Origin of the sequence: Acinetobacter sp. TAC-1, from assembly GCF_029025845.1 — a bacterium.
Taxonomy (GTDB): domain Bacteria; phylum Pseudomonadota; class Gammaproteobacteria; order Pseudomonadales; family Moraxellaceae; genus Acinetobacter; species Acinetobacter guillouiae.
On sequence record NZ_CP118892.1, the window covers coordinates 3,053,987 to 3,284,672 of the forward strand.

190 protein-coding genes, 3 tRNA genes and 4 pseudogenes (2 of these 197 cut by a window edge) are annotated in these 230,686 nt (G+C 37.3%); 70 read left to right on the forward strand and 127 right to left on the reverse strand.

Annotated features, from left to right (window positions below; genetic code table 11):
* The 9 genes from modA to moaA form a co-directional block, all read right to left on the reverse strand.
* On the reverse strand, window positions 1–555 hold the 5' portion of the coding sequence (gene modA / locus PYV58_RS14210) for a molybdate ABC transporter substrate-binding protein (protein WP_034614135.1). It extends 189 nt beyond the left edge of the window; 555 of the gene's 744 nt are visible here — the first part of the coding sequence; its start codon is at window positions 553–555; its stop codon lies off the left edge, out of view.
* Between the two features lie 41 nt (window positions 556–596).
* The gene (gene fdhD, locus PYV58_RS14215; RefSeq protein ID WP_034614133.1) at window positions 597–1,385 is read right to left on the reverse strand and encodes a formate dehydrogenase accessory sulfurtransferase FdhD; all 789 of its coding nucleotides are present in this window, start codon (window positions 1,383–1,385) and stop codon (window positions 597–599) included.
* Window positions 1,386–1,466: 81 nt separating this feature from the next.
* Window positions 1,467–3,896 carry an FdhF/YdeP family oxidoreductase gene (locus PYV58_RS14220; RefSeq protein ID WP_051671017.1) on the reverse strand — a complete coding sequence of 810 codons (2,430 nt, stop codon included), beginning with the start codon at window positions 3,894–3,896 and terminating at the stop codon, window positions 1,467–1,469.
* 131 nt (window positions 3,897–4,027) lie between these two features.
* Window positions 4,028–4,507, reverse strand: coding sequence for a molybdenum cofactor biosynthesis protein MoaE (locus PYV58_RS14225; protein WP_034614131.1), 480 nt, complete (start codon window positions 4,505–4,507; stop codon window positions 4,028–4,030).
* Window position 4,508: 1 nt separating this feature from the next.
* On the reverse strand, window positions 4,509–4,760 hold the full coding sequence (locus PYV58_RS14230) for a MoaD/ThiS family protein (RefSeq protein ID WP_004820361.1): 252 nt from the start codon (window positions 4,758–4,760) through the stop codon (window positions 4,509–4,511).
* 48 nt (window positions 4,761–4,808) lie between these two features.
* A complete protein-coding gene (locus PYV58_RS14235) occupies window positions 4,809–5,432 on the reverse strand; it encodes an NTP transferase domain-containing protein (protein ID WP_034614128.1) in 624 nt (207 codons plus the stop codon).
* A 34-nt stretch (window positions 5,433–5,466) separates the two neighbouring features.
* Window positions 5,467–6,684 carry a molybdopterin molybdotransferase MoeA gene (locus PYV58_RS14240; protein WP_034614126.1) on the reverse strand — a complete coding sequence of 406 codons (1,218 nt, stop codon included), beginning with the start codon at window positions 6,682–6,684 and terminating at the stop codon, window positions 5,467–5,469.
* Window positions 6,681–7,604 (reverse strand): bifunctional molybdenum cofactor biosynthesis protein MoaC/MoaB, encoded by a 924-nt coding sequence (moaCB, locus tag PYV58_RS14245; RefSeq protein WP_034614123.1) that lies wholly within the window; start codon window positions 7,602–7,604, stop codon window positions 6,681–6,683. The genes PYV58_RS14240 and moaCB overlap by 4 nt, the downstream gene beginning before the upstream one ends.
* Before the next feature lie 95 nt (window positions 7,605–7,699).
* Window positions 7,700–8,758: a GTP 3',8-cyclase MoaA gene (gene moaA, locus PYV58_RS14250; protein WP_034614120.1), complete on the reverse strand. Its 1,059-nt coding sequence runs from the start codon at window positions 8,756–8,758 to the stop codon at window positions 7,700–7,702.
* A gap of 1,269 nt (window positions 8,759–10,027) precedes the next feature.
* Here moaA and PYV58_RS14255 point away from each other — a divergent pair.
* Both PYV58_RS14255 and PYV58_RS14260 read left to right on the forward strand, forming a co-directional pair.
* Window positions 10,028–15,106 carry a HEAT repeat domain-containing protein gene (locus PYV58_RS14255; RefSeq protein ID WP_034617867.1) on the forward strand — a complete coding sequence of 1,693 codons (5,079 nt, stop codon included), beginning with the start codon at window positions 10,028–10,030 and terminating at the stop codon, window positions 15,104–15,106.
* Window positions 15,107–15,636: 530 nt separating this feature from the next.
* Window positions 15,637–15,960 (forward strand): hypothetical protein, encoded by a 324-nt coding sequence (locus tag PYV58_RS14260; protein ID WP_034617864.1) that lies wholly within the window; start codon window positions 15,637–15,639, stop codon window positions 15,958–15,960.
* Window positions 15,961–16,959: 999 nt separating this feature from the next.
* Here PYV58_RS14260 and PYV58_RS14265 read toward each other — a convergent pair.
* From PYV58_RS14265 to PYV58_RS14275, 3 genes are all read right to left on the reverse strand, one after another.
* Entirely contained in the window at window positions 16,960–19,941 is a 2,982-nt protein-coding gene (locus PYV58_RS14265) for an RHS repeat domain-containing protein (RefSeq protein WP_275059554.1), read from the reverse strand.
* A 119-nt stretch (window positions 19,942–20,060) separates the two neighbouring features.
* A protein-coding gene (locus tag PYV58_RS14270) for an IS3-like element ISAba21 family transposase (RefSeq protein WP_085947552.1) occupies window positions 20,061–21,226 on the reverse strand; the annotation gives its coding sequence in 2 pieces (ribosomal slippage) (window positions 20,061–20,968 and window positions 20,968–21,226; 1,167 coding nt in all).
* Window positions 21,189–22,322, reverse strand: a complete 1,134-nt coding sequence (locus tag PYV58_RS14275; protein WP_275059555.1) for a DUF6531 domain-containing protein — start codon at window positions 22,320–22,322, stop codon at window positions 21,189–21,191. Before PYV58_RS14275 ends, PYV58_RS14270 begins: the two co-directional genes overlap by 38 nt.
* A 297-nt stretch (window positions 22,323–22,619) precedes the next feature.
* Here PYV58_RS14275 and PYV58_RS14280 point away from each other — a divergent pair.
* Window positions 22,620–22,827, forward strand: a pseudogene (locus PYV58_RS14280) (hypothetical protein).
* Window positions 22,828–22,835: 8 nt separating this feature from the next.
* On the opposite strand, the pseudogene PYV58_RS14285 reads toward PYV58_RS14280, so the two are convergent.
* Together PYV58_RS14285 and PYV58_RS14290 are read right to left on the reverse strand one after the other, a co-directional pair.
* A pseudogene (locus PYV58_RS14285) lies at window positions 22,836–23,000 on the reverse strand (AlpA family phage regulatory protein); the annotation flags it as partial.
* A gap of 256 nt (window positions 23,001–23,256) precedes the next feature.
* Window positions 23,257–24,232 (reverse strand): annotated as a pseudogene (locus PYV58_RS14290) (integrase).
* 291 nt (window positions 24,233–24,523) lie between these two features.
* Between PYV58_RS14290 and mutS the strand changes: the two are divergent.
* The 4 genes from mutS (at window position 24,524) to PYV58_RS14310 (ending at window position 29,417) form a co-directional block, all read left to right on the forward strand.
* Window positions 24,524–27,178 (forward strand): DNA mismatch repair protein MutS, encoded by a 2,655-nt coding sequence (mutS, locus tag PYV58_RS14295; RefSeq protein WP_105714269.1) that lies wholly within the window; start codon window positions 24,524–24,526, stop codon window positions 27,176–27,178.
* A gap of 169 nt (window positions 27,179–27,347) precedes the next feature.
* Window positions 27,348–27,884 (forward strand): GNAT family N-acetyltransferase, encoded by a 537-nt coding sequence (locus PYV58_RS14300; protein ID WP_081407415.1) that lies wholly within the window; start codon window positions 27,348–27,350, stop codon window positions 27,882–27,884.
* A gap of 349 nt (window positions 27,885–28,233) precedes the next feature.
* On the forward strand, window positions 28,234–28,557 hold the full coding sequence (fdxA, locus tag PYV58_RS14305; protein WP_004721686.1) for a ferredoxin FdxA: 324 nt from the start codon (window positions 28,234–28,236) through the stop codon (window positions 28,555–28,557).
* A 140-nt stretch (window positions 28,558–28,697) separates the two neighbouring features.
* On the forward strand, window positions 28,698–29,417 hold the full coding sequence (locus PYV58_RS14310; protein ID WP_004721687.1) for a D-Ala-D-Ala carboxypeptidase family metallohydrolase: 720 nt from the start codon (window positions 28,698–28,700) through the stop codon (window positions 29,415–29,417).
* 177 nt (window positions 29,418–29,594) lie between these two features.
* Here PYV58_RS14310 and PYV58_RS14315 read toward each other — a convergent pair whose 3' ends face one another.
* Both PYV58_RS14315 and PYV58_RS14320 read right to left on the reverse strand, forming a co-directional pair.
* A complete protein-coding gene (locus tag PYV58_RS14315; protein WP_034617801.1) occupies window positions 29,595–31,127 on the reverse strand; it encodes an aspartate aminotransferase family protein in 1,533 nt (510 codons plus the stop codon).
* Window positions 31,128–31,130: 3 nt separating this feature from the next.
* Window positions 31,131–32,504: a diaminobutyrate--2-oxoglutarate transaminase gene (locus PYV58_RS14320; RefSeq protein ID WP_004721690.1), complete on the reverse strand. Its 1,374-nt coding sequence runs from the start codon at window positions 32,502–32,504 to the stop codon at window positions 31,131–31,133.
* 499 nt (window positions 32,505–33,003) lie between these two features.
* On the opposite strand from PYV58_RS14320, the gene PYV58_RS14325 reads away from it, so the two are divergent.
* From PYV58_RS14325 to PYV58_RS14335, 3 genes are all read left to right on the forward strand, one after another.
* Window positions 33,004–33,711: an SIMPL domain-containing protein gene (locus tag PYV58_RS14325; RefSeq protein ID WP_004721692.1), complete on the forward strand. Its 708-nt coding sequence runs from the start codon at window positions 33,004–33,006 to the stop codon at window positions 33,709–33,711.
* 185 nt (window positions 33,712–33,896) lie between these two features.
* A complete protein-coding gene (locus PYV58_RS14330; protein ID WP_034617804.1) occupies window positions 33,897–36,101 on the forward strand; it encodes a TonB-dependent siderophore receptor in 2,205 nt (734 codons plus the stop codon).
* Window positions 36,102–36,242: 141 nt separating this feature from the next.
* Window positions 36,243–37,013 (forward strand): TSUP family transporter, encoded by a 771-nt coding sequence (locus PYV58_RS14335; protein ID WP_004820319.1) that lies wholly within the window; start codon window positions 36,243–36,245, stop codon window positions 37,011–37,013.
* A gap of 99 nt (window positions 37,014–37,112) precedes the next feature.
* On the opposite strand, the gene PYV58_RS14340 is transcribed toward PYV58_RS14335, so the two are convergent.
* The 4 genes from PYV58_RS14340 to PYV58_RS14355 all read right to left on the reverse strand — a co-directional run bounded on the left by PYV58_RS14340 (window position 37,113) and on the right by PYV58_RS14355 (window position 40,805).
* Window positions 37,113–37,433 (reverse strand): hypothetical protein, encoded by a 321-nt coding sequence (locus tag PYV58_RS14340; protein WP_004721698.1) that lies wholly within the window; start codon window positions 37,431–37,433, stop codon window positions 37,113–37,115.
* A gap of 165 nt (window positions 37,434–37,598) precedes the next feature.
* A complete protein-coding gene (locus PYV58_RS14345; protein WP_004820316.1) occupies window positions 37,599–38,234 on the reverse strand; it encodes an SMI1/KNR4 family protein in 636 nt (211 codons plus the stop codon).
* 396 nt (window positions 38,235–38,630) lie between these two features.
* Window positions 38,631–39,725, reverse strand: a complete 1,095-nt coding sequence (locus PYV58_RS14350; protein ID WP_004721703.1) for a fatty acid desaturase — start codon at window positions 39,723–39,725, stop codon at window positions 38,631–38,633.
* A 12-nt stretch (window positions 39,726–39,737) separates the two neighbouring features.
* Window positions 39,738–40,805, reverse strand: coding sequence for a ferredoxin reductase (locus PYV58_RS14355; protein ID WP_034617791.1), 1,068 nt, complete (start codon window positions 40,803–40,805; stop codon window positions 39,738–39,740).
* Window positions 40,806–40,947: 142 nt separating this feature from the next.
* On the opposite strand from PYV58_RS14355, the gene fabR reads away from it, so the two are divergent.
* The 3 genes from fabR (at window position 40,948) to PYV58_RS14370 (ending at window position 43,796) form a co-directional block, all read left to right on the forward strand.
* Window positions 40,948–41,643, forward strand: a complete 696-nt coding sequence (gene fabR, locus PYV58_RS14360) for an HTH-type transcriptional repressor FabR (protein ID WP_004721706.1) — start codon at window positions 40,948–40,950, stop codon at window positions 41,641–41,643.
* 44 nt (window positions 41,644–41,687) lie between these two features.
* Window positions 41,688–42,518 carry a 4-hydroxy-tetrahydrodipicolinate reductase gene (gene dapB, locus PYV58_RS14365; protein ID WP_034617789.1) on the forward strand — a complete coding sequence of 277 codons (831 nt, stop codon included), beginning with the start codon at window positions 41,688–41,690 and terminating at the stop codon, window positions 42,516–42,518.
* Window positions 42,519–42,779: 261 nt separating this feature from the next.
* Window positions 42,780–43,796, forward strand: a complete 1,017-nt coding sequence (locus PYV58_RS14370) for an AI-2E family transporter (protein WP_004820310.1) — start codon at window positions 42,780–42,782, stop codon at window positions 43,794–43,796.
* 147 nt (window positions 43,797–43,943) lie between these two features.
* On the opposite strand, the gene PYV58_RS14375 is transcribed toward PYV58_RS14370, so the two are convergent.
* The 3 genes from PYV58_RS14375 to PYV58_RS14385 form a co-directional block, all read right to left on the reverse strand.
* Window positions 43,944–45,638: an AMP-binding protein gene (locus PYV58_RS14375; RefSeq protein WP_034617787.1), complete on the reverse strand. Its 1,695-nt coding sequence runs from the start codon at window positions 45,636–45,638 to the stop codon at window positions 43,944–43,946.
* Between the two features lie 476 nt (window positions 45,639–46,114).
* Window positions 46,115–48,952: an RNA polymerase-associated protein RapA gene (gene rapA / locus PYV58_RS14380; RefSeq protein WP_034617785.1), complete on the reverse strand. Its 2,838-nt coding sequence runs from the start codon at window positions 48,950–48,952 to the stop codon at window positions 46,115–46,117.
* A gap of 139 nt (window positions 48,953–49,091) precedes the next feature.
* On the reverse strand, window positions 49,092–49,736 hold the full coding sequence (locus PYV58_RS14385) for an RluA family pseudouridine synthase (protein WP_004820305.1): 645 nt from the start codon (window positions 49,734–49,736) through the stop codon (window positions 49,092–49,094).
* 307 nt (window positions 49,737–50,043) lie between these two features.
* Here PYV58_RS14385 and PYV58_RS14390 point away from each other — a divergent pair, with 307 nt between their 5' ends.
* Window positions 50,044–50,745 carry a hypothetical protein gene (locus PYV58_RS14390; RefSeq protein WP_034617784.1) on the forward strand — a complete coding sequence of 234 codons (702 nt, stop codon included), beginning with the start codon at window positions 50,044–50,046 and terminating at the stop codon, window positions 50,743–50,745.
* A 357-nt stretch (window positions 50,746–51,102) separates the two neighbouring features.
* A complete protein-coding gene (locus PYV58_RS14395; protein WP_227504284.1) occupies window positions 51,103–51,831 on the forward strand; it encodes a hypothetical protein in 729 nt (242 codons plus the stop codon).
* Window positions 51,832–52,726: 895 nt separating this feature from the next.
* Here PYV58_RS14395 and PYV58_RS14400 read toward each other — a convergent pair.
* Window positions 52,727–53,308: a TetR/AcrR family transcriptional regulator gene (locus PYV58_RS14400; protein WP_004721722.1), complete on the reverse strand. Its 582-nt coding sequence runs from the start codon at window positions 53,306–53,308 to the stop codon at window positions 52,727–52,729.
* Between the two features lie 261 nt (window positions 53,309–53,569).
* Here PYV58_RS14400 and PYV58_RS14405 point away from each other — a divergent pair, with 261 nt between their 5' ends.
* A complete protein-coding gene (locus PYV58_RS14405; protein WP_034613234.1) occupies window positions 53,570–54,418 on the forward strand; it encodes a hypothetical protein in 849 nt (282 codons plus the stop codon).
* Between the two features lie 72 nt (window positions 54,419–54,490).
* Here the strand turns inward: PYV58_RS14405 and PYV58_RS14410 are convergent, their stop codons facing one another.
* Window positions 54,491–55,126 carry a cation transporter gene (locus PYV58_RS14410; protein WP_004820297.1) on the reverse strand — a complete coding sequence of 212 codons (636 nt, stop codon included), beginning with the start codon at window positions 55,124–55,126 and terminating at the stop codon, window positions 54,491–54,493.
* Window positions 55,127–55,297: 171 nt separating this feature from the next.
* Here PYV58_RS14410 and PYV58_RS14415 point away from each other — a divergent pair, with 171 nt between their 5' ends.
* Window positions 55,298–55,702, forward strand: coding sequence for a Cd(II)/Pb(II)-responsive transcriptional regulator (locus PYV58_RS14415; RefSeq protein WP_004721728.1), 405 nt, complete (start codon window positions 55,298–55,300; stop codon window positions 55,700–55,702).
* 28 nt (window positions 55,703–55,730) lie between these two features.
* Here the strand turns inward: PYV58_RS14415 and arsB are convergent, their stop codons facing one another.
* Both arsB and PYV58_RS14425 read right to left on the reverse strand, forming a co-directional pair.
* Complete coding sequence (gene arsB, locus PYV58_RS14420; protein ID WP_034613229.1) at window positions 55,731–56,807, reverse strand: ACR3 family arsenite efflux transporter; 1,077 nt, start codon at window positions 56,805–56,807, stop codon at window positions 55,731–55,733.
* 6 nt (window positions 56,808–56,813) lie between these two features.
* The gene (locus tag PYV58_RS14425; protein WP_034613227.1) at window positions 56,814–57,137 is read right to left on the reverse strand and encodes a metalloregulator ArsR/SmtB family transcription factor; all 324 of its coding nucleotides are present in this window, start codon (window positions 57,135–57,137) and stop codon (window positions 56,814–56,816) included.
* A gap of 98 nt (window positions 57,138–57,235) precedes the next feature.
* On the opposite strand from PYV58_RS14425, the gene arsC reads away from it, so the two are divergent.
* From arsC to PYV58_RS14440, 3 genes are all read left to right on the forward strand, one after another.
* Window positions 57,236–57,664 carry an arsenate reductase (glutaredoxin) gene (arsC, locus tag PYV58_RS14430; RefSeq protein ID WP_004820291.1) on the forward strand — a complete coding sequence of 143 codons (429 nt, stop codon included), beginning with the start codon at window positions 57,236–57,238 and terminating at the stop codon, window positions 57,662–57,664.
* A gap of 164 nt (window positions 57,665–57,828) precedes the next feature.
* Complete coding sequence (gene yegQ / locus PYV58_RS14435; protein WP_034613222.1) at window positions 57,829–59,229, forward strand: tRNA 5-hydroxyuridine modification protein YegQ; 1,401 nt, start codon at window positions 57,829–57,831, stop codon at window positions 59,227–59,229.
* A gap of 9 nt (window positions 59,230–59,238) precedes the next feature.
* Window positions 59,239–59,490, forward strand: coding sequence for a YfhL family 4Fe-4S dicluster ferredoxin (locus tag PYV58_RS14440; RefSeq protein ID WP_004721738.1), 252 nt, complete (start codon window positions 59,239–59,241; stop codon window positions 59,488–59,490).
* Window positions 59,491–59,757: 267 nt separating this feature from the next.
* On the opposite strand, the gene PYV58_RS14445 is transcribed toward PYV58_RS14440, so the two are convergent.
* Complete coding sequence (locus PYV58_RS14445; RefSeq protein ID WP_081407376.1) at window positions 59,758–60,615, reverse strand: LysR substrate-binding domain-containing protein; 858 nt, start codon at window positions 60,613–60,615, stop codon at window positions 59,758–59,760.
* Window positions 60,616–60,768: 153 nt separating this feature from the next.
* Here PYV58_RS14445 and PYV58_RS14450 point away from each other — a divergent pair, with 153 nt between their 5' ends.
* Entirely contained in the window at window positions 60,769–61,425 is a 657-nt protein-coding gene (locus tag PYV58_RS14450; protein WP_004820284.1) for an NAD(P)H-dependent oxidoreductase, read from the forward strand.
* A 177-nt stretch (window positions 61,426–61,602) separates the two neighbouring features.
* Here the strand turns inward: PYV58_RS14450 and ahpF are convergent, their stop codons facing one another.
* Window positions 61,603–63,168: an alkyl hydroperoxide reductase subunit F gene (gene ahpF, locus PYV58_RS14455; protein WP_034613215.1), complete on the reverse strand. Its 1,566-nt coding sequence runs from the start codon at window positions 63,166–63,168 to the stop codon at window positions 61,603–61,605.
* Between the two features lie 407 nt (window positions 63,169–63,575).
* Here ahpF and PYV58_RS14460 point away from each other — a divergent pair, with 407 nt between their 5' ends.
* A complete protein-coding gene (locus PYV58_RS14460; protein ID WP_004721747.1) occupies window positions 63,576–64,196 on the forward strand; it encodes a DsbA family protein in 621 nt (206 codons plus the stop codon).
* A 103-nt stretch (window positions 64,197–64,299) separates the two neighbouring features.
* Here the strand turns inward: PYV58_RS14460 and PYV58_RS14465 are convergent, their stop codons facing one another.
* From PYV58_RS14465 to cxpE, 7 genes are all read right to left on the reverse strand, one after another.
* Window positions 64,300–65,217, reverse strand: a complete 918-nt coding sequence (locus tag PYV58_RS14465) for a hypothetical protein (RefSeq protein WP_034613212.1) — start codon at window positions 65,215–65,217, stop codon at window positions 64,300–64,302.
* Between the two features lie 45 nt (window positions 65,218–65,262).
* Window positions 65,263–66,387, reverse strand: coding sequence for a toxic anion resistance protein (locus PYV58_RS14470; RefSeq protein WP_034613209.1), 1,125 nt, complete (start codon window positions 66,385–66,387; stop codon window positions 65,263–65,265).
* Between the two features lie 9 nt (window positions 66,388–66,396).
* On the reverse strand, window positions 66,397–67,179 hold the full coding sequence (locus tag PYV58_RS14475) for a hypothetical protein (RefSeq protein ID WP_034613206.1): 783 nt from the start codon (window positions 67,177–67,179) through the stop codon (window positions 66,397–66,399).
* A gap of 207 nt (window positions 67,180–67,386) precedes the next feature.
* The gene (locus PYV58_RS14480; protein WP_275059556.1) at window positions 67,387–69,849 is read right to left on the reverse strand and encodes a CSLREA domain-containing protein; all 2,463 of its coding nucleotides are present in this window, start codon (window positions 69,847–69,849) and stop codon (window positions 67,387–67,389) included.
* A gap of 10 nt (window positions 69,850–69,859) precedes the next feature.
* Entirely contained in the window at window positions 69,860–71,671 is a 1,812-nt protein-coding gene (gene rbtA, locus PYV58_RS14485) for a rhombotarget A (protein WP_034613199.1), read from the reverse strand.
* Between the two features lie 171 nt (window positions 71,672–71,842).
* A complete protein-coding gene (hda, locus tag PYV58_RS14490; RefSeq protein WP_004721759.1) occupies window positions 71,843–72,550 on the reverse strand; it encodes a DnaA regulatory inactivator Hda in 708 nt (235 codons plus the stop codon).
* 15 nt (window positions 72,551–72,565) lie between these two features.
* A complete protein-coding gene (gene cxpE, locus PYV58_RS14495) occupies window positions 72,566–73,768 on the reverse strand; it encodes a chloramphenicol efflux transporter CxpE (RefSeq protein WP_004721760.1) in 1,203 nt (400 codons plus the stop codon).
* A 135-nt stretch (window positions 73,769–73,903) separates the two neighbouring features.
* Here cxpE and purM point away from each other — a divergent pair, with 135 nt between their 5' ends.
* Both purM and purN read left to right on the forward strand, forming a co-directional pair.
* Window positions 73,904–74,974: a phosphoribosylformylglycinamidine cyclo-ligase gene (gene purM, locus PYV58_RS14500; RefSeq protein WP_004721761.1), complete on the forward strand. Its 1,071-nt coding sequence runs from the start codon at window positions 73,904–73,906 to the stop codon at window positions 74,972–74,974.
* 9 nt (window positions 74,975–74,983) lie between these two features.
* Entirely contained in the window at window positions 74,984–75,616 is a 633-nt protein-coding gene (purN, locus tag PYV58_RS14505; protein ID WP_034613194.1) for a phosphoribosylglycinamide formyltransferase, read from the forward strand.
* Window positions 75,617–75,868: 252 nt separating this feature from the next.
* Here the strand turns inward: purN and PYV58_RS14510 are convergent, their stop codons facing one another.
* Both PYV58_RS14510 and sppA read right to left on the reverse strand, forming a co-directional pair.
* Window positions 75,869–76,681, reverse strand: coding sequence for an alpha/beta hydrolase (locus PYV58_RS14510; RefSeq protein ID WP_034613190.1), 813 nt, complete (start codon window positions 76,679–76,681; stop codon window positions 75,869–75,871).
* A gap of 323 nt (window positions 76,682–77,004) precedes the next feature.
* Window positions 77,005–78,036 (reverse strand): signal peptide peptidase SppA, encoded by a 1,032-nt coding sequence (gene sppA / locus PYV58_RS14515; RefSeq protein WP_034613188.1) that lies wholly within the window; start codon window positions 78,034–78,036, stop codon window positions 77,005–77,007.
* A gap of 137 nt (window positions 78,037–78,173) precedes the next feature.
* Here sppA and PYV58_RS14520 point away from each other — a divergent pair, with 137 nt between their 5' ends.
* Window positions 78,174–79,130 (forward strand): lysophospholipid acyltransferase family protein, encoded by a 957-nt coding sequence (locus PYV58_RS14520; RefSeq protein WP_034613185.1) that lies wholly within the window; start codon window positions 78,174–78,176, stop codon window positions 79,128–79,130.
* Here PYV58_RS14520 and PYV58_RS14525 read toward each other — a convergent pair.
* From PYV58_RS14525 to PYV58_RS14535, 3 genes are all read right to left on the reverse strand, one after another.
* Entirely contained in the window at window positions 79,089–81,563 is a 2,475-nt protein-coding gene (locus tag PYV58_RS14525) for a DNA internalization-related competence protein ComEC/Rec2 (RefSeq protein WP_034613180.1), read from the reverse strand. The two genes, PYV58_RS14520 and PYV58_RS14525, sit on opposite strands and share 42 nt — an antisense overlap.
* Window positions 81,564–81,678: 115 nt before the next feature.
* Window positions 81,679–82,377 (reverse strand): lipoprotein-releasing ABC transporter ATP-binding protein LolD, encoded by a 699-nt coding sequence (lolD, locus tag PYV58_RS14530; RefSeq protein WP_034613177.1) that lies wholly within the window; start codon window positions 82,375–82,377, stop codon window positions 81,679–81,681.
* Window positions 82,370–83,605, reverse strand: coding sequence for a lipoprotein-releasing ABC transporter permease subunit (locus tag PYV58_RS14535; protein ID WP_004721775.1), 1,236 nt, complete (start codon window positions 83,603–83,605; stop codon window positions 82,370–82,372). The genes lolD and PYV58_RS14535 overlap by 8 nt, the downstream gene beginning before the upstream one ends.
* A 23-nt stretch (window positions 83,606–83,628) precedes the next feature.
* Here PYV58_RS14535 and PYV58_RS14540 point away from each other — a divergent pair, with 23 nt between their 5' ends.
* Together PYV58_RS14540 and PYV58_RS14545 are read left to right on the forward strand one after the other, a co-directional pair.
* Window positions 83,629–84,204, forward strand: coding sequence for a PilZ domain-containing protein (locus tag PYV58_RS14540; protein WP_034613173.1), 576 nt, complete (start codon window positions 83,629–83,631; stop codon window positions 84,202–84,204).
* Between the two features lie 10 nt (window positions 84,205–84,214).
* Window positions 84,215–84,838 carry a LysE family translocator gene (locus PYV58_RS14545; RefSeq protein ID WP_239046039.1) on the forward strand — a complete coding sequence of 208 codons (624 nt, stop codon included), beginning with the start codon at window positions 84,215–84,217 and terminating at the stop codon, window positions 84,836–84,838.
* 187 nt (window positions 84,839–85,025) lie between these two features.
* Here the strand turns inward: PYV58_RS14545 and PYV58_RS14550 are convergent, their stop codons facing one another.
* Window positions 85,026–85,862: an SDR family oxidoreductase gene (locus PYV58_RS14550; protein WP_034613167.1), complete on the reverse strand. Its 837-nt coding sequence runs from the start codon at window positions 85,860–85,862 to the stop codon at window positions 85,026–85,028.
* A gap of 88 nt (window positions 85,863–85,950) precedes the next feature.
* A complete protein-coding gene (locus tag PYV58_RS14555; protein WP_034613164.1) occupies window positions 85,951–87,471 on the reverse strand; it encodes an NAD(P)/FAD-dependent oxidoreductase in 1,521 nt (506 codons plus the stop codon).
* Window positions 87,472–87,581: 110 nt separating this feature from the next.
* Here PYV58_RS14555 and PYV58_RS14560 point away from each other — a divergent pair, with 110 nt between their 5' ends.
* The gene (locus tag PYV58_RS14560) at window positions 87,582–88,217 is read left to right on the forward strand and encodes a TetR/AcrR family transcriptional regulator (RefSeq protein WP_004820248.1); all 636 of its coding nucleotides are present in this window, start codon (window positions 87,582–87,584) and stop codon (window positions 88,215–88,217) included.
* A gap of 387 nt (window positions 88,218–88,604) precedes the next feature.
* On the opposite strand, the gene PYV58_RS14565 is transcribed toward PYV58_RS14560, so the two are convergent.
* The 19 genes from PYV58_RS14565 to PYV58_RS14655 all read right to left on the reverse strand — a co-directional run bounded on the left by PYV58_RS14565 (window position 88,605) and on the right by PYV58_RS14655 (window position 123,682).
* Window positions 88,605–90,182 carry a sensor domain-containing diguanylate cyclase gene (locus PYV58_RS14565; protein ID WP_034617569.1) on the reverse strand — a complete coding sequence of 526 codons (1,578 nt, stop codon included), beginning with the start codon at window positions 90,180–90,182 and terminating at the stop codon, window positions 88,605–88,607.
* A 664-nt stretch (window positions 90,183–90,846) separates the two neighbouring features.
* Window positions 90,847–91,371, reverse strand: coding sequence for a hypothetical protein (locus PYV58_RS14570; RefSeq protein WP_034617567.1), 525 nt, complete (start codon window positions 91,369–91,371; stop codon window positions 90,847–90,849).
* A gap of 104 nt (window positions 91,372–91,475) precedes the next feature.
* Complete coding sequence (locus PYV58_RS14575) at window positions 91,476–91,934, reverse strand: lysozyme inhibitor LprI family protein (RefSeq protein WP_034617563.1); 459 nt, start codon at window positions 91,932–91,934, stop codon at window positions 91,476–91,478.
* A 952-nt stretch (window positions 91,935–92,886) separates the two neighbouring features.
* Window positions 92,887–94,158: a Glu/Leu/Phe/Val dehydrogenase gene (locus PYV58_RS14580; protein WP_004721791.1), complete on the reverse strand. Its 1,272-nt coding sequence runs from the start codon at window positions 94,156–94,158 to the stop codon at window positions 92,887–92,889.
* A gap of 36 nt (window positions 94,159–94,194) precedes the next feature.
* A complete protein-coding gene (gene hutG, locus PYV58_RS14585; protein ID WP_034617561.1) occupies window positions 94,195–95,115 on the reverse strand; it encodes a formimidoylglutamase in 921 nt (306 codons plus the stop codon).
* Between the two features lie 28 nt (window positions 95,116–95,143).
* The gene (gene hutI, locus PYV58_RS14590) at window positions 95,144–96,355 is read right to left on the reverse strand and encodes an imidazolonepropionase (RefSeq protein WP_004820235.1); all 1,212 of its coding nucleotides are present in this window, start codon (window positions 96,353–96,355) and stop codon (window positions 95,144–95,146) included.
* A gap of 52 nt (window positions 96,356–96,407) precedes the next feature.
* Complete coding sequence (locus tag PYV58_RS14595; protein ID WP_034617557.1) at window positions 96,408–97,820, reverse strand: amino acid permease; 1,413 nt, start codon at window positions 97,818–97,820, stop codon at window positions 96,408–96,410.
* Window positions 97,821–97,884: 64 nt separating this feature from the next.
* Window positions 97,885–99,423 (reverse strand): histidine ammonia-lyase, encoded by a 1,539-nt coding sequence (gene hutH / locus PYV58_RS14600; RefSeq protein ID WP_056515934.1) that lies wholly within the window; start codon window positions 99,421–99,423, stop codon window positions 97,885–97,887.
* 82 nt (window positions 99,424–99,505) lie between these two features.
* A complete protein-coding gene (hutU, locus tag PYV58_RS14605) occupies window positions 99,506–101,182 on the reverse strand; it encodes a urocanate hydratase (protein WP_004820229.1) in 1,677 nt (558 codons plus the stop codon).
* Between the two features lie 237 nt (window positions 101,183–101,419).
* Window positions 101,420–102,001, reverse strand: coding sequence for a HutD family protein (locus tag PYV58_RS14610; protein ID WP_034617552.1), 582 nt, complete (start codon window positions 101,999–102,001; stop codon window positions 101,420–101,422).
* Window positions 101,998–102,750: a histidine utilization repressor gene (hutC, locus tag PYV58_RS14615; protein ID WP_004721807.1), complete on the reverse strand. Its 753-nt coding sequence runs from the start codon at window positions 102,748–102,750 to the stop codon at window positions 101,998–102,000. Before hutC ends, PYV58_RS14610 begins: the two co-directional genes overlap by 4 nt.
* Before the next feature lie 424 nt (window positions 102,751–103,174).
* The gene (locus tag PYV58_RS14620; RefSeq protein ID WP_034617549.1) at window positions 103,175–104,860 is read right to left on the reverse strand and encodes a POTRA domain-containing protein; all 1,686 of its coding nucleotides are present in this window, start codon (window positions 104,858–104,860) and stop codon (window positions 103,175–103,177) included.
* A gap of 3 nt (window positions 104,861–104,863) precedes the next feature.
* A complete protein-coding gene (locus PYV58_RS14625; RefSeq protein WP_275059557.1) occupies window positions 104,864–113,656 on the reverse strand; it encodes an MBG domain-containing protein in 8,793 nt (2,930 codons plus the stop codon).
* Window positions 113,657–113,905: 249 nt separating this feature from the next.
* Entirely contained in the window at window positions 113,906–116,341 is a 2,436-nt protein-coding gene (gene blp2 / locus PYV58_RS14630; RefSeq protein ID WP_034612107.1) for an Ig-like repeat protein Blp2, read from the reverse strand.
* Window positions 116,342–116,541: 200 nt separating this feature from the next.
* Window positions 116,542–116,940, reverse strand: a complete 399-nt coding sequence (locus tag PYV58_RS14635; RefSeq protein ID WP_004820216.1) for a GFA family protein — start codon at window positions 116,938–116,940, stop codon at window positions 116,542–116,544.
* A gap of 59 nt (window positions 116,941–116,999) precedes the next feature.
* Entirely contained in the window at window positions 117,000–117,524 is a 525-nt protein-coding gene (locus PYV58_RS14640; protein WP_034612111.1) for a hypothetical protein, read from the reverse strand.
* 43 nt (window positions 117,525–117,567) lie between these two features.
* Complete coding sequence (locus PYV58_RS14645) at window positions 117,568–118,350, reverse strand: lysophospholipid acyltransferase family protein (RefSeq protein ID WP_034612113.1); 783 nt, start codon at window positions 118,348–118,350, stop codon at window positions 117,568–117,570.
* Between the two features lie 188 nt (window positions 118,351–118,538).
* Window positions 118,539–119,654 (reverse strand): beta-ketoacyl-ACP synthase III, encoded by a 1,116-nt coding sequence (locus PYV58_RS14650; RefSeq protein ID WP_004721819.1) that lies wholly within the window; start codon window positions 119,652–119,654, stop codon window positions 118,539–118,541.
* A gap of 47 nt (window positions 119,655–119,701) precedes the next feature.
* Window positions 119,702–123,682, reverse strand: a complete 3,981-nt coding sequence (locus PYV58_RS14655; protein WP_034612116.1) for a DUF3418 domain-containing protein — start codon at window positions 123,680–123,682, stop codon at window positions 119,702–119,704.
* Between the two features lie 619 nt (window positions 123,683–124,301).
* Here PYV58_RS14655 and ahpC point away from each other — a divergent pair.
* Window positions 124,302–124,865 carry an alkyl hydroperoxide reductase subunit C gene (gene ahpC / locus PYV58_RS14660; RefSeq protein ID WP_004721823.1) on the forward strand — a complete coding sequence of 188 codons (564 nt, stop codon included), beginning with the start codon at window positions 124,302–124,304 and terminating at the stop codon, window positions 124,863–124,865.
* Between the two features lie 99 nt (window positions 124,866–124,964).
* Here the strand turns inward: ahpC and PYV58_RS14665 are convergent, their stop codons facing one another.
* Window positions 124,965–125,321, reverse strand: coding sequence for a VOC family protein (locus PYV58_RS14665; RefSeq protein ID WP_004820209.1), 357 nt, complete (start codon window positions 125,319–125,321; stop codon window positions 124,965–124,967).
* Between the two features lie 100 nt (window positions 125,322–125,421).
* Window positions 125,422–125,925 (reverse strand): endonuclease V, encoded by a 504-nt coding sequence (locus PYV58_RS14670; protein WP_034612120.1) that lies wholly within the window; start codon window positions 125,923–125,925, stop codon window positions 125,422–125,424.
* 240 nt (window positions 125,926–126,165) lie between these two features.
* On the opposite strand from PYV58_RS14670, the gene PYV58_RS14675 reads away from it, so the two are divergent.
* The gene (locus PYV58_RS14675) at window positions 126,166–126,372 is read left to right on the forward strand and encodes a KTSC domain-containing protein (RefSeq protein ID WP_004721830.1); all 207 of its coding nucleotides are present in this window, start codon (window positions 126,166–126,168) and stop codon (window positions 126,370–126,372) included.
* Window positions 126,373–126,435: 63 nt separating this feature from the next.
* Here the strand turns inward: PYV58_RS14675 and PYV58_RS14680 are convergent, their stop codons facing one another.
* The 4 genes from PYV58_RS14680 to PYV58_RS14695 all read right to left on the reverse strand — a co-directional run bounded on the left by PYV58_RS14680 (window position 126,436) and on the right by PYV58_RS14695 (window position 128,618).
* Window positions 126,436–127,029: a class I SAM-dependent methyltransferase gene (locus PYV58_RS14680; protein WP_034612124.1), complete on the reverse strand. Its 594-nt coding sequence runs from the start codon at window positions 127,027–127,029 to the stop codon at window positions 126,436–126,438.
* A gap of 141 nt (window positions 127,030–127,170) precedes the next feature.
* Window positions 127,171–127,386 (reverse strand): DUF1653 domain-containing protein, encoded by a 216-nt coding sequence (locus PYV58_RS14685; RefSeq protein ID WP_004820203.1) that lies wholly within the window; start codon window positions 127,384–127,386, stop codon window positions 127,171–127,173.
* 99 nt (window positions 127,387–127,485) lie between these two features.
* Window positions 127,486–127,842 carry a hypothetical protein gene (locus tag PYV58_RS14690; protein WP_004721834.1) on the reverse strand — a complete coding sequence of 119 codons (357 nt, stop codon included), beginning with the start codon at window positions 127,840–127,842 and terminating at the stop codon, window positions 127,486–127,488.
* Between the two features lie 365 nt (window positions 127,843–128,207).
* Window positions 128,208–128,618, reverse strand: coding sequence for a hypothetical protein (locus tag PYV58_RS14695; protein ID WP_004721835.1), 411 nt, complete (start codon window positions 128,616–128,618; stop codon window positions 128,208–128,210).
* A 552-nt stretch (window positions 128,619–129,170) separates the two neighbouring features.
* Here PYV58_RS14695 and PYV58_RS14700 point away from each other — a divergent pair.
* The 3 genes from PYV58_RS14700 (at window position 129,171) to PYV58_RS14710 (ending at window position 131,492) form a co-directional block, all read left to right on the forward strand.
* Complete coding sequence (locus PYV58_RS14700; RefSeq protein ID WP_275059558.1) at window positions 129,171–129,515, forward strand: hypothetical protein; 345 nt, start codon at window positions 129,171–129,173, stop codon at window positions 129,513–129,515.
* A 101-nt stretch (window positions 129,516–129,616) separates the two neighbouring features.
* On the forward strand, window positions 129,617–130,318 hold the full coding sequence (locus tag PYV58_RS14705) for a VIT family protein (protein ID WP_034612140.1): 702 nt from the start codon (window positions 129,617–129,619) through the stop codon (window positions 130,316–130,318).
* Window positions 130,319–130,448: 130 nt separating this feature from the next.
* Window positions 130,449–131,492, forward strand: coding sequence for a nitronate monooxygenase (locus PYV58_RS14710; RefSeq protein ID WP_034612143.1), 1,044 nt, complete (start codon window positions 130,449–130,451; stop codon window positions 131,490–131,492).
* 55 nt (window positions 131,493–131,547) lie between these two features.
* Here the strand turns inward: PYV58_RS14710 and PYV58_RS14715 are convergent, their stop codons facing one another.
* Window positions 131,548–132,054 carry a DinB family protein gene (locus PYV58_RS14715; protein ID WP_034612147.1) on the reverse strand — a complete coding sequence of 169 codons (507 nt, stop codon included), beginning with the start codon at window positions 132,052–132,054 and terminating at the stop codon, window positions 131,548–131,550.
* A gap of 207 nt (window positions 132,055–132,261) precedes the next feature.
* On the opposite strand from PYV58_RS14715, the gene PYV58_RS14720 reads away from it, so the two are divergent.
* Window positions 132,262–132,855, forward strand: a complete 594-nt coding sequence (locus tag PYV58_RS14720; protein ID WP_034612150.1) for a DUF4291 domain-containing protein — start codon at window positions 132,262–132,264, stop codon at window positions 132,853–132,855.
* 43 nt (window positions 132,856–132,898) lie between these two features.
* Here the strand turns inward: PYV58_RS14720 and dusB are convergent, their stop codons facing one another.
* Entirely contained in the window at window positions 132,899–133,921 is a 1,023-nt protein-coding gene (dusB, locus tag PYV58_RS14725) for a tRNA dihydrouridine synthase DusB (RefSeq protein ID WP_034612153.1), read from the reverse strand.
* An 83-nt stretch (window positions 133,922–134,004) separates the two neighbouring features.
* Here dusB and PYV58_RS14730 point away from each other — a divergent pair, with 83 nt between their 5' ends.
* From PYV58_RS14730 to PYV58_RS14745, 4 genes are all read left to right on the forward strand, one after another.
* Complete coding sequence (locus tag PYV58_RS14730; protein ID WP_034612156.1) at window positions 134,005–135,213, forward strand: DUF1615 domain-containing protein; 1,209 nt, start codon at window positions 134,005–134,007, stop codon at window positions 135,211–135,213.
* Window positions 135,180–135,827 carry an HAD-IB family hydrolase gene (locus PYV58_RS14735; protein ID WP_004820178.1) on the forward strand — a complete coding sequence of 216 codons (648 nt, stop codon included), beginning with the start codon at window positions 135,180–135,182 and terminating at the stop codon, window positions 135,825–135,827. Before PYV58_RS14730 ends, PYV58_RS14735 begins: the two co-directional genes overlap by 34 nt.
* A gap of 304 nt (window positions 135,828–136,131) precedes the next feature.
* The gene (locus PYV58_RS14740) at window positions 136,132–137,253 is read left to right on the forward strand and encodes a carboxypeptidase-like regulatory domain-containing protein (RefSeq protein ID WP_034612159.1); all 1,122 of its coding nucleotides are present in this window, start codon (window positions 136,132–136,134) and stop codon (window positions 137,251–137,253) included.
* On the forward strand, window positions 137,250–137,858 hold the full coding sequence (locus PYV58_RS14745) for a hypothetical protein (RefSeq protein ID WP_034612162.1): 609 nt from the start codon (window positions 137,250–137,252) through the stop codon (window positions 137,856–137,858). The genes PYV58_RS14740 and PYV58_RS14745 overlap by 4 nt, the downstream gene beginning before the upstream one ends.
* A 241-nt stretch (window positions 137,859–138,099) precedes the next feature.
* Here the strand turns inward: PYV58_RS14745 and proB are convergent, their stop codons facing one another.
* Both proB and cgtA read right to left on the reverse strand, forming a co-directional pair.
* Complete coding sequence (proB, locus tag PYV58_RS14750) at window positions 138,100–139,233, reverse strand: glutamate 5-kinase (protein ID WP_004721861.1); 1,134 nt, start codon at window positions 139,231–139,233, stop codon at window positions 138,100–138,102.
* Between the two features lie 61 nt (window positions 139,234–139,294).
* Window positions 139,295–140,518, reverse strand: coding sequence for an Obg family GTPase CgtA (gene cgtA / locus PYV58_RS14755; protein ID WP_004820174.1), 1,224 nt, complete (start codon window positions 140,516–140,518; stop codon window positions 139,295–139,297).
* A 301-nt stretch (window positions 140,519–140,819) separates the two neighbouring features.
* Between cgtA and prfH the strand changes: the two genes are divergently transcribed.
* Window positions 140,820–141,410 carry a peptide chain release factor H gene (gene prfH, locus PYV58_RS14760; protein WP_034612165.1) on the forward strand — a complete coding sequence of 197 codons (591 nt, stop codon included), beginning with the start codon at window positions 140,820–140,822 and terminating at the stop codon, window positions 141,408–141,410.
* A gap of 5 nt (window positions 141,411–141,415) precedes the next feature.
* Here prfH and PYV58_RS14765 read toward each other — a convergent pair whose 3' ends face one another.
* Both PYV58_RS14765 and PYV58_RS14770 read right to left on the reverse strand, forming a co-directional pair.
* Complete coding sequence (locus PYV58_RS14765) at window positions 141,416–141,775, reverse strand: hypothetical protein (RefSeq protein WP_034612168.1); 360 nt, start codon at window positions 141,773–141,775, stop codon at window positions 141,416–141,418.
* A gap of 116 nt (window positions 141,776–141,891) precedes the next feature.
* Window positions 141,892–143,253, reverse strand: coding sequence for a dicarboxylate/amino acid:cation symporter (locus tag PYV58_RS14770; RefSeq protein ID WP_004721869.1), 1,362 nt, complete (start codon window positions 143,251–143,253; stop codon window positions 141,892–141,894).
* Between the two features lie 419 nt (window positions 143,254–143,672).
* On the opposite strand from PYV58_RS14770, the gene PYV58_RS14775 reads away from it, so the two are divergent.
* Complete coding sequence (locus PYV58_RS14775) at window positions 143,673–144,668, forward strand: glycosyl transferase family protein (protein WP_034612172.1); 996 nt, start codon at window positions 143,673–143,675, stop codon at window positions 144,666–144,668.
* A 27-nt stretch (window positions 144,669–144,695) separates the two neighbouring features.
* Here the strand turns inward: PYV58_RS14775 and PYV58_RS14780 are convergent, their stop codons facing one another.
* The 3 genes from PYV58_RS14780 to PYV58_RS14790 form a co-directional block, all read right to left on the reverse strand.
* The gene (locus PYV58_RS14780; RefSeq protein ID WP_034612175.1) at window positions 144,696–145,160 is read right to left on the reverse strand and encodes a hypothetical protein; all 465 of its coding nucleotides are present in this window, start codon (window positions 145,158–145,160) and stop codon (window positions 144,696–144,698) included.
* A 212-nt stretch (window positions 145,161–145,372) separates the two neighbouring features.
* Window positions 145,373–145,639: a DUF1315 family protein gene (locus PYV58_RS14785; RefSeq protein WP_004721875.1), complete on the reverse strand. Its 267-nt coding sequence runs from the start codon at window positions 145,637–145,639 to the stop codon at window positions 145,373–145,375.
* A gap of 2 nt (window positions 145,640–145,641) precedes the next feature.
* On the reverse strand, window positions 145,642–146,580 hold the full coding sequence (locus PYV58_RS14790) for an NAD(+) kinase (protein WP_042140791.1): 939 nt from the start codon (window positions 146,578–146,580) through the stop codon (window positions 145,642–145,644).
* A gap of 159 nt (window positions 146,581–146,739) precedes the next feature.
* Between PYV58_RS14790 and mrcB the strand changes: the two genes are divergently transcribed.
* Both mrcB and PYV58_RS14800 read left to right on the forward strand, forming a co-directional pair.
* Window positions 146,740–149,133 (forward strand): penicillin-binding protein 1B, encoded by a 2,394-nt coding sequence (gene mrcB / locus PYV58_RS14795; protein ID WP_034612279.1) that lies wholly within the window; start codon window positions 146,740–146,742, stop codon window positions 149,131–149,133.
* A 51-nt stretch (window positions 149,134–149,184) separates the two neighbouring features.
* Complete coding sequence (locus tag PYV58_RS14800) at window positions 149,185–149,769, forward strand: hypothetical protein (RefSeq protein WP_004820161.1); 585 nt, start codon at window positions 149,185–149,187, stop codon at window positions 149,767–149,769.
* Window positions 149,770–149,795: 26 nt separating this feature from the next.
* Here PYV58_RS14800 and PYV58_RS14805 read toward each other — a convergent pair whose 3' ends face one another.
* Complete coding sequence (locus tag PYV58_RS14805) at window positions 149,796–150,707, reverse strand: NUDIX domain-containing protein (protein WP_034612180.1); 912 nt, start codon at window positions 150,705–150,707, stop codon at window positions 149,796–149,798.
* Between the two features lie 140 nt (window positions 150,708–150,847).
* Here PYV58_RS14805 and PYV58_RS14810 point away from each other — a divergent pair, with 140 nt between their 5' ends.
* Window positions 150,848–151,018 carry a hemin uptake protein HemP gene (locus tag PYV58_RS14810; RefSeq protein ID WP_004721884.1) on the forward strand — a complete coding sequence of 57 codons (171 nt, stop codon included), beginning with the start codon at window positions 150,848–150,850 and terminating at the stop codon, window positions 151,016–151,018.
* Between the two features lie 168 nt (window positions 151,019–151,186).
* Here the strand turns inward: PYV58_RS14810 and PYV58_RS14815 are convergent, their stop codons facing one another.
* From PYV58_RS14815 to PYV58_RS14830, 4 genes are all read right to left on the reverse strand, one after another.
* Window positions 151,187–152,521, reverse strand: a complete 1,335-nt coding sequence (locus tag PYV58_RS14815; protein WP_034612184.1) for a HAMP domain-containing sensor histidine kinase — start codon at window positions 152,519–152,521, stop codon at window positions 151,187–151,189.
* Between the two features lie 41 nt (window positions 152,522–152,562).
* Window positions 152,563–153,228, reverse strand: a complete 666-nt coding sequence (locus PYV58_RS14820) for a response regulator transcription factor (RefSeq protein ID WP_034612187.1) — start codon at window positions 153,226–153,228, stop codon at window positions 152,563–152,565.
* A gap of 162 nt (window positions 153,229–153,390) precedes the next feature.
* A complete protein-coding gene (locus PYV58_RS14825) occupies window positions 153,391–153,750 on the reverse strand; it encodes a NirD/YgiW/YdeI family stress tolerance protein (RefSeq protein ID WP_004820153.1) in 360 nt (119 codons plus the stop codon).
* Between the two features lie 101 nt (window positions 153,751–153,851).
* The gene (locus PYV58_RS14830; RefSeq protein WP_004820151.1) at window positions 153,852–155,609 is read right to left on the reverse strand and encodes a GspE/PulE family protein; all 1,758 of its coding nucleotides are present in this window, start codon (window positions 155,607–155,609) and stop codon (window positions 153,852–153,854) included.
* 174 nt (window positions 155,610–155,783) lie between these two features.
* Between PYV58_RS14830 and PYV58_RS14835 the strand changes: the two genes are divergently transcribed.
* Together PYV58_RS14835 and PYV58_RS14840 are read left to right on the forward strand one after the other, a co-directional pair.
* The gene (locus PYV58_RS14835) at window positions 155,784–157,043 is read left to right on the forward strand and encodes an MgtC/SapB family protein (protein WP_034612191.1); all 1,260 of its coding nucleotides are present in this window, start codon (window positions 155,784–155,786) and stop codon (window positions 157,041–157,043) included.
* Between the two features lie 196 nt (window positions 157,044–157,239).
* Window positions 157,240–158,211, forward strand: coding sequence for a hypothetical protein (locus PYV58_RS14840; RefSeq protein WP_034612195.1), 972 nt, complete (start codon window positions 157,240–157,242; stop codon window positions 158,209–158,211).
* A gap of 153 nt (window positions 158,212–158,364) precedes the next feature.
* Here the strand turns inward: PYV58_RS14840 and PYV58_RS14845 are convergent, their stop codons facing one another.
* Window positions 158,365–158,997 carry a hypothetical protein gene (locus PYV58_RS14845; RefSeq protein WP_034612198.1) on the reverse strand — a complete coding sequence of 211 codons (633 nt, stop codon included), beginning with the start codon at window positions 158,995–158,997 and terminating at the stop codon, window positions 158,365–158,367.
* An 88-nt stretch (window positions 158,998–159,085) separates the two neighbouring features.
* Here PYV58_RS14845 and PYV58_RS14850 point away from each other — a divergent pair, with 88 nt between their 5' ends.
* The 3 genes from PYV58_RS14850 (at window position 159,086) to PYV58_RS14860 (ending at window position 161,196) form a co-directional block, all read left to right on the forward strand.
* Window positions 159,086–159,457 (forward strand): DUF3144 domain-containing protein, encoded by a 372-nt coding sequence (locus PYV58_RS14850; RefSeq protein WP_004820143.1) that lies wholly within the window; start codon window positions 159,086–159,088, stop codon window positions 159,455–159,457.
* Between the two features lie 53 nt (window positions 159,458–159,510).
* On the forward strand, window positions 159,511–159,915 hold the full coding sequence (locus PYV58_RS14855) for a DUF3144 domain-containing protein (RefSeq protein ID WP_004820141.1): 405 nt from the start codon (window positions 159,511–159,513) through the stop codon (window positions 159,913–159,915).
* Between the two features lie 216 nt (window positions 159,916–160,131).
* Window positions 160,132–161,196 carry an amidohydrolase family protein gene (locus PYV58_RS14860; protein WP_034612203.1) on the forward strand — a complete coding sequence of 355 codons (1,065 nt, stop codon included), beginning with the start codon at window positions 160,132–160,134 and terminating at the stop codon, window positions 161,194–161,196.
* Window positions 161,197–161,287: 91 nt separating this feature from the next.
* Here PYV58_RS14860 and PYV58_RS14865 read toward each other — a convergent pair whose 3' ends face one another.
* From PYV58_RS14865 to PYV58_RS14880, 4 genes are all read right to left on the reverse strand, one after another.
* A complete protein-coding gene (locus tag PYV58_RS14865; RefSeq protein WP_034612206.1) occupies window positions 161,288–161,704 on the reverse strand; it encodes a heme-binding protein in 417 nt (138 codons plus the stop codon).
* A 145-nt stretch (window positions 161,705–161,849) separates the two neighbouring features.
* The gene (gene hemL, locus PYV58_RS14870; protein WP_034612211.1) at window positions 161,850–163,145 is read right to left on the reverse strand and encodes a glutamate-1-semialdehyde 2,1-aminomutase; all 1,296 of its coding nucleotides are present in this window, start codon (window positions 163,143–163,145) and stop codon (window positions 161,850–161,852) included.
* Between the two features lie 62 nt (window positions 163,146–163,207).
* Window positions 163,208–163,834, reverse strand: a complete 627-nt coding sequence (thiE, locus tag PYV58_RS14875) for a thiamine phosphate synthase (RefSeq protein ID WP_034612215.1) — start codon at window positions 163,832–163,834, stop codon at window positions 163,208–163,210.
* Between the two features lie 125 nt (window positions 163,835–163,959).
* The gene (locus PYV58_RS14880; protein WP_034612218.1) at window positions 163,960–164,343 is read right to left on the reverse strand and encodes a DUF962 domain-containing protein; all 384 of its coding nucleotides are present in this window, start codon (window positions 164,341–164,343) and stop codon (window positions 163,960–163,962) included.
* A 310-nt stretch (window positions 164,344–164,653) separates the two neighbouring features.
* Between PYV58_RS14880 and PYV58_RS14885 the strand changes: the two genes are divergently transcribed.
* Window positions 164,654–166,114, forward strand: coding sequence for a CYTH domain-containing protein (locus PYV58_RS14885; RefSeq protein WP_034612221.1), 1,461 nt, complete (start codon window positions 164,654–164,656; stop codon window positions 166,112–166,114).
* Between the two features lie 197 nt (window positions 166,115–166,311).
* Window positions 166,312–167,781, forward strand: coding sequence for a CHAD domain-containing protein (locus PYV58_RS14890; protein ID WP_034612226.1), 1,470 nt, complete (start codon window positions 166,312–166,314; stop codon window positions 167,779–167,781).
* Window positions 167,782–167,873: 92 nt separating this feature from the next.
* Here the strand turns inward: PYV58_RS14890 and tsaA are convergent, their stop codons facing one another.
* Window positions 167,874–168,602, reverse strand: a complete 729-nt coding sequence (gene tsaA / locus PYV58_RS14895) for a tRNA (N6-threonylcarbamoyladenosine(37)-N6)-methyltransferase TrmO (protein ID WP_034612230.1) — start codon at window positions 168,600–168,602, stop codon at window positions 167,874–167,876.
* 99 nt (window positions 168,603–168,701) lie between these two features.
* Between tsaA and PYV58_RS14900 the strand changes: the two genes are divergently transcribed.
* Complete coding sequence (locus tag PYV58_RS14900; RefSeq protein WP_004721908.1) at window positions 168,702–169,481, forward strand: ferredoxin--NADP reductase; 780 nt, start codon at window positions 168,702–168,704, stop codon at window positions 169,479–169,481.
* Window positions 169,482–169,586: 105 nt separating this feature from the next.
* Here the strand turns inward: PYV58_RS14900 and PYV58_RS14905 are convergent.
* The 4 genes and pseudogenes from PYV58_RS14905 to PYV58_RS14920 form a co-directional block, all read right to left on the reverse strand.
* Window positions 169,587–169,879 (reverse strand): annotated as a pseudogene (locus PYV58_RS14905) (transposase domain-containing protein); the annotation flags it as partial.
* Complete coding sequence (locus PYV58_RS14910) at window positions 169,870–170,280, reverse strand: hypothetical protein (protein ID WP_034612234.1); 411 nt, start codon at window positions 170,278–170,280, stop codon at window positions 169,870–169,872. The gene PYV58_RS14910 and the pseudogene PYV58_RS14905, both read right to left, overlap by 10 nt.
* A gap of 353 nt (window positions 170,281–170,633) precedes the next feature.
* On the reverse strand, window positions 170,634–173,408 hold the full coding sequence (locus PYV58_RS14915; RefSeq protein WP_034612237.1) for a pitrilysin family protein: 2,775 nt from the start codon (window positions 173,406–173,408) through the stop codon (window positions 170,634–170,636).
* A 150-nt stretch (window positions 173,409–173,558) separates the two neighbouring features.
* A complete protein-coding gene (locus PYV58_RS14920; protein WP_034612240.1) occupies window positions 173,559–174,389 on the reverse strand; it encodes a PhzF family phenazine biosynthesis protein in 831 nt (276 codons plus the stop codon).
* 187 nt (window positions 174,390–174,576) lie between these two features.
* Here PYV58_RS14920 and PYV58_RS14925 point away from each other — a divergent pair, with 187 nt between their 5' ends.
* Window positions 174,577–174,906, forward strand: coding sequence for a hypothetical protein (locus PYV58_RS14925; protein ID WP_004820122.1), 330 nt, complete (start codon window positions 174,577–174,579; stop codon window positions 174,904–174,906).
* Between the two features lie 203 nt (window positions 174,907–175,109).
* Here PYV58_RS14925 and PYV58_RS14930 read toward each other — a convergent pair whose 3' ends face one another.
* Window positions 175,110–176,501: an L-cystine transporter gene (locus PYV58_RS14930; RefSeq protein ID WP_034612245.1), complete on the reverse strand. Its 1,392-nt coding sequence runs from the start codon at window positions 176,499–176,501 to the stop codon at window positions 175,110–175,112.
* Between the two features lie 196 nt (window positions 176,502–176,697).
* Between PYV58_RS14930 and PYV58_RS14935 the strand changes: the two genes are divergently transcribed.
* From PYV58_RS14935 to PYV58_RS14945, 3 genes are all read left to right on the forward strand, one after another.
* Window positions 176,698–177,273, forward strand: a complete 576-nt coding sequence (locus tag PYV58_RS14935) for a flavin reductase family protein (protein WP_004820117.1) — start codon at window positions 176,698–176,700, stop codon at window positions 177,271–177,273.
* Window positions 177,274–177,536: 263 nt separating this feature from the next.
* A complete protein-coding gene (locus PYV58_RS14940; RefSeq protein ID WP_034612249.1) occupies window positions 177,537–178,721 on the forward strand; it encodes a YbfB/YjiJ family MFS transporter in 1,185 nt (394 codons plus the stop codon).
* 334 nt (window positions 178,722–179,055) lie between these two features.
* On the forward strand, window positions 179,056–180,414 hold the full coding sequence (locus PYV58_RS14945) for a nucleobase:cation symporter-2 family protein (RefSeq protein WP_004820114.1): 1,359 nt from the start codon (window positions 179,056–179,058) through the stop codon (window positions 180,412–180,414).
* Between the two features lie 159 nt (window positions 180,415–180,573).
* Here the strand turns inward: PYV58_RS14945 and PYV58_RS14950 are convergent, their stop codons facing one another.
* From PYV58_RS14950 to PYV58_RS14985, 8 genes are all read right to left on the reverse strand, one after another.
* On the reverse strand, window positions 180,574–180,903 hold the full coding sequence (locus PYV58_RS14950; RefSeq protein ID WP_034612253.1) for a hypothetical protein: 330 nt from the start codon (window positions 180,901–180,903) through the stop codon (window positions 180,574–180,576).
* Between the two features lie 115 nt (window positions 180,904–181,018).
* Window positions 181,019–181,480: a hypothetical protein gene (locus tag PYV58_RS14955; RefSeq protein WP_034612255.1), complete on the reverse strand. Its 462-nt coding sequence runs from the start codon at window positions 181,478–181,480 to the stop codon at window positions 181,019–181,021.
* A gap of 48 nt (window positions 181,481–181,528) precedes the next feature.
* Window positions 181,529–181,957: a hypothetical protein gene (locus tag PYV58_RS14960; RefSeq protein WP_034612259.1), complete on the reverse strand. Its 429-nt coding sequence runs from the start codon at window positions 181,955–181,957 to the stop codon at window positions 181,529–181,531.
* A gap of 215 nt (window positions 181,958–182,172) precedes the next feature.
* A complete protein-coding gene (locus tag PYV58_RS14965) occupies window positions 182,173–182,490 on the reverse strand; it encodes a hypothetical protein (protein ID WP_034612262.1) in 318 nt (105 codons plus the stop codon).
* Between the two features lie 185 nt (window positions 182,491–182,675).
* Window positions 182,676–183,905: a prolyl oligopeptidase family serine peptidase gene (locus PYV58_RS14970; RefSeq protein WP_034612265.1), complete on the reverse strand. Its 1,230-nt coding sequence runs from the start codon at window positions 183,903–183,905 to the stop codon at window positions 182,676–182,678.
* Window positions 183,906–184,361: 456 nt separating this feature from the next.
* Window positions 184,362–185,603, reverse strand: a complete 1,242-nt coding sequence (locus tag PYV58_RS14975; RefSeq protein ID WP_034612268.1) for a lipase family protein — start codon at window positions 185,601–185,603, stop codon at window positions 184,362–184,364.
* A 219-nt stretch (window positions 185,604–185,822) separates the two neighbouring features.
* Complete coding sequence (gene ubiA / locus PYV58_RS14980) at window positions 185,823–186,701, reverse strand: 4-hydroxybenzoate octaprenyltransferase (RefSeq protein ID WP_034612270.1); 879 nt, start codon at window positions 186,699–186,701, stop codon at window positions 185,823–185,825.
* A gap of 17 nt (window positions 186,702–186,718) precedes the next feature.
* Window positions 186,719–187,216 carry a chorismate lyase gene (locus tag PYV58_RS14985; RefSeq protein ID WP_051670999.1) on the reverse strand — a complete coding sequence of 166 codons (498 nt, stop codon included), beginning with the start codon at window positions 187,214–187,216 and terminating at the stop codon, window positions 186,719–186,721.
* 266 nt (window positions 187,217–187,482) lie between these two features.
* Here PYV58_RS14985 and PYV58_RS14990 point away from each other — a divergent pair, with 266 nt between their 5' ends.
* Window positions 187,483–189,024: a DUF4139 domain-containing protein gene (locus tag PYV58_RS14990; protein ID WP_034612272.1), complete on the forward strand. Its 1,542-nt coding sequence runs from the start codon at window positions 187,483–187,485 to the stop codon at window positions 189,022–189,024.
* An 83-nt stretch (window positions 189,025–189,107) separates the two neighbouring features.
* Here PYV58_RS14990 and rnk read toward each other — a convergent pair whose 3' ends face one another.
* The 9 genes from rnk to PYV58_RS15035 all read right to left on the reverse strand — a co-directional run bounded on the left by rnk (window position 189,108) and on the right by PYV58_RS15035 (window position 204,730).
* Window positions 189,108–189,515 (reverse strand): nucleoside diphosphate kinase regulator, encoded by a 408-nt coding sequence (gene rnk / locus PYV58_RS14995; RefSeq protein WP_004820092.1) that lies wholly within the window; start codon window positions 189,513–189,515, stop codon window positions 189,108–189,110.
* Between the two features lie 265 nt (window positions 189,516–189,780).
* Window positions 189,781–191,034, reverse strand: coding sequence for a serine hydroxymethyltransferase (gene glyA / locus PYV58_RS15000; RefSeq protein WP_004820090.1), 1,254 nt, complete (start codon window positions 191,032–191,034; stop codon window positions 189,781–189,783).
* 160 nt (window positions 191,035–191,194) lie between these two features.
* Complete coding sequence (locus PYV58_RS15005) at window positions 191,195–192,421, reverse strand: alpha/beta fold hydrolase (protein WP_034612276.1); 1,227 nt, start codon at window positions 192,419–192,421, stop codon at window positions 191,195–191,197.
* A 517-nt stretch (window positions 192,422–192,938) separates the two neighbouring features.
* The gene (locus PYV58_RS15010; RefSeq protein WP_275059559.1) at window positions 192,939–194,393 is read right to left on the reverse strand and encodes an alpha/beta hydrolase; all 1,455 of its coding nucleotides are present in this window, start codon (window positions 194,391–194,393) and stop codon (window positions 192,939–192,941) included.
* Between the two features lie 682 nt (window positions 194,394–195,075).
* Window positions 195,076–196,584, reverse strand: a complete 1,509-nt coding sequence (locus tag PYV58_RS15015) for an alpha/beta hydrolase (protein WP_275059560.1) — start codon at window positions 196,582–196,584, stop codon at window positions 195,076–195,078.
* A 769-nt stretch (window positions 196,585–197,353) separates the two neighbouring features.
* Window positions 197,354–198,616 carry an alpha/beta hydrolase gene (locus PYV58_RS15020; RefSeq protein ID WP_275059561.1) on the reverse strand — a complete coding sequence of 421 codons (1,263 nt, stop codon included), beginning with the start codon at window positions 198,614–198,616 and terminating at the stop codon, window positions 197,354–197,356.
* A gap of 701 nt (window positions 198,617–199,317) precedes the next feature.
* The gene (locus PYV58_RS15025) at window positions 199,318–200,580 is read right to left on the reverse strand and encodes an alpha/beta hydrolase (protein WP_275059562.1); all 1,263 of its coding nucleotides are present in this window, start codon (window positions 200,578–200,580) and stop codon (window positions 199,318–199,320) included.
* Window positions 200,581–201,384: 804 nt separating this feature from the next.
* A complete protein-coding gene (locus PYV58_RS15030; RefSeq protein ID WP_270402680.1) occupies window positions 201,385–202,662 on the reverse strand; it encodes an alpha/beta hydrolase in 1,278 nt (425 codons plus the stop codon).
* Window positions 202,663–203,476: 814 nt separating this feature from the next.
* Complete coding sequence (locus PYV58_RS15035; protein WP_034618349.1) at window positions 203,477–204,730, reverse strand: lipase family protein; 1,254 nt, start codon at window positions 204,728–204,730, stop codon at window positions 203,477–203,479.
* A gap of 561 nt (window positions 204,731–205,291) precedes the next feature.
* Here PYV58_RS15035 and PYV58_RS15040 point away from each other — a divergent pair.
* The 3 genes from PYV58_RS15040 (at window position 205,292) to PYV58_RS15050 (ending at window position 207,418) form a co-directional block, all read left to right on the forward strand.
* The gene (locus PYV58_RS15040) at window positions 205,292–205,993 is read left to right on the forward strand and encodes an exonuclease domain-containing protein (RefSeq protein ID WP_034618348.1); all 702 of its coding nucleotides are present in this window, start codon (window positions 205,292–205,294) and stop codon (window positions 205,991–205,993) included.
* Window positions 205,994–206,078: 85 nt separating this feature from the next.
* Window positions 206,079–206,774 carry a hypothetical protein gene (locus PYV58_RS15045; protein ID WP_034618347.1) on the forward strand — a complete coding sequence of 232 codons (696 nt, stop codon included), beginning with the start codon at window positions 206,079–206,081 and terminating at the stop codon, window positions 206,772–206,774.
* 353 nt (window positions 206,775–207,127) lie between these two features.
* Window positions 207,128–207,418: a hypothetical protein gene (locus PYV58_RS15050; RefSeq protein ID WP_034618346.1), complete on the forward strand. Its 291-nt coding sequence runs from the start codon at window positions 207,128–207,130 to the stop codon at window positions 207,416–207,418.
* Between the two features lie 348 nt (window positions 207,419–207,766).
* Here PYV58_RS15050 and PYV58_RS15055 read toward each other — a convergent pair whose 3' ends face one another.
* From PYV58_RS15055 to PYV58_RS15070, 4 genes are all read right to left on the reverse strand, one after another.
* The gene (locus tag PYV58_RS15055) at window positions 207,767–207,994 is read right to left on the reverse strand and encodes a hypothetical protein (protein WP_004721965.1); all 228 of its coding nucleotides are present in this window, start codon (window positions 207,992–207,994) and stop codon (window positions 207,767–207,769) included.
* 1,296 nt (window positions 207,995–209,290) lie between these two features.
* Window positions 209,291–209,473: a CopG family transcriptional regulator gene (locus PYV58_RS15060; protein WP_034618273.1), complete on the reverse strand. Its 183-nt coding sequence runs from the start codon at window positions 209,471–209,473 to the stop codon at window positions 209,291–209,293.
* Between the two features lie 246 nt (window positions 209,474–209,719).
* A complete protein-coding gene (locus PYV58_RS15065) occupies window positions 209,720–210,076 on the reverse strand; it encodes a hypothetical protein (RefSeq protein WP_034618275.1) in 357 nt (118 codons plus the stop codon).
* A gap of 591 nt (window positions 210,077–210,667) precedes the next feature.
* Entirely contained in the window at window positions 210,668–210,862 is a 195-nt protein-coding gene (locus PYV58_RS15070) for a hypothetical protein (RefSeq protein WP_004721972.1), read from the reverse strand.
* Window positions 210,863–211,261: 399 nt separating this feature from the next.
* On the opposite strand from PYV58_RS15070, the gene PYV58_RS15075 reads away from it, so the two are divergent.
* Window positions 211,262–211,699, forward strand: a complete 438-nt coding sequence (locus PYV58_RS15075; RefSeq protein WP_034618277.1) for an SRPBCC domain-containing protein — start codon at window positions 211,262–211,264, stop codon at window positions 211,697–211,699.
* Window positions 211,700–212,184: 485 nt separating this feature from the next.
* Here PYV58_RS15075 and PYV58_RS15080 read toward each other — a convergent pair whose 3' ends face one another.
* Window positions 212,185–212,451, reverse strand: a complete 267-nt coding sequence (locus PYV58_RS15080) for a DUF2164 domain-containing protein (protein WP_004820051.1) — start codon at window positions 212,449–212,451, stop codon at window positions 212,185–212,187.
* 319 nt (window positions 212,452–212,770) lie between these two features.
* On the opposite strand from PYV58_RS15080, the gene PYV58_RS15085 reads away from it, so the two are divergent.
* Both PYV58_RS15085 and PYV58_RS15090 read left to right on the forward strand, forming a co-directional pair.
* Window positions 212,771–213,004 carry a hypothetical protein gene (locus PYV58_RS15085; RefSeq protein ID WP_034618278.1) on the forward strand — a complete coding sequence of 78 codons (234 nt, stop codon included), beginning with the start codon at window positions 212,771–212,773 and terminating at the stop codon, window positions 213,002–213,004.
* A complete protein-coding gene (locus PYV58_RS15090; RefSeq protein WP_034618279.1) occupies window positions 212,997–214,046 on the forward strand; it encodes a linear amide C-N hydrolase in 1,050 nt (349 codons plus the stop codon). Before PYV58_RS15085 ends, PYV58_RS15090 begins: the two co-directional genes overlap by 8 nt.
* 275 nt (window positions 214,047–214,321) lie before the next feature.
* Here PYV58_RS15090 and PYV58_RS15095 read toward each other — a convergent pair whose 3' ends face one another.
* The 11 genes from PYV58_RS15095 to PYV58_RS15145 form a co-directional block, all read right to left on the reverse strand.
* Complete coding sequence (locus tag PYV58_RS15095; protein ID WP_034618281.1) at window positions 214,322–214,570, reverse strand: helix-turn-helix transcriptional regulator; 249 nt, start codon at window positions 214,568–214,570, stop codon at window positions 214,322–214,324.
* A complete protein-coding gene (locus tag PYV58_RS15100) occupies window positions 214,567–214,944 on the reverse strand; it encodes a hypothetical protein (protein WP_034618282.1) in 378 nt (125 codons plus the stop codon). The genes PYV58_RS15095 and PYV58_RS15100 overlap by 4 nt, the downstream gene beginning before the upstream one ends.
* Before the next feature lie 247 nt (window positions 214,945–215,191).
* Window positions 215,192–215,268: transfer RNA gene (locus PYV58_RS15105), tRNA-Met, on the reverse strand.
* 512 nt (window positions 215,269–215,780) lie between these two features.
* Window positions 215,781–215,993: a hypothetical protein gene (locus PYV58_RS15110; protein ID WP_004721987.1), complete on the reverse strand. Its 213-nt coding sequence runs from the start codon at window positions 215,991–215,993 to the stop codon at window positions 215,781–215,783.
* A 181-nt stretch (window positions 215,994–216,174) separates the two neighbouring features.
* Window positions 216,175–216,453 carry a hypothetical protein gene (locus PYV58_RS15115; RefSeq protein ID WP_034618396.1) on the reverse strand — a complete coding sequence of 93 codons (279 nt, stop codon included), beginning with the start codon at window positions 216,451–216,453 and terminating at the stop codon, window positions 216,175–216,177.
* 1,577 nt (window positions 216,454–218,030) lie between these two features.
* Complete coding sequence (locus PYV58_RS15120; RefSeq protein ID WP_004721990.1) at window positions 218,031–218,246, reverse strand: cold-shock protein; 216 nt, start codon at window positions 218,244–218,246, stop codon at window positions 218,031–218,033.
* A gap of 385 nt (window positions 218,247–218,631) precedes the next feature.
* Window positions 218,632–219,471, reverse strand: coding sequence for a sterol desaturase family protein (locus tag PYV58_RS15125; protein WP_034618389.1), 840 nt, complete (start codon window positions 219,469–219,471; stop codon window positions 218,632–218,634).
* A 90-nt stretch (window positions 219,472–219,561) separates the two neighbouring features.
* Window positions 219,562–220,365 carry an AraC family transcriptional regulator gene (locus PYV58_RS15130; RefSeq protein ID WP_034618390.1) on the reverse strand — a complete coding sequence of 268 codons (804 nt, stop codon included), beginning with the start codon at window positions 220,363–220,365 and terminating at the stop codon, window positions 219,562–219,564.
* Between the two features lie 208 nt (window positions 220,366–220,573).
* Window positions 220,574–220,650: transfer RNA gene (locus PYV58_RS15135), tRNA-Met, on the reverse strand.
* Between the two features lie 739 nt (window positions 220,651–221,389).
* Window positions 221,390–221,611: a hypothetical protein gene (locus PYV58_RS15140; protein WP_034614325.1), complete on the reverse strand. Its 222-nt coding sequence runs from the start codon at window positions 221,609–221,611 to the stop codon at window positions 221,390–221,392.
* Between the two features lie 181 nt (window positions 221,612–221,792).
* Window positions 221,793–222,071 (reverse strand): hypothetical protein, encoded by a 279-nt coding sequence (locus PYV58_RS15145; RefSeq protein ID WP_034614323.1) that lies wholly within the window; start codon window positions 222,069–222,071, stop codon window positions 221,793–221,795.
* Between the two features lie 1,056 nt (window positions 222,072–223,127).
* On the opposite strand from PYV58_RS15145, the gene PYV58_RS15150 reads away from it, so the two are divergent.
* Both PYV58_RS15150 and PYV58_RS15155 read left to right on the forward strand, forming a co-directional pair.
* Window positions 223,128–223,862 (forward strand): hypothetical protein, encoded by a 735-nt coding sequence (locus PYV58_RS15150; RefSeq protein WP_034614320.1) that lies wholly within the window; start codon window positions 223,128–223,130, stop codon window positions 223,860–223,862.
* Between the two features lie 519 nt (window positions 223,863–224,381).
* A complete protein-coding gene (locus tag PYV58_RS15155) occupies window positions 224,382–225,482 on the forward strand; it encodes an FAD-dependent oxidoreductase (RefSeq protein WP_171077776.1) in 1,101 nt (366 codons plus the stop codon).
* A gap of 57 nt (window positions 225,483–225,539) precedes the next feature.
* Here the strand turns inward: PYV58_RS15155 and PYV58_RS15160 are convergent.
* Window positions 225,540–225,615 (reverse strand) — tRNA-Arg (locus PYV58_RS15160).
* 187 nt (window positions 225,616–225,802) lie between these two features.
* Here PYV58_RS15160 and PYV58_RS15165 point away from each other — a divergent pair.
* The 6 genes from PYV58_RS15165 to mltB form a co-directional block, all read left to right on the forward strand.
* Entirely contained in the window at window positions 225,803–226,738 is a 936-nt protein-coding gene (locus tag PYV58_RS15165) for an ABC transporter ATP-binding protein (RefSeq protein WP_004722000.1), read from the forward strand.
* Window positions 226,735–227,508, forward strand: a complete 774-nt coding sequence (locus tag PYV58_RS15170) for an ABC transporter permease (RefSeq protein WP_004820027.1) — start codon at window positions 226,735–226,737, stop codon at window positions 227,506–227,508. The genes PYV58_RS15165 and PYV58_RS15170 overlap by 4 nt, the downstream gene beginning before the upstream one ends.
* Window positions 227,508–228,332, forward strand: a complete 825-nt coding sequence (queF, locus tag PYV58_RS15175) for an NADPH-dependent 7-cyano-7-deazaguanine reductase QueF (protein WP_034614313.1) — start codon at window positions 227,508–227,510, stop codon at window positions 228,330–228,332. The genes PYV58_RS15170 and queF overlap by 1 nt, the downstream gene beginning before the upstream one ends.
* Window positions 228,333–228,349: 17 nt before the next feature.
* Window positions 228,350–229,000 (forward strand): hypothetical protein, encoded by a 651-nt coding sequence (locus tag PYV58_RS15180; RefSeq protein WP_004820022.1) that lies wholly within the window; start codon window positions 228,350–228,352, stop codon window positions 228,998–229,000.
* Window positions 229,001–229,344: 344 nt separating this feature from the next.
* Window positions 229,345–230,487 (forward strand): rod shape-determining protein RodA, encoded by a 1,143-nt coding sequence (rodA, locus tag PYV58_RS15185; protein WP_004722007.1) that lies wholly within the window; start codon window positions 229,345–229,347, stop codon window positions 230,485–230,487.
* Window positions 230,488–230,520: 33 nt separating this feature from the next.
* Window positions 230,521–230,686 carry the start of a lytic murein transglycosylase B gene (mltB, locus tag PYV58_RS15190; RefSeq protein WP_004820018.1) on the forward strand. Its footprint extends 836 nt past the window's final position, so the window shows 166 of its 1,002 coding nt (coding positions 1–166); the start codon lies at window positions 230,521–230,523; the stop codon falls past the right edge of the window.

The window sequence follows — 230,686 nt, forward strand, 5'->3', positions numbered from 1 at the left end:
ATAAACAATCCCCACATTACATTCACCACGTGCCACAAAATTCAGTGCAACGCGAACATCTTCAGCTTGAACTAAACGCGGCTGAATTTTTTCCCACCACTGCAATGAGGTCAAAGCTTGCTTCGCATACTTTCCAACAGGAACACTTTTGGTATCGCCTGTACAAAGCTTGCCTTTAAATGCGGTGGTCGGGTCAAAGGACGGAGTCATTTTGAATTGTATGTTTTGATTTTTCGGGCTAATCAATACCAAACGATTGCCAAGTAGATTCTTTCTATTTTTAGGGTCAATCAATTTTTTATCTTGTAAATAATTCATCCACTGCTCATCGGCAGAGATAAACAAATTGGCTGGTGCCCCTGCTTCAATCTGTTTTGCCAGTGTCGATGAACCGGCATAAGATGTTTTAATTTTTATATTATTTTTCTTTTCATATTTTTGATCTAGTTCTGCTAGAACATTGGTTAAACTGGCTGCAGCGTAGACTGTGATTGTATCTTCTGCATAAGCATGGCCCATAGCAAGCAAACTTAAACTGAATAAAATTTTTTTCATCGACATCTTCCTTTGAATAACAAAAAATTGATCGCTAAGCATTACTGACTATAAAGGACGAAACCGTCACCCCGACAAAAGCTTGCCAATGTGAGACCTGAAGCTTGTGCCATCTCTATTGCCAGACTGGTAGGCGCAGAAATTGTTGCTAGTAATGCGATATTTAATACAACACACTTTCTAATCAGTTCATAACTTGCTCGACTGGTCATCACCACAAATCCTTTTGATAAATCAAAGTTCTCTGCTGAGATATGGCCCAGTAATTTATCTAGCGCATTATGTCGTCCAACATCTTCAAAAATAGCATGAATGATCCCCTCCACAACCCAAGCAGCAGCATGCGCTCCGCCAGTCACAGCAGTAATCTTTTGCTGGTTTTTTAATTGTTTGATTGCGTTAGGAATTTCTCTTAACCATTCTGATTGAATTGTAGAACTAATTTTTGGTAATGAAAATTGAAGTTGTTGAAGACTTTCTATACCACATAAACCACATCCTGTTCTACCAATCAGCATTCTGCGATGTTCTTTTAGTGCCATAAAAGCTTTTGATGAAATTTTCATCTCAACCTGTATACCAAAATTGTTGTGAATAATATCAAGCGAGTAAAGTTCTTTTAAACTTGCAATTATTCCTTCAGAAAGGCTAAATCCTTTTGCAAACTCTGCGATATCAGTTGGTGTAGCCATCATCACCGCATGAGATATACCGTTATAAACCAATGCAATCGGATATTCTTGAACAACCTGATCAAACTGAACATCTGTTTTATCTTGATCAAATCGTGTAATTTGAACTGACGCATAACCTGAAAATTGTGGTTCCAACTTGAGCTTTCCTTACCATTCAGGATAGCAACCATAGGTTACTATCCAATTTCATGTTTCCTGCACTAAACCAGTAAATAATTAAATCTCAACCTTTTTTTCTGCATTCTCAGGATCGACTTCAGTAAATAAATTGAAGTGCTCAGGTGCATCGCCAGCATGTAAAATAACAGGAACACTTTTTGAAGCTGGAATCTTGGCATATTGATCATGACTTGAAAGCGCAACCAGTGGGTTGGTTTCAGGATAATAGGCGGCCAGACTTCCTGGTGGAATGTTATAGGGAACGATTCGGAAACTTTTCACGACTCTTTTTACCCCATCAGAGAATACACTTTCAATATCAACCCATTGATCAGCAACAAAACCAGCTTCTTCAATATCTTGTTGATTTATAAATAATACACGGCGCTGGCCAAACACACCTCTATAGCGGTCATCTAGGCCATATAAGGTCGTATTATACTGATCATGCGAACGAATCGTCATTAAAGTGTAGACTTTACTCTTTGTATACTGGGCAGAAAATTGATTTTCTTGATCGTTATAGACTTGGGTTAATGGCGTAATCAGGAATTGTGCTTTACCCGCGGGGGTATTCCAAACTTTAACATTGGCAGGATGAATAAGATGGAAACCACCCGGTTGATAGGCTCGCCCATTGAAATCTTTAAATTCCTCAAAAACCTCTTCAATAGAATCACGAATACGATCATAGTCCTCAACATACCAACGCCATTTAATTTTAGAGTCAGGTAACGTCGCTTCAGCCATTCGTGCAACAATATCAGGTTCAGAAAGCAAGTTCTTTGATGCAGGTTCATTGCGTCCAGCGGACAAATGAACATTACTCATTGAATCTTCAACTGAGATCGCCTGATTCCCTTTCAGTTGCTTATCAAGTTCGGTACGACCCAAACATGGAAGAACCAAGGCGTCTTTACCACACACGAGATGGCTACGATTGAGTTTTGTTGCGATATTTACCACCAGTGAGCAGCGTTTTAGCGCTTCTTGAGTATATGGGGTGTCAGGTGTCGCAACTGCAAAATTCCCACCTAAAGCAATAAAGACTTTAACATCGCCCTCATACATCGCTTTAATCGTTTCTACCACACCATAGCCATGTTTACGTGGCGATTTAATGTTGAAAACACGATCAATATCATCCAACATTTTTTCACTTGGTAATTCATTGATTCCCATGGTCCGATCACCCTGCACATTACTGTGCCCACGAACTGGACATAGGCCTGCTCCCGGACGACCAATCTGTCCTTTCGCCAAAAGTAAATTAGCCAACATATGAACATTTGCAGTACCGTGTCTATGTTGTGTTATGCCCATTCCCCAACAAAAAATTGAACGCTCAGACTCGCAAAACATTTTAGCAATTGATTCTAAGTTTTCTGGAGAGAGGCCTGAATACTGATAAATATCACGCCATTCTGTTCGGTCAACTTCTTTTAACATTTCATCAAAACCAACGGTATTCTCAGCAATATACTGCCGATCAAATACCCCCGTTTTACCTGTGAGTATTGCCTGCTTATCCCATTCGTGAAGATGCTTCATCATCCCCAACAAAAGCGCATAATCTCCGCCAATTTTCGGCTGGAAATAAAAACGACTAATGGGCGTACTGCCATTCGTCATCATCTCAATTGCTGCTTGAGGATCCTGAAAACGCTCTAACCCACGTTCTTTGATTGGATTAATCGCAATAATATTTCCACCTCTACGCGATACTTCACGTAAAGTTCCTAACATTCGAGGGTGGTTGGTACCAGGATTATGCCCAAAACTAAATACCGTATCCGCTTGATCAAAATCATCTAAAGTAACGGTCCCCTTGCCAAGCCCAATTGAATCTTTCAAACCAATACTGGTGGTTTCATGACACATATTTGAACAATCAGGGAAATTATTTGTTCCATAACTTCTGACAAATAACTGGTACAAGAAAGCCGCTTCATTGCTTGCCCGACCAGACGTATAAAATGCTGCCTGATCTGGATGATCCAAAGCTTGAAGATGTTGAGCGATAAGCTTAAATGCATCATCCCAAGAAATTGGGATATACTTATCTGTAGCCGCGTCATAACGTATTGGATCTGTGAGGCGCCCCAAATCTTCGAGGTAAAAATCATTTTGCTCAGCTAACCAACTCACCGTGTGATGCGCAAAAAATTCTGGAGTAACTCGTTTACTGGTTGCTTCGAATGCAACAGCTTTTGCACCATTTTCACAAAAATTAAATACGTGCGTATCTTTTTTCTCAGGCCATGCACAACCAGGACAGTCAAAACCTGTCGGCTGGTTAATATTCATTAATGTAATTGAGCCTTTGGCAAAGACTTCTTGCCTTTTTAAATTTCTAGCAACACTCAACAAAGCGCCCCAACCACCAGCTGGGTGCGTATAGGGTTCGATACGCGCGAAATTGGTATTCTTCTGAATATGGCGTTCTTGGCCTTCTGTTTCAGGTTTATTTTGTTCTAAATCGTTCATTTGAGTGCCCTCTTTAATGGCTTATCTGATTAAAAAATCAGCTCAAGAAAAAATTCATTTACTTTACATGGTAACTTTTCATAATAATCATTCATCATTCTTATAACTTAAGCTGCTTAATTTACAACGACTTAATGAGAATGTGAATTCAAATGAAGATGTTTATGCGAAACATCGTCATCTTTTCGGATACAACAGCCAGCGACATATTCACTGGAACCATCTGAGTAAAACTCTTCCTTCCAGACTGGAACTTCATGTTTTACACGTTCTACAGCCTCTTCACACGCCATAAAAGCTTCTCTTCGATGCGGCGCATAAGCCACTGCGATGATTGCTTTGCCTCCGATTTCTAGAGCGCCAATTCTATGAATGACCTGAATATATGATACTGCATATTTGTTTTGTATTTCTTGCTCAATTGCACGAATCATTTTTTCAGCAATGGGCGTATAAGCAGTATATTTTAGTGCCTTAACACTGCGACCTTCATGATGATTTCGAACCGTTCCAATAAAAATTCCAATACCACCACACTCAGGAAAATCATCGATGGTTTTAAAATCATCTAAACTCAGATCCGTTTCCTTAATCCGAAATCCATTTGTCATGTTAGCCTCCTGCTACAGGGGATAATAAAACCAATGTACAATGGTTTGTTAATCGATGTCGACGGGGAATAATTTCTTCACCAATCGCACATGCGCACTTCTCTAAAAGACTAGCGCAATCAGGATATTGATCAGAAATTTGCTGCAAAATTTCTGAGACCATACTATTTTCAACACAAGAAAAATTTAAATCTTTAGGTAACAGTCTTTCAATTGCACCATAAGTTTCAATCTTAATTTGAATCTCTGCCATTTAACACCTTTACTTAACCATAGCGCCACAATGAGTATTTAGGGTGAACTAACTTGATTTTGAATGACTGAATATATGTAATTCTTCACGGTATAGTCTTAACTCCTGTTCTGAATTAATGCTATGGAAACTTATAGGACTTTCGTATTTAACGACTTGTGGCTTTAAATCATCAAAGCACTTTCGAATACTTAATTGCTCGTTAGCCAAATGCTTTTCAAGCGTAGCTAAGCTGTCTCTTTTCAACAAGCAAAAGGGGTAAAGGTTTTGTTCGTTTATAGAGATAAATACAGCTTGAGAATTTTCTGCCTCCAATAAAGTTTGATGCATTTTTGATAAGACATCTTTAGGGATAAAAGTAATATCACAAGGAATAAACAGAATATAATCTGTAGTTACATGTGCCCATGCGCTTTTCATTCCCATTAATGGCCCTAAAAATCCCGCCTGATCATCTGAAAAACAGGCTATTTCAGCGATGATCTCCTGATAAACAATACAGTCCTGATGACTATTTACCCAAATTTTCGCAACCTCATCACAAAATTGACGATAGATTTTAAGCAGTTGCATTTCATGATCAAACTGCTGCAAAAGTTTGTTTTTACCTTGCATCCGTCTAGCTTGACCACCAGCTAAAATGACTAAGTCAGTATTTGGATATTGAGACATTTTATTGTTACCCAAGCGTATCAGACTCAAAATACTAAAGACGAATGAACTCAATGAATTTGGGGCAATTTTCAGTATTGTTAAACACTGGAATTCGACCAATGACATTCGCTTCACTTAAATTACTTAGCATATGCGATTGCTGTTTTTTGAGTTTTGAAACACTAAGTTGCCCTTGCTCATCAACATTCAGTTTCATACGCAACAGTTGTTCTCGACTATCACCCTTTACAGCTTCGCTTAAGCTTGCCTTCTCCCATTCTGGTTTGGCTTCTTTTAAACCTTGCATTGCTTTAAGCAAAGTCAACACATGGATTTCTAAACAAATAAATACTGCTGCTGGATTACCCGGCAACCCTAATAAATAGGAAGACTGGTTTGGTTTTTTATATTCAGCAAAATAAATCGGTTTGCCTGGTTTCTGAGCAACTTGCCAAAAAATTTCATTTGCCCCTAATGCAAGAGAAACAGGACGAATCAAATCATAATCTCCAACTGAAACCCCGCCAGTCGTGATAACTAAATCGTAATGATCTAAGGCATTTGCTAAAGCCTTTTTCAAGACAATTTCGTCATCTATCACATGTTCTAAATGGATCGAGTAAAAACCTCTTTCCTTCAACCATGTTAAAACCATTGGCGAATTCGCATCAAAAACCTGAGCGCTATTATCAAGACTTTTGCTAACTTCATCGCCTGTAATCAATACAGCAATACGAGGACGGTTAAAAACACTGACCTCTTTTACCCCTGCCATACTTAGTGATGCAACTAAGCCACTTTTTAGATATTGGCCCTGCTTTGCCAATATTGTCCCAATAGATAATTCTTCGCCTTGATAACGAATATCCGTCCCTTTGTTAAGCGCTTGATTTAAGCTAATTCGGCTATCTAGTTTAGATACTATTTCTTGTCTGGCAACCGTATCAGCCGAATCTGGCAATTTACCGCCTGTAAAAATTCGAACACATTGTCCAGACTCGATCTGAACATCTTCTTCAATACCTGCGCGTATTTCTCCAACCAATTCAAACACGGTAATACCGGCAAGAATGTCTTCGCTTTTTAAGGCATAGCCATCTACTGCACTCTGAGTAAATAGAGGTAATGCAATCTCAGACAGAACATCTTGTGCCAGATAATGTTGATGTGCTTCTACCAGTGACAGAGTCTGAACCGCTCGCGGTTCAACCGTAGAATAAGCTGCCAATGCTTGATCTAAACCTATTAATCCTTGACCAGAACAACTCATTCATAACCTCCTGGGTGTGGTAAGTCTCGACATACATCAAAGATATGCACCAAAGCAGGTAAAATCGCTGCCATAGATTCAGAAGCGCCACCACGACTGCCTGGTAAAGTAATGACCAATGATCGGTCAATAAAACCAGCAACACCACGAGACATTGCAGCATAAGGTGTCCGTCTTTGACCAAAAGCACGTGCTGCTTCCATCAGGCCATTCAGCTCTCGTTCCAATAATGGTTCTATCGTATCGACAGTAATATCGCGCTTACCTATGCCTGTCCCACCCACCGTAATGATGCATCCATAAGATTGCACCAATTCTGAAATCAATTGTTTTAGTTGCAAAGGCTCATCAGCGATGATTTGATAGTGAATTGGATCAAATCCAGCCTCAGTTAAGGTTTCAACCACAGAACGTCCCGCTGTATCAGGTTTTTTGCCAGAAGCGACACTATCTGATAACACAATGACCGCAGCTGATACAGCTTGTCGAAGATGACGTTTATAGTGCGATTTCCCGCCCTTTTTCAATTCAAGTTTGCAATGACCAATCATCAGTTCATCTGGTTCACAATGCGGTTTCAACATGTCATAAATCGTAAGCGCAGCCAGACTTGCGGCAGTTAAAGCCTCCATTTCAACACCAGTTGGCGCAATCGTTTCTACGGTTGCCGTAATCTTGACGCGATCTGCTAGTATTTCAAAATCGACATCAGCTCGATAAATAGGTAAAGGATGACAAAGCGGAATAAGCTCATCGGTACGTTTGGCTGCAAGAATCCCTGCGATTCGTGCTGTTTTTAGTGCATCGCCTTTTTCAGTATTACCCTCTGCTAATAATTGTAAACAATGCGGAGGCGCGAATAACTCTGAACTTGCAGTAGCAATACGATAACTCTCAGGCTTCATGCCTACATTTTTCATAAAAAACCCTGTCAATTTAAATAATATACAGCTTCACAATAAACGATTCATTTCAAATAAAAAAAGCATATACAATTCTATCTCTATGTATAAAATCAACCGCCAATAGAATGCATACTAATCTTACGAATGGGTGCAGCTTGGTAAGCAATATAGCCTGCCTTTTTTTGCCAAACCGTATCCAAAATTGTTGCTATCAATTGTTTTCCCTGAGCTTTATCCAATAAATGTCGGACAGAAATACCTGTATTGGCAAACAAACATGTAAATAACTCACCCGTCGCGGTTAAACGCAAACGATCACAACTTTGACAAAAAGGCTTGCTGATGGTGGAAATAATACCCAGTTTAAAACCTTGATTGAGTGTATATATTGTGGCTGGGTTATTATTTCGCTCTAATTTATCGATGCGAAAATGTGGCGAAAGTATATTGATAATGTCATCCTCAACCACGACTTTCTCACGCTTCCAATGCTCAGGTTGATCCAATGGCATGTATTCAATAAATCGTAGTTCAAAGTCATTTTGATAAGCCCACTCAGTTAATGACAATATTTCCTGATGATTCTCTCCATAGACCAAAACACAGTTGAGTTTAATTGGGATATTTGCAGCTTTTGCCGCCTCAATTCCTTTTAATACGGGTGTTAAGGTTTTTTGAGTCATTTTAAAAAAAGTGTCTGGATCAATACTGTCTAAACTTATATTTAGATCATCAAGCCCAGCTTGTTTTAGCTCAACTGCATATTTTTCTAAATAATAAGCATTCGTCGTCATTGAGACACGCTGTAAACCTAATGGTCTTAACGTATTGAGCGTATAAATAAAATTAACCAGCCCTTTTCGCATCAACGGCTCGCCACCCGTTAAACGAATTTGAGTAATGCCAAGCTTAATCATCACTTCACAAAATCTATAAAGTTCTTCAAAACTTAAAATATCCTGTTTAGCTAACCAGCTCGGATGATCAGGCATACAATAACTGCATTTAAAGTTACATCGATCAGTCAACGAAATTCTTAGTTTTCTTTTGTGTCTTTGAAACTGATCAACTAATTTCGATTCAGGTAAATGTGCTGATAAAATAGATTCAAACTGGCTTTTTGTTTCAGAACTTATGTTTACAGAGCTTTGTTTTGATACCTTCATCATTTTATTTCTCAGCCCTTAAAAACAGTTTTGCTTCATTAAAGTTGCGTGGCAAAAATAGATAAACCAGTAATAACACCTAATCTAGGTACCCTACACCTTGCTCATTCAAAGCCTAATCAACCTTTCTTATTAAACTTTGTTGTAAAACCAGTCCGTATGACCTTATTCAGCAATATCATTCACAAATCAACAAGCCCATATCTAAAACCTATCATACAAGCCATTCATCTTCTACTGTCAGGCCTTGATAAATTGATGAAATCTCTCAATAGCTTTGATCCAAAACGTGATCGTATACACAAGCCAAAGGCAAATATGAAAGAAACCAAACTTATTTTGATACAGCGTCTCAATATTGATTAATATTCAGGTCATTGTTTTTATCACATTTTTTATTAATTCCAATTCCTAATCATCTCGAATATGTCTATCCTTTTAAATGTTATTTCCAGTCTGCTCTACCTTATACTCAACTTAGCGAATAAAGCTGAAAGGCAAAAATATCAGGAAATCGCTCCACAAGCGATTCGGTTAAACAGAACACTCCATTTTCTTTTTGTTGCTAATTTCCGCACTCATCTTCGGATTCCTTTTTGTGAATCAGCCTCAATTTGTTAAGATGACGACCGAGAGAAACCAATTTGTTTCCTCACACATTGTTGACTCAATTTTGGCACGAACAAAAGTACTCTAAAGCTATGCTTTTTCCTTTGCTTAGGTCAGATTTGCACAGAAGTTGTTAGAATTGGTTAGATTGCCAAACTTTCAAAATAAACTTATTTATTATTTAAATTTAGAGATTTAACATACATGAATAGCATGGAAACAATGGCTGACTTATCCTCCCACACCCCTATGATGCATAAGTATTTTATATCTGATATTAAATAAATTTTTTAAAAATTAATTAAAAGGCATACCTAAAGATACACTTAGGTAAAATTTATAATTTTGTTTTTAGTTCGCTTACTTGTGTGGCAAGTATCTATAAAAACATAAGAGATATGTGACCGATTGGGCTAAAAATAAATCACATAATTAAATACTTGCAGTATTAAAATCAACTGATTACTATTTCACCTTCCTTATAATTATTTTTTAAATCTTTAATTATTTCAATAATATTTTTTGATTTTAGAGTGTTATGGATATTCGACCAACTTTATTGAGTTAACTATTTTCTGGATCTGCCAAATGGCGGCTATACAAGAATTTTAAAGCATCGCTAAATCTTGTTACTACGTTCTAATTTTATTATGTGAGGAATATATGTCAGGAGGAATTAGTGCAATTAAAGGATTTGACTATCAGGCCACTGTCATACTTGACCGTTTATTTGATCTTTTCGATCAGCATGGTTCCACTGCTTATGTTCGACCAGAAGGTGAAGATGATTTAGATCTATTTTGGATTGAAAATTGTGTGGAATATCGCCAATACATACAAATTAAAAAGCCTACCGAAACAAATACGGGGGTTCTTAATCCTACACCTTGGACACTCACTAGTGCTGCTAAAGATTTATTTCCAAATGCAATTTTACATTTGACTAATAATAATTATGAACAAATTTGGATTCTTGGTGATGAGGTAAGTAAAGATCTATCAGAACTAATAGATGCTGATGAACATGCACCACTAAATAGCTCACAAGCTTATCTAACTGTTATACATAAAATGACAAAAGACCATTGCCTAAAAAAAATTGATATATCTAATGAAAATAAAGGTAAGATTCAACGTTGGAAAATTCCATCAAATATAGATCCAAAGTTAAATATTGAGCAAAAATTTGAATCCTTTTCTATTTTTATAAACACACTATCTCTAGAAGAAGGTTTCTTTCAACTATACATTCAAGAAATTAAAAGAATTAATGCAATACTTCCTAATATCCTTAGTCGAATTAAAATATTAAGTCTGTATGGGACAGAAAAAGAAGTAGTTAGTAGAGTTTATCAACGCCTTGAGGATAACTATCAGTTACAAAGAAATATAATTGAAAATACTTTATTTCGAAATTTAAGAGGCTTTATTAATGATATCTCTAAACAAACAAACAAAACATTTAATAAAGAAGATTTCGAACTCGAACTACGTACCGTATGGCCAACAATGGTCATAATTAAAGAACCTCCTCTGCGTGGACTTCAATTTCTGCCTAGGACCAACTTAGTCACACAAATTGCTCAAGAATTTACAGGGAAAGCCATAGAGATAACAGGTGTTTCAGGTTCGGGTAAAACCTCTTTAGCCAGTGAAATATTAGAGTACATTCGTTCAAATCAACCTGATCGCAATGTATTTTATGCTAATGTAACTGAAAATAATTCATTAATTGATGTTCTATCAGGAGTCGCTTTTCACTTACGCAGATACGGAATAACTACTCCGTTTAAGATAGCTATAGATAATCAATTATCAACCGAAAATACTCTTCAAAAGCTGGCTAAATCGTTATCCTCATGCAGCCTAAAAATTATACTATTAATCGATTTAGTGCATGGAACTTGCTCTGATTCTTTTGCGAAAGCCCTCAATCACTTCATAAGCTCTATTTCTAGCCAGCATCTACAAATTGCCATCTTTAGCCAAGAAATGCCATTACGTGAGATCAGTTCTTCAAGCAAACTTTTATATAAAATTGAACAACTCAATATCCCTGGATTTAAATTTGAAGAATTTGTTCAACTCGTAACATATCAGCATCAAGATGTGGATAGATCAAAGCTCTTGTGGATCTATCAACGCATTACAGTTGGAAGAGAAACAGGATTGCTAGTGAGTCTTGCACAAACATTAGCCCATGTCGAAACAATAGAAGATATGAGAATAATCGCTGAAATACCTGCTGATGAAATGCTAGCAGAGGCTGAAAGGAAACGTTTTGATCGTGTTTCACCAACTCTAGTTATTGCTGCTAAAAAACTAACCTGTTTTGCTTTACCATTTAGTAGGACTGAAGCTATAGAGATTTTCCCTACAGAGAACATACGAGAAGCTATTCATGAGCTTTTAATACTTGGTTTACTTCGTAAAACTGGAGATGATCTGTATGAGATGCATGAAACAGTTCGTGCAGGACTTGAAAGTTTTATTTCATTAGATATTTATCGAACTACGCATGTACAGTTGGCTGAATGGTATGCAGAAATCGGCAATATAACAGCACAAATTTTTCATCTTGAAAAATCTGGCAACTTGATTAAAGCACATGCAGTTGCAAAAGACGCTTTCCTAAAAGGTAAAGATATATGGTCGTTAAAAGCATATATTTTAAAAAACAATCTTATTACGCAAAAAGATATTCTGAATATGCTTAGCAATTCGGAAATAAAAGTTACTGATTACTACATTTTACCAGAGCTTGTAAAGTGTATAGGTAACGCTCATTTTATAGAACAGCTTTTTGAATTAATAAAAATTCAGCCTAACCGTTTTCAGCAAGATTTTCATTGGTCAACATCAATAATGAGGATGATTTTAGAATTTGATATAACCAAGTTACATACTTTAATTACATTCGTAATAAAAATTCAGAAAGTGGAAGATCCAGAAAATTCAGTACTTGACTGGTTTACTATGGCTGCACATCGGATTGATTTAATGATTGACCCGAGTATATTGAATCTTTTTGAAAATCAACGCCCTGAAATTAAAAGAAAGTTAATTCCTATTCTTCTATTGGACTGGCGTCGGGATATATTAAAACCAGTCTTTAATTTTATAACAACACATCCTATAATGAGGAAAAGTGACTTTAGAACAAACAACAAAATAAATCTATATCAAAAATTTGACAACATAGCAAAAACAACTGAATTCCTTGCAGCACTTCCAAATGTTGATATTGATAAAATTCTTGTTACTAAATCAGCATGTTTGGATGTTTTCGAAGATTACATTTGGGAAAATAAAGACAATTTAACTAAAAATTCAATTGCTATAATTAAACAAAATGATTTTGATGAGATAGTTATAAATAATGCATTACGAATTTTACTTTTTTTAGCTGAGCCTAGTCTTCCAGAACTATGTAACTCCCTCCAGCCAAGGACAAATAGTACATCAGCATTCATATCTTTACTACCATCTGTATTACCATCTTTACCTAATAAATCTATTTATGAAAATGACTTTTTTGATACAAATCTAGCTTTAGATAAAAGAATTACAGCTTTATCCACTCTTCTTGCACACGATGCTGACATAGGAGAGCTGTATAGAAGAATTCAGAAGATAGAGCCACTAAATACTGGCTGGAATTTTTGGTTTCTAATGCAGAGTCTAGAAAAACCTTTTCCAGAGGCAATTCCATTATTAGAAGCAAGATTAGCTTCAGAAAATGATCGTACACTTGACGCAATATTATTAGTTAAACTAGGTGAGTTAAGCACCCTAGAAACACTTAATTTATTGATTAATAGTCTAAACCATACAGACGTAATAATTAGACGACATGCAGCATTAGTTTTATCTACAAAACGAAGCACTAAAGCTTTGCCATATTTAGTTAAACAACTAGCATTAGAAGTTGACGACAATACTGCGGTTACAATACTTACCGCAATTGTAGCATCAGGTTCAACTCATACTTCAGATTTATCATTAATAAAATTCACATCACCAACTATTGAATTGTGGAAATGTATACTTGCAATGAGGGCTCGTGACATAAGTTTTGCTGAAAGAATTGTTTCATTAGCCTGTAATAAAAATCTTCCTTGGCAAACACGACGTACTGCAATTTTAGCTGCGGGAAGACTTCCTTTTGATATTGCACTGAATAGTATTGTACCGAATATTATCAAAGAACATTCGCCATTAATAATTGATAATAACTCAAGTCTTTTGGCTCACAACATTGTATCTGAACGTTTGTTGACTTGTGGTAATGATATAATCGACTCACTTTCAAGAGGTAAAGATTCCTTTATTTACATTTGGGGTTGGGTTTTTGAACAGGATTGGGAAGATTGCCTTATGAAATATGATCTCCCCACGGGAGATGACATAGCAGACTGGTTATTTGAACGTTTAACTTCTAATGAATACCCACCACAAACAAAAATACTAGATCAAATTATTAATGAGTTACATATACCTATACTACATGCAGCAACTTTAAGATCACTACGATTATGCAATAAAACTGATTTGCTTGAATACTATCTAGCTCAATCATCTTATGTTTGGTTTGCAATAAGATGTTTAAAAGAACTTCATTTAATACCACAACCTAAAGTTTATAGTTTAGAAAAAATTCTTGGAATTTTGTCGTTAACTCCATGGCAAGAGCATCCAATTGTAGAAAATGTAGTAAACAATCTTTTTATGAACAAAAAAAATAAAGAGATTGAACATGAGGATAAATTTATTGACGCTGATTCCTCCATTTCAGTACCACCAGTGATCTACTTAAACTATAATGATATTTTAAATGGGCTTGAGCAACCACAGCTAGTATTAGATAAAAATTTTGCGTTTTCAGCTTTAACTCGTGAAGAAATTGAACAATTAATTACTCTACTTAATACTCCTTATGAGCGATCTACTATGATTGAGAGTATTAAACCGCAACTTGATTTTACAAGTGACGGCTATACTGTTGCTAAAAGATCCTCAACTTTTGGTGAAAAATCTAGCTCTATGCAATTAAAAACCTTATTAAGACCAGCACTTGCGGCTGCAAATCAGTACGAGGTATACATACCTTGGCATGAAGATGGTTTACAGGGTGCCTACTATGATCAATATATAGATAGTTATATCAAGTTCTTAGGGCTCCAAAATGACTCAGAACATTTTTACAGAGCTTTGGCTTTAGAAAAAAAAATATTGATACCAGCAATCTGTGAATATAGTAAGTCTAGGTGGATTTTAAAATATATTGATAGTCGTATTATTTCATTTATCAATCCATTGGTTTTATCTGGTAATTCCAACATATTTGAGGGATTATGTATGTTAGCCGCTGAAGTTAATACTGATGATATTGACCTTGTATTAAGAAAACTATTTTCTCGTTTTGTCCAGTTTTTTAATAAGACATCACAAATTAACGTAAATTATAACATTCAAATTTGGCGTGGATTTAACTATATTACTAACCATAAACGGTTTGAATTTATACCAAATTTAGTATTAGAGTTAACTACAGTCCTTAAATCAGATTTAACGTATTCTCATAAACAAGATATTTTGCGTATATTAGAGCGACACCCTTCTTCATACATTACAATTGAATCTCAACTAATTAACACGTCTAATTTTGAATGTTTTACTGAAGATGAAGTAGATCGTTTTGATGATGCAGCAGAAAAATTATTCAACAACTTAATCAATTAAACCGGATATAAAAAATGTTCTATAGCATGGTAATTAACATTAATAAAAAATTTCTAGATAATTATTTATAATATATTTGGCAAATTATAAATTTACAATCATTCTTCTCCTTAACTATTTTCAGAGAAACAAATAAATATGCAAGATTGGATTAAAAGACTCTCTTTTTTATAATTTACTTACCTGCTTTATGCTTTGGATGTCAAATGTTTTATTACTTTGGGCTTTTCCAAATTTCTGAAACAAACGTTTTTGCGCTAGGATTAAATAACAATGAAGTAACATTCTTAGGTGCCAATGAATTATTAAGCATTTTCATAGATTTATTGAATAAAATTATCGATTTGATTAAAAATACTTAATTCATTTTTTTTTTTTACCTACTATCTTTTTTTTGTATGGTATTGGTGGAAACCTGAAACCAATGCGAAAAAAAACTAAAATTAAAATATTACTCAATTTCTTTTGATTTTAAAAACAAAAATCCACTCCTTAGAAGTATTTTAGCTACAAAAATCATAACATTTATCATGACTTCTTACTTTTACTTATTTCTTTCTATACTCTTGCTTAGCTGTTATTTAAGTTTTCATCATCGAGGAGTTAACGACTTTTCAAAATCTTTAAAAAAAGCTCAATTACAGGCTTCTTTACTATCGGTACAACTCTACCCTCCAATTACATTAATAAATGGTATTGGTATATTAAATGAAAATAATAAAGAAATCTATGTTTATAACTTAGCCTGTGGAAACTATAAATGTGCAGGAATTAATGTTACAAATTTTCAATTAAAGACTTATTTACCTGAGAATTATAGTATTTTAATTCCTGAAAAACACATAAAAGAATAACAATTATCTTTACCTGCATTAGCTAAAAAAGCTAGACAATGTAATAAATGACTTTTATTAAGCTCTTCTTTTTAAAATGCACTAATGAACTTAATTATTAAGTAAAAATGATTTGTTTTTGAAGGAGATTTTATACTTTCAACATACAAATCTAAAGCCTTCCATATAAGGGGAATCTCTTATATGGAAGGCTTTGTTAATTCTGGTCAGCCAAAACCGACTGACAATGTAGGTCAGCAAGCCAAGGATAATCGGCAATTTTTAGAGTGTCAATGTTCCAACTTAAGTGAATGTTTAGATTGCTCATATTTATCCATTTATCATTGCTGAAACTGAATGATGTGAATAGCATAAGAAACAATCTTTTAATTGATACACCTCATTTGATTTGAAATTATCAAGGTGATCCTTACTTATAATTCGTATAGGCTGTTTTTAGGAGTGATTAAAAAATCACTTAGAATTAAGAAACATAATGAAATTATACGACAGTTTTTTAGAAAAAAGTAGATTGTTATCTTCAAAGTTTAATTCGAAATTAATAATGGACTTAAATTTAAATACTTCAATTTACAATCAATAAAATATAATTTATTGAAAAATTTAAAATACAAAAAAGGCCTCATTGAATGTGGCCTTCTTGTAAATTCACTATTTTAATTTAGTTTTTGAATAAACCAAATAATTGTAGCCTTTTTAAATATTTTATTCGAAAAAGTATAAGCATCGGTATAATTGATAGAATAAAACAGCTTAGAACAAAAAATAAAAAATAATTATTCTTTGAAATATAAAAATGAAAATCTTTGATTAAATCAAAAATTAAAATAATAGGATATACAATCAAAATAATAAAAAAAATGTATGTTAAAAATATAAAAAAATTCTTAAAAATAGATTTTCTTTTCACGAAGAATAGAAGAGCTTGACCATACAAAAAAGATCCTATTAAAAGAAGAATACTATAAAACACAAAATAAACAAAAGTCTTCAACCAGATCATTTTTTACTCCCTTCATATTGTTTCTGTATATAGTTTCCGCCAGTTTCACCAGCTCCAACGATACCACCTTCTACAACTGCTCCTACAACCAGCCCTGGAGTCCTATTAACACCTGGTGTTCCTAATGGTTTTCCAATCATATTAACTCTCATGTATGGCGCATACCTTGCAACAACTTGATTCGCAGGCCCACCAACAGCACCACCTATAGCAGCTCCGGCAATCGCAAAATAATTATAATTACACGGATCAGTTATATCTTTTTTCGATAATTTATTACCAACAACTTGACCCGCTATATTCGCAGCAACAGATCCAGCCGCGGCACCAACATAGTGTGAAGCCCATGGATTTACAGCACCAACGAGAGCTCCTGTACCTGCACCTATTATAGCTCCCTTCCATCCACCAGTAACATAACCACCAATACCACCAGCAACTGCACCATATGCAGCACCCAACATCCCAATTTCACCAGTTTCATCGATATAACTAATTGGATTATTTTCTACATAAGTATATGTATTTAAACCACCTGCTAATCCAATCGGATCACTCTGAGTATAACGCCCTATACTGGCATCATAGTAGCGATTCCAATTATACCAAAGTGTACTCTCTGCATCATAGTATTGCCCAGGAAAACCGAGGTTAAAGTCTCCAATACTACTTTGTACCACAGCACCGTCATAACTGCTAAGTTGAGCTTTCCACACCACAGCTTGATTTGAGTCAGTAATGACTTCTGGACGACCTAAGTGATCATTATGGATATAATAGAATTGATTATTGCTTACCACAGCAATCGGTTGACCACCTAGCCAAATATAGTTTTTCGCTAAACTGCCATTTTGTGATGTAGATAAAGGACTTTCAGCGAGTAATCGGCCATCCGGTGAATAGATATAATTGATGGTTCCACCATTACCAGATTTACGACTACGAAGATTAAAGACATCATAGTCATAACTTACTGTAGCACCTGTATTTACGCTTTTCAGACGGTTAAAGCCATCGTAGGTATAATTAACCGTTCCCCCATACCCAGTCTTTTGGGTTAGGTTACCCAATACATCATAACTAAAGTTTTTCGCTTCAGCACCCGTTGTACTAGTTAAACGATTTCCCTGACCAAGCATATAGTTCGTTACGGCATTGGTATTGCCTATGCGGTTGGTTCGATTGTAATTGCTGTCTTGTTGCCAGCGTTCGGTATATTGGGCTGAAGAAGCAAGGTTTAATTGCCCAAGTACATCATAGCTATAACTGGTAGTTTTATTGTTATCTAAGCCATTATTGATTTGGGTGATCCAATTATTGGCATTATAGCGATGGCTAAGATTTTGCACTCCCAGAGCAGTAATACCAATTAGGCGGTAATCCTGATCATAGCTAGCTTGTCGTGATAAACCATTGCCATAGGTCCAGTTTTTGATTCCACCATAGGGTTCATATGTCACATTGTTGACAATCGTCTGTGTTGAGCTTGCTGTTTTGAATTTAACCGCACTTACTCGATTTAATCCATCATATTCATAAATGACTTTATTATTTTCACTCCCACGGCTTTCTCCAATCAAATTACCTAAACTGTCATAGTTCCAATAAGTTGAGTAATTAACACTAGCTATATTTTTAATTTGTACAGAAAGTTGACCATCTTTGGTATATCCATAACCTGTAGAAGTAACCCCATCAGCTGTTGCACACAAGCGACCAACACCATTGCTACAATTATCATAAACCCAGCTTTGGATCTGATCGCCTGTCTGCGCTTTAGTTCGGCGATTTAACGCATCATAACTATATGTTGTGCTGACATTATTTGCACGCGTTAAACGAATCAGATTACTATCTGGATCATATTGATATTTGGTTAATCCTGTATCTGGACTATTGATTGATAACAGTTGACCAAGTCCATCATAACTATATGTTGTTGTATTGCCTTTAGCATCTTTAACACTAATCAATTGCCCAACAGCATCATAGTTATATAGAATAGTCGAACCATCACTACGACTCTCTAAATTGATATTACCTTGTGAATCATAAGAGTATGAAGTGATATTACCCAATGAATCCGTTTCTTTAATAACATTTCCATTGGCATCATATTCATAACGCTGGTTTTGTCCATTGTTACCCAAGTCTGCGGTTGTCCATCCCAGTTGATTATGTTGATTACTTTTAGAATAACGAACCGAACCACCTTCTTTAAAACTGACACTGAGGAGTTGTCCAAGATTTGAATATTTAAACTCTTGACTACTTAAAACTTGACTAGCGCTACCATGAGTAATTTGAGTGATTGTGCCATTATCATTGTAATAAATAATCTCTTTACTTCCATTACGATCAATTTCAGTTGCGCCAAATGGGCCATATTTAAATGTTTGAGTTCGAGTTTGGTTATTCTCTAATATTTGTTCTTCTTTAATGATACGACTACGGCTATCATACAAAAAATTAGTAATTAATCCATTGCTATCAACAATTTTTCCTACGTTTCCTAAGCCATCATAATTACTATAAGTAATAATTTGCCCCAAAGGATTCCTAATCTCTAATAGATTTCCTGATGAATCATATAAGTTAACTGTTACTTTTCCGTTGTTGTTAATGGCAATAGTTTGTGGAATCTTATTTTCATGAAATGAATATCCATAACCAACAGTACTACATGAATCTAGAGCACAAGTCTTTATACTTTTAATACGATTATGACCTTCATAGTAATCATAACTTACAGTTTTTATTAAAGAATTATTACTAGCATTAAAGTATTCAATTTTAGTAATATAACTTGGCAAATTTCTCCAAGTATATTTTTTTGTGATCGCATTATTATAATTCCCATTCTTTATACCAGATGTTTCCTGAATTACTCGCCCAAATTTATCTCGTTGATAATGTGTCTCTATACCATTCCAGTCTTTTTTTATCGCAATCATACCTAATTGATCATAAGTAGTCATAGCACTACTATTCGGGCAACTATCTACCCCACTACGCTCCATCCTTAATAATTTATTTTTTTGAGCATTTGTATAAATGATATGTGCTGAATTAGCAGGAGACTTTCACTTGGGATATGCTAGGCAGCTAACCGATAAAAGTTCTCTGCTATTTGATTTGGCGTTTTAAAATCCAAACTCTTTTGAATTCTTCGCTGATTATAAAATAACACAATGTATTTTGTAATATCTGCTTTAGCTTCATCTCTGGTTTTATAGTTGCAATGATGCACTAATTCATTCTTGAGTATGCCCCAGAAACTTTCAATCGGTGCATTATCGTAACAGTCCCCACGTTTGCTCATTGAACCTTGAAAATCACATTTTTCCAGTATCTTTCGATATTCATGGCTGCAATATTGGCTGCCTCTGTCCGAATGAATAATTAAGCCTTTCGTTGGTTTTTGATTACGAATCGCCATAGTCAGTGCATTGCAAACAAGTTGTGCGGTCATACGCTCATTTAAGCTATAGCCAACCACTTGTTTCGTGTACAGGTCTTTTACTGCTGCCAAGTATAACCAACCTTCAGCAGTCCAAATGTATGTAATATCGCTTGACCATGCAAGATTGGGCTTAGTCATTGAAAACTGTTGCTCTAGTAAATTTGCGTAGATCGCTCGATTATGATCACTCTTCGTAGTTCTTTTGAAACGCTTATGACGCTTACAATACAGCTGGTTGAGCTTTTTTATTTGACGTACAGCATACGTACTGATTTTGATACCTTGCGCTTGTAAATGCTTAGTTAATCGAATATAGCCATAGCTTTGTTTAGTTTCCTCATGAGCTATTTTGACCAAAATTGTCTGTTGATTTCGCTGAACCAATCTTTTATTCATGCCTCGTTTTAGCCAATCATAAAATCGTGACACTGAAACGTGAAGTAATCTAGCCATAAAGCTAATCGGGAATAAATATCTTTGCTGTTTCATATAGGCGTACCTTACTGACTTTCTTTCGCAAAGTACGCTGCTGCCTTTTTTAGAAATTCACGTTCCATTTCAGCTGTTTTGAGCTGTTGTTTGAGCTTTTTATTTTCTTCGAGTAAGGCATTTAGATCAGGTGAATATTGTTTAGTGCCTGCTAAGGTGCCAGTCTTTGCTTTATTATTCCAATTTGAAAGAGTTTGCATTGAAATGCCAAGTTGTCTGGCTGTTTCCGATACATTGCCTTGATTGGCTTCAATCAATTTTATTGCTTCAACTTTAAATTCTGCGGTGTAAGTCTTCTGTTTCTTGCTCATGGTAAACTCCTGATGAGTGTCTATAGTTTACCAAGTTAAAACCTCCTGTTTTCTCAGCACACATCAAAATATATTTTGTAACACTTCCTAGCGGATTAGTTACTATAGTATAGTCTTTACCATATTCAAATTTATTTACTTGCGACCCATCACTTCGCCCACTTTGAATAGCAATGTTTTTATTGTATCCATAAGAACTAAATCGCTTACCATTAATTGATATACCTGTTAAAAGATAGGGTTTTGAGCCATTTTCACCATAGTGATAATTGTAAATTGTTCCGTCTGGGAATTTTGTATCTAATAAATATGGGCTTCCATAGTTAATATCATAAGTATTTCCATTAGGATCCGTCACTTTACTAATTTTACCCAAAAATCTCCCATTAGGCTTCCTATAGAAATTTATTGATTTTCCATTAGTATGTGTTGCTTTGATATAAGAAATATTCTCAAAACTTAAAGTCCATCCAACACCATGTGCGTTCTTCTTACTAAAAAGTACACCATTTGATCCATAAATTTCCTGTCCGCCATCAGGAAGAGTTACATACCAATCCCCATCTATCTTTTTAACTGCATACCGCTCATCAATATAATAATCACTTCCATCAGGTAATCTACGAATGAGCTGCCCATTTTGACTTACTCGAAGTGAATAAGTAAAGTTATCAGTCCATCCAACACTTATCCTGTTTTCACGGTTAGGATCAAGATCACCTTTAGCAGAGGTATCATAATAAAGTATAAATTCTAATGGCATTTCTCCTTTAGATTTAAAATAGACAACCTCTTGATGCTTATTCCCATTTGAAACTTCAATAGGATTACCAACAACTTTCTCACAATCGTTATATTCAGAATCTTCAATTGTTGATGGACGAGTATATTGAAGAAGACTGGGTGGTGGATCAAAAGGATAACATTCATAATCCTCTGGAAAGAAACACTCGAACTTAGGCTCTTCTTTCGTTTTAGTTTCTTTAACAGCTGTTACCTTTATTACAGGTAATTGACCAACTTCATTAGCATTTGCATTGCAAATACTCACACTTAATAGTGTTAACATTAGTTTCTTAAATTGTAATTTTTGCATTTTGAATAGTGAAAGTATAAATTCTCGGAAATACAAACAATAACATAATTAATAATGATTTTCATTACTATTTAATGTTTTCTACCCATTCTTGTTATACAAATATTTAAAGTACCTGATATTAAAAAAAGTAAACACATGATCCATCTTAAAGATAACCTAACTCTAATCTTTAGAGATTGAAATGAAAAAATACGATTCAGCCCTGAATTCAAACATTAATCAATTGATTATTCAACATTCGATAAATGGATCTGTGAAGCCAATCTTATTGCATCAAGATTCAAGGATGTTTCAATTAAACGGTTGAAATGTATAGGTAGGTCACTCTACATACAAGAATATCCTCATCCAAATAGTGAAATTATCTTTCATGATCAAATTTTTTTCGTAAACAAGTCTTAGATTTTACCCACCTCAAGCATTCTTCATTGCAGAATCAATTTCTCATGATTTTGCTTATGCGCTTGTATTACAACTGATGGGACAACAATCCTATTTATAGCTTTTTATTCAAATTGTAGTAATTCGACGTTCACTGATTTTCTGAACAATCCACGTATTTACCTCATGCGCAATCCAGCCTACTCGATTGCTGCTCAGATTAATTTGTTGAGGAAATCTGGCATCGTGATACTTTGATTTAGGGTCTAGCAATAAATAGATTGTGGCTCTACTGAAGTTAAACTCAATTTATCTATTATCCAAAACCTTCTGAATTATTCTTATTTAGACTATTTTAATCCAAAATTATATGTGGATTATTATGTGAAACAAAAGTATAGACAACAAAAATCTCTTGTAAAAACAAGATATTTTCCAATATTTAACAAAAGTGGTGCCATATAACATCTATCTTATACCATCTAAACTAATACAATTTAGAAATGGTCAGATTGAAACAATCTCTATAAATCCTCCCTAAAGACTCCAATTAATCAGCACATTTTTGTAACAATGTTGCACACTCATTTTCATAAGTGTGCAAATTATATGTCCCTTTTATTCCTTTTTTAGAATGCCATAATATAGCTTCAGCAATATCCGTTGGATATCCTAACCTAGATAAATTAGTTCTCAATGTCCTTCTTAAGTCATGAGGATTCCAATCTTCCATATCTTCTGGCCATAACTGGTCAGGTTGTAAATTATGATTATTGGCTCTATATTCACCTTTCAATACCCACTTTGTTTCAGTCAAAGTTTTTTTGAGCAATTGGTTTTCCTGTGCAAAATAACGGAAATAAATAAAGGCTATTCAAACGTGGAAGAGTTTTTAAGTACTCTACACATTGTTTCGATAATTCGACAAAACGCTCAGAAAAATAATCTAAACCGGTTGCGTAATCATAGGCGATAACACACGCCCTGCCTGTACCTAAGCTCCGCGATCAATAATCTTTTTAATAAACTCTACAATATCCTTTCTAAGCACACTTTCAACTTACATATGGCCTAAAACTGCAATTACATCAGCATATAGAGTTCATCTTGCTTCAAGTTTTCCTTTTAATTTTCGCGCACCTTGTATATTTTTCTTAACTCCAGAGCGTGAATCAATAATCACTTTAGTTAAATAAAGATCAACTACGTCTTTTACGGTTAATATTTTATTAGTTTCTGATAGTTTTTCTTTTTTATTTTTGATTACCAGTTTTATGCTTTCGTTTCAGTTACTGGACAAACACCTTGTGACCTTAATAACATCAAACGCTGAAGTTCGATAAGCGCCTCAAGTCACATGTCAGGATAGTTATCCAATTCAGCATAGTTACCGTAATTTTTTTCAAAGAATTATCTATCGGGCTTCTATAACGATAAACGAAGCTTTTCAAACCAGTCTTACCGCAAACCACTCTCAAACCTGAATATTCACCGATATCACTTTTTACGGCATCCCTCTTCTTCATCTTATCAATAGCACGAGCAGATCATGCCATTTTCTTTTTGTTGCTAATTTCCGCACTCATCTTCGGATTCCTTTTTGTGAATCAGCCTCAATTTGTTAAGATGACGGCCGAGAGAAACCAATTTGTTTCCTCACACATTGTTGACTCAATTTTGGCACGAACAAAAGTACACTAAAGCTATGCTTTTTCCTTTGCTTAGGTCAGATTTGCACAGAAGTTGTTAGAATTGGTTAGATTGCCAAACTTTCAAAATAAACTTATTTATTATTTAAATTTAGAGATTTAACATACATGAATAGCATGGAAACAATGGCTGACTTATCCTCCCACACCCCTATGATGCAGCAATATCTAAAAGTAAAAATGCAGCATCCACACTCTTTAATGTTCTATCGCATGGGCGATTTTTACGAACTGTTTTTTGACGATGCTAAAAAAGCCGCAAAACTTTTGGGTATTACCCTCACTCATCGTGGTAAAGCAAATGGTGAACCTATTCCAATGGCGGGTGTTCCATACCATGCTGCAGAAGGTTATTTGGCGCGTTTGGTTAAAAAAGGCGAAGCGGTTGTCATCTGTGAGCAAATTGGTGAAGTCACAGGTAAGGGACCTGTTGAACGCGGTGTGGTGCGAATTATCACCCCTGGAACATTAACTGATGATGCCCTGTTAACCGCAACACAAGCATCGAATCTAGTTGCGATCTGCTTCCAACAAAACCAAATTGGTATGGCACTGTTGGATTTAAGTGCGGGTATTTTTAAAGTTCAACAACAAGAGTTTAAATCTGAAAGCTTGGCGATTGAATTAGCTCGCTTAATGCCAAGTGAGATATTGGTCGATGAAGACATAGTCGACCCAAATATTATTGAAGATATTAAACGACAAATTGAATGCCCGATTACCAAACGGCCCAATGTCGATTTTAATTTAAATAACGCACAAAAAACCTTATGTGACCAATTCGCAGTTTCCACACTTTCTGGTTTTGGTATTGACCACTTACCCTTGGCTAAAGCGGCTGCCGCTGCACTGATTCATTATGCCAAAGAAACTCAAAAAACTGCGTTACCACATATTCGTTCAATTAAATTAGAACAAAGCTCAGATTTTATTGCACTTGATCCTGTTACACGCCGTAATTTAGAAATTATTGATCCATTATTTGAGCACGGTACTTCGCTATTTAGCTTAATCAATGATTGCCAAACTGCAATGGGCGGACGATTACTGGCACGTACCTTGATGCAACCCATTCGTGATACTCAAATCTTAGATGCACGTTTAGATGCAACGGATACTTTACTCAAAGGCTACCATGAAAGTCCTGTTCGCTTAGTCTTAAAAGAAATTGGCGATATTGAACGGGTTTTAAGTCGTGTTGCACTTGGCAGTGCACGTCCTCGTGATTTGGTGCAGCTTCGTCAAGCATGTGCACAAATCCCATTTTTAAGACATGCAATCCAACCGATTCTTGAGACTCAGCAATCTAAATTGATTGTGCAATTGAATGAAGAATTGGGCGATTTTAATGGATTACACCAACGTTTACTGTCTGCGATTGTTGAACATCCTCCTGTACTATTGCGTGATGGCAATGTAATTGCAGAAGGTTTTGATGATGAGCTTGACGAACTGCGTAAAATTCGTGACCATGCAGGCCAATTCCTGATTGATTTAGAAATCAAAGAGCGAGAAAACACGGGCATTAATACCCTGAAGATTGGTTATAACCGTGTCAGTGGTTACTATATCGAACTCACCCGTGCCCAAGCAGAACAAGCGCCTGATCATTACATCCGTCGTCAGACGCTGAAAAATGCCGAGCGTTATATCACCCCAGAATTAAAATCTTTTGAAGATAAAGTACTTTCCAGTGAATCACGTGCGCTTGCGCGAGAAAAACTACTCTTTGAAATGTTACTGGAAGAATTAAGAGCGGATATTGCCAATTTACAAATGATGAGTGCATCGATTGCTCATATCGACTTATTGGCAAACTTTGCCCATCAAGCCCGTTTGAATAATTGGAATCGACCTGAATACAGCCCAGAAATCGGGATTAAAATTACCGCTGGTCGACACCCTGTAGTTGAATCACTCAGTAAAACGCCATTTACTCCCAATGATACCCTACTCGATTTCAATCATCGTATGGCGATCATTACAGGGCCAAACATGGGCGGAAAATCAACCTTTATGCGTCAAACTGCTCTGATTAGTTTGCTGGCGTATTGCGGCAGTTTCGTCCCTGCTAAAACAGCGAAGTTAGGACCGATTGACCGTATATTTACTCGAATTGGCTCTGCTGATGATTTATCTACGGGTAAATCTACCTTTATGGTGGAAATGACCGAAACATCTCAAATTTTGCACCATGCAACCAATCAGTCTTTGGTGCTTATGGATGAAGTTGGTCGTGGTACAAGTACTTATGATGGACTATCTCTAGCTTGGGCATGTGTGCTTGATCTAACCAAACGAATCAAATGTTTATGTCTCTTTGCCACACATTATTTTGAATTAACTGAGCTTTCAAAAGAAGTGGCTATTGATAACTACCATGTGACTGCCAAAGAGTTAAATGGTAATTTGATTCTATTGCATAAAGTTCAACAAGGTCCTGCCAGCCAAAGTCATGGTTTACAAGTTGCAAAACTTGCGGGGATCCCTGCGGGGGTGATTAAAGAAGCGCAAAAGCGTTTAAAAATTTTAGAGAAACAACAACAGCAACAATTGCAATCCGTTGTGCAAAATGACTTATTTGCGGAAGTTGAAACCGTTGAGCCTGAAAAGTTTGAACACATCATTGAAATTGAAAAAGTCGTTGAAGTTGAAAAGTCATCACCAGTACTCGATGCTTTAGCAAATATTGATGTCGATGATTTAACCCCTCGCCAAGCGCTTGATCACCTCTATGCATTAAAAGCAGCACTAAATGCATAAGCAGTAACAGCTATCCAGTCTAAGTAAGTTTGAAACTCTCTACTTAGGCTGGAAATAACTTGCGTCTATTGATCTTTAAATAGCAATCTAGACGATAACTTAAGCCAGTCTAAAGTGTAAAATTGCACTCCATAATGAGTGATTGAATGCCAAGTTTTAGGAGAATAATATCAATATTTCACTTAAGCCCCTGCAGCTTTCCGATATAGATCTCATTTGGCAACATATTGATCGACGTGAATTAATCACTCAAATGTATCTACAACAAAAGCAAAATTTACATTTGGTCGATTGTTTTTATGATGTGCAAAGCTGGGATGAATATCATTTAGAAAATGATCCCCCGCTGTTAAAGCAGCATCTTATTCAAGGTGGACGATGTGTGGGCGCATTTAATCAATTGAATCGATTAATTGGTGTGCAACTGGTATCTAATCAAGTCATCACTGATTATCCAGAGGCGAAGCTATTACAATATTTTTATGTCGATGCAAATCATCAAGGTCTTGGTCTTGGTACACAGCTCATGCACTCAGCGATAAAATCAGCTGAGCAACTTGGTGCACAACAACTGTATATTTCAGCAACACCAACCCAGCGTACTGTCGACTTTTATCTTAAACAAGGCGCGCAGGTCTTAGAAAAACCTGATCAACAATTATGGGAATTAGAACCTGAAGATATTCATCTTATCTATACATTGTGATGATCTAACGGATACTGAAAATACAGCTCTAAATAATTCTAAAGATAATGACTGACTAAAAAACCAGCACACGAAGGCGATAATCCCATTTCGTTTCTGTGATTTAGTCTCATATTTATGTTCTTTTTTGAATATGTTTAGCATTTTTTCACCTATGGCCACATCAAAATAACAGCGCATATTTTAAAAAATGCATAATTCATCACAAGTTAGGAGAATTTTCTATAAAAAAAATTGATTTAGCAGGTTCTTCTATATTAAATATCAATAAAAGCAATTGTTAGTTTGCGGCGTTTTCCCTAAAATACAGCATTATTAATTAGAACCATATTTTTAGGTAGCTGACGCCATGACCTTTGTTGTCACTGAAAATTGTATTAAGTGTAAATATCAAGACTGCGTAGAAGTATGTCCAGTAGACTGTTTTTATGAAGGTCCAAATTTCCTAGTCATTAGTCCAGACGAATGTATTGACTGTGCGCTATGTGAACCTGAGTGTCCTGCAAATGCAATTTTCTCTGAAGATGAACTCCCTGAAGGTCAAGAAGTATTTATTGAACTAAATGCTGAACTTGCTCAAAAATGGCCAAACATTACTCAAATCGGTGATCAACCTGAAGATCGTGAAGAGTGGAATGGTAAAGCCGATAAATTACAATACTTAGAAAAATAAGTATTGTATAAAAAAGATCAGCTTAGGCTGATCTTTTTGCATTTTAATATGTAAATTGTACATTTATTTGCAATTTATCCATAATACACGCACCAAACTAGACTAAAATAGCCCGTTACTTGCTTTAGCTAATATTGAGAATGAAATTTATTTTGAAAGGTTTACTTGCTGTCGGTGTTACTACAATGATTCTGGCTGGATGTACATCTTCCCCTCAAAAGAATCCAACAATTAGCACGTCGCATGGTCAGCGTATTTACATCCCCGAAGAAAAAATTACGATTGAGCGACCCATTCCTCCTAAAACGATGCCTTCATCTTATCGCCAATGGTTGATCTATGGAGACAATCAGTCACGTGCACGTGATTATGAACGTTTTCTTGAACAAAATAATGCTGGAAATATTATTCCTAGTTTTGAGTTATTTAAAACTGCACGGGATTGGGACAAGTGTGGTAAGTCTGAATATATGATTCCAAGCCGTGAGCTTTGGAGTAATCAATTACCAACATTAAAAGTATTTAAATACTTGGTTGCCTCTAAAGTTCTGACTGATTTTACCGTAACCTCGGTATATCGAGACTTACCTTTAAACCAATGTGCGGGTGGTGCTGGATCTTCACGTCACTTATTCAATTCAGCCATTGATTTCCGTATTGGGCCAGAAAATCCGCAACCTCAAGATTATGCCTATATCGAACACACCAAATTCAAATTATGCCAGTTCTGGTCGCAGTATGGCCAAAGCTTAAACATGGGCTTGGGATTGTATGCTTCAGGGCAAATCCATATTGATACTCAAGGATATCGTACTTGGGGACCTGATCTCACCCGTAATAGCTCAATGTGTAATTTTTAATACCCCATATTCAATTTAAAAGAGATCGATAAGATCTCTTTTTTATGACCAAGTATTTGATCACTGATCATATTTTAGATCAAAACACCCTTAAATAAAAAACGCCCAATGAAATTCATCGGGCGTTTTTTGAAATAAAATTAATCTATTTCAAACGTCAATCAACTGGATATCAATCTAGTCAATTGCAGGCGTATAGGTACCATCAGCAATCGCATCTTTAATACGATCAGCTTCTTCTAACACCAAGGCAAGAAGATTCTTCACGTTTTCTAAAGTTGCAACTGGACTTAAAGTGGTCATTTTCAAAGATTGAACCTGTCCAACTTTAGTCACACCAATATTGGCTTCACCGCGCGCAAATAATTCATCTGCAACGTTTTGATTCAAAGTATCAAGTAATTCAACTGGATAATTATCAGGTATTACACGGAATAATACCGATGCAAATTGTGGATCAACCAGCATTTCCAAACCAGCAGTAGCACTGATGTAATCTGCCACTTCACGAGTTAGCTTAACGCCATGGTCAATCATTGAACCATAAAGCTCTTCACCTAGGTTTTCAATCGTCATCCACAATTTCAACGCATCAAAACGGCGTGTAGTTTGTAGAGATTTAGACACTAGGTTCGGTACACCATGTTCTTCATCATAAGCAGAATTTAAATATTCAGCTTCATAATGCATGAAACGATAGTTCGCTTCATCTTTCAACAAGAACGCACCACATGAAATACTTTGGAAATAATGCTTATGGAAATCCAATGTAATCGAATCAGACAATTCAATACCATCAAGCATTGAACGGTAGTCATTGGATAAGATCAGTGCACCACCCCATGCTGCGTCGATATGCATCCACGCGCCATATTTATTGGTGATTTCACGCACTTTCTTCAATGGATCAATCGCACCTGCATCGGTTGTCCCAGCAGTCGCAACAACACAAGCAACGATTTTACCTTCAGCCTGTAAATGCGCCATGGTTTTTTCGAGCGCATCAACATCCATCTGTGCATTTTCATTGACTGGAACAGTCACCACAGATTGGAAGCCCATGCCCATCATCGCCATGTTCTTTTGCACAGAAAAATGTGCATTTTCAGAACAGATCACTTTGACATTACGCATGGCATCACTTGGAACGCCATCACGTTGCACAGACCAAGGCAGACCATTTTCGTCTTTCCAGTTCTTGGCAATACACCAGTCACGCGCTAACAATACGCCCATTAAATTAGATTGAGTACCGCCAGAGGTGAACACACCTGCCTGACCTGCACCATAACCTACTTTTTGACGCAGCCAGTCGATCAATTGAACTTCCATCAAAGAACCTGCTGGGCTTTGATCCCATGAGTCCATTGATTGGTTGGTCGCATTAATCAAGACTTCAGCAATTTGACTTGTCACCATGGTTGGGCAATGCAAATGTGCTAAAGAGTGCGGATGATGTACTTTCAAACTTTTGTTCAGGAAAAGCTCAACCATACGCTCAAGCGATTGGTGTAAACCTAGACCTTGTTTAGACGGTGCAAAAGAAATCGCTTCACGAAGTTCTTTAATGCTCCCACCTGTATACATTTTGTCATTTTGCAACCATGCTGCGACCGCTTTAGTCGCCTCACCCATTGCTGACTCATAGTCAGCAATAGATTGAGCATCATTGCAGAGTAACGCTTTACGATGTTCTGCAAAATCTACCATGAATTAAGCGCCTCGAACTGCAATAAGAGCCTCTGCAACCGCTTTCTTAAAGCGCGCAATAGCTTCTTCACATTCTTCTTGAGTAATGATCAATGGGCAAAGTAAACGAATCACTGTACCGCTACGGCCGCCTTTTTCTAACAATAATTTATTGTTAAAACATGCCGTTTGAATTGCAGCAGCCAACTGTGAATCCGCAGGAAGAGAACCCATATGATCCGCTTGCTTACGCTCATCCACAATTTCGATACCGATCATTAAACCGCGACCACGAACATTACCAATACATGGGAATTCTTGCGCTAATTTTTTCAATTCAGCTTGTAAGAAATCACCACGTTGTTGCGCATTTTGTGCAAGGTTTTGCTCTTTAATGGTATTGATCGTTGCAAGACCAGTACCCATTGCAAGTTGGTTACCACGGAAAGTACCTGTGTGACCTGCAGGTTGCCAAGCATCAAACTTACGTTTAATACCCAAAACAGCCAATGGTAAGCTACCACCCACTGCTTTTGACATCACCACAACATCAGGTTCAATACCAGCATGTTCAAAAGCAAACATTTTGCCTGAACGTGCAAAGCCCGCTTGAACTTCGTCCAAAATCAACACAATGTTATGACGCTCAGTCACTTCACGGATTTTTTGCAACCATTTCGCAGGCGCTGTAACCACACCGCCTTCACCTTGAATTGCTTCAAGAATCACAGCTGCAGGCTTAGTTACACCGCTTTCGACATCTTCAATGAAGTTTTCGAAATAATAAGTTAAGGCATCAACACCTGCTTCACCGCCAACACCCAACGGGCAACGGTATTCATGCGGGTATGGCATAAATTGTACGCCTGGCATTAAGCCATTTACCGCATTTTTAGCAGATAAGTTACCTGTCATCGCTAACGCGCCATGAGTCATCCCATGGTAACCTCCAGAGAAACTGATAACTGTATTGCGACCTGTATAGGTTTTCGCCAATTTAATCGCTGCTTCTGTACCATCTGCACCAGATGGGCCACAGAACTGTAAGCAATACTCTTCTTGCCCACCCGGAAGTTGTGCAAGCAGTGCTTCAGTGAAAGCATCTTTTAAAGGCGTTGTTAAATCTAAAGTATGTAAAGGGAGACCACTCGCTAAAGTGTCTTGAATACTTTTAATCACCGCAGGATGGTTATGGCCTAATGCCAATGTTCCTGCCCCAGCTAAACAATCGAGGTACTTTGTACCTTCAACATCGGTAACCCAACAACCATGTGCTTCCGCTATCGCTAACGGTAATTTACGTGGATAACTACGAACATTCGATTCCATCTGACTTTGGCGAGTCAAGTAGTATTCGTTTGTGGAAGTGGCAGCAGGATTTACAGAAGTAACGCTCATATCGAATTACCATCTCTGATATGGGTTGAAAGAAATAAGTCGGGTGACTTGTGGTCCTTTGACTCGGTGCTTTATAGAAATCTAGTTAGAGTGCTTTTAATCTTCATAACTAGGAGCGCGATAATACAGTTTTTTACAAGAAAATAAATATCTTTTATGTACTTATCCACACTCCATTTATCGAAAAAAACATTTAGCTAAATCTAATTGGTTATTATCATCATACTATGTGACAAAGCAAAGAAAAGCCGATAATTAAAATCACTTTATAAATCTCAACCCTTCTGATCATTTTTTATCACAATCAAACTCGATAAGCTTTTAATTTTTAAAATATTTTAATCAAAACAAAATTGCAATTTATATGCAAATTATTACAAATGCACCACAAAATCTGCCATAGTTTTCCGCAAACCAGATTTATGATTAAAAACAGATTCAATTTATACAATATATCTTTCGGTCATAAAATTTAGTCAAACAATTTTAAGGATTCATTATGCGTTATTTAGCTTTAACTACTTTACTCTTGGGAACCACACTGAGCACAATGACGATGGCAGCAGAAAATGACCCGTTAAACTACAATATTGTCAACGTTCAAGCAGATGCGACACGTCAAGTGTCTAATGATGAAATGCATGCTGTACTTTTTATTGAGAAAAACAACAAGCAACCTGCTGAGTTATCTTCTCAAATTACCCAGTTAATGAATCAAGCCATTAGCATTTCGAAAAAGTATCCACAAGTTAAAGTCGAAACCGGTTCACAAACCACTTATCCTGTTTATGACAATGACAACCAAAAATTGAAAGAATGGCGTGGTCGTGCAGAAATTCAAATCGAAAGTAAAGATTTTAAAGCGGCAAGCCAGTTAATCAACGAGTTGCAAACCAGCTTCCAAACACAATCGATTAATTTCACAGTGTCTGATGAACAACGTAAAAAAGTTGAAAATGAATTGATGGTTGAGGCTTCAAAGAACTTCCAACAACGTGCGCAAATTTTAACTCAAGCATGGAATAAATCGTCTTATAACTTGGTCAATATCAACATCAATACCAGCAACTCTTATCCGCAACCAGTTTATGCAGCGCGTGCATCTATGGCTAAGTTCGAAGCTGCCGATGCAGTCGGTGGTCAGAACATGGCCGCTGGTGAATCAAAAATCACAGTCAATGCCAATGGTTCGATCCAGTTTAAATAATTTTTTGATGAGTATAAAGACCGTGCTTATGCACGGTTTTTTGCTATTGCAATATAAAAAAGTGAATATTTGATTAAAAAATCTATTAATTTGAATTAAACAATAGTTTTAAATGATAATCATCCTGATTTAAAAATATGCTTGAAGAGATTAAGATACGCACAATTTCAAATGCCTATCTCTTTATGAAAATTTCAAGCCATAGAACACCTGACTTCACCCTGTTTAAACCCTCACATCTCAGCCTTGCAATTGCTGTTTCACTTAGCTTTATATCCAATGCTGCTTTTGCCGAAGACAATCAAGAAACTTCAACACAAACACTTAAAACAATCACCGTACAAGCTGAAGGAAACTGGCTTGAAGCAGCCAATGCTGAAAAAGTTCACAAGCATGCAGGTGCACGTACCATTATCGATCGTAAAAAAATGGACGAATCTGCGGTGACCTCTATCCGTGATGCGTTAAAACAAGTGCCAGGGGTTCAGGTTCAGGACAGCAATGGCACAGGGGGGAGTGATGTTTCACTCAATCTGGGGGTGCGTGGCTTAACCTCTCGCCTATCACCGCGCTCCACTGTGTTGATGGATGGTGTTCCATTATCCTTCGCGCCTTATGGTCAACCACAATTGTCTATGGCACCTGTTTCTATGGGCAATATTGAATCTGTAGACGTTGTTCGTGGCGCAGGTTCAGTCCGCTTTGGGCCTCAAAACGTGGGGGGAATCATCAACTTTAATACTCGAGCAATCCCTGAAAAACTATCAGGCTCTGTTGGTTTAACCACAGAATTCGCCACAGGTACCGACCAACTCAAGTACAGTCCAAACCTCTTTATCGGCGGTACTATGGATAATGGTTTAGGTCTTGCGCTACTTTATTCAGGAACCAAAGGAAATGGCTATCGCGAAGCCAATAACGACATAGATATTGATGACGTCATGTTAAAGTCGTCATATCAGTTTACAAATGCAGATTCGATTGCACTTAATTTGCATCATTATGAAGGTCGTGGCGAAATGCCAGAAGGCTTAACGACTGCGGATTATGCCAAAAACCCATACCAGTCAAACCAATACCGTAACTATTTTGCTGGCCGTCGTTCAGATGTTTCTGTTAAATACAGCCATAAAGATGAACTCAATAACTTTGAAATCCTTGGTTATTATGTCGATTCATTCCGTACCAGTGATCTAGAATCAGCTGTAGAAGGTACTGCAAATAGTCGAATTAGTAATTCTCCACGTGATTATAAATATTTTGGCATTGAACCACGTTATTCACGCGCCTACACTTTGGGCAATATGAATAATGAAGTCACTGTCGGTTATCGCTACTTACAAGAAGACAGTTCAGAGTTTTCGGGTCGTACAGCACAATATAACACTGCAACAGGCACACCAGGTGAACGTCTTGCCAACACCAGCAGTGAAGGTGGAACCAAAGCCCATGCCGTGTATATTGATAACCGTTTTGGTCTAGGTGCACTAACCATTACTCCGGGTGTACGTTTTGAGTCAATTAAAACCCATAATGATTATACCGCCTACCAAAATGGTAAATTCATCAATACGGTACATCCAAAAATCAATTCTGATGAGTTTTTACCAAGCCTTGCAGTGCAATACAATTTCAATGATCAGTGGAATGTCTTTGCCAATGCGGCGGTTTCTTTTGGTCCTCAACAATATAACCAATTGGCTAAAGTTGAAGGAAATAAAGCGATAACCACTTTAGATGGTCTGCATCCTGAAAAATCCAACAACTACGAAATTGGGACTAAATACCTCGGCAATGGTTTAAATGCTGAATTTACAGTGTTCTATTTAGACTTTGATAAAGAATTATTACTTGAACGCCCTGACAATATTGGTACAGGCATTTGGACCAATCTAGGTGCAACCAGTCATAAAGGTGTAGAGCTTGGCCTAAGTTATGACTTTGGTAATCTCTACGACTCTCTGCAAGGCTTAAAAGTCTATAGTAACTATACATTTACCAAAGCAGTGTCTGAGGCAGGTAAATTTGATGGTAAGGACTTACCTTATTATTCAAGACATGTTGGAAATTTAGGGCTTGGTTATAGCTTTGACAAATGGTCTATCAATGCAGATATGTTTGCTCAATCTAAACAACATGCGCCGGGTTCAGGCAATGTTTACCAAACTGTTGAAACGGCAGATGGTCGTACTGGTGATATCCCGGGTTACTCAACTTTTGCGGTACGTACTGGTTATGATTTTGGACAAGATTTTTACGGTTTAAAAGTTGCTGGTGGGATTAAAAACCTATTTGATCAAGAATACTTTACTCGTTCATCTGACTCTACAGGTGGTAAATACGTAGGACAGCCACGTACTTTCTATCTACAAACTTCTGTTGATTTCTAATTTTTTGAAAAACTTGTAGATTTACAAAGCATTTAAAACTAAAGCGCTAATCTCATAGATTGAGATTAGCGCTTTTTAATTACTTTTATTTGAATATATTCTATGATTATTCTCTTAAAATAGCAGTTAGAACAATCTGTAATGGAATACGAGACAATACTTCTGAGTTTAGGCTTCTTCGCTTTTTGTGCGGGTTTAATTGATGCTGCGGTGGGTGGAGGTGGATTAGTGCTACTCCCAGCACTAATGCATGCCTTTCCCAATCAAAGTCTCGCCACAGTTTTTGGAACCAATAAAATCATTGCCATGGCAGGGACTGTATCTTCTGCATTTGCTTACTTTAAGAAAGTTACGATCAATTGGAAACTTATATTACCCACAATGTTGGCAGCATTTATATTTTCTTTTTTAGGTGCAATGTCAGTTTCGTTGATTCCGAAAGAGTTGATGCGTTATATCGTATTCTTTTTACTGATCTTGATTGCGATCTACACCTTTGCCAAAAAAGACTTAGGTAAAGTCCATACTGTGTTACAGACGGGTAAGAAAGAAATTGCGTTAGGTTTATTTTTTGGCGCCTTAATTGGATTTTATGATGGAATTTTTGGCCCTGGGACAGGCAGTTTTTTACTCTTTCTGTTTGTGAAAGTATTTGCTTTTGATTTTTTAAATGCTTCTGCATCTGCCAAATTGGTCAATGTCGCCACCAATATTGCTGCCATGTTTTTCTTTATCCCTTCTGGGCATATTTTATGGATGGCTGGCATCATTTTAGCAGTTTGCAATGTTTTAGGCTCACTTGCGGGTACAGCTTTAGCATTTAAATATGGAAGTGGTTTTATTCGTATTTTCTTTTTAATTTTACTGGTATTTTTAATTGGCCGAATGGGCTATGACTTATTTATCGGTTAGTCATTCATACTTAATATAAAAATTGAATGAAGCCCACCAAAATGCGGGCTTCTAAACTAAGATTCTAAAAAAACTTCCTATGGAAGTTTTTCCAAAGATTCAAATCTTTTCAGCTTTATCTAAAAAGTATTGTGTGGCTTCAGTTAAATCCATATCTAATTCATTGGCAATAATGGCTAACCACCAAACACATTCACCTAACTTATGCTGCAACTCTTGTTGAGCATCGCCTTTGTGTAGCCACTTCCCTGTCTGCGCCATGACTAATCTGCCAACCAATCCAGCATCAGATAAAAATGCCAACGCATCCTCTTGCACTGTCCATTCAGCATGATGATTTATTCGCTCTAGCTCATGATAACGTTCTCTGATTTTTACTGAACGTGCTACAACCTCATCAACCGTTATTTTATGATCCATCATTTTGCTCGTTTAAAAATTAGAGCTTACTTGATTTTGTAAAATTGATTCGATTAGAAATGTAATGCGTTCAAAATTGAGTGTCTAGCAATAATCGCTATTGATACACTTTTTATGAGTGAAGCGTTCAAACATAATTTTATAAAATGATTTTTCTCAAAAAAGCTAAGTAAAATCAGGGCGCGCCCAGCGTTCACTCATATGCCAATTGACCAGATCAATAGCTGCATCACTTTCTAAAAATTCATTTTCATCTTCTAAAGCATCTTCATTCAGCTGATATAAGTCATTGTCTAAATCATCTGAAAATTGTTGAAGTAAATCGGTAATCGAGTTGGCGACCAAAATCCCAACATCATATTCATGATCAATAAAGATCACTTGGCCAATTTGACCAACGGCGGTGGGTGCTAAATCCACATACAAACCTGTGCGCCCACCATCGTGCGCAAACTGGACCCAATCCCGATGGTGGGCATTGGTTGGATTGATTTGTGGGTCAGCATGTTGAAGAACAAACAACTCATCAACGAGATCCGCAAGATCAGCACGTTTATTTTCAATATTGGTCAGCGATAAAAATTCCATACCATAAAATAAACTGCCTAAATTTTCCTCTTCATTCATCCCATTATGCCAACAGTACAACTGTTTAAAATCATCAGGTAAATGTTTAGAAAGCCTTTGTTCAAATTGTTCTATATCTGAAATACTTGCCGCAGGATTGAGTGATTGATTTGCGATCTTTGCAGCATGTTGCACTAACCAATTTTGTATATTTTCTAATTGTTTTTGAATCATGTTCTTCTCATTTATCTTAGGGTCTGTTGACATTTCATAAATGGCTTGCGTTGTAGGCTAAAATTGAGCATGAGACGTATACGTCGTAAAGCATGAATGAGAATAGCGAGACTATTTTCGAGTTTCATAACACAGGCTGAGATAATTTTAGCCACAACCCTTCGGGACTAGTGTGTTTTTTGCCGTTACGAGTTACCTTGCGAAACGTTGTTTCTCATCATTTAGAATGACTAAATTTCATACTCCGCGCCTAATATCGCCTAAAAAACACTCGCAGTCGCAAACGTAGACGAATTGTCAACAAACCCTTATAACAGTCAAATAAACTTTACTGAAAAACCCAATCATTGACAATAAAAAAGCCACTTAAAAGTGGCTTTAGCTTTAGCAAATCAACTATTTTTTAAATGGAAATGCATATTTCACAATACGTCCAAGGACTTGACCATATTGCTTAAACAAACTTGCATTGTTGTAGTTTAAACCATACTTTTTACATACCGCTTCAACTTTAGGCGCCATTTTACGATAGCGACGAGCAGGTACTTCAGGGAATAAATGATGCTCGATTTGATGGCTCAAATGACCTGTCAAAATATGAAATGCTTCTGAACCAGTTAAATTCGAAGAACCGCGAATCTGGCGCATATACCAATGTCCACGACTTTCATCCTGTAAAACAGTTTTAGGGAACACTTCGACATCTTTGGTAAAGTGACCACAGAAAATGATACTAAATGTCCAAATATTACGGATACCATTGGCAACTAAATTACCTGTAAATACAGGTAAAGCTGCCGGGCCAGCAATCACAGGAAAGAAAAGATAATCTTTAAAAAACTGTTTACCAATTTTCTTTTGAGTCGGCTTCCACTCTTCTTTAAATTGCGCCCACGTTTTACGTTTATAAACCAATTTACCAATTTCAAGGTTTTGAATCGCAACGCCCCATTGGAACAATAAACAGAATGGAATTGCATATAAAGGCTGCAATAAAAAACCCGGTTTCCAACGTTGTTCTGGGAATAAACGCAATAAACCATAGCCAATATCATCATCCATCCCTTTGATATTGGTATAGGTATGATGCTTATAATTATGGGTTTGGCGCCAGTTGTCAGAAGTTCCAACAATATCCCATTCGTAAGTTGTACCTTTAAAGCGTGGATCATTCATCCAATCATATTGCCCATGCATAACATTATGACCGAGTTCCATGTTTTCCATGATCTTGGCAAAGCTCAGTAAACCTGTACCAAGTAACCATGCTGGTGGGAACCAACCTGCAAATAAACATGCTCGGCCTAAAATACTGCTATAACGAATAGCGGCATATACTTTTTTGATATATTTGGCATCTTTTTCGCCAATATCATCTAAGACTTCTTGCTTAATCGCATCTAGCTCGCGCGCTAAAGCATCAAGCTCAGTCTGGGTCAGTTCACGGTTTTTGGTGTTTTTAAAATATTGAATTTTAACTGGCATATTCATGATAAAACTCGCTTAAAGATCAATAACTAAATCAGTTTTGGCAGTATTTACACAAATTCTCAGCAAATTATTTGGTTCAAAATTTTCTTGACCATTGACTAAGTTTTTTGTGGCACCCTGTGCTTTATTACACGCGCATTTATTGCAAATCCCCATTCTGCAACCATGTTCTGGTTTGATATTTTGTTGTTCTAAGCCAACTAAAATGGCTTGACCTTTAGGGATTGCAACCACTTTATTGGATTTGGTTAATGTGACATTGATAAATCCGGTGTCATCAGAAATCACGGGGCTTAGGCTAAATGCTTCGCTTTTGAGTACTTTGGCCTGTTCAAATAATTGTTCAGCTGTTGCCACAAAACCTGAAGGACCACATACATACACTGTGCTTTGCTCAAGATTTTTAATGATATGTAAATATTCATTATTTAAACGTGCATCCGCAGGTATTTCTTGGGTATAGAACACATCAAATTTAAAATCGGGATAGTGTTGGGCTAATTGCTCAAACTGTTGTTTAAAGGCAACGTCTGCATTTTTTTTAACCCAATACATTAAATGTACTGGCTGACGATCAAGCTGCTGGTTGGCTGCCAAGGCCTGAATCAAGCTATACATCGGCGTAATACCACTGCCCGCAGCGACCAGAATCAATGGACTGACAACTTGAGGCAATAACATATCACCATAAGGTCGACCAAATTCAATCACCTCACCCACTTGGGCATGTTCAAACAACCAGTTACTCACAATGCCTTTTTCTACTTTTTTTGCCGTGAGTAATACATGTTGCGTATCTAATTGAGTCAGACTATAGGTACGTTCATAACGACGACCATTGATTTCGACAGTGATTGGATGATGCTGCCCGGCTAACCCCATTTTAAACAAACGGTTAATTTTGATGGTTAAGCTGATCGTATCTGCGGCGGATTGTTCTTTTTCAACAATTTTCCCCAAAGCTTGTTGAACTGACCACAATGGATTAATTTTCTGTAGCCAAAAATTAGTCGTATGAGTACCTAACACCATATCAAATATAGCGTTTACGGGAGATTTTTGCTTTTCAATAGCGTGCATACTAGGCTCACCATCTGAGTGATTTTTAATTATTATACACATGTATATATATTTGTATATACGCGTGTATTGTATCTAGACATTTCATTTATGTAATGACAAAGGCTATAATGAAAAAAATATTTTAACTATTTGATACTTTATGAATCCAACGTCCGTATTACCTCAGAACCCAGCTACCCTTCAAGATCAAATTCATGAGCTTGAAAAAGTTTCTGTACGTACTGTTGGACGCAAAGCGACAATTACCAAAGAAGAATTATTCCAAGCCGCCTTAAATTTGATTGGACCGCAAAAAAGTATTTCCTCTTTAAGTTTAAGAGAAGTTGCTCGTGAAGCTGGGATTGCGCCAAATAGTTTTTATCGTCACTTTAAAGATATTGATGAGTTGGCGATTGAACTGATTGATCGTTCAGGTGTGGTGCTTCGTCAAATTTTGCATGAAGCTCGAATCAAGGCAATCAGACAAAGCAGTATTATTCGCAGTTCAGTTGAAGTATTTATTGAACAACTAGATGCCGATGAAGGTAACCTCAGTTTACTACTGCGTGAAGGTTATACAGGATCAAAGCAATATAAACTTGCTGTAGACAAACAACTTAATTATTTCCAACAAGAACTCCAAGAAGATTTGATTCGAATAGAACGCATCAATCACAGTAAATTAACCCATCCTGATTTAGTCGCCAAAGCAATTACTCAGCTGGTATTTAATATGGGTGCCAAGGTGATTGATTTGCCAATTGCTGAACGTAAAGAAGTCGCTGAACAAACCATGGTGATGATTCGTATGTTACTCGAAGGTTCGCGTCATTTAGACGAAGCGCAAATTAAATAATAGCTATTCTTTCATAGCCTATTAAATACAAGTATCAAGACCCTATGATCAGTCACAATCAACAAAATATTCGTGTAGGCATACTGGGTGTGACTGGCCGCATGGGACAAATGCTAGTTCAGGCCTGTCTCAATGCGGGACTAAACATCACTGTTGCTACAGCAAGAGTTGCAAGTGCAGCGATTGGTCATGAACTAGGACAGTATCTCAATATAGCACCATTAAATGTGCTCATTTCAGATCGTTTGGAAGACGTCATTCAGCATTGTGATGTGGTGATTGATTTCACTACAGCAGAAGCATTATCGCAACATTTAAAAATTTGTCAGCACGCTAAAAAGCCGATGATTATTGGTATCACTGGTTTATCTGAGCAATTAAATCAATACATTGCTCAAGCCGCACAAGATATTGCTATCGTGCATTCAGGCAATTATTCCATTGGCGTCAATCTTAGTATTGATCTGGTTCGAGTTGCTGCCCAATTATTAGGTACAGGATTTGAAGCTGAAATCATCGAAGCACACCATCGACAAAAAATAGATGCGCCATCAGGTACTGCACTGATGTACGCAGAAGCGATTGCTCAAGTCAGAGCACAATTGCTCAGCGATTTAGCGGTCTATCAACGCCATGCTCAGGTTGCTGAGCGAACACCCCAACAGATCGGTTTACAAGCTATACGTGGTGGTGACATTGTTGGTGAACATAACACAATATTTTATGGTCATGGGGAACAGGTCGAAATCAAACATATTGCAAGCAATCGGATGAACTTTGCGACTGGTGCAATTCGTGCCGCAATGTGGTGTATGTCTCAACCCGCTGGCTTATATAATATGCATGACGTGATTCATTTGAATCACTCACTTTAATAGCGCTCTATGTACTATCCAGTGTACTGCTCAATGTACGCAGCATTAAATTTTTTTTGCTCAATCACGCGATCGTCATCTTTTATATTTCTATAACGTTTTTTAAAGACTTTTCACCCAGTATTCAGACCAAATATTTTCACATTGAATTAAGCTTTGTATTTAAAAATAGCTATCTCGCCGCGAGTTAGAGTGATATAAATCTAACTTGGTATTTTTATATTCCCCTATACATCAATTGTATAATTGAGCTCTATTCACATGAAACTGTTAAATGATCGTCAAAGTATTATTGCAAGTTACTTACTCATGCTGATCTTTTTGTCTTTACTGATTCCCTTGCATCTCTTAGCGTCATTTTTTGCAGGTTTTGTTGTTTTTGAAATCATCAATAGTTTAGGTAGCATTACAGAAAGATATATTGATGGTCAAAGAGCGCGCTTGACCATTAGCATTATTCTTGCCATTTTTATTATTTCTTTGATTGTGCTCAGCATCACAGGGTTAATTAGCTTTGTTCAACACGATTTGCAAGGTGCGGGGATCAATGCTATCAGTGACCAAGTCGATCAGACCTTACAAAAACTACAACTTGAAGTGGCACAATATATTCCCGGATTTATTCCTTATTCACTCACTGAATTAAAAGATCAAACCTTTGATTTAATCAAAGATAATTTATCCACCTTAAAAAGTACTGGAACAGGCTTTTTACATAATTTAGCCACGATGTTGATTGGTATGATTGTGGGGATCCTTGTCTCATTAAACCAACTGCGCCCACAGCCGGATCAGCCAGAATTTAAGCGTGCCATGATCACACGTATTGAGAATCTTTCGTCATCTTTTAAAAATGTGGTGTTTGCGCAGTTTAAAATTTCGTTAATCAATACCTTTTTATTTTTGATTTTCTCTCACCTGATCCTCCCAGTATTTGATATACATTTACCTTTTGCCAACACCTTGGTGATCCTGACTTTTATTTTTGGATTAATTCCAATTGTCGGAAACTTACTCTCCAATACCATTATTGTTATGGCAGGTTTAACCATTTCAGTATCTACCGCTGGTATCGCATTACTTTATCTGATTTTTATCCATAAACTGGAATACTTTATTAATGCCAAAATTATTGGCACAAAAATCCATGCAGCGTCATGGGAAGTGTTATTGGCAATGTTAGTCTTTGAGTCGTTCTTTGGCTTAGCGGGTTTAATTGTTGCACCCATTTTCTATGCCTATCTCAAGTTAGAACTTAAACAAGCTGAAATGATTTAAAACATAGTTCATTTGAGTCATCAAGAAACCCTTCTTTTAAAGGTATGAAGTATTACTTTGTAAAAGAAGAAAATTAAAAAAAGCCTGAGTTGATCAACATTACAATTCAGGCTTTTTTGCTAATAATACGAATGTAGTTAAAAACTTTTATTCCCAGACCACTTCTCGTTTCTGTTGTGCCCAAGCGTCTAAGAATGGCTCATAGCGACTTTCAATTTTATTACGTTTAATTTTCATCGTTGGGGTAAGTAAATCATTTTCCATGGTCCATGGTTCATTGACTACGACAAAAAAGCTGATTTTTGCATGAGGCTCCAGTTCTTCATTGATCTTCACTCTTAATGCTTTTAAGGCGTTTTCAATTTCATCTCGCTTCGGGTTCTGCTTCAGACTGTTACGAATATCTTCAGCCAACATAATAAAGGCAACTGGTTGTGGTTGGCTTGAACCACCAATACATACAGATTCAATTAATGCCTGATTTCCGATTTTTTGCTCAGTCGGAACTGGCATGATGTATTTGCCTTTACTTGTTTTAAAAATATCTTTAATTCGACCCGTAATTTTTAACCGCCCTTCTGCATCGATCTCGCCCAAATCCCCAGTACGTAAAAATCCATCTTCGGTCATATCTTCTGCAGTTTTTTCAGGATTTTTATAATAGCCCAACATGGTTCCTGGGCTTTTTACCAGAATTTCACCATTTTCATCAATTTTACACTCCACTTTAGGTTGGGCATGCCCCACATAACCACTGGCAAACTGCCCCACACGTGTCACATGCGAATAACCACAATTTTCAGTCATGCCATAGACTTCAAGTAACTCTAAACCTAAATTTCGATACCATAAAATAATATCTGTAGGTAGCGGTGCCGCAGCAGTAAATGCATAACGGACATGATTTAGCCCGAGTTTAGTGAGTAATTTCTTTTTAACCAACTTACCTAACACAGGTATTTTAAATAAAACCTTTTGTATATGGAGCGGTATTTTTTCATTAACGCCCAAATAGAACTTGGTCCATAAGCGCGGTACCGAAAAGAATAATGTAGGTTTGGCACGATTCAAATCTTCAACAAAGGTTTCAATTGAATTTGCAAAATACACGGTAAAACCGCAAACCATCAATGAAGATTGAATAAAAATACGTTCTGCAACATGTGCAAGTGGTAGATAAGATAAGGCTCGATCAGATATTGTCACTTGATAAGTTAATCTGAGCTCACGAGCAGCCGATAAAAGTGTCGCAAAACTTTGCATAACTCCTTTAGGTACACCCGTACTACCAGACGTATAAACGATGGTCGCTAAATCATTTTTATTGGGCAAGATTGGGTTTTCTAGTGGGGCAACAGATTGCACAATATCATTCCATTGCGGTGCATCGAATTCAGGTGATAATGCCAAACGCACGCAAGCTAAATCTTGCGGAATGATTGTTTTTACCTCATTCCAGCTATCCGCTTTACCGTCCAATTTTCCAATAAATAAGAGTTTTGCTTCACTGTGGTTGAGTACATAAGCTGCACCTTCCGCATTGAGTGTTGGGTAGAGTGGGACTGAGATATGACCTGACATCCAGATCGCTAAATCTGCCATAAGCCAATGCGCACTATTTTTACCATAAATTGCAATCGCACTCTTTTCAGGCAAGTTTAAAGACTGTAAATAACTCGCCATACTGCGAACTTGTTGTGCAACTTCCGACCATGTGTAATGCACTGCATTGCCATTGGCCAATGGTTGTACAAACACATCTTTTTGCGGTAATTGCTTTTCCCAATGAAGTAGATAGTGCACATGGGTATCATGAAACTCAACAAAATCCTTGTTTTCCATATCATTTCTTCCATTATTTTAAGTTTTTATCTTGGCTATAGACCGTTGCTTTCGAACTTGTCTATTTGGATACACAATACTGAATGATCAAATTACATGGGTGGGTAAACTTTATCTCTAAAAGAAAAAATCGAGATCAAAGTACACTATTTAAATAGCATAAAAACGGTTGCAATGTATACAACAAACTCCCTGTAAATCGTTCATTGATTATTGTTGTAAAGTAGATCTCATTCAATGATACATGGGGTTTCTATGGTGTGGTGAAATTGATGAATGGTCTATAGCCCCCACACAAGACATGGTCATATAAATGGTTCAATAATAGGAATTAATTTTTATAAATTGATATAATTTTTACATTTAAAATCAAATAAATAAAAATGACCCAATAATTGACTATTTAAATCTGGATAATATATACATCAAAAAAGCTCCCGAAGGAGCTTTTAGAATCTAGATAAAATTGCGCTAAATTAAGGTTTAACCACGACCAATACCTGAATCGCCTCTGGTGTTACAGAAACACCTTCCAATAGGCTTAAACCTTCTTTCTGGAATTTCTGTAAACGTTCAATTTCATCTGCACGAATACTTGGATTAAATTGTTTTAAATAGCTTAAACGATCAATTTCATATTGCCATTTGCTACCATAAATTTCTTTAGCTTGTTCTTTTAACTGCGGTAAAACACCTTTAGCAATATCTAAAGCTTGTGCATAGCGTTCTTCAATCACTTCACGACGTGCTTTTACCACTTGACGACAGCTGTTGCTATCTAAATGGTGTAAATACGGCTTAATAATTTCTGGATCAAGCTTGGCAGTAATATCCTGACCCGTTTCAGTCAATAACACTCGGATCAATTGTGTCGGCAAACTTGAAGGTAAATTTAATGCCTTAGGTGCGACCACATCCACTTTAAACCAAACTTCTAACAAGATCGTGCCTTGTTTAAGTGCATTGGTTTTTAGAATCGCAACATTGGTACTACCAAAAGATTGAGTGCGGATAATTTCCATCACACTTTCAGTAAACGGATGTTCAAGTGTTAAATATTGCGCGTCTTCACGGATCTGTGCCTGATCACGATAGAAGGTTGCAGTCATGCCCTCTTCGTCGATATCCAAACCTTGCACTTGCATTTGATCGGTTGGTTTAATAATCACCGTACCATTGCTTTGCTCATCAAAGTCAATGTTAGTCGATGCCATAAACCGCTTCATAAACATTGGCAACAAAGTATTGTCATCATAGTCTTCAAGCGCAGTAACAATTTCTTGTGCCACGATCGGACGACATGAATTGTATTCCAATAAACGGTCACGACCATCTTGCAATTCAACTTCAAGCGCTTGACGCTGTACATTGACCGCTTCAAGAAGCTCTTCAAAGGCTTGGCCTTTATCATCCAATAAGCAATCTTTTAAATCGACAATAAAGTTTTCTTGTAAGGTTTGTGCTGTAGGCGAAATATTACTAAAAATATTCAACGCTTCATTATACCAACGGAACATGCGCTCTTGCGCTGTACCGACAAGATAAGGCACATGAATCTGAATACGATTTTCTTGACCAATACGGTCTAAACGACCAATACGCTGTTCAAGTACATCTGGATTTGCTGGCAAATCAAACAACACAAGATCAGAAGCAAACTGGAAATTACGCCCTTCTGAACCAATTTCAGAACACAGTAAAATCTGTGCACCATAAGAATCTTCAGCAAAATAAGCCGCTGCTTGGTCACGTTCCAATAAGCTCATGCCTTCATGGAACATTGCGGTGCGAATACCCGCGTGGATGCGTAAAGCGTTTTCAAGTGCTTCAACAACTGGACCACTACGTGCGATCAGCAGTACTTTTTTATGTTTTAAATCAGAACGTAATCGTTCCATCAACCACATAACACGTGGGTCTGTTTCCATCCATGCGCCATCAAGTTGCAGTTCTTCTGGCCACATTTGCTCACGTAATTTTCCATCTTTAGACCAGTTTTCTGGTGCTGGCAATGGTGCAGGTTGGCAATCACGTCCAGGGAAACCTTGAATTGCTTCACGGGTATTACGGAACAAGATACGACCAGTACCATGACGGTCTAAAAGTTCATGAATTGCACGGAAACGATGTTCAGGCTGATCTTCAATCGGATGACCTAATAATTTTTCAACCGCTGCCAAATGTTCCGCTTCAAGTGGCAAATCTGACATCAACACTTCAGCAATTTTAGCAGTGTGATGATATTGCTCTTCTTCATCAAGGAAACGATCAAGCGAACTAAAACGTTGTGGATCAAGTAAACGTAAACGGGCAAAATGACTTTCTACACCTAACTGTTCAGGTGTTGCCGTTAAAAGCAGCACACCTTCAGTTTTTTCAGCAAGCTCTTCAACCAGATCATAACGGTCATTACCGCCTTCTTCTTCACTCCACATCAAATGATGCGCTTCATCGACCACTAACAGATCAAAACCAGCTTCAATGGCTTGCTCACGTAAATCATCATGGTCAATCATTAAATCTACTGAAGCAATGATACATTGTTCAGTCAGGAATGGATTGAGTTCAGGATCATGCTCTTTGATTGAAGCTGTACGAGTCAGATCAAACAATGAGAAATTCAAATTGAAACGACGACGCATTTCAATCATCCATTGATATTGTAATGAATCTGGTACAAGAATCAGAATTCGCTCAGAACGACCCGTTTTGAGTTGTTGATGGATGATGAGTCCCGCTTCGATTGTTTTACCTAAACCGACTTCATCTGCAAGTAGTACACGAGGTGCAAATCGTTTACCCACTTCATGGGCAATATACAGCTGGTGTGGAATCAAACCTACACGCGCGCCAACCAAACCACGTAATGGTGACGTTTGCATATTGGCTTGCATTTGCATCGCTTCAATACGTAAGTCATACCATTCTTTATAGTCAATTTGGCTTGCCAATAAACGTTCTAAAGGCTTTGACAATTGAATTTGTGCGCCAATACGCGTTTCGTTTAATGCTTTCTTCTCTTGTTCACCACTATCCAATGTACGAATAACATTGTAACGAATCACACCACTGCGATCGTCTAAAGACTCGACAATCCACTTGATGCCTTCTTGGTCTTGAACTTCATCATTGATATTAAAAACAATACGAGATAATGGGGCATTATTACGTGCATAGACACGAGTTTCGTCACTTTTTGGAAAAAGAATACTGATTGAACGTTCATCGACGTCAATCAATACACCTAAACCTAACTCAGTTTCTGTGTCCGATAACCAACGTTGACCTATAGCAAATTGTTGCAATTTTTCCACCTTTATCTCATGTTAGGGCTAAAACACGGTTGCTCAAATCAGGAGAATATTTGAACAAAGTTTATACCCATTACGCAATACTTTTTGACATAAAGCTCATTAAATTTTGAGCGACTTAATTTCAACTTAAAAATCTAAACTAAAACGGAACTGGACAATCAAATTGTACAAGCTCCTCTGTTTTAGGATGATGAAAACTCAGTTGTTGTGCATGTAGACAAAGTCGTGGCATAAGCTGCTGTTGTTCTACAGTTGCATATAAAGTATCACCAATAATAGGATGTCCTAAATATTGCATATGCACGCGTAACTGATGTGACCGTCCTGTAATTGGAGTTAACTCAACACGGGTTACAGCCTGTCCTTGAATTTGAAAATGTTGGATTGCTTTCCAATGTGTTAATGCAGGCTTATTATGTTCTGGATCAGCAATATGTAAGGGTGGATGTTCTGGATCATAAATCACAGGAACATCAACTGTGCCTTCACCATGTAAAGTGCCAGCAACAACAGCTTGATAGGTTTTAGAGGTTTGACGTTCTTGAAACTGTCTAGAAATACTTTTTTGTCCCCATTTACTCAGTCCGAATACCAAAATTCCAGAGGTATCGCGGTCTAAACGATGAATGAGTAAAGTCTTAGGCTCGATTTTTAATAATCTGTTGATAACACAATCTTGTAAATCTGCTGTTTTTCCTGGAACTGTGAGTATACCTGCTGGCTTATGGATCACCATAAAATCATCATCACGATGGATCAGGTGTTCGGTTAGAAAATTACTCAAAGTTCAGTTCCAATGATCACGCAAACAAGCAGGCAATTCTAAGAATCTTGGAATGAAATTACAATCAAAATTATCTGATTTATTCGATTATTCTAAAGAAAGAATAATAAATCGTACAATTGCTTTAAATTCATTGGCAATTTACAAGACAATCAAAAACTTTAGATACATTTTGCCAATCAATTGTGGAGAAATTGGATTAATTCATTGAAAAAATAAATTATTGTCTATTTTTTGGTAGGCTAAAAACTTAACACCCTATTTTTTTAATGGTATAAACAATACCTTAAGATTAAATGAGCAAAATATGAATAAATTAAATTATAAATCTACATTGTCCATTTGTATTATTTCCGCATTTGCCATGACCGGCTGTGCAACTTCAACCCTTTTAAAGAAAGACAACGGTGTCCGTACCCGTAATGTTCAAACCGTATTGGTCAATGATACGGTTTTAGCATTTGGCAAACCATCACAAGCAATTTCTGCACTACCTTCTGACAGCATTGTTATTGCAGGACAAAAAAATAGTTATGTCATCACCAGTGGTGGTACTCGATTTGTCAAAGTGATCACAGGACTTGATCCAAAATTTATTCAAATTGATAAAGCGCTGACCTTCAATTCAGAAAAAAATGATGGGCATTTTTCAGGAATCCTACCACTCAAATATGTCAAACTTTCGGAAGATGTCACTAAACAAGATCGTGCATTCTTTATTGAAAATGGTGCAGAAGAATGTACCACTTCAAGTGATCAACGTCTAAAAGCACAACGTTTCTGTTTTAACATTGCCTTATCTGGTCTGGTTTACCCTTCTGCTTCTAATATTTCATCACTAAAAGCACTGAGTAAACCCTATCAAGTCAGTATCTATACCACTCAAGAGGTCAAAGATTACTCAAAGGCTGGCAGTAAAACTGCAGATAAACTGGTGTTATTCCCTTTTGCTGTCGCTTTTGATGTAGTGACTTTACCGTTCCAAGCGCTTCATAAGATTTTTGATTGATTGAAAATAATTCAGGATATTGCATACAATATCCTGAATCTTAGCAAATATAAAAATACGATTCTCAGTAGCATGATTCCACTTTCTTTTAACTATCTTTGGATTTTCTTTGTCGCCGGCTTTGGGACCATTATTTTTAGTCTCTTTGCGATTGGATTAATATTTAGCTCAAAATTCAGAAATGCCCTTAGGCATGGCAATATTTTTATTCAGTCTTTATTTGTCTGTAGTGTACTCTGCGTTTTTTTGAGCTTGGCACTTTATTTTCTTGTTCTATATACAAAAAATGAGATTGAAAAAGAGCATCATTCCCTACATAAAACATTAAGTTCGCCTGAGAAAATTTTAGGCATCCAAATGCCACAAGGGACTGAACTTGAATTATTTGCACCCAATCAATTGTCCTCATTGAGACAAGCCAAATTTCCCCAACCCGTATTATTTGGAAAGCTACAAATTAACAGCATGAAAATTCCTCGTGGTATTGATTTGGAACTTTTTGATGATCGTTCCACCACCTTAATGGGGACAGGTAAGGATACGATCGAAGGTTGGAATTGTCAGCTGATGAGCTATATTCAAGTCTATTTAGATGATGCTGGCAACATCGTTGGTTTAGAGCACTGTAATCTTGCTCAAGATACGCAGCTAGACAATATTACGCTTATGGCACAGGCAGGTATCGAGCGTTCTAAATATCAAAAATATCCAGACAACTTTGTTTCTACAGATTACTGGCGGATTCACAATCCCCTCACCCAATACAAAGCTGTTTCCCTACAATGGGCAAATGTCTATTTGGATCAAAATAAACAACTCATCGGGATTGAAAATGGCACACTGGCAGAAAAATTAACCTTAGGCGGTATTCAATATCCAGCAAATACTGAATTCAATTTACTGGTTCATCCTTTTACACAAGATGAAACATGGTTATTTACCCCGCCCAATGATCAAAATGCGATTGCTCGTAATGGCAAAGTCTATACGCATGATCAAACGATTCTTCAGCACCCTAATGGCAAAATTGAACAAATCCTCAATAGCAATGATCCTAGAATTTTAGCCCGAAGAATGAATCACTAATGCTTAAATACTGATATTCCAAACAGCATAAGCACTTTTCATGGTCTTTGACTTTTTATCTCTAATATTTATTTACAATTATTCATTTCAATTTTCAAATTCTTGACCACATGCTTCGCGTATAGCAATTTACTGCCATTTAAAGATCAATAGAAGTCTGCTAGCCTAATCTACAAGATCAAGAACTGGCTTTTAAACGATATCAGCACCCATAAAATTAAACGCAAAGTACCAAAAATTAGATATTTTTTTTAATATTTAAGCCGATTGATAAAAAAACAAACAAATTCACAAAGATTCTGTTGTAAAAAACAACAAAATCTTTATAATCCAACTAAACAGACAAGTCTGTATAATTTGCTGAAAAAAACGAATGACATGTGCATTCAGAGGGTATAAGAATAAATATAAGAAGATGCTTCAAGCATCTCTTTACCTGATAATTTATTGTTATGACAATAAATCATCAGGTATATAAAAAACTTATCAGCAAAGCGCGATTCACTTCAAGTGATCGCGCTTTTTTATTTTCAAGTTTTAAGGAGTAAATTAGGGTCTGTTGACAATTCGTCTATGTTTGCGACTACGTGTGTTTTTTAGGCGATACTAGGCGCGAAATACGAAATTTAGTTATTCTAAATAAGTAGTTCGTAACGACGTAGCAACAAAAAACACGCTAGTCCCGAAGGGTTGTGGCTAAAATTATCTCAGCCTACGTTATGAAACTTGAAAATAGTCTCGCTATTCTCATTCATGCTTTACGACGTATACGTCTCATGCTCAATTTTAACCTACAACGCAAGCCATTTATGAAATCTCAACAGACCCTAAACAGATCAACAAGCGCAAATAATGATTACGCTTGCAATCTGCGATTATTCAACAAACTTAAAGGTTAAACTGAACTCGGTTGGGCTAGAGCCAATTCCATCTGAATCAGGGTCTCTACCCGTCTCCAATAATCATCCAAACACACTTGCTGAGGATCTATTTGCGCTTGAATCGTCATTCCGTCAAGAAGACTCGACAAGAAAGAAGCAAGTTGAATATCTTGTTTAACACCTAAATGACGCAACGCATTACTCAAATGCCCTTTTAACCACTCTTTATAGTCAGTTGCAGGTTGAAGTGATGACGGATAAACTTTTGAAATTTCTTCTACGGCTTTTTGGAACATACAACCATTAAAATCTTCACTATGAAACCATGCGTTGTACCATGTGAAAATGGCTTTAATATGAGATAAATAATCTTGTGGATCACATTTAGCGATTGCAGCATCTAATGATTCTTGCAAATTGAGATTTCTCGTGACCAAACATTCTTCAATCAATTTGGCTTTAGATGGAAAATATTTATAAAAAGTCATTTTTGCAACGCCAGACTCACTAATAATTCGGTCTATACCGATAGAATTATAACTATATGTATTAAAGAGATTCAACGCTGTATTAATGATGTCCTCTTTTTTTGACATTTGTTTTTACCTGATGTACAAAAATTTAAGATTAAAATTAAAGCATTAGCTTATAAGAACAGCACATAAATACGAATTACTTCAAGTGTATGCTAAGAATTATATCTTAAATTCATATGAATACTGAGTTTTTATAAAAAAACATCAAGACTACAAAGGCAAGTATATGAAATATAAAATATTAAACCTGTATAAATACTAGCAAAACAATTTGTTTTTTACTATTATAAAAACGGCAAAATTAAAATTTTAATGCAGCATATGAGCATATTATCTTTCACGCAATCTGAACATACTCGTTTCGAGTTGCTGCATTTCATTCAAAATTCCTTGCAACCTGAATTATGGCAGCAAAATACTCAAGCTATCGCAAATTTAAAGCGACAAACACACTGTCATGTTTTATTTAAGCACCCAATATTAGTCCAGTTGAATCAAAGCCAGCTGACGCTTGAACAACTTAAATTTATTCATATTAATTATTTTACGGCGATTGTTAAAAATTTTACAGATGCACTTAGCATGGTAATTTATCAAGCCGTTAGCCTCGAAAAAAACCATAATATTCATCCAGAAAATAGGATTGCAGCGAAAATATATGCACGCTATTTACTGTCGCTAAACTTAATTGATGAACTGGGTTTCAATACACACCAACTCGAAAAAAGTGCTGCATCCAAATCACATCTGGTTTATTTTTTAAAATTGATGCAGCAGTTGGAATTAGATCCATTGGATCAGCAACAGACTGAAATAGAAGCTTTCGCATTGGCCCAATTTATTCACCAACACATCAATTCTTATACAGAATTATTGCTTATTTTGGCTTGTACAGAGCTGCAAGTCATAAAGTTTAGTGAAGCACTCCGTAACAACATGTCGATTTACAACAGTAAATTTATTGAAGGTTATTATGCTTGTCATGGTCTGGCTGATCAAAATGACGCGACCCTTGCCAATGATGACAACCATCAAGATGACATTTGGACCCTACTGATACAATGCTATGATCAAAACGACCAACAGTATTTGGACCAAGTCCAGTCTGAGTATTTAGCACTCTGGAATAATTTCTGGAGCAAAATGGCAATGCGTATAACTGAAATTTAAACGCTTACTTCATGATGGTTTTTTGATCCCATTACTGAGATCAAAAATACTTTATTGTGGAGTCGTTGAGCGTCATTGTAAGACGTGTTGAGTTGGCATATTTTGTTTACGTTCTTGTAGTGCTCTCTTCATCACCTGATAACCGCCGGTTAAGCCTAAAGTCGCCATAATCACAGCCACAATAATATCTGGCAACATGCTTCCTGTACCAAAAACCCCAATAGCTGCAAAGATTACGGCGACATTTCCAATCGCATCATTACGACTACACAGCCAAACAGACTGCATATTGGAGTCGCCATCTCTAAAAGCATAAAGCACAAGGGCTGAAATCACATTGGCGATTAAAGCCAGTATACCAATCGCTCCCATGGTAATCGCTTCTGGCGGAATCCCTTTCGTATAGGCATAGATCGTTTTGCCGATCACGACAAAACCAAAAATTGCCATGATTGCCCCTTTAAACAAGGCAACAGTCGCTCGCCAATACAGCGTTGCGCCTAATACCGCTAAAGAAACGGCATAATTGATGGAATCACCAAAGAAATCCAGAGAATCGGCCCAAAGTGCAGAAGAATGTGCATACGCCCCACCAATCAATTCAACAAAGAACATGGCAAGGTTAATAAACAGTGCAATCCACAAAGCCGTTCTAAACTTGCTATTCGGTTTCTGTGGTGCAGGTTCATGACTACATGTACACGCCATGACACTTCTCCTTGATTCAATATAAATGGGCTTATCTGCTTATTTTTTTCAGTCAAGTTGGTGCTTTAAAGAAAATCAGCACATGCTTCAACAATGATGAAAAATTCAGCTATACTGCTATTTAAAACTATGGAGTTAGTCCAAGGTCAAGTTGATTCAGGAAAATAAAGCATGCAGCAATACTTAATTAGTGATCTCGCTAAAAAAACTCAGCTGTCGACGGATACTGTGCGGTTTTATGAGAAAAAAAATCTGATCAGATCCAGTTATCGTGCAGATAATAATTATAAATATTATGATGATGAAACATTAAAGCGGCTTATTTTTATTAAACGTTGCCGCGCATTAGATATGACCTTACATGAAATTACTCAACTTTTAGAGCATCTACAACATCCTGAACAAGGCTGTAAAATCATTGACCAATTGATTGAAGAACATATTCGACATGTAGAAACTCGAATATATGAATTACAACATTTTAAATCGCAACTGCATGAATTACGTCAATCCTGCTCCTCGAACACCACCATTGATCATTGTCAGATTGTCAAAAAACTTGAAGCATCGGAATAATTTATATTGTGTTAAATGAGTCTCTCGGCTATTCCCTCTGCTGATTGAGTCGATGTGCTGATTTAAAAACAGATTTGCGCAGCCATAGCGAAACACTAACCAACGCAATCAATACTGGAACTTCTACCAAAGGACCAATAATTGTGGTAAATGCGACAGGTGAAGCCAATCCAAATGTTGCAATCGCAACAGCAAGTGCCAATTCAAAGTTATTTCCCGCTGCGGTAAAAGAAATCGCTGTAGTTTTAGGATAATCATTGCCCATCCACTTGCTCATAAAAAAGCTCAGGAAAAACATCACCACAAAATACAGAGTTAATGGGATGGCAATTCGCAATACATCGAATGGTAGGCTAACTACATCCGCCCCTTTTAAACTAAACATCGCCACAATGGTAAATAACAATGCCAATAAACTCAGTGGACTGACTTTAGCGATAAACGTTTGTTGATACCAGTCTAATCCTTTGCGTTTAACCAGAATGATCCGACTTAGAAAGCCCAATAAAAATGGGATACCTAAATAGATGAAAACCGCATGTGTAATCGTCCAAAAGCTGACATCAATAACTTTTCCTGCTACACCAAAATACGGTGGTAGAACTGTTAAAAACAACCAAGCATAAGTACTAAAAAAGACAATTTGGAAAATACTATTAAAAGCGACTAAAGCTGCGACATATTGATTGTCACCACCTGCTAAGTTATTCCATACCAAGACCATCGCGATACAACGGGCTAAACCAATAAGAATTAAACCCGTCATATATTCAGGATAAGCATGTAAAAACACGATCGCTAAAGCAAACATCAGGCACGGCGCGATTAACCAGTTTTGTAGCAAAGACAAAGTCAACGTTCGTTTGTCTTTGAAGACTACAGCTAAGGTCGCATAATCCACTTTGGCAAGTGGCGGATACATCATCAAAATTAAACCTATCGCAATGGGTATATTGACTGAATCTGCGCTTAAACGATTTAAAGCCACAGAAGCCTGCGGGAAATATACGCTGATGCAGATCCCCATTACCATCGCAATAAAGATCCATAAAGTTAAATTGCGATCTAAGAAAGAAAGCCGCGAAGTTGGCTGATTTGAGTTCATGACAGCTTACTCACAACAGCTGTTGATTTGGTTAAAGTCTGAACTACCCATAACTGAATTCGCAGTTTGCGCTGCAATTATGTTTAATACTGCATTGGCCCATTCTGGTAATTCAGGATTTAAACGGTAATACACCCATTGGCCTTTGCGTTGATCAAGTAAAATGGACAAATTTCTCAACAAAGCCAAGTGTCTAGAAATCTTTGGCTGGCTTAAATTTAAGGCTTCAGTGATTTCACAAACACAAACGTTCCCCTGTGCCAACACAATTTTTAAAATATCCAAACGAGTTGGGTCAGATAAGCACTTAAAGAAATCGGGTTGATCCATCGCAATTACTCAATTTTATGGTTTAGCATATTCACTATTGCGAATATACGCATATCCATATATAAATGCAATATTGCTTTTTAACAGAGAGTCGATCGATGTCATCTCAAATTAAGATTTATCATAATCCTGCCTGTGGGACTTCACGCAATACCCTTGCACTCATTCGAAATACTGGTATCGAACCAGAAGTGATCGAATATTTACAGTATCCGCCAAGCAAGGCACAACTCATCGATTTGATTCAGCAATCTGCTTTGTCGGTACGAGATGCAATACGTAAAAATGTTGATGTTTATAAAACCTTAAAACTAGATCAAACAGAATGGACTGACGATCAGCTGCTTAATTTCATGTTGCAATACCCGATTTTAATCAACCGCCCCTTTGTCGTGACTGAATTGGGTGTTCGTTTATGTCGGCCATCTGAATTGGTTTTAGATCTCTTATCTGCGCCACAACGTGCTGCTTTTAGTAAAGAAGATGGTGAAATTATTATCGATCAGCAATTAAAAAGGCTTAAATAATTTTTTAGGGTTTTCAAAAAACCCGATTAATTAAACATAAGATATTGAATATTAAGTTTTTTAATAAAAATTCATCCAATTAATCCTGAGTGTTTTACTAGGTTGAATCTTATTTTCAAACCCTTACAATAAAACCATATTTTTAGTATGCCTTTTAAATTTATATGAGCATCTCACACATTACTGAACTCCTATCACCAGCTGGATCATTGAAGAATATGCGTTATGCATTTGCTTACGGTGCCGATGCGGTATATGCAGGTCAACCTCGCTATAGCTTGCGAGTTCGTAATAATGAGTTTGATCATGATCATTTAAAGATAGGGATTACTGAAGCGCATGCCTTAGGCAAAAAATTTTATGTAGTGGTAAATATTCAACCGCATAATGCTAAATTAAAAAATTTTATTCGTGATCTTGAACCTGTGGTCGCCATGCAACCTGATGCACTGATCATGTCAGATCCGGGCTTGATCATGCTGGTTCGAGAAAACTTCCCACAAATATCCATTCATCTGTCTGTACAGGCAAATGCGGTCAATTGGGCAACCGTAAAATTTTGGAGAAATATGGGACTCACCCGTGTCATTTTGTCACGTGAGTTATCTATCGAGGAAATTGAAGAAATTAAACAGAATGTACCCGATATGGAAATCGAAGTTTTCGTACACGGTGCACTCTGTATGGCTTATTCCGGTCGTTGCTTACTTTCAGGCTATATGAATAAACGTGATGCTAATCAAGGCGCTTGCACCAATGCATGTCGCTGGGAATACAATATTCACGAAGCAACAGAAGATGCATCTGGGGATGTCATTCCAGTCCAACAACTGGAGACAGCATCAGACTGTTGCAACAATAAAGATGCCGACGAGCAACACGCCATACAACAACATCAATTTGGCGAACCGGTTTTATTACAACGTCATAGAGAAGACATGTTTGCTGCTGAAGAAGACCAACATGGCACTTACTTTATGAACTCTAAAGACTTACGTGCAGTTCAACACGTAGATCGTTTAACCAAGATGGGCATTCATTCCTTAAAAATCGAAGGACGCACCAAATCTTACTTTTATTGCGCCAGAACAGCACAAATTTATCGCAAAGCGATTGATGATGCGCTACAAGGAAAACCGTTTGATCGGGCGTTAATGTCACAACTCGAAGGTTTAGCCAATCGAGGTTATACCGAAGGTTTCTTACGTCGTCATGTCCATGCCGAATATCAAAACTATGCAACGGGATCTTCTCAGTTTGACCATCAGCAATTTGTTGGTGAAGTGCTTGAACGCAACGATGATTACATCAAGATTGAGGTAAAGAATCGTTTTGTTGTGGGTGACTCTATGGAACTCATGACCACATCTGGCAACATCACATTTATTCTTCATGAAATTTTAGATAAAAACAGACAACCGATCATAGATGCAAAAGGCTCAGGATATATTGTAGAAATTCCAATTCCTGCTGATATTGATATGCAATATGCCTTATTAATTAGAAACTTACCAAATTCGACTGCTGATATTTCAGCATCATCATTGGCTTACCAAGCAGTTTAGGATATCGAAATGGCTTTAATGATTACAGACCAGTGCATCAATTGTGATATGTGTGTACCAGAATGCCCCAATCAGGCAATTTTTGAGGGAGAAAAGTTCTATGAAATTGATACACAGCGTTGTACTGAATGTGTCGGATTTTATGAGCATCAAACCTGTGTAGATGTCTGTCCAATTGAATGTATTGTTCAAAATCCACAACATATAGAAAGCAAAGCGCAATTATTAAATCGCTTTCATTATCTAAGTTTGTTTGGTTAAGACAAAATGCGACACCAATTCTAATCTTGGAACGTATTTTGCTTAGTTAATGCATAGGTTCAGATAATAATAACAATAAAGAAAATGGAGCTGAGCTGTATGGCAACACAGCTCATGAAAAGGGGAAAACAACAACATTAGGGAAAAGCCAAGGTGTATTTGGGGAACACTTTGGCTTTTTTCTTATTTAAAAAATCACCTTTGATTTTAATTTCAAGATAGGCAATATAAGCAAAAAGCTAAGCGACGAAAAAAATTCATAGATCTTTATTCATGGGCAAAATTTTGCGAAAACTTCTCCTTACACCACTGTTTGACTTCATTTACAATAAAATCAGCATCTGGCAAAGTTAAAAAATAGTAATTCCATGCCGTTTCAACACATGGCGATACAATTTTCAGCCGCCCTTGTTGTAAATCATTGGCAATCGAAATGCGGCTTAATAATGCAATACCCTGTCCAGACAATACAGCCTGAATTGCATGACTTTCTTGCGTATAAAATACCTGCGCTTGCCCTGCTTGAATATGTAAGCCTTGTTTTTCAAACCATTTCTGCCAATTGACTCGATTTGGACAGTATTCGTCTCCCCAGGTAAAGTGAATCAATGGCACAGTCGTCCAGTTCATAGTTGCAATATCCAAAGAGGGATGCCCGACAGCCACATATTCATCAACTGCAAATAATTCTGCATCAACATCTTGATAGCCCCCTGAACCATACCGAATCGCCAAATCATAGAGACCAGACGTCATATTGATGAGGTCATAACTCGCATGTACTCGAAACATAATATTGGGAAAGCGACTTTGTAACTCTGGCAAATAGGGAATAATCCACTCACTTGCAAAGGATGGTGTTGTCGTAATGGTAAATAATCTTTGTTTATTTTGCTCAAGTTGAAACAAAGCAGTTTGAATCTGTCCAAAACCTGATTGCACATGCTTAAGCAAATACTCTCCTTCTGGCGTTAGGCTAATCGAGCGTGTACGTCGTTCGAATAACTGTATATTCAATTGCTGTTCCAGCTTCTTGATACGATGGCTTAAGGCGGTAGGTGTTAAAAACAATTGGTCTGCTGCTTTCTTAAAGCTGAGTTGTTCAGCGACATGCTGAAAGGCCAACAATTGCTCCAAGGAATTATGCAAAACCACCGAAGATCACCGTGTAAAATATAAATGAATTAGATTCAGTTATAACATGTATTTTTATCGTTTGTTGTTTTTTTCATATTCTATAAAAATCAATTTGAACAAACAACAAATTGAGTAATGATCATGGCAAATATACTAAAAATAGATACTAGTTTAAGAACAGGTATTTCAGGTACGCACCCACATGGTTCTTTAAGCCGACGCTTAACCGAATTATTTATTGATCAATGGAATGAAATTGATTCATCTGTGCAAGTTAAACATCGTGATTTAGGTCGAAATCCACCCCCTTATATTGATGAAGAGTGGATCATTTCTGAATTTGGCTATGCAGAATCTGAAGAAAAGGCACAACAACGCCTACAACTGAGCAATGAGTTTATCGAAGAATTACATTGGGCAGATATTATTGTGCTTGGCGTACCGATGTATAACTTTGGCACACCTGCTCATCTAAAAGCCTATATTGATCACATCGTGAGAATGAATAAAACCTACTCATTTGATCTTAGCAAAGAGCAACCGTACTCAGGGCTTTTGGATCATCAAAAAACTATGATTATCCTTTCTGCCCGTGGTGGGCATGACTTTGATTCAGCTGATGCGCCATTTCCCAATCATGCTGAACCCGCAATAAAAACAGCATTCAATTTTATAGGTATCGAAAAATTTCATGAAATCGCAATTGAGTATCAGGAATTTGGTGGCGAGTTGTTAGCACAATCGATCCAAGCTGCAGAACAAAAAACCATTGCACTTGTTCAAGATTTGCAACATTAACAAAGCTTATTTTCGCAAGCTCTCTTCAATAGTATTCAATCTCCAACACAAAAAAAGGAATTGAGCTGTTAGCAACTCAATTCCTATCAAGGGTAAAACATGAAATAAATGTTAAGACAAGCCAAAGTTATCATTGCGACACTTTGGCTTGCTTTTCAACGTGCAATCATTGAAAGATTATTGACCTGAACGAATGATGTAATCGAATGCAGATAAAGAGGCTTTTGCACCCTCACCAGCGGCAATGATGATTTGTTTATAAGGCACTGTTGTACAGTCACCCGCAGCAAATACACCTTTTACATTGGTTTCATTACGATCATTTACCACAATTTCATTACGGTTTGAAAGCTCTACAGCAGTTGCTTTTAAGAAATCTGTGTTTGGTAATAAACCAATTTGTACAAAGATTCCCGCAAGTTCAATGGTATGCAGTTCGTCTGTTGCACGGTCTTTATACTTCAACCCTGTCACAATCGAACCATCACCAATCACTTCTGTAGAGAGTGCATTCAAAATCACCGTGGTATTTGGCAAACTATTCAATTTATCTTGAAGCACTTGGTCAGCACGAAGTTGAGTATCAAACTCGATCAATGTGACATGTTCAACAATACCTGCAAGATCAATTGCGGCCTCTACACCTGAGTTACCCCCACCAATCACGGCAACCTTTTTGCCTTTAAATAATGGACCATCACAGTGTGGGCAATACGCAACACCACGTGTTTTGTACTCTTTCTCACCTGGTACATTCATCTCTCTCCAACGTGCACCTGTAGATAAGATGACCGTTTTTGATTCAAGTTTTGCACCATTTTCCAGTTCAACTTCAACTAAACCATTAGTTGTTTGATCCGCACCAACAATGTTTTTCACTTTTTGTAAGTTCATAATGTCCACACCGTACTCACGTACATGCGCTTCCATATCTGAACCAAACTTAGGACCTTGTGTTTTTTGTACTGAGATAAAGTTTTCAATATCCATGGTGTCCATGACCTGACCACCAAAGCGCTCAGAAACAATACCTGTGCGAATCCCTTTACGTGCAGCATATACCGCAGATGTTGCACCAGCAGGTCCACCACCAATCACCAATACATCAAACGCGTCTTTAGCATTCAGCTTTTCAGCATCTTTAGCCGCAGCACCGCTGTCTAATTTCGCAACGATTTCTTCCAAAGTCATACGACCTTGACCAATATGTTCGCCATTTTGGAAAACCATAGGTACAGCCAAGATTTTGCGTTCTTCAACTTCATCTTGGAAGAATGCACCGTCGATCATGGTTGCTGTAGTGCCTGGATTATTAATTGCAATCAAGTTAAGTGCTTGAACAACATCTGGGCAGTTGTGACAGCTTAAAGAAACGAATACATCAAAATTTGCAGTCAGGTTTAAACCTTTAACTTGAGCCAAGATTTCATCAGAAACTTTTGGCGCATAACCTGATACTTGTAATAAAGCTAAAATTAACGAGGTAAACTCATGACCCATCGGTAAACCAGCAAAGAATACGCGAGGTTGTTCACCTACTTTTGCAATACCAAAGCTCGGTTTACGATCATTCTGACCATCGAAACGTGCAGTCACTTGATCTGACAGCGCAGCAATTTCAGTCACCAACTCTTTAATTTTGTCTGACTTTTCAGAACCATTTAAAGAAGCAACAATTTCAATTGGGCTCTCAAGACGCTCTAACAATGTTTTTAATTGAGCAGAAGTATTTGTATCTAACATGCTAACAATCTCCAAGGGAGTAAATTTCTTTCGTTGAATGTATATTACGTCTATTTAAAAAATAGATAAAACAGTTTGTTTTTATTAAATCAATCGGTTTTTTAGTTTAACAAAAATCAGCCACGTTCTCATCAGCATATCCCCCTATTCTCAAATTTAAATTCTTTAATGCTGGTATATATATGGGCATTGGCTAGAAAATCAATAGACATCCCCGACTTCCTCGAAACTTAAAATTAGATTAATTTTCAACAAAAATAATATTTCTTCGACCATCTCTCTACAAAAAATCATGCGCAGCCGAGCCACAAAGTTTTAAGCTAAATTTATGTTGTGGTTTCTCCAATTAAGTACAACAAGGTGTACTTATTCACAATTCCTGTATAAATAAGTGAAGAGGTAAAACAATGAAAATAGAGTTCGTATTCGATATCGTCTATCCAATGAGTTATGTGGCGTTTGAAAAACTCAAACAACATTGGAATCAACCCATGGCGAAAAAAATCGAATTATTACCTGTGCAAGTTTTACCAGAAATTCCAGAACAAGGCTTAGATGTTTATCAATACCTGACTGAAAGATATGGAACCAAAGAAGCCAATCGCAAACTTGATATGGCAAAATTTGCTGCTTATAGTCAAGATTTAACCGTAGATATTGAGCATATGAAGCGTATGCCCAATAGCCGTTTAGCCCATCAAGCGATATTGGCTTTAGACAATATCTTTGACCAATTCGCGTTAACGCAGGCTTTATTCCACGCCATATTCGCCCATGGTAAAGACATTGCCAACCCTGAAGTACTGAAACAAATCATCGAAGGTATGGGCTTGGATGGCACAAAAGTTCTACGTTCTATTCAACATAAGGAAATCGCAGACAAACAAACTGAGATTACTCATTATGTACAAGGTTTCGGTAAACACCCAACGCCTTACTATATTGTAGACGGTGAAATTTGGGATAAAACCTTTGATACCTTAGAACTGAAAGACCTGATTACCAACCGAGCGAAAGATGTCGCTTAGGACAACGAGATTTAATTTTTACAGCAATAAAAAAGCACTTTTGCTCATCACAAAAGTGCTTTTTTATCAGAATTTTTACAAAGTATAAGCTTTGTGCGTTGCACTAACCGATACGATGACCAATTCGATGTAAACGTTTCGCAATTCGATTTGCTACCCAATAAATCATCAAGCTAAAAAATAAACTGAGTGCTGAAATTCCCCATAAAACCTTTTCAACAATGTTCGACCAAAAGCTTGCACGACTCACTTGCGCTTCAACACCTTGCGCAATCGGGGAAAGCGCTCGATTAAATACCTGATGTTGAATTGTCCATAATTGCTCAGGTTTAAAGCCGTATTCTAAAAAGCGCGAATCAGATTGCTCCGCTTTAATCAATTTTTCTGTGTAAACCGTAGCCACGACCTTATCAACTGGTTTATGCATCAATGCGGTTTGTGCCAATAAATAGCTTTGTACTGTTTCAGGCGCATCCGATCTTTGCAGATATTGATAAATAGCGCTTTGCTGAATGTTTTGATCATATTTTATAAATGATTTTAACTCTTTGTCTTCATCATCTTTCAGATCATATTGCACATAAGCCAAACCAGACCAGAGCACAATCAAGGATAAAAGCCATGCAACAAATTTAAGGATAAAAGATTGAAAGCGCACTTTAAAAAAGCGAATTTTTTTTAATACACCCACAATAATAAATGCGCCAATAAATGACACTATTAATTTTAAGATCAACCAACCAAACCATGACAATGCATTCATGAGGTAGTCTGGTTGATGGATATATTCTCTTAACTGCTGATCTAGAATATATGGCAAGTGCAATTGATGAACCTGTTGTGCCACACCAAACAAGTTAAAAACCAATTCCTGTTGAAAAAAAACAGAAACTAAACTTGCGATACCCACAGAGGATAAAACCACAGCCGAAACCATCAAATTCCGTTTTCGATGCTGAAGTATTTTTAATCCATGCTCGATCTGTTGAATATCTACAGGATATTGAGTTTTTTCAGTCAACCTTTACACCTTTAGATGAGATTGTGCCAAGATTTAAGCTTTGGCTTAGGATTGATGTGTACTGGTATCTAATACCAACTGTTGCAAATTCGATTGAAGCGCTTTAATCCGAGTCGAAGCCTCTTCACGTTTTTGCATGCCCTCTTTCTGAATTTGAATGACATCATTTACAGTTTTAATCAGGGTATTTTGAACATGTTCAAGCGTTTCAATATCAATCACTGAGCGTTGATTGGCTTTGGCAGTATCCACAGAATTTTGATGAAGTAAATCTGCATTGCGTTTTAATAGTTCATTGGTTGCATCATCAATCCTGTTGGCAAGTTGTACACTATTACGTTGCTCATTTAGAGAAATCGCCAAGCTGATCTGGTTTTTCCATGCAGGTAACGTAATATTTTTAATCGCATAAAATTTATCGACCAACATCATATTATTGGATTGAATAATACGAATCATCGGTAAGGTTTGCATTGCAGATTGTTGCAAGACTTGTAAATCACTAACCCGCTTTTCTAGATTGTTGGCTAAATGGTTAAGGTCATAAACACGCTGATTGGTTTTAGGATCTTGCTCTTGCTGAGATAAAGTGGCAATTTCTTGCTGTACTTCAACTTGCTTGATTCGACCTGCGGCAATATAAATACCCAACTGTCGATATTCCTCTTGAACCCCATTAAACATACGATCTAATGTATCTACCCGCGCTTTTAAACCTGTTTGTGATGTTTCAATTTCTTTGACCAATGAATCTATTTGCTCTTTGGTGGTATTAAAATGTTGATCGAAACTTTGCTTAGCACCTTTAAATTTACTGAGTATGCTTCCAATAAATCCTGAGTTTTTTGATTGATTCAAAATGCTGGATGTATTCAATTGCTGAGCAACTTGCACAACTTCATTTAATTTTTGCCCAGTCACATCTAAGTCTTTATTTTTGACCAAGTTGAGTAATTCATCTGTATATGAGGATGTTTTGGTCGCAATATTTTTACCATATTCAGCAACGGATGCATGATTAATATTGGCTAGGTCTTTATGCGCATTAACAACCTCATTAAAATCTTCGGTGTTTAAACCTATTTCTTTCAAATTCAATTGTTCAAACTTTTGTAATTCCAACGGCGTATTGGATTGTTCAGTTAATGCTTGATGATTCGAATCACTCATACTTCTATCCTATTTATTTTCTAATGATTTCTTTAATGATTGAATTAATTTATCACGACTTTTATCCAATTCTTCAGTCGTTGTAAAAGAATTCTGCGCACTACTCTGTTTGACATGATATTGCCATGCAGGAATCAGCACATGCTGAGCTTCATTAAAGCGATCAAGTAAGCTCAATGAAAGTTGTTGTGTTAACTGCATTTGTGCTAACGCAATATCATTACTGGCTTGTAGCGTTTGTAGCGTATTGACTTTCTTAGACAGCCGATCTGCAAAATTATCCAAGGGATGACGATGTTGTACAAAAGCAGGATATTCATGTAAAAATTCCTGCGCTGCACGAATATATTTCGCCATTTGCTCTCTTAAGCCATTGGCTTGTTGGAATCTTGCTTCCGACTTTTGAATTTCGATTTGTAATCTTTGACTCAAATGTTTGGCTTCATCAATTAAACTTTCCAAATCATTTAAATATTTGACTTGTCCAACACTAAACTCCAAATCCAAACCCAACCATTTTTGTATCGCATTGAATTTACGTTGATTTAGCTTTTTCTTGGATGCAGTTAATTGCTGAATAATTTGTGCAATAATTTGACTCAGCTTTTGCGTCAAACTTGGATCAATGGCTTTTAACAGTACCGATTGTGCTTGAATCAACTGATCAGCATACAAATTCAGTCGTGTTTGATTGTCGAGTAGTGGAACCAAATCATTTCTTTTAATCGAAAGTAATTCATCAGAACTACATGAGATCTGTTCAAGCGGTGTAAGTACAGTAAATTGCTTCATATCAGTTCAAAATGAATAACTTTTCAATGATTTAAGGGAAATCAATCAACAAACCCTTTCTATTTAAAACTTATAATACAAATTAGGAAGAAAGCCCATATAAATAGCAAAAAACATACAGATAGCAAAAAGCCAGTTTTTATAAACTGGCTTTTTGCTATAACACAATGCGTTAAAACGATTATTTTAGGTATATTGAGTTTCCTGTTATTGCTTTGACTGTCTATTCGCTTGATAACGACGATAACCTGTCAGCCCTAACAGCCCAAGAAGACTCAACCAACCCAATGAACCACCGCCACTGACCCGTGGGCTTCCTGGCGCAGTACCTGAGTTTTTCAAAGTAACGGTAGCCACTTCAACACTACTATTTTCAGGAGTAGAAATTTTTCCATCCGCATCATACACATAATAGGTAAATTTATAACTAAATGGATCAAGTGTATTTCTAAGTTGGATATGGATTTTGCCACCATAGCAGGTATATTTATTATCGCTACCAGGACAAGGCCCACTACGATCCGCGGTAATGACCACAGGATCGATATTTGTTCCAATTCGAATTGGTAACTCAACCCCATCTGTATTGACATAAAATTTTGGTTTATTCGGCTTCTCTGTTAACGCAGCAGCATTACCATCACCATCATCATTTGCATATTGCAGTAGATCTACATCAATCGCTTTGGTTGAGCCTTGTTCAATATTAAATGTTGCATCTTTAGCAATAGGTGCAATATTGGTAAAGCTTCCAATGATATAGGCTGAAGAGCTAATGCTTGGATCTGTCTTTAACTCTAGTTTATAGCTACAGAATTCATTGTCACCTGATGGTGTAACATTGTCATCTATACGCCATAACATAATTCTCTTTAAGTCTTTATTCCATACACAATCGAATTTTGGCTCTTTTTTACCTACAAATTGTTTCTTATCATTTAATACTCCGACACCAAGTGGTTCTACAATCACATTATAATTGTCCGCACTTAAATGTTTTACCACCCGAACATCTTTACCAGTAGCATCTTTGGTTATAATTTCCGCAGGCAAGTTGGCTACAAAAGGATCGACAAAGATCGTGCGATATTTCTGGTCTGATTTGGTGTATTTGATTAAATTACTATACAACTCTGATTGGATTTTATAAAAAGGAATATATTCTTGTTTGGTCGCTGGATCTGCAATCAACTTATTATAATTATCCAATATGTTTTGATAAGAATTAAGTGCCACAACAACCGAAGTATTACTTGCACTCAGGTTATTGGCAGTGAGACGTAAAACCTCTGTCGAGCCAATATCACATGAGTTTGCTACATCATTGGGACCATTTGAGTTCTCCGCAATCACGCGTGTAACACCACGCTGATCAACGCCACTACAGCCCGTATAACCAACATCAACCAAGTCTTTGTCTGTGCCTAAATTTTTAGGAAAATACATCGGCATAAAGCCTGTAGATTCACTTGGTGGTTCTAACTCATTTAAAATAGTTGTAAATGCAATATTACTCACATCAAATGTATGATCTTTATCCTCTTTCCTTACTTCCTCTGCAACCTCACATTGATCATCACCTGCAGCCAATTTTAAAGCATTGTATACAAGCACTACACGCGAACCTTCAACTTTGCTTACATCACCATTTGCATAACGGCAAGATTTTCCAGTATTGTAAGCCAAAATATTATTACTTAATGCTTTTATACCATTGTAACCATACAATAATGTTGCCCAAGCATTATTATTGACAATGGTATTACTGATCAGTGATAAAGAAGAATTATCACTAAAATTAACTTTTCCTTGTGGTGTCAATTGGCTAAATTGAATGATACGACCTTGACTTGCACTTGCGATATTGTCAGTAATCGTATTTGCAGAAAAGGTCACTGCAGGTTGCCCACAAAAATTAAGCATGCTTAAACTATCTGCAGCACCATTGCCAATAAATGTTACCCCACTCACGGCGATATTACGTTTGGTAAACTCTAAATTATCAGCACAGGTCATTCCAAGTACACTGCCCAGTTCCGCTTTATTGGTCTGGAATACACCATAATTTATGGTCAGAGAACTTGAAACATCATTTAAATAAATTGCCCCACCTGCTTTCGCATTGGAATCTATAATATTTACATTATTTAAGGTGAGTGCACCGCCAGCATAAATTGCTCCACCCACATTATTATTGCTGTCATTTAAACTCGAGCCATTTTTTAAAATTACATCATTCAGCGTTAGACTCGGCTTATTTTCATAAATGGTATTGAAAATACGTGAGTTTCCTTGACCTGAAATTGTAGTTTTTAATGGGGTTGCAGCAGGGAAATTATTGGTCAATACATCTGGGCGACTATAATCACCTGGTTCTTTACCAATGATAGAAACATCTGAGTTGGGTCTTAATTCTTTAGTCAGCTTATATTCACCTGCTTCCAACTGAATTACATTGGGTACTGTTGAATAAACCTGTCCTGCACTACAGCCACCATAAGCTTTATGTGTCGCGGCGGCGTGTAATGCTTCTCTTAATGAACACTTGTCAGGATTTGTCCCATCCTCATCATCAAAGGTGGTTACATAAATCGTTTTATCTTCTGCCGCCATCAAAGACATGGTCGACAATACAACAAGTGTCAGAAATCCTTTTTTATAATTTTTCATGTGCAATCCTTTACTTATACTTGATCCGTCGATAGCCAGCTAAACCAATCAGTCCAATGATTGAAAGAAATCCTAGACTTCCACCAGAGGTCTTTACTTTATAGTTTTTAAAATCATCTGGCTTTCTTTGTACAATTCGTGCAGGAATCGTAATATAAGGATTATCCGATTTATTAAAACTTGTGGTCGATGTCACCACATTAATTTTAAATTCATCTGAACCTTGCCATTGACCGTTCGGTGTATACACAATATCACCTGCCTGATTTATCGTCATGGTGCCTTTAGATGGCGTATTGGTTTGAATAATCTTTAAACAACCTATTTGCCAAGGCTTACCATTGTCATCCAATTCGCGATTAAAAATTTGTTTACACTTTTCAGCACTAACAAGTTCACCATCTTGTAATTGATCAGAAATTGAAAATTTAGCTGTTTCACCATATAAAATATCTTGCCCTACGGTCGAAATGTTTCCAAGATCAATCACCAGTTCAATCGCACCACGATCACATAATTCTGAATTGGAATTTCTCTGTTTACTTCGCTGATCAAGAGTCGAACAAGCTGTTATTTTATCTTGAGGTTCTGGACCGTGATTAATAATCACAGAATCTTCAGCCGAGTTATAACTTGGTAAAATTCTTGGTAAAAAATAACCTAAGGCTACACTCGGTGACTCAGCAAATGGGCATAAAATCCCATTAGTACTAAAGTCACATTTTCCTTCTGTGGTACTTCCAGCAATCAGTTGCGCATTACCCAATGCTGTCGCTTTAAAACCATTGCATCCTGAAGAATAGAGGTTATTGCTGATCTGTTCTGCTTCACCACCAGACACAATCGTACAATCTTGTGTACCATTTTTGGCAATAATACTATTTGCGACAAAACCTTTCTTTTGAGGGGCGTCTACAATAAGGCCCATACTATTGAGGATCATGGTGATATTGTTGAGCTGCATAGCATCGTAGACTTTAACCACATAGCCTTTATTGTTAAAAATCGTACTATTTTCAATCCCATAGGGCGCAGTAGAGCCAAAGGCTTTCAATGCATCTTCAGAAAATTGATTTTTTGTTTCAAAATTTGAACTTGTAGCATCAGTAACCTCATTATCTCGAATCAATGATTGTGTGATAACAAATGCAGGTAATTCGGTATAAATTACACCACCTTTTTCTGCTTTATTGCCTTTGATTAAGGTCTTGTTAATCCCAACGATACTTAATGCGGTATTCGCAGCATAAATGCCTGCATTATAGATTGCACCACCTTCTTCAGCATGACCATCTAAAAGCTGGCTATTACTTATCCCCAATGCTTCTTTGTTATAGATCAGACCGCCTTGCTTAGCACATAGCTCTTGACCACAACCTTTTAAGGTAATTTCATCAAATGAAACCTTCAGCATTGCAGGTGGTGTCTCTGCTTTCTCATCTATATCTTTTTCGATCTGAAATAAACGTTCTTTTCCAACCATTTTAATAATGGCATTGTTTTTACCTACAAGCGTTTGTGTATTATTTACGTTACTTTCATAGGTCGAACCAAATGCGACATCCTTTAATATTCGGATTTGCTTATTCAGTGAATACTCTTTATTGCCTTGTAATATAATTTTTGCAGTCACCTCTTTGCCGCCACCACAACCATTGTAGCCAGCTTCAGGCATTCCCTGATTGACGTATTCAACTGCTTCTCTTAATGAACACTGATTATCAGCTTTTACAATATCGTCTGTGGTAGTCACAGTAATATTTGCACTAAATGCCTGACCAGTAATACATAATAATCCTAAGCCTATGCCCCGTTTGAGCATTATAGTCTCCTTGATTTCTTTTAATTATTTCTTATTAGCCAGCATTACGCTTTGCTATCAGTCCTTTTTGCGTACTTTGTCACACACAATAAAAATTCTCAAGAATTTTCATCGGCCGATCTATTGACTTCACTTCTTGTGTTACGCGCACTCAACAATAGTAAAAATCAACTATTGTCGATATTCATCAATCAATGCATAGAGCTGTCTTAAAGTTGCATGAGATAATTTAGTCTTCTCACCCTTTAATAACTTTTCTAGCTGTTCAACAGACTGAAGTAGTGTACTCGTTTGATGTGGCCCATGTAATAGCAAATATTCCGTTATTTGTGGGTCAAAATGTACACCCCGACGTTCCAACACAGAATGCAATAAAGCATGTCGATCTGCATAGGACTGTCCACTCGGTACTTTTACACTGACTGCCTGAGTAAGGCGAGATTGTAGGTCTGGTAATTCTAGCTTTAATTCTATCGGCGCAAATCGTGATGAAAACACCAACTGTCCGCCATCTTCGTTATTGTTATTAATCAGATGAAATACCGCTTTTTGCCAATGTGGTACACCGCTAATGGCCTCGATATCATCCAAGGCAACCAAATCATAGCTTTCTAATGAGGTAATTGCCTCTATGGGCGCATCAAGTAATTCTAAGAGCGAAACTTTAATCGCAGATTTGCCAATCTCTAAATAAGAATCACAAATCGCCGTGAGTAAATGACTTTTTCCAGTTCCAGCACCACCATAGATGTAGAAACGATTCATCAGCCCTGCATGAAGCTGACGCACAGCATCAATTACAGGTCCCCAACCTGGCCCAGAAAAATCACTAATTCTGGCATCCAGTTGTGGTTCTATATCCAACTGTAATTGACGCATATATTCAAATCATTCCTAAAGTGGATTTTGATCATTTTTAATCGATTGATCAGTATCTTGCGTGTTTTTAACTTCAATATCAAGATCAACTTTGTCGCTTTCGACTGAAATTGTTTCAGTAGTGCCATTATTTTGTATGGTCACTAAAGTATCTTCTGCTTTAAAGAACTGACTTTCTTGATATAAATCTTTGAGATGCTTGAGTAAAACCACGATAACAGCTGCAACTGGCAGTGCGATCAACATCCCGACAAAGCCACCCAACTGAGCCCCCGCAAGTACTGCAAATACCACAGCTACAGGAGATAAACCAATTTTATCGCCCAATAAGAACGGTTGAAGAATATATCCTTCGATGAGCTGCCCTACACCAAATACAGCCAGAACCATTAATAAATGTTTTGGATCTAGACCAAACTGGAAAAAACAGGCAATCACTGCCGCAATAATTCCGACACCAAAGCCAAGATATGGAATGATACTGCACAGCCCCGCAATCATACCAATAATTAATCCGACCTCTAAACCCACCAACTGCAAGCCTACAGCATAGACGATTCCCAATAAAATCATCACAAGGAACTGTCCTTTGACAAAAGCTCCCAAAACACTATGACATTCACCAACAATTTTAAGTACATTGCTTTCATATTGACGAGGAATAAAACTTTTTAAGTGTTCCAACATCCGCTTCCAATCAAGCAAGAAATAGAATGCAATAATTGGAATTAAAACAATTGTTCCGCCGATCGAAATAAAACTCAGTCCAGATTGGGCAATTTTTAAAGCCATCGCTTGGATACTGTCCGCACTATAGTTGGTCTGAACATACTCCATTACTACTTTAGAAATTTGGTCTGTATCCAATTCCATATGTTCAACATTGAAATTGTTGGATAACCACGGTAGGAAAGTAGAATTCACCCAATGGATTCCCGCAGGAATACTGTCACGGGCATAAATTAATTGTTTCCAAACCAAGGGCACAACAAACCATATTGCCCAAGTCAGTAACACGCCTATTCCAATAAAGACCACCGAAATAGAAAGCCACCTAGGTAAAACTTTTGACAGCTTATCCACCACTGGACTAAATAAATAGGCAACCAGAAAAGCCGCAACAAAAGGAATCACTACAGGTTTTAATAAATATAAAATCCATAAAACTAAAGCAATTCCAGCAAGGATAAAAATTCGTTTTAAAGTCCGATCGTGCATCGAATCACGCCTTTTTCAAATTTATTCGTTATGGAGGGGAAAATATTTTCATAAAGATAGCATTTTAGTGCAGAAATAACATAAGAGTTTCGTATATTCGGGTATAATCCCCGCGCGAATGCGGAGACTTCAATTATGAGCAACTCAACTTCTACCCCAAACACTGGTTTAAGCTATAAAGACGCTGGTGTCGATATTGAAGCGGGCGACGCACTTGTCGATCGAATCAAATCTGTCGCTAAACGTACAACACGCCCTGAAGTAATGGGTGGTTTAGGCGGCTTCGGCGCACTTTGCAGAATCCCTAAAGGTTATGAAGAACCTGTTCTTGTATCTGGTACAGATGGTGTCGGTACAAAATTACGTTTAGCATTGAACCTAAATCGTCATGACACGATTGGTCAAGACTTGGTTGCAATGTGTGTAAACGATCTTCTTGTATGTGGTGCTGAACCTCTATTCTTCCTCGATTATTACGCAACTGGACATTTAAATGTTGATGTTGCTGCAAATGTTGTGACGGGTATTGGTAAAGGTTGTGAGCTTGCAGGCTGCGCATTGGTCGGTGGTGAAACTGCTGAAATGCCTGGAATGTATGAAGGTGAAGACTATGACCTCGCAGGCTTCTCTGTGGGTGTAGTTGAAGCAAGCAAAATCATTGATGGTACCAAAGTAAAAGCAGGTGATGTTCTAATCGGCTTAGCCTCTTCTGGTGCACACTCAAACGGTTATTCTTTACTTCGTAAAATCTTAGACGTGAAAAACGTCGATTTAACTCAAATTGTAGATGGTCGTCCGCTTGCAGATGTTGCAATGGAACCAACACGTATTTATGTAAAACCAGTACTTGAACTGTGCAAACAAGTTGATGTCCATGCAATGGCACACATCACAGGCGGCGGTTTACCTGGTAATTTACCTCGTGTACTTCCAAATGGCGCTCAAGCGGTGATTAATGAATCGTCTTGGCAATGGCCTGAATTGTTCAAACTTTTACAACGTGAAGGTGCTGTAGAACAATTTGAAATGTACCGCACATTTAACTGTGGTGTGGGTATGGTCATCGCAGTTGATGCTGCTGATGCTGACAAAACTATTGAAGTTTTGACTGCTCAAGGCGAAAAAGCATGGACAATTGGTCATATTCAAGAAAATGCGGCTTCTATTGAAGGCGCAGATGAAAAAATTCGTGTGATTTTTGCATAAGTCTCTCACATGATTAAAATTGCTGTACTTGTCTCAGGCAGTGGAAGTAACCTTCAAGCCTTGATTGATGCCAATCTTTCAGGGCAAATCGTGGGGGTCATTTCCAATAAACCTGAAGCGTTTGCCTTAGAACGCGCTGCAAAAGCAGGCATTGCAACCACGGTGATTGAGCATAAACACTATCCTGATCGTGAAACTTTTGATGCTGTCATGCATCAACAATTACTGGATTGGGATGTTGATTTAGTCATTCTCGCTGGTTTTATGCGTATTCTCAGTGCCAAATTTGTCCAAGCATGGGAAGGGAAAATGGTCAACATCCACCCTTCACTATTGCCCTATTACAAAGGCATGCATACACATCAACGTGTTTTAAATACCGGTGATGTTTTACACGGGTGTACTGTGCATTATGTCACTGCTGAGTTAGATGCTGGACAAGCGTTGACTCAGGGTGTTTTAACAGTCGATCTACATGATAATGTGCAATCCCTTGCAGCACGTGTACATATACTTGAGCATTTAATTTATCCTCAAGCAGTTGAGTGGATCTGTAATGGCACCATTCAACACTTGGAAAATGGTCAGGTCTTATATAAGGGACAAGCACTTAAACAGCCAATTCAATTTTGCCAGCTTTAAGTATTGCTTGATTCAAAATACTGTCGAAAAAATGCATCCTCGGATGCATTTTTTATGGCTAAAAGAAATTTGTCTGTGTCGTAACCTTATATAACAATAGGTTTATAGCAGCACCGTCGCTTGAACTGCAACGTTTGACATAAAAAGATTTGAATCAATTTATGGGAAAAACAGCTGACTTTTTAGCGCTAGGCCGTAATAAAAAACCTTTATTTAGCGAGAGGTACAACCTGCCACTCATTCAACGACTGATTAATGGGTATTAGATAAATTTTGTTGAATCAGCTTTTTAATTAATTCAACTGTTTCAACTGGATGTTCCAAAGGAAACATATGCCCTCCAGCCGTCAGGGTAAAAGGAATACTAAATTTCTTTTTGGCAATTTGTGGAAATTTACGTTTTAAAAAAGGACTCTCTGAACCAATCACCAAATTTACAGGAACTTGTGGTTGTGGATGCGGTAACCACCAATAAGAAGGACCTGTTCTAAAAATTGCAACTTCAACATCTTTAGGAATAGTTAAAGTTACGCCACCACGAACATGGTCTTCTGTTAGCGCATAATCGATATAAGCCTGAAAACAATCTGCATCAAAATGTTGATAAAACCCCTTTGGACGTAACAACTCTGCGGCTTGTTGACGTGATTCCCAATGATCTCGACGGCGTATGCTGAGATGCGCTGGTGTCATTGCATCGATTTTTTGAGGATAAAATTTCTTTGCAAGATTAAAAACCAAGGAGGCGGTCCCCATAATCAAAGGAGGATCCAATAAAATCGCTTGTTCAAATAAATCTGGACGCTTAAATGAGGCTAAAAAAGTTGCCACAGCGCCTAATGAATGACCTAAACCAATTACTTTACGTCCATTAGACTGTTGCACAATACTATCAATCACTTGATCTGCAAAATTCGACCAATTGTTATCAATAGGATAACGTTGATCTGTACCTAACAGAGAAACATAAATCACATCATATTGATCTTTCAGTAAATCAAACAGTTTGGTATAGACTTGAGATGGCACACCATTGGCATGGGCAAAATGAATAACAGGTTTCATGTGAGATAGGCTAACCATGTCTTGCTTTACACTCTAAATATGATGAATTGAAAATACTGTAGCTGATAAATAGCATTCAGTTAAACATTTTAAGTGAACTCCGTGCTCTTATTTTACACTTAGCGATGCCACTCAAATGAATTAAACAGGTTTAAAGCAGTTATAAAGGCTTAAGCTAACAAAAAAATAGAGTTTTAAGATTGTGCTTGGCTTAATTTTTCATTTTTCTTTTTTTCATACACTTTGTTTTATTTCATAGAGGTTGGATCAGTAAACAGCAATGCTACCGCTATATTACTGTTTATTGATCCATAAAACCTAGACTATTGCATTTTCACATCTTGGTTCATACCAAGTTTTTGGCTCACAGCTTCACCTAAGCCATTCCCCATTTCTGAACCTAAACGGCCTAGAACGGAGTCAAATGGGCTACGCTCAACTGTATAATTGACTGTCTTTTTCACTTTTAATTCGCGTTTCAATGTTTCGATATTTCCTGCTTTATCTGCGATACCCAATTTAATGGCTTGGTCACCTGTCCAGAATAAGCCAGAGAAGATTGCTGGATCTTTCGATTTCAGCTTTTCACCACGGCCTTTTTTCACAGCATCGATAAAGTGATCATGAACATTGTCCAATAAAGCTTGAATATGCGCACGTTGTTCTGGATTAATCGGCTTGGTCATACTGAGTATGTCTTTATTGCTTCCCGAAGTCATGGTACGGTCTTCAACACCTAATTTTTGGGCTAAACCATTTACACCATAGTTCGGCATAATTACACCGATTGACCCCACCAAACTCGATGGATTTACCCAAATTTCATCTGCTGCTGATGCAATATAGTACGCACCTGAAGCACCCATATCACCAATCACAGCATAGACTTTTTTCTCTGGATTCTGTTTTTTAAGATACTGAATTTCTTGCCAAATATCATCAGACTGAACTGGTGATCCACCAGGTGAATTCACATTCAATACAACAGCTTTGGCAGACTTTGCTTCAAAGGCTTTCTTTAATGATTTAATCGTATCAGTACTATTTACGCCTTGACTGCTTGAATCAATCGTACCAACAATATTGACCACGCCTAAATGATTCTCTGAGGTTATTGTTGCATCATCTGAACCAGATAATGAACAACTCTTACCCAGTGCAACTAAGACAAACAGAATATAAAGAAAAGTGAGTATTTTAAAGAAGATCCCCCAACGACGAGTACGGCGTTGCTCTTCAACTGAAGCAAGAACAGCTTTCTCTAAGATCTTCCATTCCTGTCCTGTAGGCTGTTGGCCCGCAGAGGAATTCAAATTTGTATTGTCATTTTGAGGTTTCGGCGGCCAATCTGACATTTATACCATCCAAATTAATTATTCATGCTTCATTATATACACGGAATCCGTATAATCTATTTAATCATTACGATTTAACTTATAATAATTTGCTAAATCTCACCATTACTTAACTTCTGCATTAATTTTAGATCCAGATGACTGATAAACATAAGACTACAACTTCGCGACTCCTCAATTTTTTCAGCCGACTGCCAATCCCAATCGCGCGTTTTATCGCGCGTATTTTGGCAGGACTGGTCAATTTATTACATATCACAAAAACATCTGAAACCATTCGTCTAAATATTGAAATTTGCTTTCCAGATCTTGATAAACCTAAACGCGAGAAAATTACAGAACAGGCGATTCGTAATGAACTCCAATCTTATATGGAGTTCTTTACGGTTTGGGGGAGTTCCAATCAAAAAAATATCGATCGTATTCATCATGTTGAAGGTGAACACTATTTTCATGAGGCCATTGCTGAAAAAAAAGGGCTGGTATTGATCGTGCCGCATTTCGGTACATGGGAAATTATGAATGCATGGTTTGCCCAATATACCCAAATGACCATTATGTATGAACCGATTAAGGATGAAAGTGCAGATCGTTTTGTTCGTGCAGCGCGAAGTCGTGAAAATGCCACATTGGTTCCAACAGATGAGTCTGGGGTACGACAAATATTTAGGGCGTTAAAACAAGGTGGCACAACCGTGATTTTGCCTGACCATTCACCTCACCAAGGTGGAGAACTGATTAAATATTTTGGGATTCCACTCTCTTCGAGTAATTTAAGTGCCAAACTGATCCAAAAGACCAAATCCAAAGCACTTTTCTTATATGCGATCAGAAATGACAATCAGGGTTTTGATATGGTGGTTCAGCCGATTGATGAAAAGATCTATCAGGTGGATGCCAATCAAGGTACGCATATCATTTACACTGCACTGGAAAAATTAATCTGCCAATATCCAGAACACTATCACTGGAGTTATAAACGCTTTAAAGCTCATCCAAAACTTAAACAAATTTATAATGTACCCAATAAAGAAGCGATGGAAATGGTCACTTCAGTCCGCAATGATGCGATTACGGAAAGTGAGCCACTTTAAAGTTTGGCGATAACCCGTCACCTCCATCTGCCCTTGCGGATTTAGCTTAAATTGAATAGAACCTTGTTCAATCGTGGTTTTGACTGGAATGTTCAACACGTCTAACCGTTTCAATACAATCGGATGTGGATGGCCATAACGGTTGGCATATCCAGCCGATACAATCGCAAGTTTAGGTTGTAACTGCTTTAAAAAGGCATAAGAAGAACTATTTTTACTGCCATGATGACCCAGTACTAAGACATCGACCTTTAAATCGGGATATTGTGTTAACAGATTAAATTCGGTTTCCCAACCAGCATCCCCCATCAATAAAAAGTTTTGATATGACTTTGACTGAGGGACTTGGATATAGATCACACAAGACAATTCATTTCGATCATAGGCAGCTTTACTTAGGCTATTTTTAGTAGGCGCCAAGACGGAAATTCGAACATCTTCATATTGCCAATATTGTCCTTGATGGCAATAGTCAAAGTCATGCAGGTTAAAACGTGCATCTGTTTCATTTGAATAGACTTTGTTCATTTTGATCACTTTCTCTATTTCTGCAAATGCACCACTATGGTCTTGATCTAAATGCGTCAAAACCACCTGATCCAATTGGGCAATCCCTTGTCGCATCAGATATGGAATAATGACATTTTTGCCGATACTAAATCTTGCTTCATCAAATGAACCGCCTGTATCAATCAGCATTTTATGTTGGGGTAGGTTTAAAAAAATGGCCTGCCCTTGCCCAACATCTATGATATCCAGTTGAAATATTGCAGAACTTTTATGCGAGATCACTAAGGGGATTAAACAGACTATTGCCCAAAATTTTGGCAGCACACCTTTGGGCAAAAATAAAATAAACACAGCCAAAGCAATACAAACAATTTCTAGAGAAGTAAACGCCCACCAATTCAATTTAAAATTGAGCAGCTGATCTAATCTTTCCAGTAGGTACAGCAACATAGACAATAAAAGATCAGAAATCGTGAAAAGCCATAATCCCAAAGGTTCAAACAGCATACTTATACATGCGGCCAAAACTTCAATGGGAACAATCAGTGCACCGATCATTGGAATTGCAAGCAAATTGCTCAAGGGTGTAATCCACGAAAATTGTTGAAAAATCCACAGCACCACTGGCAGTAATGCAATAAATATTTTCCATTGTGAATCAATCAATACCCGTATAAATAGCTTAGTCTTGGTCTTCCATGTCTCTACAGTTGGGAGAGCATGTTGTTGAACCGTTTGATAGACGCGAATCAAAATAAAACATGAACCAAAGGACAGCCAGAAAGCAGAAGATAAGATACTAAAAGGATCAAGCAGCAATAAAATACTGGCCGTCAATAATAAATGTTTAAGTGGCTGGATTTTTTGCTTGAATAAAATAATAACGCTTAGAATTGAGACTGTTAGCATGGTTCTTAATGCCGGTATTTCAAAACCAACAAAAGCACTATAAAACACCACACAGGCTAAAAATGGATAAACCAATAAATAAGGTTGTGGAATATTCAAAAAAATCTGTGGATAAACTTTTTTAATGATTGAATTAAATAGAAAGCAAAACAATGTTGCAAAAATTAATACGTGCGGCCCAGAGATTGCAAGTAAATGGGAAATACCCATGGTCTTAAACAGGTCTTGAGTTTCATTTGCCAAGAGACTTTCATCCCCTGTCAATAATGCGAGGACTAAACCCTTATTTTTTAATGAAGAATCGGCAATTAAATCGCGAAACTTTAAACGTAAGTTCTCGATACTAAGTTGAATTCTATATCGCACGCTATTTTGTTGCTCAACAAAGCTGCTATAGCCCAATTGCTTCACTTGATTTTCATCGATATGTTCAACCGAGTGGGGCTTGAATACAGCCAGAATATTTTCTTGTAGAAACCATTTTTCCTTATCAAACACCCCTGCTACAGCATAACCATGAATCGGTTTGATGTGCCCTGTAACCCGATAATATTGCCCCAGCTGGATCATTTCAGACTGTGAGCCATCCAGATACATCAACATTTGTCTGACTTTGTTGGGTTCGAGTAGCAATACTTTTTGTTGGATACGCTGTTGAGCTTTTGGCAATTGAGTATTGGGGGATGTGTCTGTTTGCTTAATGCTATTTATGTTAGAAATATAAATAATTTTTTCAATTTGATGAGGTGGTGTATCACGTAAACTTAATCTTTTTCCGAGTGCGGAATCTGCATAATAAAAACCAAGGAGACCACTTGATATCCCCACTACACTGAGAGAAACCAACTTAAATACAACAGAATTGATCAAGCTATAGTTTAAGCATCGACATACACATAACATTAGGCTTAATGCTAAGCTGATCCAAACCAAGAGATTTAAATAAGCGGGTGAATAATATCCCATAAACGAGATACCCAATATCCATCCGATTAAAGCAATGTACATATACATAGTTTTTCTATTTATTGTTTTCAGTGTTTATTTATTGATTAAGCCCAATCAGATTGGGCTTAAGTCTAAAAATTATACATCAATTCAGCATGATATCATCAAAATAAATGCTGACTTAACCATCGATCCAGATACCATCTTGCATATGTAGGATTCTATCAGCTGATTTTGCCAGTTGCTCATCATGCGTCACAATCAACATAGCCATATTAAATTCCTCACGCAAATCACGCAGTAATTCAAAAATAGATTTTGCTGTTTTGCGATCCAAGTTTCCTGTCGGCTCATCGGCTAACATCAACTTCGGTTGTGTGACCAAGGCACGTGCTAAAGCCACACGTTGACGTTCACCCCCCGATAGCTCACCAGGTTGATGCGTTAAACGATGTGATAATCCAACCCGTTCAAGCAAATATTCAGCACGTTCTTTAACCTTTTTATATTCGGCATCTTTTCTTAACATCAACGGCATCGCAACATTTTCAAGCGCAGTAAATTCAGGCAATAAATGATGAAACTGATAAACAAAACCTAAATGTTCATTGCGTAAAAAGCCGCGTTCAGCTTCACCTAAGTTATCAAAACGTCTGCCATTTAAATTGACAAGACCTTGGGTCGGACGATCAAGTCCGCCCAAAATATGTAAGAGTGTGCTTTTACCTGAACCACTTGAACCTACAATAGAGACAAACTCACCTTGCCCGACTTGCAAAGATAAACCTGTAATCACGTCTACATGCGATTTACCATCCGTAAACGATTTATAGATATTTTGTGCCTCTAAAACCACTGGACTTTGTGTAGCACTATTCATAACGAAGCGCCTCCGCAGGTTGAATTTTAGCTGCTCGCAATGCAGGATAAATGGTTGCAATAAAACTTAGCCCCAAGGACAAGCTGACAATCACCACTACATCTTGCCATCTTAAATAAGAAGGTAAGTAGTTGATAAAATAAGCATCGAATAAATGTAATCCAAATGCAGTATTCAACCAGCCAATAAAGTTACTGATTCCTAATGCAGAGATAATCCCCAAAATTGCACCAGCAACCGTTCCAACCACACCAATCACAGTCCCTTGCACCATAAAAATGCGGGTAATTGTTGCTGGTGACGCGCCTAATGTTCTTAGAATCGCGATGTCTGATTTTTTATCCGTCACAACCATGACCAATGAAGAGACAATATTAAACGCAGCAACAAGCACGATGAGGAATAACAATAGACTGACCATTGCCTTTTCCATTTGGATTGCGCTGAATAAATTACCATGCGTATAGGTCCAATCTGAGGCATAGAAACCGCTCGGTAACTCACGAACAATTTCATTGGCAACCTGTGGCGCTTGGAAAATATCATCCAGTTTCATACGCACACCTTGCGCACCGTCAGGTAGACGTAATAGTGTAGATGCATCATTGAGTGCGATGTAACCTAAACTCGAATCAACTTCTGCGCCTATACTAAAAATACCAACAATTTTGAAACGTTTAAAACGTGGTACAACGCCTGCTGGCGAAGGGGTTGCTTCAGGTAAAACCAAGGTAACATTGTCATTTAGACCAAGGCCTAACGCATCAGTCATTTGTTTGCCTAGAACAATGCCATATTCACCTTTTTTTAGTTGATCTATGCTACCTTCCACCATATGATTTTGGATAATTGAAACCTTCTTTTCATATTGAGGTTCAATACCGGTCACCATGATCCCAGCGACTTGTCCTTGTGCGGTAAGCATACCTTGTAGTTGTGTAAATGGAGCAACACCAGTTACATGCTTATGTTGTTCAATTTTCTTTGCAAGCACAGGCCAGTCTGTTAGAATTTGTGTTGAAGAAACAGTGGCTTGAGGTATCATACCTAAAACACGGTTCTTTAACTCTCGGTCAAAACCATTCATAACAGATAAAACTGTAATCAGTACAGCAACCCCTAAGGTTAGACCGATCATGGAAACCAAAGCGATAAAAGAAATAAAGTGATTACTACGCCGTGCGCGAGTGTATCTCAACCCTATATACAGCGAGATTGGTTTAAACATACCATTCTAGTCCGAGGTGTTTTATGGAAGCGTTACAGCATCAAAATGAAGCAAATGAACGTCGTGTCATGTCACGAATCGATGCTGCGTTAAGGATCAACTATCAAATCATTTCTGAAGAAGTTGCGCTGAACGATCCATATGATGCTAATTTTGTATTACCGCGCTATTTTCTACTACTTGCAGAATTAGATCAATTTGATCATGCACTTCACTACGAATTAGAACAATTAAATGAAAAAGATCAACAAATTGCTCGAATCTTATCCTTATTCAACCAAAAGTTAAACCTTATTACTGGTTCTCTTTACGATTCTATTGTACAAACCATGTTACCAACGCCACAAAAAGTCAATTTTTCTGAAAGTGGCTTCAGTTTTACCAGTCAACAATACCTGAAACAAGGTAGCTTTATTCATGTCACCCTGAGTCATCCTGAAAATTTCTTCCATATTGCAGCAACGGCACAAATTGCGTACTCAGAACCTGCTGATAATGAGCAATATCGTGTAGGTGCTTACTTCATTACTTTACATCCACAAGATAAAGTCAAACTGGCTGAATGTATTCAACAAAACATCACCCTACAGAATAATTGATATTACACATATGGACTCTACTTTATTCGCTTTTGCCTTGATTGCCTTAGGTATGGCACTCACCCCTGGCCCAAATATGATTTACCTGATCTCAAGGTCCTTATGTCAGGGCAAAACTGCGGGAATGGTTTCATTGGGCGGCACAGCGCTCGGTTTTGTATTTTATATGCTGTGTGCTGCTTTTGGGATCACCGCTTTATTAATGACGATTCCAATTGCATACGATGTTTTAAAAATTGCTGGTGCGCTCTACTTGATTTATCTTGGCTGGAAAGCAATTCGCTCTCCTCACTCGCCTTTTGAGATTGCCAGTCAACAGTCTTATTCTAATTCAAAACTATTTTTGATGGGCTTTTTGACCAATCTACTCAATCCTAAAATTGCGATGATGTATTTAGCTTTGTTGCCACAATTTATCAAACCACACCAAGGCGATGTTTTAGTGCAAACGCTGAGTTTGGGTTTTGTGCAAATTGTGATTAGCCTACTCGTCAACATGCTGTTGATTTTTACTGCCAGTTCATTTACCCAATTTTTAAATCGTCACGCACTTTGGTTAAAAGTACAAAAATGGTTTATGGGTACGGTATTTTTTGGCTTAGCAACACAAATCATGCTGAGCTCCAAAAGATAAAACCAAACAACCTAATATAAATTTAAACGTTTTCAATAAGATGTAGCCGAACCAGCTATATAGTAATACGCTTCAACGTATATCCAATGATATCCATCTTAGCCACACCCATAAAAAAACGACTCAAAGTGGAGTATTTACTTTGAGTCAAATGCACTGATTTAAAAAGTTTCTTTTTGATAAGCAATTATTCTGCCAACTTATGAATTCGCTTGGCATAACTTGAATGGGCAGAATGATTAAGCTTAGTCAAAATACCATTATCCCCCAAGATACGACGGGCACCTGTTTGCGCCCATTGGGGCAATAAAGCATAAGCACTATGTACCGATTGTAAGTAATCAGGTACCGCAATAAATAACCGTGGCTTAATTAAAGCACTCACAACTGCATCGGCAACCTGTTGTGGTGTCACCGCTGGAATCGTTTTTGCCGCATTTTCAGTTCCAGCGGTAAGCTCTGTCAGCACTTTACTGGGTAAAATTGCCGTGAACTGAATAGCCGAATCACGAAACTCACCTGCAACTGCTTCGGTGAGACCAATCACAGCAAATTTAGTCCCTGAATAAACCGCAGAACCCGGCAAGGCAAAACGCCCTGCAAGTGAGGCGATATTGACAATATGACCTTGTTTATATTTAAGCAATTCAGGAAGTGCCAATTGCATACCAATGATGACACCACGAAAGTTAATATCAATTTGTGCATCTGCTAAAGCGGGATCTTCATCCAGAAAAGCCCCCATCGGCATAATCCCAGCATTATTCACTAAAGCATAAAGACTGCCATAATGTTGAATGGTATTTTGAATAAATTGGGCAAATGATTCACGATCACGCACATCCACTTTAAAAGCTTTGGCACCAATACGTTGGGCTTCTTTTTCAGCAAGTGCTAAATCGAGATCACCGATACTGACTTTTGCACCTTGTGCAATTAAAGCTTCCGCGGTAGCTAAACCAATACCACGTGCGGCACCAGTAATCGCAATCACTTTGTCTTTTAATTTTTGTTTTTTAAACATTGCGTTATCCTTTATTTAAAATCTTGGTAAATTTCATATCCATCCTCTTTATTTAGGTTTGAATATGATGAAAGTTAAAATCTCTTTTTCATACAACATCTTCTTGCTTTAAGCATGTGCTTGGTTCAGGTTGATGATCAATCAGATACTCAGCTAAATTAAAATGTTTCATCTTTTCTCGGAGTTTATAGGTTGACCATGGCCAAACTGTACTGTTACGTCCATTGCGATCAATAAAATAGCTTTGACATCCACCCTTATTCCATACTGTGGTTTGCAAAGCTGCTTGGACTTTTTCATTAAAAACTTTGGTGATTTTGGGATTTGGTTCAATGGTCTTGATGCCCAATTGAATTGCCTGTTTCAAAGCATCGATAATGTAATCAAGCTGAGCTTCAATGATAATAAATGCTGAAGAACTCACAGCGACATTAGGACCAAACATCAAAAAACCATTTGGACAATTTTCTATCATTGTCCCCATATAGCCTTCAGGACTCCCCTGCCAAACATCTGACATCCGTTGTCCAAAACGGTTATAGACACGATTGGCAATGGGTGGTTCTGCAATCTCAAACCCTGTACCTAGAATAATCACATCCGCTTCACAATGTTCACCATTACTTGCAATTAAAGTATTCCCTTTAATTTCAGATAAACCACTGGCAATCACCTCCACATTGTCTTGTGCTAAAGCAGGATACCAATTGTTGGATTGTAAAATACGTTTACAACCAATAATAAAATTGGGGGTTAATTTTTCTCGTAGTTGTGGATTTTTAATATGGTAATTTAAATGCCATTTGGCTAATTTTTGGAATTGCTTCATTGCCGCAGGACTTTGAATTCCACCGTTTATCGTTTCAAAAATTCCATAGACTGAGCCTCGCATCAGCTGTTGAGTCAGTGGTAACAGCTTAAACATGGCACGAACAGGTGCAAGTAATGGCATGTCAGACTTTGGCAAAATCCATTGTGCAGTACGTTGAAAGATCGTCAGTTGTTTAACTTGGGGTTGAATCTGCGGAACAAACTGGATGGCAGAAGCACCTGTGCCAATCACCGCAACTCGTTGAGCTGTTAAGTCCAAATCATGCCGCCATTGTGAAGAATGGAAAATTTCTCCTTTAAAGCTTTCAATACCTTTAACATCAGGCAATACAGGTTCATGCATAGGGCCACAAGCAAGAATTGCAAATTGAGAGCGCAACTCGCCCTGTTCGGTTTGGATAATCCAGCAATGTTCCACATCGGACCACTGTGCTTGTAAAACTTCACGATTCAAATGCACATGTGGCATGACCTTGTACTTATCGACCACATCAAATAAATATTGTTTAATTTCTTTTTGCTGTGCAAAGACCCGTGACCATGCAGGGTTTTGTTCAAAAGAGTATGAATAGAGCGCCGATGGTACATCACAGGCACAACCTGGATAGGTATTTTCACGCCAGACCCCGCCCATTTCAGCAGCCTTTTCCAGCAATATAAAATCTTCAATCCCTGCTTGTTTTAATTTGATTGCGGCACCAAGACCAGCAAAACCACCACCCACGATAATCACTTTATAAAAGTTTTTATCTTTGGTACTTTTTTTCATTTGTTCCATGTTGAAAATCGCTTAGAATATAAACAATAGGAATACAATGTCAAAAACGGAATGACTTGTCAATTTCCATTGTTTAACAATTTTGAATATTTATTTGGTATTCTTTGCCTATGAATGAACCAACTTTAACTCGTGCAGAACGTCAACGTATCCAATTACAAGCTGATATTTTAGAAGCTGCGTTTTTAGAATTTTCTGAGCGTGGATACCATCAAACAGCGATTTCAGATATAGCCAAACGCTTAGGCATTGGTCATGGTACTTTTTATCGCCATTTTGAAAATAAACGCGATATCTTGCAGCATGTTATTTCTGATACCATGCAAAAAATCATGGCGTTGCTTACTGGTGAAAATGCACCTCAAGCAGTGAATAATATTGAAGAGTACCGTGAACAATGTCAGCGAATTTCTGAACGCTTCCGTCTTTTTGCACAAGAGAATCCTCTAACTCTAAAATTATTATTACTTGAAGCAACCTCAATAGATGCTGAAATGACCAGATTTATTCAAAACTTGATGCAAATGGCGGGTATTTTTACTGCCAACTATTTAAAGCATGGGGTAGATTCTGGCTTTTTTCGTGAGAATTTAGATTGTGAAAATACGGGGCATAATATCATTGGGATGATTACCAATGGGGCTTTACGCTTTTTAGCCAACCCTGAAGATCTTAAAGGTTTAAAAAACTATGGCGATTCGATTATTGAATTAATCATTGGCGGAGTTGCTAAGCCATCAGCCTGATTTATAGCAATCAACAGAATATAAATTAAACTGTTTTCTTTATCTCATTCAATCCTACTGGTTATGGTTATGTTGTGAAGATGAATGTCTCCCTTGGATGGAAATATAGCCTCAACAGAGTTTTTTACTTTCATCCTAAGATTGAAATAATACTTAAATTTACTCAAAAACTGTCCATAACATAGATTATGGGCAGTTTTTAATGAGATAAAATATTAGACTTCTTTCATAAGTCCTTTTTAAAACCATAAATCAATATAAAATCCCCCTCATCCTAGCCTTCTCCCAGAGGGAGAATGAACTTTCAATACCAATATGATTCACTCCACATGATCATTTTTTATTTATGAAAGATCTTTATTGAAGATAAGTTTGCATTTTTAAATGCTATTTTTTATAACGAATACAATTACGCCCATCTTTTTTTGCCAGATATAAATATTCATCAGCAGCTTTAAACACCTTATGGATGTCGGTAGAAATTTCAGGCCAATGCGCTATTCCTATCGACACGGTAATCGCAGGTATTTCTCCGATTGGCGTTACTTCTAATGCCTGCCGAATTCGTTCTGCAATATTAATGGTTAAATTTTGGCTATCGATAGGGCTTAGAATCACAAATTCTTCTCCACCAATCCGACAACAAACATCAATACTTCTCACACAATCTTTAATATTTTGTGCAGTCTTGGTCAGGACTAAGTCGCCTTTTTCATGTCCATACTGATCATTAATTTTTTTAAAATAATCGATATCCACAGCAATAATTGCAAATGGTGCGTCATTTTTCATTAAGCGTTCAATATGTAACTCCATCCCTCTACGGTTATAAAATCCTGTTAATGGGTCTGTATTTACATAATGATTGAGCGTAGATATTTTTTTCTTAAAATTTGAAGAGCTCTGTAACAGTGAGCGTTTAAAATTTCTTACCTCATAATATAAGGCATCTACATTTTTAATTTGAGTTGCGGTCTCTGGATTATTGAGATGGCTCGCCATGGTTGCTAAGCGGTTTAATGGTGCTGAGATATAATATGATATCTTCCAAATAATCAAAAAGATTAAAATATAAAAACCAAGCATATAAGCAATAATTTTATAAATCAGATACGGAACTTTTTCTAAAAGCTTATGGGTTGGTTGTTGCGAAACAATGATCCAGTTGGTATGGCTTACTCGGGCAAAACCCGCTAAATTATCTACCCCTTTACTATTGATCAGTCTTATTTTTCCAATCATATGAGTGGACATATAGTTAAGGCCAGTATTGTCTGTTGCAAGGGTACCGATTCGACTCGCATCAGGATGGAAAATAATTTTTCTATTGCTATCCAATACATACATATAGCTGTCTTTATAGTTAAAGCTCAGTGTTAATAACTCGTTAATGATATTTTTTTCTTTTAAATAAATTGCCCCACCAATAAAGCCCAGATACTTTTTGTTTTTATCAAAAATAGGCTGTGAAATAAAAACAATTAAATTGTTTTTGATTGAGTAATATGGGCTTGTGATCACCGTGTTTTGCGTTTCAATGGATTGTTTAAATCCAAGTGTTGTATTCACCACATTTTTATTAATGGCAATTTTTGACGGTGAATAATTCAGTACATGCCCGTATTTATCTGAAATAATCACACTGTCAAAGTAATTCGATTGAAATTTAAGTCGGTCTACTTCTGACTGTTTAAATTGCTCGTCATTAAATGAGTCCCCCAGCAAAGTGGCACTATAATTTAACTGCTTTAATACAGTCTGAATTTGAGAATCCGTTTTTTGGGCAATCTTAGTGGCATATTCCATATTTACTGAAAGAGAAGTATCTAATAGTTCTTTTTTTTGAATAGAATAATTCACGAAAAGTGAAGCAATAAATAGAATGGCGATGCTGAATATTGCTAAAAAAAGAATAAGTTTTCTCAGATTTAACTTTAAACAAAATATGAGTTTTTTCAGTTTCATGAGGTCATTTGCAAAACAGCATTTGATTGAATTTTATTCTTTTTTACTTAGTATTACTACAATATTTTTACCATTGTTTAATTTATTTTCATGATTTTTAAATGGTTTCCCTTAACATAATTTTTAAGAAAATTTCTTAAAAATAATCATCTGGCTTTGGTCAATGGTGTTTTAGCGACTTTAACTCAGTATATAAACCATGCGAAAATGTGCAAATGACGAATATATCGCCCCATAAAAATAAACTGAATAAGCTGTAAATTAAACCAGAAAAATACCTGTATTATTTTATTTCCCCATGGCTATATGCCTTTACTATAGGCACTACAGATACCATGAGGCTAACTAAGAATTGCTTGAAGTTGCACATCATTTTAGTGTATTTCGGAAGTCATATGTTCTATTGAGTGAAATGCTTAAAATGATTTAAATCACACCATTATCTTTGTTTATTTTAACTGTTCCACCCTAGAAAAATTTAGGGAAAAATAAATAGAAAAGACACATGAATAAGAATTATTTTGCTCAATGGATGTATGCGCCTTTGAACAGAATATTTTGATCATCGTTGCCTTCTAAAAATGATACTCTCGCCAACCGTATCTGACAGTTATCCATTTTATCGTATATCTGTCAGATTAAAGCTATATTTGGCTTTTAAGGATCACAAACCATCTTTGCTCTGTTTACATCCGATCACCATAATACTCGTAATAATATCACCTGGACCCGTCAGTGCTGTGATATTACAAAGGTATTGAGCATGCTCTTGTACGGCATTTTGATAGTACCCTGTTGGACGATATTGATTTTCATAAATAGCGCCTACAACCCCTTGTCCGCCGGTTTGGCCAACGACACGCTGACCTGCATATTCAGTCCCCGTTTGTACAAATTGCTGTACGACACGTTGTGAAACAATCGAATTTTCCCACATTGCAGAGCCACCTAGTTTACTCGCGGGGACGCGATAAGTTGGTGAGCCAAAGATTCCGATTGCTTTATTTACATGTTGCCCAACCAATTTATCAGCAGCCTGTTGTACAGGATTAGGTGTTGAAACACAGCCCGTGAGTAACAAGCCGAATGTGAATACAGCCCAAATAGCTGCGGCTCTATGTTTAGCCGCCCTATTCTGGTGCTGTCGACTATTGCTTGTACTGGTTGTCAATTGTTGTTTACTGATCATAAGAAAGTTTCCTTTTGCTTACGCTGGTGATTTATCTACACTAAAACCAATAAATTTGTTTTATAAAACACTTCGATGCTTTAGACATCATGAGCAATCATAAATTATGGATCAAGATAATACTCAGCCCGCACATTGCCTTGTTCCAATTCATAAGCGCGTTCAGCCACACGTTCAAGCGACTCTCGGTCACAATCCAATGCGGTCAAGTTTTTACCCGAAGGTTTAACTGCATTTTCATCATCAAATGCAGCTTGATCACATTGATCATCTTTAAAATTTTGCAAAGATCGCCACTCTGCTTGAGCATCAGTTAATCTGCTTTGTTGATATGCTGAGAGCTTAGGTGCTAGTTTTTTTACGGCCTGATTTAATCTTTCATTCTGACCTAAATGCTCTGCACTGATACACAGTTGCTTGTTCCCTGTGGTTTTTGCTGTATTTATACAGCTTTGGTAGGTTTTTGAGTATTGCAATGTCGGTGCAGCTGATAACAAAGTCGCAAAGCTACATAAGCTAGCAATGCTCAAAATATAGATGTATTTTGAGTATATTTTATCCATATTCTTAACTACTTTCTAAAAAGGTTTATTGCAAAAGTGTCTATAATTTATTCACATACTAGCTATACTTTATAGTTTAATTCATGTGAAATTAAAACTATAAAAAGGCAAATACTTTACAAAATTTAAGCCATTTTATTCAGACTATATTTAGGTTTATCCATACAATTCGACCTTGCTAAAATTAAGCCTATGAATTTTTATTACATTGCATGCTGAACGAGAACAAAGTTTTTCTTTGCTTAAAGCACAAGCAGTAGCGTAAGGTTAGAATGTGTTTCTATAGTCAACCTGTTAGAAAAACTCAGACGCATAAATATAATTTCTATTAATTAATTATTTCCTATTAAATCAATTGCATGGAAAAATAAATTATTTGATTGTAAGAAGACTTACAATGCCACACCTTACTTTCAAAGTTTAAATACCCTTGCGTAGGCGATGCCTCACTTTTCTTAGGAATGCCAAACCTTGCGCTGCAAACAAAGCTGTGCTTTGTTTTTGCTCATGTTTGGCAAGGGGTACGTCCTGTACCCCCGCCCAACGGCAACATCCCTGTCGCCCCACGGTAGAATAACCATCTAAGATTCAAAATTACAAAAAAAATGAATTGATAACCAACAGTTTCTAAAAGTTCACACAAAAGCATAATCCTCTTTTATCAACAAAGGTTTTATAGAAATAATGTGTATGAACAATGAGGTGGTTTGACTACTCTATCTAATTAACAGCACAAATCTATATGCAAAATAAGGCAGTACAAAGTTGATGCTAAGATGAACTCAGATCGTTGAGATGTTATTACTACGCAATACAGGACGCTACATAAGATAATTATTATTCAATAGATTGTGTAAATTCGCTGTTTAAATAGACTGTTAAAATGTGTTTTAAACAGATAAAAAAATGACCTTAGCGAAGATACGCTAAGGTCACGATTACAACAAATAAATTAGCCTGGGAAAATACCGCGTTCCATACGTGCTTTTAAGATACGCTCACAACCTAAAATAAATGCAGCCGTTCTTAAACTACATACTTTGTCATTTGAGGTCTGCCATACGTCATTAATCGCTTGAACCATTAATTTATCGAGTCTTTGGTTGATTTCTTCTTCCGACCAGAAGTAGCTCGACATATCTTGAACCCATTCAAAATAACTGACCGTTACACCACCCGCATTACAAATCACATCAGGTACAACCGTAATACCACGTTGGATTAAGATATCATCTGCTTCTGGATAAGTTGGACCGTTTGCACCTTCAAGTACCAATTTCGCTGTCAATTTCTGTGCGCGTTCAACCGTGATTTGACCTTCCAATGCGGCAGGAATCAAGATATCCATTTCAACATCCCAGAAATCCTCATCGCTAATCGCTTGAGCACCAGCAAAGCCACCCACACCTTGATTGCTTTCTAAATAGGTTTTTAAAGCTGCCAAATCAATACCTTGAGGGTTGTAAATCGTCCCTGTATGGTCTTGAATCGTTACAATAATAGATTTTGAATCGGCAAATAGATATGCAGCTTCACTACCAACGTTACCAAAACCTTGGACAGCAACTCGTGCACCCTCTAAAGGAAGTTTAATTTTTGCAGCAACTTGTTGACCGGTAATAAATACACCACGACCTGTTGCTTTAATGCGTCCTAAAGAACCACCTAAATGAATTGGCTTACCTGTAACAACACCTGTTACGGTATGGCCTTGACCCGAAGAATATGTATCCATAATCCAGCCCATAACGTTGGGATTGGTACCAACATCCGGCGCTGGAATATCTTTTTGTGGGCCAATGATATGGCTAATTTCACTGGTATAACGACGAGTTAAGCGCTCTAACTCACGAGGAGAAAGCTGACGAGGATCAACACGAACACCACCTTTTGCACCGCCAAAAGGTAGATTTAAAACCGCAGTTTTAATGGTCATCCATGCAGAAAGTGCCATCACTTCATTGAGATCTACATCTGGATGGTAACGAATACCGCCCTTACCTGGACCACGCGATAAGTTATGTTGAACGCGATAGCCTTCGAAATGACGGATTGTGCCATCATCCATCACAATTGGTACATCGACAATCAAAGCACGCTTTGGTCGCTTTAACGTGTCGACATAATCTTTCAGATGTTCTAAATACGGTGTAACTCGCTCGATTTGTTCGAGGTAGGTAGACCATGGACCGTTATTTTGAGAGATATAAGATAAATTAGACATACTTTGCTTATCCTTTTGATGAAGTCACTTGAATCATCAATCAAATATGTAGTTAAAAATGATATAAGCGGCTAATTTGGCAGTTCTGTTGTCCAAATCAAACCGCGGATTACATTCAGCCACATCAAAAACTTTGATCTTGCCAGTTTTTTTAATGGCTTCTAATAATGGGTCAAAAATAGATAAATCGATTCCTTTCACCGCAGGTGCGCTGACACCCGGCGCAATGCTAGCGTTAAATACATCAAGGTCAACCGTAATATACAAATAGTCTACTTTTTTAATAAAATTATTTATTCTTAAGATTAAATTTTCAACATTTTGCAGTTTTAATTCATAATCGTAAATATAATTACAGTTTAAACGCTCTGCTGTTTCAAACAAAATTTTAGTATTTGAATGCTTGGCAACGCCGATACACATGTAGTTAAATTCTTGATGAAACTGTTCTGATAGTTTAGCTGCATTTAAAAAAGGTGTGCCTGAAGTGACCTGTTCAGCTTCACGTAAATCAAAGTGTGCATCGAAGTTAATAATGCCGATTTTCTTATTCAGATGATTATTTTGAATGTATTGAAATAAGCCAGAAAAACTGCCAAAGGCAACTTCATGCCCACCGCCTAACACAATCGGCTTCATATCGGAATTTAAACTACGTTCGACTTGATGCGCCAATTCTGCCTGTGCTATTTCAAGTTCAGCATGATCACAAAGCACAGTGCCTAAATCGATAATGGTCACAGGTTGATGTACAGGTAAATTTGCCAATTGCGCACGAATCATATCTGGTGCATCAGCTGCACCTAAGCGTCCATGATTGCGTTTAACACCCTCATCTGAACTAAAGCCAATAAAAGCAAAAGATGCCTGATGACTGGTATTGATCACTTGATGGAGACGAAGATGAGCATCACCTTCTCCATCTTGTCGTCCTTGCCACTTAAATGAATGATTCATTATTAATATCACTCTATAAAAATTAATCTCAAGCTGAGATCAAGATTTCATTTCCATGTTGGATGATTCGTTTTGATAAATCACCGCCAAGCCAATACACAATCTCAGAAGGATGCTCAATATCCCAAGCAATAAAATCCGCCACTTTGCCCTGTTCTAATGTGCCATGCGAGTCTTGTAAGCCAAGTGCATAAGCGGCATGGGTTGTGACACCTGCGAGTGCTTGTTCTGGTGTTAAACGGAATAATGTACTGCCCATATTCAGCATTAAACGTAATGACAAGGCTGGTGATGTTCCTGGATTTAAATCACTAGATAATGCGATACGCACACCATGTTGCTGCAAACTGTCTAAAGGTGGGTACTTGGTTTCTCTTAGAAAATAGAATGCTCCCGGTAATAACACAGCAACTGTGCCTGAAGCAGCCATGGCTTTGGCATCAGCTTCGGTCATGTATTCCAAATGATCTGCGGATAAAGCATGGTAACGCGCAGCAAGCGTTGAACCACCGAGAGATGAAAGTTGTTCTGCATGTAATTTAACAGGTAGGTTTAATGCCTGAGCTGCTTTAAAAACACGTTCAACTTGCGCAGGTGAAAATGCCAAATGTTCACAGAAAGCATCGACAGCATCGACTAAGCCTTCTTGATGCAGTTTGGGTAACATCTCGGTACAGATATGTTCAATATAAGCATCACTTTGATCTTGATACTCAGGTGGCAAAGCATGGGCTGCCAAACACGTACTTTTTACGGTCATCGGTAAAGTTTGAGCGACTTGACGAATCACACGGAGCATTTTACGTTCATTGCTATAGTCCAGACCATATCCCGACTTGATTTCAATGGTGGTTACACCATCTTTAAGCATACAACGAATACGTTTGAGTGCCGAAGCAAGGAGCTGTTCCTCACTTGCTTCACGTGTTGCCCGTACAGTGCTTGCAATACCACCGCCACTCGCTGCGATTTCCGCATAACTGACACCTTGCAAACGTTTTTCAAACTCAACACTACGATTTCCACCAAATACACTATGCGTATGACAATCAATTAAACCGGGAGTCACCCATGCGCCATTGAGGTCAATGATCTCAGCATAGTCATCTACAGGAACATCTTTTTCTGCGCCAATCCAGTGAATATGTTGCGCTAAAGTAACGATTGCAGCAGATTCAATACTGGAATATTGCCCATCTTGCATAGTTGCAATATGACAATTTGTCCAAAGTTTTTTCATTGACATTTCCTCTTGCTGCCCATGCGTTAATCACGCTTGGGCAGCTTCAGTATCAGCTTTCCATTTCGACGTTTTGTTGAGGCTCTGATTTTTCTTTTACTGAGTTTTGCTTGGGCTTCACCCATATCGTATAAGCAATCCAAAGTAGAACTAACCATGTTATACCGACATAAAGTGCAGGTCTTGAGTCTGGGAAATATCCCATCATGGCTAAAATAAACAGCATAAATACAATGGCAAATGCAGGTGCATAAGGCCAGCCAATCACAGGAAAATCTAATGCTTTAATTTCTGATTTAGACAGTTTACGGCGCATGCCCACTTGAGAAAGTAAGATCATCAACCACACCCAAACTGTTGCAAATGTTGCAATTGAGGCGATGATAATAAATACATTTTCAGGGATCAGATAATTAAGCACGACGCCGACAAGTAACACACCAGCCATCACCACCACAGTCATCCAAGGAACACCATTACGTGAAAGTTTCTGGAACACTTGAGGTGCTTGTTTATGCTTAGACATACCATACAGCATACGCCCTGCACCAAATACATCACTATTGATCGCGGAAATTGCAGCTGTAATGACCACAATATTTAAAACAGTTGCTGCAGATTTGATGCCTAAGTTTTCAAAAATTTGTACAAATGGACTGCCTTGGCTACCAATTTGATTCCATGGGAAAATCGACATCAATACAAAAATTGTCAGAATATAAAAAAGTAAGATACGTACAGGAACTGCATTAATTGCACGTGGAATCGACGTTTTCGGATCTTGTGACTCACCCGCTGTGATCCCAATGATTTCGATGCCACCGAATGCAAATACCACAACAGATAAACAGGCAACTAAACCCATAATCCCATTGGGCATAAAACCCTCATGAATCCATAAGTTTTGAATACCAGGTACAAAGCCTGTGTGATCTGCATTAAAGCCATAGATCATTAGACCAAAACCACCCAAAATCATGGCAACAATAGCGCTGACCTTGACGATGGATAGCCAGAACTCGACTTCACCAAAGACTTTAACGTGGATCAGGTTAATTGCCCCTAAGAACATAATCAGCGATAAAATCCAGATCCATCGTGGCACATCGGGGTACCAAAACCCCATATAGATACCAAAAGCAGTCACGTCAGCCAAGGCGACAATGATCATTTCAAAGACGTAGGTCCAGCCTGTAGTAAAACCAGCTAAAGGGCCAAGATAATTCGAGGCATATTCACTAAAAGAACCTGATACGGGGTTATGAACAGCCATTTCCCCTAATGCTCGCATCACAATATAAATTGCAATCCCTGCAACCATATAAGCAATTAAAACAGACGGACCTGCCATTTTAATTGCCGTTGCTGATCCATAGAAAAGCCCCGTGCCAATCGCTGAACCCAATGCCAAAAAGCGGATATGACGGGTGTTTAACCCCCGCTGTAATGTGGAGTGTTGTGACATTATAATCTCCAATCCTTGAGGAAATTTAGTTAGATTCGGTCACTCCATGTGACCGTTTTATTGATCACACTTCAGACAAGCTCGGTAGTAGCTTCGCAATCAGCAGTTCGTTCAGACAACCACTTGCGAGCAATTCACTTGCTTGTTCGATATCTGGCGCGAAGAAACGATCTTCACTGTAATACGCCACTTGATCACGCAGAATTTTACGGGCACGTTCAAGTTTAGGAGAGCTTTTCAATCCTTCACGGAAATCAAGTCCCTGACATGCACCTAACCACTCAACTGCGAGAATGCCGCGAACGTTATCAGCCATATACCACAAGCGTTTTCCTGCATTAGGCGCCATGGAAACATGGTCTTCCTGATTTGCAGAGGTCGGTAAACTATCAACACTGGCAGGATGTGCAAGTGCTTTATTGTCACTGGCCAACGCAGCGGCTGTTACTTGAGCAATCATAAAGCCCGAATTCACCCCACCATTGGCAACCAAAAATGGAGGAAGCTGTGACATATGGCGATCCATCATCATCGAAACACGACGTTCAGACAGTGAGCCAATCTCAGCAATCGCTAAGGCCAAATTATCAGCAGCCATTGCTACGGGTTCAGCATGGAAGTTACCTGCTGAGATTACGTCACCTTCTGCTGCAAACACCAATGGGTTATCTGAAACTGCATTCGACTCAATCGCTAATACTTCTGCTGCTTGACGAATTTGCGTTAAACAAGCCCCCATTACTTGAGGTTGGCAACGCAGTGAATACGGGTCTTGAACCTTGCTACAATCTTCATGTGAATGTGCGATTTCACTTGATTCAGTCAATAAGTCACGATATGCAGCGGCAACATCAATTTGACCACGCTGACCACGAACTTCATGAACACGTGCATCAAATGGTGCACGTGAACCGAGCATAGCTTCAACGCTTAATCCACCACAAACGGTCGCAGCAGCAAATAAATCTTCTGCTTCAAATAGACCACGTAATGCGTATGCTGTTGAAACCTGTGTACCATTTAAAAGTGCCAAACCTTCTTTGGCCGCTAAAGTAATGGGTTCTAATCCTGCAATTTTAAGTGCTTCAACTGCTGGTAACCATTCCCCTTTATAACGTGCTTTACTTTCACCGAGTAAAACCAGAGACATATGTGCAAGGGGTGCTAAGTCACCTGAAGCGCCGACTGAACCTTTTAATGGAATATGCGGATAAACTTCTGCATTGATCAAGGCAAGGATTGCATCAATCACTTTAGGACGGATACCAGAAAAACCACGTGCCAAACTATTGGCCTTTAACAACATAATTAAGCGAACCATCGCATCATCTAAAGGTACGCCCACACCAGCGGCATGAGAAAGTACCAATGAGCGTTGTAACTGTTCTAAGTCTTCAGGGGCAATTTTAGATGAAGCGAGTAAGCCAAAGCCAGTATTGATACCGTACGCTGTACGTCCTTCATTCACAATTTTTTCGACACATGCAACACTTGCATTGATGCCAGCATAAGCACTGTCATCCAGTTTAACTTTGATTGGATTTAAATACGCTTGGCGAAGATCTGCGAGTGTGAGCTTGCCTGGTTGAATTAAGAGTTCCATTTTGACGTCCTGTTTTGCGCTATATTGTTCTCTTACGATGCTGTTTACACAATTGCAAAAAGCATCGTAATGTCCTTGTCTTTTATTTGGTGATCATCGGCAAGTTCAAACCTTGCGCTTTGGCACATTCAACAGCGATATCATAACCAGCATCTGCATGACGCATTACGCCTGTTGCTGGGTCATTGGTCAACACACGAGCAATACGTGCTGCTGCTTCATCTGTACCATCACAAACAATCACGACACCTGAGTGTTGAGAGAAGCCCATTCCTACACCACCACCGTGATGTAATGAAACCCAAGTCGCACCACCTGCTGTATTAAGTAAAGCATTCAGCAATGGCCAATCAGATACAGCATCAGAACCATCTTGCATTGCTTCAGTTTCACGGTTTGGACTGGAAACTGAACCTGAGTCTAAATGATCACGACCTATGACGATTGGCGCTGAAAGCTCACCACTACGTACCATTTCGTTAAATGCCAGACCTAATTTTGCACGCAAGCCTAAACCAACCCAGCAAATACGTGCTGGTAAGCCTTGGAAGCTAATCCGTTCTCTTGCCATGTCTAACCAACGATGTAAATGTTCATCGTCTGGAATCAATTCTTTAACTTTTGCATCTGTTTTATAGATATCTTCTGGATCACCTGAAAGTGCAACCCAACGGAATGGTCCAATACCACGACAGAATAATGGACGGATATAGGCAGGTACAAAACCGGGGAAATCAAATGCGTTTTCTACGCCTTCTTCCTGCGCCATTTGACGGATATTATTGCCATAGTCAAAGGTTGGAACACCCATTTTTTGGAAATCCAACATCGCTTGTACATGCTTTGCCATAGATTGTTTTGCAGCTTTTACCACTGCTTCTGGCTCAGTTTTGGCACGTTGACGATATTCTTCCCATGTCCAACCAATTGGTAAATAGCCATTGAGTGGATCATGTGCACTGGTTTGATCCGTCACCATGTCCGGATGAACACCACGGCGAACCAATTCAGGTAAAATCTCAGCTGCATTGCCATGTAACGCAATCGAAATCACCTTGCCTTCTTTGGTATAACGGTCAATACGCGCCAAAGCATCATCTAAATCTGTAGCTTGTTCATCGACATAACGTGTACGTAAACGGAAATCAATACTGGCTTGCTGGCATTCAATATTAAGCGAGCAAGCGCCTGCCAATGTCGCGGCTAAAGGCTGAGCCCCTCCCATTCCACCTAAACCAGCAGTCAACACCCAACGACCTGTTAAGTCACCGTTGTAGTGCTGGCGACCAGCTTCAACAAAAGTTTCATAAGTGCCTTGTACAATGCCTTGGCTGCCGATATAGATCCAAGAACCTGCGGTCATTTGACCATACATTGCCAAGCCTTTAGCATCTAGCTCGTTGAAATGTTGCCAATTTGCCCAATGTGGAACTAAGTTTGAATTGGCAATAAGAACACGTGGTGCATCTTTATGTGTTTTGAACACACCAACGGGTTTACCTGATTGAACCAATAGAGTTTCGTCATTTTCTAAAGTTTTAAGTGTTTCAACAATCTTGTCATAACATTCCCAATTACGTGCAGCACGACCAATACCACCGTAAACAACAAGCTCTTTTGGATTCTCTGCGACATCAGGATCAAGATTATTCATCAACATACGCAGTGGAGCTTCAGTCAACCAACTTTTTGCATTGAGCTTAGTACCACGAGGTGCGCGAATTTCTACATCACGAAATTTTGTTGTCGTTGTTGTCACAATAGGACTCCTTCCTTTGAGTTTAAACCAGCAAATTAAACTGCATTCACTGTATAGCAATGTACTAACTTGTATATACATCTATATACTACACAAATCTTTAATATTGAAAAGATGCTTTTTAAATTATTTTTAAAAAAATTTATAAACATATAAAATAAATAGATTTATTTTTCATAAAAACAAAAAAACGCAGACAACTTCAGCTTGTATGCGTTTAAGTAAAATCAATAAAATTTAGATTTTTGTGAGTTGTATGAGACAAGTTTGCTTTAAAAATTGCTGATTTAATGTGATAGCTTGCAATGATTTTTCATTTTCAAGTTTAAGACTGTCCTGATGTTCCAAATGAAAAACTTGTTGACCAATTTCGATAACTAACACCTCAACACTCTGATTAAAAATAAACATCACGTCAGACGATATGGGTATTTCTAAGGCTTCTGGAGAGAAAATCCACTGATACTGTGCATCAAACTTTTTTGGATTATAAATCAAATTAAAATCGCGAATGTGCCCTGCCAACAATTCACAACTGACCACACTGTCTCCACCAAACTCGACGGACTGCAATGTTTTTAAATGCTTAAAATCATCATCTATACGCAGTGAAAGACCTTGACCTTCCAATACCGTCAAAAAGCGATTCATCCCATTAAACTTGGAAAAATCACCCGATGTTTTCACATCGGCCATCGAAATCCGCCAATCAAACTCAGCTAAGCTTTCACCGACACTACGGGCGATTTCAAGCGTATAGCCTTCCCCATTTTTCCATCGCATTTTTTTGTAATGGCTGGCTTTTAAAAGCTCAATCATTGGGTAAATTTACCTTCCAAATAATAGCGGCTGCCAGGATAAATCAGTCTTGCACTGGAGATCAGTTGTTTATTGGACCATGTTCTACGACGGATTAATAAACAAGGCTCTGTTTTATTGATTTTTAGCCATTTACATTCTTGTGCTGAAGCAAGAATCGCAGTAACCACATGCTCACCTTCAGTAACAGGTGCTTTTGACATTAAATAGGCATTAGGCGTGATAGTTTTAAAATCTTGTGCCAAATAATCTGGAATCAGTACGGGATCAACTAAACGATCTTCGATCTGCACTGGCACATCATTTTCATAATGCACAATGATCGAGTGAAATAGTCGTTGTCCTTCTCGAATTTGCATTAATCGGCTTTGTTCTTCATTGGCTTGAATTTGTTCAAGTACCAATACTTCAGCATGATGTTTATGATTTCTCGCAATAATTTCTTCTGCAATATTATTCACATGAAATAATGCTGTACGACCTTGCCCTTCAGCGACAAAAGAGCCAACACCTTGTATACGCACCAATAAACCTTCACTGGTCAGTTCGCGCAATGCCCGATTGACCGTCATACGACTACAACCCAGTAAATTCACCAACTCACTTTCTGAAGGAATTTTTTTATTTACAGTCCATGTTCCTTCATAAATTTTTTGTGAAATCATTTGCTTCACGCGCAAATACAAAGGAACAGGACTATCTTCTTCTAGAGATAAGTCTAGATCATTGTGCTTTGACGCTCTTGACATTGGCTAAAACTCATACAAAATATTCTAACTCATTGTATCTTGAGTCGATGTTATTTGTATATACAAGCCTATACAAATAATCATGATAAAAATATCCATTACTCATCAATGGCATTCCAACTTATATCAATTTACTCATTTTGCTTTTGCATCATTTAATCATAGATGGTGTAGCGGTCACCCAACGAATATTAATCGGCTTTGTTTGCAGCGCAAGGTTTGACTTCGTCTACGCAAAAGAATTTAAACTTTAAATGTAAAGTGTGGCTGTGTAAGTTTTATTCTCATCAGCTAGTTTTTTAAATCCCCTTTGCTAAGTTTTTACTCAGATTGTAAATCCGCCCCCTTATGAAGTTTCGACACAGGTTGTTCAAATCCTCCCCAACCCTCCTTTTCCCAAGGAGGGGGTTTTCCCTTACTCAAATTAGAAAGTCTTTCTTAAACTCAACCAGTACTGGTGATTATCGCGGTCTTGCAACTGCTCTGGCGTATTTCCAATTGGAAAGGCAACTTCTGCATTGGCTTGAATATTCCACGCACTCGTCCAGTTCAAACCTAAACCTGCACTACTGATTTGAACTTGATTATCACCTGTCACACCTGCCCAACGCTTAGCATTTAACGTGACTTCTGCTGTATCGATAAATACTTTCGCTGTTAGATGATGCTTTGCATCGGCAAATAAACTTTGTCTCAGTTCTGCCGTGGCTAAATAACCTGTAGAGCCTGCAAATTGACTCGATTCATAACCACGCACATTAAATGGACCACCACCTAGATATTGCTCTGCACTGTCTAGATTATAAGGACTGTATTGTCCATAAACTCCCAAATAGCCTTGCGTGCCCTTATTGCTTAGGTTTTGTAAGCGTGACAGATTCAATGTAGCTGTATAGTAGTCTCCAGCTGTCTTCGCTGTTTGCGCATCTAAAGCAGCGGCATCATCGTTTTTAAATTTCACACGACCATAACTGGTTGAGGCACCATATTGGGTTAAGCCTCCACCCAAGAATTGATCAAACTGCGAGCCATCCAGTCGGGCAGTCACCACGTCAATATTTCGATGTTTGTAATATTGATTGAGCTGAATATCATCTTTCAGTTGTTTATGATCGTATTGTAAGCTGAGAAGGACTTCTGCATTATTGGTCAGTAAGGCAGGTTGGCTAATGAATACGCTACTTTGTGCAGCACTCCCTTCTGCGCCAATGTTTTTTAGCTCTTTTCCAAGTTCATAATCTAGATAAGAATAACTTGCGCCTGCCCGAGTACCCATTCCTGTAAAGGTAAAGGCATAACCCACGCGCCCGTAGTTCATGCGTTTGCCTGCAGTCATTACATCAAAACTCAGTTCATCGCCTAAGCCTGCAAGGTTGTTGGCAGAAATTCCAGCGGTTCCACGCACTTGACTGGTATAACGATTACCAAAGTTATCTGCGCCAATATAACCATTCAACATGGCTGCATTTTGTACTTCAACATTGAGTTGGCTACTTCCGACTGTTGCACCAGGGGTCAAAACATTTCGGGTATTGACTCCATTTAAACGATTGAGCAGTTTAAGTTGTTGTTGCATCTGGTCACTGTTGATCCGCTCACCTTGTTTAAGTGGTGCAACGGTTTGTTCAATTAGCCAGTTTTGCGTTCGACTTTGATTATCAATCTGGGTTTGATCATAATACGCTTCGAGTACATTGATACGTACTACGCCCTGACTTAGATTCTGCTGAGGCAGATAAGCCCGACTATAGGCATAGCCCTGTTGCTGGTAGTAAGTGGTAATCTTTTGGGCTATTTGCCAAAGTTGCTGAAGACTCAATTGTTTACCTTCGGCATCCGCCACTAAGTGATGCAATTGCGCTGTGCTAAAACGACTATTTCCAGTGATTTCAATTTTGCGTACAGAGATTTGGATATCAGGTGAATTAGGTACGTTATTACTTGCTGAACTTTCTACCTGAACAGCAGCCTGTGGTTCAAGGCTTTGTCCTTGTTGCTGTTGTTGTAGCAGTTGACCCGCATTAGGTGCTGGCGCTGCATGGTTACTGCTGGTCAAAAGCATCAGACAAGCAGCCACAGATGTTGCCAATATATTGTGTTGTTGTTTCATCAATTAGTGCTCCCCTGCCAAAATTTGAATACCTGCAGTGTTAACTCCACCTTGGCGTACATCTAAATCAACTGTATTTAAGACGTTATTGGTTTCAGGCAAATAACGAGGTCGTTTGAATTGTATGGCTTGTAAATACGCTGCAGGGGTTAACAGATAAATATCAGCTGTGGTCACAGCGGTGGTATCCACAAGTTTGTAGTTTTGAGCATCTAAGCCACCTAGACTTAAACCTGTAATCGATACATTTTTTGCTTGCCCTGTGGTCGCACTGTCAAATTGTCCTGTTGCTGTTGCAACGTTTAAATTATCCCCAGCGTAGATGCCGTTGAATTGTGCGTTGCTGAGATTAAGCTCAGCGGCAGTTAATCCATTATAAGTACGATTGTTGGCCGTAATTCCAGCAATGTTTTGAATATTGGCTTGGCGAATATCTGCCGTAGTTTGTGCAGTGTTATTCACCAACTCGTAGTTGTGTGCATCTGCACCACTTAAACTGACACCCTGAATCGAGACTTGTTTTGCTATACCCACATTTTTATCACTGAATTGTCCAGTTGCTGAAGCAACTTTCAATTCATCGCCTGCAACCATACCAGTGAATTGTGCTGATCCAGTATTTAATGTTGCGTTGGTGGTTGCATCATAAATACGATTATTGGCGCTAATGCCTGTCACTTGGTTAATTTTAGCTTTCGCAATATCCAATGCACCATCAACAAAAGTTAGCTCATAGTTTTTGTCTACACCCGTTGCGCTATTGGTGTATTTGCCAGCATCTTTGCCGGTAACCGTTGCACTGACACCAGATAATACAGATTCTGTCTCTCCATTGACTAAACCAGAAGCACTAAAACCAGCAGCAGTTTGATCTTTACCGTTATAGACTGTATTTAAACCATTGGCGGTCACAGTGGCTTTGGCTTTAGCGATATCTAAAGAGCCATCAACAAAACTTAACTCATAGTTTTTATCTATACCTGTTGCAGTATTGGTGTATTTGCCAGCATCTTTAGCGGTAACCGTTGCACTGACACCTGATAAGACCGATTCGGTTTCACCATTGACCAAACCTGTCGCAGTAAAGCCAGCAGCTGTTTGATCTTTACCGTTATAAACCGTATTTAAACTATTGGCGGTTACAGTGGCTTTGGCTTTAGCAATATCCAATGAGCCATCAACAAAACTTAACTCGTAGTTCTTGTCTAGACCCGTTGCAGTGTTGGTGTATTGACCTGCATCTTTAGCAGTCACCGTGGCACTGACACCAGAGAGTACTGATTCATTTTCACCACTCACCAAACCTGTTGCAGTAAAGCCAGCAGCAGTTTGATTTTTACCATTATAGGTGGTTGATACGCTTTTGGCGGTTACGGTGGCTTTGGCTTTAGCAATATCCAATGCACCATCAACAAAACTTAGCTCATAGTTTTTATCTATACCCGTTGCAGTGTTGGTGTATTGACCTGCATCTTTAGCAGTCACCGTGGCAGTTACGCCTGATAATACTGATTCAGTTTCACCATTGACCAAACCAGTTGCAGTAAAGCCAGATGCGTTTTGGTTTTTGCCGTTATAAGTAGTTGATATGCTATTGGCTGTTACGGTGGCTTTCGCTTTAGCAATATCTAATGAGCCATCGACAAAACTTAACTCGTAGTTTTTATCTATGCCTGTTGCAGTATTGGTGTATTGGCCTGCATCTTTAGCAGTCACCGTCGCGCTTACACCTGAGAGTACTGATTCAGTTTCACCATTGACCAAACCTGTTGCAGTAAAGCCAGCAGCCGTTTGGTCTTTACCGTTATAGACTGTATTTAAACTATTGGCGGTCACAGTGGCTTTAGCTTTAGCAATATCTAATGAGCCATCAATAAAACTAAGATCATAGTTCTTGTCTAGACCCGTTGCACTATTGGTATATTGACCTGCATCTTTAGCGGTCACCGTTGCTGAAACACCTGACAATACCGATTCAGTTTCACCATTGACTAAACCTGTTGCACTAAAACCAGCAGCTGTTTGGTCTTTACCGCTATAAGTAGTTGATACACTATTGGCAGTTACTGTCGCTTTAGCCTTAGCAATATCCAATGAGCCATCAACAAAGCTTAACTCATAGTTTTTATCTAGACCTGTTGCGGTATTGGTGTATTGGCCTGCATCTTTGCCTGTAACAGTTGCCGAAACACCTGACAATACACTTGTAGTTTCACCATTGACCAAACCTGTTGCAGTAAAACCAGCAGCTGTTTGATCTTTACCGTTATAGACTGTATTTAAACTATTGGCGGTGACAGTGGCTTTAGCTTTCGCAATATCCAAAGAACCATCAATAAAACTAAGCTCATAGTTCTTGTCGATACCTGTTGCACTATTGGTATATTTGCCAGCATCTTTAGCAGTCACCGTTGCAGTTACACCTGACAATACGGATTCGGTTTCACCATTGACCAAACCTGTTGCAGTAAAGCCCGCAGCTGTTTGATCTTTACCGTTATAGGTGGTTGATACGCTATTGGCGGTGACGGTGGCTTTGGCCTTAGCAATATCCAAAGAGCCATCAATAAGCGTCAGATCATAGTTCTTGTCTACACCTGTTACTGTGTTGTTGTATTTGCCTGCATCTTTAGCAGTCACCGTTGCACTTACACCTGAGAGTACTGATTCAGTTTCACCATTGACTAAGCCTGTCGCAGTAAAACCAGCAGCCGTTTGATCTTTACCGTTATAAGTAGTTGATACACTATTGGCGGTCACAATTGCTTTGGCTTTGGCGATATCTAATGAACCATCAATAAAACTTAAATCATAATTCTTGTCTATACCTGTTGCGCTATTGGTGTATTTGCCTGCATCTTTAGCAGTCACCGTTGCATTTACACCTGAGAGTACAGATTCAGTTTCACCATTGACCAAACCTGTCGCAGTAAAGCCAGCAGCCGTTCGATCTTTACCGTTATAGGTGGTTGATACGCTATTGGCGGTCACAGTGGCTTTGGCTTTAGCGATATCTAAGGAACCATCAACAAAGCTTAGCTCATAGTTTTTATCTATACCTGTTGCGGTATTGGTGTACTTGCCAGCATCTTTAGCAGTCACCGTTGCATTTACACCTGAGAGTACAGATTCAGTTTCACCATTGACAAAACCTGTCGCACTAAAGCCAGCAGCCGTTTGATCTTTACCGTTATAGGTGGTTGATATGCTATTGGCAGTTACGGTGGCTTTAGCTTTAGCAATGTCTAATGAACCATCAACAAAACTTAGCTCATAGTTCTTGTCTATACCCGTTGCACTATTGGTATATTGACCTGCATCTTTAGCAGTAACCGTTGCAGTTACACCTGATAGTACCGATTCTGTTTCGCCATTGGCCAAACCTGTTGCAGTAAAACCAGCAGCTGTTTGATCTTTACCGTTATAAACCGTATTTAAACTATTGGCGGTGACAGTGGCTTTAGCTTTGGCGATATCCAAAGAACCATCAATAAAACTTAACTCATAGTTCTTGTCTACACCTGTTACTGTATTGTTGTATTTGCCTGCATCTTTAGCAGTCACCGTTGCGCTTACGCCTGATAATACTGATTCTGTTTCACCATTGACTAAACCTGTTGCAATAAAGCCAGCAGCCGTTTGATCTTTACCGTTATAGGTGGTTGATACGCTATTGGCAGTGACAGTGGCTTTAGCTTTGGCGATATCCAAAGAGCCATTAACAAAACTGAGCTCATAGTTCTTGTCTACACCTGTTACTGTGTTGGTGTATTTGCCTGCATCTTTACCTGTGACAGTTGCCGAAACACCTGACAATACAGTTGTAGTTTCACCATTGACTAAGCCTATTGCACTAAAGCCAGCAGCTGTTTGATCTTTACCGTTATAGGTCGTTGTTACACTATTGGCTGTTACTGTCGCTTTAGCTTTGGCGATATCCAAAGAGCCATTAACAAAACTTAGCTCATAGTTCTTATCTGTACCTGTGGCTGTATTGGCATAACTACCGGCATCTTTACCTGTGACAGTTGCCGAAACACCTGACAATACAGTTGTAGTTTCGCCATTGACCAAGCCTGTTGCACTAAAGCCAACAGCCGTTTGATCTTTACCGTTATAAGTGGTTGATACGCTATTGGTGGTTACGGTGGCTTTCGCTTTGGCAATATCTAATGAGCCATCAATAAGTGTCAGATCATAGTTCTTGTCTACACCTGTTACTGTGTTGGTGTATTTGCCTGCATCTTTAGCAGTCACAGTGGCTGAAACACCGGATAAGACCGATTCAGTTTCACCATTGACCAAACCTGTTGCACTAAAGCCAGCAGCCGTTTGGTTTTTACCGTTATATGTAGTTGATACACTATTGGCGGTGACAGTGGCTTTCGCTTTCGCAATATCCAAAGAGCCATCAATAAGCGTCAGATCATAGTTCTTGTCTACACCTGTTACTGTGTTGGTGTATTTGCCTGCATCTTTGCCTGTGACAGTTGCCGAAACACCTGACAATACAGTTGTAGTTTCACCATTGACCAAGCCTGTTGCACTAAAGCCAGCAGCTGTTTGATCTTTACCGTTATAGGTGGTTGATACGCTATTGGCGGTTACTGTCGCTTTAGCTTTAGCAATATCTAATGAGCCATCAATAAGCGTCAGATCATAGTTCTTGTCTACACCTGTTACTGTATTGTTGTATTTGCCTGCATCTTTAGCAGTCACCGTTGCGCTTACGCCTGATAATACTGATTCTGTTTCACCATTGACTAAACCTGTTGCACTAAAGCCAGCAGCCGTTTGATCTTTACCGTTATAGGTGGTTGATACGCCATTGGCTGTTACTGTCGCTTTAGCTTTCGCAATATCTAATGAGCCATCAATAAGCGTCAGATCATAGTTCTTGTCTACACCTGTTACTGTGTTGGTGTATTTGCCTGCATCTTTACCTGTGACAGTTGCCGAAACACCTGACAATACAGTTGTAGTTTCACCATTGACTAAGCCTATTGCACTAAAGCCAGCAGCTGTTTGATCTTTACCGTTATAGGTCGTTGTTACACTATTGGCTGTTACTGTCGCTTTAGCTTTGGCGATATCCAAAGAGCCATTAACAAAACTTAGCTCATAGTTCTTATCTGTACCTGTGGCTGTATTGGCATAACTACCGGCATCTTTACCTGTGACAGTTGCCGAAACACCTGACAATACAGTTGTAGTTTCGCCATTGACCAAGCCTGTTGCACTAAAGCCAACAGCCGTTTGATCTTTACCGTTATAAGTGGTTGATACGCTATTGGTGGTTACGGTGGCTTTCGCTTTGGCAATATCTAATGAGCCATCAATAAGTGTCAGATCATAGTTCTTGTCTACACCTGTTACTGTGTTGGTGTATTTGCCTGCATCTTTGCCTGTGACAGTTGCAGAAACACCTGACAATACACTTGTAGTTTCGCCATTGACCAAACCTGTCGCAGTAAAGCCAGCAGCCGTTTGATCTTTACCATTATAAACCGTATTTAAACTATTGGCCTTTACAATGGCTTGCGCTTTGTGAATTGTGGCACTTAAACCTATAGGCTGACTAAAAATATAATTTCCAGCATCCGCACCTGTTAAGTTATAGCCTGTTACGATCACAGACCTGATTCCTGCATTCTTATTTGTAAATGTGCCTATACCACTACCAGTCAATCCAACAAAGTCTCCAGCAAACGGATTGATTGAAGCAGTGCCATATAAGGTCGCAATAGCCAAACCATCATACGTTTTATCTGCAACACTTATTCCATTAATGGTTAAAACTGCAGGCGTTATATTGGCTTTAAGATTTGTCGGCTGTAGCAAGGTGTAATTTAAAGCATCTGTTCCAGTCAGCGTATAACCCGACACAATCACATTTTTATTATTGCCCACATTTTTATCAGTAAATGATCCAAATCCAATACCCGAAAGTGTCACTGAATCACCTGACAGCACTGTCACTCCCGCAGTACCCGATAAGGTTGCTACTTTTGATGTATCATAGACCTTGTCAGCAGCGCTCAAGCCATTAATATTTAAATCTCTTTTCGCGATTGTTAATGAACCTGAACCACCATTTTCTTTATAAATTACATCATCGCCAAACTGTGTTGTATTTGCCGCGATTGGAACACCACTAATCAGAATTGAGCCATCATTTAAACTATAAATCCCTGCATTTTTACTGGTTGTTTTATAATTCAGTCCTGAAGCCAGCGTTCCAGAAGCTATCGATCCATCATAAATTTTGTCAGAAAAATTAGCGACAATTTCTGTGACCAAGGGTTTTAGGAAATGACGTAGTAACGGCGCAGATCGTCCTTCATAAATACGCCAAACTTTTCCTGTACCACCTGCATCATCAATATCCCAACCTGCAAAAGTTGAAATTTGCTGAAGTTCTGTTGTGGTTTTTCCTACACCACCCGCACTGCTTGTTCTCCCAGAAGTACTGGTGTTCCAGAAACTATTTGTGGTTATACCATTACCACCACCAACAAGACCACCAACATACTGCCCCCCAGTTACACTTCCTGAAGAATAATTTTTGTCAACACTACCGCCATTGAACCCAACCAGCCCTCCAACATACTGACTTCCAATAACAGTACCTGTTGCATAAGAATTGTTAATTTGTCCTGATATACCACCAATTAAACCGCCAACATAATTATTTCCTGTCACCGCACCTGTTGCAAAAGAAGAACTTACAACACCATCACTATAACCAACCAGACCGCCAATATAATTATTATTCGAATATTTTCCTTTTACAGTCACATTGGCATAAGAATTTAAGATATTTCCTGAATTATAGTTCCACCCCACCAATCCGCCATAGTGCTCGGTATTACCTGTGACTAAGCCTGCATTGACATAAACATTATTAATCGTGCCTAGATTAATCCCCACGATCCCGCCTGTTTTTCCATAACCTGAATAACTTATATTATTTAGTCCAACATTTTGTATAAGTGCATCCTGATGTGTAATCGCAAACAGTCCAATGCCCTGATACATAGAGTCAATACTTAATCCACTAATCGCATGACCTAATCCATCAAACCGTCCACGAAAAGCCTGTTGTGAGAGATCCGTTGGACTCAAATTTGCATTATAAAAGCCAATTGGGTCGAATCCGGTATAACCATTCCACAGCCCCGTACTACTGGCATCTATGTCTGCACCCAACACATAATTACCACTCAGGTTCCCGTTGATCCCTTGTAAATCTTGACTTGTTGTCGAACCCTGTGCACCCAAAGCCGTAATGACTTGATAGTTAATGGTAGCAGCCGTGCCTTTTTGGGTACTAAAATTCTGCCCAACCTTTAAGTTTATTTTTGCGCCATTGTTAATATAATAATTTGCGCTGGTATTGGCCGTGTTTTGTCCATATATCAAATTAAGTTTGCCACTGTTATTGGTCGCTGTGATGTTGGCATTAATGTTGATGTCATTTTGTGCATTTAAAGTCAGACTAGTCGCACTCCCCCAAGTTACATCAGCATTAACATTGATATCACCCTTTTGGTTACCCGTAGAGCTAGTTAGCAATATGACATTACTGGTTGCAAGACTGCTTGCTAAAGTGGTTGCGCCTATGCCGCTACTGCTTGCTGATGCATTACCCGAATTAATACTGAAATCGGTAGGGTCGATCAACCAGTTTCCGATTTTCCCGCCCTCAGAATGAGAGGACACCACCGTACTATTCTCAATCTTTACTTGAGCTGCGGAGGTTTCAATAAAGCCGCCATCTTGACCATTTTTCCCTTCAGCTTTAAGCAGGCCACTGACATTTGTTTCACCATTTTGCATATCACCTAACAGAATGATTTCACCTTTGGCATTTTGGCTTAAGCGATTGGCTTCAATAATCCCACTATGATTGACCACGGCTTTACTTAAACTGTCTTTGGCTTTTGCAGTTAAATATACAGCCCCATTATCGGCAAGAATTGCACCACCATTGTCCACCAAGCCTTTTAATACCCCTTGATCAACTTGGTACTGGGTGAGTGAACCATCCTGTAAAGCAAGAGTGACTTGACTGGCAGCAGTGAGATGAGTAACGCCATTCGGTGTCACAATAGAGCCGGTATTTTTAACATTGGGCGCAATCAGCGCAACAGTTCCACCTGATAAAGTTTGAATACTACCGTTATTTTCTATCGTTGCTGTGCTATTGGCATTGGCTTTTAAAGTATATTTTCCAATTTGAATATCCGCATCGTTCAAACTTAAAGTTGAAGCAACCAAACCACCAACATTCACTTGAGCTGTCTTAGAAAAAACTACACCATTTGGATTGAGTAAAAACACCTGCCCATTGGCATTTAAACGCCCCATAATCTGCGATGCATTGCTATCCAAAACCCGATTAATGGCTATAGATGACTGGTTTTGCTGATTAAAATTAACCGTTGCATCTTTACCAATATTAAAAGTATTCCAGTTGGTCGAAAGGTTTTGACTATTTTGATGAATATTTAAAACGTTGCCATTTTGGGAAATGTTGGCTGAACCTTGAGTGATATTGGCGCCTGTAGGCAGTTCCGTATTAGAAATTGCGGCATAAATCGATAACGGCAATAAAGCCAGCCCCAAAAAAGCCAATCGGATTAAATTTATCCCTGATGCTTTGTGAACACCGCCCTTCAGTGCGTTTTTATGGTCTACAGTACTTTGTGAAGTGCTATGATTTTTCGCCAATTCTGAAACGGCTTGCCAACACCTAAGTTGTGAATTCCAAATAACTTTATAAATTTTATTCATGATAATCCCCAAATCTACTTTTTGATCAAATATCAATCATTAGATCAAATGGGGGAATAGAGAGATATACCTGAAATTGGGTATTTTGCACGTATTAATTCATGTTATAGATAACATAATAAACGCTGAATGAAATTATTCAGCGTTTATTGGAAAGAAAGCCCTATGCATCAGTTTTAAGCTAAACCAGCGCTATAAAATCTGGTTTCCATAAAAAGCACCCGTAGGTGCTTATCTGCTTATTTTCAATCAAAAGGTGAGTAGTTGTGGATCAAACAAATCTTTGATCAGATCAGATTGCAATACAGGTATATCTTGCGCTGATAGATTTTCGGCTTTATTGAAAGCGACCAATTCAGTATTTTTAACATCATCGACAACGGTTGTAGCACTTTGATCAATTGTTCGAGCAAGCACATCATCAATCTGATTTGTAGTTAAATCATTGACTGAAGTCTTTGCCAATAATTCATCGACTGAAATAGCCGTGCTGTCATAAGAATTGGTATTGGCTAGCTTGATATTGTCAACCTTGATATCGTCAACTTTGGTATTCTCAAGCGCATCTTGCAGTACAGTCGCTATGCTTGTACTGAGAATAGCTGAACTGCCAGCTATAGCGGTATGATCTAAATCTGAAACATTTGAATGGAGCTGCGAGAATTGATTTTCTATTGGTGTCGATTGATCGAATACTTGAGCGCTACTTTCTGGCTCAGAATGTAAAATACCTGATCCAATCGCATCAGCACTTTTAGCTGAGTTAATATTTGAATCAGCTAAATCAGCATGAAAAGCTGACGCTTCATCAAAAACTGCCATTTTTGCAGCGATTTCGACTACAGTAAATGTTCGTGCATCACTCACTAAACTGGTATTCCCTGCTTTATCCGTTTGTACAGTGGTAATACTGTGACTCCCCAGAGTTAAATCATAAGCAAAACTATATGACCATTTACTATCTGCACCGACTGTGACCGTTCCAATCGCCTGATTATTGTCATAAATAATCAAAGTTGCCCCAGCTTCTCCGGTTCCCGAAATCACAGGGCGCTTGTCATCTGTCGTCCCATTTGCAGCAACAGAACCTACCGTTGCCCCCACATCATCAACCACATCTGTGATTTTCGGACTAGCAGGCGCGGTTACATCTTTGGTACCTGTTACAGAGCTAAGCGCTGACTGATTTCCAGCTGCATCTGTTGCATATACACTGCCGACTTTTGCTTCAGTCAACGCTGTTGAAAGTGTGACAGAATAATTTCCGTTTGCATCCGTTGTTGCTGTGCCTAATAATTTATTGGCACTGTCATAGACTGAAATTTTGGAGTTTGCTTCAGCGGTACCCGTGATCACAGTGCCTTCAGCATTTAAATTGGCCACGGGTTTATCTGGCGCTAAAACATCTTGTCCAGCTTTAATTTCTACAGCACTCGACTTATTTCCTGCAGCATCTTCAATAATAATTTTGCCAGTCTTGCTTGCATCTAAAGCAGGAGAAATGGTGATATTGAATTTACCATTGGCGTCTACAATACCCGTTGCAATCACCGCACCTGTTAAATCTTGAATAATCACTTTAGCATTTGCTTCTGCGGTTCCGTGTATTGAAGTCCCTTCTTTAGATACCTCAAACTTTGGCTGATCAGGTGCGATAGTATCTTTACCCACTTCAATATTATGTTTTTCTGATTTATTTCCAGATGCATCAATCGCTTCGACTGTACCAATCTGGCCTGTGGTTAAAGCAGGAGAAATGGCAACAGAAAATTGTCCCTGTGCATTGGCTTTAGCAGTACCAATCAGGTGACCTGCTGGGTCATATACATTAATTGTGGCATTCGCTTCTGCTTTACCAGTAACAATATTTCCTTGCTCATTTAACTGCCCTTGAGGCTCATTGGGTGCAATGGTATCTTTCGTGCCAACAACCGAGGTATAGGTTGAGGCATTTCCAGCTTTGTCTTTTGCATTGATATAATAAGTATTGTTGTTTAGCAAAGCCTCTGGCAATGTCAAAGAATAATTTCCATCTTTATCGACCACTGCTGTGGCAATCACTTTCTGGTTTTTATCAATCACATAAATAGTCGCACCCGCTTCAGCGGTACCCTTAATTTCAGTCCCCTCTGCATTCAAAGTTGCCGTCGGCGTTTTCGGTGCAATAATGTCGGTAATACCCTTTGATTGATTACTGCCCCCATCATCAAGCAATGCCAAACCTAAACCAATTGCAGAAACAAGACCAACGCCTGCTTTCACTGCACTTGAAGAAAATAGATTTGAAAATGAAAACTCAGGGGTTGAATCTTCGTAGGCAGAGACTTGTTGAACAGCCGCGGTATTGGCGCCCTCATAGAGTAAAGTGTCAAGTTTTTGCAAACCGCTATAGTCTGTAAATTTTCCATTGGCATCAAAGTGAGCAAGTGAGAAACTTCCATCTGCTTTGGGGAACGTTAGAGAATGCGTTGTGGTTGAATTGGCTTGAAAAAAACCCTCTAAAACAATTTGCTCACCATTATTTAAACTAATAATCAGCTTATCGCCTAATCGCTCTAGTGTTTTCACATCTTGTTGTGTGACACCAATTTGAATAATAGCGGGCTGATCTAAACTGACCGTTTTTGCTTGAGAATCCTGTAGTAATATTTTGTCTTGTTTTGCAGCGACGACTATTCTTGTCATTTATACCTTCTATTGATTTAAAGTGTATTTTTTGAAAATTATACAGAAGGTATTTATATATACAAACGACTTAAACTGATTTCTGAATTATTTATAAAAATATAAAATTCAGATACTTAAAAATAAGTAAGATAGCGCACAAAATCTTATTTAAACAATAAATATCCAGCATTCTTGTTGTTCATATATAACTTCACTCTTTAACAAAGCGCTTGAGCAAATTGTGGGGCATCATCCAAAATTTCAAACCAAGCAGCTTTGTTATTAGTAAACGCATGTGAAACAATCTTGCCTTGAACAGGCTCATTTACAATGCCTACACGTAATCTCACGACATCAGGTAGGTCTAAACGCGCACTAAATAATGGGGATGCACATCTTTTACAGAATGTTCGCTTTTTATTTTCAGTGGCATAATATTCTTGAAACAAAGCCTGTCCTTGAACAATCTCTAAATCTTTTGTCTGAATAGGAGCAATCGCCACAAATGCAGAACCTTGGGCTTTTTGACATTGCTGACAATGACAGACAAATATTTGAGGGATTTCACTATGAATTCTCAGTTGAATACCACCACAAAGGCATGAAGCTGTATACATTTTTATTCCTCTATATTGTGAGTAAACTCATTTTATCGTTCAATTGTAACGCTTATAACTTATAAATAATCAAATGGATAACGTGAAAAAAGTTCAGGATGGATACGATTCACGGTATCTTGAAATTGCTCTAACTCAATCGTAGATAATGGATTTTTATCCAAGTGTTGTTCCAACGCTTGCAGAAGTAAAGCAAATTGTAAAAATTGAAAAAAGTTGATTTGCATCGACTGAAACTGATCACGTTTTAAATTCTCATCTAAGTCCATACCTAAATCATGATCATAGAATAAAATATCAAAACTATTCCGATCTAAAAACCATTCATCACCTTGACCTGTACGACCAATTTTCCATAGTTGTTGGGATAAATTTTCCACATGCTCTGCGAAATACTGGTTTTCCTTTATCGTAGTTTCATAGCCAAATAAATCAATATCAGGGGTAATTTCAGTATCGCTACACTGTCCTAAAAATTCGAGATAATAGGGATCTTGAAGAAAAGTCACAGTACTTTGAATGGGTTGAGTTCGCGGATTGAAGAGCTTAAGTATCTGTTTAAAATTGGTTTGCAGTTCAAACATTATGCGATCTCAAAGATTGTTTTTTTGTTCTAAGCTTTTTGTTCTAGGTTTTTTGTTCCAAGTCATGTGCTCGATAGGACTTTAACGCCTCAATTTCAGTATAAATGCTCGCTTGCAATTGATCACGAAATTCAATCATATCATCCATGTTTTCTATCTGGTCAATAGATAATCGTGGCATAAATTTAAAATAAAAAGGGATTCGCTTTGGAATAATATGCTTTGGAATCGAAGGAATAACTTCACCTTGTCTAAGCAATGAACCTATTTTGGGATTTGATAATATTTTATTAAACCACTTTTGTTTAAGCAGTACGTTTACGTCAAAAGCTAAATCAAAAACTTCATCACCACCTAAAGCCACAAAAGGAGCAATGTCATAACCAAATTCCTGAGCCAACTTTAAGAAACCAAAGCGTTGCTTCCAGATCAGTTGATAGGCTTCACCTTTACGTTTAATGACTTCTCGACCGCCGCCTGGAAAAACCAGAATCGAATAACCTTGTCGCATCGCTTCTTTGGCATATTCTTGTACACCATCAACCCCACCAACACGTTTAACCACTTCTTTCCAAATCGGAATATGAAAATGCATATGATCAGCTAAACTGACCACTGCGATTTTATGTTCTGTAAATAAATAATCAATCAGAATCGGAGAATCTAAAACACCATAGATGGTGTGATTACCGACATACATGGCTGGTTTATTCGGTACTAAATTTTCAGTACCTAAAAATGTTGGACGAAAGTAAAAGCGCTGTAAGCTACTTATTAATCGAATCAGTTTAGCGTTGTGTCGTATTTTCAAGGTTTTTTCAGTCATGCTGTATCTCTACAAAATACTTTTCAACATTATTTGATCTTAGCCTTAAGCATATGACTCCTCCATTTTCAGGGAAGAGCTTTACACAAATAAAATAACTTAAATTCTGGACAATCCCCCCCTCTTTTTCAAAGTAGCTGAACTGCGCTTTTCGCGGCGCAAGGGGGGAATTTTTATAAAGTTATAATTTAAGCAACATGCTTTTGCACAAGGATTGAACCCACAGAATAACCGGCACCAAATGAACACAGCACACCATATTCACCATCATTCACCTGATCAGCACTACGATGTAATGCAATGATCACACCTGCTGAAGACGTATTGGCAAACTCATCTAAAATGATTGGTACCAAATCAGGATCCGCTTCTGCAACTTCTTTGCCGACAATGAGTTTTAAAATTAATTCATTCATATTGGCATTGGCTTGATGCAACCAAAAACGTTTTACGTTTTCAGGTTGAATACTGTTCTTTTCCAATTGTGTAGAAATAATTTTCGCAACCAATGGACACACTTCTTTAAATACTTTGCGGCCATCTTGACGGAATTGCTTATCATCACGAGAAGTTAATTCTGAACCATTTAAGAAACCAAAATTATTTCGGATGTTATTGGAGAATTGGGTAAACAAATGGGTATCTACGATTTCAAACCCTGTTTTGCTGTCCGTTTCTTCAATAATTGAAGCTGTTGCAACATCTCCAAAAATAAAGTGACAGTCACGTGAACGATAGTCAGTATGGCCTGAGGTAATTTCCACATTAACCAATAACACACGACGTGCACCCGTTTTTACAGCATCATAGGCTTGCTTTAAACCAAATGTAGCAGCTGAACACGCCACATTCATGTCATAGGCATAGCCCTGAATACCCAATGCAGTTTGAATTTCAATTGCAACAGCAGGATAAGCACGTTGTAAATTTGAACAAGCCAAAATCACCACATCGATATCTTCCGCAGTTACGCCTGCATTTTCCATCGCTTGTTTTGCTGCAATTACGCCCCACTCTGCTTGGATTGAAAGCTCTTCATCTGAACGTTCTTCTAAACGTGGACGCAAGCGATTAATGTCTAGGACACCTGATTTTTCAATGACATAACGACGCTTTACGCCTGAGGCTTTTTCAATAAATTCTGCACTAGAACCACGACGGGCAACAACTTCACCCGCTTCAATTTTTTCAGCATTTTCACTGTTAAATTGTTCCACATAAGCATTTAAACAATCCACCAATTCTTCATTGGTAATCACTTCTTCAGGATGGTACAAACCTGTACCTGTAATACGGATGCCCATGTAAAACTCCTTTTTTAAATTCACAAATATTTCAAATTATTTCTATTCTAACCGATTCCAAGCTTTTCCCATACTTTTTGTATTCTGGTTGACGAAATCGGCATCTTGGTTTTCATTGGTTGAGAAAATAATGAAATACGTAGTTCCTCAACCATGAAGTAGACTTCTTTAACACGAACATCCGACTTAAACTTAAACAGTTTATCCATCCAAGGATCGACTTCTTTAATTGCAGCATCATCACGATTTAGATTATTCGGCAATCGATCTAAACGCAATAACAATGCTTTTAAATAACGTGGATATTCCTGCCAAATATCAGAAGATTTTGAATAAACAAAATTGGATAAGTTCATTAAATCCAGTTGATCTTCAATATCATTCATATTTTTAGCAAATACATCTTGATCCAACATCAACAATTGCTGGCGTATTTCCTGCCATTGAATATAAATTTCACTGATCAGCTTTAATGCTTCCTGACCATGACTTAAAAATGACTTTTTCACATCTGCCATGACTATCGCAAATTCTTCAGCATTAATGGGTAAATCTTGAATTGCCATTTGTAATGTTGCGTACACCAACATTTGCTCAAGTTGTGCTTTATCACCCAAAGGAGAATATGCCAATGCCAGTGGCTTGGAAATTTGCTTTTTCAATTGACGAATCAAATCCCCCAATTGCATATGAATCAAACGAATTACGCCTTCACGGTGCTGCTTAATCGCTTCACTTTGATCATTAAAAGTCTGAATCACAATACCAGAGTCATCTTTCAACTCTAACTTAGCAAAGTCTTTGCTCGGGACCAGTGCCTGATATTGTTTAACCACAACCCCTGTCACCTTCTGAGAGGCCTCAAATACAAAGCTTTCAGGGAAAGTAGTAAACTCACCTTTTAACTGTTTGACGGGACTGTGTGTTTCAGTTCGACAACGTGCTTTAAGTTCGGCAAGATCACGACCTTTTTCAATCACGCGGCCTTTTTCATCAATTACTTTGATAAATGGAATTAAGTACTGATCAATACGTTCAAAAGAAAAATCTTTACTGGTAATTTGTTCACCACGTAATTGAAATGCCAAAAACTCAAAAATATGCTGATGCAAATGTTGCGCATCAATTGCTTTGATCAATTTATTGGCTGTATCTGGAATCGGCACCAAATTACGACGTTTATCTTTTGGTAAGGCTTTTAATAACGCTTCGATTAAATCCAAACGCCAACCCGGAATTCCCCAAGACCAAATATTTTCATCAACTTGCGCTAAGGCTTGTACCGGAATTTTTACTGTTGCACCATCTTCATCATGACTTGGATCAAAACGATAGCTGGCAGCTAAACGTAATTGTCCATTATGTAAATAATCTGGAAATTGTTGCGTGGTTGGACGGTCATTCATCCATAAATCATCATCATCAACAAACAGATAACGAGGATTCTGCGGCTCTACTGTTGCTCGCCAATCTTCAAAACTACGCCGACTGGCAATTTCTGTAGGTACTTTTGCGGCATAAAACTGATAAATGGTTTCTTCATCGACGACCAAATCACGACGACGCAGTTTGTCTTCCACACGCTCAACTTCTTCAAGCTTTAATAGGTTGTGTTTTAAGAATGGTGGCGTTGTTCCCAAGTTTCCTGTGGTTAGTGCATCTCTTAAGAAAATTTCATGCGCAGCCAATTGGTCCACTTTTTCATAGTTGGTGGCGCGTTTCGGTTCAATGATCAGCCCAAATAATGAAATCTGATCATAAGCATTGACCACACCCGGTTTTTTCGCCCAATGTGGCTCAAAATAATGATGTTTTAATAAGTTAGGTGCAGCTAAAAGAATCCACTCAGGCTCAATTTTTGCCAGTGTGCGTAAATACACCTGTGAGGTTTCGACCATTTCAAATGCCATTACCCATGGGGTATTGGTTTTATGTAAGGTCGATGCAGGAAAAATTCGGGCTTTTTGCTGACGAACTGCCATAAAAATATTACGTTCGTCAGTTTTATTGGCAATAAAAGACAATAATCCTGTCAATAAAGCACGATGTAAATTTTCATAACTGGCTGTCTTTTCATTGAATGAAAGTTTTAAGCCCTGTGCTAAATCCAGTAATTGTTCATGCGTTTTCTTCCACTCACGTAAACGTAACCAGCTAAGAAAATGCTGTTTGGCAAAATTACGCCTTTTGCTTTCACTCAAAGTTTCACGATTTTCAGTCAGTGTATTCCACAGTTTAATATAAAATAGAAAATCTGAATCTGCTTCTTTAAATAATGCATGTTTTTGATCCGCCTGCATTTGCTTATCAGCAGGACGCTCGCGTGGGTCTTGTACTGCAAGCGCCGCAACAATAATCAAAACTTCATTCAGCACCCCAAAATGAGCACCACCGAGAATCATCCGTGCAAGGCGTGGGTCTATTGGCATTTTTGCCATTTGTAGACCGATTTTGGTTAAACTGTTGTTTTGAAGTTCGGCTTTTTTAGTAGCAGGTTGAGCAAGGTTTTTTGCTTTAGCACCAGCTACAGCTCCCTGTTGGGAAACTGCACTTTCACTTTGTGCAACCACTTGAGGAAGATTATTTGAATTTTGCACTTCATGGATAGCACCTAATTCAATCAGCAACTTACGTCCATCATTGACCAAACGATGGTCTGGTGGCTCAATAAAATCAAAATCTTCTACAGCACCTAAACCGAGACTTTGCATCTGTAAAATAACCGATGCTAAATTGGTTCGTTTAATTTCGGGTTCAGTAAAATCTGGACGACTTTGAAAATCATCTTCACTGTATAAGCGAATGCAAACACCTGGTGCAATACGACCACACCGTCCTTTACGCTGGTTTGCAGCAGCTTGAGAAATCGCTTCAATTGGTAAACGCTGCACCCGTGAACGATAGTTATAGCGAGAAATACGCGCAAAGCCACTGTCGATCACATAACGAATATTCGGTACAGTCAATGCTGTTTCAGCGACGTTGGTCGCGATGATAATACGTCGCCCACCACCAGAGGGATTAAAGATTTTCTGCTGTTCGGCTAAAGCTAAACGTGCATATAACGGTAAAATTTGCGTGTGTTTAGGACCAAATTTTTGTAAGGTCTCTTGTAGTTCTCGAATTTCTTGTTCAGTGCTTGAAAAAATAAGAATATCCGCATGTTCAGGATGCCCCTTAGATTCAGCATCCTTAAAACATTCTTCTACAGCTTGTACCACTGCGCGTGGTAAATTTTCTTCAAAATCATCAAAGTCATCATCATCACTGCCGCCGATCGTCATCTCAGAAATTGGACGATAACGCAGTTCTACTGGAAAGCTACGTCCTTCCACTTCAAAAATCGGTGCGCCATTAAAATATTCGCTAAAGCGATTCACATCTAATGTCGCTGAAGTAATAATGATTTTTAAATCAGGGCGCTTTTTTACCAGTTGCTTCAGGTAACCCATGATGAAATCAATGTTTAATGAACGCTCATGCGCTTCATCAATAATAATCGTGTCATATTTATTTAAATAACGATCATTAGAAAGTTCAGCAAGAAGAATACCGTCCGTCATTAAGCGAACGATTGAATCGTTTGATCCTTGTTCATTAAAACGCACTTTAAAACTGATGCTTTCACCCAGCTTCTCACCAACTTCTTCAGCAATACGTTGCGATACACTTCGTGCTGCCAGACGTCGCGGCTGAGTATGACCAATCATCCCAGTTAAACCACGACCTGCAAGCATTGCTATCTGTGGTAATTGCGTGGTTTTACCAGAACCCGTTTCCCCTGCAACAATAATAATCTGATGCTTTTGAATCGCTTCAATCAGTTTATCTGCATACTGGGTAACCGGTAGATCCTGATTGAGTTTAATTGTGGGTAGACTGGCTAATCTTTTTTTGACTTGATGGTTTGATTTCTCAAACAGTTCTTGGAATTTTTCAGGATGAGCATCTTTTCCTTTTTTCAGTCGATTTAAACGATGGCGATCTCGTACCATAACCCATTGATCGACATTTAACTGATTTGGCACAGATGCATTATCCTAATACTTAAAATTGAACGGAATATTTTACGCTGTAAAGCACACGAGAGATAGTCCAATCAAAGTGAATTCACGTTTGCGTTATACATGTATTATAAAAATAATATTTAAAAGCTGCTAAAGTTCACTCAACTAAGTAACTGTCTGTGGCTGCAAATATTCATATAGAGCTAGATCTGTTGCGGTTGATCTACATCAATCAGGTAGCTTGAGGTGATGCTTAAGTACAAAACAGCAGCCACCCATATCATTTGCACGCTATACAACATTGAAATGTGATGGAGTTAAAATTCAATTTATCTTATATGAACAAATTCTATACATTGAAATAAATTTTATATCTTTTTTAGAAATCGCCCTTGAAATATAGCCCCAGAAGCATCATGTTTGTAACAGATTAAAAAAGGATGCTTTGTCATTCAAACATCATCTTTATTTGCTTTAGTTGATGAAATACTGACAAAACAACGGTTTTTGGTGAAATGTATCTGGAGTACGTTAATTTGATTTTCCGATCTTAGCGATAAAAAAATACTATTTCCCCAATAATCTAAAATTCATTATTCTAGTTAAATATTAGATAAACACCTCAATCATGGAGATAATGATGAGCTTAATTAATACTGAAGTTAAACCTTTTAAAGCACAAGCTTTCCAAAACGGCCAATTCATCGAAGTTACAGAAGCCGATCTTAAAGGTAAATGGTCTGTAGTTTTCTTCTATCCAGCTGACTTCACTTTTGTTTGCCCAACAGAACTTGGTGACCTTGCTGACAACTATGCTGAATTCAAAAAATTAGGCGTTGAAATCTACTCTGTTTCTACAGATACACACTTCACGCACAAAGCTTGGCACGATTCTTCTGAAGAAATCAAAAAAATTGAATATGTAATGGTTGGCGACCCAACTTGGGTTCTTGCTAAAAACTTCGAAGTTTTAATTGAATCTGCTGGTCTTGCTGATCGTGGTACTTTCGTTATCGATCCTGAAGGTAAAATCCAAATCATCGAAATTAATGCTGGTGGTATTGGTCGTGATGCTTCTGAACTTCTTCGTAAAGTTAAAGCAGCTCAATATGTTCACGGTCATCCTGGCGAAGTTTGCCCAGCTAAATGGAAAGAAGGCGATGCAACTCTTGCTCCTTCAATCGACTTAGTTGGTAAAATCTAATTCTTAAATTAGATTAAACACATAAAAAAACCACGCTTTTTAGCGTGGTTTTTTTGCATTAGATTTTATGTATAGTTTTTTGTGTTTGTAGGTTTTTATTTAATGCGACCAAATTGCAATTTCATATCCATCTAAATCTTTAAAATGAAAACGACGTCCACCTGGAAAACTAAAAATCTCTTGTACGATGGTTGCACCCGCCTCTTTCACACACATTAAGCTTTGTTCTAATTGGGCACTATACAAAACAATTAATGCGCCACCAGAACTTTGCACATCATCAGATTGAGCAAAGCCCCCTTTTATCTCCCCTGAATCAAACTCACAATATTCAGGGCCAAAGTCGGTGAAAGTCCAGCCTAAGTTTTGATAAAACCTTTTGCTTTGTACGACGTCTTTCACCTTAAATTCAATATAGTTAATGGAAATTTTTTGACGAGCCGCTGACTGATCCATCGATGTTTCTCCTTAAATTTATAAAATATTGTTCTATAGAAAATAAAATATGAGTCAATTGATAATACATTTAAACCACTGAATATAGGATAGCAAAAAATTATTTTTGCGTAGTTCTACTCAAACGATCAACTTGCTTAAGTAACTCAGGAATACGATATCTCCCGTACATGGACTGTACATTATGTTTTGCTTGCACTAGCTCTATGCCGATGGCAGAGACATATAATGGCTTAACACTCTGTCCACGTAAAATTTCAAATTCCTTTGGTGTTCCCCTAAATTCATTTTTGGCCACTCCAATCACAGGGATTTTATCAACTAAGGCAGCATATAAGTGCTGTCCTAAACCTGCTATTTGTTCAGTGCCTAAATAGACATAGCCATCAATCACAATCATATCGATGGGTTCTTGCACCAAATCCAATAACGTTAAAATACACGGCAATTCACGTTTATAAAATTGACCTGATTCATAGTCAGCAATTGGTTTGATGGTGATAAGGTAATGATTCAATACAACTGAACTCGCCCAAGATTCAAATACTACACCAGCAACTTGTGCAGAGTTATCTGTGTAGGCAACGTCTATTGCAAGAATCATGATCTACCTCTTAATGACTAATTAATGACTAAAATAAAATACCAATTTTCTCATTTACTGATGATTTTTTAAGTGTTTATCTTGCCCAGAATGGGTAATGTCAAAATATGAATATCTTTAGCAAAATATAAACAGCTTTATTTACAAAACCACTATACATTTCTTTAAGTGAATAGACTAATTTCAAAAGATACAGAATACATTTTTCTGTAAAACAATCAAAAGTTTAAGGGGTTGCTTATGGGATCAATGATTACCGTGACTTCTTGGAAGTACAATGCTTCTTCACGGTATTTAAAAATTTTTTATAACAATGGTTCTGGTGAACTTTACCATCCTGTCCCAGAATTTATATACAATAATTTACTACGATGTAGTGATAAAACAGCATTCGTGCATAAATACCTAGAATACGATTTACATTTTAAGCGACTTTCAATTTTATAGTTTTTTTAGAACTGTGCTTTTAAAGCAAAGTCAGGGAGATTTCTCCCTGATGTAAAAACTCGATTAGTTTTTAAATGTCACTACAAACAGACCAGACCCAATCGACAAGGTTGTGGTCATAAACCTTTCATCTCGTTTAACTTCCATGATAAAGCTCTTTACTTCAGCAGCATGTGATATCACATTATCTACAATCAATACCCCACCATGCTCTACAAGCATCTTCTGTAAATATATCCAGTAATTTAAATAAGCATTGCGCTCAGCGTCCAGTAGAATAAAGTCATATTGTTCCTGACACTGTTCCAAGTATTTTTGTGCATCCCCTACCCAAAAATCAATCACGTCATCAACCTGTAACTCTTGAGCATGCAGTTGCGCTTGCTGAGTTCTTTTTTCATCGATCTCTAGCGTTGTCACCTTGGCACCTGTGACTTTGGCTGCATCTGCAAGCCACAATGTAGAGTAACCTGTTGATGTCCCGATCTCTAAAATTTTCTTAGACTGCTGAATTCTCACTTGCATGGCTAAAAACAATGCTGATTCAGGTTCGATATTTCGATAGCGTTTAATACGATCACACTGTGTAGCATCAAACTTAATAAAGGATTGATATAGTTCATTCAATCGTTGCAAAAATGGGTTACTTAAACTCATGTTTAGATCTTCCTTTTCACTATCATTGTTATTATTTCAATCATTTACGTCATTGCTATGACAATACATAGCTTTTGACAAGTTACATCGTTACGGTTTATTACGCGACTTTATCATTCAATAAAATCTAGCAAATACAACTCAAACCTCATGTAAAAATTCAAATCTTGCTTGGACTTGGCCATTTTCTAATGTGACTTGCTCACAAAACATTTCATAAGGTCGAACCCAGATTGAATAATCATCATATAAACATTGGTAAACCACAACTTTTTCACGGGTTTCACTGTGTGTTGCGACATGAAAGACTTGGTATAAATTACCTTTATAATGTTTATAAATTCCAGCTTTTAACATCTACACTCAACACTCTAAATACGATATCTATGTTATACAGGATAGCCAAAGAAAAAACTCGTCCGTAGACGAGTTTTTTTATGCTTTTCAATTTTTAAATTAAGAAAAGTCTAAGCCTTTTTCAAATGCTTTTAACTCGTGGCGAGCCATTGCTAAGTTTGATTTAGAACGATCTAAAACAAGATAAAGGAATAAGTTTTCATTTGAATCAAGTGGGCGAATCAAATGATACTGTTTACCTAATGTAATTAAAATATCTTCAATTACATCATCTAATTTCAGTGCTTTTGCTACTTTACGCTTAGCACGAACAACTTCAGTATTACCTGCAGCTGCTAATTCTAAGTCTAAACCTGCACCTGCAGTCGCTAAAGATAAACCACTTTCGCTATCTACTAATGCAGCACAAACGAAACCATCGATATCAGTTAATTGATCTAGTGTAATACGAGCCATGAGCATCCCCGTTTCTTTCAACATTGTTGTTCGCTTTAGTAATTCAATTTTTATTTTGCTTTACTAAAACACTTTACTATTTAGCTAAAAATATTCATTTCTAACTAACATGGATAAATTAGTATTCTTTTTTTGAATACCCATTTAATTTTATTTGATAATCAATTTTAATTAATTATTTCCCACACTCATTTTAATAGCATAAAAAATATTAACTATTCAATAGAAATTTAAAAAATAAATGACTAATTTGACTATTTAAAACTTTTGAAAAAATCCAACAAATACCAGATAGAAAAAACCCAGTACAAATCTCATTTTTCAAAAAAAATGCAACTGAAGTTACATTTTTCACAATGGCTTATCTATATATTTCTCATCAGTAATTCTGAGGTGGATTTAAGCTCATAGAGCATCTGTCCCAATAAAATATCTTTGTTGGTCATCGCCACTAAAACCAGTGGATGCTTTGGATGAGGAATGGCTGTCAAAAGTGCTTTTCCGTTCTCAGCATCTAAGGTAATTGTTTGACATCCAACAAGATTGATTTCTGAAACAAATGCGGTTACTAGGGCTAAAATCGAACTACTCACTGCGGCAATCTTTCCAGAATTGCTAATATTTTTCTTGTTGACTAAAGCAATTTCAAACCCATCAGAAGTACACAACATGATGAACTCTACACCACTGACAGAGTTCAAAAGCTGCCTGATTTGTTTTTCAGCATATGCTACAAAATCATCAGGTACTTTTCGAGATGTGTTTAGGTCAAGCATATTCAAGAAAACCCCATAAATTAATTTGTAAATCCAGCATTTTCAAAAGCCGAAAACACAGGTTTTTCAGACTTTTTCCAGCAACAGAATTATTTGATATACTTCACATTTTACACTCAATTCTATCTGTTTTTATTGGCTTGTAAACATGTTTTTTCACTTTTAATTTAATTTTTTGAGCACTAATATTGCGCCACAAAGCTTCAAATTGTCAGATTTTTTTCAACAAGGTCACTTTCAAATAACTAATATCATAAATTGAGTGGATCTTACACCTTATCTTGATTTAATTTTAACGATACAGCATTAAAACAAGCTTAAATTTTACCATTGATTATTTTATTGATATTAGCAGTTAAACTATAAAATCACTTTATTGATATTATATTAAGCTTTTATTAAAAGCAGATTTGTGCGCTATTATTCGATATAAGATAAATTGATCTTATAAAAACTTTACATTTTATTTTTTGATTTGGTTATTTTTTGTGTTTATATTTATTTCATCCAACTGCTGGATGCCAAAAATTAATTTAAAAAAGGTACAAGACAATGAATAAACTTCTACTCTCTCTTGGTCTGATTGCAACGATTGCACTTGTTGGTTGTAATAAAGATAAAGCGCCAGAAACAGGGGCGACCACAGGTGAACATGCTGAAAATGCCGTAGAACAAGCAAAACATGATGCAGAACATGCCGCTCAAAATGCAGCTGATGCGACGGCGAAAGCTGCGGATAATGCAGCAAATGCAACTGCGACTGCTGTCGATCATGCCGCTGATGCAACTGCACATGCTGTCGATGCAACTGTTGATGCTGCTAAAGATGCCACTGCAACTGCCGCTGGTGCTGTTGAAAAAGGTGCTGCGGACGTTAAAGAAAAAGCAAGCCAATAGTTTTAATCTGAAAAAAAGCTCCTAAATATAGGAGCTTTTTTATATTTGTCATATATTTAGATTATCAATGAATCAGCTTTCAGTTACTTGGAGTTTTGTTTATGCCACATTCTCATCACCTAGAGCAGCATTTTATACAACGTACAGGCTGGTTAAGAGCAGCGGTCTTGGGTGCAAATGATGGCATCATTTCTGTGACCAGTTTAGTGATGGGAATGGCAGCGAGTGGTGCGTCTAGTCACACGCTATTGATTACCTGTATTGCGGGATTGATTTCAGGTGCAACCTCAATGGCTGCCGGTGAATATATTTCCGTCAAATCTCAATCAGATATTGAAGCGGCGGATTTAAAAATCGAAGCTCGCGAATTAGAAAAAAACCCGCACTTAGAACTTAAAGAACTGACTCACATTTATATTCAACGCGGTTTAGATCCCGAATTGGCGCATCAAGTTGCCGTTCAACTCACAGAAAAAGATGCCTTAGAAGCGCATGCACGGGATGAAATTGGGATCAATGAAGCAACTGCGGCAAGACCATTACAAGCTGCTGGTTCTTCAGCGTTATCGTTTTCAATAGGTGCCTTATTTCCAACATTGTCAATTCTGTTTAGCCCCGAAGCATATTTAGAAAAAATTGTTTTAGTAGTCGGTATCTTATCTCTGGTCATACTCGGTGCCTTATCCAGCTATTTTGCGGGCACATCAATACTCAAGGGTAGTTTCCGTGTGGCAATATGGGGAATTATCGCAATGGCGTTCTCAAGCTGGATTGGTTCTCTGTTCCAAGTCACTCCGATGTGATCTAAGCCTGTATAAAATAAGCTACACCTTAAAGGTGTATTTGAATTATATTTTTATAATAAATACCGAACATAATTTGCTTATTGCAATTGGCTTGGGCAAAGTAACTTAAAACTCAAGGAGCTTAAGTATGTCTTTATTAGAACAATTAGGGATAAAACATCCCATCTTACTTGCACCAATGGCAGGCGTTTCTACCCCACTATTGGCAGCGGAAGTATCAAATCAAGGGGCTTTAGGCGCTTTAGGACTCGGTGCAAATACCATAGATTCTGCACTTCAACAAATTCAAGAAACCCAAGCGTTAACACCACATCCTTTTCAATTAAATTTTTTCTGTCATGAATCAACAGCATTAAACACTGAATCTAATACGCTGTGGAGTCAACATTTAGCTGCTGAATTTAAAAAATTTGGCGCAAATCCACCCACAGAATTAAAATGCATCTACCCGAGCTTTAAAGACAATGATGATTTTTTAAACCTGTGTTTAGACACTCAACCCAAAGCGGTAAGTTTTCATTTTGGTATCCCGCATCAATATCAAATTCAAAAATTAAAACAAGCCGGTATCATCACTCTAGTTTCTGCAACCAATCTGGCTGAAGCGCTGGCTATTGAAGAAGCTGGGATTGATATTATTGTGGCTCAAGGTATCGAAGCAGGTGGGCATCGCGGTATTTTTAACGCTCAAATTGATGGTGCAATTAAAACCTCAGATCTGGTCACACTTATCAAAAAACATAGCTCACTGCCTGTCGTTGCAGCAGGCGGTATTATGAATGGGCAACAAGCCAAAGCCATGTTAAATCTTGGTGCTGATGCTGTACAATTGGGAACAGCTTTTGTGCAATGTAAAACATCAAACGCCAATCCAGCATATCGCAAGGCCTTATTTGATCACCCACTCACTCAAATTACCTCAAGCATTTCAGGTCGCCCAGCACGCGGCATCATCAATCATTGGCAAGCGAGAATTGATCAGCCCGATCGCCCACATGTAGCCGCCTACCCTTATGCTTATGATTTGGCAAAACAGCTAAATGCTTTCGCGGTGCAACATGGTGATACTGGCTTTGGTGCATTTTGGGCTGGAAGTAATGTTGGACAGATTCGTGAATTAGAGGCTCAGGATCTGGTTAATCAATTGGTTGTAGAAATGAACCATTCTTAATGCCCAACTCAGCTGTCAATAGAAGCTGAACTGCAGCAGCTTCTATTTATATTGATTAGGCTTGGCTTTGTTCAACCAACATATACACCAAATCTAGTTCAGGACATGCATACCCCAATCCTGTCATTGCAGCAGTAATTTGCCCACGATGATGTGTGCCATGATTAAATACATGCATAAGTGTCGCAGCATAAGGCAAAGTCAGTTGTTGTCCAGAAACGCGTTTATAGGTTAAATCTGCATTTAAGGTTTTTTCATCTAACTGCTCTAGAAACTCAATCCAATTTTTCGACTTCTCTTGTAATTCATCCAGTAATGCTGTCTTTTTAGTTTGGATCATTGTATTTAATGCAATTGCAGGTGATATCCCCTGCTTAAAGCGTGAATACCAGAGATAATGTTCACCCAACAATAGATGATTCAAGGTGCCAACAATGCTTTTAAAGTAAAGACCAACATCTTTGTTAAAATCATCATCGGATACAGATTTTAAACTTTCACAAAGACGCTGGGTTGCCCAGATATTGTATTGTGCCAGTATTCTGAAAGAATCTTTATTCATGACTTAAATAAACCATCATTGTGGGTATATGAAATATAATCAGCTTGATAAAAATGCCATTTTGACTAGAATAGCGACAAAATCAATAAAGCTAGCTTGATGCTCATGTTAAATCAAATTTTTTGCCAATCGGTGAATCATTTTCCACTTATTTGATTAAGTTTTAAATTTTTTAACAACTTATTCAGAATACAAGTGAGATTTATCATGTCTGCATATCATCAAATACGTGCGCTATATGACCGCGACACGATTACAGTTTATCAAGCCTATAACCAACAAATTGCACAATTGGCGGTACAACAACAAAAGTTTGTTTCGCCCTTTTCCTTTCACAGAATGACATGGATAAAACCTTCATTTTTATGGCTAATGGAAAGAAGTCATTGGGCAACAAAATCCAACCAAAATCATATTTTGGCAATCCGTATCAAACGTGATTTTTGGGAATATTTACTCCAGCAAAGTATCCATACCGACCCGACACTCTCTGCGCATAAAAATGGCGAACACTGGTTTGAGTCTTTTGAAAATGCCAAAGTTCATATTCAGTGGGATCCTGAACGGAATTTAAAGGGAACTAAGCTTGAACAGCGTAGTATTCAAATTGGGATTAGTCGTTTTTTAATTCAAGCGTTTAACAACACCGCGATTCACTCAATCCAAGATATCACCCCTCTTGTAAATAAGATGGCGCAATTTCGACGTTTAGGACAGTATAAACACGCTGAAAAGCTCTTGCCTAAACAACGTATTTATCCTTTAAACGATGCATTAAAAAAACATTTAGTGATTGGTTGATTCAGTATGGGAGTTCGCTTCCATACTCATTACACCTTATTGATTACACATCCAATAAATTTACCGATTCAACCTGTACATCACTCATCGTATTGCCTTGTTCAAGCAAGTGATTAAAGTAAGCCTCAACAACTTTTGCTTGTTCTATCGTACTTTCCACTTTGTACATATTTTGACGGAATTCATTACTAGAATGTAAGCCTTTGGTGTACCAAGCAATATGCTTACGTGCAATTCGGCAACCCGAGTATTCACCATAGAACTGATAAAGTTCAGACAAATGGCCCAGTAATACGTGTTTTACTTCTTGAATATCTGGTGCTGCTAAATATTCACCGGTTTTTAAATAATGGGCAATTTCACGAAAAATCCATGGACGCCCTTGGGCCGCGCGCCCAATCATAACCGCGTCAGCACCAGTATAGTCCAATACATATTTAGCTTTCTCTGGACTGTCGATATCTCCATTGGCAATCACAGGAATAGAGAGCATCTGTTTGACTTCTTTAATCAAACTATAACGTGCCGTATTTAAATACATATCCTCACGGGTCCGACCATGTAAAGCTAAGGCTGCAATTCCAGCTTCTTCTGCTCGTTTCGCCACACGGATAATATTCTCATGGCCATTTAAAAAACCTAACCGCGTTTTTAACGTCACAGGCACATCAACCGCTTTTACCACTGCATCTAAAATTCGGGCAACCAAATCTTCATCTTTCAGCAATGCCGAACCTGCCAGTTTATTACAAACTTTTTTTGCTGGGCATCCCATATTGATATCGACAATTTGCGCCCCATTTGCAACTTGATAACGTGCTGCCTCAGCCAACTGATCTGGTTCAGATCCTGCAATTTGCGCTGAAATCGGCGCTAATTCACCATCAAAATTTGCCCGATATAAACTCTTTTTGGTCATACGTAAGGTCTGATCAGAGGTCATCATTTCACTTACCGCATGCCCAGCACCAAAGTATTTGCACAGTGTCCTAAACGGACGGTCTGTGACTCCGGCCATAGGTGCAACGATTAAATTATTTGACAGTTGATAAGGACCAATATACATATATATTCATACATTTTTAGACCTTCATAGTATACTGCATCTGCCATAGTGGCTCATCATTTTCTGAGTATGTTTTCTTCGACATGAAAAAATTAGTTCGACATCACGCATTTCTTAAATCTTTCAGCGTGTTAGCTCTTTCTTTAAGCCTAGTCGCTTGTGGTAAAGGTTCGTGGTTTGCCAATGAAGATGATGAACAATTAAAACAAGAGCAAATCAGAAAACTGATTCCAAATCGTGTCAATCAACGTGACTCGTGGGCAAAAGACATCTACGATATTTCCAATGAATTAAAAATCCCAACCAACAAAGAAAATATCTGTACCATCATTGCAGTGGTTGATCAGGAATCTAACTTTGTTGCCAATCCTGTCGTGCCAGGTTTGGGGGATAAAGCGGTAAAAGAAGTCACCACACGTTTAAATGAAAAGTTTGAAGATAAACTTGGAACCACAATTGGTGGCACGGTTGCTGCATATTTTGAGAATGTTTTAAAAAATCAGCCCTCACCTGATGATAACTATTTAAAACAAATGAGTCGTGTCCGCACTGAAAAAGATTTAGACGTACTTTACCGTGAAATCTTTGATTATATGGCAAAGCATTATCATGTGAGTGCGCTGACAGGTGCGGCCAAATTTGTTGGACAAGATATTGCTGAAAAAATGAACCCAATCACCACATTAGGTTCCATGCAGGTTCATATCAATTATGCCAAAGAGCATAAACGCACCAGTATGAACATCAATGAATTACGTGATGATCTATATACTCAATTTGGAGGTTTATACTATGGAATCCATCGTTTAATGATGTATCCAGCAGATTATGATAAACCGATTTATCGTTTTGCTGACTATAACTCAGGCATGTATTCTAGCCGAAATGCCGCTTTTCAAAAAATGATTGATAAGCTCACTGAAGCTAATCTGGCACTCGATGGTGATTTACTCTCGTATGATAAAAATGGCGCGCCGCGTCCGGCAATTACAGATACAGAAAAAGCCCTCACTGCCTTATTTTCAAAAAATAATATTTTAGTCACACCGAGACAACTACGTAGTGATTTAAAAGACGAGAAGCAGCAAGATTTTGAAAAAACTCAAACCTATATTGCAGTGACTAAACTTTATAAGAATAAAACAGGCAAAGATCCAATGTATGCGATAATCCCTGAAGTTGTCATTTCTGGGCCTAAATTGAGTCGTGATTATAATACTAACTGGTACGCAAGCCGCGTAAACGGACGATATGAAACATGTATGCACCGAGCAAAACGTTTAAAAATTTAGCATTATTTGATTTTGACGGAACCTTGTGTAAAAAAGACAGTTTCACAGGGTTTATTTTCTATGCTTTATCAAAAAGACATATCGTAAAGCAAGGCATCAAAATTTTACCGTGGATTCAGGCCTATTATTTAAATATCTACCCTGCCAACTCCATGCGTATCAAATTATTTAATGCAATGTTTAAACAAGCCGATGCCAATGAAATTCAAGATATTGCAAACGAATACGCTCAACGCTTAGTTCGACAACTGGATCAAAACCTTTATCAGCAGTTATTAAAACATCAAACAAATGGCGATGATGTTGTTTTGGTTTCAGCATCTGTAGATATTTACCTCAAAATCATTTGCCAAATCTTAGATATCGATTTGATCTGTACTGGTACTGAAGTCATAGATGGCAAATTTACTGGCAACTATTCCACGCCAGATTGCAGTTGTGAACAAAAACGACTTCGTATCTTAGAAAGATATGATTTAGATCAATATAATAAAATATTCGCCTATGGGAACAGTGAAGAAGATTTAGATATGCTTCATTTGGCCGACTATCAATATATGGTTGGTAAGGATCAGGTTTTACCTTATTTAGAAGATGAAAAAAAATTTGCTTAAAAGATTTAATCAATGACTTGCAAAATATATATGATCTGAATAAATTGAGTAAAATTTCTTGATAATTATTTTATAATCAAAGCATTACCACAAAATTTAAAATAAACTTAAACTTGATTTTCCTTGCTTTTACCATTGTTAATTTTTTATTTCAAACGTACTTTTAAGGTCGACTTTAAAAAAATTATTACTTCATCACAATATTGTGATATAAAACTCACTTTACAGAAATAAAGATAAATCAATCAAACTATAGGCATTAAATTAAGACTTAAAAAATAAACTAACGAAAAGGAATTTTACTTTGAAAATTAATGGATTCAATATAATTTTGACCATGCTCTCTATTTTTGCAACATCATCAGTAATGGCTCGTCCAGCAAGCTGTGAAGATAATTTTGTAGTCAATCGCCAAAATGGCATGGTCGATTATCAAGCAACCGTTTTGCTCACTTCGGCAAATGAGCACGATATTTCACAGCAGATCAAACAAGCAATTGAGCAGTCTGGTTTCCGTATAGACAGTGAGGAAACAACTCGCTCAGGGACTGAGATCACCTTCTTACCAAACAAACAGGCTAGAGATGCTTGGCTTGCAATGACAGCTGTCGTGACCAAGACAGAGAATCAATACATGGTTGGATTACGTAGCTTAGGAGATAGCAGCTTAAAACAACAAAGTACACCACAGATGCGTACAGCGATGTGCGGATTTCTCGCCAGTTTACCGAGTGCTAAATCTTCAAATATCGTTGCAACACAAACCACATCTGGACGTGGCGCCCCCCCTGCCACAAAAAATATTGGTCGAGAAATACGCCCTAAATCTGAGTTAGATGTGCGTGTAGCACAACTGGCTCTTGAACCAGGGGCAGCAACAATTATGGGTAAAGCATGCACTACAAATAGATCACATGGACAAACTTTCCGTGATTATTTACGTAACGAAGCAGTGTTTTTGTATCCAGTGACGCCTTATCTTGAGGAAATTCTCAGTCTGTACGAAAAATCTCGTCCTGAAGATACAGTAATTATTTCTCCACTGATTACTCAGATGCGTATTGAAGGGCGCACCAATAGCGATGGTGAGTTTCGTTTTTCACAACTCAAACCAGGCAAGTATCTAATCGTTGCTGAACATGCTTCTGCTGGTGCAGGCAGTTATATGAATTATGATGGTGCCAATACTTCACAAAATGGTAATACCATTACCACGACTCATTTCTATTCAGAACGTGAATTTTTTCGGAACTGGAATGACATCCTAAAAGATCGTGTCACAATTTCAAAACCAGATCAGATTGTCAAAATCAGTTTAACCCCACCCTTTCGTGCTCAGGGGCTAATTGGTGGTTTAATTAATCGTGGAAAGCAAAAAGGCATTGGCGTTATGGGCTTGTCTTGTTCGGAGTGGCAATTTAAATGAAGATGCATATCCCAATATTGTTGTTACTGAGTTGTATGATAGCAACACCTTCCCTCTATGCTTCTGATCTTGCCCCAATGCTCGGATCTTGGCAATGTACTGCTCAAGCTGAAATTGCACTACCTATTAATGCAGGTAAGCCACTTAAAATGGTTGAGACCTATACCGTGATGACGACTGCAGATGGAATCAGTGAAGGAGATGATTCAACTATTTTTTACTTTCCCTTAGGGGAAAAGTTGATGCCCATTGAGGTGATTAGCCATTCTAAAGCGCAATATCGTTTACAAGGTGACACCTTAAAACTTCTTGTTTTAACTTGGGAATTACGTGAAGGACGTATTGCCCCTAAAGAACGGGCAGATTTTATTACCAGTATGCTAGGCAAAAATGCACCAGCTGCAGCTCGCTCACAACTAGGAGCAAAAATAGATCGTATGGCTGAAGATTTTGCTGAAACTATTGCGAAAAGTTTTCAGGCAAGAATCGGTAAAGAAAGTTCCATGCCATTTCGGGTGACAACCACGGGTGCTGGAAAAATAGAAAAAACCTTTGGTTCAGATCCAAAAGCTGTCACACATCAATGTGTCCGTTTATCCAAATGATAGTTGACTCGTGATTTGAGGAAAAATTAAATGTGCTTGCTCAACATACCTTTATATGGGTATTGCTATTCCAATGCTACAAACGCAAACAATGCCTATTCAATAGTTAGTGTTCAGTTATAGCATGGGTCGGCCATAAATTTTTTAAATCCGATCTATACAACGAAAAAGTACCATTAATCATACCCAAATAAAAACCCCGCCAAAGCGGGGTTATATTTCTTAGAAATCTTAAAGCTAATCAATAAATCGACATGTGATTACGATGAATCATTTCTAAAGAACGTGCTTCACCTAGCACCTGATACACTTTATCCGAAGCCAAACCTTTGACAGTTTCAGCAGAACGCGAACTAAAGTTCACCCGTCCAACCGCGACTCGATGACCATACTGATCAACACATTCCACAACATCACCACGATCAAAATGCCCTTCAACAGCTTTTACCCCTACAGGCAATAAACTACGATGGTTTTCTTTAATGGCTTTGACAGCACCATCATCTAAAACCAAACGCCCTGCAGTTTGAAGGTGTGCAGCTAACCACTGTTGATGTGCTGTAACACGATCATCATCAGTAATAAATAAAGTACCCAATAATTCACCCGCCATTAAACGAGCCAATACATTGTCACTTTCACCACTGGCTATCAGCGTTGGACAACCTGACTTAGCAGCCAGACGAGCAGCACGAACTTTGGTCAACATACCACCACGACCAAACTTACCACCACCACCAGCCATATCAAACAAGGTTTCATCCATTGCACGAACAGTATGGAACAATTTTGCATTTGGATTAGAACGCGGGTCTGAATCAAACATCCCTTGCTGATCAGTCAAAATGATCAGTAAGTCTGCATGAACTTGCCCTGCAACCATTGCTGCAAGCGTATCATTATCACCAAAGCGGATTTCATCAGTAGACACTGTGTCATTTTCATTGATGACAGGAATCACTTTCCAATCAATTAAATTCTGCAGTGCATCACATGAGTTAAGGTAACGGCGGCGATCCGCAAGATCATCATGAGTTAACAAGACTTGCGCCGTTTGGATAGAATGCTTTTCCAACACGCTTGACCACGTATGAATTAGCCCCATCTGACCAATGGCAGCACAAGCTTGTAGACTGGGTAAATCGGTGGGTCGATTCTCTAGCTTCATACGAACCATCCCTTCAGCCACAGCACCTGAAGACACAAGAATAATCTCGTGCCCTGCATTGTGTAGATCTGCAATTTGTTTCGCCCAATGCGAAATTGCATCCAAATCTAAACCTTGCCCATTTGCTGTGAGTAAAGATGATCCGATTTTAACAACGATACGTTTTAAAGCCTTGAGCTGACGTTGCCCATCTACCACTTCTATCATCTTGTCCTCGGTCTTTCTTTTCTAAATGGGTATCTTTAGAAATGATAGATACCCTTAGAAATTAGCGTACGTAGTACACTTCCATTTCGCCATCATCCTCGCCATCGTCATCCTCATCATCTTCTTCCTCTGCCAAAATACCAGCAAGACGTTGTTGACGACGCATTTCACGATAAGCTTCTTTTGCAGCAATCGTTTGCTCACGTGTTTCAGCTTCAAGCTGATCACGGAATGCTTTCATTTTCGCTGCATACTCTGGATCTTCATCTTCCAACTCACGTTGTTGCTCGATTTGATCCATGAGGTAATACACAACAGGTTTGGTACCTTCTTCAAGCAAGCCTGAAGTTTTAAATACAGGACCATCCCATTGTAATTCTTCAAGAATATGATTACACCATTCTTCTTGAGTATCATCAGTTAATTGATCAAGTTTGTTTAAAACAAGAACAATCGGTAATTGAGCCAATGTTGGTGAGAATTTTTTCAATTCCTCCACAATCGCTTTGGCATTGTAGGCAGGATCTGAACCATCAATCGGTTGTACATCGACAATATGCAAAAGAATACGTGTACGTGCCAAATGCTTAAGGAAACGAATCCCTAAACCAGCACCTTCCGCTGCACCTTCAATCAATCCAGGAATATCGGCCATAACGAATGAACGATGACGATCCGCATCGACCACACCTAAGTTCGGTACCATTGTTGTAAATGGATAATCTGCAACTTTTGGTTTAGCTGCTGATACTGCACGGATAAAGGTAGATTTACCTGCATTCGGCATCCCCAATAAACCTACATCCGCTAGAACTTTTAACTCTAAACGAATTTCACGGTATTCACCTTTGATACCATGTGTACATTTACGCGGAGAACGGTTAGTCGATGATTTAAAATGAGTATTCCCTAAACCACCATCGCCACCATGTGCAACTAAAACCTTTTGGCCATCTTCAACCAAATCACCAATAATATCGCCAGACTCTGTATCTACAATGGTTGTTCCTACTGGAACTTTCAGAATAACTGATTCACCACCACGACCAGCACAGTTTGCGCCAGCACCGTTTTTACCACGTTCAGCGCGAAATTTACGGGTATAACGATAATCTACTAAGGTACTGGTATCGTCGTCAGCTTGAATATATACGCTGCCGCCACGACCACCATCACCACCATCTGGGCCACCAAATGGTACAAATTTTTCACGGCGAAAACTGGCTACGCCATTGCCACCGTCGCCAGCCTCTACGGTAATGACTGCTTCATCAACAAAGCGCATGCTGCCAATCCTCTAAAATCTTTAAAACCCCATATTCTGCCATATTTTCAAAAATTTCTCGAATAGTATTATTCAGCTAAGCATGAATTTTCTTAAACATTTATTGTGAGAGGCTTGATAATGCATATTTTTATTCGATTTCGATTGTTTTTTATTCACATATTTTTCTATAATCAGTTCGCTGAAAATCAATAATTCAAAATTAAATCACGCTTATTTTAATGAATCTCACAATTTCTGTTTATTCGCATGCATTTTTTTGATTTTCGAACTTATACATTAATTTTAAGGAACACTCATATTGTCTATCGTCCAACTCAGTGCTGCGCTTGGACCCGCAGAATGTGAACTCGCTGTAAAATATACGCTTGAAGAAATACACAAAGAAGCCAAAACAAAAAAAATCCATCTCCAAACAATTGAAAGCCATACGACTCAATATGGTTATTCCTCGGTACTGCTCAGTGTCGATGAGAATGCTCAAACATGGCTCAATACTTGGCTCGGTACAATTCAATGGACTTTTCAAAGTCCAATTCGTCCACAACATAAACGTAAAAACTGGTTTGTAGGCATTACGCTTTTCGATACACCGTTGCAACTCCCTGCAGATGACACCATCACTTTTCAGGCCTGCCGTGCTTCAGGTGCTGGTGGCCAGCATGTCAACACAACCGACTCTGCTGTCCATGCAACGCATGTTGCATCTGGAATAAGTGTAAAGGTCATGTCTGAACGGAGCCAACATGCCAATAAACGTGTTGCAAAAGAGTTGATTGCACTCAAACTACAACAACAGATGGAGAGCCAGCAAGCCCATCAGAAACACGCTCAACATTTACAACATGCGTTGATAGAGCGAGGCAATGCCGTCCGAGCATTTAAAAAGTGATGTTTTTACATCACTTCAATTAATCGATATGCAAATTGAAACGTTCTATTTTCTTTTTCAATTAGCTCAGCACTTAATGTTAAATCTGCCCATTTTCCTGTTTCATCATTTAACGTGGTTTCTAATTTGGCCTCTATTCCATAACCACCTTGATAATATTGAAAAACTTCAAAATTCTCATTTGAAATTGTTAGTTCAGGAATGTTTTGATCAAAATAGTAATGTAAAACGTCTTCTTGAATTTCATCCCAAACAGCTTGAGATATTCCAAATTTTAAATGAAGTTGTTTAAAATTTTTCTGACAAACTGCTTGTATAAATTCCGCACATAATTGATATGCAATATCTTGAATATTTTTATCCATTGAATACCTAATTAAAGATAGTTTTGATTATAGAAATTGATTTCTAATCGAAACACGATTTTATCACAACAATAAAAAAGGAAGCCTGAGCTTCCTTGATTTACAACACAATAAAATTAAGACTTCTGCAAATCCAATTGAGGCTGATTTGATTCTTCAAGCATTTTACGATCCACTTCAGCTGGGTTATTTAAAGCATCATTGAGCTTCTCAACATCCAGCTTTCCGACCCACTTGGCAACCACAATCGTTGCCAAAGAGTTACCCACCAAGTTAGTCAATGCACGTGCTTCTGACATGAAACGGTCAATACCTAAAATCAAAGCCAAACCAGCGACTGGGATATTGCCTACAGCAGCCAAAGTTGCTGCCATGACAATAAAGCCTGAACCAGTTACACCTGCTGCGCCTTTTGATGAAATCAACAAGACTGCAAGCAAGGTAATTTCATGCCAAATATCCAGTTGAGTATTGGTTGCTTGTGCAATAAAGATCGCCGCCATAGTCAAATAAATAGAGGTACCATCAAGGTTAAATGAATAACCTGTTGGAATTACCAAACCAACCACAGACTTTTCACAGCCAGCAATTTCAAGCTTTTTCAGCATACGTGGTAATACAGATTCTGAAGACGATGTACCCAATACAATCAACAACTCTTCACGAATCATACGAATCATTTTTAAAATACTAAATCCGCAGAAACGACTGATTGAACCTAAAATAATAAAGATAAACAACAAACACGTGATATAGAAACAAAGAATTAACTGTGCAAGTTGCGCTAAGCTACCAATCCCATACTTACCAATGGTAAATGCCATCGCACCAAAAGCACCGATTGGCGCAAGTTTCATAATCATATTCACAATGTTAAAGAATACATGCGAAATTTGATCAATCAATCTTAATACTGGTTTTCCAGCATCGCCCAGTTTATGTAATGCAAAACCAAACAATAAGGCAAATAAAAGAACTTGTAGAATTTCACCTTCTGCAAATGCACCCACAACGGTATTTGGAATGATATGCAAAAAGAAATCAACGGTAGACTGTGATGCACCTGATTCCACATACTTACTGATACCTGTGGTATCTAAAGTCGCAGGATCAACATTCATACCAACGCCCGGTTTGGCGATATTGATGACAACCAAACCAATAATCAGGGCAATGGTAGACACGACTTCAAAGTATAAAAGTGCAATACCACCGGTCTTACCCACTGATTTCATGCTTTCCATGCCCGCAATCCCACTGACCACGGTACAGAAAATCACAGGGGCGATAATCATTTTAATGAGCTTAATAAAAGCATCACCTAAAGGTTTGAGTTGTTCGCCTAAACCAGGAACACTTTTCTCTACACCATTGATCAATTGAGTACCACTTGGAAAGTAGTGCCCTACTATCACACCCAAAATAATGGCAACAATCACTTGAAAATAGAGTGACTTATACAGCGGTTTCTTAGCCATGATAATTACTTCTTTCTATATTTCTGTTTGAAGAAATATCCAATGTTAATGCTACCATTTGCTGACACAGCCCAAAATCCCGATAAAAACTTCTGGGAAGTCGGTTTTTAGCAAATAAAAATCCCTTCAGAAAACGACAGTTTTCCAAAACAATGACAACGAATGACGATGTTTAAGATTTATTCTCGCTGGCACCTTGGCCAAAAGAATAAATACAGAACAGGAGATAAAAAATAAAACGCTCTTCAAGGCTATTTTAATTAATTTTTGATGATCAATCTCTATGCAAATGTTAATTTCGCCTAACATCTGTGCAATTTATGCTTAGACCTTAGTCTAATATCGTCTATATCTATACGATTCAGATCCATTTATGGCATAGTGTATTCCACTGTCTCCTCTCCCTTGATCCATTTGACATGAATACAAAACGCAATCTTTATAAAGACTTTGAACATCCTTTTGCGCAGTTTGTGCGAATTGTCGGTAAAGGGAAAAATGGTGCACGATCATTAACTTATGATGAAGCTTATCAAGCTTTTTCAATGATTTTGAAAAATGAAGTCTTAGACGTACAACTTGGCGCATTTTTAATGTTGCTTCGGGTCAAAGAAGAGTCTGTAGATGAACTGACAGGTTTTGTCCAAGCGACTAAAGACCAATTGAATTTTCAACCACTTGCTGTGAATTTAGATTGGTCATCTTATGCGGGTAAACGCAAACATTATCCGTGGTTTTTATTGGCAGCATTAACACTTTCAAAGCATGGTTATAAAATCGTGATGCATGGTGCATCAGGCCATACCATGAACCGTGTCTATACTGAACAAGTCTTAGAATACTTAGGCTTTCCAATTTGCCAAAATGAAGCACAAGTCAAACAGCAACTAGACACGCAAAATTTTGCCTATTTGCCTTTAAATGTAATTTCTCCGATCTTGGCAGATTTGATCAATCTTAGAAATGTGATGGGTTTACGCTCCCCGATTCACACACTGGCTCGTTTGATTAATCCATTCAATGCCAAAGCAACCTTACAGGCAATTTTCCACCCTGCTTATCGTAGTTCACACCAACAAGCTGCCTTTCAATTAGGTTATAAAAATAGTGCTGTGATTAAAGGTGAAGGTGGCGAGTTTGAGCGTAATCCTGATGCCAAAACTCTTATCTGTGGTATTCAAGATGGTGAACTTTATGAACATGAGTTGCCTAAATTAACCGATAACCGTAGCCCAACAGAAGAACAGCTTGATCTCGCTGTTTTTAAATCGGTTTGGGAAGGCCAACAAGCACATGAGTATGGAGAAATTGCCATCACTGAAACAATGGGCATTGCTTTATATACCATGGGTATTGTAAATAACTATCCAGAAGCCATGAGTAAAGCAAAGCATCTTTGGAACACGCGTTTCTAATTTCATCTTTAAACACAAGCGTGAACGTTATTGATCACGCTTTTGGATAAAATAAAAATCAGCCCAATAGGGATAACTTTTCCCAGAAGAATGAATATTGATGAGTTGCAACTGATCACCCACTTTGACATCGATATTATTGGGTTGATAAGGACCAGATAAATAAGCATCTTTTTGCTTACCAATCAGACTTAAACAATACAGATGATGGGTTTTTATCTTTTTTGATGCGTCGGCTGTATAAGCATTACGGATCTTGATACCAATTAACAGCATGGGATAACCATCATTTTTAATTGATGTATATTGTGTGACTGGCGTTTGGAAATTTTGACTTGCGGTTACGGTAACATCTAATAAACATTGAATACGTCTTGCATCACTTGTTTGCTCAGCGAATGCACTGGTCGAAATTGCAGTGATACAGAATAAACTGAGTCGGGCAAGCTTTATTGTTTTTAGTCGCGTTATTGTTTTGAGCAGCTTGAGCATTTTAACCTCTTTATCGTTTTTAAGATTTTTATCATTCTGAATATCTTTATCACCTTATTACGCACTTCTCGTTTGAACGTATTTATCGTTTTAACATAGTTATCGTTTTAACAGCATCATGATTGAAACAGTTTAAATATTATTGTTTTTTAAATTGAGTGTTTGAATCACAAAGTGAAACTACTCTGTGATTCAAGGGATCTTTTGCTCAGTTAGATAAAACGAATCGGTTTAAATTCTGGCTCAGGCACATGCGAATCACATTCCTCACCCTCTTCTTTATGCCCTTTATCGATATAACCTGTACGTTCTTTTTCAGGTATATTCTGATGTTCCCAAGCAATCACTGCTTGCATACAGGTTTGACGTTGCTCAGCAGTCAACGCCACACCATTTGGCCATTTACCAATTTCTACCGCAGTTTTTAAACGCTCGACAATGTCAGCATCTAAAATAGAAAGCATCTGTTCAATATTCATGGTCAATCCCGCTGAAAAGAATCAAAATCTTGATTCCAGCCAAGTTTAGTACGACAAGCCATATAGAAGTCATAACCTGGTGGATGTAAAAGTATTAGTTTGAAGGGATGTTTACGAATATGCAAACTATCACCGACATTTAATGAAACACTATGCTGTCCATCGGCACTGACCATCGGCAACACACGGTTTTCACGGATCAATATCTTAATTTCGCTTTGCCCACCCACCACAATCGGTCTTGATGACAACGTATGTGGGTGCATTGGAACCAAAGCAATTGCATCCATACTTGGATGTAAAATCGGTCCACCACCAGATAAGGCATATGCCGTTGAACCTGTCGGAGTCGATACAATTAAACCATCGCTGTGTTGGCGATAAACATATTGCCCATCAATGTTCAGCTCAAAATCAATCATATGTACAGATTTACCAGAATGAAGTACCACATCATTCAAAGCAATTGCATCATAAATTATTTCATTTTTACTGCGAATTTCAATTTCCAATAAAAAGCGACGATCAAGCTGGAACTCACCTTTTAAAACTTGATCTAACTTAAACAGCACTTCAGTGGGTTTAATATCTGTTAAAAACCCTAAACGACCGCGGTTCACCCCAAGTACAGGAATATTGTATTTTACCAATGCACGTGCAGCATGTAATAAAGAACCATCACCACCCACGACAATAACCAAATCAACCACTTCACCGAGCAGATTCTTACTGACAGTTTGTGTATTGGTATAAGGTACAAGTTGTGCTGTAGCTGTATCAAAAACTGGATGCAGACCCAAACTTAATAAATGATCGTGTATAAGACAAAGCGTATCAACCACAGATGATTTATCTGGTCTTCCAATTAAACCGATATTACGAAAGGTCTTTGGTGAAATTTGCACAGATGCGGTAGCTCCACTGAAATTCTGAGATATAATAGCACTCTCAGTATATGTTTATAAAATCATTCATATACGAAAAATAACGAGAATGTTTAAAAAGCCTTTAAATTTGTGTATTTCACAGATTTATTATTGCAAAATTAAGAAAAGCTTCGCATGATTAGCGAAAATAAATTTGGGTATTATTATCTGTATATGAAGACCGAACGTGGTATAGGCTTAATTGCACTGATTTTTTGTGTATTAATTATTGCAGTATTTCTCGCATTTAGCGTCTACTTAATTCGCCTCGACAATGTTATTCGAGATAAGTTTGAAGGCAATCGCTGGGATATTCCTGCGAAAGTATTCGCTCGCCCATTAGAAATTTATGCAACTGCGCCAATTGCCCAAATAGAGTTTGAACAAGAGCTCAAATTACTCGGTTATAAAAACAGTGATAGCTATACCAAATCGGGAACCTATATTACCCAACCGAATACAATTTACGTGCATACACGTGGCTTTGACTTTGGTGACAGTGTAGATCCAGAACAAGTCCTACAAGTAACCTTTGCTGGCGATACAGTTACAGATGTAAAAGCCACCAAACCGACCAATACAGGAATTGCACGTTTAGAACCGATGTTGATTGGTGGTATCTACCCGCAACACAATGAAGACCGCGTCCTGATCAAATTAAATAAAGTTCCTAAACCTTTGATTGAAGCTTTAATTGCTACAGAGGATAGAAACTTTTATCGCCATCACGGTATTTCATTCCGTGGTACAGCGCGCGCATTACTCAGTAACGTGACTGGTGGTAAACGTCAAGGTGGTTCAACACTGACGCAACAGTTGGTTAAGAACTTTTTCTTAACCCCTGAAAAGACCTTAAAACGTAAAGTGAATGAAGCCCTGATGTCGCTGTTATTAGAGCTTCATTACAGCAAAGACGAAATTTTAGAAGCCTATTTGAATGAAGTGAATTTAGGTCAAAGTGGTAATTATTCTGTCAATGGCTATGGCTTGGCTTCACAATTCTATTTTGGTTTACCGCTTAGTGAATTAAATATTTCACAACAAGCATTTTTGGTTGGTTTAGTTCAAGGCCCTACCCTATTTAACCCTTGGAAAAATCCTGAAGGCGCAAAAAAACGTCGCGATATTGTGCTGAACAATATGTTGGTGATGGGATATTTAGACCAAGCGCAATATGAAAAAGAAATTGCACGTCCGCTCAATGTGGTGCGTAAACCAACATTAGGTACAGCAAGCTTCCCAGACTTCTTAGATATTGTACGTCGTCAACTTAAAACCGAATACCAAGAATCAGATTTAACCAATCAAGGTTTAAGAATTTTTACGACACTTGATCCAATTGCACAAACTAGAGTGCAAAAGAGCTTTAGAGAAACGGTGAGCCGTTTAGCCAATGCGAACCCCGCAAGACTAAAAGACCTACAAGGCGCTGTTTTAGTTACCCGTCCTGAAAATGGCGAATTGATTGCCGCTGTTGGTTCTACCCAGGACTTTACTGGCTTTAACCGTACTGTAGATGCGAAACGTCAAGTGGGTTCTTTACTTAAACCTGTGATTTATTTAAGTGCGTTGGAATCAGGTCGTTATAACTGGGCATCACAAATTGAAGATGCGCCAATTAGTTTACCTGTCAGTGGTAATCAAACCTGGACACCAAAGAACTATAGTGGAACAGGTCATGGCTATGTTCCGATGTCTCAAGCTTTAGCAAACTCATATAACTTGTCTGCTGTGCGTTTAGGGAACGAATTTGGGATCTCTACATTTAGCAATAACTTGTCTAAATTTGGCGTGACCTCAAAGATTCCAAACTACCCGTCTATTTTCCTTGGCGCTGTTGATATGTCACCAATGGAAGTGATGAATATTTATGGTAACTTTGCAACAGGTGGATTTAAATACCCAACCAAAGCCATTCGTACTGTTGTAGATTCTAATGGTCGTTTATTGGAACGTTTTGGTTTAAATGTACAACAAACCATAGACCCTTCTGCTGCCTTCTTGTTGAACTTTGGCTTACAACAAGTCATGTCTGCGGGTACAGGTAAAGCGGCTTACAACACATTACCTGCTGATCTCAAACTTGCGGGTAAATCTGGTACAACCAACGATACCCGTGATTCTTGGTTTGCTGGATATTCAGGCAATAATTTAGCAGTGGTGTGGTTAGGCTTAGACAACAATAAAATCACTGGGCTTACAGGTTCATCAGGTGCATTACCTGTCTGGATCAATGTCATGAAGCAATTACGCCAAAAACCAGTGAATTTACGTCAAACAGATGATATTTCATGGCAATGGGTAGACTCTCGTACTGGGGAGCTTTCAGCACAAGGCTGTGAAGGCGCGCTATATATTCCATTATTACGTCACACAGTCCCTAATCGTGCGACAGAGTGCGGCATGCCATATTATCAAGTTGATCCTCAATCCACGCCTGATACGCAACAAAACACTTCACAGCCGCATTCAAGTGATAGTATAGAAAACTATATTCGCGAAAGTGAAGACAGTTTAGATCAGGACTCAAGAGGTCATGTGATCTCAAGTGGTAGTTATAACAACTAATCTAAACGTGTTGGATATACAGGTAAATTGGCTTTTAAATAGGAATTTGTGATGAAACGAAATGTAAGCACAATCGCTTATATTCTAAGTTTAAGTGGAATATTAACTTTGGCCGGGTGTCAAACAACACCCCAACAAAATTCTAAACCAAGCAAATCTGTTGAAAAGCCAAAATCTGAACAGCCTGACCATCGGGTTGCTACACCAGATGGGGTAAAAATTACCCCTTATGAACGCCCTGAAATTAAACGTGAAAAAGTTCCTGTCGTGATTGCGCCACAATCCAAGCCTCAAACGCAAAAATTTGAAGATGGGGAAAATATCCCAGCATTTAAACAGCTCATTCAACAAACTCAAACTGCATATCAAAAGGGCCAGTGGGATGAAGCTGAACGTTATGCAATCCATGCACAACGTATTGCACCACAATCGGCACAAGTGTTCTCTTATTTGGCTCAAATTGCCAATCAGAAGAAACAATATGCAAATGCTGAATCTCTAGCGCGACGTGGTTTAAGTTATGCGCAAAGTCCATCCCAAAAGAAAACCTTTTGGAATGTTATCTTGCAGGCTGCTCAACAATTAAAAAATCAACAGACCATCGCAGAAGCGCAAAAACAGTTACAACGTTTATAACTGTTTAAAACAATATCTCTGCTCGATTAAAAATTTCGAATCCCAGCAATCCCGTATGCATAATGCTGTTGTGCAATCGCTAAATCAGCTTGGCTTAATCCCCCCAATGCAAAGACTGGTAAATCACAGGTCTTGGCATATTCAGCAAATTTTTCCCATCCAAGTGCATTGGCTTCAGGATGGGTCTGGGTTGCAAATACTGGACTTAAAATCACAGCATCAAAACCCAATGTCTGTGCTCGCTGTAAAGATACCAGATCATGACATGCTGCTATACAACGTAGACCGATTGGTAACTGCTCGATGTGTAAATCCATCAATTGATGCTGTTTATAATGTACAGCAGCTATACTTTTTTGAAGATACTCAGGCAACTGTTGCCATAGCTCTATATTGACGATCAAGCGAGATAAGGCATTTGCAGCTAACTGCGAAATTTGTGTTACAGCAACCTGATCTGCAGTCGTTCTAAAATAAAAAAATTGCGCGTTGTCATCTAGACTTTTTTCTATGCTCAATGCTGAAAGATTGTCGGAGATTTTAATTTGATGCGCCCAGTACAAGCGTTGAATAATCGCTTGATTGGCTTTGGGGAAATTCAGCGCGAATAGTTGATCACGTCCATACCATGTCCAAGGTTTCTGAATATCATGCAAATATTGTTCAGGAACCGTGGCATGATAAAGATGGAGAAACACTTCAACATCATCATAAACATGATGAATTACATCAAAAGCATGCCATTGCTGGATGCCAATTCCCACTTCCTCAAAGATCTCTCGACGACATGCTTCAACAGGCGTTTCCCCTGCTTCAATTTTGCCACCAGGAAATTCATATTTATTGCCCTGATGCTGATCCGCATTGCGCCAACCGACCAGCACTTTGCCACGATAAAGTAATAAAGCGATAGCCACATGAATACTGGGTTTAGACATAAAAATCGACACCTGAATTTTTAATGAATTGTAAGCAATTATAGAAATTTTATAAATGATAAAAATTATCGTTGACAGACCTATTCGATAATGATTATCATTTAAATCACTTAGACAGCACCCCACACGGAGTAACAATAATGAACGCACCTTTTAGCCTATTCACACGTAACACTGAAGCTCACCAATCTCTTCCGATGTTACATTCAAATAACTTATTTGCATTAGGGCGCGAAATTCGCATCATGCATGCTGGAGAAGAATATCGCTTACGTTTAACACGTAACAATCGTCTAATTTTGACCAAATAACTATAAAAACATTAAGTTAAAACAAAAAACGTGGGAACAAGCAGTATGAATCAGCGCATACTGCTTTTTAATTTTGTCAGTTGATTTTTATACAACACCCTATCTCTATAAAACGATCCAATGAAATGTTAAACATTCAATAAAAATGCCCGATTCAATCGCACAACTTTAACGTAAATAAACGCAAACGCTCAAACCGCCATATTTGGAAGCAGCAAACTGAATCTGTCCATGATGTAAATCGATCACCTTTTTACAAATTGACAAACCTAAACCTGAACCTTGTGTTTTGGTCCCCAACGCTCGATAAAAACGTTCACCTAAACGATCTAAGATGTCTTGAGGAATACCCTCACCATCATTTTGAATTTCAAAGCTATTGCTATTGTTTAAAGGTCCAATCTGAATATAAATATTGCCCTGTACTGGCGTATAACGAATCGCATTATCGACAAGATTGCGAATACAAATAAACAGTAATTCTTCATTTACATAGACTTGAACATCTTCACTTTGGATATGAATCTGAACCTGCTTTTCATCTATAAATGGATCTAAGCTACTTAACACAAGCTGAGTCATTTGCTCTAGACTTATCCAAGTCTTCGGTAATTCACTGGCATCCGCTGGATCTAATCGTGCCAAAAGCAAAAGATTTTCAAGAACCAGCGTTCCTCGATTCACATCATTTTGAATACTATTGAGTTGCTGATGAATCTCAGGAACCTCTGCATATTTGCGTTGTAATAACTGCAAACGCATTTGTATCGCAGAAAGCGGCGAGCGCAATTCATGTGATGCATCTGCGGTAAAGCGTTGTTCAGCAATTAAAGCTTGATCCAGTCGCGCAAGCATTTGATTGAGCTGATTGACCATTGGCTCAAGTTCTTTAAAGGCAGGCTGCTGCTGAATTAAGCTGAGATCATTGGCATTTTTCTCTGCAATTTCTGTCGAAAGCAGTTGAATAGATTTAAATTGTTTTTTTACTGAGAAATGTAAAATCAGCCATTGCAGCAACCAGAGACTCAATAAAACCAATAAATAGCTGATAAAACTTTGCAATAAGTCTTTAAAACGGACACTTAAGGGCTGAACAACATAGACGCTTAACTGAGAATCCTGATCAATTGCTCGGTAACTACGTAACAGCTTATTTTCTGCCCAAATAAATGCATATCCATTGTCTTCACCCTTCGCCAGAAGATTGTCATGCTCTTGTTGCAAATCAAATTCAGGGGATTGGGTCAACATCACCTCACCATTCATCAATCGGTACTGAATATCAAATTCATCACTTAACTCATCCAATTGAAAACCAGAGGTCGCACTTAAATCTGAAATCAGAAGCATATCTGCAACTTCATCCATGATTTCATCTTGTACCTTCATGTTGTGATAAATCGAAAGACTGACCAGAAGTATCAGCGCAAAAATACCTGCCACAATTGAACTGAGCATGGAGGTCTTAATCAGCTTGGTTTGTAGTGATACTGCTTGGGTCATATTCATCCTATTGAAATCATTCAAAGTGCTCGGTGAAATAATCAATCTTGCTCTTTATTCATACGATAGCCCAAGCCACGGATTGTTTTGATCAAATATCCACCAATCTTCTTACGCAATTGATAGATATAAACTTCAATCGCATTACTTTCAATTTCATCCCCCCAAGCATAAAGAGATTCTTCCAATTGCTCACGTGTCACAATATGTTCAGGCTTTTGCATCAATTTATATAAAATTTGAAATTCTTTTGCGGTGAGATGAACAACTTGCTGATCCTGAAATACCATTTTCGCTTGAGTATCTAATACTAAATTTTCATATTTTATTTCATGTAAATTTGTGACTTGGGTTTGTCTGAGTTGTGCCCGTACTCGGGCAGATAATTCTTCTAAACTAAAAGGCTTTACCAAATAATCATTTGCGCCGAGATCCAAACCTTGCACACGATCTTGAATACTGTCTCTCGCCGTAAGAAAAATCACAGGAATTTCTGGAAATTGACGTTTTAACAGTTTAAGAATTTCATCGCCAGTGGCTTTGGGCAAACCACGATCTAGCAAGATGCAGTCATATTGATGCTGTTCTATGGCTAGAATTGCATGATCACCACGTTCGACCCAATCTATATTGTAGCCATCCATTTCCAACCAAGATTTAATACTTTCAGCTTGTGAACTATCATCTTCAGCGAGCAAAATTCGCATAGACCATCTCTCTTTTAGGCAGATAAAGCCTTGATCAAAATAAAATCTGCACTTTGTTGCTGTTCATACTTGTTGAACATAGGTAAAGACCACATGCATACACATGTAGTCTTAGCGAATATAACGAGAATCTGCTGTGATTTGTTTTAATGGATAAAATAATTAAAAATTCACCGCATCTACATCAATTTCTACACGTTTCGTCGGTTTATAGTCGATATCGACCTCACCAAACAATGTCACTGTAGCATTTGCCGCGATCGGTTTACCTTGCCATAATTCATCATCAATATCGACAGTAATGCTACCTGTGCTATCACGGAATTGATATTTTTCATCACCGATTGCTTTAACCACATTGCCACGAAGCTGCACTTTAGTATCGTCTTTTAATGTTAACGCCTGTTTTACTGTGGTTAAACTTGGTGTAAGCGCTGATTGATTTATTGCTGTGTTTGCAGTGGCAAAACTTGTTAAACCAATCAAGCTTGTGGTTAAAATTGTTTTCGCAATGACGTTCATTGTTGTATCCTCATATCGGTTCATCGTTTCGATAGAAGCATTAAAACAAACCAACATGAGGTGAATCTTAGGATTTCTTCATTTGCTATTTTAAGTCAAAATTAATTTAAAGGCACAACTCTAAGGACTTCTTCCAGCGTAGTTACGCCTTCCAATACTTTCCGTGCACCAGCAATTCTTAATGGTTCAATACCCTCTTTTTTTGCCTGCATTTTTAAATCATCTAAAGTCACGCCCGCACTAATTCTCTGCTTTGCTTCAAGGCTAATCGGCATAAACTCGTAAATCCCGACACGACCTTTATAACCTGTTTGACGGCATTCCTCACATCCAACTGCTTTATATACAAAACTAGGCATTTTGGTCTGATAGCCAAATGTCAAATGCTTCCACTCTTGTTCATTGATAAAGGTTTCTTGTTTGCAATGTGGACAAAGCTTACGCACTAAACGCTGAGCCAATACTCCCAAAATCGTTGCAGCGGTTAAAAAAGGCTGCACGCCTAAATCATGCAAACGTGTCAGACTTGATGGTGCATCATTGGTATGCAGAGTTGAAAGTACTAAATGACCTGTTAATGCTGCCTGAATCGCCATGTTGGCAGTATCTTGGTCACGAATTTCCCCAACCATAATAATATCTGGATCTTGACGCATCAAAGCACGGATACCATCGGCAAAACCGAGCTCAATCCCTTGATTGACCTGCATCTGGTTAAAACTTGGCTCCAACATCTCAATCGGATCTTCAATGGTACAGACGTTCACTTGTTCGGTTGCCAATTGTTTTAACGAAGAATAAAGCGTGGTGGTTTTACCTGAACCAGTGGGACCAGTCACCAAAATAATGCCATGACTATGTTGAGTTAAAGCATGCCACTGCGCCAATAAATGTTCATCAAAACCCAATTGTTGAAAACTTCGTACCAAAACTTCTGGGTCGAAAATACGCATCACTAACTTTTCACCAAAAGCAGTCGGCAATGTTGAAAGACGTAGCTCGGTTTCTTGCCCTTTCGGTGTCCGTGTTTTTAAACGCCCATCCTGCGGTTTACGTTTTTCTGCAACATTCATACGACCTAAAATTTTAATCCGTGAAATAACTGCGGTTAAGGTATTGGCTGGCATATTATAAATCGTATGCAGTACTCCATCGATACGAAAACGAATTTTGCCTTTTTCCTTACGCGGTTCTAAGTGAATATCACTTGCGCCTTGCTCAAAAGCAAACTGTAAAACCCAATCGACCAATTTCACAATATGCTGATCATTGGCATCTGGATTCTGGGTATCACCCAATTGTAAAAGTGCTTCTACACCCTTATTTTCTTTATCATAGGCACTGGATTTTTGCGAATTGCTGACCGCTTTACTGACTTGATAATACTCAGTTAAATAACGTTGTAATAACTCAGGATTTAACACCACTTTTTCAATTTTTTTGGGGCTTAAACTACGTTCTAAATTATGTACCCAATCCGTCATAAAAGGCTGTGCTGTACCAATCAGAATTTTATCGGCACTGACCTCAACTGCTAAAATTTTATTTCTTATTGCAAACTCTTGCGACATGACATTGGTCAGTGAAGTCACATCGGCCTTTAACGGATCAATTGTAAATGAATTGAGTTCGGCTTTTTCAGCTAACCATTCTGTCAGTGTGGTCAATGTCAGTCTTTTCACTGGATTTTTAGCATCGACGAGCTTAAAGCTGGCTATCCATTGTAAAGGATGCCACTTCAACTGATCGCGTTGTCGATGCGTGGTTTGTACCAATAGTTTTTCCCGTTCTGTAATACGACCATCTTTTAATAATTGTTCTAAACACCAAGCTGTATCGATTTCAAAATTAAATTGCATTGTTATATCCCCGAAACTCAATCTACTATAACAAAATTAATTGTTGTATTTCTTGGATTTTCTAAATTCAATAATGTATTTAGCTTAAGGCTAAAAAATAAACTTTTGTTTTTCTAAAACTTTGCGATACATTGAAATCATTCTATTAATTCATGGTCTTATTTGGAGAGCACTATGAATTTTATATCGCTATATCCATTTCCATTTGGCTCTTATAACGATTTCCTCACCATCATTGCGGCTGCATTGGGTTGTGGTCTACTTATCGGTCTTGAACGTGAACGAAGTCAGCAACGTGAAAATCAAAATAGTTTTGCAGGTTTAAGATCATTTGCCATTTGCGCTTTACTAGGTGCTGTTTGTTTTTTGTTTGGTCCCTATTTTGGCATTGCGGGTGCATTCATTACAGGTGGTATCGTCATTTATTCTTTAAAGAATCAAACTGATGATCCCGGTGTAACCACTGAAATTGCATTTATCCTCACTTATTTTATCGGTGGAATGTGCATTTGGAATATTTCTTTTGCCGCAGGTTTATCAGTCATCCTCACCATCTTGTTGATGACTAAACATTCTATGCATGGCATTGCCGGGAAATGGATTACAGAATCTGAATTTAAAGATGGAATTTTCTTACTGGCATTGTTATTAATTGCATTGCCACTGACACCAAACAAAGCTTTATGGGGTGCTGTGCTTAACCCCTATGTTATTTTAAAATTACTCACCTTAATCTTGGCGGTGCAAGCACTTGCACATATTGCCAAACGATTATTGTCATCAAAAAATGCCATGCTGTTGTCTTCGCTTGCTTCAGGTTTTGTTTCCAGTACCGCTACCATTGCCAGCTTAGGATTAGAAGTCAGAAATGGACGTGCAGATGCTAAAGCCAATGCAGGAGCAGCATTAATGTCTTGCGTGGCAACCCTACTACAACTCATGATTATTGTAATTGGTGTCAGTATTACATGGTTCAAGCTCATTGTACTGCCCAGTCTAATCGCTATCACGATCCTCACCATTTTTGCCTTATGGTTTATGCGTCATACACAACCGATTGAAAATAATCAGCTTACAGATAGTCGTATGTTTAGTCTAAAAGAAGCAGCCATTATTGCAGCGTCGTTAACCTTGATTCAGGCGGGTGTATATGGGCTAAATCTTTTATTGGGTGATGCGGGTTTAATTGCAGGTACGCTTTTGGCCTCATTATTTGAAATTCATAGCGCTTTGGCCACGATTGTCATTCAGGGAGAACCGAGTAATCATATCTTATCTCTCGCCTTTGTTTTAGGTTTAGCAGCACATGCCATTGCGAAATCGATCAATGCATTTTTAAGTGGTGGCAGTCGCTATGCCTTGATCTTTGCTCCAATTCAAATTTTGCATATGACGATGTTTATCATCGTTTTTGTTTGGGTTCTTCAATATTAAAAGCACTTTTTTTTGCAAGGATGAAATTGAAAAGCAGCAAAATCATTTTAAGTTTTCGATCAATATATAATTATAAAAATTAACAGAATTTTAAAATTTCATCAAAAAAACATTGAAAAAATAAAATGTTTAAATATGATGACAGCGAGAATTTTTATACTCATAAATTTTAATATTTTATAATTTGGAATAATTCATGAAAATTAAATTACTGTCTTTTGCCGTCATTTCTTCATTATTTTTAAGCGCATGTGGAGGCGATTCAGATGCTGGGGATTATACAACAAACAACGAATCTGAATGGTTTGGGTATGAAACTGGCGCTTCAACCCAAGACATTAACCTCTTTACTAAAGTAAAGTTTAGCTTTAACAATAAGCAGATGTACATCAATGGTGAATATAACGTAGATGGTTCAACACAGTTCCTTTCATCAGATCTTTTAAGTGATTATCTAGCAACAGATGGGCTCTATGATGCACCTAAAAGTAAAACTGATTTGGGCTATCAATATGCAACGTTGAAATCGAAAACAGCGACAGTTTGGACATTTACACCCTATTCATCTCGTAATTATAACCAATTGGAATTAACTGAAAAATTTGAAACAGTCAACTTAACAGGCAAAGCAATTAGTCCATACATCAATGGATTTGAGCATTATGCTGGTTCAAATATAGCACTTAGCTCAGTAGTTGGCGCTTATTCTTCATATTATGTGCAAAAACTAAAAGGTAAAACATTCCCGTCTGGATCAACGTGTTTACGATCAATTTCCTCTTCAACAAATACAAACTTTGCTGATTTTTATTCAGGCTATCGTCTGAATAATTACGACCCATCAAAATATTTTAAAGATGGTTATATTTCAACGGCGCTAGGAAAGTTCAACTTAGATTTATCCAGAGATATGCAACTGAATACATCAGTTGATGCCGTAGCTAAAATCGGCTCTGACTATTACCCAGCAAGTTATTATACTGCGGGTGAATATGACATACTTGCAAACCAAATTAAGCAATATGAACGAGATTATCAAGATGCTGTTGCTGAGTCTGGTAAAAACAGTATAAATGCGCAGTTAGCAGAAGCTTATCTAAATGGCTTAAAGTCAGAATGTACGCTGTTTAACAAAACAGCAAGTGTTGCAATTGATGCTGTAAAATAAAAGATATTCTTTTATATAAAAGCACTGACTAAATCTTATTTTTTAGTCAGTGCTTAAAATAATTTACTCGTTTCATTTTGTAGCTAGAAAAACAACAAAGTTAAAAATCACAGCCTATTTAACAAAATCTACAACCATCTATTTCACAACCGCCTAACGATATTTACCAAATACTTTCCAGAGATTGTTATCCGCTAAAGGATCAGCATAACTATCATTACGTGGCTTACGCGGCTTATCGCGGGCATCGACCAATTCAAAATCTTTTTCAGTGCTCAGCACTAAGCCATTCACATAAAATCGTGTTCTCGTATATTCACTTTGCCCAAACTGAAAAATATAGGTTCTTAAATCAATAAACTCACGATGCGCAACCAAGGCTGCGCTATCATCACTATTTAACCACTGTGACATATTTTTAATTTGGCTGAGTTCAAATTGCCCACATTTCTCAACCAGTGAAGCAATCCCACGAAAAGTTTTTGATTCTTTGGCACGGGTTTTATTAATTCGAATCCGATCTACATGAAAAAAGAACAAAGGTAAATTTAAATGGCTGGGTAATTGAGCCACATCTAAAGCCTCATCCTGCATAAAAGGTTGATACAAGGTTTGTGCCCTTTCAAGCAATCCAAGCCACTGTTTATAGTAGGCCTCTACTGCGGATTGGGTTCCATAATAAATTGGCAAACCTTCAACATTGCTCAAGTCTACAGGTGGCCAAATATTTTGGCGTAATAATGCAATATCACTTTTCAAGCTTTGTATGGCAATCGCATCTTGCATTATCTACTCCTTGAGTATTTATTAAGCTTAGGCTATTTGAGTATGCTATAGTTATACCAATGAAACAAGTCTATGAAAAGGAATGATAATGTCCGAAAATAATGATTTTTTTGAAGAAACTGAAGAAGTTGAATCTGACGAATACTTTTATGAGCGTGCTGATGAATTTATTGCTCTCGCCAATCAATTTGCAGATCAAAATCATCAAGTTTCGCATTTGACAGCACATCCTGGAAAGATCAGTGCTTCATTTATGTATGCCAATGCCCGTTATAGTATTTGGCATGCAGCATGTGCCTACAATCAAGCGCCAGATTTTAAAGCGGATCGCCAAGTCATCTTAGACTATTATGTAGAACAATTTAAACTCATGCTTGAAGATCATCTTGATGAATATCAAGAAAATTTTGACAGCTATTTTGCAAATTCAGATACAGAAGAAGTAAAGCGTTTCGTTTAACCCTTGGATTGCCTATAATAGCCCACCAATGAAATACGCTATGTGGAAAAGTCATGTCTCAAAAAATCGATGCTACTGATGTCACCGAAGAAGAAGCTTTAAATGCTGTTTTTTTTGAGCGTGCGGATGAGTTTATCAAACAAGCCAATGAGTTTTGCCGCCCAGCGAAAGGACAGCAACCTAAGCCAGAAGAACTTCGTGGACAAGTCAGCTCAGCAATGCTCTTCGCTACTGCACGTTTTAATACCTGGGTTGCTGCAAACACCTTTAAAGATGGTGATGAAATGCGTGACGCAAAAGAACAAGTCATGTCTTATATTTTGCAACAATTCCAAATGATGCTTGAAGATAATTATGATGAATATTGTGAGCAGTTTGAAAATTATCTCCGTTTCCGTAAAAACGAAGATTTTCATACCCACAAGCATGATCATGATGGCCATGATCATCAACACTGATTGAGATAAATCATCTTAGATTGATCTAAGCATTGATAAAATAGCCTCTTCAATGAGGCTATTTTTTTATAACAATTTATGGCAGTCATCCCAAAATAATAAAATCAACTGATTCCTCCAATGGCTTTACCGCTTAAATTTTACCAAGTGACAATATTCACCTTTTATAAAATTCATGTATTGTATTTTGATAATAAATAACAATTTGGACGTTATATGCAAGATTTGAATTTTCCAATCATTGACCCACATATTCACCAGTGGGATCCCTACAACACCCCTCATGCAGCAGCATTTGCGGTAAAGCTTTTGGGCAAGCGTCCATTCCTACTCGATAAAATGGTGCGTTTAGTCAAAGCTAAAGATTTGATTGAAACGGTTGGACTAACTGAGCACATCACCCGCCCCTATTTACCACAAGACTATAAACATGATCTTGGCTCATATACAGTCGAACAAGTGGTGCATATTGAAGCCAGTTGGGCCAAACAGAAAGGCAAAGGCGTCGTGGGTGAAACAGAATTTATTGAATCCTTACCCTTTAATGAAAATACTGTAAAACTTGGTGGCATCGTGGCTAGCGGCGACCCGTGCGATCCTAATTTCAAAAAGATTTTAAAGTTTCACCAAAAAGCATCTAAACGTTTGCGCGGTATACGCCGTATGGCTGCCTTTCATGAAGATAAAGGCGTGCATAATTGGACAGATATCCCGCACCTGTATACCGAGAAAAAATTCTTAAAAGGTTTTGAACAACTCGCGCAACATAACCTGAGTTTTGATGCTTGGGTGTATTCTCATCAAATTCCCGATGTAATTGAGCTGGCAAAAAAGTTCCCAGAAACCTCAATTGTTTTAGACCACTTTGGTACACCAGCAGGCTTGTTTGGTAAAATTGGACAAAATACAGGCTTGACTAAAACAGCACGTGAAAATATTTTTTATCAATGGCAAGATGCTATTGCTGAATTATCCGCTTATCCAAATGTATATACCAAAATGTCTGGTCTATTTATGCCAGTGCTTGGTCATCAATTTTATAAGAAAAAACAACTGGCCTCTAAGCAACAAATCACTGATCTAGTTGCACCATTGATTCTGCATGCTTTGGAAAGTTTTGGCACCTATCGGGTGATGTTTGCTTCTAATTTCCCAATGGATCGGGTCAATACCAGTCTGGTGAATATCATTGATGCGTTTAGTGATATCGTGATGCAATATGATGAAAATGCACTGGAAAACATCTTCCACCATAATGCCAAACAATTTTATCGTTTGTAATTTTACAAGATAAAAGAGGTGTTTATTTAAACACCTCTTCAAACTTATTTACTGACTTTACCTATACGCATAATTTTTTAAGTATAGACGTTTAATTAAACTGCGAAAGAAAAGCTTGAATTGCATGTCGTGCGATTTCAGCATCTTCAAATGATTTCACTCCTGAAATACCCACTGCACCAACCAACTGACCTTGATACAAAATAGGCTCACCACCTTCCAACATCCCTGAGCCGCTCTGCATGGTTAAAAATCCCATTTGACCATTTTTGATAAGGGTCTCATATGATCCTGACGGTCTACGACTTAATGCAGAGCATCTGGCTTTGTCCAAACAGAATTTCGACGTCAATGCAGAAGCGCCGTCCATACGCTTCATTGCCAATAAATTGCCCGTTTCATCAACGATGGCAATACTGACATTAAAAGCATGATCAATTGCATATTGATGTGCTTTATTCAATAAAAACTCTGCATCAGATAAGGTTAAATAGTGTTTGGTTTGCATATTTTCTTCCTGAATTATAATGTCTAAAATCACAAAAAAGCCTGTAGTCCTTAGACTACAGGCTTTTATTCTAAATCAAACTTGATGCAAAAAGACTGTCCATTCTGCTCATTTATTCAAGCAATCGAAGCGGCCTTAAATCCCCTTAAGCTTGCATTTCAGCAAAGACTTGTTTAGCCATATCAATGGTAAACTGAATATCTTCATCACTGTGTGCAGCTGAAATAAAGCCTGCCTCAAATGCAGATGGAGCAAGGTTTACACCACGATTTAACATCCCGTGGAAGAATTTACGGAATGCTTCAATGTCGCATTTTAAAATATGGTCAAAACTACTAATTTCGGTTTGATCAGTAAAGTAAAGGCCGAACAAACCACCAGCTTGTTGAGTAAAGAATGGGATTCCAGCTTCATCCGCAGCAGCTTGTAGGCCCTGTAATAATTGATCTAATTTTGCAGACAAATCAGTGTAGAAGTTCGGTTGGCGAAGGGTTTCAAACATTTTGATCCCTGCTCGCATAGCCAAAGGATTACCCGACAAGGTTCCTGCTTGGTAAACCCCACCTAAAGGCGCGATACATTCCATGATTTCACGTTTTCCACCAAATGCACCGACTGGTAATCCAGCACCAATGATTTTACCCAAAGTCGTTAAATCAGGTTTTACATTATAATATGCTTGCGCACCACCGAGTGCTACACGGAAACCGGTCATCACTTCATCAATAATAAATACTGATTTGTATTGATCACATTGCTCACGAATCGTTTCTAAGAAACCTTTGATTGGTTTAACCAGATTCATATTTCCAGCAACAGGTTCAACAATCACCCCTGCAATCTCTTGACCATATTTCGCAAAACAAGCTTTAACAGCTTCAATATCATTATATGGCAAGGTCACCGTATGCTTGGCAAAATCAGCAGGTACACCCTTTGATGTTGGCTCACCCATGGTCAACATGCCTGAACCCGCTTTAACCAATAAAGAATCTGAATGTCCATGATAGCAACCTTCAAATTTCACAATCATGTCACGACCTGTATAACCACGCGCCAAGCGAATAGCCGTCATGGTTGCTTCAGTACCTGAGTTGGTCATACGAACCAATTCAATTGATGGCATGATTTCACAGATCAAATCAGCCAGTGTGGTTTCATGTACTGTCGGTGCACCAAAGCTTAAACCATCAACTGCTGCTGCTTGTACTGCTTGGATAATATCAGGATGTGCATGACCTAAAATCATCGGCCCCCAAGAACCCACATAGTCCACATAGCGCTTGCCGTCGACATCGTATAAATAAGCACCTTTGGCTTTTTCGATAAATACTGGCGTACCACCCACCCCATTAAACGCTCGTACTGGAGAATTCACTCCACCTGGAATATGTTTACTGGCTTGTTTAAACAATTGCTCTTGTTTTGGAGATAGGCTCATAAATCGACTCAATCCTGTAGAATACTAAAATTTCAAAATGATATAAAAAATCACGATACAAATTAAGATTTTGCAGTTTCTGCAAATAACTGTGCCCAAGCTGCGACACGGGCAGGAATATTTTCAACTGATAGAGCTAATATATCACTAATCACTGCGCAAAGGTCAGCACCAGCCTCAATCACAGCTTGAGAATTTTCAACCGTTAAACCGCCAATGGCACAAATAGGTAAATCAAACTTTTTAGATGCCTGCTGTAATGCTGCTAGACCAATATTACCTGCTTCTGGTTTGGTCGATGTTGCATAAATTGCGCCAAAAGCCACATAGCTTGCTCCTCCAGCGATTGCTTTTTCAGCCAACTCAATTGAGTTTAAGCAAGTTCGCCCAATGATGACACCTTGTGGTAAACGTTGCACTGCATCTGAAATTTCACCATCAGACTGCCCAAGATGCACACCTAAACTAAATTGTTCAGCTAAATCTAAATCATCATTAATCAAAAATGGTGTCTGATACTTTTCACACAGTTGTTTGATCTGCTTCACTTCATTGGCTTGGTCAGATTGAGCGACTTTTTTACGGCGATACTGAAGAATAGCGACTTGCTTAGTGCTTAAAGCAGCTTCGAGTTTTTCTAATAATAATTGGATTGGATCGTCGTTGGTAATCAGGTAAAGACCGCGCATTCAATATTCTCAAACAATCAAATAAATGGATTATAAGCAAGTTTTCTCAGCGAAGACGTGACAAAAACAAAAAAGCTTAGAAATCTCTAAGCTTTTTTGTTTAATTTATTACCATACTGACAAGATTAGCTCTCAATTTTATCTAGACTACGGTCTTTTAAACTTAAATTGCCACGTACAATATCGGAAAGCATACGCCAGTCAGAAATAAAACTATAAAGTGGTTGCTTAAAGCTTGCTGGCTTATTTTTCTCAAATACAAAATGCCCCACCCAAGCACATGCATAGCCAGAAAGCAGTCCATAGGCCACATATTTTGCTTTACGTTGACGAATTGCTTTGCTAAAGAAATAAATACCGACACTACTTCCAGCTGCATGCAAACGGCGACTCATCATGCTACGGTGTTCAGTTAAATAAAAACGATAAAATTCTGAATAGTTTTTAATTGGTAATTCAAACTTCGGGTTTTGCTCTAATTCCGATTTAGGCTCAACATACGCGTTCATGATCAATCATCCTGTTTTATTTTTAATCAGCTTAGTTTATTTTATGCTGCAATAACAGCCAAATTCAATATCAAGTCTGTTGACAATTCATCTATATTTGCGACTTCAAGTATTGCCCAGACCATACCAGTCACGAAATAGGAAATTTTGTCATTCTAAATATTTAATTAGTAACGATATAGCGGTAAAAAATACTCAAATGACATGCTATACAAGTCTTCTGATGACACATTTTAAGTTACAATGCCAGATTAAACATTCAAGAATGTTTAACTCTCTAATAATCATGATTACCACTTAGGACCCTCACATGCTTGAAGTTGAATTAAAGTTTCAAATTCCGGAAGCCCGCCGCAATGCACTCCTCAAAGCATTAGATCCTAAAAAATCCCAAATTATTCAATTACAAGCAAAATACTACGACACACCTGATCGTCAGATGTCCCAACACGGCGCTGCACTACGTCAACGCTTAGAAGGGACGCGTTGGGTACAAACATTAAAAGCAGCGACTAAAAGCCATTTACAGCGTTTTGAAGACAATATTGATTTAGGTGAGCTTGCTGAAGCCCCAAGTTTAGATATTGATATTTACCAGAATAAACCCGAAGCACTTGCTGTTTTAAAAAATGCATTGGGGGATAAATTTGACGAACTCCAATTACAATTTGAAACTGACATCCAACGTACCATCCGTGTGATTCAGTTTGAAGATGCTGAAATTGAAATCAGTCTCGATATTGGTGAGGTCCGAACTGAAACCTCCAAACAAGAAATTCATGAAGTAGAATTTGAATTAAAAAGTGGCTCAATTCAATCACTTTTAGCCTTTAGTTTTGAATGGGTTAAAAAGTATCACTTATGGCTCGATGTACGTAGCAAAGCTGAATTTGGACACTTATTGACTGTGGATCAAAAAGTCAGCCCAGCACAGCTCAGCAAAGAAACCATTTTAAATAAAAAAGACACTGCAGATAAAAATTTACGTGTGCTTATTGCCAGTCAATTACAACATTTATTGCCAAATATTGCCGCGATTTCTGCACAAGTTGCCCAGCCTGAACATATTATTCAAGCGCAGACTGCCCTACACCACTTACATTTAAGTCTTTCTCTATTTAAAGATTGGACAGATACCAAAACGGATAAATGGTCACATCAACTCTCAGCGTTTGAGAGTCATTTTAAAAACTTACAGCATTTTGAACATATGCAACGCACATTAGGTGCGTTACTGCAAAATCCGAAAACAGCACAAAGTTTAGATCGGGATATTTTGTATGCCAATGAAAAACTCATCAATTTGGTCAAATCGACTCAAAATGTGCAGCACTATTTAGAATTACTCATGTTCAGTTTAGGACAGTCTGCGAAAGCGCCAACCCATGACTTAAAATGGTTTGCGCAAAATACATTGCAAAATCAGTATCGACAGTTACAAGAAAGTTTAAATGAAGCCGATCTATCTGACCTTGAAAGTCTAGAAGCGCTGGCTCAGCATTTAAATGAATTAAAATTTAGCTTTCCGATCCTAACCAATATCTATGATGTTAAAAACTTGCAGAAATATGCAAAATCTTTAAATGATGCTCAACAAGCATGTGAGCAATATCAAGTGCTTGCTTCATCATCATCTTACCTACAACAAACCGACCTAGAAGCCAGTGATTGGTTTGCTTTAGGCTGGCTTACCGCAAAACAAGAAGCTTATGCGGAGAAACTGCTTGAAGCGACGGAACAGTTCTTGGTTAGCCGTAAGTTTTTAAAATAAATCAGCAGCGAGAAGAGATGGTTTTATTGATTAAAATTATTGAATAAAATCATCTCTTTAAATACTGCATAAAATTGAATATTTGTAGTCGCGTGATTATTCACGTTGCGAATTTGTAATCATTCATTAAAAACTCAAAAAAAACAATTTATCGGATTAAAATTGAGAGAATAAATAATAAGCATGGAACGATAAGCATGTTTGAAATTGAATTGAAATTCCAAATACCTGAAGAAAAGCAAGAAATGCTCATTAAAGCGTTTCAAAGAAAAGATACCCATATTCAGCACTTACAAGCCAAATACTATGATACGGCACAATTTATTTTGTCTGAACATTCAATCTCGCTTCGTCAACGCCTTGAAGATGATCAAGAAAAGCAGCAATGGGTACAAACCCTCAAACTTCCAACAGAACAAAGGCTTAAACGTGCTGAATTTGAGGAAAATATCGGAAACGCGGAAACAGGATTAGATCTAAAAAATTATCTCAGCAATAAGCATATTGCTAAAAATATTAAACGCTTATTAGAGCAACATAAAGACGGATTAGAAGTCCAGTTTCAAACAGACATCGAAAGAAAGCTCAGCTTATTTAAATTTCAAAATAGTGAAATTGAAGTCAGTTATGATCACGGTCATATCATCGCCCTTCAACAGCGTCTCGCATTACGTGAATTAGAATTTGAACTGAAACAAGGCACTGTTCAAGATCTCATTTCTTTTATCTTACCTCGGATGAAACGCTATAACTTATGGCTTGATACCCGTAGCAAAGCACAGCAAGGTTTTCAGCTTGCACAAAACTCTCCAGACAATCCCGTACAGTTGCAAACGCCACTTGTTCTTGATTCAAAGGATCATCCTGAGAATGCATTAAAAAAGATCGTGAATAATTGCTTATCGCATCTACTCCCCAACACTACAGCAATTGCATCTGGAAACTTTAATTCCAAACATATTCATCAGGCACGTGTGGCAATTCGCCGCTTAAGAAGTGCTTTAAAAACCTTTTCCAATTGGTCTTTGCATATCGATCCCACTTGGCAAACCCAGTTAACCGAACTATTTAGACAACTCGGTTCGGCTCGTGATTTAGATATGATTCGAGAGGAGTTATTACCTCAGCTTGAAGCTGCTGGTGCGCCTAAGTTTAAACTTCCAGAACCACAAGATGTCGATTCGCAAAAATTAACCAAACTGTTTAGATCTTTTAATTTTAATTATTTGGTCCTATCCCTCATTCAATTTATTGCCCAAGAATCAAGTGAAAAATCTCAAATAGCTGTACATAAAGCAGCATTTAAAAAAGTTAGACAATTACATCGCAAAATTCAAATTGATGCAGAAAACTATTTAAATTTAGACATCGAAGCACGGCACCGTACTCGTAAAAACTTAAAGCGTTTGCGTTATAGTATTGAGTTTGTTGCATCATTATCAGATAAAAACCAAATCAAAAAATATTTAAAAGCCATAAAGCCTGCTCAAGAAAGTTTAGGGCTCTACAATGACCTGATTGTTGCTGAAGATGTGTTAAAAAAATTGGTCAAAGCAGAACCTCAGGTCTGGTTTGCTTTGGGCTGGATTGCCGCAGAACAGCAACGGCTTTTGCTGAAATCACAACAAGATTTGCTGCAGTTTGCCAAGACAGCCGTTTTAGAGTAATTGTAGCTACTATCCTGCTCTTTAAACCGAGATGCTCCGATCACAGCGGACAAAAGCGCATAAGTTTTTAAGCAGGATATGGAATCACGTTTTCAATAACTGAACGACTCAATGCCCTGTATCAGGATCGCCTCTTCAGCACAGCTAAATTTAATATTAAATTGCCCAAAACGCATCCCATAAATACGCGCATCATCATGCTGATAAGCTGGTCGAGGATCTAAAGCCAGTACCGACTCAAGTTCAGCGATATATTTTAGATCCATGTCAGCTGTTTGAAGAAATTTACTTTTTAATTGCTGTGCATGCTCAGACCAAATAACCTGTTTACGAACAGGCTCATACTGGGCATAACCACTTTGCGCCGCATCCACAGCATCTGAATAATGAATATAAGGTTTAATATCGACAATCGGCGTACCATCTAAAAGGTCACTGCCTGTCACATATACACGAACAGCATTCCCCTCTTTTTTGACGGCTTTAAGTTGTACTACAGATAAACCAATTGGTGCTGGACGATACATACTGCGTGTTGCAAATACACCGATTTTTTTATTTCCACCTAAACGTGGAGGTCTCACTTGAGGGCGGAATTTATCTTTATCTTGTTGATTTTTATTGTCATGAAACTGCCAGATCAACCATAAATGACTAAATTCCTCGATTCCCTCAAATGCTTCCAAGACATTGTAGGGTGCATGCATTTCGATAAAAGACTCCACCTGAACCAGATTAGGTTGTCGAGGAATACCAAATTTTTCAACATAAGGAGAACGCATAATCCCAATAATCGGGAGACTTAACTCAGTCATAATCATTTTTTCTGATAAGTTCAATTAAATATATTCAGTTTATCGAGAATGATTTTAGATTAGAATAGCAGGCTGTTCTAATTTGATAATTTATTGAGACCTTTAATGGCTGCTTTCAACGTCGAAAAGATTACTCACGTACACCACTGGAATGACACTCTATTCAGTTTTAAGACCACACGTGATACTGCATTACGTTTTAAAAATGGTCAATTTGTGATGATTGGTCTTGAAGTCAATGGTAAGCCTTTAATGCGAGCATATTCTATTGCAAGCGCTAACTACGAAGAAGAATTAGAGTTTTTCTCAATTAAAGTGCCTGATGGTCCTTTAACTTCTATTTTGCAAAAAGTAAAAGTTGGTGATGAAATTCTAATTTCTAAAAAACCTACAGGTACTTTAGTGCTTGATGATTTGAATCCGGGTAAAAACTTATACCTTCTTTCATCGGGTACAGGGCTAGCACCATTCTTATCAACGATTCGCGATCCAGAAACCTATGAGCGTTTTGAGAAAGTTATCGTGGTACATGGTACACGCTTTATTTCTGAATTGGCTTACCAAGACCTGATTCTCAACGAACTTCCAAACAATGAGTTTTTTGAAGAGCTGGGTATTAAAGATAAATTGGTTTACTACCCTACTGTGACCCGCGAAGATTTCCATACCCAAGGTCGTGTAACCACTGCGATTGAATCTGGTGCCTTATTTGAAAAAATTGGCTTGCCACGTTTTAATCCTGAAACTGACCGCGCAATGCTTTGTGGTAGCCCAGCATTCCTTGACGATGTTGTCGAGCTCCTTGACCAACACGGCCTGAAAGAATCCCCTAAAATGGGCGTTTTAGGCGACTACGTGATTGAACGCGCTTTTGTTGAAAAATAATTTATTTTTCAAGCAGTGTTAAATTGAAAGCCGAGGTTGAATACCTCGGTTTTTTTGAATTTAATGGATATAAATTAGTACAGCTTTTTTGAACCTCACTTAAGTTCAAGCAGGATTCCACTTATACAGCAGCAATTCTTCGATATCTTTCATTTCATGAGTCAATAATCTTGAAAGTACATCTCTTAAATAGGTATATCCAGACCATTAAGCATAGCCAACTGGATTAAAGTCATAATATTTTCTGCTCTCTGCCCATTTATAAGTAAGCCTGCAAACAGTCATTTCTTAAATCCCAAAGCCCACGGATTTATCTGATATTCAATCCAGTTATTTTCAATTCTTGATAAAGGAAAAATTTCAAATATCTAACATAAACTGTATTATATTAATTTCGCATTTTTACAATACAATCTGAAAATAAAATTACAATTTCTGCACCAGCACTAGGTTCCAAATAAAGTAGGGCTAAATCATTTGATTTAATTTTTTCGACAATTTTTCTTAATTCATCATTCGACCAATATGTTGATGAATCAGAATTTGAAGAAACCCATTTTAATAATTCAAATATTTCATCGTGACAAAAATTATCTTTTTGATAATTAATTACTCTAGAAATAATGTTTTGTTTTCCAAAATCTAATACCCTATATTCTAAAACTCCTTTAAATACTAATTCATATCTAACCTCATAATCTATTCTCACAAATAGTATAAGGATATCTTGTTTATTATCAAAGAATACCCCTTCAATTACACCATCATGAATTATTTTTAATAAATTTTTTAAACTCATAAATAACTCTAATTTTTACCTAACATATTTATCTTTATCAGGTTCATACGGTCTTCCAGAACCTCTAATAAGCTTACCAGTAACACTTCTTTTCGAATCGTGTACATGTGGAATACCTGAATCATAATCTATATCCAAAGCTCTCGATTGATCATGTGCTTGATCACTATAGATATAGGCTTCTATTATTTCATAACTAAGAATAAACTTGTTCTAATTATTGTCCCGATATACTCAGTAAATTTTCAATCATTGACATTGCCATGACTCATTTTTATTGATCTTGTATCGTTATAAAACAAAAAGCCATACACATGTATGGCTTTCCTTCAGTCAATGAGTTATTTAAATCATCAATTTAGATTTTTCTGAGCTTGACCATATTGATCAGCCATCACTTCAACCAATTGATCAGGTTTAATGTACTTCTTAATCACAGCATCTACATCAGCTTTGGTCAGTTGAGCAAACTCTTGATCTCTTAAAGCACGACTATCCATTTTCTTATTGCGTTCAAGCTGGCTGTTTAACATACGATGAATCACACGCTCATCTTCTAAAGACGTCACACGTTGCTTCATGATATTGGCTTTAGCCGCTTCCAACTCCTGACTGGTTACTCCAGTCGCTAATAAATCATTCAGCACTTTACGCACCACTTGCGATACTTCAGCAGATTTCCCTGCTGTGTAATTGGCTTCGATCGACAATGCACCCGCTTCATTAAAAGAGTCCAAGTTTAATTGACTACCAAAACCATAAACCAACGCATTTTTTTCACGAAGCTCTTGTCCTAAACGTGAAGACAATTGCGAGTCACCCAAAATATAGCTAAAGACAATCAATGCTGCGGCATCTTTATTGTCTACACCTACAGGCAAGGTCTGCAAAGCTTGATAACTACCAAACTCACGCTGTTCTGAAAGGGCATGCACTTTCTGCGCTTTATACGTGGTAAATTCTGTTGATAGACGCTGATAAGGTTGTTTAGCTGACCAATTTCCAAATTGTTGCTCAAGTAATTTTTTGATCGGTTTTGCATCATACTGCCCAGTGATAGAAATAAAGGCATGATCCATTGCAAAGTATGTTTTATATAAATCGACAACTTGTTGGTTGGTTGCTGCTTGAATCTGTTGTTTCGCCAACTCTGGTTCAAAATGATAACGTAAATCACCCGGCTGATAGGTTTCAAGTAGACGTGCAATGGTTAAAGAGGATACTGTTTCAGGCTCAGTATATGGTCGATCCAAACTAGATAAGCTTTGTAATTTAATTAAATCAAATTGTGATTGTTCAAATTTAGGGCTCTTCATCACCGACACGATATATTTAAAGAACTCTTCAAATTTTTCTTTTTTCGCTGAAATTTGAATAGTAATCCCGTTATCCGATGCCGTTGCCGTTGCTCCACCACTTGCTTCAATAGTTTTATCTGCAATGTTCTGTAAGCTATATTGCTCAGAAGCACGTAATAATAAATAAGCCGTAAAATCGAGGATTTGTGCCTTATTCATTAAAGATTCAGCTGTACCAAAATTAACCTCAATGGTTGCATAGGTTTTATCATCACGTGTCGAGGTTGGGAATAAAGCATACTTCATCCCATTTTTTAAAGTGCCACGTTGAATCTTTTTCTCTGTTGCAGTTAAATATTGTTTCGATTTTTCAACATATTGAGCAACTTCGGCTTGATAAACACTGACATCTTTTAACGGTTCTACAGCAGCAGCTTGTTGATCTAAAGTTTTTGGTTTTTCAGCAGCTTGCTTTTGCTCCAAGGCCTTTTTCTGATCTTCAGGTGTCGGTTGAATATCACCATTAAAACGGTGCTGCTCAGTTAAAAATGCTTTTAAAGTTGCATTAGTTTCAGGTACGCTTAACTTTTGAATGGCCTGTTGATCTTTAAAATATTGTGCCCAATTGCCATGTGATGACACCACATAATCACTCAACATACCACCAACAGCTGCTGCACTGGTCAATAAACTCTCATTGGCGTTCTGGATCAGATTTTTAACCCGTTTTAATTCAACATCATCAAAACTTTTATTTTTCTCTACACCGGCAATCAACGCACTGTCAATTTTTTGAGCATCATGGTTTGGTGCATATATTGCCCCCATAAATACCAAGTTAAAATCATCATCTAACCATGTTGTTGACTGGACATTGGTCGCGACACCAGTTTCTACCATGCTGGAATATAGATGACCACTCGGTTGTAAGGTATATAAATATGGCGCAAGTGCTAATACCGGCTGAATTTTTTCATTCTTACCATTCATATAAATATTGAATTTGGCAAGATCACTGCCCTTTTTCACCACAAAATTACGATTTTTTATGGTTGAAGAATCAAGTAAAGGCACTGTTGCTTGTTGAGGAATCTTACGTGCAGCTATCGCACTAAAGTTTTTATCAATGGCTTTTAAAACTTCTGCTTTATCAAATTTACCAGCAATCACCATCACCGCATTATTCGGTGCATACCAGTCTTTATAGAATTTGTTCAATTCATTCATTTTAATTGACTGTAGTTCAGCAAGATCACCGATCGGTAAACGACCTAATGACTTGTTGCCATAGGCTGCTTTCCACATTTGATCCATCAGCACAGCAAAAGGCTGATCCATACGCACTTCGCGTTCGCGCATCACAATATTGATTTCTGAAGGAACGAATTGTTCTTGAAGCACCAATTTGTCCATACGTTGTGACTCTAAATAAATCACTTCATTTAAGGTATTTTGGTCTGGACGTACTATATTGGTATATTTAGTCGAATAATAATCGGTACTGGCATTGGTCATTAACGTATATTGATCTAAACGGCGTTGAAATTCTTCGCCTTTTACATCCTGTGTGCCTTTAAACGCTAAATGTTCAAGTAAATGTGCGAGACCACCTTTGCCTTGTGGATCATTTAATGAACCGGTCAAATAAACCGTATTCATAAAGACTTTACTTTCTTTATCATTCGGTGCAAGTAAAACTCTAAAGCCATTCTCTAGCTTATATTCTTCGATATTATGTTCAGATTTAACCAGGATGGCTTGAGCAAAACTAGACGCACTAAAACCAAGAATACAAAGCGACAAGGTGAGTTTTTTCAACTGCATGAGCATAGGAGAATCCAGAATTTTTTAAATTTTAAACAGTTATAAGCTAAACATCTTAAGAAATTCTGAACAAAATTTATAGTAAAGTTTTGAAAAAAGAGCCGTTTATTTCAACGGCTTTTGTAATGATTTGAACATGTCTAGCTTAAAATCAATTTAAATAAAAATCTCAGCTTGCATAAATAACTGTGCATAGCCTGAAATTTCGATACGTTGATTGTCCTGAAGAGCACAGAACAATTTTCCACCGCGCGCTGATGCCTGATAACCGATAAGTTGTGTTTTACCCAGCTTTTCAGCCCATAGAGGCGCTAAACCTGTATGCATAGAACCTGTTACAGGATCTTCATCTATCCCTTTATGCGGGGCAAAATAGCGAGCCACATAATCATAATCGTTTGAAGCTGCGGTAATGGTCACATCATAGCCTGCAGACTCCGCAGTTAATGCGGTACTCACATGATATTGTTCTGCAATTTTTCGGATATTGGGTAAGTTTGGTGTTGCATTTATCACGTCTTGTGCAGATTCACAAACTAGAATATAAGCTTGCGCATTGAGGTAGACTTCTTTAAAAGGCTGATCAATGACATGATTCAATAATTCTGGATAATCGATCACTTTTTGCGGCTGACGAATCGGGAAATTCATCTGGATCTTTCCATCCTCAGCTTGCTGGATGATAAAAATACCCAAATCTTTCACATGAAAATGAATCGTCTTCGCTTGGGTATAGTCTTTAAATAAAACAAAAGCTGAAGCTAAGGTCGCATGCCCACAAAAATCGACTTCAACCTGTGGTGTAAACCAGCGAATTTGATAATTTTCATCATCAATGCGTTTTACAAAAGCAGTTTCTGCTAAATTATTTTCTAAGGCAATATTTTGCATCAAAGCATCATCCAGCCAGTCATCTAAGACCAATACAGCAGCAGGATTACCCTTAAACAATTGTTGTGTAAAAGCATCAACTTGGTACATTTTCATTGTCAAAACTCCTCATTTTAATCTATTCTAAGTGATACTAAAAATGATTACAGATACAGTCTATGTTTTAAAATGGTTACAGTTAAAACTTGAGCTTGATCGTATAGACCATTTAAAATACAACTGTTTTATAGATTCATTTGAAGTTTATAACCTTTCCTAGATCAATAATTATGGAATAAGCACGATGAAAATAAGCATAAAACTCCAAAGCGTCGTTATAAGCAGCCTAATCCTATGTTCTCCACTGACTTTTGCAGCCGATACCATTTGGATTGCTGGAACCACACATAAAGGGACAGTGACCGTACCAATAGAGAATGGCCCTAATGTGGTTTGGAAATGCGACGGTACTGTATGTCGAATGTCTGGTCCTTGGGGCAATCAACTTTCAATAGACTCATGTCAAAGTTTGGTCTCCCGAATTGGGAAAATCACCTTCTATAAAAATTCTGCTGGAAAAATTTGGACAAAAAATTCCAAAGAATTGGCTGAGTGTAATCAAGCAGCAAAATAGAACCTTTTAGCGCCAGCAGGTCATCATATTTATCAGCAATATGATCGTGATAAACTGCTATTTATAGTCGAGAATACTCTGACTTGTTTTAATGAATCAGCGCTTAATGAATCAGAGTATGTTTGATAAACTTGAGTTGAAAAAAAACACCTAAATTTAATTTAGGTGTTTTTTATGGCGTTTAAATAATATAGAAAAATAGGTTAACTATGTTTTAACTCTTCTCTCTCATCTGAAAGTAAAATGCTTTGATCTGTCTGTCCCATCAATTGACTGGTCACAACACCTGCAGTCATCGAACCATCAACATTTAACGCAGTACGCCCCATATCAATCAAAGGCTCAATGGAAATCAGTAAAGCCACCAAAGTCACGGGTAAACCCATAATCGGTAAAACAATCAGTGCAGCAAAAGTTGCGCCACCACCGACACCTGCAACGCCAATTGAACTTAAAGTCACCACGCAAGCTAAAGTTAAAATCCAGATCGGATCAAGTGGATTAATCCCCACTGTTGGGGCAACCATCACCGCAAGCATTGCTGGATATAAACCCGCACAACCATTTTGCCCAATCGTTGTACCAAATGAAGCAGAAAAGCTGGCAATAGACTCAGGCACACCCAAACGGCGAGTTTGTGCTTCAATATTTAATGGAATACTTGCCGCACTCGAACGGCTTGTAAAAGCAAAGGTTAATACAGGTAAAACCTTTTTAAAGAATCGGATTGGGTTAACGCCTGTCAGCAGCAATACAATTGCATGTACTGCAAACATGATGGCTAGACCCAGATAAGAGGCAACCAAGAAACCACCGAGATTAACAATGTCAGCGGCTTTAGAACTTGCCACGACTTTCGTAATCAAGGCAAATACACCATAAGGTGTAAGCGTCATCACCAATCGAACTAACTTCATCACCCACGCTTGTAAAGTATCAATTGCAGTGACGATACGTTGCCCTTTTTCGGCATCATCTCTGATCAGGTTAAGCCCTGCCAAACCGAGCATCGTAGCAAAGATCACTACACTAATGATTGAGGTTGGATGTGCCCCAGTGAGTTCAGCAAATGGGTTTGTTGGCAAAAAAGATAAAATAAAATCAGGTACATTTAAGTCTGTAACTTTACCAATATATTCAGATTGAATTGCTTCAAGTCGTGCTGTTTCCTGTGTCCCTTGTACAAGACCAGCCGCACTTAATCCAAATAGATTGACCACAAACACGCCAACCAAAGCGGCAATAAATGTGGTGATTAATAAAGTACCAATACTAAAAATACTAATCTTGCCTAATGACGATGCATTATGTAACTTAATCACAGCACTCAGGATAGAGACCAGCACTAATGGCATCACCACCATTTGCAAAAGCTTAACATAACCATTTCCAACGATATTAAACCATTGAATAGACTCAGTTAAAATTTCAGAATTTGTACCATAAACCCAATGTAATCCTAGCCCAAATACCACACCTAAACATAAACCGGCAAACACTTTTTTAGCCAGACTCCAATCTGTCTTTCTGGTTTGCATCAGCAATATGATCAAGGCAATGAATATGACAATATTCAAAATGAGCGTATAGTTCATTCGAGTTCCAATAGTTTTGATCGTTTTATTATAAGCTTATTGTGAAATATCCAATAGTCTTTAGCATTTTTTGATATTTAAGTGTTGTTTTCTCAACATACACTATTAATAATAAAAACATCACTTTAGCGCACTCATGAATTTTTTGTATAAGCTTATACAAATAAAGACTAACACTCAGAATATAGGCCATCTCATGAATTCACACATCCAAACTGTTGAACTTTCTAAGGCTTATCGCCTGTTAAATCACGGTCCAACCGTGCTTGTCTCAGCCCAGTATGAAAACCAAAACAATGTCATGGCAGCCGCTTGGGCTTGTGCCCTAGAACTTGTGCCTGCCAAAGTCAGTGTGGTTTTAGATAAAAGTACAAAAACTCGTGAATTAGTTGAAAAGTCAGGGCATTTCATCCTACAGGTACCGACACTCAAACAACTTAAGCTGGTACAACAATTAGGCTCAATCAGTCAGTTTAATGATCCTGAAAAACTCTCACACTGCCATACGCCACTTTTCCAATTTGAGGGATTTCAGCTCCCTGCGGTTGAAGGCTGCGCTGCATGGTTGATCTGTGAACTGATTCCTGAACCGCATAATCAACAAAGCCATGATTTATTTATAGGCAAAGTCGTCGCTGCGTATGCGGATGATCGTGTATTTCGCAATGGCCACTGGTATTACCATGAAGTTGGCGCTGAATGGAAAAGCCTACATCATGTTGCAGGTGGACATTACTATACGATCGGAGATCCTGTAGATGCCAATCTATAATCTATAGGCTTAATCCTTACGAAATTTGCTTGTCGATGGGCCAACCCTGTTTTAAATCATGTTTAATTCATAATTGTTCAATAATCTAAACAGACTGAGCCCTTGATATTAATCATACTTATCGCAGAGTAAGCTCTGATTTTACCAACTGGTTAAGTTATGTGAATAAGCCCTGGTTATTCCCAAACTAAATACTGATTATTTATTGTCATTTTTTTAAATTCACCTTAAGGTGAATTAACGGAAAATGGATAATCTGCACAATGACCAAGATCGGATCGAATAAAATTCAGCTGAGTATCTTTCTATGCCTGTGTATGTGTTTAGGCATTGGTATTCTCCGATTTTCCTATACTGCATTATTGCCCTCTACCCGTCTTGCTTATCATTGGGACTCCAGTTTTGCCAGTATCTTAAGCAGTGCAAATTTGTTGGGGTATTTAATTGGTGCATTTTGGGCAATGAAACTGCCTCAAAACTTTACCATGCCTCGATATATCATTTTGGCGGCATTTTCTGGAACGGTGAGTTTACTCAGTTGTGCTTTTTCAGGTCTTCCCGAAAGCTGGTATGTCTTTTGGCGTGTCATTTCAGGCATCAGTGGTGGCTTATTGATGATCCTAGCACCGAGTATTGTTGCACATTGCAGCAAAGCTGAAGAACGTTTAACCATCAACTTTATTGGCTTTAGCGGTATTGGCATCGGAGTATTATTGGCAACCCTGTTTTTGCCTTATCTCGACAGAATCAACACACAATCTGCATGGATGATTTTATTTGCATTCTCTGCTGTCATTTGTTTGATCATTGTTTATTTACTCAATCTATTTAAAGATCATCTAGATCATATCAGCGTAGCAAACAATCAAACGGGGACAGTCAATGGTATGTATTTTAGTTTGCTGATTGTCTATGCTTCAAGCGCTTTTGCCTATGTTCCCCACTCATTGTTTTGGATTGATTATCTTAAAAACACCCTGCATCTTAATCTATATCTAATTAACTTGAATTGGATTTTGTATGGTTCAGGCAGTGCCTTAGGTGCAATCAGTGCTTACTTACTGGCACGAAAATTTGGCAATTTTACCGCATTAAAAATATTATATAGCCTATATGTTTTAGCGATCTTTATTGCGATTTTTTCAACCCATCCAATCCTTACCTATACCTCATCCTTTTTTACAGGCTTGCTTAATCCTGCTGTGGTTTTCCTTACTTCATATACCATTTTACACCTTTATCATGTGGCCTATAAAAAACTATGGAGCATAGCAACATTAGCTTTTGCTGTGACTCAATTGGTTGGTGGAATCTGTTTTAGTAGCTTGCAACATTGGGGTGTTTCCTATCATCAGCAATTTATACTTGCCTCAGGTGTACTCGCTGTAGGTACAGCACAATTTTTCATCTATTCTCTAACCCATCAAACACAACTGCGTAAAAGCTAAAATAAATGATCATGTTCTGTGAATCATATTGCTATTAAAAGCTTCTTCTCCCCTTTGAAGAAGATCAGGATGAGGGTGCTTTATCTTAATCTATGCTTTAAAAAAGGACAGATGAAAGAAGCCTAGTGCTTTGTTTTAGAGTCGCGCCAATCTAACACGATAAGCCTTATCCGCCGTAAAATAATCGACTTTGCACAAAGAAATAATTTAAATATCAGTCTCAAACACATAAGTTTTAGCTTTCACTTAAAGCACTTTGCTCACAGTTATTGACCATTTGGCATATAAATTGCTCTTTGTAATGCAGGGATGGCAAAATCATAAAGGTTTTAAGATGAATACTGAAATTAAAAAAATTCAACCTGAAGATGAAGTTTTAAGTGCGGGAAAGAACCTGACATTTGGTTTACAGCATGTACTCACCATGTATGGTGGTCTGATTGCAGCACCTTTGGTCGTAGGTACGGCGATTGGTCTAAATGCAGCTGAAATTGCCTTATTAATTACGGCATCTATTCTTGTGGGTGGTTTGGCAACATTACTACAAACGCTTGGACTAAAGTGGTTTGGTGCAAAACTTCCAATTGTACAAGGCACTTCATTTGCTGCTGTTGCAAGCATGATCGCGATTGGTACAACTGGGGGAAATATCCAAACGATTTTTGGTGCTGTGATTGTCAGCTCTATTTTCGGGATATTGATTACCCCCTTTTTCTCAAAAATAGTGCGTTTCTTTCCACCGATTGTGACGGGTTCAATTATTACTATTATTGGGATTTCACTTTTACCTGTTGCAATACGCTGGATTATGGGTGGTAACCCTAAAGCACCCGAATGGGGCTCACTAGAAAATATAGGGATTGCAGCCTTTACCCTCGGTGTATTACTTGTGGTGAGTCGCTTTGGTTCAGCCACAATGGCGCGACTAGGCGTACTCATTTCAATTATTTTTGGTGCAATTTTTACCATCCTGCTTGGTGTTGCCGACTTTTCAAAAGTGGGCAATGGTGATTTATTTGCTTTCCCACATCTATTTGCTTTTGGTCTACCCAGCTTTGAAATGTCCGCGATCTTAACCATGTGTATCGTGACCATCGTGATCCTTACTGAAACAACAGCCAGCCTATTAGCGATTGGTGAAATTGTTGATACAAAAATGGATAGTCATCGTTTGGCAGATGGTTTAAGAGCAGACATGCTATCTTCTGCGATTGCGCCATTATTTGGTTCATTTATGCAATGTGCTTTTGTCCAAAACGTGGGACTGGTTGCCATTTCAGGTGTGAAAAGCCGTTTTGTGGTAGCAACGGGTGGTGCTATTTTAGTTGTACTCGGTTTATTACCGATTTTTGGACGTTTAATTGCCGCGATTCCGATGCCTGTTTTAGGTGGCGCGGGTATTGTTTTATTTGGTAGTGTTGCAGCAAGCGGTATTCGTACATTATCAAAAGTGGATTATCAAACCCAATCCAATCTTATCATTGTTGCTGTGTCGATCTGTGTCGGCTTAATTCCTTTAATCAGTCCTGATTTCTTTCATGCCTTTCCCAAAGTATTCCAAACTTTATTTCATTCAGGAATAAGCGCGACGTGTATAGCAGCAGTATTACTCAATATTTTCTTTAATCACCTTTCATTTGGTAAAAAACCTGTTCGATCTTCGGTCAAAAATGTACAAACGGCCATACATTGAGATAAAAAAAGCAGAGCTTTAATAAAAAACTCTGCTTTTTTAGATTGTTAAATTCAGTAAATTGATAAATATCTAACAAATAATCACTATTTCTATCTGACAACTACACGTTTTATTGTGTCTATTAAATTAATTTTAAACGACGATTATATAAAGATATTAATTATCCTTATACTCCGATTTTCTACGATCTATATAAGAGTTAATTAAATATTTATTAATAATAAAATCTTCATATGCCCTTACATCTTTGATCTGCTCATCAATCATGACCAATGTATAACTATAAGGTGATTCTAAATATTTAATAAAAATGATAGGCGTATTTATTAATTGAGAATCATAAAGATATGTAGAATCAAACCAACCTAATCCATCCTCATAATCTTGAATAAATGGACTTCCCCACAGCTTACAAAACTCTTTGATGTTTAAATCAGTACAGATAATCGTTTGATCGTTTCCACTTGGCCAAAATGATTCTACCATATCAACATCCTATTTTTTGACTATACATCTAACGACAGCTTTATCACCAACGTTTTTTACTCTAGGGTTCGGAGAAAACTATAAGGATCTTCCATCCAATCCGCTCCATTGGGTTTTACAGAGGAATAGAATTCAAATCTACTTCTTTAAGGTCTTCAATTAATACCAATAAATCAGATTTTAGTTGATCATAATCTACAGTCTTAGGTAGACTAAACAATGGATTGTTTATACGCTCAATAAACAAAGAACAATAAAGATCTCTTAATTGGTTGATTGAAAGCTTTTCTATCTCTAAAGGGCTAATTAAAACATTAAAAATAAGAGTAATTTCAGGATTACCATCAATATCCTTTGATCTTTCTAAATTTTTCATTTGATTAAACCTGGCTAAATTTATTTCAACCTCCTCATAAATGCTAATAACCATGAAAAGAGCTAAAGTAAAATTCCCGCCATAGGAGTTATTAGATAAAGTCTTCCAGTTTTTATCTTCAAAATAACGATTTAATTTATGAAGTTTTTCAAAATAAGCTTCTATTCCTGTTACAGATGTAGCACCAACTCTTATTCCCATTACGACACCTACATATAAAATTAATTAATTTTATATTTTTAAAAAAAATTAAGGTGAATTAAGATGTTCAACTGTCATCTTTTCAGGAATATTCCAGCTTTTCTTAGAAACGATAATTGAACAAGACTCCTGAAAATCAGTCCAGCTATACTCAACAACTAAATCGTCATCAAAACATCTAAATGTAGCAACTGCATGATCACCATAATATGGGCCAATATAGATTAATTTCGATTTATTTAGACAGCTAATATTAGCTTTTGGAATATTTTCAAACGCTTTATGTAAATCTTCCTGAATTGATATATCAGAACAGTTTCTCAAGACCATGTTTTCGTTCTTCATTTTCTCTCCAAGATACAAAACTTTGAAATACTTTTTGTATTTCAAGTATGTTTGAAAATTACCTTGTAAATCAAAAATAAAAAACAGCATTAACAATGAAAAAAAAGCCACGATATAACTCATTTTCTTCATATTTCCACCATGTTTAAAATAAGCAGATAATTTTTAAATAGGCAATAATCTTATCTAAAAAATACTACCTTTTATAATAAAGCTTTTCCATAATTAAACTTTAAAAACATATACATTATACTTTACTATAATCTAGCTTTTATTTTACATAAACGCCAGAATCTTAATTTTAGACCATCCAATCTAATGACTGGAAAAACGTTTGCCTGCATTATTTACCATACAAATCTTGCTCTACGCTTAAGTACATTCATCCAGTAATTATTGTTATTAACAAATAGCTCCTTAATTGGCCAATCAGGTGCTGTTTCTATTTTTTGTAATAAATTTTGTGTTAAACCAAAGTAATCATCCTCATCATTCCTTAATATCGAACACAAGCCTACCGCATCATCATTGCTTACTGGTAACTTTATCCTATCAATTAATGCTTGAATATGATCAATATACTCAATACCTTTTGGATCCTTCACCGCATCTTCGGACTTTGGAAATACACCAAGTTTTATTAAATTTTTAACAGCAATTTGCATAATCAAACCTCTCATTATTTAATTATATTCTTAGTCAAAAGTATATTAAGTTTTTCCCTTTTTATTTTAATGATTTAAGTTTTACATATTCATATAAAAAGCAGAGCTTTAATAAAAAACTCTGCTTTTTTACTTTCTATTTAACTGCTATGAACAGCAAATGATTGGATGCTTCTCTTAAACAATTATTTTGTGGTTGGCATATGCTTTTTAATAAAGGCAACCAATTCCGCGTTCTTTGCAACAATCGCTCCTGTATGGCTCTCACCTTCTACAAGCAAGAACGTTACATCAGTACCCATATTTTTTAAGTCTTGCTGTAATTTTTCAGTCACTTGATAAGGTACTGCCATATCTAATTTACCCTGAATAATCATTACTGGGCTATTAATTTTCTTGGTTGCAGGTTGGTTCTCAGCTAAGAATTTTTTCACCGTCGGATTTTGTTGGAAAGTATCAACCAATGCAGGATAGTCTAAAACGGTTTTGCCAGGATTTTTAACAATATAATCACGAATATCATCGGAAAATTTCTTATGTAAGTCATCGAAACATAAGCCATTTTCACCTGTTGAACCTTCAGCATCTGCAGCAATACCTCTTGAACGCTCGTTAAAAAGCTCTCGATAATTAAACTTAGGTTCAATAGCTGTTATACCCACCGTGGCATAAGCAGTATATGTCAATAATTCTGCATATACATCAATCGCGGTAGCTACCTGCCCAGCTTGAAGAAGTCTTTGAATTGCTTGTGGCGCAACGACAGAAATAATATCACCTAAGCTTGAGGCAGGTGCGCCTGCGACAGCACCTTTATAGTTGGAGTCGGTATTGGAAAACTCAGCAGTTCCTAAAGAACCATGCCCACCCTGCGATTGTCCAACAGACATCCATTGACCATTAATCTGATTACCATAGCGCTCTTTATATGCTTTCACTGCATAAATCGCTGAATTTGCTTCACTCTTTAAATTTAAATACGGATGCATACCTGGTGTGCCCAAGCCTTCATAATCAGGGGCAATAATCACATAACCCTCATTTAACAAGCTTTGCGCCATATTTTTAAATCGTGGATTAAATTTATTTCGACTTGGCGCACAACTATCACCCACACCGACTGTACCATGCTCCCAAACCACAACTTTCCAACCATCTGCAGGTCGTGTTGTTTTGGGGATGAAAACCATTGCTGTGGCTTTCTTGGTTTCACCGAGTACATTCGGCATATTATAAGTCATGACTTTGACTGATGTAGCCTCATTGATCACATCTGAATTATATGTATTTTCAGATACATAATTCTTATTTGAACCCCAGTTATTCCAGTTATTATCGTCATCATTACATGCAGTTAAAAATAATACTGAACCGCAGGTCATTGCCAATAATGTCCGTTTAAATAATGCTTTCATTACTAAGTCCTCAGTTTTTATTGTTTGAACAACTCCGTGTTCAAGCTACTAATTAAACATAAAAAAAGGTATCTTGCTAGGATACTTTTAACCAAATAGTAAAATAATATATAGATACAAATGCTTATCTTTAATTTAAATTCGCTTAAAGCAAAGCAATAAAATTCCAACAAAGGTCATAAACCAACCTAAGAGTTACAACCAAATACATTATTATGGAGCATAGAAATACCTTAAGAAGCTGTCATCTCGAATGCCAGCTGAGATAAACAGCGATCATGCTTCGTAAATAGCCTTGATCAAAAGCCAATCAAATCTTCTATAAAAGCGTATAAATAAGCATATATCAATATAAAAAAAGCAGAGTTTCGATGGAAACCCTGCTTTTTCTATAAATTGCTATTCCCTATTTAACCACCAAGAAAACCCAATAATTTGATAATTTTCTAAAAACAATTATTTCGTAGTCGGCATATGTTTTTTAATAAAATCAACCAGTTCAGCATTCTTCTCCATAATTGCTCCAGTATGCGTTGCATCTTTCACAGCTAAGAATGTGACATCTGTTCCCATTGCTTTTAGGCCCTGTTGTAATTTATCTGTAACCGTATAAGGCACAGAGGTATCAGCAGTTCCCTGAATAATCATCACAGGTGTATTAATTCTTTTCGTTGCAGGTTGATTATCTGCCAAGAATTTTTTCAAGGTCGGATTCTCTTGGAAATTATCAATTAAGCCTGGATAATCTAAAACGGTTTTACCCGCATTTTTAGCAGTATAGTCATTAATATCATCGACAAATTTTTTCTGCAAATCAACAAAGCATAAACCGTTCTCCCCCGTTGAACCTTCAGCCTCTGCAACAATACTTTTTGAACGCTCTTTAAACACATCTCGATAATTAAACTTAGGCTCATAAGCAGTCACACCAACAACAGCAAAAGATGTATAGGTCAATAACGTAGCATAAACTCCAGCTGCAGTACCTACTGGTTTTTTCCCTGTTTGCTCATCTTGAAGAATACCTTGAATCGCTTTCGGTGCAACATCAGCAATAATTTCCCCCAAACTTGAGGCTGGTGCGCCTGCCACAGCACCTTTATAGTTGGCATCATTATTGGAAAACTCTGCCGTACCTAAAGACGCTTGTCCGCCCTGAGATTGCCCGACCGACATCCATTGACCATTGATTTTATTACCATAACGCTCTTTATATGCTTTCACTGCATAAATTGCTGAGTTTGCTTCGCTCTTTAAATTTAAATATGGATGCATACCTGGTGTGCCCAAGCCTTCATAATCAGGGGCGAGAATCACATAGCCTTCTTTTAATAGGCTCTGTGCCATCGGTATAAATCGATCACTAATTTCATTTCTACTCGGTGCGCAACCATCACCCACACCTACAGTACCATGCTCCCAAACCACCACCTTCCAACCATCAGTAGGTCTCTTGGTTTTTGGAACAAAAACCATAGCTGTAGCTTTCTTAGTTCCTCCAAGTACATAGGGCATATTATAGGTCATGACTTTGATTGATTCAGCCTCAGGCATGCGACCTAAATTATAGGTACTTTCAGACACATAATCTTTATTTGAACCCCAGTTATCCTTGTTATCATCATCATTACATGCAGTTAAGAATAATACTGAACCGCAAGTCATTGCCAATAGGGTCTGTTTGAATACTGCTTTCATTACAAATTCCTCAATTTTTTTATTGTTTGAACAGCTCCGTGTTCACCCTTAATTAAGCATAAATAAATGCGTCTTGCTACAATATTTTTTAATAAAACAGAGGAATATCTCACATTTATAAATTATTATTTTTCTTTATCTCGTGAAATTTCATCAATATTTTGTAATATTATAAATACAGATGAAATTTCAAAAGTGGTTTATTTTAATAATTTAAAATCAAAATAATGCAATAAAAATACCAACAAAAATGATTAAACCAACCCAACGGTTATGTCTAAATGCCCAAAAGCATAGTTGTGGATCGCGCGCTTTGGTTTTTGTCCATTGATAAATAAAATCCGCAACAACCAATAACAAGGCAATCAAGCCAAATGGAATCAATATATTTTCTAAATACAATGCTGTACCAATCAACAATACACTGGTCAATTGCAATAAAGAGATGATCTGAATATCGTATTTTCCAAAAAGAATGGCAGTTGATTTCACGCCAATTTTTAAATCATATTCACGATCTGTAATTGCATACTGGGTATCATACGCCACCGTCCATGCTAAATTGCCAAAATAAAGCAACCAACAGGTCCAATCTAAAGGTTTCCCCATTGCGGTAAATGACATAGGGATTCCCCAAGAAAATGCCATCCCTAAGACCACTTGTGGTAAATGGGTGTAACGCTTCATAAAGGGATAAATAAAGGCGAGGACTAATCCAGCAAGCGCGCAGTAAAAAGTTGCGATCGGTAAGAAAAATAAAGTACATGCGCTGGCGGCCACCAAACCAATAAACACCCAGACTGCTTCTTTGGCTGAGATCACCCCAGTAGCCAGTGGACGATTTTTAGTTCGTTCCACATGTGCATCCACTTTACGATCAGCAAAATCATTGATCGCACAACCAGCTGCGCGCATAAAAATTGTCCCCAAGACCATTGCAACCAGTGTCACAATATCGGGGATACCTTCTGCAGCAATCCATAATGCCCACATGGTCGGCCACAAAACCAATTCTGTCCCAACTGGTTTATCAAAACGACACAGATAATAATAAGCTTCTAAGCGTTGTTGCCAAGTGGTGTGTTGCGCGATCGACATGACAGTCCTTCAATACTCTATTTTGAAATATGCTGTTGTTGTAAAAATTGCTCAAAAGCAGGTAAAAAAGTTTCTTGAACAATAAATTTACAACCATGCCAAGTATAACAACTTTGACGTGTCCAACCTTCTGCTAATTTTAAAACACGCCGTTCACACAACGGATTGGTGCGTTGAAATAAGAACTTTCCGATCGGCTTGGTTCGAATATGCTTAAACAAACGTGCTTTGCCATGGATACTGAGAATGGGAAAAATACTTTTTGCTTTTACCCATGGCTGTGCATCGCAACCAAATAAGTAACTTTCACGTACCCATGAGGTATGTTGCTGTGGCATCAGCATCCATTGACTATCCAGCACACTCATTCTTTGATAATGCTCTTGAATCGGTTGAACTTTAAAAACACCACCCGCGATATCAGTCAACTGCTGAGTCAGTGAACCTTGTGCATACAACCATGTTTTTAATTCAGGAGGAAACGTCTTATCCCGTATTGTGCATGATTGTTTCAATGTTCAGCCCTTCAAATTTTGGATGACTTAGTGTAACTGAAATTTTTTGTTTTGTTTAAATTGATCTGCTAAATCCTAAAATTGAATGAACAATCCATCAAAAATAAAAACAGGTAAACGCGAGATTCAAGTGAAAATTAAGATAACTTTATTTCATCAACTTCGCACCAACTGGTTTTCTGTTTTAATCACTATTTTGATTTGTATCACTTTCTGCTACATTTTAAATATTAACACTGATCTCAGGTATTTTAGGGCCTCGCATAATGAATATAAAAACAGCACTACAACTCAGCATTTTATGCATTCCTTCAACATATAGCTTTGCACTTAACTTATCCAATTCACCGATTCAACAAGTCACACTGTATCCTACACTAGCAAAAATTGAACGAACCATCCCTGTACAAGCAGGAGAACAACTCGTTACCTTGAATGGTCTTGCGGCAAACTTCAATATCGATCAACTGCAATATCAAAGTAGTAATATTGAAGTCAATGCGGTTTCTCATACAGATAGCGCACTGGATAAACCTGCTGGAAATGAGTCTTCTCAATTGCGCAATAATATAGAGGATATTAAAAAGAAAATTTCTGAACAAAACTCAATTATTCAAGCGGCTGAATTACAAAATAAGTTTTTAGAAAATGCCATTAAAGGCTCTGCGCCAAAAGTACGCAAACAAGCCTATGAGGCTTTTATTGCCATTGATCAAGCCAAGGCAGAAAAAGAAAAGTTACAACAACGCTTACAAGAACTTGAACAAGACTTAAATGCCATTGGCGACAGCGAGTTTAACCAGCGCACACTTAAGTTTTATGTCAATGCCCCGCAACGTGGTGAAATTAAAATTAGCTATATGGTGCCTTATGCACGTTGGCAACCGATATATAAAGCCGAATTAAACACCCAAACCAAGCAAATTAAACTCACCCGTATGGCAATGATTGCACAAAAAACTGGTGAAGACTGGAACAATGTTAAATTGGCATTGTCCACAGCAACACCGCAAAACTACGTTCAACAAGTGCAGCCACAACAATGGTGGGTCAACTATTATGAACCAGAACCTGTACGACCAATTTATCCCGTTGCACCAGCACCAATGGCTTTAGCTGAAATGAGTTATGATGAAAAGTCGACAGCTAAGGCCAAAAAAGCCCCGCCTCAATTTCCACAATTTCAAGCGGCTGATTTAAATTTTAGCACTGAATTCCGTTCAGAAACCAAAGCCTCCATTCCCAGCAGCCAACAGCAAATCTTTTTACCTTTAAGCACTGAACAATATGCCGCAAAACTTTCAGTTTGGGCAATTCCTAAGCAAAGTACTCAAGCGACAATTAATGCTGAAATTTCAAAGCTTGATCAAAACTGGCCTTCTGGAACAGTAAAACTCTACCGTGATGGCGACTATATTGGACAAAGAGCTTGGAGCAATAGTGCAGATGAAGCACTTCAAATGAGCTTTGGTACAGATGATCAAATTCAAGTTAAAGTGACTGATTTAACCGACAAGAAAAATCCAGTCAAAGGTACTCAATCTGAAACCATCCGAAAACAGCAATATTCAGTGCAAAACTTACATAGCTACCCAATTCAAGTCACAATTTTTGAAGCTGAACCACAAAGCCAGAACGGTAAACTCAGCACACAATCGACCTATAATATCCCACCGACTGCAACACAATGGAATGGGCAACCCAATATCAATCAATGGCAAATTGATTTAAATCCAAAGCAGATTTATAAATTAGATATTCAGCATCAATTTAAATATCCAAGCAAAGGAAGAACTTCAGGGTTTTAACTTGAAGTTTTTATACAAAATTTAGCCCAGTCATGACTGGGCTTTTATTTTAATCAGCTAAATGCGGTTAATTTTGATAAGTATTAGAGATAATCGCCTTCTCTTTCAGGCTGATATAATATTTTTTCAATTTTAACTTTCATCAAATGACCATCAGGCTGCGGCCATTCGATTTCCTGTCCTTCAGCCAAGCCAAGAATTGCGGTACCTACAGGTGCAACCACATTGACCTGCCCTGCCTCTCCACGAAAATCATGCGGATAGACCAAGGTAATTTCGGTTGCTTCTGTAGAAGGTGCTATGGTGATTAAAACCTTTGCATTCATCGTCACGACATTGGGAGGCATATCTTGAGGTGCAACCACATCTGCTCGTGCCAATTCCTCTTCTAAATGCTGCATTGTCACAGTCAACTTCGACTGATGTTCCAACATCGTTTCTAAGCGATGTAAATCTTGTTCTGAAATAATAATATTTGGTTTACTAGCCATGTGCCTAATTCCTTCGATCTTTCACATCATTTGGGTATAGCAGCGATGTTTATAATGGGTCTGTTGACATTTCATAAATGAATTAAGCCACAAGCCGTAAATTTCAGCATGCAACCTGTATGTCGGAAACGTGAAACGAAGTATCAATAAACTCCAATAATCTACTTCTTTTATAACAGATATTTTCTGCAATGTTTAAGCTTTTCAACTTATGGAACAACCATAAAAAAAGCCCCCTTGAGAGGAGGCCTTCTCAAGTTAATGCTTATTTAGCATAAACGGGGAATTTTGCACAGACTGTTTCAACTTTCGCTTTAACCGCATTGATAACAGCTTCATCACCTTTTGCATCGAGGATATCCGCAATCCAACCTGCCAAGTCGCGAACTTCAGCTTCACCAAAACCACGTGTTGTTACTGCTGGCGTACCGATACGGATACCAGAAGTGACAAACGGAGAACGTGGATCATTTGGTACCGCATTTTTGTTGACCGTAATATGAGCAGCGCCTAACCAAGCATCAGCATCTTTACCTGTCACATCTTGCTTAATTAAAGACAACAAGAATAAATGGTTTTCTGTACCACCAGATACAACATCATAACCACGTGAAATCAATACTTCAGCCATCGCTTTAGCATTTACAACCACTTGTTTTTGATATTCTTTGTATTCAGGCATCATTGCTTCTTTAAAGCAAATTGCTTTTGCTGCGATCGCATGAACCAATGGACCGCCTTGGTTACCCGGGAATACAGCAGACTGAAGTTTTTTCTCAATTTCTTCGTTTGCTTTTGCAAGGATTAAACCAGAACGTGGACCACGCAAAGTTTTATGCGTAGTTGTGGTTGTTACATCAGCAATTTGCACTGGACTTGGGTATACACCAGCAGCAACTAAACCAGCAACGTGAGCCATATCTACAAATAAGTAAGCGCCAACTTTATCCGCAATTTCACGGAAACGTTGCCAATCTACAATTTGGCTATATGCAGAGAAACCCGCAACGATCATACGTGGTTTATGCTCTACAGCTAAACGCTCAACTTCTTCGTAATCAATTTCACCAGTTTCTACATTTAAACCATATTGAACAGCATTATATGATTTACCAGAGAAGTTGACTTTAGCACCATGAGTCAAATGACCACCATGCGCCAAGCTCATGCCTAAAACAGTATCACCTGGGTTAAGTAAAGCAAGATAAACTGCTGAGTTTGCTTGAGAACCTGCATGTGGTTGAACATTTGCATAGTCAGCACCAAATAATGCTTTAGCACGATCGATCGCCAATTGTTCGATCACATCAACATATTCACAACCGCCATAATAGCGCTTGCCAGGGTAACCTTCCGCATATTTGTTAGTGAGTTTTGACCCTTGTGCTTCCATAACAGCTGGTGAGCAATAGTTTTCAGATGCGATTAACTCAATATGAGCTTCTTGACGGGCATCTTCTTGAGTGATTGCTTGAGCAATTTCTGGATCAAATTCAGAAATAGAGATATTGGCGAACATTAGCGAGGTCCTATGAATTAGGGCTTTTAAGCCGTGCTAAGATTGCGCGTATTGTAGCATGAAGTTTGTAATTAAACAGAATGAAGTTTGCTCCGTTTTAAATAAAAATGGCTCATGTTGAAAACATAAGCCATTTGCTCAAATCTACAATTTAAAATCGTTATTGTGCTGCAAACATTCCTTTTACATCAGCCACAATATTGTCGATATTCAAGGCATAAGCCGTACTATGATCCCAAGTAGGATTGGTAATGTAATTCACCTGCGTCGTCAGTGCTTTCGCCGTACCATATAAGGTATCTGTTGCCACTTTCGGTACAGTAGTATCTGCACCACCCTGATAAATAATCACTGGTGTTTTGACGAGCACTTGCAACGGTTGTGAGTCTTTCTCTAGGAAAGTTTTAACGGCTGGCAAAGACATAAAGGTATCGGTTGTTCTTGGATAATTTTTCAATGAGCCATTCACAGCCGCATATTGCCCCATTGCCACGCCAAACTGTTGACCAAGTGTATCATAACAAACGGATTCAGCATTTTTTGCGATTGCATCGGTTGGCACTTTGAATACTTGGCTATAGTCTAAAGTTGGGTTTGAATTACGTAAACCCGCTGCAATCAACGCTGTAAATGTATCCAATGATGCATAGACTGGAATTTGTTGTGCTGGTGGTGCATCTGCAACTGATAATTGCCCCGCATTTAAAATTAAACTCAATTGTGAAGCAGGCGCGACTGCAACTGTACCTTTATAATCTAAATTGGCACGATCAGCATATTGTGCAGCACCTAAAGCTGCTTGACCGCCTTGAGAATGCCCAACAGTGACCCATTTTTTCGATACTTTATTACCTAACCAGTTACGTGTTGCGACCACCGCATCTGTAATCGAGTAACCTTCACTTTTTACATTTAAGAATGGATGGAGTTCAGTTCCACTCGGTTCGCCTAAACCTTCATAATCGGGTGCAACAACCACATAGCCTTCTGCAAGGAATTTAGAAATCATTCCTTTAATATAAACATTCATTGCGTTACGGCTTGGTGCACATATATCAGCGACACCAGTTGTACCATGTGCCCAAACCACGATAGGCCAACCTGAAGCTGGTGGTGCAGTTTTAGGAGTAAATACCAATGAGGTTGCTTGTACTTCAGTTCCCTTCACCCCTTTCATTTTATAGGTCATCACTACACTATCTGCTGCCACCGTAGAAAAATCTGTCTTGGTGTATGCTATAGGTGTGCCAACAACAGGGTTTGCGATAGTGTTTAGATCCGTATTTGAAGGTGATTCATACGAATTTCCCCCACTACCACCGTTATTACACCCGGATAAAACCAAACCTGAACTTAGAATTAAAATTGATAATGCATTTTTTTTCATGTGACTTATTCCTTAAAGCACAATTTTTTTAAAGTTATATATACGGCTGAGCACGTATAATTCTTTCATAAATACGTCAAAAAAATCTGTTATACAAGTTTTTTTCTTATTATTTTTTAAACATTATTCAATAGATTAAAATGTGCGTCTTCTTCCAAAATCGAAAGCAAAGCAACAGCATTTTTTAGCCTTTGATACCAATATCAAAATTTAAATTTTTAAGTATTAAAGTTTTTTATATTTAAAATCAATAATATAATAATTAATAAAATCTTTTCCCAAGCTACAGCTTATTTTGACTCTCATTTTATTTCTAACTTATGTCTTATCGCAACGATAACCGTTCACTTCTACAAAAAATATTGAACAATCATGCGAAGTATAAATAGCAAGATCAAATAATCATTTTTCTAACAATCTTTTTTATGAGATTTAAACATAGGTCACAAAAATGCCCTTATCAACCAGTAATAAGGGCATTTTTTATTGCTAGAATAAGTATTGAACACTCCAAAAATTAATCAGCAAGTAAGGCTTTTATATCTTTTAACAAGTTTCCATTTTGAACATTAGTCGCATATATATTGATGTGATTCCAAGCAGGGTCAGTTCGATAATCAATTTTAGTGTTTAAAGAACGTGCCTTCTCCACTAAAGCATCGGTTGCTTGTGGGTATACGATAGTATCTGCTCCCCCTTGATAAATAATAATCGGGGTTTTCACTTGCGTTTGCAGTGGTTGTGAATCCTTATCTAGAAATTGCCTTACAATCGGATTATTTTTGTAATCCTCTTTTTTACGCCGTGAAAAGTTGATTAGACGACCAAATGGCTGTTGAATTGTTATTCGGCCATTAAAAGCCGTTATTAACCCTACAATACAACGTTCTTCTGCTCGTGCAGCAGGAATGTCATAGGGGCTGTTAAATATATTGGTGTAAACAGGCTCGTTCGGATAAAGACTTTTCATCCCCGCAGCCATATAGGAGGTTAAAGCATCTAAGGTCGTATAACCGATAATTTGGTTAACTCTAGTTTTATCCGCCAAATCCTTTTCTGTTATGTCTTCAATCATTTCTAAATTATTTGCTGGCGCCAAAGCAATAGCACCCTTATAGTCCATATTGGCACGCGCCGCATATTCTGCTGCACCCAATGCGGCATGCCCCCCTTGCGAGGCTCCAGCAACAACCCATTTGTTAGATACTTTATTGCCTAACCAGCTTTTAGTTGCCACCACAGCATCGGTAATTGAATAGGCTGCACTCTTTAAATGCAAAAACGGATGCATTTCCTGACCACCTGGCTCACCCAAACCTTCATAATCGGGAGCAACTACCACATAGCCTTCTTTAACCAAGCTATCGATCATTTCATGAGTAGATCGATCTTCGCCCAGAATGGTAGTGGTGATTAATTTCATTCGACTCGGTGCACATTGGTCAATAACACCTGTTGTGCCATGTCCCCAAGCCACGATTGGCCAGCCGCCAGCTGGCGGTGCAGTTTTAGGGGTAAAGACCAATGCGGTTGCCTGAGTTTCTGTTCCTTTGATGCCTTTCATTTTATAAGTCATCACCACACTGTCTGCTGCATTTGGTGGATTTTCTGCTGCGCTCTGATATGCGCTTGGTGTACCCACCACTGGATTTTCAATGTTGTTGACATCTACATTTGGCTTTTCTTCAGGTGGTTTTTCTTCACCAGGCTTTTCTTCTCCCGGTTTTTCTTCACCAGGCTTTTCTTCTCCCGGTTTTTCTTCACCAGGCTTTTCTTCTCCCGGTTTTTCTTCACCATGTTTTTCTTCACCAGGCTTTTCTTCACCAGGTGGGATGACTTCACCTGGCTTTTCTACAATAGGTTTTTCATCATTTGAACCAGTGGATGAATTATTACTGTTTCCATTGCCACCACAGGCACTCAGCAATAGACCAGATCCTACCAACATGATTGAGAGTAAATTTAATTTCATTTGATTCATCCTTGCATATAATAATTTTTATGACTTCAGTGCCAACAAATTCAATTTGCTAACCCTAATTAACGAAGCGTCAGCCACAGGCATAATGAATGTTTATTTTTTTGCTTACATCACATTATGCAATTTTTTAAGCTACGCTTCATTATAATTATGCGAGAAATTATATTTAAGCAAGTGGAATTTAACATTTAAAAATTTCAAATTATTTTTAAAATCAAGATATTATTACTATATTCACTAAAATACTGTTGTATTCATAAAATCCTATATTTATTTATTATTTACCCCAAGTGTTATATAACGCATATATTCTGCAAATACTGTGAATTAGGGAGGTGACGCAAATATACTTTTTATTATTTTATTTTAAATAAATTCATATCAACAACCATCATATGGTTTAAGTTTCAATCAATTCAAGATGATTAATGTTTAGGTTTTTTAGCCAAAATATATTAAAAAACAGTCCAGATAATAGCTAAACAATAGAAATAATCAATGACTCAATCAAAACAAAGATGCTCAAATATTGTTTGTTAAAATTTCAACATACTGCAAAGTAATATAAAAAATCTCCCTATTTTTCATAATAGGGGGATTTTTTATTGATCCATGGTTTTAAAAGAACCGAAAAAACAAACCTACTTGTTAGAACTAAAACACACTCCAAAAATTAATCAGCAAGTAAGGCTTTTATATCTTTTAACAAGTTTCCATTTTGAACATTAGTCGCATGTACATTTATGTGATTCCAAACTGGGTCAGTTCGATAATCAATTTTGGTGTTTAAAGCACGTGCCTTTTCCATCAAGGCATCGGTTGCCTGTGGGTATACGATTTTATCCGCCCCCCCTTGATAAATAATAATCGGCGTTTTCACTAGCGTTTGCAGTGGTTGTGAATCCTTATCTAGAAATTGCCTCACAATCGGATTATTTTTATACTCCGCTTTTTTACGCCGTGAAAAGTTGACGATAGGGCTTTCTAATGGCCTTTCAGTCCTATTTGTCCGGTCAGTAAAAGCCAACACTAACCCGGGAAGACAACGTTCTTCTGCTCGTGCAGCGGGGGTATCATACGGTGTGTTGAATAAGCTAGTATAAACAGACTCGTTTGGATAAAGACTTTTCATCCCCGCTGCCATCAAGGAGGTTATAGCATCTAGCACTGGATAGCCGACCATTTGCTCGACTCTAGTCTTACTCGCCAAATCCGTTTCTGTTAGGTTTTCAATCATTTCTAAATTATTTGCTGGGGCAAAAGCGACGGCACCCTTATAGTCCATATTGGCACGCGCCGCATATTCTGCTGCACCTAATGCGGCATGCCCCCCTTGTGAGACGCCAGTAACGGCCCACTTGTTCGACGTTTTATTGCCTAACCAGTTTTTGGTTGCCACCACAGCATCGGTAATTGAATAGGCTGCACTTTTTAAATGCAAATACGGATGCATTTCTTGACCGCTCGGCTCACCCAAACCTTCGTAATCGGGTGCGACCACAACATAGCCTTCTTGAGCAAAGCTATCGATCATATTAAAAGCACCTGTATCCAAACGTAACATTGCTTTACTTTTACTTGGTGCACATTGGTCGATAACACCCGTTGTACCATGTCCCCAAGCCACGATTGGCCAGCCACCAACTGGCGGTGCAGTTTTAGGGGTAAAGACCAATGCGGTTGCCTGAGTTTCTGTTCCTTTGATGCCTTTCATTTTATAAGTCATCACCACACTCTCGGCTACATTTTGTGGATTTTCTGTTGTGGTCATATATTCTACTGGTGTACCCACCACTGGATTTTCAATGTTGTTGATATCTACATTCGGCTTTTCTTCAACAGGTTTTTCATCACCAGGCTTGCCTTTATCTGGTGGAATTACTTCACCGGGCTTGCCTTCATCAGGCGGGATGACTTCACCTGGCTTACCTTTATCAGGTGGGATAACTTCACCTGGCTTACCTTCATCAGGTGGGATGACTTCACCTGGCTTACCTTTATCAGGTGGGATGACTTCACCTGGCTTACCTTTATCAGGTGAGATGACTTCACCAGGCTTTTCTACATTGGGTTTTCCATCATTTGAACCTGTGGATGAATTATTACTGTTTCCATTGCCATTACAAGCACTTAGTAATAGACCAGATCCAACCAACATGATTGAGAGTAAATTTAATTTCATTTGATTCATCCTTGCATATAATAATTTTTAGTATTTTGAATGAATATTTGATAACAAAATTGAATGAACTTAAATCGTCCAAAAGAACTAATTTATTCAAAAATTTTAATAATAATATATAGCTAAGAGTAATAGTTTTGCTACACAGTAAAAATGCACAAAAACTTTTCGTACCTATACCCTATTCTAATAATCTCTGCCAACAGCCCCTATAAAAAAGGCCAGAATAAATCTAAAACTTGTACCATCTTTAACATTGTAAGAACGACCTAAATTGATTGAATTCAACTTAGAAATCTCAAAGAAAATACCAAGCGACCGTATTCTGAAAAAGCAGATCGAGCTTATAAATTTAAAGACGTGCAAACATTTAAAATGCTTTGTAGAAACGACGCTCTTTATTCAAGCTAAAGATCTTGTGTCACTTTTTGAGTAGAATTTTGGCTATTCCGCCTCTTATCCAAATATCTTGTATGCTTTAAAAAATTAGGCTGGTCACATAAAGTAAAAGCGATCGCTAGGAAATATTAAGTCAGGTTGGCCTATTTACCTATCTATAGTTCTGAGCTAAATCCGAATTTATTTTTATTATTTACTTTTCAATCAATTTAAAATAAAAAAATGATCCTGTTAAATAAATCATATCGCTATTGAAAGTGCCTTCTCCCTTTCAGGGAGAAGATTAGGATGAGAGGATTTATTGTTGATCTATGCTTTTAAAAAGAACTGATAAAAGAAGTCTATTGTTAGAACCAAAACACACTCACAATTAATTGGCAAGCAGCGTTTTAATATCTACTAGCAATTGCCCATTTTCAACATTATCCTTGAATACAGTGACGTGATCCCAATCAGGACCTTTTCTATAATCAATTTTGGTGGTCAAAGCGCGCGCCTGTGCTACCAAAGCATCTGTTGCCCGTGGTAATACGATCAGGTCTTTGCCGCCCTGATAAATAATAATCGGGGTTTTAACCACAGTTTGTAGCGGTTGCGAATCTTTATCTAAAAACTGCCTTACAATCGGATGCTGGGTATACCCCTGATTTTTACGTGGATAATCCGTTAAATTCCCCTTCGGTAAAAAGTAATTAACCATCGGCGTGGTAAAGTTATTAACCATGTCTATCAGACATTCTGATTCTGCTTTTTCAGCAACTTTATCTGTTGGTGACTTAAATACCGTACTGTATACGGGTTCAGTTGGATAAATGCTTTTCATACCTGCTGCCATAAAAGCCAATAATGTATCAAGTGCCGCATAGCCTGAAATTTGGCCAGACACAGCCCTATCTGCCAAAGCCATATCTGACAAGCTTTCAATCATTTCCAGATTATTTGCAGGCGCCATTGCGACTGCCCCCTTATAGTTCATATTGGCACGTGCTGCATACTGTGCCGCACCTAATGCTGCATGACCACCTTGTGAGGCCCCAACAACAGCCCATTTGTTCGATGTTTTATTACCTAACCAGCTTTTGGTTGCCACTACAGCATCGGTAATCGAATAGGCTTCACTTTTTACATGCAAAAATGGATGTATTTCTTGACCACTTGGTTCACCTAAACCTTCATAATCGGGTGCGACCACCACATAGCCTGATTGAACAAAACTATCGATCATTTTCTGAGTATGTACATCTGGAAGAAACCCTCCCACGATTAATCGATTTCTACTGGGTGCACAATTGTCGGCAACACCTACAGCGCCATGTGCCCAAGCTACAATCGGCCAACCTTCAGCGGGTGGTACAGTTTTTGGGGTAAATACCAATGCGGTTGCTTGAGTTTCTTGCCCTTTGATACCTTGCATTTTATAGGTCATCACCACACTCTCTGCGGCATTTGGCGGATAATCTTCTGTAAACTTATAGGGTAATGGTGTGTTCACCACTGGGTTTTGAATCTTGTTTATATCTGTATTTACATTTGAACTTGTAGATGGATTATCGCTCTTATCATCACTACCATTACAGGCACTCAGCAATAGACCTGATCCAATCAACATGATTGAGAGTAAGTTTAATTTCATTTATTTCATCCTTGCATATAATATTTTTTAGTATTTTGAATGAATATTTGATAACAAAATTGAATAAACTTAAATCGTCCAAAAGAACTAATTTATTCAAAAATTTTAATAATATATAGCTAAGAGTAAAAAGCTTGCTAGACTATAAAAAAGGCCAGAATAAGTCTAAAACTTGTGCCATCTTTAACATCGTAAGAACGACCCGAAATGATTGAATTCAACTTGAAAATCTCAAAAAAATACCAAGCGACCGTATTCTGAAAAGCAGATCGACCTTATAAATTTAAAGACGTGCAAGCATTTAAAATGCTTTGTAGAAACGATGCCCTTTATTCAAGCGAAAGACCTTGAGCCACTTTTTGAGCAGAATTTTGGCTATGCTATCTCTTATCCAAATATTTTGTATGCTTTAAAAAATAGGCTGGTCACATAAAGTAGAAGCGCTCGCAAGTAAATATCAAGTCAGGTTAGCCTATTTACCTATCTATAGTTCTGAGCTAAATCCGAATTTATTTTTATTATTTAATTTTCAATCAATTTAAAAATAAAAAAATGATCCTATTAAATGAATCATATCGCTATTGAAAGTACCTTCTCCCTTTCAGGGAGAAGGTTAGGATGAGGGGATTTATTGTTGATCAATCGTTTTAAAAAGGACTGATAAAAGAAGTCTATTGTTAGAAGCAAAACCCACACAAAAATTAATTAGCAAGCAAGGTCTTAATATCCACTAGCAATTGCCCGTTTTCAACATTATCCTTGAATACAGTGAGGTGATCCCAATCAGGACCTTTTCTATAATCAATTTTGGTGGTTAAAGCACGTGCCTGCGCCACCAAAGCATCTGTTGCCCGTGGTAATACAATCACATCTTTGTCTCCCTGATAAATAATAATTGGGGTTTTAACCACAGTTTGTAGTGGTGGTAGGTCTTTATCCAAAAATTGCCTTACAATCGGATGCTGGGTATAACCTTTGTTTTTTCGTGGATAATTCTCTAAATTCTCGTTTTTACCCAAATATGTAAACATTGAGTTCGACATACTATTAGCCATGTCCAGAATACATTCTGATTCCGCTTTCTCAGCAACTTTGTCCGTCGGTGATTTAAATACGATACTATAGACAGGCTCAGTCGGATAAACACTTTTCATCCCTGCCGCCATGTAGGCAGTTAAAGTATCTAGTACAGAATAACTTAAAATTTGATTAAACAGCCCCCTCTGTGCCACAGCCATATCTGATAAGCTTTCAATCATTTCCAGATTATTTGCGGGAGCAAAAGCGACAACACCTTTATAGTCCATATTGGCACGGGCTGCATACTGCGCTGCACCTAATGCTGCATGACCACCTTGCGAGGCACCAACAACTGCCCATTTATTCGATGCCTTATTGCCTAACCAGCTTTTGGTTGCTACCACCGCATCGGTAATCGAATAGGCTTCACTTTTTAAATTTAAAAAGGGATGTAGCTCTCTCCCACTCGGCTCACCCAGCCCTTCATAATCGGGTGCAACCACCACATAGCCTGCTTGAACAAAACTATCAATCATTTTCTGAGTATGTACATCCGGGAGGAGACCCTCCACGATTAATCGGTTTCTACTTGGCGCACAATCGTCTCCTACTCCCACCGTACCATGTGCCCAAGCCACAATCGGCCAACCTCCAGCGGGTGGTTCTGTTTTAGGGGTAAAGACCAATGCAGTTGCTTGAGTTTCTTGCCCTTTGATACCTTGCATTTTATAAGTCATCACCACACTTTCTGCTGCATTTGGTGGGTAGTCTTGTGTAAACTTATATGCTACTGGTGTACTTACCACTGGATTTTGAATGTTGTTGACATCTGCATTGACATTTGTACTTGTAGATGAATTGCCCCCCTTGTTATCACTACCACCACAGGCAGTGAGAAATAGACCAGATCCAAGCAACATTATGGTGAGTAAATTTAATTTCATATCATTCATCCTTGTTTATCATTTTTTCTATTACTTTATTGCTAACAAATCATGTGTTAGCACGATCCCCTTAGATCGCTGATCTTTTGCTTGATGACTTTTTAAATTACGTCACAACTGCACAATATTTAAGCTCAGCTTTACTATAATTTAGCCATAAATAAAAATATGGCAAGTGAAATTTGATCTTCAAGCATTCTGAAATATTTAAAAAAATTAGGTAACTAGCACCACATTCACTAGAATAATGCTATATTTTTACAACACTACACTTACTTTTACATTTATATACAAGTGTATTGCATTTCACACATTATCTAAATTTTGCAAATTATAACGTTAAGAAAACATACTTTTGATTGTTTTAATTTAAAAAAACTTAACAATATTCACAAAACATGTTTAAATTTCAACCAATTTAAGACAACTAATCTTTAGATTTATCTGAGATAAACATATAGAAACTGCGACTAAATACAATTAAAGTTAAACCTATCTCAATTTGATATTTCTGCATTAAAGCCACTCCCTCAAAGCCTAAACCAGAAAAGTGCCACTTTAACCAGACTCAATTCAGATTAACCATAGAAAACGCCTTGCTTTAAAAAGATAAGCAGTATTCACTTTGCAAAGGCGAGAATTTAAAAATCAAAAAATGATCCTGTTAAATGAATCATATTGGTATTGAAAGTGCCTTCTCCCTTTACGGGAGAAGACCAAAATAAGGGGATTTATTGTTGATCAATCGTTTAAAAAAGTACTGATAAAAGAAGTCTATTATTAGAACCAAAACCCACGTAAAAATTATTTAGCTAACAGGGTTTTAACATCTTCTAACAACTGTCCATTTTCAACATTGGCACTGAATACAGTAAGGTGATCCCAATCAGGACCTTTTCTATAATCAATTTTGGTGGTTAAAGCACGTGCCTGTGCCACCAAAGCATCAGTTGCACGAGGTAATACAATCAGGTCTTTGTCACCTTGATAAATAATAATTGGGGTTTTAATAAGCGTCTGTAGTGGTGGTAAGTCTTTATCCAGAAATTGCCTTACAATCGGATGCTGGGTATACCCCTCATTTTTACGAGGGTAGCCAACTAGACTTCCTTCATTATTCCTAGCATAAGTTCTCATTGGTGTCCTAAAATTAAAAGCCATCGATATAAGGCATTGATTTTTCCCTTCTGCTTTTTCAGCAATTTTATCCGTCGGTGATTTAAATACAATACTGTAGACAGGCTCAGTCGGATAAGCACTTTTCATCCCTGCTGCCATATAGGCTGTTAAAGTATCCAGTACCATATAGCTATTTATTTGAGCTTGTACATCCTTATTATTTGCCACCGCCAGATCTGATAAGCTTTCAATCATTTCCAGATTATTTGCCGGTGCCAATGCAACTGCACCTTTATAGTCCATATTGGCACGGGCTGCATACTGTGCCGCGCCTAATGCTGCATGACCACCTTGCGAGGCACCAACAACCACCCACTTATTCGATACTTTATTGCCTAACCAGTTTTTGGTTGCAACTACAGCATCTGTAATCGAATAGGCTGCGCTTTTTAAATGCAAAAACGGATGGATCTCTTCCCCACTCGGCTCACCCAGACCTTCATAATCGGGGGCAACCACCACATAACCTGCTTGAACAAAACTATCGATCATTTTCTGAGTGTGTAGATCTTTAATAAAGCCCCCATCTATAATTAATGGATTTCTACTTGGCGCACATTCGTCTCCCACCCCCACACTACCATGTCCCCAAGCCACAATTGGCCAACCTTCAGCGGGTGGTTCTGTTTTAGGGGTAAAGACCAATGCGGTTGCTTGAGTTTCCTGCCCTTTGATACCTTGCATTTTATAGGTCATCACCACACTTTCTGCTGCATTCGATGGATAGTCATCTGTATACTCATATGGCACTGGTGTATTGACCACTGGATTTTGAATGTTGTTGACATCTGCATTTACATTTGTACTTGTGGATGAATTATCCCCCTTGTTATCACTACCACCACAGGCAGTAAGAAATAGACCAGATCCAAGCAACATTACGGTGAGTAAATTTAATTTCATATGATTCATCCTTGTTTATCATTTTTTCTATTACTTTATTGCTAACAAATCATTTGTTAACTAGATCCCCTTAGATCACTGATCTTTTGCTTGATGACTTTTTAAATTACGTCACAACTGCACAATATTTAAGCTCAGCTTTATTATAATTTAGCCATAAAATAAAATTTAGCAAGTTACATTTGACCTTTGAGTATTTTAAAATATTTAAAAAAATTAAGTAATTGCGTATAAATTCACGAAAATACTGTCGTATTCATATAGCCTTATACTCACTTTTTTATTTATAAATAATTTATTTACAATTCACATTTTATTTAAATATTGTGAATTATGGCGGTAAGAATAGATACTTTTGATTGTTTTAATTTAAAAAAATCTTAACAATAGTTACAAAACATGTTTAAATTTCAACCAATTTAAGAGCATTAACCTTTAGACTTATCAAGGAAAATACATAAAAAATTTTGACCAAATACAATTAAATTCAGAACCATAACCTAATTTGATTTGATATTTCGGTAACAAAGCACTCTCCTTCCTTAAAGTCCAAACCAGAAAAATGCCACTTTTACCAGACTCAATTTAGATTAACCATAGAAAACGCCTTTCTTTAAAAAAATAAGCAGTATTCACTTTGCAAAGTAGAGGATTTAAAAATCAAAAAATGATCTTGTTAAATAAATCATATTGGTATTAAAGGTACCTTCTCCCTTTACGGGAGAAGATTAGGATGAGGGGGATTTATTGTTGGTCTATGCGTTTAAAAAACCTTATAAAAGCAGCCTATTATTCGAACTGAAACACACAAAAATTAATTGGCAAGCAAGCTTTTAATATCCTCTAGCAGTTGTCCATTATCAACATTGGCGGTAAATGAACCCGTATGATCCCAACTCGAATTGGTTCTATAATCAATTTTGGTGGTTATAGCACGTGCCTGAGCCACCAAAGCATCCGTTGCTTGTGGTAATACAACAGTATCTTTACCACCCTGATAAATAATAATTGGGGTTTTAACGAGCGTTTGTAACGGTTGTGAATCTTTAGTCAGAAACTGTCTTACGATTGGATCATTCTTATAGCCTTCTTTTTTACGCGGATAACCTTTAAGATTTCCGTTCTTAATATTATAAGCAGTCATTGGCAATATAAAAGCTGTTCCCATTGCTGCAATACATTCTCTTTCTGCTTTTTCAGCAATTTTATCAGTGGGTGTTTTAAATATAATGCTATATACAGCCTCGCTTGGATTGACTGCCTTTATCCCCGCTGCCATATAAGCTGTTAAAGTATCCAGTGCAGCATAACCGCCGATCTGAATTAACCCATCCGCATCTGCTAAAGCCATTTCTGAAAGGTTTTCGATCAATTCCAGATTATTTGCTGGTGCCATTGCAACTGCACCCTTATAGTCCATATTGGCACGGGCTGCATACTGCGCTGCTCCTAATGCCGCATGACCGCCTTGCGAAATCCCAGCAACCGCCCATTTGTTGGACGCTTTATTGCCTAACCAGCTTTTGGTTGCCACCACCGCATCGGTAATTGAATAAGCTTCACTTTTTAAATTTAAAAATGGATGGATTTCCTTTTCGCTCGGTTCACCCATACCCTCATAATCTGGCGCTACCACCACATAACCTGCTTTAACAAAGTCATCGACCATTTTTTGAGTATGTACATCGACTAGAGGCACAAATAATTTATTTTTACTCGGTGCACACTTGTCAGCAACACCAGTCGTTCCATGTGCCCAAGCCACAATTGGCCACCCTCCAGCAGGCGGTGCAGTTTTAGGGGTAAAGACCAATGCGGTTGCCTGAGTTTCTTGTCCCGTGATGCCTTTCATTTTATAAGTCATCACCACACTTTCATCCGCATTAGGTGGAAGAACATCATTTTTAATATTATAGGGTACTGGTGTATTGACCACTGGATTTTGAATATTGTTCACATCTACATCTGAACCTGCCGATGAATGATCACTTTTATCGTCATCACCACCACATGCAGTTAGAAATAGCGTAGATCCAGTCAATAACACTGAAAGTAATTTTAATTTCATATAATTCTTCCTTTTTATCTTTTTTCTATCACGTCAGTAGGGTCAACCCATCGTTTGCCAGCGCTGATCCAATAGATCACTCATCTTAGTTTAATGTTTATGTTGTTATTACTTCATAATACCTGGCAATATTTAAGCTAGGCTTTATTACAATTAAGTCATAAATATAAATTTATCAAATGAGATTTAATCTTTAAAACATATTAAATTATCTCATCAATCCATTTTTTATTTATTAATCAACTGAATTTAATGTAGTTTTTATAGGCCAATCAGCATAAATTAATTTCATAATATTCAGGTTTTAATATATTTTTCACAGTTTTAACAATGAATGGATTCTTATCAATGATGAATCTTATGATTTAAATTTCAATTAATTTATAAGTAATGGTTTTAAGTATTTTGAAGATAAATCACACTAAAAAAATGATTTTGCGTGTGATTTAAGCAAAAGCCAGCACTTATCTGGATTTTAGATGGGTTTCATTTGTATTTAGCGTCTAAAAAAGCTAGTTTAATAAGGCGCTCTTTCTTATCTATTTGTTGAGGAACAAAGGTATGCAAGCAATTATTCTAGATACTGAAACTCATACACTCAATGGATTGCCCATTGAAATTGCTTATGCACCGATTCAGATTCAAGAAGGGAAATTAAGCTTAGATCGGGAACAAATGTTCGATCAACTTTATAGTATTGGTAATGAAAAAATTTCTTTTGGCTCAATGGCCGTTCACCATATCCTAGAGTCTGATCTTGTCGGGCAACCTAATTTTTCCAGCTTTGAACTTCCTCAGCATACCCAGTATATCATTGGGCATAATATTGATTACGATATTCAGGCTATACAACGGTGTGGCGTAGATACTACTCATATCAAAGCCATTTGTACGCTGGCACTTGCTCGACTTGTTTGGCCTGATGCTGAAGCACACAATATATCAGCACTGATTTATATGATCAGTAAAGGCAGTGAGAAAGCACGTGAAATGTTAAAAGGTGCACATCGTGCAGATGCCGATATTATTTTAACGGCAAATATTCTCATGCATATTGTTTATCAACTCAAAATTCAAAGCATTGAAGAATTATATGAAGCCTCAGAAGATGCGCGTATCCCTCGCAGCATTAACTTTGGTAAGCATCGTGGGACAGCGATTGCAGAATTACCCAAAGACTATGTGCAATGGTTGCTTCGTCAAGATGAACTTGACCCTTATTTACGCAAAGCTTTAGAGAATGCAAACATCGTCACACTTTAAGCTGATGATTTGTAACAATAAAGTCATATTAGTGTAATTTTCATTCTTTACTCTAGGGTCAATTTATTGGGGAATAATTTGACTCATGGATCACTATTTTAAAACTGACTTGGGAATTCAGACTTTAAAACACCGCTCAATTCAACTCACTGCTCGCCAAAGACAATTATTGCTGCTTATTGGCACAGATGATTTTAAAATTTTGAATAGTGCACTAAAGCAACGGCTTGCAACACCAGAACTTATTCAACAATTAGAAGAGCTTGGTCTAATTTTTCAGAATCAAATGAATGGTGCGCCTCAAGTTAAGTCAAAAATAACATCAGAATCGTCCAAGATTGAACAATCAAATCAGCGCACCCCTTCAAATCTGACAACTGAAATAGGCTTTAAACCGTCGCCTAAAGCTGTTGAAAATCCAACAATTATTAACGATACCCAGCTCAGTCAAAATACAAAATCAGCAGATCCAAATCCCATCCAGCAAAGCGTTAACACTGTCACATCTACACAGGTAGCGCATGCCGAGGCGACGCCTGAACTGAATTATATAAATTTTGATGACATCAAATACAAAATGTCTACCCTGCTACAGACGCATTGCGGCTTGATGACCAAACAATTGGTCATGCAAATACAGCAGGCAAAATCAATTCGAGATATTAAATTTTGCCAAATGCAGTGGATTACCGCACTTCAAGAAAGTCGAATCTCTCCCCAAGAATTAAATCAAACTATGCAACAAATTAATTATTCACTCCAACATCTACAATCATCTTAAATCGATTCTAAATATTTATTTCAATTTACCCACTTAGAATGACAAATGAAGTACTTTAAAGTCATTCTAAGTCTTTTTGTTTAAGGGTATTTTTGATTTATTTCCGAATATCAAAATCTTAAAGCCAAATAAGCTACCGCCAATAAATCAAAGTTTTATGTATATTGAGATGATTTATTAGGACAGTATTATCCCGACTTTGCAATTTTAAATGGGAGAAATACCGATTAATTTTTAAACCGACTTAAGCTTATTCCCAGACATTCATATCTCTTTACAAAATCACATTGTCTGTTTTACACGCATTCTGTAGAATTATGGGCACGCCAATGATTTAAAACAATTAGACAATTATGACTCAATACCTTACAAAATCGACCAACCAAACAGCTTTAGAACTTTCAAATTTTTATCCAACGTTTGAACAATGTTTAAATGCTGTATCCAATATTAAATATCAAAAAGATTTACGTATTAAAAGCGATCCTATTTCATCTCAACATATTTTGGTTGAAAGCTATTCTCGAGGGACACTTCAAGATAAGTTTAAAATTGAAAAAAATGCAATTGAGCATGCAAATAAAAACCGTTTGGCCTTATATCATCTTGTTGCCGTCACACTCGATCATTTTAAAACTGCTTAGGGTCTGTTGACATTTCATAAATGGCTTGCGTTGTAGGCTAAAATTGAGCAGGCAAGGCATGAAACGAAGAGAATAGCGAGACTATTTTCGAGTTTCATAACACAGGCTGAGATAATTTTAGCCACAACCCTTCGGGACTAGCGTGTTTTTTGCCGCTACGTCGTTACGAACTACTCATTTAGAATGACTAAATTTCGTATTTCGCGCCTAGTATCACCTAAAAAACACACGTAGTCGCAAACGTAGACGAATTGTCAACAGACCCTAATATTTATATCATTTTAAACTGATTAAAAACAAAACGTGTTGGGCTTTTTCACCCAACACGTTTTTTATTGATGATAAAAATTAGCTAACTTGTTCAATCACACGATAAATACTGTCGCTTTCTTTGCTTTCAAAAAGCAACTCAATACTTGGTAAGATTTTCTCACCATCCACAACGATATGATCAATTTTTTGGAACAATGATAAATTATCTGTGTCTTCATGCTCTTGCAGCTTATTTAACCAAGCCATTGCATTCAGCTCATTACTATATTGATCCTTGACCCTTACTGTAATCATTTCAGTCATTTTTCTGTCCTCTTTTTTATATACTGTTTTCTTATAGCATGCGCCAAACTAAAAATTAGCTTAAAGTTGTTAGATTTTATGGCAATGTTAAAAATTAGCTACATTACTATTTTTTTTATTTATAAAATATAGAGTTACTTTGAATACTTTATGTAAATACAGCTTGATTCAATTATTTCATGACGTTTCAAAAAATCAGAAAAAGAAAAGCCCGCATTTCTGCGAGCTTTTTATGTTGGAAAGCTAGTGCTTATTTTTTATTTGAACTGGAGTCACAAATTCAACAAGCCGTCATTGATCTGTCCAACTACTTCGTAGCGTCTTAGCGACCTACTGTAGTTTTAATATAGTCAGATGCGCTTTGATCTGCAAGATGCAGTAACATTATTGAACGATATCACAGCAATTTTGAAATTGAATATTTTTTTAATTGGTAGATAATAGATAAGTTTCATTGACTATAATTTAATATTGATCAACCTTAAAAAATCTAAATAACATCACATAAAAACGAGCCAGTAAAAATTATTTTATAAAAATAACCTATAAATCTGCCACACGAGATCACCTATAACATTGATCATCATTAAAATTTATATATCATCAGCAGCATTAGATGTCTTTTCATAAATCAAAAAGCAATCATGTTGAGTGAATCATATTGGTATTGATAGCCCTCTTCTCCCTCTATTTATCTAAACACATTTTCTCGATTTTACTTTTATCGCTGTAATTCAAGCGGCTTTTAAAACACCTACAATATTGTCTAGACTGCGTGTACTTTAAATTTTCAGGAATATGTATACCGAAACATTCCGTCTCAATATGTCCTTTTTGTGATAAAGGGAGCTCTGCTTTACTGAGCAAAATACCAAGACCAAATGCAATAAGCATGGCAAAAAAGATTAAACCTTTATAATGGATGATTTGCTTGACCATGAGTGGCTAAATTTATAGAACATGATGAAACTAATCCTAGCTTAAACTTTCCTGTTTTTTATTTTTATTTTTAAAAATAATTTGATAACAAATAAGGGAGTTAACATGCGCTGATCTTTTAAAGCAAAATAAATATACAGGTCTGTCAACTAAAATTTTTCAACAGCTTATACCACTTTTGGGCGTGGCTCATTTTATTCTATATGATTGCTTAAAAATTTTAATCATCAAAAAAATATGGCGCACGCAATGATCATTTTCGTTTTAAAGCATTATTTTTATGCGCTAAAAAAAATTAGAAAGATCAAACAAACCTTACGGCTCGATAAAATATTTATAAACAGAGAAAGCTGTACTCTATTTGCTTTTTTTTATGGGTAATTGAGTTGAATATTCAACATCATGCTTATCTAAATATTCACGGATCAATTGACGAACAACCTGAGATGGCTTTAAATCCTGACGATTACATAAGTCCTCAAAAGCTTGTTTTTTATTTGGATCAATTAAAATTGTTAATCTTGCCGTTTTGTTTTCCATAGCTTATTCCCTTAAATTTATTAGAAATAAAATTGTAATAACATTTAAATTTTTTTCAATGATAATTTTTATCACATAACACACACTTCTCAATATATACCATTGAATTTAAATTACTTATTTTCTGATTTTAGCAATAAATCAGCTATAAATTATTGTGAATGTTATTGAATATTTTTATTTTAAAACGAAAAAGTACCTAAAAGGCTATTACAACAACGCGATGCAATAGCCAAACATTGATACTTAAGAGAAATCTAATTCTTTTTCAAAAATTCTGAGTTCATGTCGTGCCATTGCCAAATTAGATTTTTGGCGATCTAAGACTAAATATAAAAATAAGTTACTGTTCTTATCTAGAGGTCTTAATAAGTGATACTGTTTTCCTAAGGTAATTAAAATATCATCAATCGTATCGCGTAAATTTAAAGCTTCTGCTGTTTTCATTTTTGCTTTTAAAACCTCCGTATTTCCAGCAGCCGCAAGTTCCAAATCAATTCCCGTTCCATAAGAAGCCAATGATAACCCACTTGTGCTATCAACAAGTGCTGTTGCCGTGAACCCATCAATTTCTGTTAAAGGTGTTAAGTCAATTTTAGCCATTTATATATGCCTTTTATTAAGTAGAGATAATATGAGTCGCTTTTAAAGCACCCTCATGTTTAAAAAGTATCATGAAATTATAATATAATATTATTTTATGATAATAATTTGTAACTTTTTTTAATTTAAACAAAGGATTAGGTCAATATTAGTCTACAATTAAAATGTTTTATTTGGCATAAAAAGCACTGATTGAATTTTAATTTTGTACGAAAAAGTATGAATAAAAATATGAATAAACGACTTATTTTTTGATAAATTCAAAAATAATAAATTTAAAATATGCAATAAAATAATTTAAATACAAATATTTATTATAAAACTCTAATTTACAGAGAAATTAACAAGGAAATATTTTAAATCTTTATTTTTTTCATATATATAAAATATTTATTAAGGTATTTATTATATTTCTTTTCATTCATATATTTAGCATGGCCTGCGATCAACATTATTTTCATATTAAAAAGTATGATGCTTAAAATATAGACGATGTGCGCTATGTCATTGTAAAAACCAACCTAGAAGAACGAGCTTTACACTTTTCTGACAAGCTAGGTTTTTAGTACCCCCTTAGTAGGATGTTATGTATTAAGCCATCAACCAAATTTTATAAAATTCCTGAATGTCTGACTCTAAAAACTCGTCACAGTCACTATCGTATACAAATGTTTTTTGTTCTAATAAATATTCAGCTTGATGTTCCATCAAGTATTTCTTTAAAAAGTTTTTAAATTCGTTGGCACGCTCTGGGAAAATATGCTCTCCATCATAAAAAATCATCATAATTACCTCTATAAAACCACTAAATCACCGCTCTAGTTTACACAAAAACCAGTCACGATTCAAACTAACAAAAATTTTAGTGAAATATATCACAATAAATTAAAAATTTTTTATGAGCAGAATCATATAAGGTGCTCAACAATTTATAGTTTTTAAACGAAGCTATTTTTTATTGATTAAAATATTGAATTTATTCTTTATGCTGATCACTTTTTAAGTATAAAAAATGAATCATATCAAGGCGTAGCTTAGAACAATGCAGGAAAATCCAACAATTATCATTTTATTCAATAACTTAATATAACCAACCTCTTAACAAAGTGAGGTTAATTTTAGCGATATTCAAAAGTTGAAATAAGTGTATATTGGATAAAATACAAGCAAGTCAAAAGAGCGAATATGAAATTTGAAATAACCACAGAAATTTTGATCAATGCACCGATTGATATTGTTTGGAAAACCCTAACAAATTTTGAAGATTATAAAAATTGGAATCCATTTATCATCAATGTTTCAGGAGAAACCCATCAAGGTGGCAAGATCAATGTCACTATACAAAATGATGCGACAAGTAAAATGTCTTTTAAAGCGCTTGTGCTTGAAAATCAGGAAAATAAACAATTTAGCTGGCGCGGAAAATTATTGGTGAAGGGAATATTTGATGGAGAACATAAATTTAGATTAGAACAAATAGCCAGTAATCAAACCAGATTAATCCATAGCGAAGCGTTTAGTGGCATTTTAGTCAAACCATTTCTTAAGAATTTACAGACCAAGACCAAGCCCGGTTTTGAACGAATGAATCATGCGCTTAAAGTAAAATTAGAGAGTCAATAGAAGTCTTCACTGAGCACATCGGCTAGAACTAAAAGCAACTTCAATTGCTCACTATACTTGCGATCCAGCAATCTAGGGAGGATTACAGAATGAACATGGAGATGCCGACTTAGCTTTAGTGTTAGCCTTGATATTGAGGAATGGATAAACAAATTTTTAATAAAATTATAAATCAGACCTTTAACGAGGTGAGCTTTGACTCGATCATGATTTTATTAACGCCAACACGGAAAAAGTGAACAGGGTTCTATTCACTCGAATTTAAATTGGATGGTGCGATCACTATAAGCAATCAGCTTTTTTTCAGATATCGGTTCATTAAATCCTCTATCGAAAGAACCGAAGTAAGCGCTATCCTAAAATACTTAGGTAGGGCTTTCTAAAAGCGTCTCAGCATGAATGATCATAAATCAGTGTAAGCTTACTACTGACCTTATAAACATCAAGTACTGAAATCATGCTGGATACGATTTCTAAGATGTTGTTTATTTTGCTTTGTTTACTTTTTCTTTAGACAAAATAAATAAATCTTCATTTAAATGAGCGAATCTTTCTGCCAACCATTCATGGGTATCATTGAGCGCTTGATTGTAAAAATGATGGCCAAACTCGTCTACAATAAAATCAAATAAAAACTGTGCTGGAAAGTTGCCTAGATCCAAGTCTAGTTCCTTTAAGGCATATTTTTTCAATGAAAAAATTAACTGTTCACGCGTAAACTCATCAAATGTAATTATTTGCTTTTTAGCCATAGTCTTTATTCTGAAAATAACGAGAGCCCATTACAATACTTATTCAGTGCTTTTTCAATCTTAGAGCGACTTATCATGTCGTACATTTTGATTTTTCTATCGGCTTGAACATCTAGAGATGTACAGCACAGAATCCGCACAAGTTACTGTAATTTAAAATAATAAATATAGAACAAATTAATCAATAAAGCTAAAAGATCTTAAATTCAATAAAGTCAGCGCCTTTTTAGCGGGGACAATTTTTTAAAATATTTCTATCTAAAATATAAAAATCAGTGCTAGTATAATAATTAAGCACATAGAAAAAATGTGAAATTTTATGAACTTTAATAAATATTTATTTATAACGATTGGTATTATTTTGAATCAGCCTGCTTTTGCAAAATGCTTCAGCAATTCTTTTGATGTTACGACAAAGTTAAATATTAATTTACCTGCCTTTGCTTTTGAAAAAAATTATAAATCCAATAACTTTCATTGGAATATTCCACAACAAGGCCCTGTTCTGGGCATTAATTTACCAATTTTTTTGAGAGGGAATGATGATGAATAATGCTTTGAAAAAAATATTATTTGCTGCGGGCGTTCTCGTCGCAGCAGAAGTCAGCACTGCATGTACACGTGTAGTGTATCTAGGTGACAATAATGAGGTCATTACTGCACGCTCCATGGACTGGAAACAAGACGTAGGGACAGATTTATGGATTTTACCCAGTAATGTCAAACGTACAGGTTTAGCTGGCCCGAATTCTATTCAGTGGGCATCGAAATATGGGAGCGTTGTGGCAACAGGTTATGGCGTATCCACAACAGATGGGGTAAATGAAAAAGAGTTAGTGGCTAACTTACTCTGGTTAGTCGAATCTGATTATCCAGATCCGAAAAAGAACAACAAACCACCACTAAGTATTTCATTGTGGGCACAATATGTTTTAGACAACTATGCAACTGTAGATGAAGCTGTACGTGCTTTAGAAAAACAGCCTTTTATTGTTGTTACAGATACTGTTCCAGGTGATACACGACTCACTACCCTGCACCTCTCTATTTCTGATGCATCTGGTGATAGTGCTATTATTGAGTACATTGACGGCAAGCAAGTGATTCATCATAACCGCAAATATCAGGTGATGACCAATTCCCCAATCTTTGATCAGCAATTGGCGCTGAACAGTTATTGGCAACAAATCGGCGGAACCGTCATGCTACCGGGAACCAATCGTGCCTCAGATCGCTTTGCAAGAGCATCATTTTATATCAATGCAATACCTAAAAATGCTTCACCTGAGCATTCTATCGCCAGTGTTTTTGGTGTAATCAGAAATGTCTCTGTACCCTTTGGATTAAATACAGCGGAAGAACCAAATATTTCTTCTACACGTTGGCGTACTGTGATTGACCATAAGAGAAGCCTTTACTTTTTTGAATCTGCGGTATCACCCAATGTATTTTGGGTGGATTTAAAAGATATTAATTTCAAAGATGGACAAACCAAAAAGTTGACCTTAGGTAAAGACCAAGCAATCACTTATTCTGGGAAATCAAATGCTTATTTTAAAACATCAAAGCCATTTCAGTTTTTAGGAATACATTGATTTTAAGCCATAGCTCACTGATTTTTTTATAAAGTGTAACTATAGATACACATATCAAACTCATGTACTTGAAATAAAAGTCTGCTCAAAAGCAAGCCTCCTGAAGTGGAGGCTTACTTAAAAATTTATGCTCCAGCAAAGCTTTTACCAGTTTATCTGCAGCTGGACCGCTTATGATCATTTCACTCACTAAACCCTATAAGAAAAATTAGTCATTTCTTAGTAGTACTTGCTAAAATCGATAAAATAATAATTTAAAAAAATATTCAAATACACTATTTTTTAGCGGCAGAATTTTCTGTTTTTATAACGTCATTTTCATTGTCAAAGCTTTCTTCATCTTTAAAAATTGCTTCAATTGATCGGTTAAATAATTTCGCAATTTTAAATGCCAAAGGTAAGCTAGGATCATAGCGCTGTTTTTCAATCGCATTGATCGTCTGGCGAGAGACTCCCAAATATTCTGCTAATTGTTGCTGAGACCAACCTTGCTGCGCTCTCAATTCAGATAAGATATTTTTCATCGATAACGCCAACTCCCAATTGCAATACCAACACCCCACAACGTTGCCATTAAAGGCCATACAAAAAACATAGAAAGATGTGGAAAGCCAATATTTTCAAGAAATCCATAGCTAAATGTAATCAGTGCGGTACCTACGAATGCGAGCGCAAAAGCTTGTAATTGGATGTGTTGTTGCATTTCATCTAAGCGTGCTAATTGTCTGAGTACACTCCACCCCACCAAAATACAGGGAATTATCGGCAATAATGTCACAAAAATTTGTGTTGAATAACGGATATCGTCATTCTTTAAATAATTTAATGAACAAATAAGCACAACAACATAAAGCAGTATTGATGCACTAAACTCAATCAGAGATTTATATTTTTTCATACGGCAACCATGTAAAGTAAGCTTTACATAAATTTAGATCAAATAGCGCACCATGTAAAGCAAACTTTACATATTATTTTTATTTTAACTTAGACAACAAAGTTGAAATGCGCCTTCAATTGTCATTTTTTCACGGCATTTATCCGCGCTTTGATTATAAATTTCTAAAGCTAACTAATTTAAAAGCATAAAAAAAACCTAGTAAGCATGAAGCAAACTAGGCTATAAACTTTGAATCTTTTTTCGTTGGTAGCGGGAGCTGGATTTGAACCAACGACCTTCGGGTTATGAGCCCGACGAGCTACCAGACTGCTCCATCCCGCATCAACGAAGCACCTTTATACGCCTTAAAGACAAGGAATACAACCTTTATTCTATATATGTTTAAAAGAATTATTGATGGGCATCCAGAGCACTCTAAAAGCATTCATTGTTGACTGGTGATCGTATGCTCTTTTAACTACAAAAACACAATGGCTTAACCTTTTACTTAAGATTAAAAACCTAATATTTCGATAGCGACTATTATACTTTTACCCTCATCAAGGCATCTTTAGCGCTTACCCAAATAATAATTTAATTCAACCAGTCACTGATATAGCATTAGAAAGCCCACTAAAAAGTGGGCTTATTTTTTGGAGGCGCATGAATGATGTGTGAGTCGCACAACAATTCAGTAAAAAGTATATCAGCCTTTATTTATTAATTTAAATTAAACTATGTAACAAAAATTAGCCAAAGCGTGCTGTAATACAATGTTCAAATAAACAGCGAAGATTTGCCTTAGTCGCTATATAACTTGAAGCGATTAAAAAACCACCCGTAGGTGGCTCGATTTAAATCATAGGTTCCAAAATCTTATAAATTTTACCATTCTTGCTGCTTTCAAAAAGCATTTCGAAGTTAGGACGCAAAAGTTCATTTTCAACAATAATATATTTGATACGTTCATGAGTTTTATTTGGATTTATCACAACATCATCTAATGTTGCCTCAACTGCGTAACACTTTCCAAATTGATCCTTTACATTTATGTCGAGTTTATTCATAAAAAACACCTTAAAAAATTAAATAAAAACAGCTAAAACTGTTAACCAAAACATTCAATGATTATTAAATTTATGCTTGTACATCAAACGCAATTCAATATACTGCAAAAACAGTAAATTATTATAAAAATTTTTATTTACTTACATTTTAAGTGCTTATCAAAAAGATTGCTTCTTGATGCTACACAGGTTTTTTAGGATCTATTGCTTTTATCTCCTTTAAATCATCAAGATGAAGATCAAAAATACTTTCAATCATTTTTACTTTGGATTCACTGCTATCCTCAGACGTTTCAATCAAGTATTTTTTTGTTTGTTGGGTAAATTGAAAATAGTCTTCATAATTCACTGTTCCATTTTTTATCAGAAAGCCGACTAAATTTCCGATGAGTAATCTTGTGACATGGTCACCCTCTAAGGTTGCCTCAACCAGCTTCCCAGCTAAAATTAATTTTTTCATCGCATTACCATCCTTTGTATCGTTCACTTAATTTAACAAATTCATTTTTACTTGTCATATCAATAAAATATTCATTACTTAAGTTGGTTCAGATTTACGCTAGCTTTTGGCTTCTATTAGTGCAAATGCATCAATATTGATACTTCAGCAATAATACTCATTTACTTGAATACAATTAAACAATCCCCTCCTTCGGTAGTTGCAAGGCTGTTTTAAAGACCAATGTCCACTCTAGTATGTAGACCAATCATCAGCCTCAAAAACGGATTTATTCTAAACTTGCGCTGAGCTGATAAAAAAAGCCCTACATTTCTGTAAGGCTTTACCTTAATTTTGCGCTGACTAAGGATTTTTGTTATTTATTATTAGTAAAATAACAATTTAAATTTACTTTAAAATTAAATTATCGTCAACCCTTTCATTGCCTGTATAAAAAAATACCCACCGATAGAGTAAGTGGGTATATAAACTTGTGATATATGTTTAGCTAAACTTAATTTACATAACAAGAGTCTCACTTTCAATACCATTCATCGGCTATTTAATTTTACAATAATACAAATATCAGAATTTATTCACTCAATGATCGAGACTACGTATGCTTACAGATACAGCCTCTATAAAACAATGAAAAACACCAGCCAATGCTACGCGCAAAGAAGGACAAAAATTAAACTTTATATAACTGATTTTAAATATTTTTTAATAAAATCGTTTTAAAATATGGCATAAAAGAAAAGTCTACTAGATTCTATTCACTTATCTAAATTATTATGTTTTATCAATCATATTCAACCAGAAAGACGCTATACATTTATCTCGACTATTTTACTGCGTTTTTATTATTAAAGAACAGATGTATAGTATCCGTGACCATTGGAGAGAGTGGTCTATAGACAATAAAGAAAGGCCATACTAACCTGCATGATGCGGGTTTCTTTTTGTTTATTGATCTAGAAATAGCACAGCAGCCACACAGTCCCCCGAATAGAAAAGACGAGATTTACATAGCAATTGATTAGATTTGCTTAAATTTTTGCTGGTAGACGAATGATGGATTTTTTAAATAGGTCCAGTGTTTTAATAAGAATATATAGTCAAACCGCCTAATTATTCATACAAATAATTTTCATCAATGAAGCTTAAGTTTTTGTATGAACTTTTAGAAACTGTTGGTTATTAATTCGTTTTTGTGCTTTTGAATCATACATGGTGATTCTACCGTGGAGCGACATGGATGTCGCTGTTGGGCGGGGGTACAGGACGTACCCCTCGCCCAACGGAAGATTTTTGTCATCTTTTCATCTCTGAAAAGTGAGGCATCGCCTACGCAAAGGTATTTAAACTTTAAATGTAAAGTGTGGCACTGCTAACTTTTTAATCAAATAATTTTTACATACTATTGATTTAATTAAAAATATTGATTAAGAATAATTATATTATTGTGTCTGAGTTTTTTGACAGGTTGACTATAGAGGAAGTTATAGAAATAATTGAAATGTATAAATATGAATTAAAATAAAAATTTAGAGTTAAAAAAAGCACGATATCGTGCTTTTTTTACAACTTACTCTGAATTATAGCGGAGTAATGTTTACAGCGTTAGGACCTTTAGGACCTTGAGTGATACTGAATTCAACTTGTTGACCTTCAGCAAGAGTTTTGAAACCAGAGTTAGCGATTTCGCTGAAATGAGCAAAAACGTCTGGACCTGATTCTTGTTGAATGAAACCGAAACCTTTAGTTTCGTTGAACCATTTAACTGTACCTTTAACAACATTTGAGTTTGACATAATCAATCCTACTGAGATTTAAAAATTTTAAGCCATTTTATGACTAGTGATAACGTCGAAAATAATAAAGAATTGAACTTAAAATCTGAATAAAACGAAGGATTATGACTAAAACTGCGATACTTAGAGAAGATTTACCAAAACATGACTTTTTTCTAGTTGGCTTTACTTTACAGGAAAAAAATAAATAATCAAGCCTTCTTATACATATTTAACTTTATTATGGAGAAAGAATGACTTATCTATTTAGAACAGCCCTCATGTGAGAGCTTGCTCAAATAACTTACTTTTCTCGATCATTGATAGAAAGCCAATTGGCTTTCTATTTCACAAGAAAAAAATACCAATGTTCTATACATCAATTTTTCTTATGCTTACTTTAGGGTTACTTTTTAAATGGCCAGCGGAGTTGAGCCAAATATTGGTTGGGTATTTGACTACGCACACCAACTTGATCATCTTTAATTTTTTGATCTTCATAGTGAAAACTTCTAAACAAGATGTCCCAAAATATGAACACTTCTCCGAAATTCTTACGACCAAATCCATGTTTATGATGGATGCGATGTACTTCAGCTACAGCAAAAATATATTTAAAAGGACCAACACGATAATCAATATTTGCATGCTGAAAAAACAAATGCACGGCCATAAATATCATCCAACACCCGATCAGCAAACTTGGAGCACCCAAAAGCGCGAGGATGATCAAACTAGGCCCAGCAAGTACGATTGCACTCAGTGGATGCCGCTTTTCAGCATTTAACCAATATAAACGGCGTGATTGATGGTGAATCGCATGCAATTTCCATAAAAACCGATACTTGTGGCTTAGGTAGTGCATGAACCATAGTCCAAAATCAATCACCACAGCAACAATCAATATCTGCCAAAATACCGAAATATGGTCGGGCCATAATCGTGGAATAAATCGAAAAAGATCAAACCATTCAATAATTTTTGAGACAGAAACGATCAAAAATAAATTAAAAATCGCATGAATGATATCTGTAACAAAATCTTGATGTGTATCCAACCATTTTGCTTGATAAGGCAAAGAATACTCAACCCATGCAATCACTACGCCACTTAGCAAGATGAATAATATTGAACTTGGCCAATACGGAACTTGCCCTGAGACGATGAACATCATCATCCATACGGTTAACAGCATACAAAGCGGATAAAATAAATATCGCAGAGATATTTTAACAAAAGCGCTCATTTATAACTCCAATCAACAGAATACGTTTTAGGAGTATGCTGACTGGCTGGATAGAAAAATTGAACGAAACCGCTATATCACTTATAGCTTTTAATCTGACAAAAGTAATATTGGCATTTGCTCAATGGATGGAATAAATTTTAATAGTGAAGGTTGAATGCCAAACATTTGTTTGCAGGTTCGACTAAAATGCGCCTGATCAGAAAAATGAGCGTGATGAGCGATGCCGGTTAAATTAATATCCTGATCTATGGCTTGAAAGCTTTGTAATAAGCGTAACCATTTCCGATAACTACGATAAGAAATACCAAAATTGTCACTAAACCAATGACTAAAACGACTTTCTGAAAGATTGAATTGTGTGGCGATTTGTTTCACTGTCAAATTCTGTTGATGGTTGAGAATAAGAAATTTTGCAAGACGCTCTTCTCTAACTGACTGAGCTTTGAAATTAGATTCACTGCAATAACTTAAAAGCTTTTGGAAAGATTCAAATGTTTGATTTTGTTCTATAAAACATGCTCTAAGAATCGTCACTAAACTTTCAGGCAATAGCGTAATCGACGAGTCTGGTTGTAGGTAAGCTTGTAAATAATGCTGAATGACATCAGCAAGAAAATGTGTTTGATCAATATAGATCGAACAGTAAGTTCCTGGTTGCAAATGATGTAAAGTATTTGCTGCAATATAGACCCCTCTACTCCATATACAATAATCATCAGCAATAACTTGAATCCGCTCTCCCTGTTGTTTTGCAAAGCTTAACTGATGTGCGTGATGACGATGTGGAGAGTTATCACCAACAGCTCCCTCAAAATAGCCAATGCCATATCCAATTGCTATTCGGCCCATCCAATATTTAGCAGGTAATTTATATAGATTAGATTGAGCCATAGAATACTTAAGCTAAAAGTGAAAACTCATTAAATAACACTATTCTACTTATCTTCAAATACCCAGCATAAATAAGCAGATTGATTGAGTGCGCTTTTTATATCTTTGCTATTCTAAAGCGCTTAAATTCAATGCAATAAATTTTAAGCATAAAAAAACCTAGTAAGCATGAAGCAAACTAGGCTATAAACTTTGAATCTTTTTTCGTTGGTAGCGGGAGCTGGATTTGAACCAACGACCTTCGGGTTATGAGCCCGACGAGCTACCAGACTGCTCCATCCCGCATCAACGAAGTGACTTTATACGCCTTAAAGGCAAGTAATACAACCTTTATTCAATATATATCTCAAAAAGTCCTATTTAAGTATTCTATTCACACAATATTTATACTTTTATGCATTGTTTTCGTGTGTGCATAGAAAAATATAAGAACAGAGAATTTTGGAGTGATTAGATTGAATCTCTTTTGCCAAATCCACAACATCATATTTAACACCAGACATCGTTAATCTCTATGCCATGATATAAGTTGCTAAATCGCAAAGTTGTTTTAAGCACCTATCAACATATTAAAATTCATAAAAGCCCACCTTTTGATGAGCTTTTAGGTCCATTTGTATTTACTTATACACCCATATCCCTAAAGGGATATTACCAAATAAATGGATAAGCAAAGTAAGAACAATAAACATAGAAAAGAAGAATGCGATGTTTATAGATTTAGATATCATGTAATCACCCTTATTTTATTGTTGTTGATTTTTTATACACTAATAACGTGAAATTTTCAATCATTAATATGGATAAATAAATCACATTAAAATCTATCGCTTAGTAAGCTACTTGAATAGTAAAACATTTTGCAATAATTACTTCTCTCTTACCTTTTCTTATCGATACTTCCCTGTCTATAAATACCTGTTAAGTATCTATAATAATTTTTGCTATAAAAAAAAGACGCTTTAAGCGCCTCACCACAAACTTCATTATTTCCCACTCATTTCAACTTATATTGCTTATTCAGCTACTCAATCTCAAAAAAATGCTTTTCTGTGACTATTTTTATCTTTATTTCTTTATAATATCTAATCATTGGGTCATTTGCATCTTTGCTAATTTTATCTAAAAACTTATTCTCTTTCATTAGTTTAGAATAAGTTTTATAACCAATGATTAATCTTTGTGGATCCTTACTTTCTTTAAAATCATCAATTTGCTTATTGAGTTCTTTTAGATCGATACCCATGTTGGCTCCCCTCAATTGTTTTAAGCAATATAACACTCATTTATGACATTTTTTTGGCGAGTTAAGAAAAATTAAGCGATTAAAAATACCTCACATTTCTGTAAGGTATTCTTCAATATTTTGCTCTATCTTTCATCAATATTTAAAATAGCGGTGACGTCACTCTAGTGACTACATGAACTTATGATTCAGTGATAAATAAGGGATGATTCGCTTTATAAATCGCTAATTTTTTTATTTCATTTTCTAGATAGCCTTGTGGCTCTTCTTTCCATGTCACTTTTCCACTATCAAAATCAGAGTTACTTAAGGCCCAAGAAGAAATTAAACTGTAAATAAATGTGTTATCAGCAAAAATTAATTTTGTTCTATTGCTCTTATCGCTGGTAAATACTTTGTGTGTAGGTAAGGACCCAAATATACCCACGTGGGTATACAAATATGTAAAGGTTTCATTCATCGTAATGATTACTCTTGTCGTTAATCACTATACTACCGCATTCAGCTCTATTTTATGAACTTTGAGCAAAATTCAAAATCCTTAACAGCTTAAGGATTTTATTAAAAAAGCAGCCCACTAAGGCTATGCTATGAATAATTTAAACATTAAGGCAAAAAAAACCTGCATCTTTGGGGAAAGAATGCAGGCAAAAACCGATTATTCGGTAATAGGAGGAATTCCTACTATTTTACTAGGGTTTCATTTTATTTGTCAGTGGCAATATATAACAAGTGCTATAGCTTGCTTTTAATTGGTGAAAAATACTCAATATGAAGGTGAATAAGAGGCTTAAATTCTATAGATATTTAGCTTAATCACAGTATTACAAATGATTTGATAGATACGAGTTTGACCTAAGTACTTTGTATTCTGCTACTAATTTATGCTTTTTAGGATCAATCTTATCGAGTGGTTGGCTATAAAAAACTTCACCAACAAAGTAACTCTATTTAAAGCATTTCCAAAAGATCATCCAATTTTTCATGTTCAAATTACTTTTATATTTTTAAAATTTTAAAAATTACGTATAGTCACCCATCAATGACTTATATTGATCAATCCATAACTTTATATGGTTATTTAGACTGAACCATTTTATGCTTTCTTCATCAATACTCTAAGTGATAATTAATTCATTGATAACCACATCAATAATTCAGCGTTCAAATCCGCCTTCAATTAGTGGTGTATTCACTAAAAAATATCAGCTTATTGATTTAGAAAAACTGCTGAAAGATCTACCTCAATTTTGTTTGAATTAGCTTAAGCGTTTAATTAACCAATGTTTGATTTAGGCGTGTGCCTAACAAAAATCAGATTCAGGGATTTTACAAAGTTTTTAAATTTCAGTGTTAATTTAATAATCACTTATGCCTTATAGTCGCATTAGCAATCTGCTATGGAATTCAGCTTCTAGCTGTAGTAATGAATTGTGTGAAAAATTGCTATAAACTTGAGCATAATAATTTAACTTACAAAGATATTGCATACTAACTTTTATATAAGGTGTAAATTTTGAAGCATTTATTTTATATCCCATTTTTGTTTTGTAGTTTATTAACAAATGCAGCAGAAGAATCTCTTGATCTAACAAAAAACGATGGAGTAAGCTGGCGAATAAATCCTAAAATACCAAAAATTATTAATCAGTTTGATACTCCAAATGTATTTGATACTGTGATTCGCTTTGAATCAGATGGAATGGGTAATGTGACATCTGCAAAAGTGATTAGTAGTACTGGAAATGCTAAAACAGATGAATTAATCAAAAATGCAGTTTTAAACGCTAAACTACGACCATACAAAGAAAATGGAGTACCTACTCGATTCTCAGCAGATCAGCCTTTTCATATAAATGCTACAAATACAAAAAAAGAAAAAATCTATGAATGCAAATTGGTGATAAAGTCAAATGCATACCAAGTTCAACAAAAGTTCAAATCAATAAAAAAAGCCTTGAAGAAAATTGATTTTGTGTATTTAGATGAACCAACCTATCGAAAAAGCCCCTCCTACAGCAAATCGTCGAATACAACAGATTTTGGAGAATTTAAAGTTACCTTTGTTGCCCCTGATGGCGTTATAAAAAGAATTGATCAACGAGAACCAACGATAGAGCACGTTATAGTTCTTAATTCGATTATTGGAATGAAAATAACACCAAAAAAGGATATCTGGAATAAGGGGATGCATGAATATGAGGATACTTTCATAGTAATGAGGCAATGTACTACAGATCCGATTAATTAAAAAAGCACGGCGATTTAGCCGTATGTTTTCATGCATAGATAAATTACTGGAAAAGTTAAGTAGATTCACTGATTGGTTTGAATTTAACCAAGATACTGCTTTTGAAGAAATCATATAGATATAAATTTTCAAATTTAATATTTTGAGTTTTTTCTACTATTAATTTTCCATTTTGAGGGTACATTTTTATTAGATTTTACAACATACCCCCAAATGTACCCTTATTATCAAAGTATAAAGAAGAACAAACCGCGACAAAGAGAATGCCTAGATACTTATAATATAAAGGGTTTTTAGACAAACTGGTACAGTCAGGAACAACAATATAGTACGCCCATTGCTCTTCGAAATAGAAAAATAACTATTTAAAAATTAATCGTTCAATAAATTATAAAAATACTTGTAATGCAGCCTGTAAAGCAATAATTAAAATTATCCATTTTAAATTCTTTGATAGAATCATTTTATCATATTCAAAATAATATGAAATTTGATTTATTAATGCGACAGAAGCTCAAAATGAAAGAAAAAAAGATTGTTATTGTTGGTGCTGGTATTGTTGGCGTTACTCTAGCATGGTATTTCGCCACTTATTCCGATGCAGAAGTGACATTATTAGATCAAAAGCAGGCAGGAAGCGGTGTTTCCCAACATTCTTTTGCATGGCTTAATGTTTCATATGGGCGTCCTGATGCCTACCAAAAACTACGATCACAATCCTTGAATGAATGGCGAAAATTAGATGCAGAGATGCATGGCGCATTGAAAATTCATTGGCGAGGTGCCATTAGTTGGCAGGAAACGAATGATGATACATTACAATTTATCCAATCCCACAGTGAGCTGTCTTTTAATGTCGAATCTTTAACAAAAGAGAATCTTGCAAAAAAAGAACCTTTGCTTGATAAAGCGCCGAATGTGGTTGCATTTGCTGGCGAAGAAGGTGCGATAGATCCCATCTGGGTAATTCAAACATTGCTTCAAGATGCCATTAAAAAAGGTGTAACTTATTGTCCAGAAACGGAAGTTTCTAAAATATTACAAAATGAATCAGGTCAAACGATCGGTGTACGTAGTCAAGATAAGGATTATGTTGCGGATAAAGTTGTTTTAACAGCGGGAATGATCAATAAGGATTTGCTGCAAACCATCAATATCGAATTACCTTTAGCATCTTTGCCAGCTATTATTATTCGCTTTAAGCATGAAAAATCAGATCAATTCGCACAGCATATTATCTCGACACCAGAGATGGAGATTCGCTCGATTGATTCAGAACATTTTTTAGCTGCAGAAGATTATATCGATGACACAGCAGTCAATACGCCAGAACTGATCGCTCTGAATGCTTTAAAAACGATTCAGGCACATTTTAATACGATAGCACCAGCATTAGCATCATCTATAACTGTTGATCACGTGGCTGTAGGAATGCGCCCTATCCCATTCGATGATATGCCCATTGTTGGTACGATGAATGATGACTCTGGACTTTATCTCATTTCAATGCATGCAGCAGTCACTCTCGCGCCTTTAGTTAGTCGCTTGGCTATGCAAGAAATTTTATATGAGCAAGAAAGTCCTGAATTATTTTCTTATCGTATCACGAGATTTCAGTGATTATGTGCCGATTTTACGTCAAAATAACCACTAATCTATTGATTTTATTAATAAATTTGGTACGCCCAGCGGGACTCGAACCCACTCCACAGGCTTCGGAAACCTGCACTCTATCCAGTTAAGCTATGGGCGCTTAAATTGAGAAGGCACATCATAACAAAAAAAACCGCGAGGTAAAGCATTTATAAAACAACTCTTTTGATTGATGCTCATGCTTTAAGCAATGTTGCATATTTGCAATGCAGAATTCCTCCTAACTTACTTGGTTTATTTAAAAAGATCGCTCACAATACACACTCCATAAACCAAGTGAGAATTTCATGACTGATGCTCTGACGTTAAGAGATTTATCTAAAACCTATAGAAATGGATTCCAAGCACTCAAAGGAATCAATTTGACTGTTCCAGAAGGAGAGTTTTATGCACTTTTAGGACCAAATGGCGCTGGTAAATCGACAACAATCAGTATTATCAGTTCCTTGGCGCGGAAAACCTCGGGTACTGTGGAAATTTTTGGTCACGATTTAGATACCCATCCTTCACATGCAAAGCAATGTCTAGGTGTTGTTCCTCAAGAATTTAACTTTGGTCAATTTGAAAAGATCTTTGACATTTTAGTCACTCAAGCGGGTTATTACGGCATTCCGCCTAAAATTGCACAACAACGCGCTGAAGAATATTTAGAAAAATTAGGTTTATGGGATAAGCGTAATACTCAAGGGCGCATGTTGTCTGGTGGTATGAAGCGCCGTTTAATGATTGCGCGTGCCATGATGCATGAACCTAAACTTTTGATTTTAGATGAACCCACTGCAGGTGTAGATATCGAGTTACGCCGTTCAATGTGGGATTTCCTTACAGAAATGAACGAAAAAGGCACTTCGATCATTCTAACCACGCATTATTTAGAAGAAGCAGAAATGCTTTGTCGTCAGATTGCGATTATTGACCGTGGTGTTATCAAAGAAGATACCTCGATGAAAGCGTTCTTAAACCAATTGAGTGAAGAATCTTTTATTTTCGATTTAGAAAATCCGATTGAACCGATCATGATTGATATCATTGGTGTGAAATTTAATCTGATTGACCCCATGACATTAGAAGTCACGATGGATAAAGCGCATTCTTTAAATGATTTATTTCAACTTTTAGAAGCGCAAGGCATTCGTGTTCGCAGTATGCGTAATAAATCAAATCGTCTTGAAGAGTTATTTGTGAAACTGGTTGAGAAAAATCTTGAAGGAGTTGCAGAATGAATTTTACTCAACTACGTATTGCACTCTATACATTAGTTCAAAAAGAAATCCGCCGTTTTATGCGCATTTGGCCGCAGACCTTATTACCGCCTGCGATCACCATGAGCTTGTACTTTGTGATTTTTGGTAATTTGGTCGGTTCTCGTATTGGGCAAATGGGTGGATTTAGCTATATGCAATTCATCGTGCCGGGTCTCATCATGATGGCGGTGATTACAAACAGTTATGCCAATGTGTCTTCAAGTTTCTTTAGTGCTAAATTCCAAAAAAGCATCGAAGAACTGATCATGAGCCCAGTTCCATTACATATGGTCTTGTGTGGTTATGTGATTGGCGGCGTTGCTCGTGGTGTTCTTGTTGGGGCAATTGTCACTGCAATGAGTTTGTTCTTTACTGACCTTTATATCCATAATATTTTCGTCACGATATATACCGTTATTATTACCTCACTCTTGTTCTCTTTAGGTGGTTTTATCAATGCTGTATATGCAAAATCGTTTGATGATATTTCGATTATCCCAACCTTTGTATTAACACCCCTCACCTACTTAGGCGGTGTGTTTTATTCGATTAGTGCTTTAAGTCCATTTTGGCAAAATCTGTCTTTAATTAACCCGATTGTATATATGGTCAATGCTTTCCGTTTCGGAATTTTAGGTCATAGTGATGTCAATGTTTCATTGTCTTTACTTATTGTGACTCTATTCTGTGGCGTACTGTATGCGATTGCTTACTATTTACTTTCTCGTGGTTCAGGAATGCGTGAATAATGTCTGTTGAAAAATCTTTATTGGGTAAAGAAACCGATTACCCAACTACCTATCAACCCGAAATTCTTTTCTCGATCGCGCGTGCACAAGCACGTGAGCAATATGCGGATGTAGCGGGTATATATAAAGGTCAAGATTGGTGGCATGTATTCGAAATTTCTTGGCTCAATAGCAAAGGGATCCCGCAAGTTGCCATTGGGCGTATTGCGCTCCCTGCAACATCACCAAATTTGATTGAATCGAAGTCGTTAAAGCTCTACTTTAATAGTATGAACTTTACCCAGTTTGACTCTCATCAAGCTTTTATCAATACCGTTGAAAAAGACTTATCTGCTGCTGCACAAGCCCCAGTGACGCTAACTTTATTTCAAGTTGATGATTTAGAGATCAGCAAACCAATGGGTATTTGTATTGATGATCAAGAACCTGACCAGCTGGTCAATCATCCAGATGCAAGCCTTTTGGCCTTTGATCAAGAAAATACACAACACGGTGAAAGCGTTGAAATTCAACTGTATTCACACTTATTAAGAAGCAATTGCCCTGTGACTGGACAACCCGATTGGGGCACTGTTTTTATCCGATACCAAGGCGAAAAACCTTGTTATCGTAGTATTTTAGCTTATATTATCTCGTATCGTCAGCATAACGGTTTTCACGAACAATGCGTGGAACAAATCTTTGCCGATATTTGGCAAAATTTAAAACCTGAAAAGCTGATGGTGTATGCAACTTATACACGTCGTGGCGGTTTAGATATTAACCCATGTCGTGTATCTGATGAATCATGGATGCCAAGCCCAATTCGATTGGCGCGACAATAAACATTGAGGTTGAAAACATGCCTTTTTTTGGTTTTGTACCTTCTGAAGAACTATTAAAGAACATTCAGACCGGTATTGAGAAAAAAAACTCTAACGAACCACTTTATCCTTTACGTGATCAAACTGCCTTACTCATTAATGAAGAAATTATTGATACGCTTTTGATTGAACTTGTTCGTCGCTTCCCTGCAAGTGACAAACGAGATACTGCTGAAAAATTAGCAGGCTATGTCAAATCGACTGTTGCTGTGTTACTTAAACAATTGTTAAGTAAGGCAGACAATGATGTGGTTCGTCAGTCTGTAGAGTTTTCGGAACGTAGTCTATTTAAAGACCCACAAGGCCAATTCCGTGTCGGTGTGAATTTAGACGCAAGTTTAGTCACCAATCTCAAAAATAGCTTTGCTGAAGTTCAAGCAAATGGGGATGTAAATCGCGCTGTATTGTCTGAACAATTCAAACAATTCTCAGATGCGACGATTAACCATTTTATGCGTGATTTTAATAAAACGCTGGATTTGGGTATGATCAAACGTAAAGCTGCGGATATTGGCGCGTCTGCTGTAGGCAAAGCAGTGCATATGGCAATCGATAAGTTGATTCCAAATTTAAATAAAGATGAAATCACAGCTGTTGCAGAATATTACGATACTTTATTTTTTAATTGATCGTTAAAATTCGATTGGATTTTTAAATATAAAAAATGCCCTTCTTGGTAAGGGCATTTTTTTGCATTTATCGAGTTATACTTTTTAGCTGTAGTAATTAACCATTAAATTCATAAACTTAAAATCAATATAAAATACTATCCCTAAATCCATCTAAGACCTTTTCAAATTCAAAACCATTTAATTCAATCTATTTAACCCACTATTTTCTAATTTAAATATTTCAACCTCAAAATAATCACAAAATTCAGCTCATAATTTTGTTGCAAAGTATTGATATTCATTGCCTTCGAGGGGGATTGTGATAGCATGCGCAAAACACATTTCCCGCACAAAATAGACCAATGGCACCAAGCTCTCAATATAAATTTTTACGTCAATCTCCTCGTGATGGTCTAAGTACTGCCATGATCCCCTCACGCTGGCAAAAACTCCATATTGACCCTTGGTTAAGCTTATTCCTAATTTTAAATGCGATGCTCGGATTAACCGTCCTTTATAGTGCGTCTGCACAAGATATGGGGCTGGTTTCCAAACAAGCCATGAGCTTTGGTATCGGTTTTCTCGTCATGTGTGGTTTAGCCCAAATTCCCCCTAAAGTTTATCAAGCTTTTGCACCTTACTTTTATCTGTTTGGACTGGTCTGCTTAGTCGCAGTTAAAGTGTTTGGTGAGGTTCGCATGGGTGCTCAACGCTGGATTGGGATTCCGGGTTTTGGCAGCGTGCAACCCAGTGAGTTTTTAAAAATTGGTATGCCATTGATGATTGCATGGTTTTTATCTCGTAATCCTCTACCGCCTAGTTTTAAAAATGTGTTTTTATCACTAATCATGATCGGCATTCCTTTTATCCTGATTGCAGAACAACCCGATTTAGGCACATCATTGCTCATCTTAGCCAGTGGGATTTTTGTGCTATTTCTGAGTGGTCTTTCTTGGAAAATGATTTTAGGTGCCGTGAGTGCTGTTGCAGTAGTAATTCCAGTCGCTTGGGAATTTCTACTACATGACTATCAACGACAACGTGTTTTAACTTTATTTAATCCAGAAGCCGATGCCTTAGGCACAGGCTGGAACATCATTCAGTCTAAAACAGCGATTGGTTCGGGTGGCTTTATGGGTAAAGGTTATTTGGAAGGTACTCAATCGCACTTACATTTTTTACCTGAAGGCCATACTGACTTTATTATTGCCGCATTTTCTGAAGAATTCGGTCTGATTGGTATCCTACTTCTGATCATCATTTATTTTTGTATTATCTTTAGAACCTTTCAAATGAGTTTACAATGCTTCCATAATTTTGGGCGCTTGGTTGCTGGTACTTTTGCTTTGTCATTTTTTGTTTATGTATTTGTAAATGCGGGCATGGTCAGTGGTATTTTACCTGTAGTCGGTGTGCCATTACCTTTTATGAGTTATGGTGGTACTGCAATTATTACTTTAATGGCCACTTTTGGCATTGTGATGTCTATACATACACATCGTTAATTTTTTATCATAAATAATTAGGAAATATAACCTATGTTTACTTTTGGGCTTTTACAGAAGGTTAAAAACATCACTTTTTGTGCAGCTGCATTTTCACTGACCAGTTTCTGCCAAGCCAATGATTTTGCCAGCAACCCTGAATACAATAATTTTAAAGCCAAAACCATGCAAACCTATGGTTTAAGTAGCGAACAAATTG

Coding starts and splice junctions, on each gene's coding strand:
- PYV58_RS15090 (WP_034618279.1), top strand. CDS start 212,997: ATGAATAATGCTTTGAAAAAAATATTATTTGCTGCGGGCGTTCTCGTC.
- PYV58_RS14670 (WP_034612120.1), bottom strand. CDS start 125,925: ATGATTCTTGCAATAGACGTTGCCTACACAGATAACTCTGCACAAGTT.
- dusB (WP_034612153.1), bottom strand. CDS start 133,921: ATGTATATTGGTCCTTATCAACTGTCAAATAATTTAATCGTTGCACCT.
- moaCB (WP_034614123.1), bottom strand. CDS start 7,604: ATGAAAAATGTAGGCATGAAGCCTGAGAGTTATCGTATTGCTACTGCA.
- PYV58_RS14635 (WP_004820216.1), bottom strand. CDS start 116,940: ATGTATACAGCTTCATGCCTTTGTGGTGGTATTCAACTGAGAATTCAT.
- PYV58_RS14735 (WP_004820178.1), top strand. CDS start 135,180: ATGTATGCACCGAGCAAAACGTTTAAAAATTTAGCATTATTTGATTTT.
- PYV58_RS15085 (WP_034618278.1), top strand. CDS start 212,771: ATGAACTTTAATAAATATTTATTTATAACGATTGGTATTATTTTGAAT.
- PYV58_RS14220 (WP_051671017.1), bottom strand. CDS start 3,896: ATGAACGATTTAGAACAAAATAAACCTGAAACAGAAGGCCAAGAACGC.
- PYV58_RS15130 (WP_034618390.1), bottom strand. CDS start 220,365: ATGGCTCAATCTAATCTATATAAATTACCTGCTAAATATTGGATGGGC.
- proB (WP_004721861.1), bottom strand. CDS start 139,233: ATGATAGAAGTGGTAGATGGGCAACGTCAGCTCAAGGCTTTAAAACGT.
- cgtA (WP_004820174.1), bottom strand. CDS start 140,518: ATGCGCTTTGTTGATGAAGCAGTCATTACCGTAGAGGCTGGCGACGGT.
- PYV58_RS14765 (WP_034612168.1), bottom strand. CDS start 141,775: ATGGATAAAAATATTCAAGATATTGCATATCAATTATGTGCGGAATTT.
- PYV58_RS15120 (WP_004721990.1), bottom strand. CDS start 218,246: ATGTCAAACTCAAATGTTGTTAAAGGTACAGTTAAATGGTTCAACGAA.
- mrcB (WP_034612279.1), top strand. CDS start 146,740: ATGAAGACCGAACGTGGTATAGGCTTAATTGCACTGATTTTTTGTGTA.
- moaA (WP_034614120.1), bottom strand. CDS start 8,758: ATGATGAAGGTATCAAAACAAAGCTCTGTAAACATAAGTTCTGAAACA.
- PYV58_RS15055 (WP_004721965.1), bottom strand. CDS start 207,994: ATGACTGAAATGATTACAGTAAGGGTCAAGGATCAATATAGTAATGAG.
- PYV58_RS14565 (WP_034617569.1), bottom strand. CDS start 90,182: ATGAAACTGAAAAAACTCATATTTTGTTTAAAGTTAAATCTGAGAAAA.
- blp2 (WP_034612107.1), bottom strand. CDS start 116,341: ATGACAAGAATAGTCGTCGCTGCAAAACAAGACAAAATATTACTACAG.
- PYV58_RS14535 (WP_004721775.1), bottom strand. CDS start 83,605: ATGTTTAAACCAATCTCGCTGTATATAGGGTTGAGATACACTCGCGCA.
- PYV58_RS14925 (WP_004820122.1), top strand. CDS start 174,577: ATGAAAATAAGCATAAAACTCCAAAGCGTCGTTATAAGCAGCCTAATC.
- PYV58_RS14580 (WP_004721791.1), bottom strand. CDS start 94,158: ATGTCTAATTTATCTTATATCTCTCAAAATAACGGTCCATGGTCTACC.
- PYV58_RS14830 (WP_004820151.1), bottom strand. CDS start 155,609: ATGCAATTTAATTTTGAAATCGATACAGCTTGGTGTTTAGAACAATTA.
- PYV58_RS14805 (WP_034612180.1), bottom strand. CDS start 150,707: ATGTCTAAACCCAGTATTCATGTGGCTATCGCTTTATTACTTTATCGT.
- PYV58_RS14780 (WP_034612175.1), bottom strand. CDS start 145,160: ATGCTCAAGCTGCTCAAAACAATAACGCGACTAAAAACAATAAAGCTT.
- PYV58_RS14695 (WP_004721835.1), bottom strand. CDS start 128,618: ATGCTTGACCTAAACACATCTCGAAAAGTACCTGATGATTTTGTAGCA.
- PYV58_RS14340 (WP_004721698.1), bottom strand. CDS start 37,433: ATGGATCATAAAATAACGGTTGATGAGGTTGTAGCACGTTCAGTAAAA.
- PYV58_RS14940 (WP_034612249.1), top strand. CDS start 177,537: ATGACCAAGATCGGATCGAATAAAATTCAGCTGAGTATCTTTCTATGC.
- PYV58_RS15025 (WP_275059562.1), bottom strand. CDS start 200,580: ATGAAATTAAATTTACTCACCATAATGTTGCTTGGATCTGGTCTATTT.
- PYV58_RS14945 (WP_004820114.1), top strand. CDS start 179,056: ATGAATACTGAAATTAAAAAAATTCAACCTGAAGATGAAGTTTTAAGT.
- rodA (WP_004722007.1), top strand. CDS start 229,345: ATGGCACCAAGCTCTCAATATAAATTTTTACGTCAATCTCCTCGTGAT.
- PYV58_RS14260 (WP_034617864.1), top strand. CDS start 15,637: ATGACTTCTTACTTTTACTTATTTCTTTCTATACTCTTGCTTAGCTGT.
- PYV58_RS14910 (WP_034612234.1), bottom strand. CDS start 170,280: ATGAGTTTAAAAAATTTATTAAAAATAATTCATGATGGTGTAATTGAA.
- PYV58_RS14540 (WP_034613173.1), top strand. CDS start 83,629: ATGGAAGCGTTACAGCATCAAAATGAAGCAAATGAACGTCGTGTCATG.
- sppA (WP_034613188.1), bottom strand. CDS start 78,036: ATGTCAGATTGGCCGCCGAAACCTCAAAATGACAATACAAATTTGAAT.
- PYV58_RS15145 (WP_034614323.1), bottom strand. CDS start 222,071: ATGAATGAAACCTTTACATATTTGTATACCCACGTGGGTATATTTGGG.
- PYV58_RS14570 (WP_034617567.1), bottom strand. CDS start 91,371: ATGATCAGTAAACAACAATTGACAACCAGTACAAGCAATAGTCGACAG.
- PYV58_RS15100 (WP_034618282.1), bottom strand. CDS start 214,944: ATGAAAAAATATAAATCTCTGATTGAGTTTAGTGCATCAATACTGCTT.
- PYV58_RS14370 (WP_004820310.1), top strand. CDS start 42,780: ATGAAACTGTTAAATGATCGTCAAAGTATTATTGCAAGTTACTTACTC.
- PYV58_RS14770 (WP_004721869.1), bottom strand. CDS start 143,253: ATGGCTAAGAAACCGCTGTATAAGTCACTCTATTTTCAAGTGATTGTT.
- PYV58_RS14620 (WP_034617549.1), bottom strand. CDS start 104,860: ATGAAACAACAACACAATATATTGGCAACATCTGTGGCTGCTTGTCTG.
- PYV58_RS15060 (WP_034618273.1), bottom strand. CDS start 209,473: ATGGAAAACAAAACGGCAAGATTAACAATTTTAATTGATCCAAATAAA.
- PYV58_RS15005 (WP_034612276.1), bottom strand. CDS start 192,421: ATGAAAAAAAATGCATTATCAATTTTAATTCTAAGTTCAGGTTTGGTT.
- PYV58_RS14415 (WP_004721728.1), top strand. CDS start 55,298: ATGCAGCAATACTTAATTAGTGATCTCGCTAAAAAAACTCAGCTGTCG.
- PYV58_RS15080 (WP_004820051.1), bottom strand. CDS start 212,451: ATGGCTAAAAAGCAAATAATTACATTTGATGAGTTTACGCGTGAACAG.
- PYV58_RS15155 (WP_171077776.1), top strand. CDS start 224,382: ATGAAAGAAAAAAAGATTGTTATTGTTGGTGCTGGTATTGTTGGCGTT.
- PYV58_RS14315 (WP_034617801.1), bottom strand. CDS start 31,127: ATGGTAGATTTTGCAGAACATCGTAAAGCGTTACTCTGCAATGATGCT.
- PYV58_RS14610 (WP_034617552.1), bottom strand. CDS start 102,001: ATGATTGAGCTTTTAAAAGCCAGCCATTACAAAAAAATGCGATGGAAA.
- PYV58_RS14915 (WP_034612237.1), bottom strand. CDS start 173,408: ATGCTCATGCAGTTGAAAAAACTCACCTTGTCGCTTTGTATTCTTGGT.
- hda (WP_004721759.1), bottom strand. CDS start 72,550: ATGCGTCAATTACAGTTGGATATAGAACCACAACTGGATGCCAGAATT.
- PYV58_RS14785 (WP_004721875.1), bottom strand. CDS start 145,639: ATGAATATTGAACAGATGCTTTCTATTTTAGATGCTGACATTGTCGAG.
- PYV58_RS14265 (WP_275059554.1), bottom strand. CDS start 19,941: ATGACTACTTATGATCAATTAGGTATGATTGCGATAAAAAAAGACTGG.
- PYV58_RS14990 (WP_034612272.1), top strand. CDS start 187,483: ATGAATATAAAAACAGCACTACAACTCAGCATTTTATGCATTCCTTCA.
- PYV58_RS14920 (WP_034612240.1), bottom strand. CDS start 174,389: ATGAAAATGTACCAAGTTGATGCTTTTACACAACAATTGTTTAAGGGT.
- purN (WP_034613194.1), top strand. CDS start 74,984: ATGATTAAAATTGCTGTACTTGTCTCAGGCAGTGGAAGTAACCTTCAA.
- hutC (WP_004721807.1), bottom strand. CDS start 102,750: ATGTCAAGAGCGTCAAAGCACAATGATCTAGACTTATCTCTAGAAGAA.
- rbtA (WP_034613199.1), bottom strand. CDS start 71,671: ATGCTCAAACGGGGCATAGGCTTAGGATTATTATGTATTACTGGTCAG.
- PYV58_RS15110 (WP_004721987.1), bottom strand. CDS start 215,993: ATGAATAAACTCGACATAAATGTAAAGGATCAATTTGGAAAGTGTTAC.
- PYV58_RS14230 (WP_004820361.1), bottom strand. CDS start 4,760: ATGGCAGAGATTCAAATTAAGATTGAAACTTATGGTGCAATTGAAAGA.
- PYV58_RS15180 (WP_004820022.1), top strand. CDS start 228,350: ATGCCTTTTTTTGGTTTTGTACCTTCTGAAGAACTATTAAAGAACATT.
- PYV58_RS14425 (WP_034613227.1), bottom strand. CDS start 57,137: ATGGATCAACCCGATTTCTTTAAGTGCTTATCTGACCCAACTCGTTTG.
- PYV58_RS15115 (WP_034618396.1), bottom strand. CDS start 216,453: ATGAAAAAATTAATTTTAGCTGGGAAGCTGGTTGAGGCAACCTTAGAG.
- PYV58_RS14890 (WP_034612226.1), top strand. CDS start 166,312: ATGTTTGAAATTGAATTGAAATTCCAAATACCTGAAGAAAAGCAAGAA.
- PYV58_RS14640 (WP_034612111.1), bottom strand. CDS start 117,524: ATGTTTGAACTGCAAACCAATTTTAAACAGATACTTAAGCTCTTCAAT.
- PYV58_RS14595 (WP_034617557.1), bottom strand. CDS start 97,820: ATGTCACAACACTCCACATTACAGCGGGGGTTAAACACCCGTCATATC.
- lolD (WP_034613177.1), bottom strand. CDS start 82,377: ATGAATAGTGCTACACAAAGTCCAGTGGTTTTAGAGGCACAAAATATC.
- hemL (WP_034612211.1), bottom strand. CDS start 163,145: ATGAGCCTATCTCCAAAACAAGAGCAATTGTTTAAACAAGCCAGTAAA.
- PYV58_RS14810 (WP_004721884.1), top strand. CDS start 150,848: ATGAACGCACCTTTTAGCCTATTCACACGTAACACTGAAGCTCACCAA.
- PYV58_RS14880 (WP_034612218.1), bottom strand. CDS start 164,343: ATGAACGCGTATGTTGAGCCTAAATCGGAATTAGAGCAAAACCCGAAG.
- PYV58_RS14865 (WP_034612206.1), bottom strand. CDS start 161,704: ATGCAAACCAAACACTATTTAACCTTATCTGATGCAGAGTTTTTATTG.
- fdxA (WP_004721686.1), top strand. CDS start 28,234: ATGACCTTTGTTGTCACTGAAAATTGTATTAAGTGTAAATATCAAGAC.
- PYV58_RS14350 (WP_004721703.1), bottom strand. CDS start 39,725: ATGAATATGCCAGTTAAAATTCAATATTTTAAAAACACCAAAAACCGT.
- PYV58_RS14835 (WP_034612191.1), top strand. CDS start 155,784: ATGAATTTTATATCGCTATATCCATTTCCATTTGGCTCTTATAACGAT.
- PYV58_RS14705 (WP_034612140.1), top strand. CDS start 129,617: ATGCCACATTCTCATCACCTAGAGCAGCATTTTATACAACGTACAGGC.
- PYV58_RS15030 (WP_270402680.1), bottom strand. CDS start 202,662: ATGAAATTAAATTTACTCACCGTAATGTTGCTTGGATCTGGTCTATTT.
- PYV58_RS14625 (WP_275059557.1), bottom strand. CDS start 113,656: ATGAATAAAATTTATAAAGTTATTTGGAATTCACAACTTAGGTGTTGG.
- PYV58_RS14860 (WP_034612203.1), top strand. CDS start 160,132: ATGCAAGATTTGAATTTTCCAATCATTGACCCACATATTCACCAGTGG.
- PYV58_RS14700 (WP_275059558.1), top strand. CDS start 129,171: ATGAATAAACTTCTACTCTCTCTTGGTCTGATTGCAACGATTGCACTT.
- PYV58_RS14355 (WP_034617791.1), bottom strand. CDS start 40,805: ATGCACGCTATTGAAAAGCAAAAATCTCCCGTAAACGCTATATTTGAT.
- PYV58_RS15065 (WP_034618275.1), bottom strand. CDS start 210,076: ATGGCTAAAATTGACTTAACACCTTTAACAGAAATTGATGGGTTCACG.
- PYV58_RS14440 (WP_004721738.1), top strand. CDS start 59,239: ATGGCTTTAATGATTACAGACCAGTGCATCAATTGTGATATGTGTGTA.
- dapB (WP_034617789.1), top strand. CDS start 41,688: ATGATCAGTCACAATCAACAAAATATTCGTGTAGGCATACTGGGTGTG.
- PYV58_RS14510 (WP_034613190.1), bottom strand. CDS start 76,681: ATGAAACCTGTTATTCATTTTGCCCATGCCAATGGTGTGCCATCTCAA.
- PYV58_RS14935 (WP_004820117.1), top strand. CDS start 176,698: ATGAATTCACACATCCAAACTGTTGAACTTTCTAAGGCTTATCGCCTG.
- PYV58_RS14395 (WP_227504284.1), top strand. CDS start 51,103: ATGCCACAAGGGACTGAACTTGAATTATTTGCACCCAATCAATTGTCC.
- PYV58_RS14675 (WP_004721830.1), top strand. CDS start 126,166: ATGGGATCAATGATTACCGTGACTTCTTGGAAGTACAATGCTTCTTCA.
- purM (WP_004721761.1), top strand. CDS start 73,904: ATGAGCAACTCAACTTCTACCCCAAACACTGGTTTAAGCTATAAAGAC.
- PYV58_RS14900 (WP_004721908.1), top strand. CDS start 168,702: ATGGCTGCTTTCAACGTCGAAAAGATTACTCACGTACACCACTGGAAT.
- PYV58_RS14730 (WP_034612156.1), top strand. CDS start 134,005: ATGAAAAAATTAGTTCGACATCACGCATTTCTTAAATCTTTCAGCGTG.
- PYV58_RS14885 (WP_034612221.1), top strand. CDS start 164,654: ATGCTTGAAGTTGAATTAAAGTTTCAAATTCCGGAAGCCCGCCGCAAT.
- PYV58_RS14525 (WP_034613180.1), bottom strand. CDS start 81,563: ATGTATATGTACATTGCTTTAATCGGATGGATATTGGGTATCTCGTTT.
- PYV58_RS14555 (WP_034613164.1), bottom strand. CDS start 87,471: ATGGAACAAATGAAAAAAAGTACCAAAGATAAAAACTTTTATAAAGTG.
- PYV58_RS14965 (WP_034612262.1), bottom strand. CDS start 182,490: ATGCAAATTGCTGTTAAAAATTTAATAAAACTTGGTGTATTTCCAAAG.
- PYV58_RS14745 (WP_034612162.1), top strand. CDS start 137,250: ATGAAGATGCATATCCCAATATTGTTGTTACTGAGTTGTATGATAGCA.
- PYV58_RS15075 (WP_034618277.1), top strand. CDS start 211,262: ATGAAATTTGAAATAACCACAGAAATTTTGATCAATGCACCGATTGAT.
- PYV58_RS14320 (WP_004721690.1), bottom strand. CDS start 32,504: ATGAGCGTTACTTCTGTAAATCCTGCTGCCACTTCCACAAACGAATAC.
- PYV58_RS15035 (WP_034618349.1), bottom strand. CDS start 204,730: ATGAAATTAAAATTACTTTCAGTGTTATTGACTGGATCTACGCTATTT.
- PYV58_RS14575 (WP_034617563.1), bottom strand. CDS start 91,934: ATGGATAAAATATACTCAAAATACATCTATATTTTGAGCATTGCTAGC.
- PYV58_RS14405 (WP_034613234.1), top strand. CDS start 53,570: ATGAGCATATTATCTTTCACGCAATCTGAACATACTCGTTTCGAGTTG.
- PYV58_RS14375 (WP_034617787.1), bottom strand. CDS start 45,638: ATGGAAAACAAGGATTTTGTTGAGTTTCATGATACCCATGTGCACTAT.
- rnk (WP_004820092.1), bottom strand. CDS start 189,515: ATGGCTAGTAAACCAAATATTATTATTTCAGAACAAGATTTACATCGC.
- fabR (WP_004721706.1), top strand. CDS start 40,948: ATGAATCCAACGTCCGTATTACCTCAGAACCCAGCTACCCTTCAAGAT.
- ahpC (WP_004721823.1), top strand. CDS start 124,302: ATGAGCTTAATTAATACTGAAGTTAAACCTTTTAAAGCACAAGCTTTC.
- PYV58_RS14845 (WP_034612198.1), bottom strand. CDS start 158,997: ATGCAAGATGCGATTGCCATACAAAGCTTGAAAAGTGATATTGCATTA.
- queF (WP_034614313.1), top strand. CDS start 227,508: ATGTCTGTTGAAAAATCTTTATTGGGTAAAGAAACCGATTACCCAACT.
- PYV58_RS14950 (WP_034612253.1), bottom strand. CDS start 180,903: ATGGTAGAATCATTTTGGCCAAGTGGAAACGATCAAACGATTATCTGT.
- tsaA (WP_034612230.1), bottom strand. CDS start 168,602: ATGATTATGACTGAGTTAAGTCTCCCGATTATTGGGATTATGCGTTCT.
- arsB (WP_034613229.1), bottom strand. CDS start 56,807: ATGAACTCAAATCAGCCAACTTCGCGGCTTTCTTTCTTAGATCGCAAT.
- PYV58_RS14390 (WP_034617784.1), top strand. CDS start 50,044: ATGAATAAATTAAATTATAAATCTACATTGTCCATTTGTATTATTTCC.
- PYV58_RS14775 (WP_034612172.1), top strand. CDS start 143,673: ATGAATACAAAACGCAATCTTTATAAAGACTTTGAACATCCTTTTGCG.
- PYV58_RS14840 (WP_034612195.1), top strand. CDS start 157,240: ATGAAAATTAAATTACTGTCTTTTGCCGTCATTTCTTCATTATTTTTA.
- PYV58_RS14720 (WP_034612150.1), top strand. CDS start 132,262: ATGTCTGCATATCATCAAATACGTGCGCTATATGACCGCGACACGATT.
- PYV58_RS14275 (WP_275059555.1), bottom strand. CDS start 22,322: ATGCAAAAATTACAATTTAAGAAACTAATGTTAACACTATTAAGTGTG.
- PYV58_RS14680 (WP_034612124.1), bottom strand. CDS start 127,029: ATGAGTTTAAGTAACCCATTTTTGCAACGATTGAATGAACTATATCAA.
- glyA (WP_004820090.1), bottom strand. CDS start 191,034: ATGTTCGCCAATATCTCTATTTCTGAATTTGATCCAGAAATTGCTCAA.
- PYV58_RS14820 (WP_034612187.1), bottom strand. CDS start 153,228: ATGCGAATTTTGCTCGCTGAAGATGATAGTTCACAAGCTGAAAGTATT.
- PYV58_RS15040 (WP_034618348.1), top strand. CDS start 205,292: ATGCAAGCAATTATTCTAGATACTGAAACTCATACACTCAATGGATTG.
- PYV58_RS14545 (WP_239046039.1), top strand. CDS start 84,215: ATGGACTCTACTTTATTCGCTTTTGCCTTGATTGCCTTAGGTATGGCA.
- yegQ (WP_034613222.1), top strand. CDS start 57,829: ATGAGCATCTCACACATTACTGAACTCCTATCACCAGCTGGATCATTG.
- PYV58_RS14330 (WP_034617804.1), top strand. CDS start 33,897: ATGAAAATTTCAAGCCATAGAACACCTGACTTCACCCTGTTTAAACCC.
- PYV58_RS15170 (WP_004820027.1), top strand. CDS start 226,735: ATGAATTTTACTCAACTACGTATTGCACTCTATACATTAGTTCAAAAA.
- ubiA (WP_034612270.1), bottom strand. CDS start 186,701: ATGTCGATCGCGCAACACACCACTTGGCAACAACGCTTAGAAGCTTAT.
- PYV58_RS14400 (WP_004721722.1), bottom strand. CDS start 53,308: ATGTCAAAAAAAGAGGACATCATTAATACAGCGTTGAATCTCTTTAAT.
- PYV58_RS14815 (WP_034612184.1), bottom strand. CDS start 152,521: ATGACCCAAGCAGTATCACTACAAACCAAGCTGATTAAGACCTCCATG.
- mutS (WP_105714269.1), top strand. CDS start 24,524: ATGAATAGCATGGAAACAATGGCTGACTTATCCTCCCACACCCCTATG.
- PYV58_RS14800 (WP_004820161.1), top strand. CDS start 149,185: ATGAAACGAAATGTAAGCACAATCGCTTATATTCTAAGTTTAAGTGGA.
- PYV58_RS14975 (WP_034612268.1), bottom strand. CDS start 185,603: ATGAAAGCAGTATTCAAACAGACCCTATTGGCAATGACTTGCGGTTCA.
- thiE (WP_034612215.1), bottom strand. CDS start 163,834: ATGCGCGGTCTTTACCTGATTACCAACGACGATCCAATCCAATTATTA.
- PYV58_RS14715 (WP_034612147.1), bottom strand. CDS start 132,054: ATGAATAAAGATTCTTTCAGAATACTGGCACAATACAATATCTGGGCA.
- PYV58_RS14855 (WP_004820141.1), top strand. CDS start 159,511: ATGTCTCAAAAAATCGATGCTACTGATGTCACCGAAGAAGAAGCTTTA.
- PYV58_RS14550 (WP_034613167.1), bottom strand. CDS start 85,862: ATGTTTAAAAAACAAAAATTAAAAGACAAAGTGATTGCGATTACTGGT.
- PYV58_RS14710 (WP_034612143.1), top strand. CDS start 130,449: ATGTCTTTATTAGAACAATTAGGGATAAAACATCCCATCTTACTTGCA.
- PYV58_RS15095 (WP_034618281.1), bottom strand. CDS start 214,570: ATGAAAAATATCTTATCTGAATTGAGAGCGCAGCAAGGTTGGTCTCAG.
- PYV58_RS15015 (WP_275059560.1), bottom strand. CDS start 196,584: ATGAAATTAAATTTACTCTCAATCATGTTGGTTGGATCTGGTCTATTA.
- PYV58_RS14410 (WP_004820297.1), bottom strand. CDS start 55,126: ATGGCGTGTACATGTAGTCATGAACCTGCACCACAGAAACCGAATAGC.
- PYV58_RS14310 (WP_004721687.1), top strand. CDS start 28,698: ATGAAATTTATTTTGAAAGGTTTACTTGCTGTCGGTGTTACTACAATG.
- PYV58_RS15010 (WP_275059559.1), bottom strand. CDS start 194,393: ATGAAATTAAATTTACTCTCAATCATGTTGGTAGGATCTGGTCTATTG.
- PYV58_RS15070 (WP_004721972.1), bottom strand. CDS start 210,862: ATGATGATTTTTTATGATGGAGAGCATATTTTCCCAGAGCGTGCCAAC.
- PYV58_RS14460 (WP_004721747.1), top strand. CDS start 63,576: ATGAAAATAGAGTTCGTATTCGATATCGTCTATCCAATGAGTTATGTG.
- hutG (WP_034617561.1), bottom strand. CDS start 95,115: ATGAATCATTCATTTAAGTGGCAAGGACGACAAGATGGAGAAGGTGAT.
- PYV58_RS14645 (WP_034612113.1), bottom strand. CDS start 118,350: ATGACTGAAAAAACCTTGAAAATACGACACAACGCTAAACTGATTCGA.
- PYV58_RS14225 (WP_034614131.1), bottom strand. CDS start 4,507: ATGACAAATGGATTTCGGATTAAGGAAACGGATCTGAGTTTAGATGAT.
- PYV58_RS14665 (WP_004820209.1), bottom strand. CDS start 125,321: ATGGATCAGTCAGCGGCTCGTCAAAAAATTTCCATTAACTATATTGAA.
- PYV58_RS14960 (WP_034612259.1), bottom strand. CDS start 181,957: ATGAAGAAAATGAGTTATATCGTGGCTTTTTTTTCATTGTTAATGCTG.
- PYV58_RS14560 (WP_004820248.1), top strand. CDS start 87,582: ATGAATGAACCAACTTTAACTCGTGCAGAACGTCAACGTATCCAATTA.
- PYV58_RS14650 (WP_004721819.1), bottom strand. CDS start 119,654: ATGGGCATCCGTATTACAGGTACAGGTTTGTACCATCCTGAAGAAGTG.
- arsC (WP_004820291.1), top strand. CDS start 57,236: ATGTCATCTCAAATTAAGATTTATCATAATCCTGCCTGTGGGACTTCA.
- PYV58_RS15050 (WP_034618346.1), top strand. CDS start 207,128: ATGACTCAATACCTTACAAAATCGACCAACCAAACAGCTTTAGAACTT.
- PYV58_RS15165 (WP_004722000.1), top strand. CDS start 225,803: ATGACTGATGCTCTGACGTTAAGAGATTTATCTAAAACCTATAGAAAT.
- PYV58_RS14685 (WP_004820203.1), bottom strand. CDS start 127,386: ATGTTAAAAGCTGGAATTTATAAACATTATAAAGGTAATTTATACCAA.
- PYV58_RS14235 (WP_034614128.1), bottom strand. CDS start 5,432: ATGTCTCAATATCCAAATACTGACTTAGTCATTTTAGCTGGTGGTCAA.
- PYV58_RS14930 (WP_034612245.1), bottom strand. CDS start 176,501: ATGAACTATACGCTCATTTTGAATATTGTCATATTCATTGCCTTGATC.
- PYV58_RS14325 (WP_004721692.1), top strand. CDS start 33,004: ATGCGTTATTTAGCTTTAACTACTTTACTCTTGGGAACCACACTGAGC.
- PYV58_RS14520 (WP_034613185.1), top strand. CDS start 78,174: ATGACTGATAAACATAAGACTACAACTTCGCGACTCCTCAATTTTTTC.
- PYV58_RS14480 (WP_275059556.1), bottom strand. CDS start 69,849: ATGAAAAATTATAAAAAAGGATTTCTGACACTTGTTGTATTGTCGACC.
- PYV58_RS14955 (WP_034612255.1), bottom strand. CDS start 181,480: ATGGGAATAAGAGTTGGTGCTACATCTGTAACAGGAATAGAAGCTTAT.
- PYV58_RS15125 (WP_034618389.1), bottom strand. CDS start 219,471: ATGAGCGCTTTTGTTAAAATATCTCTGCGATATTTATTTTATCCGCTT.
- PYV58_RS14970 (WP_034612265.1), bottom strand. CDS start 183,905: ATGAAAGCATTATTTAAACGGACATTATTGGCAATGACCTGCGGTTCA.
- PYV58_RS14825 (WP_004820153.1), bottom strand. CDS start 153,750: ATGAACGTCATTGCGAAAACAATTTTAACCACAAGCTTGATTGGTTTA.
- PYV58_RS15045 (WP_034618347.1), top strand. CDS start 206,079: ATGGATCACTATTTTAAAACTGACTTGGGAATTCAGACTTTAAAACAC.
- hutH (WP_056515934.1), bottom strand. CDS start 99,423: ATGGAACTCTTAATTCAACCAGGCAAGCTCACACTCGCAGATCTTCGC.
- PYV58_RS14850 (WP_004820143.1), top strand. CDS start 159,086: ATGTCCGAAAATAATGATTTTTTTGAAGAAACTGAAGAAGTTGAATCT.
- PYV58_RS14450 (WP_004820284.1), top strand. CDS start 60,769: ATGGCAAATATACTAAAAATAGATACTAGTTTAAGAACAGGTATTTCA.
- PYV58_RS14345 (WP_004820316.1), bottom strand. CDS start 38,234: ATGATTCAAAAACAATTAGAAAATATACAAAATTGGTTAGTGCAACAT.
- ahpF (WP_034613215.1), bottom strand. CDS start 63,168: ATGTTAGATACAAATACTTCTGCTCAATTAAAAACATTGTTAGAGCGT.
- PYV58_RS14335 (WP_004820319.1), top strand. CDS start 36,243: ATGGAATACGAGACAATACTTCTGAGTTTAGGCTTCTTCGCTTTTTGT.
- PYV58_RS14690 (WP_004721834.1), bottom strand. CDS start 127,842: ATGGCTCGTATTACACTAGATCAATTAACTGATATCGATGGTTTCGTT.
- cxpE (WP_004721760.1), bottom strand. CDS start 73,768: ATGCACGATCGGACTTTAAAACGAATTTTTATCCTTGCTGGAATTGCT.
- PYV58_RS14240 (WP_034614126.1), bottom strand. CDS start 6,684: ATGAGTTGTTCTGGTCAAGGATTAATAGGTTTAGATCAAGCATTGGCA.
- PYV58_RS15020 (WP_275059561.1), bottom strand. CDS start 198,616: ATGAAATTAAACTTACTCTCAATCATGTTGATTGGATCAGGTCTATTG.
- hutI (WP_004820235.1), bottom strand. CDS start 96,355: ATGAAAAAACTTTGGACAAATTGTCATATTGCAACTATGCAAGATGGG.
- PYV58_RS14470 (WP_034613209.1), bottom strand. CDS start 66,387: ATGAGTGATTCGAATCATCAAGCATTAACTGAACAATCCAATACGCCG.
- PYV58_RS15140 (WP_034614325.1), bottom strand. CDS start 221,611: ATGGGTATCGATCTAAAAGAACTCAATAAGCAAATTGATGATTTTAAA.
- PYV58_RS14475 (WP_034613206.1), bottom strand. CDS start 67,179: ATGAAGCAATTTACTGTACTTACACCGCTTGAACAGATCTCATGTAGT.
- PYV58_RS14255 (WP_034617867.1), top strand. CDS start 10,028: ATGTCAGGAGGAATTAGTGCAATTAAAGGATTTGACTATCAGGCCACT.